This window comes from Pseudoduganella aquatica (assembly GCF_009857595.1).
Taxonomy (GTDB): Bacteria; Pseudomonadota; Gammaproteobacteria; order Burkholderiales; family Burkholderiaceae_D; genus Rugamonas; species Rugamonas aquatica_A.
Window position 1 is genome coordinate 1 of the sequence record NZ_WWCU01000009.1, and the last position, 166,204, is coordinate 166,204.

The following is a 166,204-nucleotide window of genomic DNA, read 5'->3' on the forward strand; positions in this document are numbered from 1 at the left end:
GGGTGGAGCACTGGTCGTCGCGCATGGTCATGACGACAGCGCGCTCCTGGGTTGTCAAATGTTTGTAGATTCTCGCCATGGCGGCACCTTACAGCAAAAGGTGTTGCACTTGGTCTTTGAGAACACCGGTAATACAATATGGATTACACAGAGTCTATCTATCTGCTTGACGAGCTCAAATCTTCTGCTTCTTTCAAAAGTGCAAAATTATACAAAAAAATTGATGGTGATTGGCACGAAATAGTCGAAAACAAAATTATCTTAAACTGCATCAATCGAAGAAAGGCAATGACTGGCACTTCGGCATGAAGGCGCACGTCGGCGTGGACATGGCCATTGGCTTGGTGCACAGCGTAGTCGGTACGGCGGGCAACGTGGCCGACGTCACGCAGGCGCATGCGCTGCTGCACGGCGGCGAAGTGATCGCGATGGGTGATGCGAGCTATCAGGGCGTGGCCAAGCGGCCCGAGAACGCCGGCTAGCCCGTCGTGTGGCACACCGCCATGCGCCCCGGCTTACGCAAGGCACTCAAGAAGGACAAGCTCAGCCGCGCCACCGAACGATTGGAGCAAAGGCCAGCGTGCGCGCCAAGGTCGAGCACTGCTTCCACGTCGTCAAATGCCTGTTCCGCCATCGCAAAACCCGCTATCGTGGACTGGCCAAAAATACGGCGCAGCTGTTCTCCTTGTTCGCTCTGGCCAATCTGGTGCTTGCACCCAGATTCCTTGGCAGCGCTTACACCCAAGTTGCGCCTCGAATTTGAAAAAGCGGCAAAGGCCATGCTGGAAACAGATTTTTTCCGCTCCACAGCCGATCATGTTTCCTGATTTTGATATCGCTGCGCCGGCGCGGATCTCCCTACACTCTGCTGGCGTCAGAAACTGAATTATTCAGCGCTTCCTAGGTCCGCCCGCAAGCGATACCCAGCGCCTCCTTATACGCCAAACCCGAATCTACGCCGAAATGACCAACTTGCTTCATTGCGCCGCTGTGAAGTTTAGTATCACGCGGAGCGTTCACCCGCTCAGCCCGCTATCTCGCCTCCAAACTCAAAGCCTTCTAGGATGTCTTGCGCCTTGGATTCGACTGATGAATCCCGCAAATGTCCACCGTCTAGGGCGGCTTTAAGGAAGTAGTAGTCTTCGATGTTTTCCAATCGTGCTTTTTTCATGATCGCCGCCAAACGCCTTGAATACTGAAGTGCCAAAGTTCCCAGCGTTGGCCCGCCCAGTTGTACTAACTTGGCATTTATCGCGGATTTTTTGGCCTCTGAGAGACTCAAGCTCATCTCAACGGCGTCTGACAGAGCCATTATTAGACCCCTGTGCGCGCGAGAGGGGGCCAATTTTTCAACAGCCCAATACCCTGTAGAAGGCAATACGTCTGGCGTCGACTTTCCGTTGAGAATGAACTCATCCATAAAGTAGTCCAAAAAATTAAGTAAGGCCGACCGCTCTGCATCGCTCATTTTATTTTTCATGCTTTCCCTCATTTGCAATGGTTGGGGGCACATAAAACCGAAAACCATCTACTTCAGCCGTGACTTCTTTACAGACACGTGCCCCCCCGTTGGCTTCGCACTCCGGGGGTACTTGTGCGCGCGTTCGCGTCGAACAAAGTAAGAGTACTGCTCCTAATAAAAGCAAAATGAGTGGCCGACCGTACCGAAATTCCATGGAATGCATTGAACAAGGGAAAAGCACGGCGTACCGCTGAACCCAACGGGAAAATTTTTTCATGATATGTCCGAGTACTGACGAGGTTGTTTAAAAAAAGACCCTTGTGCCCTGAGCAGAATTGGTCTTTTAGTATCTATACCGCCCGCCGGGGCGGTGGCGATGCGGCGGAAACTGCCCGACGCAACAGTCACTTTCATATTGGTTGGAGCGTTCCTGAACTTTTGAATTTTTAAGAAGAAAAAAGGATAATTACCCCCAGCGTAACCTTCATTGATGAGCTGTTCGATAGGAATGCAAATTTTTTAAAACTAGCAATTTGCAATTGTTGCGTTTCTAAAACGATTGGCCTTGCGGGCAATGGAGTTGTGCGCGGCTAGATCCCCTAGGGAACCGCTGAAATAATCAGCCTGTCTACGACTGCTGCGTCCGGCAGGCTGTCACAATAACGCTTCCTCCCCTGCGAGATCTGACGATGCAATCGAGCTTTTCTGATGCCGAGTACGCCAGCAAGAAGAAGCTGACGCGACGCGACCGCTTCCTGGCCGAGATCGAGGCCGCCACGCCGTGGCCGGCGCTGGTGGCGGCGATCTTGCCGTACTACCCGAAAGGCGATGGCCGTGGGCGTCCGCCGATTGGCCTGGAGCGCATGCTGCGCATATACATTGCCCAGCAATGCTTCGGCCTGTCGGACGAAGGCGTGGAAGATGCGATCTACGACAGCCAGGCCATTCGCGGCTTTGTCGGCATCGACCTGACGCACGAATCGGCGCCTGACGCGACCACGCTGCTGAAGTTCCGGCGTCTGCTGGAAAAGAACAATTTGACCCAGCGCATCTTCAACGAAATCAACGGCCACCTGGCTAGCAAAGGCCTGACGATGCGCGAAGGCACCATCGTGGACGCCACCTTGATCGCCGCGCCACCATCGACCAAGAACCACGATGGCGAGCGCGATCCGGAAATGCATCAATCGAAGAAAGGCAATGACTGGCACTTCGGCATGAAGGCGCACGTCGGCGTGGACATGGCCAGTGGCTTGGTGCACAGCGTAGTCGGTACGGCGGGCAACGTGGCCGACGTCACGCAGGCGCATGCGCTGCTGCACGGCGGCGAAGTGATCGCGATGGGTGATGCGAGCTATCAGGGCGTGGCCAAGCGGCCCGAGAACGCCGGCTAGCCCGTCGTGTGGCACACCGCCATGCGCCCCGGCTTACGCAAGGCACTCAAGAAGGACAAGCTCAGCCGCGCCACCGAACGATTGGAGCAAAGGCCAGCGTGCGCGCCAAGGTCGAGCACTGCTTCCACGTCGTCAAATGCCTGTTCCGCCATCGCAAAACCCGCTATCGTGGACTGGCCAAAAATACGGCGCAGCTGTTCTCCTTGTTCGCTCTGGCCAATCTGGTGCTTGCACCCAGATTCCTTGGCAGCGCTCACACCCAAGTTGCGCCCCGAGTTTGAAAAGCGGCAAAGGCCATGCTGGAAACAGACTTTTGCCGCTCCACAGCCGATCATATTTCCTGATTTTGATATCACTGCGCCGGCGCGGCTCTCCCTACACTCTGCTGGCGTCAGAAACTGAATTATTCAACGCTTCCCTAGTGCGCTCAATAAACTCACCCCATCAGCGCGCGCACATGGGCCGCGGCGCCGCCCGCCAGGCCGGCCAGGCTGTAGCCGCCCTCGAGGATAGAGACCACCCTGCCCTTCGCAGTGTCGGCCGCGATGGCCATCAGCTCCCGCGTGATCCAGTGGAAGTCCTTATCATCAAGCTGCAGGCCGGCCAAGGGGTCGTCGCGGTGGGCGTCGAAGCCGGCGGAGATGACCAGCAGCTCGGGCGCCCAGGCGCGCACCGCCGGCAGCAGTTCCAGCCGCATGCGGTCGCGGAAGGCGGCGGAGGCGCAGCCGGGGGGCAGCGGCACGTTGAGGATGTTGTTGCGGCTGCCGGTCTCGCTGCGCAAACCGGTGCCCGGATACAGCGGCGACTGGTGGCAGGAGGCGTAGAATAGCCCCGGCAGCGGCGAGAACGCGGCCTGCGTGCCGTTGCCGTGGTGGACGTCGAAATCGACCACCACCACCCGCTCCAGCTCATACGCGCGGCTGGCGTGGGCGGCGGCGATGGCGGCCTGGTTGAAGATGCAGAAACCCATGGCGCGGTCCGGCTCGGCGTGGTGGCCGCAGGGCCGCGTGGCGCAGAACACATTGGCCGCTTCGCCCAGCATGACGTCGTCCACGCCGGCGCAAGCCGCGCCTATGCAGCGCATCACCGCGCGCCAGGAGCCGGGGGACAGCATGGTGTCGCCGCCGTCCAGCGGCACCACACCGCTCGTTGGCAGTGCTTCGGCCACGGCGTCGTAGTAGTCGGCGTCGTGGATCAGCTCGGTCTGGGCGCGCGTGCCCAGCGGGGCTTCGCGCCAGTCCAGCGCGGCGAATTCGGACGTCTTCAGCGCTTCGAGCACCAGCGCCAGCCGCTGCGGCGATTCAGGGTGGCCCGCGCCGGGCTGGTGGTCGTAGCAATCGACGTGGGTGTAGACGCGGGTATGGACGTGCTTGCGCGGTTTCGTCATGGCTGGCCTTGCTCGTGGAGGAACAGGTTGTCCGCGCCGGTGTCGCGGATGATGGCGGCTGCGTCGGGCGCGTCCTGCGGCGCGATCAGCAGCGCAATGCCGTGCGGCTTGAGCGCGGCGGCGGCGTGGCGGAGGTTGTTCACCAGCGTCTGGCGGGCCAGTTCCGGCGCCAGTCCCGGCTGCGGCAGCCCGGTCAGGCAGCGCAACTGGCGCACGCCCAACGGGCGGGCGTAGCGGATGGCTTCTTCCACGCCGTAGCGGAACTCGGCGCAGCGCGACGGCTGGTTGGCGATGCCGCGCTCGCCGCCCACCCAGTCGCCGGCGGGCAGGCAGAAGCGCACCAGATGCAGGCCGTGGCAGCAGAGCCGGTGGGCGATCTGCTCCACTGGGTACAGATAGGGGAACAGGCATTCCACGCGCTCGAAGCCGGCTTGCGCCGCCGCGTCGAAGCGGTCCAGGAAGGCCAGTTCGCCGTATAGCGCATTCAGGTCGGCAACCGGCGCGGGGATGGCGCCGGGCGCCGACAGCGCGGCGGTTACAACGGCGGGCTCCCCATGCGTCCCGCCTGGCGTGACGTACTGCACGGCTGCCGCCGCTTCAGATCACGCGTTCGTCGCGCAGCGCGGCGATCTGCGCGGCGTCGTAGCCCAGCTCGCGCAGCACCTCCTCGGTGTGCTCGCCCAGCAGCGGCGAGCGGGTGACCTCGGTGGCGCTGTCGGACAGCTTGATGGGGTTGCCCACCGTCAGATACTTGCCGCGCTCGGGATGGTCCACTTCCACGATGGTGCCGCTGGCGCGCAGCGACGGTTCCTCGGCGATTTCCTTCATCGACAGGATAGGCCCGCACGGAATGTCGTATTTGTTCAGGATGTCCATCACCTCGAACTTGGTGTGCTCGCGGGTCCACTCCTCCACCGTGGCGAAGATGGACATCAAACGCGGCAGGCGCGCGCGCGGTGTGGCGTAATCGGGATCGCTGATCCAGCCTTCGCGGCCTATCACCTTGCAGATCGCCGGCCACACCGGCGCCTGGGCGATGAAGTAGATGTAGGCATTCGGGTCGGTCTCCCAGCCCTTGCACTTGAGGATCCAGCCCGGCTGGCCGCCGCCGGACGCGTTGCCTGCGCGCGGCACCGAGTCGCCAAAGGTGCCGCCCTCGGCAAACTGCGGGTATTCCTCCATGGTGCCGGTGCGCTCCAGGCGCTGCTGGTCGCGCAGCTTCACGCGGCACAGGTTCAGCACTGCGTCCTGCATGGCCGTATCGACCTTCTGGCCCCGGCCGGTGGCATTGCGCTGGAACAGCGCGGTGACGATGCCCAGCGCCAGGTGCAGGCCGCTGCCGCTGTCGCCGATCTGCGCGCCGGTGACGACCGGCGGACCGTCGGCGAAGCCGGTGGTGGCGGCCGAACCGCCCGCGCACTGGGCCACATTCTCGTACACCTTGCAGTGCTGGTAGGGACCGGGGCCGAAGCCCTTGACCGAGGCCACGATCATGCGTGGATTCAGCTCCTGGATGCGCTCCCAGCTGAAGCCCATGCGGTCCAGGGCGCCGGGGGCGAAATTCTCCACCAACACGTCGCAGTCGCGTATCAGGGTCTCCAGCACCTGCTTGCCCATGGTTTTCTTGGTGTCCAGCGTGATGGAACGCTTGTTGTGGTTCAGCATGGTGAAATACAGGCTGTCCACGCCGGGAATGTCGCGCAGCTGGCCACGGGTGGCGTCACCCTCCCCGGCTCTTTCCACTTTGATCACATCGGCGCCGAACCAGGCCAGCAGCTGGGTGCAGGTCGGCCCCGATTGCACGTGGGTGAAGTCGAGGATGCGCACCCCGTCTAATGCTTTGCTCATGGGTCTATCTCCAGTAGTTATAATTTTTTGATGGCTAGTATGGCATGCGGCTTGCACCGCGAGATAGTCCCATCATAGGCAGCGGCTGAGACAACACGCATTGACCCCGGTCAAGATTCGCAAGATGGCCCCTGTCCCGTCAATTTGTGGAAAATTGACTGCGGTCATCGGCGTGCGCGCCCACCCGCGCCTACCATCGGATTCCCCCATTTCTAGAGAGGAAACCATGCGCGCCATCGAAATCACCCAGCCCGGCGGCCCGGAAGTGCTGCAACTGTGCGAGCGCCAGCGCCCGTCGCTGCAGCCGGGCCAGGTGCTGATCAAAGTCCACGCAGCCGGCGTCAACCGGCCCGACCTGCTGCAGCGCGCCGGCAACTACCCGGTGCCGCCCGGCGCGTCCGACCTGCCGGGGCTGGAGGTGGCCGGCGAGATCGTGGCCGGACATGTCGGCGACAGCGGATGGCGCATCGGCGACATGGTGTGTGCGCTGGTGCAGGGCGGCGGCTATGCGCAGTACTGCGCGGCGCAGATCGAGCTGTGCCTGCCCATTCCGCAGGGCTGGTCGCCGCTGGAAGCGGCTTCGCTGCCCGAGACCTTCTTTACCGTGTGGAGCAATGTGTTCGACCGCGCCGCGCTGGCGCCCACCGAGACGCTGCTGGTGCAAGGCGGCAGCTCGGGCATAGGCGTGACCGCTATCCAGCTGGCCAAGGCGCTGGGGCACCGGGTGTTCGCCACGGCGGGGTCGGATGAGAAGTGCCGCGCTTGCGAAGAGCTGGGGGCGGACCTGGCGATCAACTACCGTACCGGCGACTTTGCGGCGGCGGTCAAGGACGCCACCGGCGGCAAGGGCGTGGATGTGATACTGGATATGGTGGGCGGGGCGTATGTGCCGCGCGAGCTGGCGTGCCTGGCGGACGACGGGCGGCTGGTGTTTATCGCGCTGCTGGGCGGGGGCAAGGCGGAAGTGCCGCTGGGGCAGATACTGCTGCGGAGGTTGACGGTGACGGGGTCCACTCTGCGTCCGCGTCCGGTGCTGTTCAAGGCGGCCATTGCGCGGCAGTTGCTGGCGCGCGTGTGGCCGCTGCTGGAGGATGGCTTGATCAAGCCGGTGATTTACCGCATTTATGCGCTGGAAGAGGCGGCGGAAGCGCATGCGCTCATGCAGAGCAGCACGCACATTGGGAAGGTGATGTTGAAGGTTGTGTGAGGTGATGTGCGCGGCGTGCCATCGTAGGGCGGGTTAGGAGGCGCCAGCCGACGTAACCCGCCAAGGTGCCGCCAACGGCTCAATGGCGGGTTACGGCGGCTGCGCCGCCTAACCCGCCCTACGTCGGAACAGGTTTCGACAAGGCCTGGGCCGCCGGGGACAAGCGCACGAGATTGGCCTGGATGGACGCCAGCACCAGCGGCGCCAGCCCCTCCCCGCCGTGTTCCGCCACATGCGCCAGCAACTGCCGCCGCATGGGCGGCGCCCAGTAGCGCTGCAGGTGGTTCGCGATCTCGCTGTTGGCCTCTTCCTGGTCCGGGTAGGACGCAAAGAAAGTGCCGATCTGGTTGGCCATAATGACCAGGTGGTGAATATTCATCATCTCTCCTAATCTCAAGCCGGCTGCGCCGCAGCGTCTTTGTGGGCCATCTGCTCTTCGTGGAAGCGCGCAAACTCCAGCTGCCAGTCGGACTGCTGCTGCACCGGCATCACCTGCACCGCCGTCACCTTGTATTCAGGGCAGTTGGTGGCCCAGTCCGAATTCTCGGTGGTGATCACATTGGCGCCCGATTCCGGGAAGTGGAAGGTGGTGTACACCACGCCCGGCTGCATGCGCTCCGTCACCAGCGCGCGCAGCACGGTCTCCCCTGCCCGGCTCTGGATGCCCACCCACTGGTCGTCCTTGATGCCGCGTTCCTGCGCGTCGTGCGGGTGGATCTCCAGCCTGTCCTCCGCGTGCCAGCGCACGTTCTCGGTGCGGCGCGTCTGCGCGCCCACGTTGTACTGCGACAGGATGCGGCCCGTGGTCAGTATCAGCGGATACATGCGCGTCACCTTCTCGTCCGTCGGCACGTACTGCGTAATGATGAAGCGCCCTTTCCCGCGCACGAACTGGTCGATGTGCATGGTCGGCGTGCCTTCCGGCGCGGCGTCGTTGCACGGCCACTGGATGCTGCCCAGCTTCTCCAGCTTCGCGTAGCTCACGCCGCTGAAGGTTGGCGTCAGGCGCGCGATTTCGTCCATGATCTGCGACGGATGCGTGTAGTTCATCGGATAGCCCAGGCGGTTCGCCAGTTGCACCGTCACCTCCCAGTCCGCATAGCCGGCCTTCGGCGCCATCACCTTGCGCACGCGCGAGATGCGCCGTTCGGCGTTGGTGAAGGTGCCGTCCTTCTCCAGGAAAGAGGAACCCGGCAGCAGCACGTGGGCGTATTTGGCGGTCTCGTTCAGGAAAATGTCCTGCACCACGATGCACTCCATCGCTTCCATGGCCGCGATCACGTGCTGGGTGTTCGGGTCCGACTGCACGATGTCCTCACCCTGGCAATACAGGCCCTTGAAGCTGCCGTCCAGCGCCGCTTCAAACATGTTCGGAATGCGCAGGCCCGGTTCGGCCTGCAGCTCCACGCCCCACGCAGCCTCGAACTGCATGCGCACCGTGGTGTCGGACACGTGGCGATAGCCCGGCAGCTCGTGCGGGAAGGAGCCGATGTCGCAGGAGCCCTGCACATTGTTCTGGCCGCGCAACGGGTTCACGCCCACGCCTTCGCGGCCCACGTTGCCGGTGGCCATAGCCAGGTTGGCGATACCCATCACGGCGGTCGAACCCTGCGCATGCTCGGTCACGCCCAGGCCGTAGAAGATGGCGCCGTTGCCGCCCTGCGCAAACATGCGCGCCGCGCCGCGTACCTGCTCGGCAGGCACGCCGGTCACTGCCTCCATCGCTTCCGGCGAGTTGGCTTCCTGCGCCACAAAGTCACGCCACTGGTGGAAGGCGCGGTCGTCGCAGCGTTCGGCGATGAACTGTTCTGCAAGCAGGCCTTCGGTCACGATCACATGGGCCAGCGAGCTGACCATGGCCACGTTGGTGCCGGGACGCAGCTGCAAATGGTAGTGCGCGCGGACGTGCGGCGACTTCACCAGGTCAATGCGGCGCGGATCGATCACGATCAGTTTCGCGCCCTGGCGCAGCCGGCGCTTCATGCGCGAGGCGAACACCGGATGACCGTCGGTAGGATTGGCGCCGATCACCATGATGACGTCCGACTTGGCCACCGAAGCGAAAGTCTGCGTGCCGGCCGATTCGCCCAGCGTCTGCTTCAAGCCGTAGCCGGTGGGCGAATGGCAAACGCGGGCGCACGTGTCAACGTTGTTGTTGCCGAAAGCCGCGCGCACCAGCTTCTGCACCAGGTAGCCTTCTTCATTGGTGCAACGCGAGGACACGATGCCGCCTATCGAATCGCGGCCATGCTTGGCCTGGATGCGCTTGAATTCGGAGGCCGCGTAGTCCAGCGCCTCGTCCCAGGACACTTCCTTCCACGGGTCGGTGATCTTGGACCGTATCATCGGCTTCAGGATGCGGTCCTTGTGCGTGGCGTACCCCCACGCGAAGCGGCCCTTCACGCAAGCGTGGCCTTCATTCGCCTTGCCGCTCTTGGTCGGCACCATACGTACCACTTCGCTGCCCTTCATTTCCGCGTCCAGCGAGCAGCCCACGCCGCAATAGGCGCAAGTGGTGGTCACCTTGTGCTCGGCCTGGCCCAGCCAGATCACCGATTTCTCCTGCAGCGTGGCGGTCGGGCAGGCTTCCACGCAGGCGCCGCAGGACACGCACTCCGATTCCATGAAGGTCTCGCTCTGCCCGGCCGACACGCGCGACTCGAAGCCGCGTCCGGAAATCGTCAGCGCAAACGTGCCCTGCGTTTCCTCGCAGGCGCGCACGCAGCGGTTGCAGACGATGCACTTGGACGAGTCAAACGTGAAGTAAGGATTCGATTCATCCTTCTTCAGCTTCAAATGGTTGGCGCCCTCGTAGCCGTAGCGCACCTCGCGCAGGCCGGTCACGCCGGCCATGTCCTGCAGCTCGCAGTTGCCGTTGGCCGGGCAGGTCAGGCAGTCCAGCGGGTGGTCGGAAATGTACAGCTCCATCACGCCCTTGCGCAGCTCCTGCAGCTTGGCCGTCTGCGTGCGCACCACCATGCCCTCCTCCACCGGCGTGGTGCAGGAAGCGGGATAGCCGCGCCGGCCCTCGATCTCCACCAGGCACAGGCGGCAGGAACCGAAGGGCTCCAGGCTGTCCGTGGCGCACAGCTTGGGAATATTGGTGCCGCTTTCGGCGGCGGCGCGCATCACCGACGTGCCGGCGGCCACCGTCACGCGCTGGCCGTCTATGGTCAGGGTAACGAAGTCCGTGGCTACGCTGGGCGGGGTGCCGAAGTCGCGGCTGATAATTGTCTCGATCATCTATGTCTCCTAGGCGGCGCGCTGGTCTTCGGAGACCTGGCCGAAATCTTGCGGGAAGTGGTTCAGGGCCGACAGCACGGGGTATGGCGTCATGCCGCCCATCGCGCACAGGGAGCCGTGCAGCATGGTGTCGCACAGCTCGCGCAGCAGGATCACCTGCTTGGGACGCTCGCTGCCCTCGCGGATCTTGTCGATCACCTCCACGCCACGGGTGGAGCCGATGCGGCACGGCGTGCATTTGCCGCACGACTCCACGGCGCAGAACTCCATCGCGTAGCGCGCCAGCTTGGCCATGTCGGCGCTGTCGTCATGCACCACGATGCCGCCGTGGCCCAGCACGGCCCACAGCGAAGCGAAGGCCTCGTAGTCGAGCGGCGTGTCCCACTGCGACTCGGGCAGATAGGCGCCCAGCGGGCCGCCCACTTGCACCGCCTTGATCTGGCGGCCGGAAGCGCTGCCGCCGCCGTATTCAAACAGGATGTCGCGCAGGGTCACGCCGAAGGCCAGCTCGATCAGGCCGCCGTGCTTGATATTCCCCGCCAGCTGCACCGGCAAGGTGCCGCGCGAACGGCCCATGCCGTAGTTCTGGTAATAGGCCGCGCCCTTGTCGAGGATGAGCGGCACCGCCGCCAGCGACAGCACGTTGTTGATGACCGTGGGCAGACCGAACAGACCGGCCAGCGCAGGCAGCGGCGGCTTGGCGCGCACCACGCCGCGCTTGCCCTCGATACTCTCCAGCAGCGCCGTTTCCTCGCCGCAGATGTAAGCGCCCGCGCCCTTGCGCACCTCCAGGTCGAAAGCGCGACCCGAGCCCATGATGTCCTGGCCGAGGAAGCCCGCTTGCACGGCGGTGGCAATCGCGTGGTTCAGGTTAGCGATGGCGTGCGGGTATTCGCTGCGCACGTAGATGTAGCCCTTGTTCGCACCCACCGCCAGTCCGGCGATGGTCATGCCCTCGATCAGCATGAAGGGATCGCCCTCCATCACGATACGGTCGGCAAAGGTGCCCGAATCGCCCTCGTCCGCATTGCAGACGATGTACTTCTGCGGACCGGCCGCCTTCAGCACCGTGTTCCACTTGATCCCGGTCGGGAAAGCCGCGCCGCCACGGCCCCGCAGGCCGGAAGCGGTAACGGCAGCCACGATCGCGGCGGGCTCCATCGCCAGCGCGTTGCGCAAGCCCTTGTAGCCATCATGCGCCTCGTAGTCGGCCAGCGACAGCGGATCGGTGACGCCGGCGCGCGAGAAAGTCAGGCGGCTTTGCCTGGCCAGGTAAGGAATCTGCTCCACCAGGCCCAAGGCCAGCGCATGCTTGCTCTCGCCGAGATGGAAGCCCGCCTCGAACAGCGCGCCCACGTCCGCCGCGTCCACCGGGCCAAAGCCGATGCGGCCTTCCGCCGTGGCCACTTCCACCAGCGGCTCCAGCCACAGCAAGCCGCGCGTGCCGTTGCGGACGATGTCGACGTCAACACCGCGGCGCGCAGCTTCGGCGGTGACGGCTGCCGCCACGTCGTCGGCGCCCAGCGCCAGCGCGGTCGAATCGCCGGGAATGTAGATGCGGATGCTCATGCTGCCTCCTTCACTTTGGCCAGCAGCGCGTCGAAACGGGCCGGGGTAACGCGCGCATGCAGCGCCTCGTTAATCATCATCGACGGCGCGGTGGCGCACTGCCCCAGGCAGTAGACCGGCTCCAGCGCGAACTCGCCGTCCGTGCTGTGCGCATGCAGCTTGCAGCCCAGCGCGCTCTCGGCGTGCGCCAGCAGCGCGTCGCCGCCCATGCTCTGGCAAGCCTCGGCGCGGCAGATCTGCACCACCTGGCGCGCCGGCGCCTCGGTACGGAAGTAATGATAGAAAGTGATCACGCCGTGCACCTCGGCGCGCGACAGGTTGAAAGTGGAGGCGATTTCATCCACCTGTCCGGGCGGGATATAGCCGATAGCATCCTGGATCGCGTGCAGGACCGGCAACAACTGGTCCTGGGCGCCGCTGCTGGCGGCAAGGATGGCGCTTGCCTGGGGAATACGCTGCTGCATAATGCCTCCGTCGTTTTTATTGTGTGCCGTGTGCCGGATGAGTTATGTTCTCAAGAACATATATTCCGGTTAATATTCACGGATAAGCCTAGGCTAGCACTGTAAAAACAGCAACGCAATATGAAGGATTTTGCATATGTTCAAAGTTGAGATCCGCCCCGACTGGGTGCTGCGCCACCCGAACGGGCAAACCGTGCCCCTGCCGGTGCTGCTGGACCTGCTGGCGGCGGTGCGCAGCTCGGGCAGCATCAGCCAGGCCGCCAAGACCTGCGGCATCTCCTACCGCCACGCGTGGGGATTGCTGAACGAATTCAACGAACAATTCGGCGCCGAGCTGGTGCACAAGTCGCGCGGATCGGGCACGGTGCTGTCGCCTCTGGCGGACAAATTGATCTGGGCCGACAAGCGCATCGCCGCCCGCCTCAGCCCCATGCTGGACAGCCTGGCCTCCGAACTGCAGCAAGAACTGGCCAGCCTGCTCGACGAGCGCCCGCCCGCGCTGCGCCTGACCGCATCGCACGGCTTCGCGGTGGCGGCGCTGGTGAGCCGGCTGGAACAGCAAGGCGTGCTGGTGGACCTGCAATACCGCAGCAGCACCGAAGCGGTGGCGGCGCTGGCGCGCGGCGAATGCGACCTGGCAGGCTTCCACCTGCCCGTGGGCGAGTTCGAAGGCGCGGCGGCCGCAAAATACCGCCCCCTGCTCGACCCGGGCCGCCAGATGCTGGTCCACCTGGCCTACCGCATGCAGGGCATTTTCACCGCCAAAGGGAATCCGAAAGACATCCGCACGCTGGACGACCTGGCGCGGCAGGACGTGCGCTTCGTGAACCGCCAGCGAGGCTCGGGCACGCGGCTGCTGCTGGAACTGCTGCTGAACGGGGCCGGCATCGCGCCGGACCGCATCAACGGCTTCGAAAGCGCCGAATTCACGCACGCGGCGGTGGCCGCCTACGTCGCCAGCAACATGGCCGACGCCAGCTTCGGCGTGGAAACCGCCGCCCGCCGCTTCGACCTCGACTTCGTGCCCGTGGTGCGCGAACGCTACTTCTTCGCCTGCTCCCGCGAAGCCCCCGCCGCCCCCCTGGTCGCCGCCGCGCTGGCCGTGATGGAAAGCGCTGAATTCAAGGACACGCTAGCCGCCCTGCCCGGCTACGACGGCGCCCTCAGCGGCCAGCGCCTTTCCCTGCAGTCACTTTTCTAAGGCATTCCGCCACCACGAGAGGGTGCGAAGAATGATTGCGCTATTCTTTTTATGTTATAAAATGGTATCAGATTTTCTAAAGATAAAGGTAATGCGGATGAAATTGCTGTGCGCACTGATTTCAAGCTTTGCAATCGCCTGCCTGGCCGCGTCGCCAAACGCGTTGGCGATTGGGCAAAAGAAGTTCGTGGACTCCGGCACGGCCGCCGGCGTGGAACTGATCTCGCGCGGAAAAGCAGCCGCCATCCATTTGGATGGCGATGATTACCCCGGCGTGCTGCGTGCTGCGCGCGACCTTCAAAACGACATCGAAAAAGTGGGTGGCCAGCGCCCCGCATTGAGCCTGCAAAACGCAACCAGTGCAGCTGGCGGCCAGGACGTGATCCTGATCGGCACCATCGGACACAGCCGCCTGATCGACCAGTTGATCGCACAAAAGAAGCTCGACGCCAGCGCCATCAAGGACCAGTGGGAAGGCTACGTGGTGCAAGCGGTTAAATCACCCATGCCCGGCGTGGCGCGCGCACTGGTGATCGCCGGCAGCGACAAACGCGGCACCATCTTCGGCATCTACACGCTGTCCGAGCAGTTGGGCGTGTCACCATGGTATTGGTGGGCGGACGTGCCGGTTCCCCACAAGGACCGCGCTGTAGTGCCATTCGGCACACTGGTGAATGACCGCCCTGCCGTGAAGTACCGCGGCATCTTCCTCAACGACGAGGCGCCCGCGCTGACCAACTGGGCCAAGGACAAATTCGGCGGCTTCAATCACCAGTTCTACGAAAAGCTGTTTGAACTGATGCTGCGGATGCGCTCCAACTACCTGTGGCCTGCCATGTGGTACTCGGCGTTCAACGACGACGACAAGGAAAACGCCAGGCTGGCCAATGAGATGGGGATTGTGATGGGCACCTCGCATCACGAGCCGATGATGCGCTCGCAGCAGGAATGGCACCGTTACGGCAAAGGACCGTGGGACTACGAGAAGAATGGCGACGCCTTGCGCAAGTTCTGGGCCGAAGGCCTGCGCAACAGCCACGACTACGAACAGGTGATCACGATGGCGATGCGGGGCGACGGCGACGAGCCCATGTCCGAGCAAGCCAACGTGTCTCTGTTGCAGAACATCGTAAGCGACCAGCGCAAGCTGATTGCAGCCGAGTGGAACAAGGATCCAGCCAAGGTGCCGCAGTTATGGGCCTTGTACAAGGAAGTGCAGGAATACTACGACAAAGGCATGCGCGTGCCGGACGACCTGCTGCTGTTGATGTGTGACGACAACTGGGGCAATATCCGCCGCCTGCCGACAGCGGAGGAACGCCGGCGCAGCGGCGGCGCCGGCATCTACTACCACTTCGACTACGTGGGCGTACCGCGCTCCTACAAATGGCTCAACGTGACCCAGATTTCCAAGGTGTGGGAACAAATGAACCTGGCCAGCGAGTTTGGGGCGGACCGCATGTGGGTGGTCAACGTCGGCGACCTGAAGCCCATGGAAATACCGACCGAGTTCTTCCTCAGCTACGCCTGGGATCCGAAGGTTTGGCCGGCCGAACGCCTGGGCGACTATCTGAAACAGTGGGCTGCGCGCGAATTCGGCGCCGCCCACGCGGACGACATTGCCGATATCGTCAACCAGTACACGCGCTTCAACGCGCGCCGCCGCCCCGAGCAGCTCGATCCGGCCACCTACAGCCTGGTGAACTACCGGGAGGCCGAACGCGTGGTCAACGCCTACAACGGCCTGGCCGAGCGCTCACGGCGCCTCGCTGCAGCCCTGCCGCCGCAGCAGCGCGACGCGTTTTTCCAGTTGGTGGAGTATCCTGTGCGCGCTTCGGCCAACGCGCTGGACATGTACGTCAGCGCCGGCATGAACCGCCTTTACGCGAACCAGGGCAGGATCACCGCCAACGACATGGCGGCCAGGGTGCGCGCGCTGTTCGCCAACGATGTGGAGCTGGCACGCCAGTACCAGCAAGACGTCAGCGGCGGGAAGTGGAAACATATGATGTCGCAGACCCGTTTCGGCTATACCAACTGGGACCAGCCATACCGCGATGTGATGCCGGCTGTGAGCGAGCTGCGCGTTCCCGTGAATGGCGAGCTTGCGGCTCCGAACGGCATCCATCCTAGCGACCAGATGGGGATAGCGTTGGAAGGAGAGACCGTCGCATGGCCTGTGTTCCCGATCAAACCGCTGGTGCTGCCGCAGCTGGACGTGTTTCAGAAGCAGGCTGGCCGCATCGAACTGTTCAACCGTTCAAGCACGCCCTTTACGTTCAGCATCTCCGCCAATCAGCCTTGGGTGCGCCTGAGTACGAGCGGTGGAACCGTCGAGAAAACGCAGCTGGTTGAAGTTGATGTGCAGTGGGACCAGGCGCCACTGGGCGACAGCCGCGCGGAACTGACAGTGACCGGGCCGGACAAGGCCAGCGTGAAGGTGGCCGTCCCGGTCCGCAACCCTGCCGCAGTGCGGCCGGAGCAGGCATCCGGGCACGTGGAGACGCGCGGCGTGATAGCCATCGAGGCAGAGCACTACACTGCGGCGCCGAGCGCACCAGGCCGCCGCTGGCTGAAGATTCCTGACTACGGCCGTACTTTGTCCGGCATGACCGTATCGCCCGCGAATGCGGGGGCGCTCGATCTGCGCGATGGCATGCAGCTGCAATATGCCGTAAACATTTTCAATCCCGGCAAGCTGCAAGTTGAAGCGGTGCTTGCGCCGACGCTTAAATTCATGCCAGGCAGCGGCTTCCGCTACGCGATCTCCTTTGACGATGAAGCGCCCCAGGTAATCAATATCCATGCGGATGAATCCGAAGACCACTGGCGCAAGATCGTGTCTGACGGCGTGGCCAAATTCTCCAGCACGCACATGGTGAAATCGGCTGGCAAGCACACGCTGAAATTCTGGGCGCTGGACCCTGGCGTGGTACTGCAACGGCTAGTGGTCAACACTGGCGGACTGAAGCCGAGCTATCTGGGACCGCCGGAGAGCCCCTACTTCCCTGCGCAGAAGCGCTAAGCTGCCGACCAGCCGCGACATCGAGCCGCCATTTAAGCCTACATCGACGACAGCCTCGCGCGCTGAAGTTCGGTGGCTTCGGTGGCTTGAGGTGCCAACAACGCCGCCTGAAGCGGCGGCCAGGCAGCATCCACCTGATCCATCGCGGCCAGCTTGACGTGGCCGTAGCCGCGCACTTGCTCCGGCAGCTGCGCCAGTTTGAGCGCGGCGGCTTTGTTGTGCGGCGTGAGGCTGGCGGCGAGGTCGCGCGCGAAGGCCAGGTAGCGGTCGCGCAGGGCGCGCTCGCGGCGGCGCTCTTGCGTGTAGCCGAAGATGTCCAGCGGCGTGCCGCGCAGGCCTTTCAGGCGCGCCAGGCCGCCGAAGCCTTTCATCATCCAGCCGCCGAAGGCCATCTTGGCCGGCACGTCCGAACCCGGCTTTTTGCGCGCCAGCAGCGGCGGCGCGAGATGGAAGCCCAGCTTGTAGTCCCCTTCGAATTGCGCTGCGATCTGCTCGCGGAAAGCGGGGTCGGCGTGCAGGCGCGCCACTTCGTATTCGTCCTTGTAGGCCATCAGCTTGAACAGGTTGCGCGCCACGGACTTGCTCAGCGCGCGCTTGGAGCCGTCGCCTTCCAGCGCGATTTCTTTGCGCTCAACGGCGGCCACGGCGTCGGCGTACACGCCGGCGTAGGCAGCGTTCTGGTACTTGCTCAGCCATTCGACGCGGAAGGCCACCAGCTCGGGCAGAGATTTCGGCGCGGCGAACTGGATCACCTTCTCCTGCGGCTGCGCCAAGCGCGCCAGCGCGTCCTGGTCGGCTGCGGCCAGGCGGCCCAGCATGAAGGCGCGCTTGTTCATGTCGATGGCGACGCCGTTCAGTTCAATCGCGCGCATCAGCGCTTCCAGGCCGGCGGGCACCAGGCCTTTTTGCCACGCGTAGCCCATCAGCAGGATGTTGCCGCCGATGGGGTCGCCCAGGAAGCGCGCGGCGATTTCCTGCGCGTCCAGTTGCAGCACGCGGTCTGCGCCTGCGGCCGAGGCGAGCTTCTCCAGCAGGCCGTCCTTGTTGATGGAGGCGTCGCGGTCGCGGGTGAATTCGGCCGTCGGGATCTCGCGCTCGTTGGCCACCACTTGCGTATGCCCGCGCCGCATGACGGACAGGCTGTCCGGCATGGCCGCCACCACCAGGTCGCAGGCAAATACGGCGTCCGCCTGCTGCAGGTCGATGCGCACCTGGTTCAGCGCCGACGGCGACGCGGCCACGCGCACGTGCGACAGCACCGCGCCGCCCTTCTGCGCAAAGCCCATGAAGTCCAGCGTGGAGGCGCCCTTGCCTTCCAGGTGCGCGGCCATGGTGATCAGCGCGCCCACGGTCACGATTCCGGTGCCGCCCACGCCCGCCACCAGGATCTCGAACGGCTTGGCCAGCGCGTGCGGCGCGGGCGCGGGGTAGCGGCCCAGCGCCTGCTCCAGGTCCGCCAGCGTCAAGGCCACGCTGGCGGGCTTGCGCAGCGTACCGCCCAGCACCGAGACGAAGCTCGGGCAGAAGCCTTCCACGCAGGAGTAGTCCTTGTTGCAGGACGACTGTTCAATCTGGCGCTTGCGCCCTAGCTCCGTTTCCAGCGGCAGGATGGACAGGCAGTTGGACTGCACGCCGCAGTCGCCGCAGCCTTCGCACACGGCGGGGTTGATCACCATGCGGCGCGCCGGGTCGGGGAACACCACCTTGTCCGGCTTGTTCTTCTTGCGGCGGCGGCGCTTTTCGGCCGCGCAGGTCTGGTCGTACACCAGCACCGTTACGCCCGCGATCTCGCGCAGCATGCGCTGCATGGCGTCCAGTTCGCTGCGGTGGTGCACGGTCACGCCCGCAGGCAGCGTCACGCCGTTGTAGTTCTCCGGCTGGTCGGTGACCACCACCACTTTCTTCGCGCCCTCGCTCACCACCTGCTGCACGATCTGCGGCACGGACAGCGTGCCGTCCACCGGCTGGCCGCCGGTCATGGCGACCGCGTCGTTGTACAGGATTTTGTAGGTGATGTTGGTGCGCGCAGCGATCGCCTGCCGGATGGCCAGCGAGCCCGAATGGTAGTAGGTGCCGTCGCCCAGGTTCTGGAACACGTGCTTCTCGCCGACGAAGCGCGAGGAGCCCACCCAGCTGATGCCCTCGCCGCCCATCTGCGCCAGGTAGTTGGTGTCGCGCTTCATCCACGTTGCCATGAAGTGGCAGCCAATGCCGGCCATGGCGCGGCTGCCTTCCGGCACGCGGGTGGAGGTGTTGTGCGGGCAGCCGGAGCAGAAATACGGCGTGCGCTTGACGCCGTCGGCACTGTTGGACAGCAGCTCGGCGGCGCAGAAGTCCGGCAGCATGCGCTGCAGGTCCAGCGCCGGGTAACGCGGCGCCAGCCATTGCACCAGCGCGGGAGCGATGCGCGACGGACGCAGCTCTCCCAGCGCGGACAGCAAGGAGTGGCCGTGCTGGTCGGTCTTGCCGATAACGGCAGGCCGTTCGGACTGCGGCAGGTTGTAGAACAAATTCTTCACCTGCTGCTCGATCACGGCGCCCTTCTCTTCCACCACCAGGATCTCCTGCAGGCCTTCCGCAAACGCGGCCAGGCGCGTGCGCTCGAGCGGATAGGTCAGGCCCGGCTTGTACAGGCGCACGCCCAGTTCTTCCAGGCGGCTCAAAGGCAGGCCAAGGCGCTCCAGCGCTTCCAGCAAATCAAGGTAAGCCTTGCCGGCGCTGATGATGCCGATGGCGGCGCCCGGCGCAGCCACAACCAGGCGGTCGATGGAATTGGCGCGGGCGAAGGCCTGCACCGCTTCCAGCTTGGCCTCCACGCGCACTTCCAGCGCCAGCCCGGGCAGGTCCGGCCAGCGGTTGTGCAGGCCGTCCGGCGGCGCGGTGTAGCCGGTGGGCGCCACGTATTGCGGCAGCGGCGGCAGGTCCACCACCGCGCCGCCTTCCACGGTTTCGGAGATGGCCTTGAAGCCGGACCACGCGCCCGAGTAACGCGACAGCGCCCAGCCGTACAAGCCGTATTCGAGATATTCCTGGATGTTTGCCGGGTTAATCACCGGCATGCCCCAGGCGATCAGCGCCTGCTCGCTCTGGTGCGGCATGGACGAGGACACGCAGCCGTGATCGTCGCCCAGTATCACCAGCACGCCGCCGCGCGGCGAGGAGCCGTACACGTGGCCGTGCTTGAGCGCGTCGCCCGCGCGGTCCACGCCCGGGCCTTTGCCGTACCACATGGCGAACACGCCGTCGACCTTGCGGGTGGGGTCGGCTTCCACCTGCTGCGAGCCGAGTACCGCAGTGGCGCCCAGTTCCTCGTTAATCGCAGGAAGGAACTGCACGTTGTGCTTTTCCAGCAGCGCGGATGCGCGCCACAGCTCCTGGTCCACCGCGCCCAGCGGCGAGCCGCGGTAGCCGCTGACGAAGCCGCCCGTGTTCAGACCTTGCGCCTCGTCGACAGTCTTCTGCATGCACAGCAGGCGTACCAGCGCCTGGGTGCCGGTCAGGAATACGCGGCCCTGGCTGCGGGTCAGGTTGTCGGACAGGGCGTAGTCGGGATCGGCCAGCGTGGGCAGGAGGGACTGCGGCAAGGTCATCGAATTCATGGGCGGGCGTCTCGGATTGGGAACTTATAGTGCGGAAATGATATCGCGCTCCTGGCGAAATATTTCTTCTATTTGTTCGGATGGAGGCAATAGAATGGTTTTTTCTTTCGCAAAAACCGCACAAAACATGAAAAACGATTCTCTGGACGCCGCTTCCGTCAAAATCCTGTCGGAATTGCAAAAGAACGGCAGGATCTCGTCCAACGAGCTGGCCGAGAAGATAGGCATGTCGGCCAGCCCATGCTGGCGCCGCCAGAAAGAGCTGGAGGACAACGGCTACATCATCCGCTACACGGCGCTGGTGGACAGGCGCAAGCTGGGGTTGTCGGTGGTGTGCATGGCGCACATTACGCTGGCGCGGCACGAGGAAGGCGTGGTGAAAAATTTCGAGGAAGCCATGCGTTTGCGGCCGGAAGTGGTGGAATGCTACGAGACCACCGGCAACGCGGACTACCTGGTCAAGATCGTGGTGGCGGACATGGACGGCTACCACGACTTCCTGCACAACGTGCTGGTGAAGCTGAACGGCGTGTCGCAGGTCAACACCAGCGTGGCGCTGCGCGAAGTAAAGTACGAGACCGCGCTGCCGCTGTAAGCAACGCTTCAGAGCGCCTTGGCTTGCTTTTCCAGGGGAGGACTGGTAACGTTCACACACCCTCTCTTTACGGCCAGCCATGAAAAACGCCCTCCTCTGTCTCCTTACACTTTGTGCATCCTCCGCATGGGCTGAAAAGCCCGGCGCCTGGCAGGCTTTCCAGGGCGAAGATGTCGCGCAGCGCCCCTTCATCGATTTCTCCTGGGCCGGCGCCCGTTACGGCGAGCAGGAAATTGCGCCGGTGAACACGGCGATCTTCAAGGTGGCCGACTACGGCGCGATCCCGGGCGACGCGCTGGACGATACCGACGCGATCCAGCGCGCCATCGACGCGGCCAGCGCGGCGCATGGCGGGATCGTGCAGTTCGAGGCTGGAACCTATCTGCTCAACAGCGGACCGGCGCCCAGGCGCCTGATCGTGTCCGCCAGCGACGTGGTGCTGCGCGGCGCCCAGCAAGGACAGACGCATTTCAAGATGGTCAATGCACTGGCTCCGGCCAACCCGGCGCAGTTGTGGGCCGCGCCGGCCCTCGTGACCTTCACGCCGGGCAAAGTTCAGCCGGGTCCGGCGTCGCCCCTGGCAGCGCCGGCGCGCATGGGCGACACGCGCATCGTGCTGTCCGCCCCCGCCGGCTTCAAACAGGGTGATTTCGTCCGTATCGAGATGCAAAGCACGGCCGCGAACGCCAGCTATCTCGAAGGCAAGCCCACGCGCCGGATCTGGAGCAAGATCAACAGCCAGGGCGTCAAGGTATTGGAAATGCACGAGGTGGCAAGCGTCGACGGCGCGGTCCTGCACCTCAAGACGCCGTTGACGACGTCCATCGATCCCCGTCTGCCGTGGACCGCAAGCAAGGCCACGGTGCTGCGCAATGTCGGCTTCGAAGGCATACGGCTCGAGGGCAGCTTTACCGAGCGTTTCGTTCATCACAAGAATGCCTATCACGACTCCGGTTTCTGCGGCGTCGAACTGGATCAAACCGTCCACTCCTGGGTGCGCGGCAATCAGTTCGAGAACGTGACGCAGCCGGCAGTCATCCACGCCGGGGCGGCCAACACGATAATGCTGAACACCATTGCCGGCAATAGCGGCCACCTCAGCTTTGCCGCCACCTTTTCCACCTACAGCCTGATCGGACTGAACCTTGATGTCACGGCGGAGGGCCAGTGGCACGGGGTCGGCGCCTCGCACCAGTCCGCCGGCTCGGTCTTCTGGCGGAATATAGCGCCGGCCTCGCGCGGCATCGATTCCCACGCCAACTTCCCGCGCCACACGCTGTTTGATGCGATTGAGAGCCGTGGCATGTGGGGTTCGGGCGGCAATTATGCCGATCTGCCCAACCATCTGGCGGGGCTGGTTATCTGGAATTTCCACCAGACCGGGCAGCTGGAACGTGGCGAGAGCCGCATCCTGGACCTGTGGAGTCTGCCTGACTCGGACGCGAAGCAGTACGGTCCATACACGGCGGTCAATCCGGTTCTGGTCGGCTATGTCGGGCCGTATTCCGATGTGAACAGCGCGAACATGCGGCTGGTGGAAAGCATGGGCCGCCACGTCGCGCCCGAATCGCTCTACGAGGCGATGCTGGAGAAGCGGCTAGGCCGGCTCCCGGCCTGGCTGTTGTCCGCCAAGCGAGAATGGGCGGCGCTGCTCAAGGCCAGGCTGGGCCGGGACAACCCGGCGCTTGGCGGGCAGTAAGCCAGCCGCTAGGGCGCGTCCGCCTGGCCCACCATGGCGGGCAGATAGATGGCGCTGAACTCGGGCGGGAAGCGGCGCGCGCGGCCGGCGCTGATGTCCACGCAGATCAGTTCCCAGCGGCCGCGCAGCACGGTGGCCTGGTCGCTGTTGCGTATCAGCTGGAAGCGGCGCTCCATGGTCATCTTGCCGTCGCTGGCGGTAAGCCAGGTGCCCAGGGTGAGCGGCTCGCCCAGGCGCGTGGCCTGCAGGTAGTCGTAGGAGGCGCTGCGGATGGCCATGGCGCGGTCGAGGCGGTGGTAGTCGGCCAGCCCCAGCCCCAGGGCTTCCGAATGGGACCAGCCTATCGCCTCGCACCAGCGCACGTAGACGGCGTTGTTGGTGTGCTGCAGGCCGTCGATGTCCTGCTCCTGCGGCTGCAGCGGTAAGGTGTAGGCTTGCGGATAGTCCCAGGGCACGGATGCTTTCCTCTTTCAGTTAGGCCGGTACTGGGCGCGCGCCGAGATGCTGCACCGCCAGTGTAACCACGCGGCCCAGCGGCACTTCCACCCAGCGGTGGAACACGGCGCCCGCCGCCAGGCTTCCGCTCCACGCGATCAGCATGCCCGCTGCCTGCCAGTAAGGTTCGGCCGGCGCGTAGCGGGTGAAGGCCGCGTTCACGATCAGGCAGACCGGAAAGTGTATCAGGAATACCGAGTACGACGTCCGCGCCAGCGCGTTGACCGCCTGCCATGCGCGGCCGGCGTCTGCTGCCAGCCTGGCGCGGCCGAAGGCGAACAGCACGCAGGCCACGGCCAGCGCCACGGCGATGCGGATGCGGAAGTCCAGCACCAGCGCGGCCAGCGTAGGCAGCACGAGGACGGCCAGCAGCAGGGCCACCGCGCCGGGTTTGCGCCTGGCGTCGCTGGCCCACCAGGCCAGCACGCCGAGGCCGTAGCTGCCGAAGAAGTACGGCGCCCAGTTGTCCCAGCTGCTGTCCAGGTTGAAATGCAGCAGCGAGCTGCTGACGGCGGCGAGCATCACGGCGGGCATCAACCATGGGCGCTGGCCGCCGCCGGCCAGGCGGCCGGCCAGCCACAGCATCAGCACCATGGCGGCGTAGAGCTGGAAGTCGATGGCCACATACCAGGCGCCGGCCGACAGGGCTTCGTAACCGAGCACGCCGTGCAGCAGCAAGGCGTGCGCGCCGAGCTGGCCGAAAGTGGGCGGCGCGGAAATGGAGTCGTGCGTCATCCAGGCGCCGGCCACCACGTTGGCGCCGGCGGCCAGCAGTGTGGCGGCCAGGAAGGGCGGCGCCAGCTTTGCGTAGCGGCGCCAGATGGTGTTCAGCGGCGCGGCCACGCCGGGGCGGCCGGAAGGCGACAGCGATTTGGCGGCCAGGAAGCCGCCTGCCACGAGGAAGACCTGCACGGCGATGCGCGCGTGGTCGGTGAGCCAGGCCATCAGTTCAGGCGCCAGCGCACTCACGTGGCCGGACATGGGGCCGTAGAAGGCCAGGTGGTGCAGCACAATCAGCTGCGCCGCGCCGGCTTTCAACAGGTTGATCAGGCCGAATTGTGCGGGGGCCGTGCCCGCACTCCCCTGGCGTGCTGCTACTGCATTCATTACCATCCCTTGCTTGCGTTTGTTTTCCTACAATGCTTCTACACGCAAGACAAGCTGGCGGTAATATTGCGGACCGGGCGGTATGATAGCCGAACTTGGGCGAGGCGGTCGTCTGATTGCTACGGCAGCAGCACCGACAGCTCGCCGGCGCCCTCCCGCAGCACCGGCAAGAATGTCTCGATCATCCGGGCCGCGCTGACACGGCTGGCCTGCACGCCCACGTTCAGCGCCGCCAGCACATTGCCCGACGCGCCGCGCACCGGCACCGCCAGCGAGCGCAGGCCCTCCTCCAGTTCCTGGTCGTTCAGCGCGTAGCCCGCGACGCGCACTTCATCAAGTATGGTGCGCAGCCGCGCGGCCGACACCACGGTCTTGTCCGTATAGGCCTTCAGCTTCACGCGCGCCAGGTAGGCGTCCAGTTCCTCCGGCGCCAGCTGCGCCAGCATCACCCTGCCCAGCGAGGTGCAATACGCCGGCAGCCGGCTGCCGGTGTTGAGCGACACAGACATGATGCGCGACGTGGCCGAACGCGCCACGTACAGGATCTCGTCCTCCTGCAGCACCGCCAGCGAGCACGATTCATTCAGCGTGCGGCTGATGCGGTTCAGATAAGGCGCGGTCGATACCGTCAGCGGCGTGGAGGACAAATAGGAGTAGCCCAGCGTCAGCACCTTGGACTGCAGCGTGAACTGGTTGCCGTCCGCCTCCGCGTAGCCCAGCGCGCACAGGGTATGCAGGCAGCGCCGCACTGCGGCGCGCGAGATGCCGGTGCGGTGGCTGATCTGGGCAATGGTCAGGCTGCGGCGCTGGTCGCTGAAGGCGCGCAGCACAGACAGGCCGCGCGCCAGCGACGTCATGAAATCGGGACTGGTCAGCGCATCGATTTCCTCGGCCTCGCTCACGCGTTCCGGCGCTTCCAGGCTGGCGGGGGTTTTAGGCATGCAGGCGCGCTCCGTGAAAAGTCGTTCGATTACCGCACAGCTTCGTTTCCAGCCGGTTGCCCGGTAAATCAGGGCTGGATACACTGAACTGGTAGCAAATTCGGCCAATTGTTCGATTATCGCACACAGGCCTGGACCCAACAAGCGCGGCGCTCCGCCGCTGGAAAGCATATCGTGATCAACAAAATCTCTCCCTCGCTGCAGGCCGCGGTGGCCGACATCGGCGACGGCGCCACGGTGATGATAGGCGGCTTCGGCAACGCCGGCATGCCCTCGGCGCTGATCGACGCGCTGATCGAACAAGGCGCGCGCGAACTCACCATCGTCAACAACAACGCCGGCAACGGCGACACCGGCCTGGCCGCCCTGCTGGCCGCAGGCCGCGTGCGCAAGATCATCTGCTCCTTCCCGCGCCAGGCCGACTCGCACCATTTCGACGCCCTGTACCGCGCCGGCAAGGTGGAACTGGAACTGACCCCGCAAGGCAACCTGGCCGAGCGCATCCGCGCCGCCGGCGCCGGCATCGGCGGCTTCTTCTCCCCCACCGGCTACGGCACCCTGCTGGCCGAGGGCAAGGAAACCCGCGAAATCAACGGCCGCATGTACGTGCTGGAGTCGCCCATCCATGCCGACTTCGCGCTCATCAAGGCGCTGCGCGGCGACCGCTGGGGCAACCTGGTGTACCGCAAGGCGGCCCGCAATTTCGGCCCCATCATGGCCATGGCGGCCAAGACCACCATCGCCCAGGTGCGCGACGTGGTGGCGCTGGGCGAACTCGATCCCGAAGTGATCATCACGCCCGGCATTTTCGTCCAGCGCGTGGTAAAGGAGGCAGCATGATGAACCGTTACAGCCGCGACCAGATCGCCGCCCGCGTGGCGCAGGACATTCCCGAAGGCGCTTACGTCAACCTGGGCATCGGCCTGCCGACCAAGGTGGCCAACTACCTGCCCGCCGAGCGCGAAGTATTCCTGCATAGCGAGAACGGCCTGCTGGGCATGGGGCCCGCACCCGCCGAGGGCGAGGAAGACGAAGACCTGATCAACGCCGGCAAGCAGCCGGTGACCCTGCTGACCGGCGGCGCCTACTTCCACCACGGCGACTCGTTCGCCATGATGCGCGGCGGGCACCTCGACATCTGCGTGCTGGGCGCCTTCCAGGTGGCGGCCAATGGCGACCTGGCCAACTGGCACACCGGCGCGACGGATGCGATCCCCGCCGTCGGCGGCGCGATGGACCTGGCGATAGGCGCCAAGCAGGTGTTCGTGATGATGGACCACCAGACCAAGACCGGCGAGAGCAAGATCGTGGCGCAATGCAGCTACCCGCTCACCGGCGTGGGCTGCGTGAACCGCATCTACACCGACCTGGCGGTGCTGGACGTGACCCCGCAGGGCCTGCGCGTGCTGGAAATGGCGCCCGGCCTGAGCTTTGAAGAACTGCAGGCAGCAACGGCCGCGACGCTGCTGCAAGGCGAATGAAGGAGACAAGCATGAACGATGCATACATCTGCGACGCGGTGCGCACCCCGATAGGCCGCTACGGCGGCGCGCTGAAGGACGTGCGCGCCGACGACCTGGGCGCCATCCCCCTGCGCGAACTGATGCGCCGCCACCCGGACCTGCCCTGGGACCTGGTGGACGATGTGATCTACGGCTGCGCCAACCAGGCCGGCGAGGACAATCGCAACGTGGCGCGCATGTCCTCGCTGCTGGCCGGCCTGCCGGTTGAAGTGCCCGGCACCACCGTCAACCGCCTGTGCGGCTCGGGCATGGACGCCGTGGGCACGGCGGCGCGCGCCATCCAGTCCGGCGCTGCGTCCCTGATGATCGCCGGCGGCGTGGAGTCGATGACGCGCGCGCCCTTCGTCATGGGCAAGGCGGATACGGCCTTCAGCCGCAACGCGTCGCTGCAGGACACGACCATGGGCTGGCGCTTTATCAACAAGGCGCTGAAGGAAGCCTACGGCGTGGAGACCATGCCGGAGACGGCGGAGAACGTGGCGCAGGACTACGGCATCAGCCGCGCGGACCAGGATGCGTTTGCGCTGGCGAGCCAGAACAAGACGGCGGTGGCCATCGCCGAGGGCATTTTCGAGCGCGAGATTGTGCCGGTGACGCTGCCGCAAAAGAAAGGCGATCCGATCGTCTTCAGCCAGGACGAGCACCCGCGCGCCACCACGCCGGAAGCGCTGGCGAAGCTGAAAGGCGTGGTGCGGCCGGATGGCAGTGTCACGGCAGGCAATGCGTCGGGCATCAATGACGGCGCCTGCGCGCTGCTGCTGGCGAGCGCGGAAGCGGCGCGGGAGCACGGCCTGAAGCCGCTGGCCCGCGTGGTGGGCATGGCCACCGCCGGCGTGGCGCCGCGCGTGATGGGCATCGGGCCGGTGCCTGCGGTGCGCAAGCTGCTGCGACAGACCGGACTGACGCTGGAGCAGATGGATTTGATCGAGCTGAATGAGGCGTTTGCTGCGCAGGGGCTGGCGGTGCTGCGCGAGCTGGGCTTGCGCGATGATGATACGCGCGTGAATCCGAACGGCGGCGCGATTGCGCTGGGCCACCCGCTGGGGATGAGCGGGGCGAGGCTGGTGACGACGGCTACTTACCAGCTGCATCGTACTGGCGGCAGGTATGCGCTGTGTACCATGTGTATTGGAGTGGGACAGGGAATTGCCATCCTGATTGAGCGGGTGTGATGCGTGCGTCGCGCGCCCACGGCGCGCGGGGCTGCGCGCGGAGCGCGCAGCAGATGGGCGATTCGGAGAGGGCTGGGCCGGTAGGCCCAGCCCTTCGAATCCCACCGGCTCCGTCCGAACAAATAAAAACGGGCTCCCGCAGGGGAGCCCGTTTTTATTTGTTCTGGCGGAGACGGTGGGATTCGAACCCACGATACAGGTATAAGCCGTATGCATCCTTAGCAGGGATGTGCCTTCGGCCACTCGGCCACGTCTCCTAGCTGATTACTCAACTATTGCCTTCCCTTCCACGTTGCCGCTTCAGTTCGGACGAGCGTTATAGTACTGGCCCGCCGCGATTTGGTCAAGGCCGCGCGCCGGGCATTATTTCAAGCGGCACGCCGCCGCGCGCGGTGCGCAGGTTGACCAGCTTGACCGGCTCCAGCGCGTTCTCCGCCTTGCCGTCCGTGGTCACGGCCAGCGCAACGGTGTTCTGCCCGTTCGGGTTCAGTATCCCCGGCGGGATGATGAAAGTGCGCTGCGGACCGACGTTGGCGGCAAACTGCCCCATATTCCAGCCGTTGACGAAGATCAGCGCGCGGTTGCTGCGCTCCGAACGCGGCTTGCCGGCGTCGCCAAAGGCCAGGCCCAGCTGCACGTCATGCCCTTTCGGCAGGTCCAGCGCGAAGCTGGTGCGCAGCCAGTAGGTGCCGGCCGCCGGCGGCGCGTCCGTAGGCTGCGCCGCTTGCCAGCCGTCCTGCTTGCCCGGCAGATGCCAGCCCTGGCGCTCGCCGTACAGGCCGCCGTTGTTGAGCGGGCCGCGCACCGTGTCGGGATTCGCTTCCCCGCCCTGGTTGCCCTGGATGCGCCACGCGATAGGCACGGCGAAGCGGTTGCCGCCGCGCGAGGTCAGCGAGGCCGAGATCAGGCCGCGCGCTTCGCGGTGGTAGTCGTCCGCCATCAGGTTCCAGTTGTGCGAGTTGTTGCGCACCATGACGGAAATGACGTGCTCGCCCGGCTTCAGGTCCGCGAAAGAGAACTTCACGCTGTCGGTGGTTTCGGGAAAGGAGCGGCCCGTGTCCATCTCGTCCTGGCCGAGGAATTTGCCATCGACCCAGACCTGGATCAGGCCTGCCCCGCCGGCGCCGTAGAACAGCTCCAGTTGGTTGGCTTTGGTCGCGCCCACCTTGACGCGGCCGCGATACCACACGTCGCCGTGATGGAAGCCGTAGTCGCTCATGCTCAGCGTGGGCTGGCCGCGTTCCGGCATGGTCCAGGTCTGCGCGGCGGAGGCGCGGCTGTCGGCCTTCACCCACTGGCTGTCGTCGAAACCGGGCTGCGCTTCCGGGCTGTCCATGCGGCGCGTCCACTTCTGCGCGGCCAGGCTCGGCAAGGAGACAGTCTCCGGACCGCGCACGGCGCTGGTCTTGATGCTGCCGTCCGGCTGCGCGCTCACGCTCAGCGCCACGCCGTTGAACGTAACGGCCGACGCGTCCGCGCCCCAGATTTCCAGCGCGCTATCTTTAGTGGTATCGCCCTCCAGCGCCAGCTTGCCGCCGTCCAGCTTGGCCGAGCGCACCAGCGCCGGGGTCAGTTCCAGCATCACGCCATGCGGCGTGTCCTGGCGCCACATATTGAAGCTGGTTTTCTCGTCCGCCAGCAACAGCAGCATGGGTGCGCGCCCGCCGCCGCTGATGCGCACGCGCGCCAGGCCGTCATGCATGTACGACAGTTTGAGGTCGCCCTTGGCGGCGTCGAACACGGAGCCAACCTGGCCGGACAGCACCTCGACCTTGGGTGCGGACGCGTAGCGCAGCACGGTCTCGCCCGCTTCCTTGTCGCGGCCATGCAGCAGCACGATGTCGCGCTCGCCATTGCGGAAGTGGGTCTGGATTTCGGAATTCGAGTACACCAGGTGCTGGCGTTCCATGGCGTAGGAAGCCAGCAGCAGCTTGCCGTCCTGGCCGTTGATGCGCACCGGGATCTGGTAGCTGCCGTCCTTGGTGGCCAGCTCGAAGCTGGCGCTGTCGTCCGTCAGCGCGTCCGATGGACTGTGCACGGCGAACAGGACATGCGTGCCCGATTTCGGATTGACGTTGTGGTAGACCTTGAGCTTGGCGTTGCTGGTCTTCAGCTCCGGCCCCTTGTCCATCTCGGCCAGCGCCTGCTCCGCCGCCTGCACGAACATGCCCTGCTGCTTGAGCGCATAGGCTTTCTCGCGCAGGCCGCGGTCCTCGGAAATGGCCGCGCCGTAGTCGTAGGACGTGTACACCACCGGCCCGGCCAGCCAGCCCCAGGAGGTGCCGCCGAAGGTCATGTAGATGTTGTGGATGGTGATGCGGTTGATCAGGTTGGTGCCGTAGAACACGCGCTGGTAGCCCTTGCCCTGGCGCTGCGCGGTGCAATCGTAGGTGCCGTTCGAGCCCCAGTAGTCGAACCAGCCGCCGCCCAGTTCTGCGGCGAAGCCCGGCGTCTTGGGCGAGGTCAGCGCGCCGGACTTGGGACCGGGCTTGCCGTGCATGCCCCAGTCGGGCGCCTTGTTGGGGCCGGACGGATCCGCGAAGACATTGCAGGTGCCGCCCGGGTAGCCGTCGAAGGCATACAGCTCGGTCGGGCCGGAATTGGCCCACGGCGCAGTGGAGCCCTTCGGCGCCCAGTCCGGCAGGCGGCCTGCCGCGTTGTGGAAGAACGGCACGGTGATGCCGTCGGCGCGCGCCTTCTGCGCCAGGTGCTCCATGTGCCGCACATGCTTGGGCTCGACCTTGCCCAGCTCGTTTTCCAGCTGGTAGGCGACCACATTGCCGCCGCCCGTGGTGGCCTGGTGGCGCGCGATGATGGCGTTAATCTGCGTCATCCACTCGTCGGTGGCGGCGGTGTAGACCGGATCGTCGGTGCGCGCCTCGGCGCGGTTGCGGAACATCCAGCCGGGGTAGCCGCCGCCGGTCAGCTCGGCGTTCACGTAAGGACCGGTGCGGGCGATGATGTACATGCCCTCTTCCTCGGCAATCTGCAGCGCGCGCTCGACGTTGCGCACGCTGGAGAAGTCGTACACGCCCTGCTCCGGCGAGTGGTAGCCCCAGTCGAAGTAAAACGCCACGCCGTTGAAGCCGGACGCCTTCATCTTCTGGATCACGTCGCGCCACAGCGAAGGATTGGGCAGTCGGAAGGGATGGACTTCGCCCGACCATACCACCACGCGCTTGCCGTCCACCATCAGCGAATGCTCGTCCCAGCTGATCTGCTTGGGCTGGCCTTTGGGCTTGGTGGCCTGGGCATAGGCTTGCGCATCCTCGGCCAGCACGGTGAAGTGGCGCGCCACGGTGGAGACGCCGCCGACTTCCTTCTTCGGCGTCCAGCTGGCGAAATTGTCCTGGCTGTCCGAGTACCAGGAGCGCTTGCTGGCGCTGTCGCCGAAGTAGATGCGCCAGCCGCCGCCCGGCAGCTTGACCAGCGCCGGGGCTTCCTTGCCCGCGCCCCAGCCGGCCCAGTCGCCTTTGTTCTGCACCGCCCACGGCCCCGCGAGGGAGCCTGCGGTGGCCAGTTCGATAAAGCCGCTTTGCTGGTTGCGCGCGAAGGCGGCGTAGCCCTCGCCGCTTGCGACCACGAAGGTGTCCGCATAGCCTTGCAGGCCTTGCAGTGGCTTGGGTGCGGACCACTGGCTGAAGTCGGCGTTCGGCTCCACGATATAGGTGCTGAACGCGCCCTTGGCGCCATCCTTGGACAGCGACACGGCCACCTTCAGGCTGCCGTCCTTGTCGCGCACCCACTCCGGCGCAGAGACGCTGCTCACGCCCGGCAGCGCAATGCCCGCCTCGCGCATGGGCTCCCAGTTTTTCAGATCCCGCGAACGCGTAATGCCGAAGGCCGCGCCATCCTGGCCGCTGGTGTAGACGACGTAGTAGTAGCCGTCCGTATGGCGGACGATGGACGGATCGCGCAGCAGGCGCTGCGGCGCCGTGTAGGTCTCGGAGGCGAGCGTGGCGAAGCTGGCGCCGTCCGGCGACGAGAACACGCTGAGGCTGTTCTGCGAGCCCGCCGTAAAGCTGGACATCAGGTAGACCTGCTGGTTCTGTCCGGCGCTGGCCTTGCTCTTGGCCTCGGCAGCCTTCAGCGCCGCGTCGGACGCCTGCGGTATGCCCAGCTCCTGCGCCATGCCGGGGCCGGCCAGCGTACCGCAGGCGACGGCAACGGCGGCGGCGAGCCTGCCGAGATAAGGGACACGCGGCTGGGTGGCGCGGCGGCGGGCTTTGTTCGTCTGGACCAAGGTTGACTCCTACTTTTATTATCGGGACGTTCGCCCGACATCCTAATGCGCGCAGCAGCGCGGCAGGCGTCAACAATGTGATTGTTTGGGAAGCGGAATTAATCTCGGCAAGCGAGGGGAAAGCCCGCGTCCGGACTGTGGACGCGGGAAGTGCGGAAGTGGCCCCTGCAGCACGTGAAATTCGGCACTACGGGCCAGGATGCAAGGCCGGGCTGCGCGCCAGGCTGGCGGTGCGCAGGCGGGCTAGGCCAGCGGCTCAGGTCCGGTCGTTCTTGTGGCTTTGGCGGCCGGCCTCGGCATGCTGCTCGGGCGTGCCGCCGCGCGTGCCCGTGCTGCCCTGGCTGCTGCCCTGCGTGCTGCCCTTGCTGCCGCTGCGGCTGCCGCTGGACTCGTCCTCGTCGCTGCCGCTGCGGGAACCGCTACGGCTGCCGCTTTGCTGGTTGCCGTCGTTCTTGTGGCTCATGCTGCCGGCTTTGCGCGCTTCTTCCGAGGTGAACTCGTGCGCAGTGCCTGCGGCGTGCGCGGCACGGCCGCCTTCGGCCGCGATTTCACGCTGGCGGTCCGGGTCCATGGAGGCGAAGCCACGGTTGCTGGTGTCGCCGCTCTGGCTGCTTCCCTGGCTGCCGGACTGCTTGCTGCTGCTTTGATCGCTGCTTTGTTTGCTGCCTTGGTTGCTGCCTTGGTTGCTGCCTTGATTCGAGCTTGCCATGATGGTCTCCTGTTTGGAACGTTTGTGGAGTGATCATGGTAGGCGGCTGCGGGCATTTTCGCGTCGGCCACCGTAGGGTGCTTTTGTAGGATGTGACTGGCTTTGTTGGACCGGGATTTAATGCGGGGTGTGACTGGAATTACTCGACCGTTGGGTGGCGCTGCGCGTGCTTGTTAGATGACGCTTGCGTCGCGCGCCCTCGGCGCGCGGTGCTGCCGCGCAGCGGCAGCAGATGGGCGATTCGGAGAGGGTTTGCGCGGCACGCGCAAACCCTTCGAATCCCACCGTCTCCGTCCGAACAAATAAAAACGGGCTCCCGCAGGGGAGCCCGTTTTTATTTGTTCTGGCGGAGACGGTGGGATTCGAACCCACGATACAGGTATAAGCCGTATGCATCCTTAGCAGGGATGTGCCTTCGGCCACTCGGCCACGTCTCCTAGCTGATTACTCAACTATTTGCCTTCTCCTCTACGTTGCCGCTTCGGATCAGACGAGCGCTATATTAATGGCCCGCCCCTCGTTTGGTCAAGGAAACGGGCCATCTTTTTTACTCTTTTTCCAGTTCGAACGCTTTGTGCAGCGCGCGCACGGCCAGTTCCATGTACTTTTCGTCGATCAGCACCGAAATCTTGATCTCGGAAGTCGAAATCATCATGATGTTGATGTTTTCTTCGGACAAGGTGCGGAACATCTGCGAGGCTACGCCGACGTGCGAACGCATGCCTACGCCGACCACGGAGATCTTCGATACCTTGGCGTCGCCCACCAGGGTGCTGTAGCCGATTTCGGCTTTCTGGCCTTCCAGCACGTCGATGGCTTTCTGGTATTCGCCGCGCGAAACGGTGAAGGTGAAGTCGGTTTTGCCGTCCACGGACTGATTCTGGATGATCATGTCCACTTCGATATTGGCGTCGGCCACCGGGCCGAGGATGTGGTAGGCCACGCCCGGACGGTCTGGCACGCCCAGCACGGTGATTTTGGCTTCATCGCGGTTGAAGGCGATGCCGGAGATGACTGCTTGTTCCATGTTGGTGTCTTCCTCAAACGAAATCAGGGTGCCGGAGTTGGCTTCGGTCTCGAGATCCATCAGCGGATCGGTCAGCGACGACAGCACGCGCGTCGGCACGCGGTAGTTGCCCGCGAATTCCACGGAGCGCGTCTGCAGCACTTTCGAGCCCAGCGAGGCCAGTTCCAGCATTTCTTCGAACGTGATCGCCTTCAGGCGGCGCGCTTCCGAGACCACGCGCGGGTCGGTGGTGTAGACGCCGTCCACGTCGGTGTAGATCAGGCATTCGGCTGCCTTCAGCGCGGCGGCGATCGCCACGGCGGAGGTGTCCGAGCCGCCACGGCCCAGCGTGGCGATGTTGTCGTTGTCATCCACGCCCTGGAAGCCGGTGATGATGACGATCTTGCCGCCGTCGAGGTCTTTGCGCACGCGCACGTCGTCGATGGACTGGATGCGGGCCTTGGTGAAGGCGGAGTCGGTTTTAATCGCCACTTGCCAGCCGGCGTAGGACACCGCGTCCTTGCCGATCGCTTGCAGCGCCATCGACAGCAAGCCCACGGAGACCTGCTCGCCGGTGGAGGCAATCATGTCCAGTTCACGCGGGTCGGGCGGGTTTTGAATTTCCTTTGCCATCGCAATCAGACGGTTGGTCTCGCCGGACATGGCCGACGGCACTACAACGATCTGGTGTCCTGCGTCGTGCCATTTGGCGACGCGGCGCGCGACGTTCTTGATGCGGTCGGTCGATCCCATCGACGTTCCGCCATATTTGTGAACGATTAAAGCCATAACAGTGATGTTTCCGCTCGAAGATTGAAAAAAGGGAGGGCTTGTTACTCTACATGTTGCAGTGCGAAACGACAAGCCAAAAAAGTTATGACGTCATACAGTATTGGCATATGGACATACTAAATCGCCGCAGTACCGACTTTTATTTGGCTTCCCAGCGGAATACCACCCTTTCGCCTGCCCCCTGCCCTATTTGCTGGCAGTCCATGCCGATACCGGCGGCGAACAGCAATTGTGCGGGCGTTTTCACCACCGGCAGGCGGCCGCGCTCCCAGGCCGGGATGCCCAGCGTCTGGTAGTGGTATTTCAGGGCGCGCGTGGGGCGGTTGCCGGCGGGTTTCAGGCGCTCGCCGCCGCGGCGGAACTCGATGGTGAGGTACTGGCCACGCAGCCAGGCGCCGTCCAGGCCCGCTTCGGCCCGCTCGATGTGCAGCACGCCGCCGTAGTCCGGGAAGTCCAGCGAGGCTTCGCCGTTCCAGCGGAAGTCCTGGCCGGGGGTGTCGTCGAACTGGTCTTCGCGGGTGCCGGCGATCTCGGGCAGCTTGGGGATCAGGTGCAGGCGGTCGCGGTGGCGGCGCACGTCCACTTCGGGGTGCACCACCAGCATTTGCGTGTCGTGCCGCGCTTCCAGCAGCTGCACCAGCATTTCGGACAGCCAGGCGGTGGACGGCATGCTCAGGCCGCGCAGCGCGAACCAGTGGCGCAGCAGGTTGCAGGCGCGGTCTGTGCTCATTTCGCGCAGCTTGGCCACCTGCAGGCAGTCGCCGTCCAAGGCGGCGGCCAGGTCCTGCTCGGCCAGCTCGTTCAGCAGGCGCTGGGCGGACTGCGCGTGCTGCGCGCTGCGCGCGAAGCGCTCCTGGAAGCCGGGGAAGTACTGCGCCAGCGCGGGCATGACGGTGTGGCGCAGCGCGTTGCGGGCGTAGCGCGGGTCGTCGTTCGACTCGTCTTCGATGTGGCTGATGCCGTGTGCGGCGGCGTAGGCTTCCAACTGCTTGCGCGAGGCCGGCAGCAAGGGGCGCATCATGACCAGGTCCGGATTGGCCAGCAGCTCGGGCGCGGTGTTGGCCGCGTCCATGCCGGACAGGCCGGCGGTGCCGGAGCCGCGCAGCAGCTGCAGCAGCACGGTTTCGGCCTGGTCGTCCTGGTGGTGGGCGGTGAGCAGCAGGTTCACGCCGTGTTCCGCGCACATGGCGCCCAGGGCGGCGTAGCGGGCCTTGCGCGCGGCCGCTTCGGTGCCGCTCTTGCGCACGTTTTCCAGCGTGATGCGGCGCGCTTCAAAGCTCACGCCCAGGGCGGCGCATTGCTGCTCGCAGTGCGCCAGCCAGGCGTCCGCGTTGGGGCTGATGCCGTGATGGACGTGGAAGGCGTACAGCGCAATGCCCTGCGCCGCCGCGTGCGCGTGGGCCAGGTGCAGCAGCGCCGAGGAATCAAGGCCGCCGCTCAGGGCGATGGCGATGCGGCCGCCGTGCCGGGCGGAGGCCAGCGCCTCGGTGTAGATGCTGGCGAGGGTGGCGGTTTGCTGCTTTTTCATGGGGACTCCGGATGACAAACGGGGACAGGCGCTGGCGCGGCTGTCCCCTTTTTTGAACCACAGGCGAAAAACCGGGGTCAGACCCGTTGGCTCCGACCCCGGCATTTTGCACTGGTTTATTCTTGCGGCGTGGTTTCCTTGAACTTGCCGTAGCCCATCAGCTTCTCGTGGCGGGCGGCGATCAGGTCCTTGGTTTTGACGCCGTGGAACTGGCGCAGCGAGTCGGCCAGGGCGCGCTTGAGCATGGTGGCCATGGCTTTCGGGTCGCGGTGGGCGCCGCCCAGCGGCTCGGAGACGATCTTGTCGATCAGGCCGATGGCTTTCAGGCGGTGCGCGGTCAGGCCCAGGGCTTCGGCGGCGTCGGCCGCGCGTTCGCTGGTCTTCCACAGGATGGAGGCGCAGCCTTCCGGCGAGATCACCGAGTAGGTGGCGTATTGCAGCATCAGCACCTGGTCGCCCACGGCGATCGCCAGCGCGCCGCCGGAGCCGCCTTCGCCGATGATGGTGGCGATCAGCGGCACTTTCAGTTCCGCCATCACGTACAGGTTGTGGCCGATGGCTTCGGACTGGCCGCGCTCTTCGGCGTCGATGCCGGGGAACGCGCCCGGGGTGTCGACGAAGGTGAAGATGGGCAGGTTGAACTTCTCGGCCAGCTTCATCAGGCGCATGGCCTTGCGGTAGCCTTCCGGCTTGGGCATGCCGAAGTTGCGCATGGCGCGTTCTTTGGTGTCGCGGCCCTTCTGGTGGCCGATCACCATGCAAGCCTGGCCGTTGAAGCGCGCCAGGCCGCCGACGATGGACTGGTCGTCCGCATAGGTGCGGTCGCCGTGCAGTTCATGGAAGTCGGTGAAGATTTCGTTCACATAGTCCATGGTGTATGGACGCTGCGGGTGGCGCGCGATCTGCGCCACTTGCCAGGGGGTCAGCTTGGCGTAGATGTCTTTGGTCAGCTGCTGGCTCTTCTTGGCCAGGCGGTCGATCTCCTCGGAGATGTCGACTGCCGAATCGTCTTGCACGAAACGCAGTTCTTCAATTTTGGAATCGAGTTCCGCAATCGGTTGCTCAAAATTGAGGAAAGTTGTCTTGGTCATTGTACCTCCGTGTTGTAACCCGGACGGCGGGCGGCCCGTGGGCCAGCCTCGCGCAGGGCGAATTTTCCGCTATTCTACCGGAACCGGGTCCAGACTACGCCATAAATACCAGGTGGCGACGGTCCGATAGGGTTCCCAGTTGGCCGAGACTTCGCGCGCATCGCTGCGGGAAACCGGCTCGCCGGAGAAGTAGTTCTGGCTGATGCCCTGGATCAGACCGGGGTCGTCCAGCGGCAAAACATTGGGACGGAGCAGATTAAATATCAAAAACATCTCCGCTGTCCAGCGGGTGATGCCGCGTATCTGCACCAGTTCGGCGATGACGGCTTCGTCATCCATCTGGTCCCACTGGCTGGCGTGGACCTTCTTGGTCTTGAAGTTGTCGGCCAGGTCCAGGATGTATTCGGTCTTGCGCTTGGACAGGCCGCAGGCGGACAGCTCCTCGGCGCCGGCCTTGAGCACGGCGGCCGGGGTGAATTTCGGGCAGGCCGCCAGCAGCTTCTGCCAGGCGGCAGCGGCGGCCTTGGGCGTGACCTGCTGCTTGACGATGGAGCGGGCCAGGGTCGTGAACGGGTCGTCGTGGCCGACCAGGTGCAGGTCGCCAAACTGCGGGATGAGCTTTTTCATGATGCGGTCGCGCTTCATGAGCTCCTGCTTGGCTTCTTCCCAGTACGGCGGCACTGCTACCGCTGGGGACTGCGCCCCCATCATGTCCGTGGCCTTCACCATTATGCGCGGCGCCAGTTGGTGCTGCCGTCAGGCTTGTCTTCGAGGACGATGCCTTCGGCCAGCAGCTCGGCGCGGATCTGGTCCGACAGCGCGAAGTCGCGCGCCTTCTTGGCGGCGGCGCGCGCGGCGATGCGCTGCTCGATGGCGGCGGTGTCGCCGCCGCTGGTCATGTCTATGCCCACGCCCGCCTGCAGGAAGGCCTGCGGCGCGCGTTCCAGCAGGCCCAGTACGGCGGCCAGTGCTTTCAGCTGGCGCGCCACGGCGGGCGATTTGGATTTATTCAGTTCCGTGGCCAGGTCGAACAGCACCGACACGGCCATGGGCGTGTTGAAGTCGTCGTCCATGGCTTCGGCGAAGCGCTTGGCGTTGGCTTCGGTCCAGTCCAGGGGCTGGCCGTCGCCCGCATCGGCTTGCACGCCGTCCAGCGCCGTGTACAAGCGCGTCAGCGCGCCCTTGGCGTCGTCCAGGTGGGCGTCCGAGTAGTTCAGCGGGCTGCGGTAGTGGGCGCGCAGGATGAAGAAGCGCACCACTTCGGCGTCGTACTTTTTCAGCACGTCGCGGATGGTGAAGAAGTTGCCCAGCGATTTGGACATCTTCTCGTTGTCCACGCGCACAAAGCCGTTGTGGATCCAGTAGTTGGCCAGCGCGTGGCCGTGCGCGCCTTCCGACTGCGCGATCTCGTTCTCGTGGTGCGGGAACTGCAGGTCCGCGCCGCCGCCGTGGATGTCGAACTGCTCGCCCAGCAGCGCCGAGCACATGGCCGAGCACTCGATATGCCAGCCCGGACGGCCCTTGCCCCACTTGGAGTCCCACTTCACTTCTTCCGGCTCGGATTCCTTGGAGGCTTTCCACAGCACGAAGTCCAGCGGATCGCGCTTGCCGGTGTTGACGTCCACGCGCTCGCCGGCGCGCAAGTCGTCCAGCGACTTGCCCGACAGCTTGCCGTAGCCTTCGAAATTGCGCACGGCGTAGTTCACGTCGCCGTCCTCGCCCTGATAGGCCAGGTCTTTCGCCTCCAGCTTTTCGATCAGCGCCAGCATCTGCGGCACGTATTCGGTGGCGCGCGGCACCAGCGTCGGCGGCTGGATGCCCAGCGCGGCGGTGTCCTCGTCCATGTACTTGGTGAAGCGCGAGGTGAGCTGGCCTATGGTCTCGCCGTTTTCAACCGCGCGCTTGATGATCTTGTCGTCGATGTCCGTGATGTTGCGGGCGTAGGTGACTTCGTAGCCGGATGCCTTCAGCCAGCGGTAGACCACGTCGAACGCCATCATCATGCGGCCGTGGCCGATGTGGCAGTAGTCGTAGATCGTCATGCCGCAAACATACATGCGGACCTTGCCCGCTTCCATCGGTACGAATGTTTGCTTGTCGCGTGCCAGCGTGTTGTAAATCTTTAAATTGCTCATCGGACTCTTGCGTTTTTGTTAAGTGCAAGCCAGCCGGACAATACGAGAACCGGGCGCGGGCACTTCTGGTGCCGCACCGGGCTCTCAAGCATTTCCGTGGAGACTGACCGACCCTCGGTATCTTGTTGTTCTAGTTTGCTAGAATGAAACGTCAACGCTTAGTATAGCATTGATAAAAACCGGACTGCCCCGATCTTGGACTGGTTTTAACAGAACATCCACAAAAAAAGGACCGACCCTATGCAAGACACCAAGACCCTGCTGGCAAAATTCATGAGCCTGTTCGCCGGCGTGGCCCTGTCCGGCGCCGTGGCCGCCGCGCCCGCAGCCCCCAACCTGACGCCCCAGGTCTCGCTGAAAACCACCGAAGGCGAGATCGTGCTGGAGCTGAACCAGGAAAAAGCGCCCAAGTCCGTGGCCAACTTCCTGTCCTACGTGAAAAGCGGCCATTACAAGGGCACCATCTTCCACCGCGTGATCGATGGCTTCATGATACAGGCCGGCGGCTACACCGTGGACCTGAAGGGCAAGCCGACCCGCCCGCCCGTGGTGAGCGAATCGCAGAACGGCCTGAAGAATGAAACCTATAGCGTGGCCATGGCCCGCACCGGCAACCCGAACTCCGCCACCGCCCAGTTCTTCATCAACGTGGTCGACAATACCGGCCTGGACTACCCCGGCCAGGACGGCTTCGGCTACACCGTGTTCGGCAAGGTGGTGAAGGGCCAGGAGGTGGTGGACAAGATCAAGGGCGTGCTGGTGGACGACAAGGGCATCTTCCAGAATATCCCGGTCAAACCCATCGTGATCACGTCCGCCACGGTACTGAAAACGCCGGTCGCCGCGACGCAGTAAAATAGCGCTTTGGCCGCGCCTGATGTATAGTCCCGGCCCTGTACAGAACACACATAACTACCTCAAGGAAAATCATGACCAAAATCGTCATCACCACCAACCTGGGCAAGATCACCGCTGAGCTGGATGCTGAAAAAGCGCCGAAAACGGTTGAGAACTTCCTGGCCTACATGAACGCCGGCCACTACAGCAACACCATCTTCCACCGCGTGATCGACGGTTTCATGATCCAGGGCGGCGGTTTCGAGCCAGGCATGAAGCAGAAGCCGGCCGACACCACCGTGGAAAACGAAGCCAAGAACGGCCTGAAAAACGAGCCCTACACCCTGGCCATGGCCCGCACCTCGGCGCCGCACTCGGCATCGGCCCAGTTCTTCATCAACGTGAAGAACAACTCCTTCCTGGACTACCCAGGCCAGGACGGCTGGGGCTACGCCGTGTTCGGTAAAGTGACCGAAGGCACCGAAGTCGTCGACGCGATGAAAAAAGTGAAAACCACCCGCAGCGGCATGTTCGCCGACGTGCCAGTGGAAGACATCATCATCGAGAAAGTCGAAGCTGTTTAATTAAGCACCACCCGATGCAGGCCGACGACACCAAGCGCATTCGCGCCCTTTTCATCTCCGACCTGCATCTGCAGCCGGCCCAGCCCGCCATCACGGCGGCCTTCCATGCCTTCATGGAACAGCAGGCGCCGGCTGCCGACGCCCTTTACCTGCTCGGCGACCTGTTCGAGTACTGGGCCGGCGACGACGACCTCGCCGAACCTTTCCATCGAGAAATTACCGCAGCCATCCGCCGTGTCAGCGATGCGGGTGTGGCCGTCTACTGGATAGCGGGCAACCGCGACTTCCTGGCGGGCGACGGCTTTGCCGCCGCTTCCGGCGCCACCATCCTGCCCGAGACCTGGGTGGCCGACATTGCCGGCCTGCGCGTGGTGCTGCTGCACGGCGATGCCCAGTGCACGGACGACGTGAAATACATGGAATTCCGCGCCCAGGTGCGCCAGCCCGCGTGGCAGCAGCAATTCCTGGCCATGCCGCTGGCGCAGCGCAAGGCCATCATCGCCGGCCTGCGCGACAACAGCCGCAAGGCCCACGGCGAGAAGTCCTACGAGATCATGGACGTGACGCCGCAGGCGATTGCGGACATCTTCGACCAGACCGGCGCCACCGTCATGATCCACGGCCATACGCACCGCCCTGCCCTGCACGATGTGGACGGCAAGCGCCGCTACGTGCTGCCCGACTGGGAGCCTGCGGCCACGCCGCCGCGCGGCGGCTGGATCGCCATCGGCGCCGATGGCGCCATCACGCGCCACCAGCTGGATGGGGCCTTTATCGGCTGATGCCACCCGTTGCCTACTTTTTGTTACATGTTAGAACCAAGCCAGCGCGTATAATCTTTTCATCAATGTGAAATCGCAGTCCCGATGAAATTTGCTTTACTACTGGCCACGCCCTTGCAGCTGGCTGCAACGCTGGCCTTCGCCGCGCCGCCCATTACGGTCGCCTGGTCGGAGAAGCCGCCCTATTACTACATTGAAGACGGCATGGACAAAGGCTTCATGCTGGCTTATGGCAAAACCGTGTTTGCCGCAGCGGGCATCGACGCGTCTTTTGTGCGCGAACCGCAAAAACGCATCTGGTCACGCTTCCGCACCGGCACGCGCAACTACTGCTCCATTGGCTGGTACCACCTGGCGGAACGCACCGCCATCGCGCAATACTCGCTGCCGATCTACACCGACCCAAGCCAGATGGTGCTGATCGCGCCCAAGTCCGTGGCGCAAGTGCAAGCGCACGCCACGCTGGCGTCCATGCTGGCCGACCCCACGCTGACGCTGGGCCTGCTGGACGGTTCGTCCTACGGCGCGGAGCTGGACGCGCGCATCAAGGACAGCGCCAACCGCAAGATGCTCAGCAGCGTGAACAGCGTGGGCATGATGCAGATGGTGGCGGCGGACCGCGTGTCCTACATGCTGTCCGACCGCACCGACTGGAACTACACGCGCATCCGCCACCGCAGCCTGGACAACGTGGTGCAGTATGAGGTGCCGGACGTGCCGCCCGGCCTCAAGCGCCATATCGTGTGCAGCAAAGACATCCCCGCCGCCACGATGGAAAAGCTGAACCAGGCCATCCGCATTACGCCCAAGCCGGTTCCGCAGGAACGATAGCCGCCGCGCCGGCCTTGGGCTGTGGTTTTTTTGACAATCATAATCGCAGCAATTTACATGCAGCCTTTTTTGCAGCAGTATTGGATATCTTATTGATAACAAAATCAAGAAAGGTATCCCATGTCGCTGTTCGCCCTCATCATCGACGATGAATATAGCCACTCTCCCACCCCGCGCCTGATCGTAACCGGCCCTACGGCGGCGTCGGTGCAGGGCGCCGGGCAGCAGTTCGACCCGTATGCCCCCTATACAAAAATTATCAAGACCGACTTCGCCATCACCCAGCAGCAGGCGGTGACGCTGACGAGCACCGTCAACAACCAGCCTGTTCCTGCACACGTCTGCAAGCTCACCGCGCTCTGAGGGAAATATGAAACAGACAACACTGTGCGCAGCGGCAGCGCTGCTGGTGGCCGGCTGCACTCCGTCGATTGAATACGGCCGCCGCTCGGTCAACGAGCCGGCCTTCCCCGTGATTTACGCCAAGCCAAAGGTCATCATCGGCTCCAGCGCCCAGCCGCCGGACAAGGGCGAGAGCGCAGCGCCGGCCGGCGGGGACGGCTCGCCCGTCAAGGCGCGCATTGACTACAGCAATATGGCGATCGAGGACGTGGCCAAGCTGCGCAAGGCGTTTGACGACGAGGCGCCGGAACCCAAATTCAATGGCAACCGGACGGTGTTCAAGCGCACGCTGGTCGCCGCCATCACGAAAGGCGAGTACCGGCCAGCCGACCGCTTCGTGAATTTCCGCCTGCGCATCACGCCGGACAATTTTGAATTCGTCGATTACAAAAGCACGGCGACCGACTACAGCGTGGTCAATATCGAAAAGCTGTCGCTGGAGAAGTCCAATAGCGCGGGCCTCGAGCTGGTTGGCGGCAAGCCGGTGGAGGCAACCATCAAGGCCGGCACCGCGCGCACCTTGACGGAAAGCGGCGACGTGTCCGTCCGTGTGGAGAACACCACCACCAATATCGACTACAGAACGCTGGACATTTACCGCGAGGCGGAGCGCGGCATCGATTTGTCCGGAAATACCCTGGTGAACGTGAGCGTGACCTCGCAGCGCCAGTTCAACGCGACCCAGACCGATGTCGACTATATCGCCACCGCGCTGAAGCTGACCGACAAAGGCAAGCTGCTTCCGCCGGCGCAGGCCGAGATTAAAACCTCGTTCCTGCAATACCTCAAGCCTCGGGACCTGACGGCAAAAATATCGTTCGACTACGTTATCCGGCGCGTGGCGGTGCGCGCCAATGAATACTCCGAGCACAACCAGACCGCGTACTACGAACTTGGCAATTGCACCCAGTCCAAGGCCGTGATCGTCCGCGCCCGCGATCTGGACATTCCGCGCTGGAGCATCGCCGCCAGGTACCCGGGCCAGGGCAGGACCGTTGTCCAGCTCCAGAATGCTTTCGGCGCCTTCCCGCTGGCATTTACCGACTACGTCAAAGCCAGGCAGCTCATGGACTGGATGCGGCTTCAAAGAGCGCGCAGCGCAGGCGAGCAACAGTTCGTTTTAGACGGCCTGGCCGGCGGCGCGCCCCCCGGCGTCTATCCCGATCTGAGCATCGTCGCGTCCAGCGAGGTCTGGACGGATGCCGCCGAAGGCGCATGGGATTGCAGTACCCGGACCGTCCAGTAAACCGGCAAATTCAACGCACGAAGCTCGGGCGCTTGTTGTCGAACTTCCAGCCGGGGAAGTAGAACTGCATGGCCACCGCGTCGTCGCGCGCGCCCAGGCCCATGCCGAGATAGGTCTGGTGTGCCGCTTCGATGGCGTCCATGTCCACTTCCACGCCCAGGCCGGCCTTGTCCGGCACGCTGATCTGGCCGCCCTGGATTTGCAGCGGCGCCTTGGTCAGGCGCTGGCCGTCCTGCCAGATCCAGTGCGTGTCGATGGCGGTGATGTTGCCCGGCGCCGCAGCGGCGACATGGGTGAACATGGCCAGCGAAATGTCGAAGTGGTTGTTCGAATGCGAACCCCAGGTCAGGCCCCACTCATTGCACATCTGCGCCACGCGCACGGAGCCCTGCATGGTCCAGAAGTGCGGGTCGGCCAGCGGAATGTCCACCGATTGCAGCTGGATGGAGTGGCCCATTTCGCGCCAGTCGGTGGCGATCATATTGGTGGCGGTGCGCAGGCCGGTGGCGCGGCGGAACTCGGCCATCACTTCGCGGCCGGAGTAGCCGTTCTCGGCGCCGCACGGGTCTTCCGCGTAGGCCAGCACGTGGTGCTGGTCGCGGCACAGGCGGATCGCGTCCTTGAGCGACCAGGCGCCGTTCGGGTCCAGGGTGATGCGCGCGTCCGGGAAGCGCTCGGCCAGCGCCGTCACCGCCTCGATCTCCTCCTCGCCGCGCAGCACGCCGCCCTTCAGCTTGAAGTCCTTGAAGCCATAGCGCGCATAGGCCGCTTCGGCCAGCGCCACCACCGCTTCCGGCGTCATCGCCTTCTCGTGGCGCAGGCGCAGCCAGTCGTCCGCCGCATCCGGCTCGCTGTTGTAAGGCAGGTCGGTCACGGTGCGGTCGCCCACGTAGAACAGATAGCCCAGCACCGGCACTACACTGCGCTGCTGGCCGTCGCCCAGCAAGGCGCACACCGGCACGTTCAGGAACTGGCCCAGCAGGTCCAGCAACGCCGATTCCAGCGCGGTGACGGCGTGGATGGCAATGCGCAGGTCGAAGGTCTGCAGGCCGCGGCCGGCCGAGTCGCGCTCGGCGAAGGCGGTGCGCGCGGCGTTCAGGACGGCTTTGTAGTTGCCGATGGATTGTCCCACCACCATGGCCTGCGCGTCTTCCAGCGTCTTGCGGATCGCCTCGCCGCCCGGCACCTCACCCACGCCGGTGTTGCCGGCGCTGTCCGTGATCAGCACGATATTGCGGGTGAAATATGGGCCGTGCGCGCCGCTCAGGTTGAGCAGCATGCCGTCGCGGCCTGCCACGGGAATGACGCGCATGGCTGTGACCACTGGGGTGGAATTCTGCATCTTTGCCTCCAAATGATTGAAAATGATATATAGTTCCAAGTAATTACATCAAATCCTACCATAATTAAGCGGAGTCGTCGTACAACATGCAAAAAGACCTGCCGGAACTTCGATTGCTGACCACCCCCACCGCGCAGCTGCAAGTGAGCGGCGCCACGCTGGTGGACGTGGCCAGGGTGGCGGGCGTGTCGCCCATCACGGTGTCGCGCGCGCTGAACCAGCCACACCTGGTGCGCCCCAACACGCTGGCCAAGGTGCAGGCGGCGGTGCAGGAAACCGGCTACGCCAAGAATATGCAGCCCGGCGCGCTGGCGTCCAGCCGCAGCAAGCTGGTGGCGCTGGTGCTGCCCACCATCTCCAACCAGATCTTTGCCGACATGGTGCAAGGCACGAGCGACACGCTGACCGAAGCGGGATACCAGCTGCTGCTGGGCTTTTCGGGCTATGAGGAATGGCGCGAGGAGATACTGGTGGAGACCATATTGAGCCGTCGCCCGGACGGCATCATCCTGACCGGCACCCTGCACACCGACAGCACGCGCCGCCGCCTGCAGCAGGCCGGCACGCCGGTGGTGGAAACCTGGGACATGACGGCCTCGCCTATCGACACGGTGATCGGCTTTTCGCACGAGGAAGTGGGCCATGCGACGGCAACCCATCTGCTGCAGCGCGGGCGCAAGCGCTTCGCCATCCTCACCGCGGGCGACCCGCGCGCCGCGCGCCGCAACCAGGGCCTGCAAGTGGCGCTGGCCAAGCAAGGCATCAGCGTGATGGCCACGCATACGGCGGCGGTGCCGGGCACCTTGCCTGCGGGGCGCGAAGGCGCGGCGCGGCTGCTGGACGCGCATCCGGACCTCGACGCCATTGTCTGCAGCTCGGACAACCTGGCGCACGGCGCCCTGATCGAGGCGGGCAGCCGGGGCCTGGACGTGCCGGGCAAGCTGGCGGTGATGGGCTTTGGCGACCTGAATTTTTCCAGCCACACCGTTCCTCCGCTGTCCACGGTGCGGGTGGACGGCGCGCGCATCGGCGCGGCGGCGGCGCAGGCCATACTCGAGCGCCTGGACGGCGCGGCCAAAGCGCAGCCTGCGCGCTCCGTCAATACGGGCTTTGAACTGATACAGCGCGGCAGCAGCTAGCTCGCCGCGCGCGACACAGGCCGCAATGACCGGCCCCGATCCGGGGAGCGGTCGAATGCGGTAATGGTGATGCTCATGGCCAGTCTCCTCGGGGGATCAGCCCCATATCATTTTTTCGGTCCAGCCCAGCTCAGCAAAGTCCTGTGCGCGCTCGTCCGCTTCGCCGGCGCTGAAGAACTCGTCGAGCTGCGGCGGCGCCACGTGCGTGCCGGACAGCATGGCGTGCACCTGGCCGCGATGGTGGGTCTGGTGCTGGAACACATGCGCCAGCAGGCGGTAGCGTTTGTCGCGTTGAATCGAGCCTGTGCGCATGATGGTCACCACGCGGCCCAGCTCATCATCCTTGAGCTGCCGGCAGTACTCAATCAGGCGCCGGTCCGCGTCCTTCTGCGCGGCGCGCAATTCGGCGCAAGTGCCGCAAGGCTCGTCGCGCTCAAAGAAACTCAGGTAGTTCGGATGCGGCTCCGCGCCGCGCATCTCCCGTTCCAGCGCATCGATGTAAAACCAGTCCACGGTGAGGATGTGGTTCAGCGTTGCCTTGATCGACGGAAAAAAGCTGGTGCGCCTGGCCTCGAATTCCTCCTGGCTCAATTGCGCGCAGGCTTTCAGCAGGCGGTGATTGGCCCAGGCGTTGTTGTACGCCTCGGTCAGCAGATGGTGGGACAGCGTCGCCACGTCATCTCTCCGTGCCGGTGGCGTAGCCGGACTTCAGGCGGCGGATCATGTCGGCGTTCAGTTCGCGGTTGTGGCGGCTCCAGCGCTGCATGACGCGCTCCAGTTCGGGGCGCAGCATGGTGGCCATCGACGTGTCGCCGACCGACATGGCCCAGATGGCGTATTCGGCGCGCACATTGAAGCTGCCGAAGCGCTTCAGCGCGTCTTCGAAGGCGGCTTTGGCTTCGTCCTTGCGGCCGCTGGCGCCCAGCGCCTGCGCCCGCAGCAGCGCCACTTCTTCGGCGCGGAAGCCGCTATCGGTCCGGGCGATGAATTCGAGGTGGGCGATGGCTTCGGCTACCCGGCCGCAGGCCAGGTTGGCGCGCGCGGCGCCACGGCGGATTTCCAGGTCGTTGCCGAAGGCGCCGGACAGGCAGGCGTCATACGTGGCGGCGGCGTCCGACGCGGCGCCCGCCTCAAGCTGGGCCTGCGCCAGGCGCATCTGGTTCTGCGCGGTGGGCGTGTATTCGAAGGCGGCGCGCGCTTCGCGCAGTTCGCGGCCGGGATCGAGCGTGCGCGCCGCTGCGGCAACGGCCCTGCGCGCGCCGTGCTCAAGCCGCGAATTGGGCAGGTAGATGGCGAGGAAGTAGACCACGCTGCCCAGCAGCGGGAAAGAGAACAGCACAAACAGCCAGTACATCTGCTGCCCGGAGCGGACGGCGTGCACGGCGAAATACAGAGCGATCAGTACGTGGATTCCAACACCAATAAACGGCATAGCAAAACCTCGGTGAACAAAAGGCTGCATTATGGCTGCAACTGGCGGGCCGAATGTACGCGCTTTGTCACAGCCCCGCTTCTTTATTTAACCGGTTCCAGCATCACCACCAAAGAACCCGGCGTGGTGCGGATGCCGGTGGCCACAAACTGCACGCCTGCGTAGCGCAGGTCTTCCGGCTTGAAGCTGTACAGCGGCACGTCACGTATCAGCTTGTCGGCCAGGATGTTGCCCGCGCCGGTGATCTGGCGCTGCTGCGACTCGGCCATGCCGTCGATGGCGAAACGGTCCACCTGCGCGTCGCTGAGGAAAACCGCGTTGCGCACATTATCCACCACCAGCCTTCCGGACAGCGCAATGTTGCCGCGCCACGTCTGCCGCACCAGTATCGGCGATACGCTCAGCTCGGCCGACAACGCCACGCGGTCGTTCTGCCCCACGCTGCTCAGTTGGGGATTGCTGAGCTGGACGTCAAACACGCCCAGTACGCGGTGGTGCACGGGGAAGCGCTGGCCCAGGTTTTTCTGCAGCCGCTCCAGCGGCAATTCAAACTGGCGCGGGCCTATCATGCCGGCGCAGGAAGCCAGCAGGCCGGCTGCCAGGGAGGCGGCCAGCACGGCGAGCAGGCGGCGGCGTTGCGGATGTAATGTCATTGCTTGTCCTGTAAAGCGGGCGACATGCTGCGCCCGGGTGCCGTAGAGTGTATTTCATCTACGGCGGAGGCGCTATGGCATTGGCACGAATCGGATGCGCGGGCTGGTCCATACCCAAGGCTGCGGGCGCCGCCTTCCCCGGCGAGGGCAGCCATTTACAGCGCTATGCCGCCGTGCTGAACGCCGCCGAAATCAACTCGTCGTTCTACCGCCCGCACCAGCCGCAGACCTATGAACGCTGGGCCGCCAGCGTGCCGGACAGCTTCCGCTTCGCCGTCAAGGCGCCCAAGCGCATGACGCACGAGCTGCGCCTGCAAGACTGCGCCGAAGCCATGCGGCAGTTCGCCGCCGAAACAACCGGCCTGGGAGAAAAGCTGGGCTGCGTGCTGGTGCAGTTGCCGCCCAGCCTCCAGCTCGACGCAGCCACCGCAACCGGCTTCTTCGCACTGGTCCGGGAAAATTTCGGCTGCATGATCGCGTGCGAAGCGCGCCACCCAAGCTGGTTCGGCGACGAGGCCACGGCCCTGCTGCAGGCCGCGCAAGTGACCCGCGTGATCGCCGATCCGCCCAAGGGCCAGCCCGGGCCGCACGTGGCCACCACCGGCGCCACCTATGCGCGCCTGCACGGCAGCCCGCGCATCTACTACTCGTCCTACGAAGACAGTTTCCTGGACCAGGCCGCCGCCAGCCTGGCCGGCCGCGTGGGCGACGGCCGTGACGCGTGGTGCATCTTCGACAACACCGCCTCCGGCGCCGCCGCCGCCAACGCCGTCGCCCTGCTGCAACGCCTGTCCTGAAGCCATGCAAAAAAAACACTTGCGGCGCGCAAATCTAGTGTTATAGTTCACTACAACACCACTTCATCACATCACCTACGGAGGACGCATGTATGTGGAATGACAACGCGCCGATCTATCGCCAGCTCAAGGAGCGGGTGCTCGGCATGATGCTGGACGGCTTGCTCAAGCCGGGCGACGCCCTGCCCTCAGTACGGCAGATCGCCGCCGATTACCAATTGAATCCAATTACCGTATCCAAGGCCTACCAGGAACTGGTGGACGAGAGCCTGGTTGAAAAGCGAAGGGGGTTAGGCATGTACGTTACCGAAGGCGCGCACGAAAAACTGCTGGCAACCGAACGCGACCGCTTTGTCCGCGAGGAATGGCCCGCCATGGTGGAGCGCATCCGCCGCCTGGGGCTGGACCTGGAGCAGCTGCTGCGCGCCGCCGCCCAGCCGGGCACGCCGCCGGGAGCATCGGCATGAGCGCCTTGATCACCGCGCGCAACCTGAGCAAGCGCTATGGAAAAAAACTGGCGCTGGACCAGGCCAGCTTCGAGATCCAGCCGGGCCGCATCATCGGCCTGATCGGTCCCAACGGCTCGGGCAAGACCACCACGCTGAAAGCCATCCTCGGCCTGACCCGGTATGAAGGCGAACTGTCCGTGCTGGGCATGAATCCGAACACGCAGCGCGACGCGCTGATGAACGAGGTGTGCTTCATCGCCGACGTGGCCATCCTGCCGCGCTGGCTGAAGGTGAAGGACGCCATCGACTTCGTGGAAGGCGTGCACCCGCGCTTCAACCGCGCCAAGGCGGAGCGCTACCTGGCGCACACCAAGCTGGAGCCGGAGATGAAGGTCAAGGCCATGTCCAAGGGCATGATCGTGCAGCTGCACCTGGCGCTGGTGATGGCCATCGACGCCAAGCTGCTGGTGCTGGACGAGCCCACGCTGGGCCTGGACATCCTGTACCGCAAGCAGTTCTACCAGAATCTGCTGGAGGACTACTTCGACGAGAACAAGACCATCATCATCACCACGCACCAGATCGAAGAAGTGGAAAACATCCTGACCGACCTGATGTTCATCCGCGACGGCAAGATCACGCTGGCGGCGTCGATGGAGGAAATCGGCGACCGCTACACGGAGGTGATGGTGGAGCCGCAGTACATCACCGCCGCCACCGCGCTGGCGCCGATGACGCAGCGCAGCGTGTTCGGCAAGGCCGTGATGCTGTTCGACGGCGCCTCGCGCACGCAGCTTGAAAAATTCGGCGAGATCCGCACCCCGAGCGTCGCGGACCTGTTTGTCGCCACCATGAAAGGGAGCTACGAATGAAAACGATGAAATGGCTGATCAAGCGCGAACTGTGGGAACACAAGGGCATGGTGCTGTGGGCGCCGGCCGTGGTGGCGGGCCTGATCGCGCTGATGACGCTGGGCGGCCTGCTCATGGGCCGCAACGTGAGCTTCGGCGGCGAAGGCGGCGGCAAATTGAGCGTGGAGCTGGGCGGCCAGGCGCGCGACACGGTGGTGGCCATGATCGCCGAGTTCTACACGCTGGCCGCGATGCCGATACTGGTGATGCTGGGCTTCCTGGTGTTCTTCTATTGCCTCGGTGCCCTGCACGATGACCGCCGCGACCGCAGCCTGCTGTTCTGGAAATCGCTGCCGGTGTCGGACCTGACGACGGTGCTGTCCAAGGTGGCCCTGGCGCTGGTGGTGCTGCCGCTGGTGGCGGCGCTGGCCGGCATCATCCTGTCGCTGGCCATTGTGCTGATGGCAGGCGCCAGCATGGCGCTGCATGGGCTGAACATGTTTGGTCCGGTCGTGTCGTCGGCCAGCTTCTACCTGTCGCCGCTGCGCCTTCTGGGCCTGCTGCCGGTGTACATGCTGTGGGCGCTGCCGACCGTCGGCTGGCTGCTGCTGGTGTCGAGCTGGGCGCGTTCGAAGGTATTCCTGTGGGCCGTGGGCGCACCGCTGGTCACTGCGGCGCTGATCGCGTGGACCAACAAGATCTTCGCACTGGGCATGCCGCAGGGCTGGTTCATGGAGCACATCGTCAGCCGCATCCTGCTGGGCGTGGCGCCGGGTTCGTGGTTCATGTTCAGCAAGGTCAATCCGCAAACCCTGGTGCGCGAAGGCGAAAACCATATCCAGGCGGCGGACCTGTTCTCGGCCTCGTGGGGCACGCTGGGCAATCCGGCGCTGTGGGTGGGCGTGGCGGCCGGCGTGGCCATGATCGCCGGCGCCGTGTGGCTGCGACGCTGGCGCGAGGAAGGCTGAGGCACTGGCGGGTTACGCTGCGCTAACCCGCCCTACGCAATGCCGAACGATATTGGCGGAACTGCGTAGGGCGGGTTAGGCGCCAGCCGTAACCCGCCGGTACTGAGTCGGCGTCACGCCCACGGTGGCGCGGAACTGCCGGGTGAAAGCGCTATGGTCTCCATAGCCGCAAGCCAGGGCAATCTCCGCCACGCTGCCCTCCCCGGCCAGCATGCGCGATGCCGCGTCCAGCCGGGTCTTGATAATCACCTGGCGCGGCGTGAGCTGGTAAATGCGCAGGAAATACCGCTCCAGCTGCGCCACCGACATATTCGCGGTGCGCGCCAGCTCCGGCAGCGGCAAGGGCTGGTCATAGCGCTCCTGTATCAGCCGCGCCGCCGCCGCCACCTTGTGGTAGGCCGAATTCTTCCTGTCCTCCATCGCCAGATCGCGTGAAATGCCGGTCAGGCCCACGATGGCGCCGGACGCGTCGCGCAAGGCCGTCTTGCGCGTCAGGCACCAGCCTGGATCCCGGTTCGGATACAGGTGCAGCTCCAGCTGGTCCGCGATCTCGGCGCCGCCCGCCAGCACCGCCTCGTCCTGCGCCAGATAGTTCTGGCCGAACGGCCGCGCAAACACTTCTGCCGACGTCCGGCCCAGCAGCGCATCCTTGTGCTTCAAGCCGCAGCGCTTCACCAGGGTCTGGTTCACCACCACGTAGCGTCCTTGCGCGTCCTTGACAAAGAACACCACGTCTGGCAGCGCGTCGAACAGCGGCTCGGCAAAGAACACGTCGGCGATATGCGCGCCCAGAGCCAGGCGGGCGCCCCCTTTTTTCGCAGTAGCCATGGCCGCATTCTCGCACGGCGCGCCTGCGCCGCGCAGCGATTGTGCCGATTTCGTCATCTTTGATGCGCAACGCCTGCAAGACGGCTGGCTGGCGAAAGCCTATCATTTCAGCATGAAAACCATCTCCATTATCGACTCCCACACGGGCGGCGAACCCACCCGCCTGGTCACCGCCGGCGGGCCGGAACTCGGCAGCGGGCCTTTGCATGAGCGCCTGGAACTGCTGCGCCGCGAACACGACAATTTCCGCTCCGCCGTGGTGTGCGAGCCGCGCGGATCGGACGTGCTGGTGGGCGCGCTGCTGTGCGAGCCGCACGCGGCCGATTGTGCAGCAGGCGTCATCTTCTTCAACAACGTGGGCTACCTCGGCATGTGCGGCCACGGCACCATAGGCCTGGTGGCGACGCTGGCCTACATGGGCCGCATCGGCGTGGGCGTGCACCGTATCGATACGCCTGTGGGAGTGGTGGAGGCGGAACTGCATGCGGACGGCAGCGTCACCGTGCAAAACGTGGCGGCCTGCCGCGCGCAGCACGCGGTGACGGTGCAGGTGCCCGGCCACGGCAGCGTGACCGGGGACGTGGCCTGGGGCGGCAACTGGTTCTTCCTGGTGGCGGACCACGGGCTGGAACTGCAGGTGTCCAACGCGGGCGCGCTGACGGCGTTCACGTCCGCCGTGCGCCAGGCACTGGTTGCGGCCGGCGTGACCGGCGACGGCGGCGCGGAGATCGACCATATTGAGCTGTTCGCCGCCTCGCGCAACGGCGCGGACAGCCAGAACTTCGTGCTCTGCCCCGGAAACGCCTATGACCGCTCGCCTTGCGGCACCGGCACCAGCGCCAAGCTGGCCTGCCTGGCGGCCGACGGCAAGCTGGCCGAAGGCGCCATCTGGCGGCAGGAAAGCATCGTCGGCAGCGTGTTCGAAGGCTCGTACCGCCTCGCCGGCGGCAAGCTGATACCGAGCATACGCGGCCAGGCCTGGGTGAACTCGCAGGCCACGCTGATACTCGATCCGTCGGACCCGCTGGTATGGGGCATACGGTGACATCTCCCTCTCCCGACGTGCTGATTATCGGCGGCGGCATCATAGGCGCCGCCTGTGCCGACGCCCTGTCCGCGCGCGGCTTGCGCGTGACCGTGGTGGAGCAGGACGTGGTGGGCTCCGGCGCCACGGCGGCGGGCATGGGACACCTCGTGGTCATGGACGACAACGAAGCGGAACTGGCGCTGTCCGCATGGTCGCTGGAGCTGTGGCGCGAGTTCGTGGCCGAGCATCCGGAACGGCACGAATACAGCCGGTGCGGCACCATCTGGGTGGCCGCTGACGACGAAGAAATGGCCGCAGCGCGCGTCAAGGCAAAGACCTTGACGGCGCATGGCCTTTCCTGCGCCATGCTGGACGCGGTCAGCCTGTACGAGCGGGAACCGCAGTTGCGGCCCGGCCTCGCAGGCGGCCTGCTGGTCAACGGCGACGGCCTGGTGTATCCGCCCAAGAGCGCGCGCCTGCTGATGGACCGCGCCGTGGCGCGCGGCGCGGCGCTTGTGAACGGCAGCGTCCACCACGTCAATGCAGACGGCAGCGTGGTTTTGGCGGACGGAACCCGTTTGCATCCCGGCCGCGTGCTGGTTGCGGCAGGTTCGCGCTCCGCCGCGCTGGTGCCGGAACTGCCGGTGCAGCCGAAGAAAGGCCACGTAGCCATCACTGACCGCTATCCCGGCTTTATCCGGCACCAGCTGGTGGAACTCGGCTACATCAAGAGCGCCCACGCGGCCAGCGGCGACTCGGTGGCCTTCAACCTGCAGCCCCGCCCCACGGGCCAGATCCTGATCGGTTCCTCGCGCCAGTTCGGCACCACCGATCCCGCAGTGGAACACGCCATGATGGCGCGCATGCTGCGTCACGCAGCAACCTTCACACCTGCGCTGGCCAATATGAACGTGCTGCGCTGCTGGACCGGCTTGCGCGCGGCGAGCCCGGACGGCCTGCCCATTATCGGCCCCCACCCGGCCCGCGCCGGCCTGTGGCTGGCTACCGGCCATGAAGGCTTGGGCATCACCACCTCGCTGGCCACGGCCCAGTTGGTGGCGGCGCAGATGTGCGGCGAAGCGGCAGCGATTCCGCACATGCCCTATCTACCCAGCCGCTTTTCGCAGATGAGGCATGCCCATGGCTGAGCCGATTTCCCTCACCATCGACGGGCAGAAGACAGAGGCGCCGGCGGGCGCCACCGTCATCGCCGCCATCGCCATGGCCGCCAATGTGCATGCGCCGGCCGTTACGCGCCGCTCCGTCAGCGGCATGCTGCGCGGGCCTTTGTGCGGCATGGGCGTGTGCCATGAATGCCGCGTCACCATCAATGGCCGCCAGCACCAGCTCTCCTGCCAGACGCTGTGCGAACCCGGCATGGTGGTGGAAACAGCACTCGCCCGGAGCGCCGCATGAAACAGCTGTTCGACGTCCTCATTATCGGCGCCGGCCCGGCAGGCCTGGCGGCGGCCCATGCGGCGGCCATGCATGCGCCCGATGCGGCCATCTGCATCGTGGACGACAATCCGCTGAGCGGCGGCCAGATCTGGCGCGGCGGCGCGGACAAGCAGCGGGACTACCGCGCCCGCAAGCTGTCGCGCGAGCTGCTGGCCGCTCCCAACGTGACCTTCATGTCCCAGTCCCGCGTGCTGTACGCGCCCGGGCCGGGCCAGTTGCTGGTGCAGTCGCCCGGCGGCGCAGCCACGCTGTGCTACCAGCGCCTGATCCTCGCCACCGGCGCACGCGAACTGCTGCTGCCCTTCCCCGGCTGGACACTGCCGGGCGTAACCGGCGCTGGCGGACTGCAGGCATTGGCCAAGGGCGGCTATCCCTTGGCGGGCAAGCGCGTCGTGGTCGCAGGCTCCGGTCCGCTGCTGCTGGCGGTTGCCGCAACGCTGGTAAAGCAAGGCGCCCACGTGGAAGCCATTGTCGAGCAGGCGCCCTTGTTCCGCCTGGCGCGCTTTGCGGCTGGGCTGCTGGCCACGCCGTCCAAGATCGCCCAGGCGCTGCGGCTGAAAGGCCGCCTGAGCGGCGTCCCCTACTACTACGACAGCTATGTCAGCTCCGCCGCAGGCGACGGCGGCCTGCAAAGCGTAAAGCTGATGTGCCGCGAAGGCACGTCCATGACCATCGCCTGCGACTACCTCGCCTGCGGCTACGGCCTCGTTCCGAGCCCGGAACTGGCCATGGCGCTGGGCTGCGATGCCGGCCCTGCCACGCAGGCCGCGACGGTGGACGAATACCAGCAAACCAGCATGCCCGGCATCTACTGCGCCGGCGAAGGAACCGGAGCGGGCGGCGTGGACAAGGCGCTGGCGGAAGGCCGCATCGCCGGCCTGGCCGCCATCGGCCGCGAAGACCTGGCCCGGCGCCACTTCCGCCGCCGAGCGCGCTGGCAAGCCTTTGCGCAGCGCCTCGCGCGCGCCTTCGCCCTGCGCCCCGAGATTGCGGCACTGGCGGACGACGCCACCATCGTTTGCCGCTGCGAGGACGTTTGTCACGGCGAACTGCGCCAGCACGGCAGCTGGCGCAGCGCCAAGCTGCATAAGCGCTGCGGCATGGGTCCATGCCAGGGACGCATCTGCGGCAACGCCACCGCCACGCTGTACGGCTGGCGGCCCGATTCGGTACGCGTTCCGATCACACCGGCACGCGTCGATAGCATCATCCACTCATAACCTCAGGAGATCAGCATGAGCGCAGCAAAATGGCAGGGCATATTCCCGGCAGTGACCACCAAATTCCACGCCAACGAGGAGCTGGACCACGCCGAGATGGAAAAGCATTTCGAGTTCCAGATCCAGAACGGCGTGCACGGCATGGTCACCTGCGGCTCGCTGGGTGAAGCCAGCACGCTGTCGCTGGAGGAAAAGCTGGCCGTGGCGAAAACCGCCGTGAAGGTATCCAACGGCCGCGTGCCGGTGCTGGCCAATGTGTCCGAAACCCGCACCACCAACGCCATCCGCTACGTGGAGCAGGCGCGCGAACTGGGTGTGGACGGCTTCATGGTCATGCCTTCGGTGCTGTACGCGGCAGACGCGCGCGAAGCGAAGGACAACCTGCGCACCATCGCCACTGCCGCCAAGCTGCCCATCATGGTCTACAACAACCCTGTGGCCTACAAGGTGGACCTGACGCCGGAAGACTTCCAGGAACTGGCGGACTGCGAGCACATCGTCGCCATCAAGGAATCGACCGACAATATCCGCCGCATCACCGACCTGCGCAACGCCGTGGGCACGCGCTACCAGCTGTTCATGGGCGTGGACGACCTGTCCTTTGAAGGCCTCGCCGTGGGCGCGGACGGCCTGCTGGCCGGCCTGGTGGTGGCCTTCCCGGCCGAAACCGTGGCGCTGTACAAATTGATGAAGGCCAAGCGCTACGACGAAGCGCTGGCGCTGTATCAGTGGTTCATGCCGCTGCTGCACCTGGACGTCTCCACCAAGCTGGTACAAAACCTGAAGCTGGTGGAAGCGCTGGTCGGCGTGGGCAACGAGATGGTGCGCCGTCCGCGCCAGCCGCTGCAAGGCTCCGAACGCGCCAAGGTCACCGCCATCGTGCAGCAGGCGCTAGCCACGCGTCCGGACCTGAGCCGCCTGTTCTGAGCGCGGCCCCAGGCTTTTAATCATATTATTGACTAAAGAAAGCCGGGAGATAGGCGAGACAACTGAACTGTGAAATGATGTTTGCCCATACCGTAACGGAGCCAGGCAAGCCATGCATTCACACACCACAACCAGACTCGCCTTCTCTGTCCTCGGCATGGCACTGGCAACAGCCGCCCATGCCGCAGGCCCCAGCGCTGCCGACGGCAAGCGTATTTTCCAGAACAACTGCGCCATGTGCCACACCGCGTCGCCCGACATGGCCACGCTGGCCGGGCCGCCGCTGTTCAATGTGGTGGGACGCAAGGCCGCAGGCGTGCCGGGGTTTGCCTATTCCAATGCCCTGTCCGCCCTGGGCGCGAAAGGCGGCCACTGGACCGCGCGGGAATTGGACCTGTTCCTGAATGACCCCGCCGCTTACGTCCCCGGCACCACCATGCCCGTCGCCGTGGCGCAGCCGGATGACCGCCGCGCGCTGCTGGCCTATCTCGCTTCCGCGAAGGGCAAGGCGGTAGCGGCAAAGGCTGCGCCGGCAGCCTCAGCGCCGCCCCAGGCGGCAGCCGCCGCCGGGGAGGAACACTGGAGCGACGACAAGCCCGGACGCATGCACGAAGTGCGCGTGGCCGACCTGCCGCCGCCATTTGCCAGCGCCAGCGCCGGCAACAGTCCCCGCAACGTTCCCCGTCCCGAAGGCGCGCTGCCGTCGGTGCCTGAGAATTTCAGCGCCAGCCTGTGGGCCACCGATCCGGACCGGGGCCGCGTGATGGCGAAGGCGCCTAACGGCGATATCTTCATTTCCTCGACCACCAAGCGACTCATCAAGGTATTCCGTTCGTCGACCGGAGAAAAGGCGGACACGGTGACCGTGTTCGCGTCCAAGCTGGACCGCCCTTTCGGCTTCGCCTTCTGGCCCGTGGGACCGAATCCGCGATACCTGTACGTGGCTAACGTGAACTCCATCGTGCGCTTCCCCTACCGCAACGGCGACCTTGTGGCCAGCGGCGAGCCGGAAGTAGTGGTGCCTACCCTGACCGCGGAAACCGGCAGCCATTCGTCGCGCACCCTGGTGTTCTCGGCCGACAGCAAGACCATGTACCTGTCCATCGGCTCGGCCTCGAATGTGGCCGAAGGCATAGGCGCCACGCCGCCGGAGCCGCTGGCGCAATGGGAAGCCAAGCACGGGTTGGGCGCCGCCTGGGGTACGGAGCTCGACCGCGCGCTGGTGCTGGCGTTCGACGCGGACGGCAAGAACAAGCGCACCCACGCCACCGGCTTGCGCAACTGCGTGGGCATGTATCTGTATCCGCGCACCGGCGAACTGCTGTGCAGCGTGAACGAGCGCGATATGCTGGGTGATAACCTGCCGCCGGACTATCTGACGCGCGTAAAGGGCGGCGCCCACTACGGCTGGCCGTGGCACTACATCGGCGGCCACGAGGAACCGCGCCTGCAAGGACAGCGGCCCGACTTGAAAGCCAAAGTCACCGCGCCCGACCTGCTGCTCACCGCGCATTCCGCGCCGCTCGGCATGGTGATGTACCAGGCTCCGGCCGCAGCCCGCGCGGCCTTCCCTGCCGCCTACGACGGCGACCTGTTCCTCGCCCTGCATGGATCGTGGAACCGCGCCACGCGTACGGGCTCGAAAGTCGTGCGCGTGCTCATGAAGAACGGCGTGCCCACCGGGCAGTACCAGGACTTCATGACGGGATTTGTCATCAGCGACAAGGAAGTGTGGGGACGGCCGTCGTCCGTGATGGTACAGAACGACGGCTCGCTGCTGGTGGACGACGACGTGACGGGCGAGATCTGGCGGGTAGCTCCCAAGTCCGCGCCGAAATAAGCTAGCGCAGCGCCAGCGCGCTGCTCGGAGCCCCCCCGTGCGAGCGCGTGGCGCTGGCTTCGTCCAGCTTGAAGATGCCCACCACCTGATCCAGCATCGCCGCCTGCTCCTGCAGCGACTGCGCGGCGGCGGCGGCCTGCTCGACCAGCGCGGCGTTCTGCTGCGTGGCGTCGTCCATCTGGATAATGGACTGGTTGACCTGGCCGATGCCGTCGCTCTGTTCGTGGCTGGCCGACGTGATCTCCACCATCAGCGTGGCGACGTGCTGCACCGACGCCACGATCTCGGTCATGGCGGCGCCCGCCGTGTCGGCCAGCTTGCCGCCCGCCTCCACCTTGGCCACCGAATCAACGATCAGCTCCTTGATCTCCTTGGCCGCAGCGGCCGAGCGCTGCGCCAGGTTGCGCACTTCGGACGCCACCACCGCAAACCCGCGCCCCTGCTCGCCCGCGCGCGCCGCTTCCACCGCCGCGTTCAAGGCCAGGATATTGGTCTGGAAGGCGATGCCGTCGATAACGCCGATAATGTCCGACATCTTGCGCGAGCTGGCCGTAATCTCGCCCATCATGTCCACCACCTGCGTCACGACCGTGCCGCCCTTGACCGCAGCGGACGTGGTGGCCGACACCAGCTTGTTGGCCTCCTCCGCGTTGGCGGTGTTCTGCTTGACGGTGGACGTGAGCTGCTCCATCGCGGCGGCGGTTTCCTCCAGGTTGGACGCCTGGTGCTCGGTGCGCGCGGACAGGTCGAAATTGCCGGTGGCGATTTCGCTCGAAGCAGTGCTGATCAGCTGCGTGCTGTCGCGCACCTTGAGGATGGTGCCGTTCAGCGACGACACGAAGCGGTTGAACGCCGACGCCAGCGCGCCGATTTCGTCCTCCGACTCCACCGGCATGCGGCGGCTCAAGTCGCCGTCGCCGCTGGCGATATCGCCCAGCATTTCGGCGGCGCGCATCACCGGCGCGGCGATGGCCCGGGCGATCAGGTAGATGGCGAACAGGCCTATGCCGCCGCCCACCAGCGCCGCAATCAGCGAGGAAATGGTGGCCGAGCGCACAATATTGCCCAATACTTCATGTTCCGGCACTTCCGCCAGCACGTACAGGTTCAGCTCCGGAATGAAGGAGGACGCCACAAACTGCGTGCCTTCCGCGCTCTTGTAGGTGGCGTGCGCAAACTTCTCGCCGTTCAGCAGCGTCTTGCTCAGCTCCGGCGTGAAGCCCGGCACGTCCTTCAGCAGATGCTTGCCGTCCCCCAGCGCGGGATTGCGGTGCACCACCACCGTGCCGTTCGCGCGCACCAGGTAGACAAAGCCGGACTTGCCCAGCTTGTAGGCGCGCACGGCCTGCGCCAGCGAATTCACGCTCAGTCCCAGGCCCGCCACACCCAGCTTGCCGCCGCCCGTCTGCACGCGGATGTTGATGAACAACATATAGCTGTCGGCGCTGACGTCCTTGTCCAGGTCCAGCGTGTAGGCCTTGCCGCTGTTGAGGAAGTCGTAGAACCACTGGTCGCTGGCCTTGTCCTTGCCCAGCGTGCGGTCATAGCCCTTGTCGGTGAAATACTTGCCGGTGCCGTGCGACACCCAGAACACCGTGGCCGCCTGGTTCTTTGCCTTCAGCTGCGCGGCCTCCTTTTGCCAACCCGCCACGCCCTCGTCCGGCGCGCCCGCCTCCTCCCAGCCATGCAGGAAGGTGTTGTTGGCCAGCGTCAGCGACACCGACAGCGGCTGCGCAATCTGGCGCTGGATGTCGTTGCGGATTTCGCCGATCTGCGCGGGCAGCTCCTGCTCCACCACGCGCTCCCGGCTGTTCTTGCTGCTCATGACGATGCTGAGCGTGGACGAGATGATAATGAACAGCAGCAGGCATAGCCCCATGCTCAGCATCAGTTTATTTTTGATCGACAGCCGGCGCAGCAAAAGCATAAGAACTCCCCAAAAGGTATTGTGGATGCCGTCTGGCGCGGCACTCTGTCGCAGTGTACCCATAAGCGGAACACGGCCGGAACTATTTTCCCTTATCTGTTGCGCGTCCAATACCCAGGTTGCGCATATACCTCTTTTAACTCATCTATAAAGAAACGTATCTTGGCAGGCAGGTGCCTTTGCTGTAGATAGACGGCCATGATGTCGTAGTCCGGCAGGGCGAAATCGTCCAGCACCGTGATCAGGCTGCCCTCGGCCAGCTGCGCCTGGATCTCCCAGGTGGAGCGCCACGCCAGCCCCAGGCCCTCGCACGCCCAGCGGTGCAGCAGTTCGCCGTCGTTGCAATCCAGGTTGCCCTGCACCCGTATCGTCACCGGCTTGCCGCCCTGCTGGAAATACCAGCCGCGCTGCTGGCCGCCCTGCAGGTTGAAGGCCAGGCAGTTGTGGTGCGCCAGGTCGTCCAGCGTGCGCGGAATGCCATGGCGGTCGAAATAATCCGGCGTGCCGCAGACCACGCGGCGGTTCTTGGCCAGCTTCACCGCCACGAAACTCGGATCGATCACGCCGCCGATGCGAATGCCCAGGTCATAGCCCTCGCGCACCAGGTCTATCACCTGGTCGGTCAGGTTGAAGGACACCTGCACTTCCGGGTTGGCCGCCAAAAACGCCGGCGCATGCGGCGCCACGTGCTGGCGGCCGAACGACGCCGGCGCGGACACGATCAGGTGGCCCGTGGCCTTGTGCCGTCCCTCCGAAATATTCCGCTCCGCCACCTCGAAATCAGACAGCAGCTTGCGGCAGTCGTCGAGGAAGACATTGCCCTGTTCCGTGAGCGTGAGATGGCGCGTGGTGCGGTGCATCAGCTTCACGCCCAGGCGCTTTTCCAGCGCGTCTATGCGCCGCCCCAGCATCACCGGCGTGATGTTCTGCACCAGCGCCGCGCGCGCCAGGCTGCCCTTCTCCACCACCGCCACGAAGGCTTCGATTTGTTTGAGTTTATCCATGAATTCATTATTCCATACTCAGGGTATCGAATAAACCGATATTTTGTTGTCTTATCAAGCGCATGGATCGCCTATAGCATACAAAACATCAACAACGGTATTGCACATAACTCGAGGAGAACACCATGGCAAAGATGACGGCAGCCGAAGCGGCGGTCCATGTCCTGCAAAAAGAAGGCATCACGGTCGCATTCGGCGTGCCCGGCGCGGCCATCAATCCGCTGTATGCGGCGCTGAAGAAGAACGGCAGCATCAAGCACATCCTGGGCCGCCACGTGGAAGGCGCCTCGCACATGGCTGAAGGATACACCCGCGCCGCAGCCGGCAATATCGGCGTCTGCATCGGCACCTCCGGCCCTGCCGGCACCGACATGATCACCGGCCTGTACTCGGCCCAGGCGGACTCGATTCCCATCCTGTGCATCACCGGCCAGGCGCCGCGCGCCCGCCTGCACAAGGAAGACTTCCAGGCCGTGGACATTTCCTCCATCGCCAAGCCAGTCACCAAGATGGCCACCACCGTGCTGGAACCGGCCCAGGTGCCGCGCGTATTCCAGCAAGCCTTCCACCTGATGCGCTCCGGCCGTCCAGGTCCTGTGCTGATCGACTTGCCCTTCGACGTGATGATGGCGCAGATTGAATTCGATCCCGAAACCTACACCCCGATGGAAGTGTACAAACCGCGCGCCTCCCGCGCCCAGGTTGAAAAAGCGCTGGGCATGCTGAACGACGCGGACAAGCCTCTGATCACCGCCGGCGGCGGCATCATCAACGCCAACGCGTCCGCGCTGCTGCAGGAGTTCGCCGAAATCATCAACGTGCCGGTGATCCCGACGCTGATGGGCTGGGGCACCATCCCCGACGACCACCCGCTGATGGCGGGCATGGCCGGCTTGCAGACCTCGCACCGCTACGGCAACGCCACCGTGCTGGCCTCCGACTTCATGATAGGCATCGGCAACCGCTGGGCCAACCGCCACACCGGCTCGGTGGACGTGTTCACCGCCGACCGCACCTTCGTCCACGTGGACATCGAACCGACCCAGATCGGCCGCGTGTTCGGCCCGGACCTGGGCATCGTCTCCGACGCGGGCTACGCGCTGGAACTGTTCGTGGAAGTGGCCAAGGAGTGGAAGGCGGCGGGCAAGCTGAAAGACCGCACCGGCTGGGTACACCAATGCCAGGAACGCAAGCGCACCATGCTGCGCAAGACCCACTACGACGAAGTGCCGGTCAAGCCGCTGCGCGTGTACGAGGAAATGAACAACTACTTCGGCCGCAACACGCGCTACGTGTCCGCCATCGGCCTGTCGCAGATCGCCGCCGCGCAGTTCCTGCACGTGTACCAGCCGCGCAACTGGATCAACTGCGGCCAGGCAGGCCCGCTGGGCTGGACCATCCCCGCCGCGCTGGGCGTGCGCGCCGCCGATCCGACCACCGACATCGTGGCCATCTCGGGCGACTACGACTTCCAGTTCCTGATCGAAGAACTGGCCGTGGGCGCGCAGTTCAAGCTGCCCTACATCCACGTGCTGGTGAATAACAGCTACCTGGGCCTGATCCGCCAGTCGCAGCGCGGCTTCGACATGGACTTCTGCGTGCAGCTGGCCTTCGAAAACGTGAACGCGCCGGAACTGAACGGCTACGGCGTGGACCACGTGGCCGTGGTGGAAGGCCTGGGCTGCAAGGCCATCCGCGTGCACAAGCCGGACGACATCATCCCCGCGTTCGAAAAAGCGCGGGAACTGATGGCGCAGTTCAGCGTGCCGGTGGTGGTGGAGATCATCCTGGAACGCGTGACCAATATCGCCATGGGCACTGAGATCAACGCCATCAATGAATTCAACGACATCCTGGATGTCGCGTAAGGAGCACAACATGCCTAAATTCGCCGCCAACCTGACCATGCTGTTCAACGAGCTGCATTTCCTGGACCGCTTCGGCGCCGCCTCGCGCGCCGGCTTCAAGGGCGTGGAGTTCCTGTTCCCCTACGACTTCGAGGCGGACCAGCTGGCCGAAAAGCTGCACCAGTACCAGCTCGAGATGGTGCTGCACAACCTGCCGGCCGGCCAGTGGGCGGCGGGCGAACGCGGCATCGCCTGCCTGCCGGACCGCGTGGGCGAGTTCGAGCAGGGCGTGGAGAACGCGCTGCGCTACGCCAAGGTGCTCGGCACGCGGCGCATCAACTGCCTGGTGGGCATCCTGCCATCCAACGTGGAGCGCGCCAAGGCGCAGGACACGCTGGTGCGCAACCTGAAGTTCGCGGCCGCCGCGCTGAAGAAGGCCGGCATTCCGCTGCTGATCGAGCCTATCAACACCTTCGATATTCCGGGCTTCTTCCTGTCGGGCACCCGCCAGGGCCTGGAACTGATCGAAGCCGTGGGCTCGGACAACCTGTTCCTGCAGTACGACATCTACCACATGCAGCGCATGGAGGGCGAACTGGCCAACACCATCAAGGCCAACCAGTCCGTCATCAAGCATATCCAGCTGGCCGACAATCCGGGCCGCTTCGAGCCAGGCACCGGCGAGATCAACTACCGCTACCTGCTGAACTACCTGGACCAGATCGGCTACGACGGCTGGGTGGGCTGCGAATACAAGCCGCAAAACGGCACGGAAGAAGGCCTGGGCTGGATCCAGAAGCTGGCAGCATAACTACTAACTATCAAGGAGAATCAACATGGCAAACCTCGGATTCATCGGCCTGGGCATCATGGGCGCCCCTATGGCGGGCCATCTGCAAGCCGGCGGCCACAAGCTCTATCTGCACGACATCAAAAACCCGCCCGCCAACCTGATCGACGGCGGCGCCACCGTGTGCACCTCGGCCGCCGAAGTGGCCAAGCGCGCCGACATCATCTTCCTGATGGTGCCGGACACCCCGCACGTGGAAGAAGCGCTGTTCGCCGACAACGGCGTGGCCGCTGGCCTCACGGCAGGCAAGATCGTGGTCGACATGAGCTCCATCTCGCCCATCGCCACCAAGGAATTCGCCAAGAAGATCAACAAGAAAAGCTGCGCCTACCTGGACGCTCCGGTGTCGGGCGGCGAAGTGGGTGCCAAGGCGGCGTCCCTGACCATCATGGTCGGCGGCCCTGCCGAGGCCTTCGACACCGTCAAGCCGCTGTTCGAAATGATGGGCAAGAACATCACCCTGGTCGGCGGCAACGGCGACGGCCAGACCACCAAGGTGGCCAACCAGATCATCGTGGCGCTGAACATCCAGGCCGTGGCCGAAGCGCTGCTGTTCGCCTCCAAGGCCGGCGCGGACCCGGCCAAGGTGCGCGAAGCGCTGATGGGCGGCTTTGCCTCGTCGCGCATCTTGGAAGTGCACGGCGAACGCATGGTCAAGCGCGCATTCAACCCGGGCTTCCGCATCCAGCTGCACCAGAAAGACCTGAACCTGGCGCTGCAAGGGGCCAAGCAGCTGGGCGTATCGCTGCCCAACACCGCCAACACCCAGGAACTGATGAACGCCTGCGCCGCCAACGGCCTGTCCGGCCTCGACCACTCCGCGCTGTGCCAGGCCATCGAGCTGATGTCCAACCACAAGATAGCGCAGGGTTGACGCAACGCCATCGACGTCACGGTTGCGTAAAGCATCGTAGGGCGGGTTAGGCCGCAGGCCGTAACCCGCCGGCTCCACCGTTTCAGCATCAACGAAGAAAGAACCCCATCATGTCCGTCCCAGACCCTCGCCAGTTCTTGCTCAACCTGTACAACGCAGCCATCAGCGCCGTCCACCCGCGCACGCTGCTGTCCGAATTCCTGCCCCAGCCTCCCGCCAACGGCAAAACCCTCGTCATCGGCGCAGGCAAAGGCGCGGCAGCGATGGCGGAAGCGGTCGAACGCAACTGGAACGGCCCCTTATCCGGCCTGGTGGTCACCCGCTACGGCCACGGCGCCAAGACCGAACATATCGAAGTCGTGGAAGCCTCCCACCCCGTCCCCGACGAAGCCGGCCAAAAAGCCGCCGCGCGCATGCTGGACATGGTGCAAGACCTCACCGAAAACGACCTGGTGCTCTGCCTGATCTCCGGCGGCGGCTCCGCCCTGCTCGCCCTGCCCGCAGAAGGCATCACGCTGGCCGAAAAACAGGCCCTGAACAAAGCCCTGCTGCGCAGCGGCGCCGCCATCGGCGAAATGAACTGCGTGCGCAAGCACCTCTCCGCCATCAAGGGCGGCCGCCTGGCGCTGGCCTGCGGCAAGGCGCGCGTGGTCACCCTGCTGATCTCCGACGTGCCCGGCGACGACCCGCGCGTGATCGCCAGCGGCCCCACGCTGCCCGACGCCACCACCAGCGCCCAGGCCCTCGCCATCCTGCGCAAATACAAGATCGACATTCCGCAAAGCGTGCACGCCCATCTGGAATCGCCCGCCAGCGAAACGCCCAAGCCGGGCGACGCCCGCTTCGAGCGCAATAGCCACCACGTCATCGCCACCGCGCAGGACGCGCTGGAAGCAGCCGCCGACAAAGCCCGCGACGCCGGCATCACGCCCTACATCCTGTCCGACGGCATAGAAGGCGAAGCGCGCGACATCGGCCTGATGCATGCCGCGCTGGCGCGCCAGGTCATCGCGCGCGGCCAGCCGTTCGAGCGGCCCTGCGTCATCCTCTCCGGCGGCGAAACCACGGTCACGGTGCGCGGCAACGGGCGCGGCGGCCGCAACGTCGAATTCCTGCTCAGCCTCGCCCTGGCGCTGGAGGGGGCGTCCGGCGTGCACGCCATCGCCTGCGACACCGACGGCATCGACGGCTCGGAAGACAACGCCGGCGCCCTCTACGCGCCCACCACGCTGGCCCGCGCCGAAGCCCTGGGCGTGAGCGGCAAGGCGCACCTGGCCAACAACGACGGCTACAGCTTCTTCAGCGCGCTGGATGACCTGGTGGTGAGCGGCCCGACCCGCACCAACGTCAACGACTTCCGCGCCATCCTCATCCTTTGAAAGAGACCAACCATGCGCCGTGAACGCAAAGCCAAAATAGTGGCCACCCTGGGGCCAGCCAGCTCCGAACGCAGCACCATCCAGGCGCTGTTCGAAGCGGGCGCCGACGTCTTCCGCTTCAACTTCAGCCACGGCAGCCACGCCGACCACCAGCGCCGCCACGCCCTCGTGCGTGAAATTGAAAAAGACCTCGGCCGCCCCATCGCCATCCTGGCCGACCTGCAGGGCCCCAAGCTGCGCATCGGCCAGTTCAGCGGCGGCAAGGTGAACGTGAGCGCCGGCGCCGAATTCGTGCTGGACCAGAATCCGGACCAGGGCGACGCCACGCGCGTCTGCCTGCCCCACCCCGAACTGTTCGCCGCCGTCACGGCCGGCCAATCGCTGCTGCTGGACGACGGCAAGATCCGCCTGGAAGTGCTGGCCAGCAGCGACACCGCCATCCGCACGCGCGTGGTCAACAGCGGCGTGCTGTCCGACCGCAAAGGCGTCAACGTGCCGGACGCCGTGCTGCCCATCCCCGCGCTCACCACCAAGGACAGGCAAGACCTCGAATTCGCGCTCGACCTGGGCGTGGACTGGATCGCCCTGTCCTTCGTGCAGCGGCCGGAAGACGTGAAGGAAGCGCAAGCCATCGTGAACGGGCGCGCAGGCGTGCTGTCCAAGCTGGAAAAGCCGGCCGCGCTGGACCGGCTTGAAGAAATCGTCGCCGCATCGGACGCCGTGATGGTGGCGCGCGGAGACCTCGGCGTGGAACTGCCGCCCGAGCGCGTTCCCGGCGTGCAGAAGCGCATCGTGCGCATGTGCCGCAAGCACGGCAAGCCGGTGGTGGTCGCCACGCAGATGCTCGAATCCATGATCAGCGCGCCGGTGCCAACGCGGGCCGAAGCCTCCGACGTGGCCAACGCCGTGTATGAAGGCGCGGACGCGGTCATGCTCTCGGCCGAATCGGCCAGCGGCGCCTACCCTGTGCAGGCGGTCGCCCTCATGCACCGCATCATCTCCGAAGTGGAACGCGACCCCTACTACCAGGCCCTGATCGACGCCCAGCACGAAGCGCCGCTGCCCAACAAGGGCGATGCCATCTGCGCCGCGCTGCGCGACGTTACGCAAATCATCGGCGTGGTGGCGACGGTGACCTACACCACGTCCGGCCACAGCAGCCTGCGCGCCGCGCGCGAACGGCCGGCGGCGCCCATCGTCAGCATCACACCTAACCGCGACACGGCGCGCCGCCTGGCGCTGGCCTGGGGCGTGCACAGCACGGTCAGCCCCGACGTCCACAGCGTGGACGAGATGGTAGCGGCAGCCTGCCGCATCGCCCTGCGCGAAGGTTTCGTCAAACCAGGCGACCAGATCGCCATCGCCGCCGGCACCCCGTTCGGCCAGCCCGGCACCACCAACCTCCTCCGCCTCGCCGAAATCTGGCCGCAATAGCCTTTCCGCACACCAAAAAGCACCAAAAAGGGGTCAGGGTTAATTATTTAATTAACCCTGACCCCTTTTTTTGGGTTGCTGCAATGGCGCCTATTCGCCGCGCTGGTGGACTTGCTTGCCGGCTGCGTAGGTGGCGCTGATGGCGCGGTCGTCGCCCAGCATGGCCAGCGCGAACAGCAGTTCTTCGAGGCTGTCGGTGCGCGTGGTGCGGCGTTCGAGCAGCGGCGTGGCTTTCGGGTCGAGCACGATGAAGTCGGCTTCTGCGCCAGGCGCGAAATTGCCTACCGTGCCTTCGAGCTGCATGCTGCGCGCGCCGCCCAGCGTGGCGAGGTAGAACATGCGCAGCGCGGGCATGTAGGTGCCGCCCATGCGCGCAACCTTGTAGGTTTCGTTCATTGTCTGCAGCATGGAGAAGGAGGTGCCGGCGCCCACGTCGGTGGCCAGCGACAGCGCCACCTGCGCTTTATCCGCGCCGGCAAAGTCGAACAGGCCGCTGCCCAGGAACAGGTTGGATGTGGCGCACATTGATACGGCCGCGCCGGTGGCGGCCATGCGCGCGCGGTCTTCGTTGTCGAGCCAGATGCAGTGCGCGTACATTGAGCGCGGACGCAGCATGCCGTATTGGTCGTACACGTCGAGGTAGCTGCGCGCTTTCGGGAACAGGGACTGCACCCAGGCCACTTCGTCGGTGTTTTCGGCGACGTGGGTCTGCACGTAGGTGTCCGGGTAGGCTTGCGCCAGTTCGCCCGCCAGCTGCAGCTGCGCTTCGGTCGACGTGGGGGCGAAGCGCGGCGTGATGGCGTACATATTGCGGCCCTTGTTGTGCCAGCGCTTGATCAGTTCTTCGCTGTCGCGCGCGCCGCTTTCCGCGGTGTCCTGCAGGAAGCCGGGGCAGTTCCGGTCCATCATCACTTTGCCCGCCGCCATGCGCAGGTTGCGCTGCTCGCTGGCGCCGAAGAAGGCATCCACCGATTCGGGGTGCACGGTGCAATAGACCATGGCGGTGGTGGTGCCGCAGCGCAGCAGCTCGCCGAGGAAGAAGTCGGCCACGCTGCGCGCATGCTCGGGGTCCTCAAAGCGGCGCTCGGTCGGGAAGGTGTAGCTGTCCAGCCACGGCAATAGCCCCGGCGCGGGCGAGGCGATCATGTCGGTCTGCGGGTAGTGGATGTGTGTGTCGATAAAGCCGGGCATGATGATCTTGCCGCGATAGTCGCGCACCAGGGCGCCTTCCGGCAGCGTGGACTTCAGTTTGTCGTAGTCGCCTGCGGTTTTGACGCGGCCGTCCTCCAGCACCAGCAGGCCGTCTTCGTGCCAGTGGTGGGCCTGCTCGCTAAGCGCGGGGTCGGCCGTGAAGTGCAGGATGCTGGCGCGGAAGGCCTTTAGTGTCGTCTCGTTTTTGTTCATGATTGCGTAGTAGTTAAATGATAGGCGGCAGGGCTGGACGAACTCCGGCCTTATGCCATGACAGGCTATCAGCCGCTTTGCGCGGAGTCATATCTCCGTCCTTATGGCCGCTATGTGCGCGGCGGCGGCCTGCGCGAAGGCCTTGCGCGGTACTGTCTCGCTTGTATTTTCGAGGAGTCCGACCATGTGTGGCATCGTCGGCGTGCTTGCGCGCGCCCCTGCAAATCAAACCATTTACGATGCGCTGCTGTTGCTGCAGCATCGCGGCCAGCAGGCCGCAGGCATCGCTACCGATAGCGACAGCGTCTTCGCCATGCACAAGGCGAACGGCCTGGTGACGGACGTTTTCCGGACCAGGAATATGCGTTCGCTGCGCGGCAGCGCGGGCATAGGACATTGCAGCTGCGCCGCTTACGGGCCTTCTTGCGACGAGGAGGCGCAGCCGTTCTACGTGAACGCGCCGTTCGGCATCACGCTGGCGCACAACGGCTGGCTTTCCAATGGCGATGCCTTGCGCGCCGAGCTGTCCCTGGCCGGCAGGCGGCATATGAACACGGCGTCCGATGCGGAAGTGCTGCTGAACGTGCTGGCCCACGAGCTGTATGTGGCCTGCCGGGGCATGGACTTCACTGCCGAGGCATTGTTTGAGGCCGTTGGCGCCCTGCAGTCCCGCGTGCAGGGCTCCTATGCGGTGGTAGCGCTGATCGCGGGCCGGGGCCTGCTGGCCTTCCGCGATCCACAGGGTGTGCGTCCGCTGTGCCTCGGCATGCAGCCGCCGGACGACGGCGCGGGGGTGATGGTGGCCAGCGAATCCGTGGCGCTGGACGGCATGGGCTACGGCTTCGTGCGCGACATCGCTCCCGGCGAGGCGGTCTTCATCAACGCGGCAGGCGAACTGGAGGCGAGCCAGCTGGCGGCCGATGCCGCAGCGCGTCCCTGCGCTTTCGAGTTCGTCAGCCTGGCGCGGCCTGATTCGGTGATCGATGGCGCCTCGGTCTACGCGGCGCGGCTGAAGCTGGGGGAACTGCTGGCTGGGCAGGTATGCAGCGAACTCGATGCCGCCGCCCTGGACGTGGTGATGCCGGTGGACGACATCTCCCGTCCAGCCGCCATCCAGCTAGCGCTCAAGCTTGGTGTCAAATACCGCGAAGGTTTTATTCAGAACCGCTATCCGGGCCGCAGCTTTGACTTGCCTGCCGGCGCGGCGCGGCGCGCGCCCGGCCTGCGGCTGAACGCCATCGCAGCGGAGTTCAAGGACAAGCGCGTGCTGCTGGTGGAGGACGCCATTGTGGACGGCGCCAGCAGCCGCGAAATCGTGGAGCTGGCGCGCAGCGCAGGTGCAAGCTATGTGGCGTTGGCGTCCACCGCGCCGCCCGTGCTGCAGCCCATGGCCTACGGCGTGGACTGGCCGGCGCGCCGCAAGCCCGCCGCGCTGGGCCGCACGCGCGAGGAGATGCGCAGCGCCGTCACGGCGGACGCGCTGGTATTCCAGACCCTGCCCGCCTTGAAGGCCGCCATCGCCAGCGCGTCCCCGGCCTTGCAGCAGCTGGAGACGTCGTGCTTCGATGCGCCCCAGGCTAATACTTAGCTGCCGCGATACGTCGAGTAGGCCCACGGCGACACCACGATAGGCACGTGGTAGTTCTGGGCCGCATCCGCAATGCCGAAGGCGATCACCACTTCATCGATAAAGCGCGGCTCCGGCAAGGCGACGCCTTGCGCAGCAAAGTAGTCGCCTGCGCCGAACACCAGCTCGTACTTGCCGGTTTTGACCTCGTCGCCCAGCAGCAAAGGCTGTTCGCAGCGGCCGTCCTGGTTGGTGGTGTCGGTTTTTATCAACACCTTCGCGCCGCCGTCCACGCGGTACAGCTTCACCTGTACCCCCGCGCCGGGTTTGCCCTGCGTGATGTCCAAAACGTGTGTACTCAGCTTGCCCATGATGTCTCGCTTTCTAAATTGGATTGAAACAGGAACTCCTGTCTGAAAATCATATACGGCACAGGACTGTCGGATATATGCGGCGGCGGATAACAACCATGACCCCGGCGGACATAATCGGGCCTCCAATACAATAAAAGAGGGAGACGCAATATGAACGCATTCCGAGTAAGCGCCGCGGCCGCAGTGGCGGTGCTGGCTTTCGCCACGGGCATGCAGCAGGCCAGCGCGGCCGACTGGAGCGACACGTCGATAGGCTACCGCTACGGCACCCGCTACGCCGAGCCGTATAACAGCAAGGACATCGACAAGCACATCCTGAATTTCACCCACGCCAGTGGCTACAAATACGGCAGCAACTACGTGAACGTGGACTTGCTGAACTCGGACGGCAACGACGCCAACGCGCAGGAGGCCTACATCCTGTACCGCCACACGCTGGACATCGGCAAACTAAGCGGCAAGGAATTCAAATTCGGTCCGGTGCGGGGCCTGGGTGCGACGGCAGGTTTTGACTGGAACACCAAGAACGACCACAGCTACGATTCAAAGAAGCGCATGCTGGTGGCCGGTCCCACGCTGATGCTGGACGTGCCGGGCTTCCTCAACGTGAGCCTGCTGGCTGTGTGGGAAAGCAACCAGCCTATCGGCATTGCCAGCCGCTATACCTACGATACGCACGCCTTGTTGAACGCATCCTGGGGCATCCCGCTCGGCAATTCCGGCTGGGCTTTTGAGGGCTACGCCAACTGGCTGGGCCAAAAAGGCAAGAACGAATTCGGCGGTCCGACCGCGCCGGAGCTGAACTTCGACGCGCAGCTGATGTACGATGTTAGCGGCGCCGCCGGCCTGAAGCCGAAGACGCTGCGCGTGGGCCTGGAATACCAGTACTGGCGCAACAAATTCGGCACCCCGCACAACGTTCCCGGCGCCACCGCCAAAACGCCCATGGTCCGCGCCGAGTACCATTTCTAAGCCAATACGCAACAAGCCAGCCGGTCCGGCGGGACTGGCTGGCCTTCAGGCTGGACTAGCAGCACACGCTTGGTTATATTGCTCGTACTGAAAGTCACCGAGAGCTGCCATGCCTACTCTGGACCCGCGCATAGACGCCTATATCGCCAAATCCGCTGAATTCGCCCAGCCCATCCTGGAGCACCTGCGCGCCGTCGTGCATGCGGCTTGCCCGGACGTGGAGGAGACCATGAAGTGGAGCTTCCCGCATTTCCAGTACAACGGCATGTTGTGCAGCATGGCCTCGTTCAAGGCGCATTGCGCGTTCGGCTTCTGGAAGGGCGAGCTGCTGGTGGCGGAGGCGGATGCGAACATCCAGGAGGCCATGGGCCAGTTCGGGCGCATCACCACTATCAAGGATCTGCCATCGAAGAAGACGCTGGAATCGTATATCAAGAAGGCGATGAAGCTGAACGACGACGGCGTGAAAGCGCCCGCGCGCGCCAAGCCCGCCACACCGCGCGAGCTGGTGGTGCCTGAGTATCTGGCGGCGGCGCTGGCGCAGCAGCAGCCGGCGCTGGACCATTTCAACGCCTTCAGCACCAGCAAGAAGCGCGACTACGTGGAGTGGATGGAGGAAGCCAGGACCGAGGCCACGCGCTTGCGCCGGCTGGAGCAGGCTGTCGAGTGGATCGCCGAGGGTAAGGCGCGCAACTGGAAGTACGGAAAATGCTGACCGCTGCGCAACGCGCCGCGTATGGCGCCTCCGTGGCCGAAGCCTTGGCCGAAGATCCGTTCTATGTCACGGTATGCGTGGCCGGCGGCGTGCAGCAGCTGCTGCCGCGCTACGTTGAACTGGCGCTGATCGAGGGCGAGCAGGCCGGGCGTGTCGATCTCACGGACCCAGAGGACAGCGGGGCGGCCATCTGGAGCGTGCCGGGCGACGCGGAGCGCAAGGCGGCCGCCAACGCCGCGCGAGAGCGCGAGCTGGCTGTACTGCTGGGCGAGCAAGGCTTTGCCAACTTCCAGGCCATCGTGGCCAATATGGAGGCCAATCTGGCGCCGCATGGGCTGGAGTCGGCCTGGTACTTGTCCATCGCGGGCATCAGGCCGGACGCGCAAGGCGGCGGCATGGGCACGCGCCTGTTGGCCCACGGCCTGAACGCGGCCGACCAGGCCGGTGCCGTGAGCTTCCTGGAGACCTTCAACGAACGCAGCCTGCCCTTCTACCGGCGCCAGGGCTACGAGGTGGCGGCACAGTACTTCGAGCCCGTCACCGGCGCCGATTACTGGCTGATGACCCGCCCGCCGCGCACCTGAGCGCGGATCGCGCTACAATAGTCCCATGCTGAAAATCCGCTTCTTCCTGCTGATGCTGTTCTTCGCGCTCCAGACCGCACTGGCTGGCGCCGCGCCGATACGTACCTGCTGCGATGAAGCCTGCCCGCCCACGATGTGCGCCGCCATGGGCTGCCTGCCGGCCGTACAGCCCATGATCGCTGCAGCGTTGCCGCCATTGCCGCAGCCTGCAGCCAGCATGGATTTCCCTGAATCGGCCAGCATCGATCTTCCCTTGCCGTTAAAAGAGGTCTGGACGCCGCCGGATTGAATCCGGTCCCGCTCCCAGAACCACTTTTAAACTGATCAAGGAAATATTATGAAATCCATCGCTATCAAAGTCGCTGCAGCCGCAGCCCTGCTGGCCACTTCCGCCGTTGCCTTCGCCGCCAATATGGACTGCTGCGCGAGCATCGAATGCTGCCTGAAGATGCTGGCCTGCTGCCTGTAAGCCGCTAGCACGTTAAGAAACGGGCCGGTACTGCAAAGTGCCGGCCCGTTTTGCATTTCGGTCAGCTAGTTCGTTTTGCCTGCACAATCGGCCGGGATCATGTGCTTGCGGCCTTCAGCTTCGTATTCCTCCAGGCTGGGCATGCCAAGAGCCTGCCGGCGGCGGTTCACCCGTTCGCGACTATCGACAGGCCGCATGATGAGCGTGCAGCGGTCCGGCATGGTGAACTGCGTGCCGTATTCCTGCGGCCTGCCCTCCGCTACGGCAATGCGGTCCGCCAGATAAGCCAGGTCGCGCGGCGCGGCCGCCCCCTTCCTGACCGCTGCCTCCAGCAAGTCCCTGGCGGCGCGCTGGAAATCCCGGTCCTGGTCCGCGTGCGGCACAAGCAGTCATGCGTGAGATGGCGTGTCAGTGTGGTCTTACATGAGAACAGGAATGCGCCGATTGAGGGAAGCGGCCGGGGCTTGCATAATGTGGCCTGCTTTAGTTTTCCAAGGTTTATGCAATGAAGATCATCGATCAACGCTTTCTGTCCCGTCAAAACCGCTATTCCAACCACCCCTGCCTGCTCAGCATACTTGAACTAGATGACGCCGCCGCGTCTCCGGCTGACGTGCGCTCGACCGCGACGAAACTGAAGGGCGTGCTGGGAAATTTGCCGGGACTGGAGCGGCTGATCAATGTCATAGGGCCGGCTGGCGCCGAGACGGCGCCAGCCGGACATTTTCAACTGGCGCGCCTGATCCAGGCGGTCACGCTGGAGCTGCAGCGGCTGGCGGGCAGCGATGTGATGGTGGGCTTTGTGGGCGCGCTGCCTCGCATGCCGGGGCGCTATCGCCTGGTGCTGCCTTACCGGATGGAGCGCATCGCGGCGGCGGCTGTGAATGCGGCGCTGGATGTGGTGAATGCCGCGCGCGCAGGACGCAAGGTGGACCTGGCGGCGGTGATGGCGCAGTTGCGGGCTGCGGGGGAACGGCGGGTTACGGCAAGGGCTGCGCCCTTGCCTAACCCGCCCTACGCGGTTTACACGTCCAAGACGTCTTAGACGAATTCGCCGATCTTGTTCGTCACCGCCTCGCGCACGCTGCCGCTGGTGACGAAGGAATGGGCCACCTGGATGTCGTTATGGAACCAGCGGTCGCCGTCCAGGCAGGCCGGGATCTGCTTGCGGATCTCGTCATAGGCGGCTTGCGTGCCTTCGCCCAGCTGGAAGCCTGGCAGCAGGTCTTCCGTCATGGTGAGGGCCTGCGCCGCCAGCAGCATTTCCACGCCGATGATGTACTGGGTGTTCTGCACCACGGTCGCGGCCTTGCGCGCGCACCACGTCGAGTTGGAGATGTGGTCTTCGCTATTTCCTTTCGACGGTATGCTGTCCACGCTGCCCGGCATGCTCAGGGTGCGGTTTTCCATCACCAGTGAGCTGAGCGAGCATTGCACCACGGGGTAGCCGGTGTTCACGCCGCGGATGCCGCTCATCAGGTTGCGCGGCAGTCCCCAGGACAGGGTCGGGTCGATCAGCCGCGCCACGCGGCGCTCGCAGATGCTGCCCAGGTCCGTCACCGCCATCGCCAGCAGGTCCATCGCCTGCGCCAGGTACTGGCCGTGGAAATTCCCGCCCGAGATGATTTCGAAACCGCCGCCGTCCTTGCCGAAGATGAGCGGGTTGTCGGTGGCCGAGTTGATCTCGTTTTTCACGATGGTGTCGATGTAGTCCAGCGCGTCGAACACGGGGCCGTACACTTGCGGCGTGCAGCGCAGCGAGTACACGTCCTGGATGCGGGCGGTGTACGGGATGTCGGTGCGGCGCAGCTCGTCCGGGAACTGCACGGCGCGCGCTTCGTGCGTGGTGCGGGTGGAGCCCTTGAGCAGCTTGCGCACCACTTTCGCGGTCTTGATCTGGCCGGGATGCGGGCGCGCCTGCTGGATGCGCGGGTCGAAAGCGGCCATTTCGGCGCGCATGGCTTCCAGCGTCAAGCCCAGGGACAGGCAGGCGTCGGTCAGCAGGTTGCGCGCATCGGCGGCGGCCAGCACGGCCACGGCCAGGGAGGCGGTGCAGCCGTTGATCAGGGCCGAGGCGTCTTTCGCTTTCAGGTCGAACTTCACCGGCCCGATTTCGGAACGGGTGATGGCTTCCGGCGCGGACATGCGTTTGCCGCCGTACATCACCTCCGCTTCGTCGAAGCCGGCGATGGCGGCTGCCAGATAGGCCAGCGGCGCCAGGTCGCCCGAGGCGCCGACGGAACCCTTCTGCGGCATGATGGGGTGGATACCGGCATTGATGAAGGCCAGCAGGCGGTCCACCACTTCCACGCGCGGCGCCGAGTAGTTGGAGGCGAAGGCGTTCGCGCGCAGCAGCATGGTGGCGCGGCTCACCTCTTCCGAAAACGGCTCGCCGATGCCGCCGCTGTGCGCCATGATGAGCTGCGTCTGGAACAGTTCTATATGCTCGACCTTGATGCGGGTGTCCTTCAGCAGGCCCACGCCGGTATTAAAGCTGTACATCATGGGCGCTTCGTCGTGCATCCAGGTGGATTCGATGTAGTCGCGGCTTTCCTTCAGCGCGGCGCGCGAGGACGCGGCCAACGCCACCTGGGCGTATTGGCCTTGCTGGGCGCGCGCCACGGCGAGCACCTGCTCCGCGGTGAGGTTGAAGCCGTCGATGGTTACGGTAGTCATGTCAGTTTTCCTTCTTGTATGCGGTCAGTTGGCGCCGGATTCAAACCAGGTGCCCAGCAGCTGGCGTTCGGCGTCCGTCATTTGCGTCATGTTCGCCAGCGGCATGTCCTTGTTCTGCACGGCGCGCTGGTAGATCTTGGCAGCGTGCTGCTTGATCTGGTCCGGCGTATCGAGCATCACGCCGCCCGGAGGCGATGCGAAGCCGGCCTGCGTCGGCGTGGCCGAGTGGCACGATGCGCAACGCGCAGTGACCACTTGCTGGACGGCCGTGATGTCGTGGCCAGAACGGGCAATGTCGGCTGCGGATGGCGCGGCGGCGTGGCTGTCGGCTGCCTGCGCTGCAATGGCCTTGCGCGGTGCGGGAGCGATGGCGATCGCCACGGCCACCAACAGGATCACGCCCGCCACAGGGAAGCCCAGCGACACGCGGCCAGCATGGCGCAGGTTGAAGAAGTGGCGTATCAGCACGCCGGCCGCCATGATGGCGCCCAGTATCAGCCAGCTGTAAGAGTGGCTGTAGGTCATGGCGTAGTGGTTGCTGATCATGATCAGCAGCACCGGCAGCGTGAAGTAGTTGTTGTGCACCGAACGCACTTTGGCGCGCTTGCCATAGACAGGGTCGGGCGACTGGCCCTTCTCCATCGCTTCCACCAGCTTGCGCTGGCCGGGGATGATCACGAACAGCACGTTACCGACCATCATGGTGCCTATCATGGCGCCCACGTGGATGTAGGCGGCGCGGCCGCTCAGAGTGTGCGTGAGCACGTAGGCCGCCGCCACGATCAGCACGAATAGCACGGAGCCCAGTACGGCGGGCTTTTCGCCCAGCGGCGACTTGCACAGCAGGTCGTAGACGATCCAGCCGCCGGCCAGCGTGCCCAGGCCCACGGCCACGGCTTGCAGGGACGACAGGTCTGCCACGTTTTTATCGATCATCATCGCCGAGGCGTTGAAGTAGTAGACGATGAACAGCATCGCAAAGCCGCTCAGCCAGGTCGCATACGCTTCCCATTTGAACCAGTGCAGGTCGGACGGCAGTTCCGCCGGCGCCACCAGGTATTTTTGCGGGTTGTAGAAACCGCCGCCGTGCACGGCCCACAGTTCACCCGACACGCCGGCCTTGGCCAGCGGACTGCCGGGCTTGGGCGGGCGGATCGAGTTGTCCAGCCAGACGAAGTAAAACGACGCGCCGATCCACGCTATGCCGGTAATCAAATGCAGCCAGCGCACCAGCAGATTCAACCACTCCACCCCATACGATCCGAATAAAGCTTCCATGAATTTTCCAATTAGTCTGTTCATCTGCCTCTGGCGGGCACTTCAGATGAGCGAGGCTGTCACCTCCGGAACGATCGTTATCCTGCCGCCGCTACGATCGTGATGGCATCGAAGCCATCAACCTGCCCCCGGCCATGGAAAGTGTCTCCTCTCTTGCCGGGATGATGGAACGATAGCCGTACCGGGCGCGCGAGTCCTGCGCTTGCACATATAACTTGCATACGTTTTGAGGTATAGCTGTTACGGCCCCGGATATGCGACTCTGTTATGCATAAGTTCAAATATCCAACCATGGGAGACCGATATGTCACGCTTGCCAGACCACCTGGACATCCACCTGATCCGCATTCTTTACCTGCTGCTGTGCGAGAAAAACGTTTCGCGCGTGGCGCTGAAACTGAACCAGCCGCAGCCCTCCATTTCCGCTTCGCTGCGCAAGCTGCGCGAGCTGACGGGCGATCCGCTGCTGGTGCGCGGCGGACGCGGTATGGTGCCCACGCAACACGGCGAGAGCCTACTCAAGCCGGCCAAGCGCATCCTCGATGAAACCGAAAACCTGTTCAGTCCCAAGACGGCCTTCGTGCCGCAGGAGGAGGCGCGCACCTTCCATATCGCCGCGCCGGACTATATGAACACGCAGTTCTTCACCGAGGTGATTGCGCGCGTGCGGCGCGAGTCGCCCAAGAGCCGGCTGGTGATCCACGCGCTGGGGCCGGACGCCGACTATGTGCGCCTGCTGTCGGACGGCGAGCTGGATCTGGTGGTGGCCAACTGGGACGAGCCGCCGCACCATCTGCACATCTCCAAGCTGTTCGACGATCCGATTGTGTGCCTGATGCGCGCCAACAGCGCCTATGCGCGCCGCACGCCCAAGGACGGTATGACGATGGAGGATTATCTGAGCCTGCCGCACGCGGCGCCGGCGCAGATCCTGCCTGGCTACCACGGCAACATCGACGCCTTCCTGGAGCAGCAGAATATGGAACGCAATATTGTGGTGGAATCGGCACACTTCCGCATGCTGCCCTACATCGTGGCGCAGACCGACCTGGTGCTCACGGCGGGGCAGCAGTTCGCCAGTTTTTACGAGAACACGCTGGGGCTGAAGTCCTACAAGGTGCCCGTGAAGTTCCCGCCGCTGCGCTTCTACCAGCTATGGCACGAGCGCGCGCACCACGCCACCGAGCACAAATGGCTGCGCGCGCAAGTGAGTACTGCGGCGCGCTTGCTGGTGAAGTAGGCATAGATGCTATCTCCGTGGCGATATGACTCCGGCCGCGCGCCGCACTAATATCAAAATGCCACGTCTGTGCCACGTCTGGCGTATAAAAACTAAACCCGAGACAAACATCATGAACTTCCTGGATAACTACTTCAAGCTGAGTGAGAACGGCAGCAACGTTCGCACCGAGGTGCTGGCCGGCCTCACCACCTTCCTGACGATGGCATACATCATCTTCGTCAACCCATCCATCCTCGGCGACGCCGGCATGCCCAAGGACTCCGTCTTTGTGGCCACCTGCGTCGCGGCCGCCGTGGGCACGCTCATCATGGGCCTGTACGCCAACTTCCCTATCGGCCTGGCGCCGGGCATGGGCTTGAACGCCTACTTCGCCTACGGCGTGGTGAAAGGCATGGGCTTCCCATGGGAGGCGGCGCTGGGCGCGGTGTTCATTTCGGGCTGCTGCTTCCTGGTGGTGAGCCTGCTGCGCGTGCGCGAGAAGATCATGAACGCCATCCCCGCCTCGCTGCGCACCGCCATTCCGGCCGGCGTGGGCCTGTTCCTGGCGCTGATCTCGCTGAAGAATTCCGGTATCGTCGTCTCCAGCCCCGCCACCTTCGTCACCATGGGCAATCTGCACGAACCGGCGCCCATCCTGGCCATCGTCGGCTTCCTGGTGATCGTCGCGCTGGACCGCCTGAAAGTCACCGGCGCCCTGCTGATCGGCATCATGACCGTGACCGTGCTGAGCTTCTTCTTCGCCGGGAACCAGTTCCACGGCGTGGTGTCCGCACCGCCGTCGATCGAGCCTACCCTGTTCAAGCTGGACATCATGGGCGCCATCTCGCACGGCCTGCTCAACGTGGTGCTGGTGTTCTTCCTGGTTGAACTGTTCGACGCCACCGGCACCCTGATGGGCGTGGCGCAGCGCGCCGGCCTGATGAAGGACGGCAAACTGCCGCCCGCCATGAACAAGGCCCTGCTGGCCGACTCGGGCGCCATCATCGCCGGTTCCGTGATGGGCACCTCGAGCACCACCGCCTTTATCGAAAGCGCCGCCGGCGTGCAAGCGGGCGGCCGCACCGGCCTGACCGCCGTCACCGTGGCCGTGCTGTTCCTGCTGGCGCTGTTCATTGCGCCGCTGGCCGGCGTGGTGCCGCAATACGCCACCGCCCCTGCCCTGTTCTTCGTCGCTTGCCTGATGCTGCGCGAGCTGGCCGAGATCAACTGGAGCGAAACCACGGAGAGCATTCCCGCCGTGATCACCGCGCTGGTGATGCCGTTCACCTACTCCATCGCTAACGGCCTGGCGCTGGGCTTTATCAGCTACGCCGCGCTGAAACTGCTGACCGGTAAGCACAAGGAAGTCAGCGGCATGATCTGGGGCATCGCAGGCGTGTTCCTGTTCAAGACTATTTATATCGCAGGTTGAAGGAGTAGCACCATGTCTCACCCGATTCGTTTTTACTACCAGGGGCGCGTGCAGGAAGTCGCGTCGGCATCGCCCACCCGTACGCTGCTTCAGCATTTGCGCGAAGACCAGCACTGCACCGGCACCAAGGAAGGCTGCGCCGAAGGCGACTGCGGCGCTTGCACCGTCGTCATCGGCTCGCTGGTGGACGGTGAACTGGAAATGCGCAACGTTAACTCGTGCATCCAGTTCCTGCCCACGCTGGACGGCAAGGCCGTGTTCTCGGTGGAGGACCTGAAGCAGAAGGACGGCGGCCTGCACCCGGTGCAGGAAGCACTGGTCGAATGCCACGGTTCGCAATGCGGCTTCTGTACGCCGGGCTTCGCCATGTCCTTGTGGAGCTTGTACCTGAAACAGGAGAGCCAAGCGGAACCCCTGTGCCGAAAACAAATCGACGAGACCCTGTCCGGTAACCTGTGCCGCTGCACGGGCTACCGCCCCATTATCGACGCCGCGCACCGCATGGGCGAACTGCCCGCCGTGCATTTCGACCGGGAGGCACTGGTGGCCGCCCTGCGCGGCCTGCAACGCGACACCATGTTCAGCTACACCCACGACGGCCAGACCTTCCACGCGCCGCGCACCCTGGCCGAGCTGGCCGAACTGCGCGCCGCCAAGCCCACCGCCACCATCCTGGCCGGTTCCACCGACGTGGGCCTGTGGGTGACCAAGCAGATGCGCAACCTGGGCGACGTGATCTACGTGCGCCAGGTGCAGGAGCTGCACCAGCTGGGCATGGTGGACGGCATGCTGGAAATCGGCGCGGCCGTGTCGCTGGACGACGCCTACCGTTCCGTGGGCGACTTGTACAAGAACGCCTCGCTGCATGAACTATGGCAGCGCTTCGCCTCGCAGCCCATCCGCAGCACCGGCACGCTGGGCGGCAGCGTGGCCAACGGATCGCCCATCGGCGACTCCGCGCCCTGGCTCATCGTGCTGGGCGCCGAGATTGTGCTGAACGGCTCGCAAGGCCGCCGCAGCATGCTGCTGCAGGACTTCTACCTGGACTACATGAAGAAGAACTGGCAACCGGGCGAGTTCGTCGAAGCCGTGCGCGTGCCGCTGCCGCAGCCAAAGCAGCAGTTCCGCACCTACAAGCTGGCCAAGCGCTACGACCAGGATATTTCCGCCGTCGCCGCCGCCTATTGCATCACCCTGGAGGACGGTGTGGTGCGCAACGCGCAGATCGCCTACGGCGGCATGGCAGCCACTTCCAGGCGTGCTCCGCTCGCGGAAGCCGCCATCAACGGCAAGCCGTGGAATGAAGACACGCTGAAAGCAGGCATGGCAGCGCTGGCGCAGGACTACACGCCGCTGACCGACATGCGCGCCACCGCCAGCTACCGCATGAAGACCGCGCAGAACCTGCTGCGCCGCTTCTGGCTCGAATCGCGCCCCGACGACGCGCTGCCGGCCACCTCGATCAACGCGTTTGCATACAAAGAAAGGACCGCCGCATGAACAGCAAATCGGAAGCGTTCATGACTATCGGCGCAGCCCAGGGCTGGGCCGAAGTCGGCCAGAACCACCCGCACGAATCGGCCATCCTGCACGTGCTGGGCGAAGCCACCTACACCGATGACATCCCCGAGGCGCAAGGCACGCTGCACGCCGCGCTGGGCTTGTCGCCGAAAGCGCACGCGCGCATCCTGTCCATCAACCTGGAGCCGGTGAAAGCCATGCCGGGCGTGGTGGCCGTCTACACTTACAAGGACATCCCCGGCACCAATGACTGCGGCCCGATTATCCACGACGATCCGATCCTGGCAGAGGAAAAGGTTGAATACGTGGGCCAGCCCATCTTTATCGTGGTGGCGGAAAGCCACGACCAGGCGCGCCACGCCGCGCGTAAGGCCGACATCCAGTACGAGGAACTGCCAGCCATCCTGACGCCGGAAGCGGCGCGCGATGCGGAGTCCTTCGTGGTGCCGCCCATGCGCCTCACGCGCGGCGACGCCAAGGCTGCGTTCGAGCGTTCCAAACATATCCTGAAGGGCAAGCTGCACGTCGGCGGCCAGGAGCAGTTCTACCTGGAAGGCCAGATCTCGTATGCGCTGCCGAAGGAAGCGGGCGGCATGCACGTCTACTGCTCCACCCAGCATCCCACCGAGATGCAGCACGTGGTGGCGCATGCGCTGCACATTGCGTCGCACGCGGTGGTGATTGAATGCCGCCGCATGGGCGGTGCGTTCGGCGGCAAGGAATCGCAGTCCGCGCTGTGGGCAGCCTGCGCCGCCGTCTGCGCCGCGCACCTGAAACGCCCGGTCAAGCTGCGCGCCGACCGCGACGACGACATGATGGTGACCGGCAAGCGCCACTGCTTCTACTACGAATACGAGATGGGCTATGACGACAACGGCCTGATCACCGCCGCCAAGGTGGAGATGGTGTCGCGCGCCGGCTTCTCGGCCGACCTGTCCGCGCCCGTCGCCACGCGCGCCATCTGCCACTTCGACAACACCTACTATTTGTCGGATGTGGACATCCGCGCCATGGCGGGCAAGACCAACACGCAGTCCAACACGGCCTTCCGGGGCTTCGGCGGACCGCAGGGCGCCATCGCCATCGAATACATCGTCGACGAGATCGCGCGCAACCTGGGCAAGGACGCGCTGGACGTCCGCAAGACCAACTTCTACGGCCGCAACGACGAGGAAGGCCGCAACTACACGCAGTACGGCCAGAAGGTGGTCGACAACGTGATCCACGAACTGGTGGCCCAGCTGGAAAACGACAGCGCCTACCGCGCGCGCCGCGAAGCCATCCAGGCGTTCAACGCCGGCAGCCCTGTGCTGAAAAAAGGCCTGGCGCTCACGCCGGTGAAGTTCGGCATCGCATTCAACGTCACCCACTTCAACCAGGCGGGCGCGCTGGTGCACATCTACACAGACGGCTCGGTGCTGGTGAACCACGGCGGCACCGAGATGGGCCAAGGCATCAACACCAAGGTGTGCCAGGTGGTGGCGCATGAACTGGGCATCCCGCTGGCCCGCGTGCGCGCCAGCGCCACGGACACCAGCAAGGTCGCCAATACTTCGGCCACGGCCGCATCCACCGGCGCTGACCTGAATGGCAAGGCCGCGCAGGACGCCGCCGCCACGCTGAACCGCCGCCTGCGCGAGTTCGCCGCCAAGACCTATGGCTGCGAGCCTGCCGCCGTGGTGTTCGCCAACGGCGTGGTCTATGCGGGCAGTACCACGCTGAGCTTCCCGGACCTGGTGCAGAAAGCCTACCTGGCGCGCGTGCAGCTGTGGTCCGACGGCTTCTACGCCACGCCGGGCCTGAGCTGGGACCGCGAGTCCATGACCGGCAACCCTTTCGGCTACTACGCTTACGGCGCCTCGGTGTCCGAAGTGGTGGTCGACACGCTGACCGGCGAATGGAAGCTGCTGAAGGTGAACGCCCTGTACGACGCGGGCAACTCGCTGAACCCGGCCATCGACGTGGGCCAGGTGGAAGGCGCATTCATCCAGGGCATGGGCTGGCTGACAACGGAAGAACTGTGGTGGAACAAGGCGGGCAAGCTGATGACGCATGCGCCGTCGACGTACAAGATTCCGGGCGTGTCCGACTGCCCGGAAGACTTCGACGTGCAGCTTTTCAAGAACCGCAACGCCTTCGACAGCATCCACCGCTCCAAGGCGGTGGGCGAGCCGCCGCTGCTGCTGCCCTTCTCCGTGTTCCTGGCGATCCGCGACGCGGTGGCCTCGGTGGGCGGCTACCGCATCAACCCGCCCCTGCGCGCGCCCGCCACCAGCGAAGCGATCCTGGATGCAGTTGACGCGGTGCGCGAGCAGGCCGACGCCATGTAATCACGCCGGTTCGTGCGACGCGAACACTTCCTTGGCTGCGAACACGCCGTTCAGCGCAGCCGGGAAGCCCGCGTAGAGGCTCATTTGCAGCATGGTCTCGATGATCTCGGTGCGGGAGAGGCCGACGTTCAGCGCTGCGGCGATGTGCACCTTGAGCTGCGGCTGCGCCGTGCCCAGCGCGGTGAGCGCGGCGACGGTGGCCAGTTCGCGCTGCTGCAGCGTCAGGCCGGGGCGGGAATAGATGTCGCCGAAGCCGAATTCAATGATGTATTTGCCCAGGTCCGGGCTGATGTCCGCCAGCGACTCGATCACCTTGTCGCCGGCGCTGCCGTCTACTTCGCGCAGGCGCGCCAATCCCCGTTCATATCGCGTGCTTTCCATGCTGTTTCTCCTTTGATTGCAGTTCGGATTCCAAAGTGGAGTACAGCGCAATTTTCTGGTGCAGATAGGCCAGCGTCTCCTGCATCGCCCTTACCTCTTCCTCGACGGCGGCGGTGTGCCGGGCCAGCATGGCTTTGCGTTCGGCCACGCTGGACAGCAGTTCGCCCTGCTCCCGCAATTGCGCATAACGCTGCATCTCTTCGATCGACATGCCGGTGGCGCGCAGCCGCAGCAGGAAGGCTATCCAGTTGAGGTCTTCCGCCCGGTAGAGCCGGTGCCCATTGCTACGGCGCGGAATCGGCTTGATCAAGCCGATCCGCTCGTAGTAGCGCAGCGTATGGACGCTCAGTCCGCACGCCTCGGCCGTCTGTTGTATCGTGAGTGAAGCTGTCATGAAGCCATGGTAGAAGTTGGAGTGCACTCCAAGTCAAGCGCGATTTTCCATAGCTTACCCCATCGGCAACTCCTCGGCCGCCAGTTTCCTGCCGCTGCCACGCAGCGCTTTTGAGGTAGCACAAGAAGTCATTCCCATCCCGAACGTAAGGTGTCAGCACATCCACTTTTTTGATTGGAGTTGCATATGCCATACACTTACTCAAAAGTTGACGAACTTGAAGGCTCAGCCCTGGTTGGATCGCATCAATGCGTCGCACTGGTCCAGGAATATGCTGGCGCTCCAGTTACTTCAGTCTGGCGGCAAGGTGACGCAGTACTCGGCAATACTTTGCTAAAAAAAGGAACTGCGATCGCTACCTTTTTAGATGGCCGATATGCGAACAACAGCCACGGCAACCATGCAGCCCTGTATCTGCGGCAAGGCATCAACGGTATTTATGTGATGGATCAGTGGAAGAATGAGAAGAAAACGGAAGTGAACGCAAGGTTCATACGAGCACAGGGCAAGGACAAGAAGGGGCGGTTCATCCGCCCTAGCGACAATGCAAACGCATTCTTTGTGATTGAATAAAATATGCGCATCCCTTCCCCCCTATGGATACGATCAACGCGCCGCCTGACCGTATGGGGCTCATCCATCTTTGTCGCACATGCTGCAATAGCAGCGGCGCAGCAAATCGACTGCCCTGCGGCGATACCGGCGGCATCGATCAAAGTCATCGGAGTACCTGCTGAATGGCAGCCGGATGTCACAAAGCCCTTGTATCTGCACGCCGCAGCCCCTATCGACGGACCACCCGGAAAGTTTGGAGAGCTTGCGGAGTTCACGACTCATCGCGGCAAAATGGAGTGGTCTTATACCTATCCGTTGGAAGGAAATTTCCCCGACGGGAAATGGATGCAGTGCGCCTACGGAGCGATGAACGAAGTAACGCTGTCGAAAAAAATCGATGACAGCGTTACCAAATGCAAGCTCACTTATCGCAAGGGGAAAAATCCGGCCCAGCACGAGATCCAGATACTTTGCCAATAGCCTGAATCGCCAGCAAATTACTCGAACTGTTTCTTGAACTGCTCGAACTGGGCGGCCAGGTCGGTGAAGTCCTGGCGCAACTGGGCGACTTCGGCTTCGAGCTGGGCGACGCGGCTGCCCTGGGCCGGGGTGCTGGTGCTGCCGCCGTAGCTGGCGGCGGTCTCTTCGCGCGCCAGCGCTTCTTCGCCTTGCAGCAGGTGGCCGTAGCGCGGCTCCTTGGTGCCCGGCGCCAGCGGCAGCTTGGCGGCCAGCGGCGGGTATTTGTCGATCAGGAATTGCAGCGCCAGTTCCACGTCGGCCACGGACTTGAAGTCGTGCAGGCGGCCCGTGCGGGTGCGGATTTCGCCGGCGGTCTGCAGGCCGCGCAGCATCAGCACCGTCAGCACGGCCACCTTGTCCTGCTCCAGCGACCACTTGATGCGCATGCGGTGTTCGTACTTGGTCACGCGCGCGCCGGCCTGCGTAATGCCGTTGACGAACTTGCGCTGCATGAGCCGCTGCAGCACGTCGGCCACGGTTTCCTCCGAAATCGACATCACCGGGTCGCGGCTGGAGAGCTGGTTGCAGCCGTTGGTGATGGCGTTCAGCGACATCGGGTAGTTGTCGGGCGTGAGGGCTTCTTTTTCTGCCAGGACGGCGAGCACGCGGGTCTCGAATGGGTCCAGCAGGTTGGCGTTGTCCGCTTCGTTAGTCATGCATATTCCTTCATTCGACAAGTTACATAGCCGAATTTACCATAATCTACCTCAGGTAATAAGGATGGCGCGGAAGTCGTTGACGTTGGTGAGCGTGGGGCCGGTCACGACGGAGTCCCCCAGGGCCTGGAAAAAGCCGTGGCCGTCGTTGTTGTCGAGGCTGAGCCGGGGCCGCAGGCCTTGCGCGGCGGCGCGCGCCAAGGTGTCCGGCGTGAGGATGGCGCCGGCGATTTCCTCCACGCCGTCCACGCCGTCGGTGTCGCCGGCCAGCGCATATACGCCCTCCTGCCCCTCCAGCGCCACGCCCAGCGCCAGCAGGAACTCGACGTTGCGCCCGCCCCGCCCCTTGCCGCGCAGCGTGACCGTGGTCTCGCCGCCGGAGAGCAGGACGCAGGGCTTCTCGAACGGCTCGCCGTACCGTGCTGCATAGCGCGCCATGCCCGCCATGGCCTTGCCGACGTCGCGCGCTTCGCCTTCCAGGCTGTCGCCGAGGATGTAGGTGCGGATGCCTGCGCCGCGCGCCAGGCGGGCGCTGGCCTCCAGGGCCATGCGGGGCGCGACCGCCATGCGCAGTTCGGACGCGGCCAAGCGCCCGTCGCCAGGCTTGACGGTTTCGCCTTCGCCGCTGCGCAGCAGCGCCAGCACGCTGTCCGGGGCGGCGATGCGGTAGCGGGACAGGATGGCCAACGCGTCCGCACAGGTGCTGGGGTCCGGCGCGGTGGGGCCAGAGGCGATGTCAATGGGATCGTCTCCGGGCACATCGGAGATTAGCAGCGTCACCACGCGGGCCGGCGCGCAGGCCGCCGCCAGCCTGCCGCCCTTGATGGCGGAAATGTGGCGGCGCACGCAGTTCATCTCGGAGATGGTGGCGCCGCTGGCCAGCAAAGCCTGGTTGACGGCCTGCTTTTCGGCCATCGTGACGCCGGGGGCGGGCAGCGGCAGCAGCGCGGAGCCGCCCCCGGAGATCAGGCAGATCACCAGGTCGTCCGGGCTCAGGCCCTGCACCAGGTCCAGCATGCGCTGGGCGGCGCGGTGGCCTGCTTCGTCCGGCACCGGGTGCGCGGCTTCAGCGATCTCGATGCGTTCGCACGGCACCGCGTAGCCGTAGCGTGTGACGACCAGCCCTTCCAGTTGGCCGGGCCAGTTGCGCTCGACCGCCTGCGCCATCGCAGCGCTGGCCTTGCCCGCCCCGATGACGATGGTGCGGCCTTTCGGCGCCGGCGGCAGATGCGGAGGAATGCACAGCGCCGGCTGTGCAGCGGCGATGGCGGCGTCGAACATCTCGCGCAGCAGGCGGCGTTCCCACCCGATCAGCTTAGCCATGGCGCACCGCTCCTTCCATGGCCATGCGCACGACAGGCTGCGGAGCGTCTTCGACATCCCTGGCGACTGGCTCGCCGTACAGCACTTCCATATCCGCAGTGCCATTGAGCACAGCGTCGGCCCGCGCCCGGTCCAGGCCTCCGACCCAGCGCGCAATCGCCATGGTGCCGACGGCGTTGCCTATGGTGTTGGTGATGGCGCGCGCTTCGGACATGAAGCGGTCCACACCCAGCAACAGCACCATGCCCTCCACCGGTATCTTGCCCATCGAGGCCAGCGTGGCGGCCAAGGTGATGAAGCCGGAGCCGGTAACGCCCGCCGAACCTTTGGAGGTCAGCATCAGCACGCCCAGCACCAGCAGCTGGTCCATCAGCGACAGATGCGTGTTGGTCGCCTGCGCAATAAAGATGGCGGCCATGGTGTAGTAGATGCACTGCCCGTCCGGGTTGAAGGTCAGCCCCGACGGCACCACCAGCCCCACCACCGGCTTGGAGCAGCCGACCTGCTCCAGCTTGTGCATCAGCTGTGGCACCACGGACTCGGACGAGCTGGTGCCCAGCACGGTGAAGATCTCGGCCCGCAGGTACTTGAGGAACTTCCACAGGCTGAAGCCCGAGATGCGCGCCACCACGCCCAGCACCACGAACACAAACAGGAAGCAGGTCAGATACATGGTGCCCATGAGCTGGGCCAGCTTGGCGATGGACGAGAAGCCGTATTTACCCACCGTGAAGGAGATGGCGCCGAACGCCGCAATCGGCGCCACCCGCATCACCAGGCCCACGATGTAGAACATGGCGTTGGAGAAGGAGTCCAGGAAGCTCACCACCGGCTTGGCGCGGCTGCCCAGGTGCGCCAACGCCACGCCGAACATGATGGAGAACACGAGGATCTGCAGGATCTCGTTCTTGGCGAAAGCGTCCACCACGCTGCCCGGTATCATGCCCAGCACGAAGTCCATGAAGGTCGCAGGCTTGGCGGCGGCCGCCGTGTAGGTGGAGATGCTCTTGGTGTCCAGCGTGTGCGGGTCGATATTCATGCCCACGCCCGGTCCCACCAGGTTCACCGCCAGCAGGCCCAGGCCCAGCGCGAAGGTGGACATCACTTCGAAGTAAATCAGCGCGCGCCCACCGACGCGGCCCAGGTCCTTCATGCTTTCCATCTTCGCGATGCCCAGCACCACGGTGGCGAAGATCACCGGCGCGAACACCATCTTGATCAGTTTGATGAAGGCGTCGCCCAGCGGTTTGAGCTTGGCGCCCATCTCGGGGTCGAGCACGCCGAGCACAATGCCTGCTGCCACGGCGATGAGGACTTGCACATATAGCGTCCCCAGGAACTTGCGGGTTCTTTTCATGATCAGTCTCCGATATGTGTGAGCGCGCGGCGGCTCTGTGGCCGCCTTGGAGCGCGGGTGGCTTGCTTTATTTGCCGGCGCGGATGAATTCGCACACTGCGCGGGTCACGTCGGCCGTGGTGGCCTTGCCGCCCAGGTCGGGCGTGTGGACCTTGTCCGCCGTGACGGCTTCTATGGCCTGCATCAGGCGCTTGGCGGCGCCCTGCTCGCCCAGGTGCTCCAGCATCATGGCGGCGGTCCAGAAGGTGGCCACCGGATTCGCGATGCCCTTGCCGGTAATGTCGAAGGCGGAGCCGTGGATAGGCTCGAACATGGACGGGAACGCGCGCTCGGGATTCAGGTTGGCCGTGGGGCCGATGCCCAGGCTGCCCGACAGCGCGGCGGCCAGGTCGGACAGGATGTCCGCGTGCAGATTGGTGGCCACGATCACGTCCAGCGTCTTCGGCTTGAGCACCATGCGGGTGGTGACGGCGTCCACTAGTTCGCGGTCCACTTTCACGTCCGGGAAATCGGCCGCCACTTCGTAGAAGATCTCGTCCCACATCACCATGCCGAAGCGCTGCGCGTTGGACTTGGTGACCAGCGTGAGGTGTTTGGCAGGACGCTTCTGCGCCAGCTCAAAGGCGAAGCGGTGGATGCGCTCCACGCCGGCGCGGGTGAACACGGCGGTCTCGGTGGCGGTTTCAATCGGCAGGCCGCGGTGCGTGCGCCCGCCGTTGCCCGCGTATTCGCCTTCCGAGTTTTCGCGCACGATCACCCAGTCGATATCCTCGCCGCCTTTCAGCGGGCTTTGCACGCCTGGCAGCACGCGCGCCGGGCGCACATTGGCGTACTGGTCGAAGCCCTGCGCGATGGGCAGGCGCAAGCCCCACAGCGACACGTGGTCCGGCACCTGCTGGCTGCCCACCGCGCCGAAGAAGATGGCGTCGAAGGCTTTCAGCTGTTCCAGGCCGCCTTCGGGGATGTAGTAGCCGTGCTCCAGGTAGTAGTCCGAGCTCCATGGGAAGTGCTCGATGTCGAACTTGAAGCCGCCGTCGTGGCTGGCGAGCGCGTTCAGCACTTCCAGACCGGCTGCGATCACTTCGGGGCCGATGCCATCGGCTGGAATCGCTGCAATTTTATGGATACGCATGGATATCTCCTTAAGATTTGTATGGGATGCAACAGCACCGTGAACACAGTGTAGTGCGGCACAAAAGTTATGGAATGCGTGTAAAGTTATGCTACTTGTTCTCTGGAGTTAAAGATGATCGATCCATCCGAACTGGCGTTTTTCGTCCAGATCGTCAAGGAAGGCAGCCTGTCCGGCGCGGCGCGCGAGCTGGGGGTCACGCCCGCCTCGGTAAGCAAGCGGCTGGGCAAACTGGAGCAGGAGCTGGGCGTGCTGCTGCTGAACCGCACCACGCGCCGCCTGAGCGTGACCGACGCGGGCGAGCTGTATTACGCCAACGCGGTGCGCATCCTGGGCGAGCTGGAGGAACTGGAACGGCAGCTGTCGCAGGACCGCGCCGCGCCCAAGGGGCTGCTGCGGGTGAATGCGCCGCTGGGTTTCGGGCGCACCTACATCACGCCCATCGTCTCCAATTTCGTGAAGCGCTATCCGGACGTGGAAGTGCAGCTGCAGCTGAGCGACCATCCGCTCAGCCTCATCGACGAGTCCTTCGATATCGGCATCCGCTTCGGCGAGGTGCCGGACGCGCGCGTGGTGGCGACCAGGATCGCGGCCAACCGGCGGCTGGTGTGCGCGGCGCCGTCCTACCTGAAGCAGCATGGCGTGCCCAAGGCGCCGAACGACCTGGCGCGCTTCAACTGCATCGTGCTGCGCCAGAACGACGCGGCCTACGGCACCTGGCGTTTCACCAAGGGGCGGCAGACGGAAACGGTGAAGGTGCGCGGCACCCTGAGCAGCAACGACGGCGAGGTAGCGCTGAACTGGGCGCTGGACGGCCACGGCCTGCTGCTGCGGGCGGAATGGGATATTGCGAAATACATCCGCTCGGGACGGCTGCAGATCGTGCTGGAGGACTACGCCACGCCGCCTGCGGACATCCACGCCATCTACCCGGAGAAGCACAAGCTGTCGCCGAAAGTGAAGGTGTTCGTGGAGTTCCTGGCGGCGAGTTTCCAGGGGCCGGCGGGCAGCAAGCCCGCGTCCGCCTGGTGATCAGTCCACCAGCCGGTTCAGCTGGGCGGAATTGAATTTATCGCACTCGGGCACGGATGGACAATCCAGCCCCGCAGCCTTCATGGTGGCGGCCATGCGTTCGATCTGCTGCTCCTGCGCGGCAGCCTGGTCTATCAGCGCGCGCAGGGCTTTGATGAGCGGGTCGTCGCCATTGGCGGTGATGCCGTAGGCCGAGAACATCTTGGCGGACGGGCTGACGCTGAGCGCTTCCTTGTCGATGATGTGGGCGGGATTGCCCACTGCCGTGGCGCCCGCAGGCACGGGCTTGAGCAGCACCGCGTTGGAGCCCACCTTGGCGTATTCGCCCACCGTGAACGCGCCCAGCACCTTGGCGCCCGCGCCGATGATGACGCCGCGTTCCAGCGTGGGGTGGCGCTTGCTGCCGGTGTGCAGCGAGGTGCCGCCCAGGGTCACGCCCTGGTAAATGGTGCAGTCGTCCCCCACCACGGCGGTTTCGCCTATCACCACGCCAAAGCCGTGGTCGATGAACACGCGGCGGCCGATCTGGGCGCCGGGGTGGATCTCGATGCCGGTGATGATGCGCGCCAGGTAGGAGATGAAGCGGCCCGGCCACTTCAGCCCGTGCGTCCAGCACCAGTGCGCCCAGCGGTGCATGACAATGGCCTGCAAGCCGGGATAACAGGTCAGCACCTCCCAACCGTTGCGGGCGGCGGGGTCGCGTTCGATGATGCTGTTGATGTCTTGGCGCAGGTTGCGGAACATGGCGGCAAAGGATTAAGACCGATAACGCATGGTAGCGTATTCGGTTAGGAGTTGCTTGGGGCGGTGGCGGGTTACGCGCTTCGCGCTAACCCGCCCTACGATGTTGCGGATGTTGCGGGTGTTCGCGGATGTTGCGGATGCGCGCGTAGGGCGGGTTAGCCGGAACGGCGTAACCCGCCATGTGCGGACGGCTGGAATCAGCCTTCTTTGACGAGGCGCTGGCGGCGCGCCTCGTACAGACAGACGCCGGAGGCGACCGATACGTTCAGGCTCTCGACGGTGCCGAACATGGGGATGCTGACCAGCATGTCGCAGGTCTCGCGGGTCAGGCGGCGCATGCCCTCGCCTTCCGAACCCATCACCAGCGCGGTCGGGCCGGTGAAGTCGGACTGGTACAGGTTCTTCTCGCCGTCGTCGGAGGTGCCGATCAGCCAGATATCGCGGTCCTTCAGGTCGCGCAGCGTGCGCGCCAGATTCGTCACGGTGATGTAAGGCACGTTCTCGGCCGCGCCGGACGCCACTTTGGCGGCGGTGGCGTTCAGGCCTACCGCGCGGTCCTTCGGCACGATGACCGCGTGCGCGCCGGCGCCGTCGGCCACGCGCAGGCAGGCGCCCAGGTTGTGCGGGTCGGTAATGCCGTCCAGCACCAGCAGCAGCGGCGGGCCTTCGATGGCGTCCAGCAGCTCGTCCAGGTTGCGCGCCAGCGAAATCTGCTGCGCAAAGGCGATCACGCCCTGGTGGCGGTGGGTGCCGACGATCTTGTCGAGGCGGGTGGAATCCACGGGCATCACGCGCACGCCGAGCGACTTGGCGTTGGCCACCAGGTCGGTCATGCGGCGGTCGTTGCGGCCCACGTCGACGAAGATTTCCTCCACGGAGGAAGCTTCATGGCGCAGGCGCGAGGTGACGGCGTGGAAGCCGAAAATCATTTTATTCTTGGACATGCTTTTCTTCTGGTGATGCCGCCCGGGCCAATGCCTGGGCGGCGGTTAATGCTTAGCGCTTCTTCTTGCTCTTGGCGGCTGGCTTGGCTGCCGGTGCCGCGGATTTGCTGCGCTTGCCGCTGGAGGCGGGCTTGGCTTTGGCTTTCGGTTTGGCCACGGCCGGAGTACGGGACTGGACTTTCGGGCCAGGCTTAACGTTGGTGCGAGTGTCGGCCTTGGTAGGCTGCTTGCGGTTGCGGCCGGTGGCCGGTTCCGCTTCCACGTCCGCGCCGGGACGCACGCCCACCGCCGCCTGCTCGGACTGCGCCAGGCGCAGGTCGATCTTGCGGGTTTCCAGGTCCACGCGCACCACTTGCACTTTGACCTTGTCGGTCAGCTGGTAGCGCTTGCCGGTGCGTTCGCCTTTCAGTTCATGGCGCGCTTCGTCGAACTGGAAGTAGTCCGCGCCCAGGTCGGTGATGTGCACCAGGCCTTCGACGAACAGTTCCTGCAGCTGCACGAAGATGCCGAAGGTGGTCACGCCGGTGATCATGCCGGTGAATTCCTCGCCCAGCTTGTCCTGCATGAAGTAGCACTTCAGCCAGGATTCCACGTCGCGCGACGCTTCGTCGGCGCGGCGCTCGTTGGCCGAGCAGTGCACGCCCAGGGCGTCCCACACGGTCAGGTCGGCGGCGGCTTTCGGCGCCTTGCCCTCGGCCTTGTCCTTGGCCTGCTGGCGGCGGGTGGCGTTCGACACGGCCGTGTTCAGCACGCTGGTGTCGGCCACTTTCGGCTCGTACTTCTTGCCTTGCAGGATGGCCTTGATGGCGCGGTGCGTCAGCAAGTCCGGATAGCGGCGGATCGGGCTGGTGAAGTGGGCGTAAGCCTCGTAGGCCAGGCCGAAGTGGCCGATATTGTCCGGGCTGTAGACCGCTTGCTGCATCGAGCGCAGCAGCATGGTTTGCAGCAGGGACGCGTCCGGACGCTCCTTGATCTTGCGCATCAGCTCGGCGTAGTCGCCGGCGGCAGGCGTGTCGCCGCCGGCCAGGCTCAGGCCAACCTGCTTCAGGAAGTCGCGCACCTGCTTGAGCTTTTCCTTGGTCGGGCCGGCGTGGATGCGGTAGGTGCCGGGATGCTTGTGGCGCAGCAGCAGGTCCGCAGCGCAGACGTTGGCCGCCAGCATGCATTCCTCGATGATCTTGTGCGCGTCGTTGCGGGTGCGCGGGATGATCTTTTCGATCTTGCCGGCCGCATTGCAGACGATATAGGTCTCGGTGGTCTCGAAGTCGATCGCGCCGCGCACATTGCGGGCTTGCACCAGGGCGTGATAGACGTCGTACAGGTTCTGCAGCAGCGGCACGATGCCGGGGCGGCGCGCCGCTTCCGGACCCTTGGTGTTGCCCAGGATGGCGGCCACTTCATTGTAGGTCATGCGCGCGGCCGAGTGGATCACGGCCGGGTAGAACTGGTAAGCGGTGATCTCGCCCTTGGCGGTGACGACGGCGTCGCACACCAGCGTCATGCGGTCCACCGCCGGGTTCAGCGAGCACAGGCCGTTGGACAGCTTCTCCGGCAGCATGGGGATCACGCGGCGCGGGAAGTAGACCGAGGTGCTGCGTTCCAGCGCGTCGGTGTCCAGCGCGTCGTTCGGCTTCACGTAATGGCTCACGTCGGCAATCGCCACGATCAGGCGGAAGGCCTTGCTGCGGCCGACTTTCACCGGTTCGCAATAGACGGCATCGTCGAAGTCGCGCGCGTCTTCGCCGTCGATGGTGATCATCGGCACGTCGCGCAGGTCCACGCGGTCGCCCAGGTCGGCTTCGCGCACATGGTCCGGCAGCTTGGCGGCCTGTTTCAGCGCGGCGTCCGAGAAGATGTGCGGCACGCCGAACTTGCGCACGGCGATTTCGATTTCCATGCCCGGATCGTCCAGGCCGCCCAGCACTTCCACGATGCGGCCGGCCGGCTGCTTGAAGCGGCCCGGCTGCTCGGTCAGTTCGATGGAAACAATCTGGTCCACCTTGGCTTTGCCCACCGGGCCTTCCACCACGATGTCCTGCGCAATGCGCTTGTCTTCCGGCGCCACCAGCCACACGCCGTTTTCTTTCAGCAGGCGGCCGATGATGTGGGTGTTGGCGCGCTGCACCACTTCCACAATCGTGCCTTCCGGGCGGCCGCGGCGGTCCAGGCCGACCATCTTGGCCAGCACCTTGTCGCCGTTCAGCACTTTTTGCATTTCGCGTTCGGACAGGTACAGGTCCTGGCCCGGTTCATCCGGGATCACGAAGCCGAAACCGTCGCGGTGGCTCTGCACACGCCCGGCCACGAAGCCGGAGTGGTCGGCCAGGGCGTAGAAGCCTTTGTGGTCGGAAACGATCTGGCCGTCGCGCTCCATGGCGTTCAGACGGCGGGTCAATACCGCGTGGGACTCGGCTTTCACATCCAGGGTCAGCGCGAGGGCGCGCAGATCGAGCGCCGCCTTGGCGCTGCGGAAGATGCCGAGAATTTCCTCACGGCTAGGAATGATATGGGTAGATTGGCTCAAAAGTATTTCTATGGTTTTATTATTGATGGAGAAAAAATCGTGTACCGCCCTGACCAGCCACGTTGACATGGAACAAGGCGTAGTGTACCGGAGGACGGCCTATTTGCCTATTGTGCGGGAATTCGCCACAGCCCTGCTGCGCCGGCTCCGCGCCCGGAAAAAAGTTGTTCCGGGCTATTTGACTTCTCAAAAGAATCCTCTATAATTCTGGTCTTCCGCAGCGGCAACGCTGAGGAAACGGCGAGTTGATGTGCAGTATGGAACGGAAACGTTCATCTGGCGCGAAACTCTCCAAGTCGTTATAATAGCAGAAGTTGTTATGCAGTATCAGTGCCCACGTGGCGGAATTGGTAGACGCGCATGGTTCAGGTCCATGTGCCGCAAGGTGTGGGGGTTCGAGTCCCTCCGTGGGCACCACAGAATTCCGCAAAAATGCCTCCTTCGGGAGGCATTTTTCATTTCCGCTTCCGATTTTCCGATGTCGGACTTGCTGACACTCCGCCGCCGCCAGCGCCCTGCCCTATGTCGACAACAAAGGCAGCGACAATAACCGCACCATCTTCATCACCAACGCCGAAGCCAAGGCGCTGGGCATGGGCGTGACGGAACAGTCCCTGCCCGGCTGCATAGGCAATTGCGACGGCTTTATCCAGTTCAACGGCAATCTGGCTTTCGACTTCGACGGCAGCAACGGCATCGGCGCCACGCAGTACGATTTCGTCGGCATGGCCGCGCACGAAATCGGGCACACGCTGGGCTTCATCAGCGGCGTGGACGTGCTCGACTTCAACTCGCCGCCGAACAACGGCCCCTTCAACGACAACGAATTCACCTATGCATCCGGACTGGACATGTTCCGCTATTCGCCGCTGAGCAGCGCCAGCGGCGTGATCGACTGGACGGCGGACGCGCGCGACAAATACTTCTCCGTCGACGGCGGCGCCACGCTGGGCGCGCAGTTTTCCACCGGCGCCACCTTCGGCGACGGCCGCCAGGCCAGCCACTGGAAAGACCTGATGATGCTGGGCTTGATGGATCCCACTGCCGCCCAGGGCGAACTGCTGCTCATCACCGCCAACGACCGCATGGCGATGGACGCCATCGGCTACGGCCTGGCGCCGATAACGGAGCCCTCGCAATCCGCCATGTACGGCGCGGCGGCATTGATGGCGCTGGCATGGAGTGGCCGTAGGAAATATTTTCATGGAAACATCAATTGACTCTTGACCAAGGGCGCGGCGGCCTTTAAGATTCGGGCCTCTGTTGCAGAACAACGCAAGGGAAACAGCAGTAACAGTGCCCACGTGGCGGAATTGGTAGACGCGCATGGTTCAGGTCCATGTGCCGCAAGGTGTGGGGGTTCGAGTCCCTCCGTGGGCACCACAAAATTCCGCAAAAACGCCTCCTTCGGGAGGCGTTTTTCATTTCCGGACCACTACTGCAAAAATCTTTTCAATCACGCTTGACGGCATCGCTTCCAGCCCTTACTATGCGTGCCTCTGTTGCAGAACACCGCAGCAAAGACAAAGAAAACAGAGCCCACGTGGCGGAATTGGTAGACGCGCATGGTTCAGGTCCATGTGCCGCAAGGTGTGGGGGTTCGAGTCCCTCCGTGGGCACCACAGTTCTGTTTTTGATGTCAGCTTCACCGCAGTACATTGCCCACGTGGCGGAATTGGTAGACGCGCATGGTTCAGGTCCATGTGCCGCAAGGTGTGGGGGTTCGAGTCCCTCCGTGGGCACCAAGAATTCCGCAGAAAAAGCCTCCTTCGGGAGGCTTTTTCTCATTCCGCGTCACATTTGTTGACGCGCCGGGCTTTGCGCCCTAGCATGGTTGCTCTTTCAATAAGAGAGGTATCCATGCCGCTGCCCTTCCTGCGCATCCGCTGTGCCGCACTGCTGCTCTCCGCCCTCGCCGCCCAGGCCGGCGCCGCCGATAAAACCGCCGCCGACTGGCAGGCCGCAGCCAGGGCCGACATCGAAGCCGTCCATCAACTCATTCTCACCGCGCACCCCGGCAGCATCGACGAACTCAACCCCGGCTTCAAGGACTGGACCGAGCGCGGCTACCGCGAAGCGCTGCAGCAGGTGGCGCGGGTGGACAGCTACGACTCCATGATGGCGGCCTCGCGCTACTACGTGACCGGTTTTCTCGACGGCCACCTGGTGTACTCGGACAATGCGCGCGGCAAGGACCCTATCGTCGTCAACGGCTGGAAGCTGCGCAGGCAAGGCGGCGCCTACGTGGTGCAGGGACAGCTGAAGGACTGGCCCGCCCCGCTGCCGCCGTTCGGCGCGCGCCTGCTGCAATGCGACGGGCGCAGCATGGAGGCCATCCTGGCTGAAGATGTGGCGCCGTATTACGACCGCCGCAACTTCGGCGGCACGCACGAGATCCTGCCGGAGCTGCTGTTCGCGCCTGCCATGGCGGACCTGAAACTCAAGCGCTGCCAGTTCCGCACGGCCGAAGGCGCGGAACTGGACATGCCCATCACCTATCAGGCCATCGCCATGCAACGCTATTTCGCGCGCGACAGCTGGTCCGACGCGCCACAGAAAACGCAGACGCGCCGCAGCAACCAGTTCAGCTTCCAGGACGGCGTGCTGTGGGTGAGCGCCGCCAGCTTCAACTCCCTGCCGTCCAAGGAGCAGATCGCCGCCTTCGAGACCATGCTGGCCGAGCTGAGTAAAGTGGAAGGTGCGCGCCTGATCGTCTTCGACGCGCGCGGCAACGGCGGCGGCAGCAGCGCCATCGGCAGCAAGATATTCGACGCCGCCACCGGCGGACTGGACTACGACAAGCACGGCGTCGACCAGCTGCCGCGCACCTATGCGCAGTGGCGCGTGTCCGACGTGCTGCTGGCCAACCTGGAGAAATTCAGCAAGGAGTTCGCCAGCCGCTACGGCGAGGACAGCCAGCAGGCGCGCAGCACGCGCACCTTCCTGAAACAGGTGCAGGACGCCAAGGCCGCCGGCCAGCCCTGGGTCGAGCAGCCGGCCGGCCATCTCGTCACGCGGGCCGACATCGCCAAGCGCGGCGGCAAGCTGCGCCGCCACCAGGGCGCGGTGGCGCTATTGACCGACGCGGCCTGCGCCAGCGCCTGCCTGGACTTCGCGGACCTGGTGCTGAGCGTGCCCGGCGCCGTGCATATCGGCCGCGCCACCAGTGCCGACTCGGTGTATATCGACACCGGCCGCGCCACGCTCCCCAGCGGCAATGTGCTGGTGCTGCCGCAGAAAGTCTGGCGCAACCGCCTGCGCGGCAACAACGAAACGCTTACGCCGTCCATTGCGCTGAAGGCGGACATGGCCGACGATGCTGCCGTGCGCGCGGAGGCATTGTCGGCGCTGGCGCCGATAATGAAGCCGCGTTTGCAAGCCAGCCCTTGACGGCTGCGCATCCATCCCTTACTATGCGTGCCTTCTGTTGCAGAACAACGCAAGGGAAACAGCAGTAACAGTGCCCACGTGGCGGAATTGGTAGACGCGCATGGTTCAGGTCCATGTGCCGCAAGGTGTGGGGGTTCGAGTCCCTCCGTGGGCACCACAGAATTCCGCAAAAACGCCTCCTTCGGGAGGCGTTTTTCATTTCCGGCCCGGTTTATTTGGCCAGCGCCACGCGCACCGCTTCCGCCAGCGGCGTGGTGGCGCGGCCGATCAGGCGCGACAGCGCGCCGCCGTTATCCTCCAACGCGCCCTTCGCCACGCCCGCATCCGAATCCGACAGCAGCGACGCCAGCCACTCAGGCAGGCCCGCGCCCAGCAGCGCGGCCTTGTAGTCCGCTTCCGGCATATCCTTGTACGGCACGTCCTTGCCCGCCTGGCGCGACAGTTCCGCCGCCAACTCCGGCAGCGAGAAGCTGCGGTCGCCCGCCAGCTCGTACAGCGCCTCTGGCGCGGCAGCCGTCAGCACGGCCGCTGCGGCCGCCGCATAGTCCTCGCGGGTGGCGGCGGAGACGCGGCCGTCCTGCGCGCTGCCCAGCAGCACGCCATGCGCCAGCGCGCCGCCCAGGCCCGCCGTGTAGTTCTCGAAATACCAGCCGTTGCGCAGGATGGCGGTGCGCAGGCCGGATGCGCGCAGCAGCTCCTCGGTGGCCTTGTGCTCGCCCGCCAGCGCCAGCGGCGAGCGGTCCGCGTGCAGCACGCTGGTGTACGCCAGCAGGCCGGCGCCGGCGCGCTTGGCCGCGTCGATCACATTGCGGTGCTGGTCCAGGCGCTGGCCGATTTCGCTCGACGAGATCAACAGGATTTTTTCCGCGCCGGCAAACGCGGTGTCCAGCGTGGCCGGGTCGTTGTAGTCGGCCTTGCGGACCTGCACGCCCAGTTCGGCCAGGCCGGTAGCCTTGGCCGGGTCGCGCACGGCGGCCACGATGGAGGCGGCCGGCGTGGTGTTCAGCAGCGCTTTGACGATCAACTGGCCCAGTTGGCCGTTGGCGCCGGTGATGACGATCATGGTGTTTCCTTTCAATTCGCGGTTGGAGTAATTCATCTTAGCGCCTATACTTACTATTTGTAAGTACGCACATTTTAGTAAGTACCCCAGGAGATTCCCATGTCCCAAGCCAAGAGCCTGCGCGCCGCCCTGGCCGCCCACAACGAAGCCCGGCGCGGCCAGCTGATGGTGGCGGCCTGTCCGTCGCGCGCCGTGCTCAGCCACGTCACTAGCCGCTGGGGCGTGCTGGTGCTGGTGATCCTGCTGGACGGCATGCACCGCTTCAGCGAACTGCGGCGCGAAGTGGGCGGCGTCAGCGAGAAGATGCTGGCGCAGACGCTGGACGCGCTGGTGGGCGACGGCTTCGTGCTGCGCTACGCCCATCCGGTGATACCGCCACGCGTGGAATACAGCCTCACGCCCATGGGGCGCGAGCTGGCGGAGCGGCTGGCCGTGCTGGTGGACTGGATAGAGGAGAACTATCCGCGCATCGCGGACGCCCGCGCCGAGGCCGCTGCCGAAGCCGCCTGAGTGAATTCCGCGCACGGCGCCGCATCCTGTACTAAACTTGGCCCTGGATCCCGCATCACCTAACGGGCGGCGACGCCCATACCGCCTAATCAATTGCAAACCATACTGATTGTTACCGGCATCAGCGCAGGCCTGGCCGAGCTCGAAAGCGCGCTGGCGGCATCCGGTTTGAACCTGCTCACTGTCAGCCGCGCCGACAGCGCCCTGGACGCCGTGCGCGCAGGCGGCGTGGCGCTGGTGCTGCTCGACGCGGCCCAGGCCGGCAGCTCCAGCTATGAGCTGTGCAGCCACTTGCAGGCGGCCAGCGCCACGCCCGGCCTGCCCATCATCCTCCTCACGCAGGGGGGCTCCGGCGACTCCGCAGAGATCCGCGACGAACAGCAGCGCGCGCTGGCCTCCGGCGCCATCGCCTGCCTGCGCCGCCCTTTCAGCACCGGCGCGGTGCTGGAACTGGTGCTTGCCCACCTGCCCGCGCCGCGCTCGCCCGACGAACTAAGCGCCAGCATCGCGCAACTGCGCCAGCTGCGCCTGAGCGACGCCGCCAGCCACCAGCACGCGGAGGATCTGCGCGAAGGCCAGAACCAACTGCTGGAAATGGTGGCGCGCGGCGCCCCGCTGGCCACCACGCTGGACAAGCTGATGCTGCTGATCGAAACGCAAGCGCCCGGCGTGCTGTGCTCCACCCTGCTGCTCGACACCGACGGCCGCACCGTCCGCACCGGCGCAGGCCCCAGCCTGCCGCCCGCCTATATGGCCGCCATCGACGGCCTGCCCATAGGTCCGGTAGCCGGCTCCTGCGGCACCGCCATGTACCGCAAGGAAGCGGTGGTCGTCACCGACATCCAGACCGATCCGCTGTGGGCGCCCTACGCCGCCATCGCCGCCCAGTACGGCCTGCGCGCCTGCTGGTCCGTGCCCATCCTGCTCGACGCGGACACCGTGCTCGGCACCTTCGCCATGTACTACCGCGAAGTCCGCAGCCCCAGCGCAGCCGACATGCGGCTGATCGGCGTGGCCACCCACCTGGCCGGCATCGCCATCGCCCGCACCCGCCACGAGGACGAACTGCGCCTCCACCGCACCCAGCTGGAAACCCTGGTGGCCGAGCGCACGGCGGAACTGCGCAAGGCCAAGGACCGCGCCGAACAGGTCAACGACGAACTCGCCACGGCCTTGAGCAACCTCAGCATGACGCAGGACGAACTGGTGCGGCGCGAAAAGCTGGCCGCGCTGGGCGCCCTGGTGGCGGGCGTGGCGCACGAACTGAACACGCCCATCGGCAACGGCCTGATGGCCGCCAGCAGCATGGCCGAGCGCACCCAGGCGCTGCGCGCCGCCTTCGCCAAAGGCGCCCGCCAGTCCGACCTGGGACAGGGCCAGCTGGACGCCTATCTGGACGAGGTGGCGCAGGCCGACGAGATCGTGGTGCGCAACCTGAAGCGCGCCGCCTCGCTGCTGCACAGCTTCCGCGCCATCGCGCTTGACCAGGACAGCAGCCAGCGCAGCCGCTTCAAGCTCGAACCCCTCGTGGCCGGGCTGATTCCGCCGCTGCTGGCCACGGTCAAGAACTTGGCGATCGAGGTGGAGCTGAACATCCCCGCCCACCTGGAGCTGGACAGCTATCCCGGCCAGCTGAGCCAGGTGCTGCTGGCCCTGCTCGAGAACAGCGCGGTGCACGGCTTTGCGGGCCGCAGCGGCGGCCATGTGCGCATCAGCGCCAGCCTGAACCGCACCGGCAGCATCGAGCTGGTCTACGCAGACGACGGCAACGGCATCGCCTCCGAGCACCTGGGCCATATCTACGACCCCTTCTTCACCACGCGGCGCGGCGCCGGCGGCTCCGGCCTGGGGCTCTACATCGCGCACAACATCGTCACCAGCGTGCTCGGCGGGCGCATCAACGCCGCCAGCCAGCCCGGCCAAGGCGCCACCTTCGTCCTGTTGCTGCCGCCGGCGGCGCCGCTATAATCGGAGCCATGAAGAAGCTGACCGCCTCCCTGCTGCTGCTGTGCTGCACCGCCCTGGACGCCGCGCCCGCCCCGTTTTACTGGTGGGTGAGCAAGGTGGACGGCGCGCGCGTGTGCGCCCAAGGCCCGCTGGGCCAGGGCTGGGAGCGGGGGGCGCACGCTTACAAAGATAGCCGTTGCGAAAAATTAGCGTTTGCCAAATAATGGGGCCATAACAAGACGCTTTGTTGCAGGCCGGTATGCCGTAGTTCTATTCCAATAACCGAGGAGAACGAATGTTTACGAGTCCAGAGCAGTTCGCAGCCACCACCAAGGCCCTGTTTGAGTTTCAGCTTGAAACCTTCAATACGCTGACCAGCAAAGCCGTGCAAGGCGTGGAGCAAGTGGTGGCGCTGAATATGGCCACCGCCAAGAGCACCGTCGAGGAACAGCTGGCCGCCGGCAAGGAGCTGAGCCTGGCGCGCGATCCCAAGGCCGTCATGGCCGTGGCCGCTGCCAAAGTCCAGCCCGGCATGACCAATGCCGCCGCCTACAACGAGCAGCTGGGCGGCATCATTGCCGAAATCCGCGAGGAATTCACCCGCGCCGCCGACGCCCATATGACCGAAGCCAAAAGCACGCTGAGCGCGCTGATCTACGACGTGACCAAGAACGTGCGCCCCGGTTCCGAGAATGCGGTGCAGATCGTCAAGCAAGCCATCGACAACGCCTTCGCCGGCTACGAGCAGGTAACCAACGCCACCCGCCAGGCCGTGGCCAATGTGGAAGCGCAGGTCGCCAAGGCGGCGGCAACCGTCCAGCCAGGCAAAAAATAAGCCGCAAGGCTGTCCAACACGGGCCGGGAGCGCCGCACCGGTTGCTCCCGGCCCGCTAACGCGATACACTGTATGAACATACAGTTGGCAGCGCGTTGCAATGATCAGAGTTCTGGAAAACGAGTTTTATTACCTGGATAACTTCCACCAGGTTCTGCAGTGGATAGGCGAGCGCTACGACGACTTGCTCACTGCCGAGGAACGCGCTTTCCTCTCCCACTTCCCCGCCCTGCCCCGCGCCTCGCGCGCGCTGTTCGTGCGCATGGTCATGCGCAAAGGCGAACTGTTCCGCGCCAGCAAGCTGGTCTACGCCGAAATCGGCTGCGCGCACGAGGCGGCGCGGCCGCTGGCCGAGCTGGGCTGGATAGACGCCGACCCGGTGCTTACCCTGGAGCAGCTGTTCGCCCTGCTGCAAAAGCCCGAAATTGCGCGCGTGTTCCAGCTGGCCGGACATGAGAAAAACGCGCGCAAGCCCGAACAGCTGGCCGCACTGCGCGAGCGCCACGAGGGCGCGCACCGCTTCTCGGCCTGGTGCGGCCAGGCTTTCGACCATGTCTACCAGGTGCTGGCGCAGCCGCTGTGCGACCGCCTGCGCCTTATCTTCTTCGGCAACTACCACCAGGACTGGTCGGAATTCGTGCTGTCCGACCTGGGCGTGTACAAATACGAAAAGGTGGAGTTCTCGCCCTCCGCGCGCGGCTTCCGCAGCCGGCGCGACATCGACGACTACCTGGCCCTGCACCACTGCCGCGAACGCTTTACCGAAGGCGAAGATCCGCAGGAGGTGCTGCGCGCGCTGCCGCCCGCCATCGTCGGCAATGAATGGCTCAACAGCCGGCGCGACAAGCTGCTGTTCCAGATGGCGCAGCACTTGGAAAAACAGCAGGACTGGAACGGCGCGCACGGCATCTACGCGGCCTGCGCCTATCCGGGCGCACGGGCGCGCGCCATCCGCGTGCTGGAGAAAAGCGAGCAGGCCGGCGCCGCGCACGCGCTGCTGCTGCAAGCGCTGGCGCAGCCCGAGAGCGAGCACGAACGCCAGCAACTGCTGCGCATGCTGCCGCGCCTGCGCCGCAAGCTGGGCCATCCCAAGCCGCCCGCCGCCCAGCCCGCGCCCGTGGTGCGGCTGGACCTGACGCTGCCCATGCCCGAGGGGGAATGGTGGGTGGAAGGCGTGGTGCGCGACCACCTGGCGCGCGAGGAAGCGCCGGTGTACTACGTGGAAAACGCGCTGATCAACTCCCTGTTCGGGCTGCTGTGCTGGGACGCCATCTTCACCAGCATTCCCGGCGCCTTCTTCCATCCCTTCCACCATGGCCCGGCCGACCTGCACAGCGCCGACTTCCAGCGCCGCCGCGCGGCGCAGTTCGCCGCCTGCCTGGGCCAGCTGGACGACGGCGGCTACCAGGACACGATACGGCGCAACCTGCTTGCCAAGGACGGCATCCAGTCGCCCTTTGTCTACTGGGGCGCGCTGGACGCGGAGCTGGTGGACCTGGCGCTGGCCTGCATCCCGGCGGCGCACCTGAAGAAATGGTTCGAGCGCATCCTGCTCGACATCAAGGCCAACCGCAGCGGCTTCCCGGACCTGATCCAGTTCTGGCCCGCCGAGCGGCGCTACCACATGATAGAAGTGAAAGGCCCCGGCGACCGCCTGCAGGACAACCAGCTGCGCTGGATCAGCTACTGCGCCGAGCACCAGATGCCCATCACCGTCTGTTATCTGCAATGGGCGGAGGGATGACGGCCGCCTACACCGTGGCCGTGCGCGCGCTGTGCGAGTTCACCGCCAAGGCGGGCGACCTGGATCTGCGCTTCACGCCCACGCCCACCGCACAGGAAGGCATCGCCGGCCACGCGCTGGTGGCCTCGCGCCGCAACGACAGCTACGAGAAGGAAGTGAGCCTTTCCGGCGAATTCGGCCCGCTGCGCGTGCGCGGCCGCGCCGACGGCTACGACCCGCAGCAAAACCAGCTCGAAGAAATCAAGACCTTCCGTGGCGACCTGGCGCGCATGCCGGACAACCATCGCCAGCTGCACTGGGCGCAGCTGAAAATCTACGGCCACCTGCTGTGCCAGTCGCGCGGCCTCGACACGGTGCGCCTGGCGCTGGTGTATTTCGACGTGGGCAGCCAGAAGGAAACGCTGATCACCGAACAGGCCGATGCGGACAGCCTGCGCGCCTTCTACGAACTCCATTGCGGCCGCTTCCTGGCCTGGGCCGAACAGGAGATGGCGCACCGCGCGCAGCGCGACGCCGGCCTGCAGGCCATGCGCTTTCCGCACGCCGGTTTCCGCCCCGGCCAGCGGCAACTGGCGGAAGCCATGTACAAGGCCAGCACGCGCGCCTGCTCCCTATTGGCGCAGGCGCCCACCGGCATAGGCAAGACTGTCGGCAGCCTGTTCCCGCTGCTCAAGGCCAGCGCGGAGCACAAGCTGGACAAGGTGTTCTTCCTGGCCGCGAAAACCTCCGGCCGGCGCATGGCGCTGGACGCGGTGGAAACCATACGCGCATCCGCCCCGCTGCTGCCGCTGCGGGCGCTGGAACTGGTGGCGCGCAATACGGCCTGCGAACATCCGGACAAGGCCTGCCACGGCGAGTCCTGCCCGCTGGCGCGCGGCTTCTACGACCGTCTGCCCGCCGCCCGCAGCGCCGCCCTGTCGTCTCCGTCGCCCGTGCTCGACAAGGCCGCCGTGCGCGAAATCGCGCTGGCGCACCAGGTCTGCCCCTACTACCTGGGCACCGAACTGGCGCGCTGGGCCGACGTGGTGGTGGGCGACTACAACTACTACTTCGACATCAGCGCCATGCTGTACAGCCTGACGCTGCAGAACAACTGGAAAGTGAGCGTGCTGGCGGACGAGGCGCACAATATGGTCTCCCGCGCGCGCAAGATGTATTCGGCCGAACTGGAACACGCCGGCCTGCGCATGCTGCGCAAGACCGCGCCCGAGGCGCTGAAAAAGCCGCTCGATCGCGTGCATCGCCAGTGGAACACGCTGGAGAAGGAACAGGATGGCGAGTACCAGGTCCACACCGCGCTGCCCGAAAAATTCATGGCCGCGCTGCAAACGGCGGCCACCGCCATCGGCGAGTACTACGCAGAGCATCCTGCCTATGTGGACGAAGAACTGCAGCGCTTCTACTTCGACGCCTTCGGCTTTATGCGTCTGGCCGAGAGCTACGGCCAGCATTCGCTTTTCGACATCACCGTGAGCGGCGCCGGCACGCGCAGCAACTCCGTGCTCTGCCTGCGCAATATCGTCCCCGCGCCTTTCCTGAAGCCGCGCTTCGAGGCAGCCCACTCCACGGCGCTGTTCTCGGCCACGCTCAGCCCCTGGAACTACTATTGCGACACGCTGGGCATGCCGGACAACACCGCCTGGGTGGACGTGGAGTCGCCCTTTATCGCCGAGCAGCTGTCGGTACGCGTGGCCGGCCACATCTCCACCCGCTACCAGCACCGCGACCGCTCATTGGCGCCGATAGCGGAGCTGATGGGCGAGCAGTACCAGCGCCAGCCCGGCAACTACCTGGCCTTCTTCAGCAGCTTCGACTACATGGAAAAAGCCGCCGCGCTGTTCGCGGAACGGCATCCGGGCGTGCCGGTGTGGCTGCAAACGCGGCGCATGGACGAAGCGGGCCGCGAGCAGTTCCTGGCGCGCTTCAACGCGGCCGGCAGCGGCATCGGCTTCGCGGTGCTGGGCGGTTCGTTCGGCGAAGGCATAGACCTGCCCGGCGCACGCCTGATCGGCGCCTTTATCGCCACGCTCGGGCTGCCGCAGCTCAATCCGGTGAACGAGCAGATCCGCCAGCGCATGGACGCCATCTTCGGCTCGGGCTATGACTACACCTACACCTACCCCGGCATGCAGAAGATCGTTCAGGCGGCGGGCCGCGTGATCCGCACCGAGAGCGACCGGGGCACGGTCTACCTGATCGACGACCGCTACGCGCGGCCCGAGATCCAGGCGCTGCTGCCGTCCTGGTGGCGCATAGAACAATAGCGCATCAGCAGCGGGCCGCCCACGCCGTGAGCTCGCGAGCGCGTTTGCGCACCGTGATGACGGCGCTGCCGCCACGGTCGCTCACATAAGTCAGCTGGTAGAACTGGTCGGGCGTCACGTCGATCGCGGTGAGTTCGAACTTGTGGGCGCGCTGCGGTGCGCATTGCGTGTTGCCCGCAAAGAGCAGGCGCGCGCTTTGCAGCAGCGGGCCTTGCTGCTCCAGCACCGTCACGATGTCGCGGTCCCCCAGCGGCTGTTTGAGCAGCACGCGCTGGGGCGACACGCCGCAGTCGGACGAACGGTCCAGCCACACATGCTGGCGCTGCGCCCCGATTTCGCTCCAGCGCTGCGTCTTGGCGTCGTACACGTAGCCGTCGCTCCGGGCCAGGCACAAGCGCCAGGCGGCGCGCTGCGGCGCGCGCTCGGCCCACGCCGCCACGTTCCAGTCGCGCGCGCCCTCGCTGCGCCGCACCTCGTAGCTGGCCTTGAGCACCGCCCCGCCTGAATGCTGGCTGAACCATGTTTCGAAGGATTTGATCTCGGCGGCGCTGGGCTCGCGGGTTTCGGCCAACGCCGCGCCATGCCAGGCCAGCGGCCCGGCCAGCGCCAGCACGCGGAGGAAGTTGATAGTCCGCTTCATTGGATCACGCTGCGCACTTTCTGGTAACCGCTGCGGCTGATCGGCAAACGGGTGCCGTCCTTCAGTACCGCCACGTGGCTATCCTTGCCCGCCTGCTCGATGCGGCTCATGCATTCGATATTGAGCAGGTAGGAACGGTGTATGCGCAGGAACTTGTCCGCCTCCAGCTGGCTCTCCAGGTCGGAAAGGCGCTGGTTCTTCAGGTAGGACTTGCCCTCGGTGCGGATCTGCACGTAGTCGTCCTGCGCTTCGATGTAGTCTATCTTCTCGGCCGCGATCACGTGCACCTTGGCGCCGTCGCGTATCAGCACGCGGCCCAGCGGCTTGTTGCGGGCCGCCGCGTCGCGCACCACCTCGTCCAAACCCTCCTGCGCCACCGGCTGCGCATCGCCGACCTTGGCCAGACTGGCGCGCGCATGGGCCAGCGCCTGGTCGAAACGCTGCTGGCTGAAGGGCTTGAGCAGATAGTCCAGCGCGTGGTACTCGAAAGCCTTGATGGCGTACTGGTCGAACGCGGTGGCGAACATGAAGCGGCATTTGCCGGCGGCCAGCTCGGCCACTTCAAAGCCGTCCAGCTTGGGCATCTGGATGTCCAGTATCGCCAGGTCCGGCTCCAGTTCCGTGATGGCCTTGACGGCTTCGAAGCCGTTGGCGCATTCGGCCACCACTTCCACGTCCGCATGTTCCGCCAGGTACTCGCGCACCACGCCGCGCGCCAGTGCCTCGTCGTCCACTATGATAATGCGCATTGCTATCCTTCCTTGGTTTCTGCCGGCATGGTGATCGCCACGCTGAATACGGCGCCTGTACGCGCCCAGTGAATGCCGGCCTCGTGCCCGTAGGCGCAGGCCAGTCGCTGGCGCACGTTCTCCAGCCCTATGCCGTTGCCGTCCTTTGCCGCGCCGGACGGCGTGTCTTCATCCACCGCGTTGTCCACGCTGATGTGCAGCAGCGTGCCCGCGCGGCGTGCAGCCACCTTGATCCAGCCGCCTTCGGGCAGCTGGGCGATGCCGTGCTTGACGGCGTTTTCCACCAGCGGCTGGATGATCATGGGCGGCACCAGGCAAAAGCCTGCGCCGTCCTCCATCTCCTCCAGCAACGACAGGCGTTCACCGAAGCGGACTTTTTCTATCGCCAGGAAGTGGCGTATCAGCGCCATCTCCTGCTCCAGCGCCACCTTCTTGTGCGCTTCCATGCTCAGGCTCTGGCGGAAGAAACCCGCCAGCTGCAAGGTCATTTCGCGCGCGCCTTTCGGGTTCTGCGAGGTCAGCGCGCTGATGGAGTTCAAGCTGTTGAACAGGAAGTGGGGATCTATCTGGGTGCGCAGCATGCGCAGCTCGGCGTCCTGCGCCATCAGGCGCGATTGCAGCTCGCGGTGCTCGGCGCCGCGCGCCCTTTCGAATTCGGTCACCAGGTAGTTGATCGCGGCGAGCAGGCCATACAGCAGCACGCCCAGGCCGGAAATCAGTATCGCCATTTGCGGCGTGAACTCGATGCCGGCCCATGGCGCGTCCAGCAGGCGGCAGGCTTCGTTCCAGCCGCGCACCACCACGCTCCACAGCAGCGTGGACACGATGGCGGCCGCGCCCAGCGCCAGCAGCACATTAGCCGCGCCGCGCTCGGCCAGCGGATAGGCGCGGCACAGATAGTAGGCGGAGAATCCGGCGCTGGCCGCGTACACCAGCGTCACCGGTATCGCGAAGATCAAGGCGTTGGGCCAGGCGGCATCCTCCACCGCCACCGTCACGCCGCCCAGCGCCGCGCCCAGGAACAGCCAGACCATCAGGTACAGCGCTGCGCCCCGCCGGCTGGAAATCACGCCTTGCATTGTTGCGCCGGCCCTTTAGTTGCGCACTTCCAGGCCGCCCATGATGGCGTAGCCCCGGATGATCAGGCGCTTGCCGGCATCCTTGTTCGGGATGGTTTTCTCGCTGAAGCCGCCCAGCAGCGGTGTGCCCTGCAGGCTGACGGTCCAGTCGTCCGGCACCTTGATCTCCACGCCGCCGCACAGGGCGAACACGTTCAGCACGGCCTCGCCTTGCATATTGGCGTGGCGCAGGTCCAATTGGCAGCCGCCCATGATGGCGGTCACTTCGCCGCCGCGGAAATCGGTGGTGGTGATGCGGCGCTCCATGCCGCCCAGGATGGCCGTAACGCTGATTACGCTGTCGTCGCCGGCCTGCTCGCCCTGCTTGCCGAACTTGTCGAAGAACTGCGCAGGCATGCGGTTGTGGCTGGACTTGAAGATCACCATCAGGCCCACGCCTATCAGCACCAGCGGCCCCAGCGTGCGCCAGCTGATATACACCAGGCCGGTGCTTTTCAGGATCAGCGCCACGCCGAAGGCCAGCAGAAAGCCGCCGACAATACGGCCCCGGTTGTCGCCGGCCTGCGTCAGCTTGAGCGAGCCGGCCAGTATCAGCAGCACGGGCCAGAACTGCAGCGTGTAATCAAAATCGAGGATGCCGAAATTTTCGAGCAGGAACAGGCAGCCGAGGGCGATGACCGCCACGCCGATCAGGATCTGGCCGGCTCCGTGTTGTGGACGATTATTTTCCATCATAGTGCTCCTTGTTCGATACGAAGTAGTTTTCCAGCAGCGGTTTCAGCACCAGGGTAACGCCCCACATAATCAGCAGCAGCGGCCAGCTATTGCCGAAGGTCAGACCCCAGATATGTTCGAAGGAGCAGTAGAACCAGGCGCCGAAGAAGATGTGCGAGAAACCGTCCAGCACCAGCTTCACATTGGTCGGCGGCACCAGGTTGCTCAGGCCGGCCACGACCAGCAGCGCAGGCCAATAGCGCCAGATGGTGCCCCAGTGCAGTGCGCCGCTGCGGTCCAGCAGAAAAGCGACGCCCACGCCGGTGAGGATAATGCCCCAGCTTAGCTGTTTGCGCCAGTGTTGCCCGTTCTCGTTGCTCATCACCGCCTCCGTTTGAATGTGTGATGTAACAATACGGGGGAAGCGGGGGCGGCGATACCGCAATTCGGCGAACGGCGGGCAGCTACCGGTGAATGACGCCGTTTTCAGCGAATGGCGAAAATCGGGACGAACAAAAGGGTTCGGACCTTGCGGTGCGAACCCGGTGGATGAGACGGAGAATGTGCAGCGGCGGTTCAGAGGCGGTCGCCGGCGCTCATTTTCTGGTCATACATCATCAAGCCCCAGCCTAGCTGGCGGCGGATTTCCTCCGGCGTGGGAGGCGGTTGGACGTCCTGCGAGCGGCGTTCGAGATACTCGCGGACCACGTACTTCGATGGATGATTTGCCTGTGTCATGATGGCCTCCCAGTTTTTGCTTCGCTGTAGCTTCGAATTGGTGCCGGTACTCGAGGCGGCCGGCTAACCTGCTGAATGGCTACGGCGCTGCGCTTGATTCGCGGCGCCATGCACTTATCACGCAAGTCCATAGTAGTCCCGCGCGCCGGGAGGCACAGTACGTTAACGCACACTGGACGCACGGATTCTTTGAGGCAGGTCAAAACCCTGTAGGATCAAGCGCCGTAAGGGGCGGTGCGAATTCTTACACGCGCTGTCAGAGCTTCTTTTGCAGGAATTCGAGGAAGCAGCTGATACGCTGCGAGAGCTGCGTATTGCGGTAATAGACCGCGTGAATCTGCTGCCGGAAGCCGGTAGAGTGCTGCTCCAATACCTTGACCAGGCGGCCGGCGGCGATGTCGGCGCGCGTCATGAAATCGGACAGGCAGACGATGCCCTGCCCGGCCAGCGCAAGCTGGCGCAAGGTCTCGCCGCTGGACGCGGCCAGCGCCGGCGTCACCTGCAAGGAGTTGCCGGCAGCATGGCGCAGCGGCCAGACGTTGCCCAGTTCGTATTGCGCGAAACCGAGCAACTCGTGCCGCGCCAGGTCCTCCGGCGTGGCGGGCTCGCCGTGCCGCGCCAGATAAGCCGGGCTGGCCAGCACATGCAACGGGCTGGAACTGAGCGCGCGCGCATGCAGCGTCGAATCGCTCAGCGCGCCAATGCGGATGGCGATATCGGTGCGGTGCTCGATCAGGTCTGCAATCTGGTCGTTGCTGGTAAGTTCCAGGCGAATGTCCGGATACAGCGCGCGGAACTCGGCTACGTGGGGCACCACGCAATGCAGCATGAAGGGCGAAGCGGCGTCCACGCACAGCCTGCCGGCCGGCTTCTGGCGTCGGATGCGGATGGTTTCTTCGGCCTCTTCCATGGCGGCCAGGATGGCGCGCGCCTGTTCCAGGAATAAATGGCCCTCTTCCGTCAGCTCCATGCGGCGCGTGGTGCGCGTGAGCAAGGTCGTGGCCAGCTTCTCCTCCAGCCGCGCCAGCGCACGGCTCACGCCCGAGGTGGTCTGGCCCAGATGCACCGAGGCGGCGCTCAGGGTGCCGCTATCGACCACCGCCACGAAGATTTTCAGGTCGTCCGAATTGATATCCATGCCGGATTATAGACCGCGCACATTACATAGTTGAATTAACTCGGCCAAGCGGACTGATACATTGAAGTGCTTATCAAAGCGCAAAGATTGGCATATTTCCCACACGCACAAGGAGAGTCTTATGAACAATGCTATCTGCGGCAAGGCCATCGCTGCCCTGCTGCTGTCCGCCGGTTTGCTCGCCAGCACCACCGCCCGCGCCGGCTTGCTGGAATTCGACGGCCAGGGCAACGCCGTGTTCGGCGTGACGCACGAAGCGCCCGGCATCTACACGGACGAGTTCGTATTTTCCCTGGAGGGCGAGGAGCACTACTATGCTTCCGGCAGCGCGGTTCCAGGCTATTCCTTCTTCAACAATACGCTGTCGGCCAACTACTGGATCACCGGGGTCCAGATCTTCAGCCAGAACTCCGACAGCAGCCGCACCTATCTGCAAACGCTCACCTCCCATGACGGCCCCACCGTTTTCTATCCCTTCAACCACCTCACGCCCGGCAACTATGGCTTCATCATCAGCGGCCGCACCCTGCAAGCGGGCTCAGGCGGCTCCTTCGCGGGCAATTTCAATATCTCCCCCGTGCCGGAACCGGCGACCTACGGCATGCTGCTGGGCGGCATGGCGGTAATCGCGTTTGCAGTCCGGCGCCGGAAATCCTGAAAAACTGACAACGGGCGGCGAGATTTGTTACCATCGCCGCTTGTCAGTTCAACAGGAGAGAAAAAATGCTGCATCAAAAGACGGCCCAATTCATGGCCGCGGTATTTGGCATGTTCATTATTGCCACGGCCCAGGTTCATGCCCAGGACGCGGCCAAGCCCAAACTCGCCAATGTGACCATCCTGGCGACAGGCGGCACCATCGCAGGCAGCGGCGCGACGTCCACCACCACGGTCGGCTACACCGCCGCCACGGTTGGGGTACAGCAACTTATCAAGGCCGTGCCGGAACTGGCAAACGTGGCCAACGTCAGCGGCGAACAGGTATTCCAGATCGCCAGCGAAAGCATGACCAATGAACACTGGCTGACCCTGGCCAAGCGCGTCAATGTGCTGCTGGCTCAAAACAGCGTGGACGGCATTGTTATTACCCACGGCACCGATACGCTGGAAGAAACCGCTTATTTCCTAAACCTGGTGGTTAAAAGCCGCAAGCCGGTCGTATTGGTCGGCGCCATGCGCCCCTCCACCGCCATGTCCGCCGACGGCCCAATCAATTTGTATAACGCCGTACTGCTGGCAGCCGATCCATCCGCCGCAGGCAAAGGCGTGCTGGTAGCCATGGGCGACCAGATTCATGGCGCGCGCGATGTGAGCAAAACCAATACCTCCACTCCGGACGCATTTAAAACCACCGAATTGGGCATGCTGGGTTATATCCAGGGCAGCAAGCCATACTTTTATCGCGTATCGACCCGCAAGCACACCGTTGATAGCGAATTCGACATTTCCAACCTGAGCGCACTGCCGCAAGTGGATATCGTTTATGGCTACGCCAATATGAATACCGTGGCGCTGGACGCATTTATTGCAGCAGGCGCCAAAGGCATTATCCACGCCGGCACCGGCGACGGCAGCGTTGCCGCCAGAGTAAAACCGGGCCTGGTTGCCGCGCGCAAAGGCGGCGCTATTATCGTGCGCGCCAGCCGCGTAGGCCAGGGCATTCTGGCCCGTAATGGCGAAGCCAATGACGACGAACTGGACTTCGTGGTTGCCGACACGCTGAATCCACAAAAAGCGCGCATCCTGCTGATGCTGGCGCTGACCAAAACCAATAACACCAAAGAATTGCAGCGCATATTCTACAACTACTAAGCCTCGCCGCTCAGTAATCAGGCCTTCCCATCCGGGAAGGCCTTTTTTTGTTGCCCAGTACTAAACCGCAACTTTCCGCACCAGCCCTGCCCACGCCCAGATCGCGCCAAAGATTAGCTTATTCACACCAATTCCTGGCAGGGACGCCACAGGCGGACCACCTGCAACAAGGCGCCCAGCCCCGCACGCTTGCATTGCTTGACACTGGCAGCTTGAGTGATACCATGAGGCAACACCCTATCGAGTTCGCCATGCATACCCAAATCCAGACTGAGCGCCATATCGCCACGCCACATCGGGCGTTATTCACGCCCTGGACGGACGTGTTATTACTGGGCGGCGGCTCCGTTGCGGCGCTATTCCTATTTAAACTGCTGCACCTCGGCGCGGAAAGCGTCGCGCAATTGGCTATTGTGATGCTGATACTCGCCAATTTCGTCAATCATCCGCATTTCGCTTATTCCTACCAACTGTTTTATGGATCGTGGAAAGAGGTTAAAAATGGCGGCATGCCAGCGGATTTGACGAAACGCTGGTGGCTTGCGGGATTTATCGCACCAATTGCATTAATCCTGGCATTAACCGCTGGCGCACTGCTCTGGCTGAATGGACAACAATTGGCGCTCGGCGTCTGCCTTAATCTGATGGGATTGCTGGTCGGCTGGCATTATGTGAAACAAGGCTTTGGCATGGCGATGATGGATGCTGCTTTCAAAAAGCGCTATTGGCCTGCCACCACACGGAAGGCCATGCTGATGAATGCCTACGCTTGCTGGGTAGCCGCCTGGACGCTGGGAAACAGCACGCAAATCGCCAAGGACTTGTGGGGAATATTGGGCATTCCTATGAATGTTCCCGGCTTTATCACCATTATCGCTTGTACGATTGCAGGCGGCACCACGATCTGGTTCGTGCTTGAGGTTTATCGCGCCATTAAACAATGGCAGGCGCAGCAATTAAACTGGAAACAGCTGCCGATAGCCGGACTAACCGCCTATCTCGTCACGCTCTATATCTGGATGGGATTGATCAGCCTGGATGCGGCCTTCGTGTTGACCATCCCCTTCTTCCATTCGCTGCAATATCTGACCGTTATCGGCCGTTATAAAGCCAACGAAGCCGCTTCGGGCGGCTGGTCCAGGGGACAGTTGCTGAGCTTTGTACTGGCCGGCGCCGTACTGGGCGCGATCGGCTTCTGGGTGCTCCCCGGCGTGCTGGACTATGCCCGCACCGGCGCCCTGCCCAAGCTTGGCGGCACCGCGCTGGCCGTCGCCTGCTGCTGGATCTTCATCAACGTCCATCATTATCTGATCGACAACGTGCTGTGGCGCCAGGGAAATCCCAAGGTGAAGAAGTATTTGTTTGAGGCGTGAAGATGGTTGGCCTGCCCAGCTGGGTTCGAACCAGCGACCCTCAGCTTAGAAGGCTGATGCTCTATCCAACTGAGCTATGGGCAGTCAGGGTATTTTATGCCGGCAGAAAAACTCTGCGGAAATGAAAAACGGGCTGTCTTTCGACAGCCCGTCTTATACGTTCTTGGTCGGAGTACAAGGATTCGAACCTTGGACCCCCTGGTCCCAAACCAGGTGCGCTACCGGGCTGCGCTACACTCCGATGAACGTATTATAGGCCCTGGCCCCCTATGGCGTCAATGAAACGGCGGAAAAGTTTCAACTGATTAATACTTAGGCAGCGAGCTTGGCCTCTACTTTGTCGGCGATGCGGCGGGCGCAGCTTTGCGCGGCGGCGGCGTCGCGCGCCTCTACCATCACACGGATCAGCGGTTCGGTGCCGGAGGCGCGTATCAGCACGCGGCCGCTGTCGCCCAGTTCGCGCTCCACGGCTTCCTTCTCGGCCACCATGGCGGGATTCTTCTGCCAGTCGAAACCGGCCGGCACGCGCACATTGATCAAAGTCTGCGGGAACAGCACCAGCTCGGCTGCGCACTGCTCCAGCGACTTGCCGCTGCGCTTGAGCGCGGACAGCACTTGCAGCGCGGACACGATGCCGTCGCCGGTGGTGTGCTTGTCCAGGGCCAGCAGGTGGCCGGAGCCCTCGCCGCCCAGCAGCCAGCCGCGCTCCTGCATCACTTCCAGCACGTAGCGGTCGCCCACCTTGGCGCGCGCGAAGGGGATGTTTTTGTGCTTGAAGGCCACTTCCAGCGCCATATTCGTCATCAGCGTGCCGACGGCGCCGGCTACCGGGCCGGTGGCGCAGCGGTCCATCACCATCACGTACAGCAGCTCGTCGCCGTTGTAGAGGCGGCCCTTGGCGTCGCACATGATCAGGCGGTCGGCGTCGCCATCCAGCGCGATGCCGAGGTCGGCGCCCTGCTCGACCACCGCGGCGGCCATGGCGGCCGGCGCGGTGGCGCCAAAGCCGTCGTTGATGTTGTAGCCGGATGGCTTGTTGCCGATGGCGATCACTTCCGCGCCCAGTTCATGGAACACGTGCGGCGCGATGTTGTAGGCGGCGCCGTGGGCGCAGTCGACCACCACTTTCAGGCCGCGCAGGTCCAGCGCGTTGGGGAAGGTGCTCTTGCAGAACTCGATGTAGCGGCCTTGCGCGTCGTCCAGGCGCTTGGCGCGGCCCAGCTTCTCGGGCGCCACGCATTCCATCGGCAGGTCCAGCTGGGCTTCAATGTCCAGTTCCACCGCGTCGGGCAGCTTGGCGCCCTGGTCGGAGAAGAACTTGATGCCGTTGTCCTGATACGGGTTGTGCGAGGCGGAAATGACCACGCCGGCCTGCAGGCGCAGCGCGCGGGTCAGGTAGGCAATGGCGGGGGTCGGCATGGGGCCGGCCAGCATCACGTCCACGCCGGCGGCCGCGAAACCGGCTTCCAGCGCCGCTTCCAGCATATAGCCGGAGATGCGGGTGTCTTTGCCGATCAGCACGGTCGAGCGGGCCGTGCCGCTCATGTTCTTGACCAGCACTTTGCCTGCGGCGTAGCCCAGGCGCATGACGAAGTCGGGGGTGATGGGCGCGACGCCCACCAGGCCGCGGACGCCGTCGGTACCAAAATATTTACGTGCCATGTCGGATCTCTTTATCGTTAGTTTGCCGCTTGCCATACTTTCAGCGCATCGACGGTTTCTGCCACGTCGTGCACCCTGACTATCTGCGCGCCATGCGCCACCGCCGCCAGCGCGCCGCCTATGCTGCCGGCCATGCGCTGCTCGACCGGCTTGCCGGTCACCGCCCCTATCATGGACTTGCGCGACAGGCCTGCCAGCAGCGGCACGCCCAGTTCTTCCACCATGCGGCGGCCAGCCTTAATCAAAGCATAATTATGCTCGACAGTCTTGCCAAAGCCAAATCCCGGATCGATCCAGATGCGACCTGGATCAATACCGGCGCCAGTCAGTGCGGCGATGCGCTCGCGCAGGAACTCCGTCACCTCGCTCACCACGTCAGTGTAATCGGGCTGCTCCTGCATGGTGGCCGGTTCGCCGCGCATGTGCATAATACACAACGCACAGTCGCTGTCGCGCACGGCTGCGATGGCGCCCTCGGCGCGGAAACCGTTGATGTCGTTGATCATGTCCACGCCGGCCAGCACCGCTTCGCGCATGACGGCGGGCTTGTAGGTGTCCACCGAAATGGCCTTGCCGCAGTCGCGCAGCGCGTAGACCACGGGCATGACGCGGCGCAGCTCGTCCTCCAGCGTGACGGCCGGAGCGCCGGGGCGGCTCGATTCGCCGCCGATGTCGATGATGTCCACGCCCTGCTCTATCATCTGCTCGGCGTGGGCAATGGCGAACTCCAGCGAGGCGTGCTGGCCGCCGTCCGAGAAGGAATCCGGGGTAACGTTGAGGATGCCCATGACCAGGGCGCCTGCGGGATGCAGCGGGAGGTTGAAACGGCCGAACGGGATAGTCTGTCGCATAAAACTGGTAAAGGGGGTAAAAAGTAAAAAAGGGCGAGGATCGCTCCTCACCCTTTCATTCTGGCACGCGGCGCTTAGGCCGGGGCGGTGGCGCTGCTAGGCGTTGCGCCGGGGCCGTCGCCGCTAGGCTGCTTGCGCAGCGTGACGCCGGCTTTCGGCGGACGCGGCTCGATGCCCGCCATGATGTCGTTGATCTGGTCGGCGTCGATGGTTTCCCATTCCAGCAGCGACTTGGTCATCACTTCCACCTTGTCGCGGTTTTCTTCCAGCAGCTTGCGGGCCAGCGCGTATTGCGTGTCCAGGATGTTGCGGATTTCCGCGTCCACCTTCTGCTGCGTGGCTTCCGAAATGGTCTTGTTGGTGCCGCCCATGAAGCCTTCGTTCTGGGTGTCCTCGTAGACCATGACGCCCAGCGCGTCGGACATGCCGAAGCGCGTGACCATGGAGCGGGCCAGCTTGGTGGCGCGCGAGAAGTCGTTCGAGGCGCCGGTCGACATCTGGCCGACGAAGATTTCCTCGGCAATACGGCCGCCGAACAGGATGGAAATCTCTTCCAGCATCTTGTCCTTGTAGCCGGAGATGTTGTCGTGCTCGGGCAGCTGCCAGGTCAGGCCCAAGGCCCAGCCGCGCGGCATGATGGTCACTTTGTGCACCGGATCGGCCTTCGGCAGCAGCTTGGCCACGACGGCGTGGCCGGACTCGTGGTAGGCCGTGTTGCGGCGCTCTTCCTCGCGGATAATCATGGACTTGCGTTCCGGACCCATGAAGATCTTGTCTTTCGCGTCCTCGAAGTCCTGCATGTCGACCAGGCGCTTGTTGCGGCGCGCGGCGAACAGGGCTGCTTCATTGACCAGGTTGGCCAGGTCGGCGCCGGAGAAGCCGGGGGTGCCGCGCGCCAGGATGTCGGCCTTCACGTCGGTGCCGATAGGCACTTTGCGCATGTGCACGTTCAGAATCTGTTCGCGGCCGCGGATGTCCGGCAGGCCAACGGAAACCTGGCGGTCGAAACGGCCCGGACGCAGCAGCGCCTTGTCCAGCACGTCGGCGCGGTTGGTTGCCGCCACGACGATCACGCCGGAGCTTGCTTCAAAACCGTCCATCTCGACCAGCAGCTGGTTCAGCGTCTGTTCGCGTTCGTCGTTGCCGCCGCCCATGCCGGCGCCGCGATGGCGGCCGACAGCGTCGATCTCGTCGATGAAGATGATGCAAGGCGAATGCTTCTTGGCGTTCTCGAACATGTCGCGCACGCGGCTTGCGCCCACGCCGACGAACATTTCCACGAAGTCCGAACCGGAAATCGAGAAGAACGGCACTTTGGCTTCGCCGGCAATGGCGCGCGCCAGCAGGGTTTTACCGGTGCCCGGAGGACCGACCATCAGCACGCCGCGTGGAATGCGGCCGCCCAGTTTCTGGAATTTGGTGGGGTCTTTCAGGAAGTCGACGATCTCGGTCACTTCCTCTTTGGCTTCGTCGCAGCCGGCCACATCGCCAAAGGTGACGGTGTTGTTGGTTTCATCGAGCATGCGCGCCTTGGACTTGCCGAAGGAGAACGCGCCGCCCTTGCCGCCGCCCTGCATCTGGCGCATGAAGAAGATCCACACGCCGATCAGCAGCAGCATCGGGAACCAGGACACGAACACCTGCTGCAGGAACGATGGTTCCTCAGGCGGTTTCACGTCGAAATGCACATTGTTGTCGCGCAGGTCGCCGATCAGGCCGCGGTCCAGGTAGGTGGACGTGGTGCGCACCTTGCTGCCGTCGTCCTTGGTCGCGGTGATGACGTTGCCTTCAATGACGACGTCCTTGACGCGCCGGCCTTTTACGTCATCCAGCAAATCGGAATAAGCAATGGTCTTCGAACCAGCGGCCGTGCCATGATTCTCGAATTGCTTAAACAGCATGAATAATAGCAGGGCAACGACTACCCAAATGGCTGATTTGGAAAACATGTTATTCACGAAAACTCCTTGAATGCGGGGCGCATCTTTGACCGATAGCTAGAAATCCGATTTTACTCGCAATACCGCCAACCGTGCCATAAACCTGCCCCGTACGGTGCACAAATCCGGCGTGCACCTGCCGCGAAGAGACGCAAAGCCGCTCCTCAACGCAAGATTTGCGGCCGGGACCGCAAATATCAAGGGCTTTACACTATGGGATTGGACTTATTTTCCACCGGATTTTTCAATCCGCGGCCCAGCAGGAAGATTTCCGACGATTTATCGCGGCTGGCCTTGGGCTTTTTCTGCGTCACGGTCTTGAACTCGGCGCGGAATTTCTCGTACACCGAGTTGAAACCCATGTCCTTGAAGCATTTGACCAGCAGCGCGCCGCCCGGTTTCAGGTGCAGCTGCGAAAATTCGATGGCCAGGTCGATCAAATCCTCCATGCGCGCCGAGTCCGCCGTGGCGATGCCGGACAGATTGGGCGCCATGTCGGACAGCACCAGGTCGCATTTGCGCCCTTGCAACACTTCGCCCAGCTGCTCCAGGATCTCGATCTCGCGGAAGTCGCCTTGTATAAAATGCATGTCGGCAATCGGCTCCATGGGCAGCATGTCCAGCCCTATCATGGTGCCGTTGATGCCGCCGCCCTCCTTGCCGGCCAGCTTGCGCCGGACGTACTGGCCCCAGCTGCCGGGAGTGCAGCCCAGGTCGACGATCACCTGCCCTGGTTTGACCAGATTCTCGTCTTCATCGATCTCCTTGAGCTTGTAAGCGGCGCGGGCGCGGTAGCCATCTTTCTGCGCTGCTTTCACGTAAGGATCGTTAATATGGTCATGCAACCAGTTTTTGTTTAATTTCTTCTTCTTCATTCGCGTAGAATACTGCCTTTAGAGAACCACCGAAAATAATATTATGATCAAACTCACTCCCGTTGAACGCGCCGCCCTGCGCGCCGAGGCCCACGGCCTGAAACCTGTCGTCATGATAGGCGAAGCGGGCTTGACGCCTGCCGTCATCAAGGAAATCGAACTGGGCCTCGACGCCCACGGCCTGATCAAGGTCCGCGTGTTCGGCGACGACCGCGAAGCCCGTGCCGGCATGTACGACACCATCTGCGAGGAGCTCAAAGCGGCTCCGGTGCAGCATATCGGCAAACTGCTGGTCCTGTACCGTCCGAAAAAGGAAGTGGAAAAGGAACGCAGCGGCAAGGTCGGCAAGGGCATGCGCATGGTTACCATCGTGAAACCTAGCGCCAGCGGCACCAAAAAGCCGTCGGTCAGCAAGGTCTTGCTGAAGGGAAATGAACGCGTTACCGAAGGCGGCACCATCAAACGTGCCAAGGTACGCCAGAAGAGCACCAAGAAGTCGTCGCTGGCTTGAGCCGGTGTGGCGGGTTACGGTGCTGCCCACCTAACCCGCCCTACAGGCCGCGCTCTGCGTAGGGCGGGTTAGGCGCAAGGCGCCGTAACCCGCCACGCAGCAAATTTCAATTCACTGCTTTAAGACCAGCCAGCCCGCCAGCAGGCTCTGGATCAGGTAGATGCCGCTCGACACACCGTGCAGCATGCCGAAACGGCTCTTCATGGCCGACTCCATCACACCCGCCGGCCCCGCCGCGGCGCGCAGCTCGGCCATCATCGGCTGCAGGCCGAAGTGGCTCACCACCGTGCACATCACCATCAGGACGATAATCGCCAGCACCGTGCGGCGGCGCTGTCCATCCCATTCCGGCGTGCCGCGCCACAGCAACAGCAGCATGGCCAGGCCGCAGCCCAGCGACAGCATGGCCATGGCGTGGAACATGCTGCCGGCGATGGTGCCGGCCAGCACGCGGTCGCTCAGGGTGGCGAACAGCGTGGGCGCCACCAGGTAGCCCACCGCCCACAGGCTGCCGGCCCACAGGACGGCTACCAGCAAACGCAGCTTGGGCAGCAAGCTCCGCATCAGATGTAGCGCACTTCCAGGATTTCGTATTCGCGCGGGCCGGACGGCGCCTGCACTTCCACCACGTCGCCGGCCGACTTGCCGATCAGCGCGCGGGCGATCGGCGAGGTCACCGACACTTTGCTCAGTTTCAGGTCGGCTTCATCCAGGCCGACGATCTGGTAGGTCACCTTGGCGCCCGATTCCAGGTCTTCCAGGTCCACGGTCGACGCGAACACCACGCGGCCTTCCGCGTCCAGCTGGGTAGGATCGATGATCTGCGCTGCGCTCAGCTTGCCTTCCAGTTCCGCGATGCGGCCTTCCACGAACGCCTGGCGCTCCTTGGCGGCATCATACTCGGCGTTTTCGGACAGGTCGCCATGCGAACGCGCTTCGGCGATCGCGTCGATCACGATGCGGCGCTCCTTGGTCTTCAACTGGTGCAGCTCCTCCTTCAGGAGTTCTGCGCCGAATTTGGTCAATGGAACTGAAGTCATATTTGTCTCTCTAGGTTACGAAAAGCACAGAGCCCGCGCCATGCATCGGCGCGGGCTCTGTGTCAGCGATTTGGATTGCGTATCGCTTAAAGGAGCTTAGTGTAAGGTTTTATGCAGACCTTGTAAATCGTACACACGCAACTCGTCCAAATGGCGGATACCGGCCACGGCCGCTTCGGCGCCGGCGATGGTGGTGTAGGTTGTCACGCGGGCCGCCAGCGAGGAGGTACGGATGGCGCGCGAGTCCGTGATGGCGCTGCGCTTTTCTTCCACCGTGTTGATCACCAGCTTGATCTCGTGGTTCTTGATCATGTCGACCACGTGCGGACGGCCTTCGGCCACCTTGTTGACCGCCGTGACCGGCACGCCGGCCGCCGAGATCACCGCTGCGGTGCCCTTGGTGGCCACCAGGGTGAAGCCCATGTCGACCAGGTCCTTCGCCACTTTCACGGCGCGCGGCTTGTCCGACGCTTTCACCGACAGGAAGACCTTGCCCGACTTCGGCAGATTCACGCCGGCGCCCAGCTGCGATTTCACGAAGGCTTCGCCGAAGGTCATGCCCACGCCCATCACTTCGCCGGTCGATTTCATCTCAGGGCCGAGGATGGTGTCCACGCCGGGGAATTTCACGAACGGGAACACGGCTTCCTTGACGCTGAAGTAAGGCGGCACGACTTCCTTGGTGATGCCTTGCGATTCCAGGGTCTGGCCGACCATGCAGCGCGCGGCGATCTTGGCCAGCTGCAGGCCGGTCGCCTTGGACACGTAGGGCACGGTGCGCGAGGCGCGCGGGTTCACTTCCAGCACGAACACGACGTCCTTGCCATCCTGCTTCTGGATGGCGAACTGCACGTTCATCAGGCCCACCACGTTCAGGCCCTTGGCCATCAGTGAGGTCTGGCGCTTCAGTTCGTCGATGGTCTCCTGCGACAGCGAGTAAGGCGGCAGCGAGCAGGCCGAGTCGCCCGAGTGCACGCCGGCTTGTTCGATGTGTTCCATCACGCCGCCGATAAAGGTGGTCACGCCGTCGGAGATGCAGTCCACGTCGCACTCGATGGCGTCGTTCAGGAAGCGATCCAGCAGCACCGGCGAGTCGTTCGACAGCTTGACCGCTTCGCGCATGTAGCGCTCCAGGTCGCGCTGCTCGTGCACGATTTCCATCGCGCGGCCGCCCAGCACGTAGGAAGGACGGACCACCAGCGGGTAGCCGATTTCCTGCGCCAGCGTCAGCGCTTCGGCTTCGGTGCGCGCGGTGCGGTTTGGCGGCTGGCGCAGGCCCAGGTCCTGCAGCAGCTTCTGGAAACGCTCGCGGTCTTCTGCGGCGTCGATCATGTCCGGCGAGGTGCCGATGATAGGCACGCCGTTGGCTTCCAGGTCCAGCGCCAGCTTCAGCGGGGTCTGGCCGCCGTACTGCACGATCACGCCCACCGGTTTTTCCAGCGCCACGATTTCCAGCACGTCTTCCAGCGTCAGCGATTCGAAGTACAGGCGGTCCGAGGTGTCGTAGTCGGTCGACACGGTCTCCGGGTTGCAGTTGACCATGATGGTCTCGTAGCCGTCTTCGCGCATCGCCAGCGCCGCGTGCACGCAGCAGTAGTCGAATTCGATGCCCTGGCCGATACGGTTAGGGCCACCGCCCAGCACCATGATCTTTTTCTTGTCCGACGGGTTGGACTCGCATTCCTCGTCGTAGGTCGAGTACATATAGGCGGTGTCGGTCGAGAACTCGGCGGCGCAGGTGTCCACGCGCTTGTACACCGGACGGATGTTCAGCTCGTGGCGCTTGTTGCGCACGGCGGTGTCGGTGGTCTGCAGCAGGAAGCCCAGGCGGCGGTCCGAGAAGCCCTTCTGTTTCAGCTTGTACAGCGTGGTCTTGTCCAGGTTGTCCAGCTTCTGCGTGTCCAGCCACAGTTCCAGGTCCACGATCTCCTTGATCTGGATCAGGAACCATGGGTCGATCTTGGTCAGGTTGTGCACTTCTTCCAGCGTGAAGCCCTGGGCGAATGCGTCGCCCACGTACCAGATGCGCTCAGGACCAGGCTCTCCCAGTTCCTCTTCGATCTTCTCGCGGTCGCGGGTTTTTTCGTTCATGCCGTCCACGCCCACTTCCAGGCCGCGCAGGGCTTTCTGGAACGATTCCTGGAAGTTGCGGCCGATAGCCATCACTTCACCGACGGATTTCATCTGGGTGGTCAGGTGGTGGTCGGCGGTCGGGAACTTCTCGAAGGTGAAGCGCGGCACCTTGGTCACGACGTAGTCGATCGAAGGTTCGAACGAGGCCGGGGTTGCGCCGCCGGTGATCTCGTTGCGCAGCTCGTCCAGCGTGAAGCCCACGGCCAGCTTGGCCGCCACTTTGGCGATCGGGAAGCCGGTGGCTTTCGACGCCAGTGCCGAGGAACGCGATACGCGCGGGTTCATCTCGATGACGATCATGCGGCCGTCGGCCGGGTTGATCGAGAACTGCACATTGGAGCCGCCGGTGTCCACGCCGATCTCGCGCAGCACTGCCAGCGAGGCATTGCGCATGATCTGGTATTCCTTGTCGGTCAGCGTTTGCGCAGGAGCGACGGTGATGGAGTCGCCGGTGTGCACGCCCATCGGGTCCAGGTTTTCGATCGAGCAGATGATGATGCAGTTGTCCGCCTTGTCGCGCACCACTTCCATCTCGTACTCTTTCCAGCCCAGCAGCGATTCTTCAATCAGCAGCTCGTTGGTCGGCGAGGCTTCCAGGCCGCGCTTGCAGATGGCTTCGAATTCTTCTTCGTTGTAGGCGATGCCGCCGCCGCTGCCGCCCATCGTGAAGGACGGACGGATGATGGTGGGGAAGCCCACTTCGCGCTGCACCGCCCACGATTCTTCCAGCGAGTGCGCCACGCCGGAACGGGCCGAGCCCAGGCCGATCTTGGTCATCGCGTCCTTGAACTTGGCGCGGTCTTCGGCCTTGTCGATGGCTTCCGGGGTGGCGCCGATCAGCTCGACCTTGTACTTGTCCAGCACGCCGTGGCGGTGCAGGTCCAGCGCGCAGTTCAGCGCGGTCTGGCCGCCCATGGTCGGCAGGATGGCGTCCGGCTTTTCCTTGGCGATGATTTTCTCGACGACTTGCCAGGTGATCGGCTCGATGTAGGTCACATCGGCCATTTCCGGGTCGGTCATGATGGTGGCGGGATTGCTGTTCACCAGGATGACTTTGTAGCCTTCTTCGCGCAGGGCCTTGCAAGCCTGTGCGCCGGAATAGTCGAACTCGCAGGCCTGGCCGATGATGATGGGGCCGGCGCCGATGATCAGAATACTTTTAATGTCTGTACGTTTTGGCATCTTATTATTTCTCCACCGCTGCCATCATCGAGATGAAGCGGTCAAACAGGTAGGCGACGTCGGTAGGACCAGGCGATGCTTCAGGGTGGCCCTGGAAGCAGAAGGCCGGGGTGTCGGTGCGGGCGAAGCCCTGCAGCGAACCGTCGAACAGCGATTTGTGGGTGACGCGGCAGTTGGCCGGCAGCGTGTCCGCATCGACGGCGAAACCGTGGTTCTGCGAGGTGATCAGCACTTGCTTGCTGTCCAGGTCCTGCACCGGGTGGTTGGCGCCGTGGTGGCCGAACTTCATTTTCAGCGTCTTGGCGCCGGAGGCCAGCGCCATGATCTGGTGGCCCAGGCAGATGCCGAACACCGGCAGCTTTTTCGCCATGAAGACCTTGGTGGCCGCAATCGCGTAATCGCATGGCTCAGGGTCGCCGGGGCCGTTCGACAGGAACACGCCGTCCGGGTTCAGGGCCAGCACTTCTTCAGCGCTGGTCTGGGCCGGCACCACGGTCACTTTACAGCCGCGCGAGGTCAGCATGCGCAGGATGTTGCGCTTCACGCCGAAGTCGTAGGCCACCACGTGGAATTTCGGATCAGTCAGTTTGGCATAGCCTTCGCCCAGCGTCCATTCGGCTTCGGTCCACTCGTAGGCGGCTTTCACCGTCACCACCTTGGCCAGGTCCATGCCCGACAGGCCAGGGAAGGAGCGGGCCAGTTCCAGCGCCTGTTCGACCGACGGTTCCTTGCCTTGCGTGCCGGTCAGGATGGCGCCGCCCTGCGCGCCTTTTTCGCGCAGGATGCGGGTCAGCTTGCGCGTGTCGATGCCTGCGATGGCGACGATGTTCTCGGCCTTCAGGTAATCGGAGAGGGATTGGGTGGAGCGGAAATTCGAGGCCAGCAGCGGCAGGTCGCGGATCACGAGGCCTGCGGCGTGGACTTTGGTGGATTCGACGTCTTCAGGATTGACGCCATAGTTGCCGATGTGGGGATACGTCAGGGTGACGATCTGGCGGCAGTAGCTGGGGTCGGTCAGGATTTCCTGGTAACCGGTCATGGAAGTATTGAAAACTACTTCGCCTGTCGTGTGGCCGACGGCACCGATGGAAAAACCTTTGAAAATAGTTCCGTCAGCAAGAGCCAGGATGGCTGGGACGGCAGGGCCAGAAAAAAATGGCGGCAAGGGCAACTCCTGATAAAGTTACCGTAGCTGCGCCACGTCAGACGACCGCACAATCCCGGGCTGTTCGCCGGGTTTGCAAGTCAGATTGATGATGGATGAGTGGTAGTCGCTACGGCAGATGTGAGATTGGCTAAACCTTTGAATTATAACCCAAAGATCGCCATTCGGCAATGCCGTCCGGCAGTTGTCCGGCCACTATTTGCGCCAGATCCAAACGCCCCGCCGCCGCCCCGCTAGACTGGGCTGATGCCCGCCATCACCCTGCCCCTTCCGCCCGAGACCTACGACGCGCCCTGGAAAGGCGCACTGGCCGCTTATTTCCCGGAGTTCATGGCGTTCTACTTTCCGGACATGTGGGAGGCCATCGACTGGTCGCAGCCACCGGCCTTTCTGGACAAGGAATTGCGCCAGGTAGCGGGCGACGCCGCGCTGGGCACGCGCCTGGCCGATCACCTGGTGCAGATCCACACGCGGACTGGCCGCAAGCGGTGGATGCTGATCCATATCGAAGTGCAGGCCCAGCGCGACGCCAGCCTGCCGGAGCGCATGTATATCTACCAGTACCGCATCTACGACCGCTTCCGGCACCCGGTCGCCTGCCTGGTGGTACTGGCCGACCGCAGCGGCAGTTGGCGGCCTGCCGGCTACCGCTACCGGTGGTGCGGCTGCGGCGTGCACCTGGCGTTCCGCAGTGTGAAGCTGCTGGACTATGCCACGCGCATCAACGAACTGCTGGCGCAGGACAACCCGTTCGCGCTGCTGACTGCAGCGCATCTGCTCACGCAGCAAACCCGTGGCCAGCCGCAGCAGCGCCACGCCGCCAAATGGAAGCTCGCACGCTTGCTGTTCGCGCGTGACTGGGAGCGGCAACGTGTCATAAACTTATTTCATGTCATAGACTGGATCATGCGCCTGCCAGAGGAGCTGGAGGACCAGTTATGGCAGGACATTATCGATCTGGAAGGGAGGCATGCCATGGATACCTACGTCCCGCGCGGCGCACGCGTAGCAATGATGCGAGAACTGAACGCGGCGCGCGAAAAGGCGCAGAGAGAGGGGTGGCTGGAAGGGCAGCAAAAAGGCTGGGCGGATGGGCAAGCACAAGGCCGCCAGCAAGGGCTTTTTGATGGGCTACTCGAAGGCCGGCAGGAGGGCCGTCGAGAAGGCCGTCGAGAAGGCCGTCGAGAGGGCCGTCAAGAGGGCCGTCAAGAGGGGCGTCAAGAGGGGCGCCAGGAAGGCTTGGCCGATGGGTTGCGAATGGGGCAGGCGGCATTGCTCGTCAGGCTGCTGACCAAGCGCTTCGGCGAACTACCGACGGATGTGGAAACGCAAATAGGCGGAGCGGACTTGGGCCAACTGCAGGCATGGGCCGAGGCGGCGCTGGAGGCGCGCACGCTGGACGAGGTCATGCCGCGCCACTGAGCACCGCACCGCCACCTCCGGCCACGCCCTGTCCCGGCTTCGCCGACCTTGGACCGCCAGCCCCTGCCCTGATACGCTTAGCCCAGGGCGGCGATGCCCACCTTGGCCACTTGCGCGTCTTCGTTCGACTTGACGCCGGAAACGCCCACCGCGCCCACCACGTGGCCGTCCACGATCACCGGCACGCCGCCTTCCAGCATACCTTCCATTTCCGGCGCGCTCAGGAAGGATACGCGGCCGTTGTTGATCATTTCCTCGTACACGCGCGATTCGCGGCGGCCCAGCGCGGCCACGCGCGCCTTTTTCGGGGCGATGTGCGACGAGATCGGCGCAGCGCCGTCCAGGCGCTGGAACCACAGCGCATGGCCGCCGTCATCCACGATGGAGATCGACACCGCCCACTTGTTGGCCACGGCCTCCGCTTCCGCAGCGGCAGCGATCTTTTTCACGTCTTCGATGGTCAGTACTGGTTTGGTTTGCATGGAACGTCCCGATAAGTATATTTAAAAACAAGCTCACTGCTCGCGCATGGCTTTCAGTTTCTGCTTCAGCTGCGCCATGATGGCGTTGGTGGCGCGCTCCCCGGCCTGGATGGCCTTGTTGCGGTTGCCAAAATCATTGCCCGCCATGCGGCCCAGCGGCGGCTGGATCACGATGTCGGCGTCCTTCAGTTCATACTGGTTGATGCGCTGGCCCATGATGCTGAAGGTCTGCAAAATCACCTCCAGCGAGCTGATCGCCGCCTGGGAATCGGTCTGGGTGGAGATATTGACGGCAATAATGAAGTCGGCGCCCATTTCGCGCGCGAAGCGCACCGGCACCGGCGCCACCAGGCCGCCGTCGACATAAGTATGGCTGCCGATCACCACCGGCTGGAACACGCCGGGAACGGACGAGCTGGCGCGCACCGCCATGCCGGTATTACCGCGCTGGAACAGGATGGGCTGGCCGTTTTTCAGGTCGGCCGCCACCGCGCCGAAAGGAATCTTGAGTTTTTCCATGGGGCGGTTGTGCACCGCCTTGTTGACGTAAGCCTGCAGGGCCTCGCCCTTCAGCACACCGGACGACTTGCCGAACAGCGGCATGGCCCAGTCCGAAATGGCGGCCTCGTCCATTTCATAGGCCATTTTCTGCAGCGCCACGCCGGAATTGCCGGCCGCATACAGCGCGCCGACCACGCTGCCCGCGCTGGTGCCCACCACCACGTCCGGCACAATGCCTTGCGCCTCCAGCGCCTTGATCACGCCGATATGGGCGAAGCCGCGCGCAGCGCCGCCGCCCAGGGCCAGGCCGATCTTGACTTTACGTTGAGGCGCGGCAGGCGCGACGGCAGCCGCCGGCGGCGCCAGCGGATTGGCGGGCACGGCGGCAGGCGTGGTTACGGTGGCGGCCGGCGTGGCGGCCACCACGGGCGGGGCCACCGGCGCCAGCGGCGTGGATGCGCAGCCGGCCAGCGCAGCGGCAGCCAGGACGGAAGCGAGGGTACGTTTCAGGGACATGTATTTACTATCTGCACAGTTAAAGCGGGCAGATTGTAACGCAAGCCGGCCCCGGCCCTGCAATTCCGGTTCAAATCTTGGGCAGGCACACCGTAAAACTGCTGCCCTTGCCGGCCTCGGACTTGATGGACAGATTGCCGCCGTGCCGCAGCAGCACGTGCTTGACGATGGCCAGGCCCAGCCCCGTGCCCTGGGTTTCACGCGAGCGGCTCTTATCGACCCGGTAGAAGCGCTCGGTCAGCCGCGAGATATGCTCCGGGCTGATGCCGATGCCGGTATCCTCGACCACGAACTTGGCGCCCTTCTCGCTGTCGCTCCAGCTCAGGCGTATGCTGCCGCCGGCCGGGGTGTAGCGCACCGCGTTCGAGGCCAGGTTGCCGAAGGCGCTGTGCAGCTCGTCGTAATTGCCCTGCACCGCCACGTCCTCCATCTCCAGCGAGATCTCGTGCTTGCCGGACGACAGCGCGCGCGCGTCGCGCAGCACCTGCTCAAGCAAGGTGCGGGTGTCGATCTTTTCCGGCCGCAGCGGATGATCCACCGACTCCAGGCGCGACAGCGTCAGCATGTCCTCGATCAAATGCTGCATGCGGTGGCCCTGCTCCGTCATCAGCTTCAAATGCGCCATGCGGGTGGCTGCATCGAGGTCCTCGGACGCGGCGATCTCCAGGAAGCCCACGATCACCGTCAGCGGCGTGCGCAGCTCGTGCGAGGCGTTGGCGATGAAGTCGCGCCGCATCATCTCGGTGCGCTCGGTTTCCGTCACGTCGTGCGTGACCAGGATCTGGCGCCGGTTCTCGAAGGGAATGATGTGCACGATCAGCTTGCGCTCGCGGAACGACAGCGTCAGCGGCTGGTCGTAGCGGCCCAGGATGATGTAATCCATGAATTCCGGGCTGCGTATCAGATTGGTGACGCGCATGCCCTTGTCGCGGTCGTTGCGCAGGCCCAGATGCGCCTCGGCGGCCGGATTGCACCACTCCAGGAACAGCACGTCGTCCATGATGACCACGCCGTCCGGCAGCAGATGCATGGCCTGGCGGAAACGCGCCAGCCATTCGGTCAGTTCGGCCTGGTTTTTCTCGTCGTCGCGCCGCAGGCGGTACAGGCGCGAGAAGATACCTGTCCACGCGCCCCAGCCGTCCGGCAGCTTGGCGCTTTGCGGATCGTCCAGCCAGTCGCTCAGCTGGTAGAGATAATTCAGCTGCGCGAACACCATCGCGCCCATCATGATGACGGCCACGATCAGCGCCGGCGTGGCGCCGAACAGCCACCACAGGATGGCCACGCCCGCCAGGATCAGCCCCATGCGCAGCGCCGCCGGCACCCAGAACACCAGTTTGGGATTCATGGGCTTACTTTTCCGACAGCATATAGCCGACGCTGCGTACCGTCCGGATCAGGTGCTCGGCCTCTTTCAAGGCCTTGCGCAGGCGCAGCACGTGCACGTCCACGGTGCGCTCCTCGATCACCACGTGGTCGCCCCACACCTTGTCGAGCAGCTGGCTGCGCGAGAACACGCGCTCGGGGTGGGCCATGAAGAATTTCAGCAGCTTGTACTCGGCGTGGCCGATGTCGATCTTCTGCTCGTTCATCAGCACGGTGCAGCTGACCGGGTCCAGCGTCACGCCGCCCACGTTCATGGCCGCCTGCGCATGCTCCGGGCTCTTGCGGCGCAGCAGCGCCTTGGCGCGCGCCAGCAGCTCGCGCGGCGAGAACGGCTTGGTGATGTAGTCGTCGGCGCCGCTGTTCAGGCCGGCCAGCTTGTCTTCTTCCATGCTCTTGGCGGTGAGCATGATGATGGGGATGTCCTGGAACTGGCGGTCCGAACGGATGCGCGACAGCAGGCGCAAGCCGGTCTGGTCGGGCAGCATCCAGTCCAGCAGCAGCAGTTGCGGCGTGCGCCGGGTGATGAAGTCCCAGGCGTCGGCCACGGTGGAGACCGAACACACATTCCAGCCCGCGTCGCGCAGCGAAAAGCTGACCAGCTCGACGATCGCGGGCTCGTCCTCCACTATCAATACAGTCGTTTTATCAGATGCCATGGTGCCGCTTTATTCTGGAAGATCGTCCGGCAGAGGAACGGTCTTGGTATGGCGGATGTCCTTGCCTTCCACCACGTAAATCACGTACTCGGCGATGTTCTTCGCATGGTCGCCGATGCGCTCGATTGCCTTGGCCACCCACAGGGTGTCCAGCGCGGCAGAGATTGTACGCGGATCTTCCATCATGAAGGTGATCAGATTGCGCATGATGGAACGGAACTCGTGGTCGATCACCGCGTCCTGGGCGATCAGCTGCAGCGCCTGCTTGCCGTCGTTGCGCGCGAACGCGTCCAGCGCGTCGTGCAGCATGTCGCTGGTGGCGTTGGCGATGCTGCGCACCATCTCGTAGTGGCTCACGGTCACGGCGCCGCGGCTGTGCAGGCTTTTCGCGGTGCGCGCGATCTTGGTGGCCTCGTCGCCGATGCGCTCGAGGTCGGTAATCACCTTGATGGTGGCCATCACGGTGCGCAGGTCGTTCGCGGTCGGCTGGCGGCGCACGATCAAATGGCTGCAGGCGTCGTCCAGCTGCACTTCCAGTTGATTGACCGTGTCATCTTCGCGCATCACGCGCTCGGCGCGTTCCAGGTTGCCGATGCGGAAGCAGGTCATGGCGTCGAGGAACTGCGTCTCGACGATGCCGCCCATCAGCAGGACCTTGGAGCGGATCGCTTCCAGTTCTTCGTCGTACTTTTTGGATGAATGTTCGCCCATCATATTATTTTCTCTCTTTCTGGTCCGAAGCTTAGCCGAAGCGGCCGGTAATGTAGTCCTGGGTTTCCTTGCGGGCCGGATTCATGAAGATCTGGTCGGTCTCGCCGAACTCCACCAGCTCGCCCAGGTACATATAGGCGGTGTAGTCGGAGCAGCGCGCGGCCTGCTGCATATTGTGGGTCACGATGGCGATGGTGTAGTCCTGCTTCAGCTCGCTGATCAGCTCCTCCACTTTCGAGGTCGAGATCGGGTCCAGCGCCGAGGTCGGTTCATCGAGCAGCAGCACGTCCGGCTTCACCGCCACGCCGCGCGCGATGCACAGGCGCTGCTGCTGACCGCCCGACAGCGACAGGCCGCTCTTGCTCAGCTTGTCCTTCACCTCGCCCCACAGCGCGGCCTTTTTCAGCGCCCATTCCACGCGCTCGTCCATCTCGCCTTTCGACAGGTCTTCATACAGGCGCACGCCGAAAGCGATATTGTCGTAGATCGACATCGGGAACGGGGTCGGCTTCTGGAACACCATGCCCACCTTGGCGCGCAGCATGTTCACGTCCTGGCCCGGCTCGAGGATGTTGGTGCCGCGGTACATGATGGAACCTTCGGCGCGCTGGCCCGGATACAGGTCATACATGCGGTTGAGCGTGCGCAGCAGGGTCGACTTGCCGCAGCCGGACGGGCCGATAAAGGCCGTCACCTGCTTCTCGTGCACGTCCAGGTTGACGTTGTGCAGGCTCTGGGTTTTGCCGTAGAAGAAATTCAGGCCCGAGATCTCGATGGTCTTGCGCTTGGCCGCAGCCGGGGCTTTGATGTCATTGCTCATTTGCGTATTCATCTTGTATGGTCTGTTGGATTAATTCGGGGCTTTTTGGCTGAACACCGTGCGCGACAGGATGTTCAGGCCCAGCACGCTGAACGTTACCAGCAGTGCGCCGCCCCAGGCCAGCGAGCGCCAGTTGTCGTAAGGGCTCATGGCGAACTGGTAAATCACCACCGGCAGATTGGCCACCGGCGCATTCATGTCGGCGCTGAAGAACTGGTTGTTCAGCGCGGTGAACAGCAGCGGCGCGGTTTCGCCCGAAATGCGGGCCACGGCCAGCAGCACGCCGGTCACCACGCCAGCCTTGACGGCGCGCAGGCGCACGGTCATGGCCACTTTCCAGCGCGGCGCGCCGAGGGCGAAAGCCGCTTCCAGCAGGCTGTTGGGCACCAGCTTGAGCATATTGTCGGTGGTGCGCACCACCACCGGCACCGCGATCAGCGACAGCGCGATGGAGCCGGCGTAGCCCGAGAAGTGCTTCACATTGGCCACGTACAGCGCGTACACGAACAGGCCGATCACGATGGACGGGGCCGACAGCATGATGTCGGTCACGAAGCGCGTCACTTGCGCCACCTTGTTTTCTTCGCCGTACTCGGCCAGGTAGATGCCGGCCAGGATGCCGATCGGGGTGGATACCAGGGTGGCCACGCCCACCATCATCAGGCTGCCGACGATGGCGTTCAGCAAACCGCCGCCTTCGCTGCCGGGGGCCGGCGTATTGGCGGTGAACATGGTGTAATGCAGCGCCGAGAAGCCGTTGATCAGCAGCGTGGCCAGGATCCACAGCAGCACCAGCAGGCCGACCGACATGGCCATCACCGACAGCGCGATGCCGACGCGGTGCACCAGCAGGCGCTTGCGGTAGACCGGGTTCATAGGGGTAGCTACTTTCATTTCACGCCTTCCTTGCGGGACATGCCGGCCAGCATCAGCTTGGCGGCGGACAGGACAATTAGGGTAATCACGAACAGGATCAGCGCCAGCGCGTACAGCGAGGACACGTGCAGCTTGCTCTCGGCTTCGGCGAATTCATTGGCCAGCGTGGAGGCGATCGAGTTGCCGGCGGCGAACAGCGACCAGGACAGCTTGTTGGCGTTGCCGATCACAAAAGTCACCGCCATGGTCTCGCCCAGCGCGCGGCCCAGGCCCAGCATCACGCCGCCGACCACGCCGGTCTTGGTGTATGGCAGCACCACCTTGCGCACCACTTCCCACTTGGTGCAGCCCAGGCCGTATGCCGATTCCTTCAGCACGGCCGGCACGATCTCGAACACGTCGCGCATCACCGAGGAGATAAAGGGGATGATCATCACGGCCAGGATCAGGCCGGCGGTCAGGATGCCGATGCCCATCGTCGGGCCGCTGAAGAAGCTGCCGATCACCGGCAGCTGGCCCAGCGTGGCTTTCAGCAGCGGCTGCACGTGGTCGCCGAACAGCGGCGCGAACACGAACAGGCCCCACATGCCGTAGATAATCGACGGCACGCCGGCCAGCAGCTCGACCGCCGTGCCCAGTGGACGGCGCAGCCAGGCCGGGCAGATCTCGGTCAGGAACAGGGCGATGCCGAAGCTCACCGGAAAGGCGATCAGCAGCGCGATGCCGGCCGTGGCCAGGGTGCCGACGATGGCGATCAGCGCGCCGTACTGGTCATTGACGGGGTCCCACTCGACGGTGGTGATAAAGGCCGGGCCGAAGTGCTCCAGCGCCGGCATGGCGCCCAGCACCAGGGAAACGATAATCCCTATCAGCACGAACAGCACTGACAGGGAAAAGCCCATGGTGACTTTGTGGAAGATGAAATCCTGGATGCGCTGCTTGCGCATCGTCGAGAGCATGGCTGCATGGGACACTTCTGTCATGGCGGGCTCCGACAGGGTGATCGGCGGGGAAGTAATATCTGCGCTCATAGGTTGGTCTTATTCTGGGTGTGGGCTAGCCGGGTGCGCCGCGCAGCGGGGCTGCGCAGCGCGCCCGGCTAGCCCCCTTGGCCAGGCCAAGGAGGCTGAAGCGATTAGTAGACTGCCTTGCCCGAAGCGTCTTTCAGGTTGGCTTTCCACGAGTCCTGCACCAGTTTCACAACCGAAGCCGGCAGTGGCACGTAGTCCAGTTCAGCAGCGGCGGCGCCGCCGTTCTTGAAGGCCCAGTCGAAGAACTTCACGACTTCCTTGCCCTTGGCTGCGTCAGCCTGGGTTTTGTGCATCAGGATGAAGGACACGCCGGTGATAGGCCAGGAAGCTTTGCCGGCCTGGTCGGTCAGCACCACGCCGAAGCCTGGGGTCTTGGTCCACTCGGCGTTGGCGGCGGCAGCTTTGAAGTTGTCGTCGTCAGGCTGGACGAACTGGCCGTCCTTGTTTTTCAGCTGGGTGTGCGCAATCTTGTTTTTCTTGGCGAACGCCCACTCCACGTAGCCGATCGCGCCCTTGATACGCTGCACGTTCGCGGCCACGCCTTCGTTGCCCTTGCCGCCCACGCCCACCACCCACTTCACAGCGGTGCCGGCGCCAACCTTGGTCTTGAATTCGGCGTTGGTCTTGGACAGGTAGTCGGTCCACAGGAAGGAAGTGCCGGAGCCGTCGGCGCGGTGCACCACGGTGATTTCGTCGGCCGGCAGTTTCAGGCCTGGGTTCAGGGCCACGATTTCAGCCGCGTTCCACTTGGTGATCTTGCCCAGGTAGATGTCGCCGATGACCTGGCCGGTCAGCTTCATTGCGCCGGGAGCCACGCCGTCCAGGTTCACCACGGCAACCACGCCGCCCATGATGGCCGGGAACTGGGTCAGGCCTTCCGCTTCCAGCTCGTCGCCTTTCAGCGGGCTGTCGGTGGCGCCGAAGTCGACGGTCTTGGCTTTGATCTGCTTGATGCCGGCGCCCGAACCGACCGATTGGTAGTTCAGGCCGTTGCCGGTGGCTGCCTTGTACGATTCCGCCCATTTGGCGTAAATCGGGTAAGGGAACGTTGCGCCTGCGCCGGTCATGTCCGCTGCGGAGGCGGTGGAGAAGGCCACGGCAGCGGTTGCGCCGATAACCAGGGAGGTGAACAACTGTTTCATACGCATATCAATGTCCTTAGGGGTTGTGACGGTTTGAATGCTGCGCAGTCTACCGAGCCAATATGACAGCTTTATGACATGTGTGAAAATAATTGAAGTACCCGCTTCAGAGGGGATAGTACCGCGATTTGGGCCGAATTTGGCCCGATTATGACAAGCGTAGCAATCGCCCTGTCATCAGTTTGTCATGGACTTGTCACAATTTACATCTACACTTGGCCGCGTCCAAAGTGGGCTAGAATTAACCATCTGCAAAGATAAAGCGATAGATAACATCATGAAGCCTGACCTGCGTTCGGAAACAAACAAGCACGGTATATTCCTCGACCGCGAACTGTCCCAGCTGGCTTTCAACCGCCGCGTCATGGCGCAGGCGGCCGACCCGGCGGTGCCGCTGCTGGAGCGCCTGCGCTATTTATGCATCGTCAGCAGCAACCTGGACGAGTTTTTTGAAGTGCGCGTGGCCAGCCTGCTGGCGGCCGCCGCCACCGACGGCAGCCCCACCGCGCTGCACCCTGCCCTGGCCGCCAATCTGCGCCGCATTTGCGACGAGTGCCACGAGCTGGTGAAAGTGCAGTACGACTTATTAAATACCGAAGTGCTGCCGCAGCTGCAGCAAGCCGGCATCCACCTGCTGCGCCACAACCAGCGCAACGAGGCGCAGCGCGCCTGGGTCAAGCAGTATTTCGAGCGCGAAGTGCGGCCCCTGCTCACGCCTATCGGCCTGGACCCGGCCCACCCCTTCCCGCAAGTGGTTAACAAGAGCCTCAATTTCATCGTCTCGCTGACCGGCAAGGACGCCTTTGGGCGCGGCACGGCCATCGCCATCGTCAAGGCGCCGCGCGTGCTGCCGCGCGTGATACGGCTGCCGGACGAGTTGTCGGACAACGGCGGCGTGTCGTTCTGCCTGCTCTCCTCCGTGATCCACTCGCATATTTCCGACCTCTTCGCCGGGCGCGAAGTGATCGCCTATTCCCAGTTCCGCGTCACGCGCGACTCCGACCTGTGGGTGGACGAGGAAGAAGTGAAAAACCTGCGCCAGGCGCTCAAGGGCGAGCTGCAGGGCCGCCAGTTCGGCACCTCGGTGCGGCTGGAAGTGGCGAAGAACTGCCCGCCCGAGCTGTCCCAGTTCCTGCTCGACCAGTTCGCCCTCGACCACAGCCGCCTGTACGAAGTGGACGGCCCGGTCAACCTGGTGCGCCTGACCGAGATCATCAACAACGTGGCCCACCCCGAGCTGCGCTTCCCGCCCTTCTTCCCGGGCGTGGCCAGCAAGGCCGCCAACACCGACATCTTCGGCGCGCTGCGCCAGCAGGACATCCTGCTGCACCATCCCTACCAGTCCTTCCAGACCGTCATCGACTTCATCCGCGCCGCCGCGCTGGACGCGAGTGTGGTCGCCATCAAGCAGACCATCTACCGCACCGGCATGAACTCGGACCTGATGGAATCGCTGATCATGGCGGCCCGCGCCGGCAAGGAAGTGACCGTCATTGTGGAGCTGATGGCGCGCTTCGACGAGGAAGCCAACATCAACTGGGCGGACAAGCTGGAACAGGCCGGCGCGCAGGTGGTGTACGGCGTGGTGGGCCTGAAGACGCACGCCAAGGTGGCCCTGGTGATACGCCGCGAGGAAAGCGGCCTGCGCTACTACGCCCACCTGGGCACCGGCAACTACCACCCCACCACCACCAAGCTCTACACCGACTTCGGCCTGCTGACCAGCAATCCCGAGCTGGGACGCGACGTAAACGAAGTGTTCATGCACCTGACCAGCCTGACCAAGCCGCAGAAGCTGAACCACCTGTGGCTGGCGCCGTTCGCGCTGCAGAACGAAGTGATCAAGGCCATCCGCAACGAGGCCAAGATTGCGCGCGCCGGACGGCCCGGCCGGATTATCGCTAAAATGAATGCGCTGGTGGACGAATCGGTGATACGGGCCTTGTACGCCGCCTCCAAGGACGGCGTGAAGATCGACGTGATCGTGCGCGGCGCCTGCACGCTCAAGCCGGGCGTGCCCGGCCTGTCGGAAAACATCCGCGTGCGCTCCATCATCGGGCGCTTCCTGGAGCACAGCCGCATCTACTACTTCCGCAACGACCTGACGCACGACGTCTACCTGGGCAGCGCGGACTGGATGAGCCGCAATCTGTTCCGCCGCATCGAGGTGGCCTTCCCCGTGCTGGACCGCTCGCTGAAGCGGCGCGTGATCGCGGAAGGCTTGAATCCCTACCTGAAGGACAACAGCAACGCCTGGGAACTGGAAGCGACCGGCCACTATCAGCGCCGCCGTCCGCGCGGCAAGCAAACCCTGTTCAGCGGCCAGCAGTACCTGATGCACACGCTGGGCACGCCAGCGGGCGAGGACAGCGAGTAAACCACGAAAGGGGAAGATGATGGACCTGATCTTGTGGCGTCACGCCGAGGCCGAGGACGCCGGCCCCGGCCAGTCGGATTTGGAACGGGCCCTCACCGCAAAAGGACAGAAGCAGGCGCGGCGCATGGGCCAGTGGCTCAATTCCCAGTTGCCGGAAAGCTGCCGCGTGCTGTCCAGCCCCGCCCTGCGCACCCTGCAGACGGTGGAAGGCCTGGGCCGCAAATTCAAGATCCACAACGACCTGGCGCCGGGCGCGGACGCGGCCGACGTGCTGAAAGCGGCCAACTGGCCGGCCGGCAGGGAAACCGTGCTGGTGGTGGGCCACCAGCCCACGCTGGGCCAGGCGGCGGCGCTGCTGATGACGGGGGAAGACCTGGACTGGGACATCCGCAAGGCCAGCGCCTGGTGGTTTTCCCAGCGCGAGCCGGGCGATCCGGACAGCCTTTACCTGAAGGCGGTGATGGCGTCCGACCTGGTGGTGAAATGAATCGGCCGGCGGGGCTTGAAAAGCAAATCGCTTCTGCTACAGTTTAGTTGTATCAACTCTAGGGAGCGGCCGTCCGAAAGGCGGTTGAAGACATATGTTTACCCTCCTCACCATTGGCATTTTCGGCGGCATGATTGCTCTGGTCGTATATGAGCTGATCCAGGAATCCAGTGGGAGTCATCACAAACTATCCGATCGCTATCACGAATAGCAAAACCGCAATGCGGAACCGGGCGCCTTAAGCTGTCAACTTAAGGCGCCTTTGTTGTTTACATCCCCGTCTTGAACTTGGTGTAGATGCGGGTGATCGAGCGCCGCACGTCGGCCGGCACCGCTTCCGGGGCGATCATGCGCTGCATGTCGGCCGGCGGCAGAAACACCGTCTTGTTCTCGGCGATATCCTTGCGCACGAACTTGATGGCCGCCGTGTTCGGATTGGCGTAGAACACCTTGTTGGTCAGGCTGGCGTGCACTTGCGGGCGCAGGATGTAGTTGATGAACAGGTGGGCATTGTTCGGGTGCGGCGCGTCAGCCGGAATGGCCATGGTGTCGAACACCAGCGCGGCCGAGGTCTTCGGCACCAGCACCTGGATCTGGTTGCCGTTCTTCGCTTCGATGGCGCGCTGGCGCGCGATATTGATGTCGCCGGACCAGCCGAAGGCCACGCAGATGGCGCCGTTGGCCATGTCGTTGATGTAGCCGGACGAGCTGAACAGCGTAACGTAAGGACGGATGGCGCTCAGCACCTTGCCCGCATCGGCGTAGTCGGCCGCCTTGGCCGAATAGGCCGGCTTGCCGATGTATTGCAGCGCGGCCGGCAGCACCTCGGACGGCGAGTCCAGGAAGGACACGCCGCAGGACTTCAGCTTGGCCGCGTATTTCGGATTGAAGATCAGGTCCCAGGCATTGTCCGGCATCGGTTCGCTGCCCAGCGCCGCCTTCACCTTGGCCACATTGATGCCCACGGTGGCGTAGCCCCACAGCCAGTCCACCAGGTACTCATTGCTGGGGTCGATCTTGGCCAGCTTGGCCTGGATCTGCGGGTCCAGGTTGGACAGGTTGGAGAGCTTGGACTTGTCCAGCTTGCGCAGCTGCTTGGCGTCGATCTGCAGCTTGGCCCACGGAGCGGTCGGCACCACGATGTCGTAGCCGGACTTGCCGGCGGCCAGCTTGGAGTTCAGGATTTCGTTGTTATCAAAAACGTCATAGCGGACCTTGATGCCGGTCTCTTTCTCGAAGTTCTTGATGGTGTCTTCAGCGATATAGTCCGACCAGTTGTAGATGTTCAGGACTTTTTCTTCCTGCTGCGCCTGCGCCTGGCCGGCGATGGCCGCCACCGCCAGCGTACATGCCGCTACCGCCAAATTTCCCCAACGCTTCCCCGCCATATGCATGCCCCCAAATAAAAGAAGAAATACTCACGAAAACCCACGAAGGCGAGATGATCGGGCATTGCGGCGCTTAATGCAAGCACACCCCGGCAAGCACCCGGCAAACATCAGACCAGGAAGTCGAACAGCGAGCGCGCGCCGGTGTAGCCGGGCAGCGCGTCGCTGGCGGCGGATTGTTCCTGCTGGGTATAGAAGGCCACCAGCGCATTGGCCTGGGTGGTCAGCGCCTTGGCCAGGTCGGCCTTCTTCGACGACAGCGCCGTGATGTCCTTGCCCACCTGCTGCGCCTCGCGCTGGATGCTGCCGGTCTTGCCGGTCAGGGTGTCGATCTTGGCGTCGAACTGGTCGGCCAGGCCCTTGCCGTCCTTGGTGAACAGGCCGGCCACGGCGCCGGCGTCGGCCGCGATGGCGCTTTTCAGCTTCTTGTCGTCCAGCACCAGCTTGCCGCTGCTGTCGACCGTCACGCCCACCGCCGCCAGCGCGGACTTGGACACGCCGCTATTGCCCTGCACCAGCGCGTTCAGCTCGCGGCTGACCTGGCCCAGCGCCTGGTCGGACTTCAGGTCGCCCTTCTGCAGCGCGGTCAGCTTGCTGTTCAGGTCGTTGAAGGCGTTGACGAACAGGCTCACGTTCTGGGCAATCTGGCCGCTGTCCTGGCTCACGGTGACGTCGGTCTTGCCTGCGCCGGTCAGCGTCAGGCTGACGCCGTCGATGGCGTCCTTCAGCGTATTGCTGGCGCTTTTGACTTCCTTGCCGGCCACGGTGGCCACCGCACCCTGCGCCGCCGCAGCCTGGGTCAGGCCTTGCGCCGTGGGACTGTTGTTGGATGCCGGGTTGTAGGCCACCAGGTTCTTCAGCGCCGCGTCGCCGGACACGCTGATGCGCAGGCTGTTCGCTTCGCCGTTCTCGCCCTTGATCTGCAAGGCATAGCCGGTGCCGCTCTTGACCACGCTGGCGTTGATGCCGGCTTCCTTGAATGCGGATGCAATGCCGTCCAGCGTATTGTTCTTGCTGTCGATGGTAATCGTCTTGGCGGAGGTCTTGCCGGGAGTAAAGGTGTTGCCGCCGTCGGTGCCGAACTCCACCTTGATGGTGGCGGGCGAACCGGTGCCGATCGTGGCGCTGGACGAGGCCTGCTGGTCGCTATTGAGGATCTGGCCCTGCGCCAGCTGTTTCACGTCCACCGCATAGGTGCCGGCCTTGGCGGTGCCGGCCGCGCTGGCGGTCAGCACGCCCTTGCCGGACGAGGTGGCCGTGGTGCTCAGCCCGCTACCGGCGAGGCGCTCGGCAATGGACTGGAAGCCGGTCAGCGCGCTTTGCAGCTGGCCCAGGCCGGACAGCTTGGCCTGGCCGCTGGCCAGGCTGGTATTCAGTTTGGCAACCGATCCGGTCTGGCTGGCCAGCGTGCGCTCCACCTTGGCCAATACCGACGCGGACGGCGTACTGGACGTGCCCAGCCCGTAAGCCGAGGCGCCCGTCAGATTGCCGTAATTGCCGATTGTCGTATTTGCCATTTTGTGTCATCCGGATAAAGTAGAAGACATGATAAGGTCTTCGCCTGTCCACCCATGCGGAAAACAAAGCTGGAATTACCGCATGAATTTACCGATGGCGGCCACAGCGGCGGCATCAGGACTTATAAATTGTAGGCCGACTTTCACGTCGTCGCCGCTAAAGATGCAATATGTTACTTTTGAACGGCAGCTAATGATGACAGGCTTGCCATCGACAAACATCTCAAACGAGATCTGGCCGAGCTGGCCGGACGGCACCATATGGCTCATGGTGACCGACATGCCGGTCGGGCCGAGGTCGATGGTGCGGGCTGGCGCCGGCTGGGCGCCGTCCATCACCACTACTGCTTTGGCACGCAAAATTTTACGGGTTGTCTGCCTTTGGTCTACTAGCACTCTGTTACTTCCTGATTCATGATTGTCTGTCAAGAGCGCAAGCCCAGGCTGCGCTCTGCAAGCTGTCATTCTACTGCGCATTCATTTTTCATGCAGGACAGGATTGCCGTGCGGACAAACTTGCAGAAAAAAAGTCAATGCGGATGGTTATTGCAATTCGCGCAATTTGTTAAACGCGTCGTCGATGCGCTCCACCGCCACGATGGTCATGCCTTCGATGGCCTGCTTGGGCGCGTTCGCCTTCGGTATCATTGCAATCGAGAAACCCAGCTTGGCCGCTTCGCGCAGGCGCTCCTGGCCGCGCGGCGCGGGCCGGATCTCGCCCGCCAGGCCCACTTCGCCAAACACCACGAAACCGCGCGGCAGCGCCTTGCTGCGCATGGACGAGTTAATCGCCAGCAGCACGGCCAGGTCGGCCGCCGGTTCGGTGATCTTCACGCCGCCGACGGCGTTGATGAACACGTCCTGGTCGAAGGCGGCGATGCCGGCGTGGCGGTGCAGCACCGCCAGCAGCATGGCCAGGCGGTTCTGCTCCAGCCCCACCGACAGGCGGCGCGCGTTCGGCAGGTGGCTGGCGTCCACCAGCGCCTGGATTTCCACCAGCAGCGGGCGGGTGCCCTCCTGCGTCACCATCACGCAGGAGCCCGGCACCTGGTTGTCATGCTGGGACAGGAATAGCGCGGACGGGTTGGACACGCCCTTCAGGCCCTTGTCCGTCATGGCGAACACGCCCAGCTCGTTGACCGCGCCGAAGCGGTTCTTGATGGCGCGCACCAGGCGGTAGCTGGAATGGGTGTCGCCCTCGAAGTACAGCACCGTGTCGACGATGTGCTCGAGCACGCGCGGACCGGCCAGCGCGCCCTCCTTCGTCACATGGCCCACCAGGATGATGGTGATGCCGCTCTGCTTGGCCATGCGGGTCAGCTGGGCCGCGCACTCGCGCACCTGGGCCACCGATCCGGGCGCGCTGCTGAGCGCGTCCGAATACATGGTCTGGATGGAGTCGATCACCGCCACCTGCGGTTTCAAGTCGGCCAGCGTGCCCAGCACCTTCTCCAGCTGGATCTCGGCCTGCAGCTTCAGCTCGCGCGCGTCGATCGCCAGGCGCTTGGCGCGCAGCGCGATCTGGGCGCCGGACTCCTCGCCGCTCACGTACAGCACGCTTTTCGCGTGCGACATATGGGCCAGCGCCTGCAGCAGCAGGGTCGACTTGCCGATGCCGGGGTCGCCGCCGATCAGCACCACGCCGCCGGCCACCAGGCCGCCGCCCAGCACACGGTCGAATTCCTCGATGCCGGTGGGGAAGCGCGGCACGTCCAGCGCCTCGATGTCCTGCAGCGACAGCACCGGCGCGGTCTGCGCCAGCGACAAATGCTGCGGGTTGGAATAGCGGTTATTGCCCGCGCCGGACTCGATCACGGTTTCCACCATGGTGTTCCACTGCTGGCAGGCGCCGCACTGGCCGGTCCATTTGCTGCTGGTGCCGCCGCATTCGGTGCAGGTGTAGTTGGTTTTTGCCTTGGCCACGGTCAGCCCTCCTGCACGCGCACGCGGGGCGCCACGGCGCACATCAGCTCGTAGCCTATGGTGCCGGCGGCGGTGGCCACCTCGTCGATCGGCATGCCCACGCCCCACAGCACCACCTTGCTGCCCACGCGCGCCTGCGGCACATTGCTCAGGTCCACGGTCAGCATGTCCATCGACACGCGGCCGACCAGTCGGGTGCGCACGCCGTCCACCAGCACCGGCGTGTCCTGCGGCGCGTGGCGCGGATAGCCGTCGGCATAGCCGCAGGCAACCACGCCGATGCGCATGGGGCCATCGGCCTGGAAGCGGCTGCCGTAGCCGACGCAGTCGCCCGCCCCGATCTCCTGCACGCTGATCAGTTCGCTGGCCAGCGTCATGGTGGGCAGCAGGCCGAATTCCTCGGCGCTCTTGCCGCCCGGCGAGCCGCCGTACAGCATGATGCCGGGACGCACCCAGTCGCTGGCCAGCTCGCCGCCCAGCTCCTGCATATGCAGTATGCCGGCCGAATTGGCCAGGCTGACCGGTCCCGGCAGGCCGGCCGCGCCGGCGTTGAAGCGGCGGATCTGCTCGCGGATGGGCAGGCGCGGATGCGCCGTCTCGTCGGCGTTGGCAAAGTGCGTCATCAGCGTGATCTCGCCCACATGCGGCAGCGCGCGCAGGCGCGCGTGGGCGGCGGCGAACTGCTCCGGCTTGAAACCGAGGCGGTTCATGCCGGTGTTCATCTTCAGGTGCAGGTTCAGCGGGCGCGCATTGGCGGGCAGCCGCGCCGCCTCGATCAGCGCCAGCTGCTCCTCGCAGTGCACGGCGCCGTTGATGCCGTGCTCGGCCATCATGGCCACGTCGGCCGCGTCGAAACCGCCCTCGAGCAGCAGGATGGGCTTGGTCCAGCCCAGTTCACGCAGGCGCAAGGCGTTGTCCGGCTCGATCAGCGCCAGGCCGTCGGCGGCGGCAAAGCCGCGCATGGCGCGTTCCAGGCCGTGGCCGTAGCCATTCGCCTTCAGCACCCCCCACACCTTCGCCCCCGGCGCGCAAGCCCTGGCCCGTGCCAGATTGTGTTTCATGGACTCTATATGGATGGTAGCGGCGATCGGCCTTGGCATAGTGGAATCTGGAGCGGTTGAGCGAAGCCGGTATTCTACCGGAAGCCGCCTCCCCCGCTTAGCGCCAAATCAAACAGGGCTGAAACAGCACTGAGGGATGTTATTTTCCACCGGGAAACATTGTACTTTTAGGCTTTTTGGCCTATCCCATACATCCAGTTGATTTCTTGGGAATACCAGTTATTCATGGTATAAAGCAAACCGAGATTAGTTTCCAGGCCTTCCAGTATGAATCGTGGTTTTTATACCATTATGGCAGCGCAGTTCTTTTCGTCACTGGCAGACAATGCACTGCTGTTTGTGGCTATCGACCTGCTGATTTCCATGAAATCCCCGGCGTGGCTGACGCCGCTGCTGAAATTGTCGTTTGTGCTGTTCTATGTGCTGCTGGCCGCTTTCGTCGGCGCTTTCTCGGACGCCCTGCCCAAGGGCCGCGTCATGTTCATCGCCAACATGATCAAGATCCTGGGCTGCGCCATGATCTTCTTCCACGTCCATCCTTTACTGGCTTACGCCGTGGTGGGCTTCGGCGCGGCCGTGTACTCGCCCGCCAAATACGGCATCCTGACCGAGCTGCTGCCGGCTGAAAAACTGGTGGCCGCCAATGGCTGGATCGAAGGCCTGACCGTCACCTCCATCATCCTGGGCACCGTCATGGGCGGCGCGCTGGTGACCGGGCGCCTGTCGACCATGCTGCTCAATATCGACATTCCGCTGATCGACACCGGCATCGACACCAGCACCGAAGCGGCGCTGTGCGTGCTGGGCCTGACCTACGTGCTGGCCGCCATCTTCAACCTGCGCATCCCGGACACCGGCTGCGTCTACCCGCACCAGGAACGCAATCCGATCAAGCTGGTCGTCGATTTCTCGAACTGCTTCACGCTGCTGTGGAAGGACAAGCTGGGCCAGATTTCACTGGCGGTCACCACGCTGTTCTGGGGCGCCGGCGCCACCTTGCAGCTGATCGTGCTGGAATGGGCGCAGAAATCGCTGGGCATGCGCTACGACCAGGCCACCAGCCTGGTGGGCATGGTGGCCATCGGCATCGCCATCGGCGCGGTGCTGTCGGCGCGCTTCGTCACGCTGCGCAAATCGCTGTCGGTGATCCCGCTGGGCATCCTGATGGGCGTGATCGTGATGGGCATGACGCTGGTGTATTCGACCTGGATCGCCTATCCGCTGCTGGTGCTGATCGGCGCAATCGGCGGCTTCTTCGTGGTGCCCATGAACGCGCTGCTGCAGCACCGCGGCCACGTGCTGATGAGCGCGGGCCACTCGATCGCGGTGCAAAACTTCAACGAGAACCTGTCCATCCTGACCATGCTGGCGCTGTACTCGCTGATGATACGCCTGCACCTGGGCCTGAACACCATCATCATCCTGTTCGGCCTGTTCATGGCGGGCATCATGGTGTGCATCATGCAGATGCACAAGGCCAACCAGCGCGAACACGATTCGCTCGCGCTGATCGGCGAAGCCAAGCACTAGGAATCAAGGGGGCAGCAGCCCCTGCTCGCGGCGCGCGGCGGCACGCGCGCGCCAGTCGTCCGGCGCCACAAAGCCGCGCTCGCGCTCCACCAGCCAGCCATCCCGCTCCACCACCGACGCCACCATCACCGGCGACATCTCCTGTTCAAAACGGGCCAGCACGGCCTGCGCCACCTGCGCAGCATCCAGCGGCGCGGCGCTGTCCACGGCCGCGATGGAGTTGATGCGTGCGGGGCCGGCGGCAGGCGCGGCGGCGGGTGTGGCGGGTGTGGCGGGCGTGGCGGTCGCGGCGCGGACCTTCAGCGGCGCCAGCCATTGCAGGCGCGGCATCACCACGTATTGCTGGTCCGGCTGCGCAGCGCCATCGCGGCCGGCGGCGAATTCGCTCAAGGTGCTCCAGTAGCCCAGGCAGTGGGCGGGCGAAATGCCGGCCACGGCGTGCGGCGAGCCTTGCGGGTAGAACAGCCAGCCCTTGACCAGCGCCTGCGCCCTGTCCACCGGCTGCGGCAGCAGTGGCTGCGCGGCCGGATGGTAGGCCAGCTCCAGCTGCTTGGCAAAGGTCTTGCGCATCTTCACGCCCAGCGTGTCCGCCAGATTGGGGCCAACCAGGTGGTTGAAGCTGGCCGCGCCGGTCGTGTCATCCAGCAGATAGAACTTGGTGGCAAACTCCCAGTGCAGCAGTTCGCTGCCATGCCGCAGCAGGAAGTCGAACTCGCCCACCGTGTCATTGCGGTTGGCGCGCACTTGCAGGCCGTGGGCCACCAGCGTTCCCTGCTGCTCGAAATAGAAGGCCATCAGCTTCTCGGCGTACAGGCCGAGGCGCGAATAGAAACGGCTGCCCAGTGCGGCGTCCAGCGGCGCTGGGTCGCGCTCCAATGCGGCCAGCCAGCCTGCGGCGGCCTGCGCCGCCTGGCCCAGCGTGGCGATGCGGCCTTGCCAGTGGGGGGAATCGGGATCAAGCAGGTCGGGCGCTTCCAGCAGCCAGGCCAGCGCGCGCACATGGGGAAGGGTCAGATGACCCCATGTGCGCTCAAAGCGCTCCTGGTAGGTTTCCGCGCCTGCGGCGCGGGAAAAGATGCCAGCGCCAGCCAGGGCGTCAGGCCCGGCCGGCATGGGCCGCTTTCGCCAGGCACAGGTCGGACCACGCCTTGGCCTTGTCCGCCGGCTTGCGCAGCAGGTCGGCCGGGTGGTAGGTGGCAATGGTGGGTATGCCGTCGTAGCGCAGCACCTTGCCGCGCGCGGCCGCGCCCAGCAGGCCCTTGCCGGCCGTATGGCCCAGCGTGACGATCATGCGGCTGCCGGCCAGCTCCAGCTCGCGCTGCAGGTAGGGGCGGCAGGCCGCGAGCTGCTCGGCGGTAGGCAGGCTGTCGCTGCCGTCCTCCGCTACCGGCGGGCGGCATTTCACCAGCGTGGTCACGTAGGCGTCTTCCTCCGGCGCCACGGAGATGGCTTTCAGCATATTGTCCAGCAGCTGGCCGGGCTCGCCGGTGATGGCGCGCACTTCCTGCTCGTCCGCCGCGCCGGGCGCGGTGCCGAGCACCAGCCATTGCGCGCGCGGATCGCCGCGTCCGGGGACGGCGGCCTGGCGGCTGTGGCACAGATCGCAGCGCGTGCAGGTGGCAACGGCGGCCTGCAGCGCGGGCCAGTCCATATCGGCGATCTGCTGGCCGGCGGCTTGTGGCGCGTGGACAGCCGGAACGCTGGCTTCGGGCACGGGAACATCATCGAACCACGCGGTCGATTCAGGCTCCTCCGCGCCTGCGCCTTGCGGGCGCGGGGGCGCGGGCTGCACCGGCTTGGCGGGCGACTTCGTCACCGTGGGCGGCGGCGTGGCGGGCAGCGGCGTATTGTCGAACCAGGCGTTGTCGGCGTCTGCAGCAGGGGGAGCAGCGGGCGCGGGGCTCGCGGCAGGCGGCTGCGGCTGCGCAGCCACAGCTGCGACCGGCGCGACCTCGATTGGCGCGGGCGCAAACACTGGCGGCGGTGCGGCGTGCGGCGCGGGCTCCGGCTCGGCGGCGAAGGCCTCAACCTCCGGCGCATCGACATCGTCCATGCTCGCCACCGGATTGCGCAAGCGCCATTGCACGCCTACACCCATCTCCTGCAGGAAGACCTCGTTGCGGTTCATAAGGTATAACGCATGACGATCGCGTCCTCGCGTTGCTGGCTGCCTGCAGGGTAGTAGCCCTTGCGGCGGCCTATCTGTTCAAATCCGTAGCGCTCGTACAATTCCAGCGCGCGCGTGTTCGACGGCCGCACTTCCAGCAGCATCGATTCCATCCCCAGTCCGCGCGAGCAGGCCACCGACTGGTTCAGCAGGAAGCGTCCCAGCCCCTGCCCTTGCCATTCCTGCGCCACCGCCACGTTCAGCAAATGCGCCTCGTCGACCATCTGCATCACCAGGAAGTAGCCCATCAGCCGCATGTCCTGGCCGCGCAGCACCCAGGCCTGGTAGCCGCTGGCCAGCGAGTCGGCGAAATTGCCCCGTGTCCAGGGGTAAGGATAAACACTCTCCTCCAGCGCCACCACTTCGTCGATATCGCTGTCGCGCATCGGTTCATAGTTCAGCCGAGCCAGATCCCACACAGGTTTCATGCGGCGGCCTTTGCGGCATTGATCTCGCGCCGCTCGGCGCTGGTGTAGGCGATCTTGTTGCGCAGGTAGAGCGGCTGCGCATCCGCCGCTTTCACACCCTGCCCTGCCTCGAAGGCAATGCGGCCCAGCTGCGCGATCTGCGCCGCGTGCGGCATCACGTCCGCGTGCGCGCCGGCCGCGAAAGGCTTGCCCGCCAGCGCTTCGGCATACGCCGCAAAGCCGTTACCGCAAGCCGTCACTTCGCCCTGCGGCGCCACCGCGTCCGGCGCCGACAATGCGGGCGCCAGCACGGCCAGAGGCGCGGCCTGCGGGCCGCCGTCGAAGCGGTACTGCGCCCAATAGACTTCGCTCATGCGCGCGTCCAGCACGGCCAGGATCTCGCTGCCGCCGTGCTGCTGGTGGCAAGCCAGCGCCATCGCGTCCAGCGTCACCACCGGCACCAGCGGCAGGCCGGCGCCATAGCCCAGGCCCTGCGCGATGCCGCACGCGGTGCGCACGCCGGTGAAGGAGCCGGGACCGGAACCGTAGGCGATCGCGTCGCAATCGCGCAGCGCCACGCCGGCTTCGGCCAGCAGCTCCTGGATCATGGGCAGGATGGCTTGCGAATGGGTGCGCACGCCGGACGACGAGCGGGTGATGACTTCCTCGCCGCGCAGCAGCGCGCAGGAAGCCATTTCGGAAGATGTTTCAATTGCAAGTATGGTAGACATGCCGTATTTTAACCCGGCGCGGCCCCAACAACCCAGCCTGCTGCCTTGCTTTCCGGCTCGGGGTACAATACCGCGCATGCACAGCACTACCTTACATTCAGATAACCGCGCCGACGTTGCCGGCGCACTGGCGCAAGACCGTTGGATCGTGGCCTGCCTGTGCGCGGCCTGGTGCGGCACTTGCGCAGGCTACCGCGCCACCTTCGACGAACTGGCCGCGCGCCATCCAGACAAATACTTCCTGTGGGTGGACATCGAAGACCATGCCGACGTGGTCGGCGACCTCGATGTGGAAAACTTCCCCACCCTGCTGATCCAGCGCCACGAGGATGTGGCCTTTTTCGGCACCATGCTGCCCGACCCGAACGTGGCGCACCGCCTGATCCAGGCCCAGTGCAGCATGGACGACGCGGAACTGGCGCGCTATGCGCAAAGCAGCGAGGAGCGCCGCCACTGGCAGCGCGACTGCAATCTGCGCGCGCTGCTGGCCGGCGCTTCCTAGTCCGCCTTAAGCCAGGCGCAGCGGCAGGCTGCGCAGGCGCTGCCCGGTCAGCGTGAACACCGCGTTGGCCACGGCAGGCGCCACCGGCGGCACCGCAGGCTCGCCCATGCCCTCCGGCGGCTCGGCGCTCAGCATGATGATGGTTTCCACCTTCGGAGCCTGCGGCATCCGCAGCACTTCGTACTGGTGGAAATTGCTCTGCTCGACCTTGCCGTCCTTGATGGTGATTTCCCCCCTCAGCGCAGCCGACAGCCCGAACACCACCGCCGACTCCACCTGCTGCGAAATAATGCCGGGATTGACGGCAATGCCGCAATCGACCGCGCATACCACGCGGTGCACGATAATCTGCTTGTCCTGCACCGATACCTCCGCCACCTGGGCCACGATGGTGCCGAAGGACTGGTGCAGCGCCACGCCGTGCGCGCGCCCCGGCGGCGGCTGGCCGGCCTTGTCCACCGCCGCGTTCAGCACCGCCAGGTGGCGCGGATGGCGGTGCAGCAGCCCGCGCCGGAAGCTGGCGCCGCTCTGGCCTACAGCATGCGCCAACTCGTCGATGAAGCTCTCCTTGAAGAAGGCGTTGTGCGAGTGGCCCACTGAGCGGAAATAGCCGATCGGCACGGCGCTGTCGGCAGTGACATGCCGGACGCGCTGGTTGGGAATTTCGTACTGCATGTCGAACGCGCCTTCGGCCGTGGTCTTGTCCGGCCCTGCCCCCGGCAAGCCGAGGTTGCGCTTGAAGAACTGGTGGCCGATGGCGCCGCTGACGGACTTGCTGTCCCACGCGGCGATATTGCCCGCCGCATCCAGGCTGGCGGCAAAGCGGGCCAGCGCGGCCGGGCGGTATACATCATGCGTGGTGTCGTCTTCGCGCGACCAGATCATCTGCACCGGGGCGCCGTTGCATTCCTTCGCCACCGCCACCGCCTGCGCGATAAAGTCGGTCTCCAGGCGGCGCCCGAAGCCCCCACCCAGCATGCCGACTTCCAGCGTCACATCGGCCGCGCTCACGCCCGCCACCTTGGCGGCAGCGTCGATGGCCAGCCCCGGCGCCTGCGTCGACACCCACAGCCTGACCTTGCCGTCCTTGACCTGGGCCGTGCAATTGAGCGGTTCCAGCGCGGCGTGCGCCAGGAAGGGCGCACGGTATTCCGCCTTGAGCGTCTTCACGGCGCCCGCAGCTTGGGCCACGTCGTCCACCTCGCCGAGAGTGTAGTAGGCATGGCCGTCCTCGTCGTCCAGCTGCTGCGCGAACTGCTTGAACACGCCTTCGCTCGACAGCTTGCCGTGCGCGCCCTCATTCCAGGTGACCGGCAGCGCGGCCGCAGCCTGCTTCGCCTGCCAGTAATGGGCCGCCACCACGGCCAGGCCCGCGCTGGCGCCGGTCTTTTCCGCCAGCGCCGAGGAGAAATCGACCACGCGCGCCACGCCCGGCATCTTCAGTACCGCTGCCGTATCCACGCTGGCCACGGCGCCGCCGATCACGGGCGACATCTTCACTGCCGCGTACAGCATGCCTTCCGGCCGCGCGTCCAGGCCGAACCTGGCGCTGCCGTTGACCTTGGACGGCGTATCGAGGCGCGGCGCGGCCGTGCCGATCAGACGGAACTGGCCCACCGATTTCAGCCGCACCGTGCCCGGCGTCATGCCCGCGGCAGCGGCTACCAGCGCGCCGTAGGCGGCCCGCTTGCCGTTCGGGTGCGCCACAAAGCCCGCCTCCGTAAAGCACTCGGCCGGCTTCACTTTCCACTCTCGCGCGGCGGCCTCGATCAGCAAGGCACGCGCGGTGGCGCCGGCTTCCCGCATCGGCAGCCACAAGTCCTTCACGCTGGACGAGCCGCCCGTCATATTGATGCCCAGCTCGCGACCCACCTTGGACACCAGCCACCCGGCCAGGCGCTTGCCGCGCCCCTCTTCGTCCGGATGGAAAGGCAGGCTGTCGACCAGGATGGAGACGTTGCCATAGATTTTGTCGTTCGGCGCCTGCACCAGCTTTACCTGCGCCAGCGGCACGTCCAGTTCCTCGGCCAGCAGCATGGGCAGCGCGGTATGCACGCCCTGTCCCATTTCGCTGCGCGCCATCACCACCGACACGGTGTTGTCCGGTGCGATGGCGACCCAGCCGTTAAGCGGCACGGCGCCGCCGCTCACGGGCAGCGGCAGCTTGCCGCGCACGCGCTGGCGCGGCGGCAGTGCCCCCCAGCCAACCACCATGGCGCCGGCCACCGCAGTGGCGCTCAGCAGAAAACGGCGGCGCGACAACTTCATAACTTCCTTTCGGTTGGGGAGATGCGGATCAGGACTGCCAGCGCTGCAGCAAATCGTCCGGCAGCACAGGCTTGCTGTAGAAGTAGCCCTGCGCCAGGTTGCAGCCGTGGCGCAACAGGAAGGCGGCTTGCTGCTCGGTCTCCACGCCTTCGGCAATGACGGACAGATTCATGCTCTTGCCCAGCTGGATAATGGCGATGGCAATGGCCTCGTCGTTGGCGTCGGTGGAAATGTCCTTGATGAAGGAACGGTCGATCTTCAGCGTCTGTACCGGCATCTGCTTCAGGTAGGCCAGCGAGGAATAGCCGGTGCCGAAATCGTCGATCGCCAGGCCCACGCCGATGGAATGCAGGTCATTGATGAAGACCATGGCGTCGCCGGTGTTCATGATGACGGACTCGGTCACTTCCAGCTGCAGGCGGTGCGGCTCCAGGCCCGTCTCGCGCAGGATATCGCCCACCATGGAGGCGATGCTGCCGCGCTCGAACTGCTTGGCCGACAGGTTGACGGCCATCTTCGGCACCCACAGGCCGGCCTCCTGCCAGCGCACCATCTGCAGGCAAGCCTGGTACAGCACCCACTTGCCCAGCTGGTTGATGTAGCCGGTGTCCTCGGCCAGCGAGATAAAGCGGTTCGGCGGCACCAGGCCCAGTTCCGGGTGGTTCCAGCGCACCAGCGCCTCCACGCCCACCAGGCGGCCGGTGTCGATCTCCACCTGCGGCTGGTAGTTCAGGAACATCTCGTCCTTCTCCAGCGAGCGGCGCAGGAAGGTCTCCAGGCGCAAGCGCTCCACGCCCTCGCCCGACATGGACGGCGCATAGAAGCGGTAGCCGTTGCGGCCGCGCGCCTTGGCCTGGTACATGGCCACATCGGCATTGCGGATCAGCATATTCAGATCGGTGGCGTCGGCCGGCGACAGGCTGATGCCCACGCTGCAGGTGATGAACAGCTCGTGCCCGGCCACCATGAAGGGCTGCTCGAACATGCCCACCAGTTTTTCAGCCACCTGGCTGGCGCCGTACTGGCCGTCCACGTTCTCGAGCAGCACAATGAATTCGTCGCCGCCCAGGCGGGCCAGCGTGTCGCCGTCGCGCAGCTTGTCCTGCAGCGCCGTGGCCACCTGCTTGAGCAGCTCGTCGCCGATATGGTGGCCCAGCGTGTCGTTGACGTTCTTGAAGCGGTCCAGGTCGATGAACAGCAGCGCCAGCTGCTCATGCTCGCGCGTGGCGCGCTGCAAGGCGTGGTGCAGGCGGTCGTGGAACAGCAGGCGGTTCGGCAGCGCGGTCAGCGGGTCGTGGTGGGCCAGGTGGTCCAGCTTTTCCTGCGACTGCTTGACCAGGGTGATGTCGCCGAACACGCAGACGTAGTGCGTGGTCACGCCGCGCGTATCGCGCACCGCGCTCACCGTCAGCCACTCCAGATACAGCTCGCCGGTTTTGCGCAGGCTCCAGATCTCGCCGCGCCAGAAGCCGGTGTTTTCCAGTTCCTGCCACATGTCGTCGTAGAAGGCTTCCTCGTGGCGGCCCGAGCGCGTCAGCGAGCGGTCCTTGCCCAGCGCGTCCTGCTCGCTGTAGCCGGTGATCTGCGTGAAGGCCGGGTTCACGGCCACGATGGTGCCCTTGTCGTCGATCACCATCACACCGTCGGCGATATGCTCGAGCACCGTGGCCGACAGGCGCAGCTTCTCTTCCGCCTCCTTGCGCGCGGTCACGTCGGCATACACCCAGATGCTGCCCTCGTTGGCGCGGCTCTGGTCGATGGCGCAGCCGCTCACCATGCACCAGAACAGCGTGCCGTCCTTGCGCCGGTAGTGGCGTTCCTCGCTGAAGTACTCGCCGGCCGACAGCGTGGGGTACTGGCGCGCGCCGGCCGATTCGAACTCGAAGGCGGTGGGGAAGACAATGGCGGTGGAGGCGCCGGCCATGTCGCCCGGCTCGTAGCCGAACAGCTCTTCGCAGCGCCGGTTGACGGACACGATCTGGCGGTTGCGCACGAACATCACGCCGAACATCACGTTGTCCAGGATGGCGCTCTGCTCGGCCAGCAGGCCTTCGATGCGCATTTCATTGTGCTTGCGCTGGCTGATATCGGAAATAATGCCGTCCACCCAGGGCGCCTTGTCGCCCGGCTCGGACACCTGCGGCTGGCCGTTCTCGGCCACCCAGCGCTCGGTGCCGCTGGCGTCCGTGATGCGGTATTCCACCGCATAGGGCTTGCCGTCGCGGATGGCCTGGCTCACCACGCGGCGCTGCATGCGGCGGTCTTCGGGGCAGATCAGGTTGGCCCAGGAATGGCTGGTGCTGCGCATGAACTGCGCGGCCGAGTAGCCGGAGATGTCTTCGATGGCGTCGCTGACGAAATCGACCGGGCCGTCCGGGCGGAAGCGGAACACCGCGCCCGGCACCTGGGTCACGATGGTGCGGAAGCGCTCCTCGCGCTGGCCGATGTCCTCGAACAGATGCTTGATCGCCACCCGCATCTGCTCGAGCTGGCCGGACAGGCGTCCCAGCTCGTCGCTGCCGGTCAGTTCCAGCCGGGTTTCGAAGTCGCCGTGCGACAGGCGGTCGGAGAAGCGCATCAGCTTGCGCAGCGGCTTGATCAGGCGCTTGTTCAGGAACAGCACGATGAGCAGCAGCGACACGGTCAGCTGCGCCGCCAGCACGAAGACGTAGGACAGCTGCTTCTCGCGCAGCTCCTGCTGGCTGCGGGCGTCGTCCATCTCCACCATGATGCGGCCGATCTTCTCGCCGCGCACCAGGATTTCGCGCTCGGCGCGGTAGACGTTGCCGGTGGTCTGGCGCGGCGACTGCAAGTGCATGAACTGGGTTTCAGCCTGGCCGGTGACCTGCACCTGCAGCACCGAACGGTCGCGCATGACCGATTCGACCAGCGAATGGGCCGACTCGGCGTTCATATTCCACAGCGATTCCTGCATGCCGAGCGCCAGGATGTCGGCATTGCGCTGCAGCGACTCGTTGAGCGCCATCTTGGCCGACTGCTGCTCGTGCACGCCGATCAGCAGATAACTGCCTATCATTGCAGGAATCACAAGGCCGCCAAACACCACCAATAGCAAAGCGCCATAGATGGATAGGCCGTACAGCGCGCTCAGACGGGAACGCATCCTTCTGTATAAAGAACTAATCATGCACCACGGGGACTTGGTCTTACGCTTGTTTGCTAATACAGGATTCTTCGTTTGCAACAATTATGCACGCAAACAAGTGTCCGAGTCATCAGAATACATTTCGCCGCACGCCATGGGCGCAAGCAGGAATGCCGCAAGCTTGCTATTATCGCCCCTCTTTCAACGAGGAGCCTGCCATGACTTTTAATACCTATACCGCATCCATCCCAGTGTTCAAGCAGATTCTGAACAGCCTGCTGGCCATCCTCGACAAGGCCGAAGCCCATGTAACCGACAAGAAACTTGACGCTAATGCCCTGTTGCAATTCCGTCTGTTCCCGGACATGCTGCCATTCTCGCGCCAGATCCAGATCGCCACCGACTTCGCCAAGGGCGCGGGCGCGCGCCTGGCCGGCCAGGAAGTGCCGCCGTATGAAGACACCGAAAAGAGCTTTGCCGAACTGAAAGCGCGCATCGCCAAGACCATCGCCTTCCTGGACAGCCTGAACGCGGCCGACTTCGGCGGCGCCGAAGACCGCGCCATCACCACCGGCAGCGGCGAGAAGACCAAGCACTTCACCGGCAGCACCTATCTGCTGCACTACGCGCTGCCGCACTTCTTCTTCCACGCCACCACCGCCTACGACATCCTGCGCCACAACGGCCTGGAAATCGGCAAGAAGGACTACATCGGCACCTATTGATGCCTTGAACTAGCTGTTGCGGCGCGGGTAGCCCTGCGCCGTGATGCGCTGCCACACCAGCTCCTTTTCCGCCTCCCCCATCGACACCCAGTGCGCCACTTCCATATAAGTGCGGCCGCAGCCGCGGCAGATGTCGTCGAAGGTGGTGGAGCAGACGGCCACGCAGGGCGTGTCCGGGCGCTGCGGCGCGGGCGCGGACGGGCTTGCCGCCTCGTGCACCGCCGCCGCCATGCGCTTCAGTTCCATTTCCGTCATTCCTTCACCTGGCGCTTCACGTCGAGATCCAGTGCGTCCCAGCCCTCGTGGCCCAGTTTTTCCATGGTTTCGAGATTCTTTTCGAAAATGTCTTCCGCTTCCGGGAAGGCTTCCACCGCGCGGTCCACGCTTTCCTCGCGCAGCAGGTGCAGCGTGGGGTAAGGCGAACGGTTGGTGTAGTTGCCGATGTCGTTCTTGTCGGTGTCGGCGAACTGGTAGTCCGGGTGGAAGCTGGCCACCTGCAGGATGCCGTCCAGGTCCATTTCCTCCAGCGCGCCGTCGGCCACGTCCAGGAAGTCGTTATAGTCCTCGAAGTCGTTCAGCACCTGCGGATGGATAATCAGCGTGGTGTCGATCTTTTCCGGGTTCGTTTCGGCCAGCAGCTCCAGCTCGTCCATCAGCACTTCCATCAGTTCCTCATCGGTGGCGGCGTCCGTCACCACGTAGCGGATCTGGTTCTTGATATGCACGGCCTTGGCGAAGGGGCACAGATTGAGGCCGATAACGGCTTTTTCCAGCCATTTCTGGGTCTGGGCGATAACGGTGGCGTGGTCGGCGATGGGCTTGCTCATAGGGGTCTTCCTTGTAAATGCTTGCGGCGAGCGCGCATTGTACGCACTCCGGCAAAATGCCGTCTACTTCCGTCAACTGCGATATATTTGCCGACATTATTACATTAAAAGAAACTGTCATCCGGACGACATAATTCTTGACTCAGCCGGTCCAACCTACGTACACTGCCCCATTATTCATGGTTCGTCCGTGTTTCTCGACGACAACAATGGAATACTATGCAAGCACGATTTAAATTCCTACCCTTGCTGGCGGCGCTGATTGGCCTGGCGCCGGCGATCAGCCAGGCACTCGACAGCGCGCCCCCGGCGGCGCCATCGGCCAGCCTCCCCCTGATCCCGCTGACCACGCCCGCCACGGCAAAACTGCCGACCTCCGAACTGCTCCCCGCCTCCAAAGTTGTAGCCAAACCCGCCGTCAGCGAAGACGCGTTCCGGGAAACCGACGTTTGGGGCCGCATCCGCACCGGCTACGCCATCCCTGATATTAACAACGAACTGGTGCACAAGCACGTTACCTGGTACGCCACGCGTCCGGACTACATTGCCCGCACCACGCAGCGTGCCTCGCGCTACCTGTTCCACGTCGTCACCGAGCTGGAAAAGCGCAGCATGCCGACCGAACTGGCGCTGTTGCCCTTTATTGAATCGGCCTTCAACCCGCAAGCCCTGTCCAGCGCCAACGCGGCCGGCATGTGGCAGTTCGTGCCCGGCACTGGGCGCGACTACAACCTGAAGCAGGACGCCTTCAAGGACGAACGGCGCGGCATCCTGGCCTCGACCGACGCCGCCCTCAGCTATCTGCAGCGCCTGTACGATATGTTCGGCGACTGGCAGCTGGCCCTGGCCGCCTACAACTGGGGCGAAGGCAATGTGCAGAAAGCCATCAAGCGCAACCAGGCAGCCGGCAAGCCCACCGATTTCGAAAGCCTGGCCGAGCTGATGCCGGCCGAAACCCGCAACTACGTGCCAAAACTGCAAGCCGTGAAGAACATCGTGGCCAATCCTGCCCAGTTCAGCCTGCATTTGCCCGTGATCGACAACCAGCCTTATTTTACCGCCGTCGACAAGACCAGCGATATCGACCTGGCCATCGCCGCCCAGCTGGCGGAAATGCCGGTGGACGAGTTCAAGGCGCTCAATCCGCAGTTCAACCGCCCTGTCATCACCGGCGGCGAACAGACCCGCATCCTGCTGCCCAAGGCCAACGCCGAAAAGTTCAACCTGAACCTGGCGCAATGGGGCCGCGCGCTGTCGAGCTGGACCACGCACAAGATCACCAGCGCGCGCGAGCGCATCGAAACGCTGGCGTCCAAGTTCCACACCACGCCGGAAGTGATACGCCAGGCCAACAATATTCCGAGCAAATCGGTGCTGAAAGCCGGTTCCACCATCCTGGTGCCGAAGACTTCGTCCTCGCTGCACATGGACATCGCGCCGGAAGTGGCGGACAACGCCGTGGTGGCCTTCGAAGCCGACCGTGGCGGCAAGCGCGCCAGCAATTACAAACAAGCCAAATCCGGCACCGCCAAGGATGCTCCGGTAGCCCTGGTCAAGGCCCGCGTCCCGCGCGACGCCGCCGGCAAAAAGAAAACCAAGCAGAATTAAGCGGGTTGGCGGGTTACGCTACGCTAACCCGCCCTACGCATACCGATGCGATACCGTAGGGCGGGTTAGCACGCAGTGCGTAACCCGCCACGCGGTGCCACAAAAGTTGCAGTCCCGGCAGCTACCCCCTACAATCTCGATCTCACGGTATCGGGTCTCCCGCCCACCACTAGAATAAACAACCCATACTGTCGCTAACGCCGCCCCGCGCGCGCGTGCCATCGCAGCAGTAGCAATTGGAGTGAACATGGCGTTCTTACAAGGCAAGAAAATCCTCATCACCGGCCTGCTGTCCAACCGGTCCATCGCCTACGGCATCGCCAAGGCCTGCCAGCGCGAAGGCGCGGAACTGGCATTCACCTATGTCGGCGAGCGTTTCAAAGACCGCATCACCGAGTTCGCCGCTGAATTCAACAGCAAACTGGTGTTCGATTGCGACGTCAGCAGCGATGAGCAGATCGAAGCCCTGTTTGCCGACCTGGGCAAAGAGTGGAGCCAGCTGGACGGCCTGGTGCACGCCATCGGCTTCGCGCCGCGCGAAGCCATCGCCGGCGAATTCCTGGACGGCCTGACCCGCGAGAACTTCCGCATCGCGCACGACATCTCCGCCTACAGCTTCCCGGCCATGACCAAGGCCGCGCTGCCGCTGCTCAAGCCGGGGTCGTCGGTGCTGACCCTGTCCTACCTGGGCGCGGTACGTGCGATTCCTTACTACAACACCATGGGCCTGGCCAAAGCCTCGCTGGAAGCGTCGGTACGCTACCTGGCGGAAAACCTGGGCCAGATGGGTATCCGCGCCAACGGCATCTCGGCCGGTCCGATCAAGACCCTGGCCGCGTCCGGCATCAAGGACTTCAGCAAGCTGCTGGGCTTCGCGTCCTCGCACGCCCCGCTGCGCCGCAACGTGACGATTGAAGAAGTGGGCAACACCGCCGCCTTCATGCTGTCCGACCTGGCCTCCGGCATCACCGGCGAAATCACCTATGTGGACGGCGGCTTCTCGCACGTCATGGGCCTGAACGCCAGCGACTACCAGTAAGTTGCGCTCACCGCGCAGCATGAGCGATCTTTCCGACGAAGCGCTGATGCTGCGCTACTGCGAAGGCGACCTGTCCGCCTTCCAGGAGCTCTACGGCCGCCATAGCCGCGGCCTGTACCGTTTTCTCTGCTGGCGCTCCCCGCGCCGCGACTGGGTCGACGAAATCGCCCAGGACAGCTGGTTCAGCCTGCACCAGGCGCGCGCCAGCTACACCCCGCAAGCCACTTTCCGCACTTTTCTGTACCAGATCGCCCGCAACCGCCTGATCGACCTGCTGCGCCAGCCGCAAGCGGCGGTAGAGGACGAGCTGACGGCGCCGGTCATTGACGCATCCGCCGCGCCCGACGCGGCGATGGAGTCGCGCCAGCAGAACAGCGCGCTGCACGCGGCCATCCATGCGCTGCCCGGCGAACAGAAGGAAGCGCTTATACTGCAACAATTCAGCGGCATGTCGCTGGAGGAAATCGCCCTGCTGGTGGCGGCGCCGGTGGAAACCGTGAAGAGCCGCTTGCGCTATGCGATGAAGAAATTGCGCGGGCAGTATGCGCAGGAGGAGCAGGCATGAGCGGCAAGGACCACGATCAACTCGACGATGCGGAATTCGCAGCCTTCCTGCAAGGCGACGATGCGCTGGCGCGCGATCTGGCCGCGCTTGAACAGCCTGCGCCGCCGCCGGCGCTGGACGCTGCCATCCAGGCCCGCATCGCCGCCGCCCTCGCCGCCGAGCGCCTTGCCGCGCAGCCGGCCGCGAACGATCCCGTTGTGGACACTGCCGCAAGCGGCGGCGCCGCGCCCACGGTACTCAGCCGAAAATCGCGCTGGCAATCGCGCTGGCAATCGCGCTGGCAGCTGCCGCTGGCGCTGGCCGCCGGCGTAGCGGCCATCTCCGTCGCGCTGCCATTGTGGCAAACGCACGATCCAGTCACCGAGGCCATGGTGGCTGCGGCGCCAGCCCAGCCTGCAGCGCCTCCTCCGCCCGCCGCGCCTACCGTGCCCGCCGCCTCCACCGCGCCGGCCGTCGCCACGCCTTCCGCCGAGCCCAGGCAGGAGCCCGTGCCGGCAAAGGCGGCGAAGCGGGAACAGGCGGCGCCGGTGGCCAAAAAAGCATCCGAACCGAGGGACGCCGTGGTTGCCGAGGACGTCGGCCTGCCGCCCATATTCATTCCCGAGCCCGCCCCCGTGACGCCGCGCCCTCCCGCGCTTATGTTTGCGCCGCCACCCGCGCCTGCGCCGGCAGCGCCGCCTATGCCTGCGCCTGCGCCAGTCGTTGCACCAGCAACGGCACCGGCGCCTCCTGCGCCTCCTGCCCCAGCGCCGGCTGGCTATGCGCCTGGCACGGTCATCGCCAACGCCACAAACGTGCGTCCCGAATCACTGCGCCGCGCGCCGCAAACCGTGTCCGTCACGGGATCGCGCATCATGGCCCCCGGCGAAGCACAGGGTGAGATCCCGCCCCAGGCCTGGCTGCAGAAAATTGAAGAACTGCTGAAGCAAAACGAAAGCGGCGCGGCCCTCGCCGAATGGCGAAAGTTCCGCGCCGCGTATCCAGCCTATCCGGTGCCGGACAAGCTGTCCTCCAATTTCCCGCCAGCCGCCGAATAGCCCAGGACTAGCTGCCGGGCACTTCGAACTCGCCCACCAGCACCGTGCTGCCGCGCCCGGTCAGGCGCACCGTCACCATCTCCTCTTTCGCGTCCGGCGTACCGAACGCCGTCGTCAGGCGCAGCTGGACCGTGGTGGCGCCCGCAACCAGCTGCTGCCGGTGGCCAAAGAAATTGGCATGCACCTGGTACTTGCCCGGCTTGGCTTTGCGCAGCGAGAATTCCTCCGGGCCATAGCCGCCCGTGAAGTCGCGCGAAATGCGGCCGCCCTGCACGGTAATCATCTGCGCGTAGTAGCAGCGCTCGCCGTTCGGGTCCGTCACCCACAAGTCCATATCGCTGTTGTCCGCATCCCAGGTCAGCACCGCGCGCAAATCGAGCGGCAGGTTTTTCAGCAGACGGCCATCGATACGGCCGGTGTCAACCGTGCCTTTGGGCGCAGCCGCGATAATGGCGTTCATCTCGGCCAGCGCAATCAGCTCGATATCCGCAAAGCGCCCATCCCATGGCCGCAGCACCACTTCATACAGCTGGTCCACCGCCTGCTGCGGCTTGCCTGCCGCGGCATATGCCAGCCCCAGATCGCGATAGGACTGCGGCTCCTCGCCCGCCAGCAGCAGCACCTGCTCAAACAGCGGCACGGCCAGCTGCGGCAAGCCCGCCTGCAAAAGCCGGTAGCCCAGTATGCGCAGCACATGGCGGTTCTCCAGTTCCAGCTCGGCCAGATTGGACAGCACCCGCAAGCCCAGGTCGCGCTGGCCGCGCTCGATCAGCATGTCCGCCACATCCAGGTAGAAGGCGCTGCTGCCGCTCCATGACGGCCGCTCGTCCAGATAGATCGCATACAGCGCGTCGCTGCTCGCCGCCTTCATGCGCGCAATGTAGGGCGCGTTCGCGGACCATTTTTTCATCGAGATCGTGCCCGCGCCGGCCGTGCCGGCCTGCGGCGTTGCCGAAGCCGGGGCCGAAGTTTGGGCGGGGGCATAAGCCAAAGCAGGAGCCGGGGCCGAAAAAGGGGCCGGAGGCGGGGGTGGTCGCGGAGAGACTGGCGCCGGAGCTGGCACCTCAGGCGCGCGCTCAAACGCCAGCGGTGCGGATGCCCGCCGCGCCGCGTTGGTGGCGTTGGCAATGACGTTACCGGGCGCCGCCCCGATATCCTCGGCGACCACGACGTCCCGCAATGGCCCGACGCTGCTACCCGTCACCTTGATCGGCCCCAGGCCCGCGCCGCTATCAGTGCGTGGCAGCACTTGCGCAAGTTTGGCAGCGGCCTCTTTCGGGTAATCCTTGTTCCACCAGGCCTCCTTCTGCTGGAAGCGACGCACCACGTCATCAAGCTGCTTGACGCGCCGCTGCGCAAGCTGGGCGCCGAAGCGTGCCTTCATCTTCTCGTAGTCGGCCAGCAATTCGGCAGGCGGCGTTACGTCGTAGCGCACGTAGTCGTCCAGGCGCTCCAGCACCAGCAGAGAGGTCTCGCGCGTCGGCAGGCCAAACTGCGCGCCCAGGCGGCGGATGGCGCCGCGATGCAGATCGAACTCCGCCTCCAGCTCGCGCAGCTTGTAGCCTGCCCACACCAGGGCCGCCTGCGGATGCAGCGGCGCTTTCTCCCCGACCGCCAGTTTGATCTCGGTGGCTTTCCCCTGCTGCACGATGGTCAAAGCCACTTGCGCCGACGGCTGCGTGAGCTTGCCCGCCACGCGCAGCATGCCTTGCCGCGCACCGGACAGGTCGGCCAGCAGGTCCTTGGCGCCGTCCGCGTGCAGATCATGCAGCTGCGGGCCGTCGGTCAGCAGCATCTCCGCCGCCGCGCCGGGGCGGTCCGCCTGCACCTGCACCAGCTGGCCGCCGCTGCGCTCAGCCAGCGCCGCCAGCCTGCCGGTGTCCGCACTGGCGGCGGAGTTCATGGCATACAGCCGCTGGCCGGACGCCAGCACGGGAAACTTCGCGCCGCCGTAGTTCAGCAAACCGTCGCTCACCAGCAGGTATTCGTCCACGCCGCGCTGCGGCTGCCAGTCCGCCAGCGCGCTGGCGCCGTCGTACACGGTGGACAGCAAGTCCTTGCGCAAAGCGCTCCAGTTGCCACGCTCGATTTGATAAGCGACCGCCGCCTCCGGCCTGTCCCGCAGGCGCTGCAGCCGCACTTCGGCCCGGCCCAGCGCCTTGAAATAGCGGTCCAGCTCAGCCAGTTCCGCGTCTATATGGCGGTTGGCGCCGGAGCCCGAGCTATCCCACAGCAGGCCCACCACCTTGGGGAGCTTGCGCGCCACGCGCCGCGCCGCCACCGGAATCTCCGCCACAAAATAGCGTTCGCCGTCGAATTGCTGGACATAGGCTTGCGGCTGCGCGCTGCCCGGCAGGCGCAGCGCCAGCGCAGCGTTGGCCGCGCCGGTGTAATCCTGCTTTGCCACCTGCGCGCGGTAGCCGTTGCGCATGCCTTCGAAATGCAGCTCGCCCAGGGCGCCGCTGGTGCTCGGCGCGGCGCTGGCGCCGTTCACTTGCAGGCTCAGGCCAAAATCCCGCACCCGCTCGCCGTAAGCCAGCGGCAGGCGGTAGATCCAGCCTGTACCGTCGCGCGCCAGCGTCTCGCTGTATTTCACTTCCACCGTGCGCGTTCCCTGCGCGGGTATCGGGTACACCCGCAGCCGGAAGTTATTGCCCTCGGTGCGTTCCAGCAGGCCCGGATCGATGCCGCGCCGCTCCACCGCCTCCAGTATCTCGCGCCCCCGGCTCTTTTCCACCGGCACGGCAGGCCGCAGCTTGCCGTCGATATCCAGCGCGAAAGCGCTGATCTGCTGGCCTTCCAGCAGCGGGAAATGCAGATGCCCCTCCAGCGCGCGGCCGTTCGGATTGAAGAACACCATGCGCACCGTGGTTTCCGCCATGCCGCCGCTGACGGCGCCGGCTATGCTCACGCTTTGCAGCCGCACAGGGCGCTCGCCGTTCAGGGTTTCCATGCGCGGCATGGGGACAGCTGCGCCGGCGCCGCATGGCAGCGCGCACAGCATCAATAACAGGACTAGCAATCGCAACAGCATGGCACTCTCCTTGACCCGGCTTCTTCCGGCATGGGAGTGAAACGGTGCGATGCGCCGAACGGGGTTAAAAAGGCAAAAATATTTCAAACCCGGCGGCCCGGGCGCCGGATGCGGTATCTATTCCTGCCCGCGCTGCGCCAGGAAATAGGCGGGGCTGGTGAGCAACAAGGACACCAGATCGGCCTGGCGGCGCGTGCCGGTCTTGTTAAAGATGCTTTTGAGCTGGCTGCGCGCCGTGCTGATGGCCGTGCCGCGCTCGCCGGCCGCCTCTTCCAGCGTTTTGCCGCCGCACAGTGCCGACGCCAGCGCCGCCTCGGCGGCCGACAGGCCGAACAGCTGGCGCAGCAGGTCCGCCTGCACCACCGGCGTACTGAGCGGATCATAGGCCAGTACCAGCGCCGCGCCGGGCAGCGCGCTTCCCTCGCCCATCTGCAGCGGCGTCACCAGCAGCGACAGCGGCGCGGCGCCGGCGCGCGGCAGCAGCACCACGCCCGGCTCCGGCGATCCGTCGCCATGGCTGGCGCGCACCGCCCCGCACA

147 protein-coding genes, 9 tRNA genes and 2 pseudogenes are annotated in these 166,204 nt (G+C 64.5%); 74 read left to right on the top strand and 84 right to left on the bottom strand.

What is annotated here, in order from left to right:
- Together GTP77_RS30325 and GTP77_RS10230 are read left to right on the top strand one after the other, a co-directional pair.
- A partial coding sequence (locus GTP77_RS30325) for a hypothetical protein (protein ID WP_223149336.1) occupies positions 1 to 244 on the top strand: 244 nt, incomplete at its 5' end.
- A gap of 19 nt (positions 245 to 263) precedes the next feature.
- Positions 264 to 763: pseudogene (locus GTP77_RS10230) on the top strand (IS5 family transposase); the annotation flags it as partial.
- A gap of 261 nt (positions 764 to 1,024) precedes the next feature.
- Here the strand turns inward: GTP77_RS10230 and GTP77_RS10235 are convergent.
- Positions 1,025 to 1,480 carry a hypothetical protein gene (locus tag GTP77_RS10235; protein WP_161072072.1) on the bottom strand — a complete coding sequence of 152 codons (456 nt, stop codon included), beginning with the start codon at positions 1,478 to 1,480 and terminating at the stop codon, positions 1,025 to 1,027.
- Positions 1,481 to 2,151: 671 nt separating this feature from the next.
- Here GTP77_RS10235 and GTP77_RS10240 point away from each other — a divergent pair.
- A pseudogene (locus GTP77_RS10240) lies at positions 2,152 to 3,137 on the top strand (IS5 family transposase).
- A 155-nt stretch (positions 3,138 to 3,292) separates the two neighbouring features.
- Here GTP77_RS10240 and GTP77_RS10245 read toward each other — a convergent pair.
- From GTP77_RS10245 to frc, 3 genes are read right to left on the bottom strand one after another with little or no spacing between them, the layout of a single operon-like run.
- Positions 3,293 to 4,243, bottom strand: coding sequence for a histone deacetylase family protein (locus GTP77_RS10245; protein WP_161072073.1), 951 nt, complete (start codon positions 4,241 to 4,243; stop codon positions 3,293 to 3,295).
- Positions 4,240 to 4,827 carry a TIM barrel protein gene (locus GTP77_RS10250; protein WP_161072074.1) on the bottom strand — a complete coding sequence of 196 codons (588 nt, stop codon included), beginning with the start codon at positions 4,825 to 4,827 and terminating at the stop codon, positions 4,240 to 4,242. Before GTP77_RS10250 ends, GTP77_RS10245 begins: the two co-directional genes overlap by 4 nt.
- Before the next feature lie 13 nt (positions 4,828 to 4,840).
- The gene (frc, locus tag GTP77_RS10255) at positions 4,841 to 6,091 is read right to left on the bottom strand and encodes a formyl-CoA transferase (protein ID WP_161072075.1); all 1,251 of its coding nucleotides are present in this window, start codon (positions 6,089 to 6,091) and stop codon (positions 4,841 to 4,843) included.
- Positions 6,092 to 6,317: 226 nt separating this feature from the next.
- On the opposite strand from frc, the gene GTP77_RS10260 reads away from it, so the two are divergent.
- The gene (locus tag GTP77_RS10260; RefSeq protein WP_161072076.1) at positions 6,318 to 7,298 is read left to right on the top strand and encodes an NAD(P)H-quinone oxidoreductase; all 981 of its coding nucleotides are present in this window, start codon (positions 6,318 to 6,320) and stop codon (positions 7,296 to 7,298) included.
- A gap of 118 nt (positions 7,299 to 7,416) precedes the next feature.
- Here GTP77_RS10260 and GTP77_RS10265 read toward each other — a convergent pair whose 3' ends face one another.
- The 4 genes from GTP77_RS10265 to GTP77_RS10280 are packed head-to-tail and all read right to left on the bottom strand — an operon-like array spanning position 7,417 to position 12,574.
- On the bottom strand, positions 7,417 to 7,680 hold the full coding sequence (locus GTP77_RS10265; RefSeq protein ID WP_228896103.1) for a formate dehydrogenase subunit delta: 264 nt from the start codon (positions 7,678 to 7,680) through the stop codon (positions 7,417 to 7,419).
- 11 nt (positions 7,681 to 7,691) lie between these two features.
- Positions 7,692 to 10,541 (bottom strand): formate dehydrogenase subunit alpha, encoded by a 2,850-nt coding sequence (fdhF, locus tag GTP77_RS10270; RefSeq protein WP_161072077.1) that lies wholly within the window; start codon positions 10,539 to 10,541, stop codon positions 7,692 to 7,694.
- 9 nt (positions 10,542 to 10,550) lie between these two features.
- Positions 10,551 to 12,110 (bottom strand): formate dehydrogenase beta subunit, encoded by a 1,560-nt coding sequence (locus GTP77_RS10275; protein ID WP_161072078.1) that lies wholly within the window; start codon positions 12,108 to 12,110, stop codon positions 10,551 to 10,553.
- Positions 12,107 to 12,574 (bottom strand): formate dehydrogenase subunit gamma, encoded by a 468-nt coding sequence (locus GTP77_RS10280; protein WP_161072079.1) that lies wholly within the window; start codon positions 12,572 to 12,574, stop codon positions 12,107 to 12,109. The genes GTP77_RS10275 and GTP77_RS10280 overlap by 4 nt, the downstream gene beginning before the upstream one ends.
- A 136-nt stretch (positions 12,575 to 12,710) precedes the next feature.
- On the opposite strand from GTP77_RS10280, the gene GTP77_RS10285 reads away from it, so the two are divergent.
- Together GTP77_RS10285 and GTP77_RS10290 are read left to right on the top strand one after the other, a co-directional pair.
- Positions 12,711 to 13,775 carry a substrate-binding domain-containing protein gene (locus GTP77_RS10285; protein WP_161072080.1) on the top strand — a complete coding sequence of 355 codons (1,065 nt, stop codon included), beginning with the start codon at positions 12,711 to 12,713 and terminating at the stop codon, positions 13,773 to 13,775.
- Positions 13,776 to 13,872: 97 nt separating this feature from the next.
- Positions 13,873 to 16,800: a glycosyl hydrolase 115 family protein gene (locus tag GTP77_RS10290; protein WP_161072197.1), complete on the top strand. Its 2,928-nt coding sequence runs from the start codon at positions 13,873 to 13,875 to the stop codon at positions 16,798 to 16,800.
- Positions 16,801 to 16,838: 38 nt separating this feature from the next.
- Here GTP77_RS10290 and GTP77_RS10295 read toward each other — a convergent pair whose 3' ends face one another.
- Positions 16,839 to 20,390: an indolepyruvate ferredoxin oxidoreductase family protein gene (locus tag GTP77_RS10295; RefSeq protein WP_161072198.1), complete on the bottom strand. Its 3,552-nt coding sequence runs from the start codon at positions 20,388 to 20,390 to the stop codon at positions 16,839 to 16,841.
- Positions 20,391 to 20,526: 136 nt separating this feature from the next.
- Between GTP77_RS10295 and GTP77_RS10300 the strand changes: the two genes are divergently transcribed.
- Both GTP77_RS10300 and GTP77_RS10305 read left to right on the top strand, forming a co-directional pair.
- Positions 20,527 to 20,994, top strand: coding sequence for an Lrp/AsnC family transcriptional regulator (locus GTP77_RS10300; protein ID WP_161072081.1), 468 nt, complete (start codon positions 20,527 to 20,529; stop codon positions 20,992 to 20,994).
- A 79-nt stretch (positions 20,995 to 21,073) separates the two neighbouring features.
- Positions 21,074 to 22,693, top strand: coding sequence for a DUF4955 domain-containing protein (locus tag GTP77_RS10305; protein WP_161072082.1), 1,620 nt, complete (start codon positions 21,074 to 21,076; stop codon positions 22,691 to 22,693).
- Positions 22,694 to 22,701: 8 nt separating this feature from the next.
- Here GTP77_RS10305 and GTP77_RS10310 read toward each other — a convergent pair whose 3' ends face one another.
- The 3 genes from GTP77_RS10310 to GTP77_RS10320 form a co-directional block, all read right to left on the bottom strand.
- Complete coding sequence (locus tag GTP77_RS10310) at positions 22,702 to 23,148, bottom strand: acyl-CoA thioesterase (protein WP_161072083.1); 447 nt, start codon at positions 23,146 to 23,148, stop codon at positions 22,702 to 22,704.
- 19 nt (positions 23,149 to 23,167) lie between these two features.
- The gene (locus GTP77_RS10315) at positions 23,168 to 24,295 is read right to left on the bottom strand and encodes an acyltransferase family protein (RefSeq protein WP_161072084.1); all 1,128 of its coding nucleotides are present in this window, start codon (positions 24,293 to 24,295) and stop codon (positions 23,168 to 23,170) included.
- Between the two features lie 119 nt (positions 24,296 to 24,414).
- Positions 24,415 to 25,236, bottom strand: coding sequence for an IclR family transcriptional regulator domain-containing protein (locus GTP77_RS10320; protein ID WP_161072085.1), 822 nt, complete (start codon positions 25,234 to 25,236; stop codon positions 24,415 to 24,417).
- A 174-nt stretch (positions 25,237 to 25,410) separates the two neighbouring features.
- Between GTP77_RS10320 and GTP77_RS10325 the strand changes: the two genes are divergently transcribed.
- From GTP77_RS10325 to pcaF, 3 genes are read left to right on the top strand one after another with little or no spacing between them, the layout of a single operon-like run.
- Positions 25,411 to 26,076 (top strand): 3-oxoacid CoA-transferase subunit A, encoded by a 666-nt coding sequence (locus tag GTP77_RS10325; protein WP_107870255.1) that lies wholly within the window; start codon positions 25,411 to 25,413, stop codon positions 26,074 to 26,076.
- Complete coding sequence (locus GTP77_RS10330) at positions 26,076 to 26,717, top strand: CoA transferase subunit B (protein WP_161072199.1); 642 nt, start codon at positions 26,076 to 26,078, stop codon at positions 26,715 to 26,717. The genes GTP77_RS10325 and GTP77_RS10330 overlap by 1 nt, the downstream gene beginning before the upstream one ends.
- 11 nt (positions 26,718 to 26,728) lie before the next feature.
- A complete protein-coding gene (pcaF, locus tag GTP77_RS10335; RefSeq protein WP_161072086.1) occupies positions 26,729 to 27,931 on the top strand; it encodes a 3-oxoadipyl-CoA thiolase in 1,203 nt (400 codons plus the stop codon).
- Between the two features lie 164 nt (positions 27,932 to 28,095).
- Here the strand turns inward: pcaF and GTP77_RS10340 are convergent.
- The 9 genes from GTP77_RS10340 to cysS all read right to left on the bottom strand — a co-directional run bounded on the left by GTP77_RS10340 (position 28,096) and on the right by cysS (position 39,435).
- Positions 28,096 to 28,188 (bottom strand) — tRNA-Ser (locus GTP77_RS10340).
- 86 nt (positions 28,189 to 28,274) lie between these two features.
- The gene (locus tag GTP77_RS10345; RefSeq protein ID WP_228896089.1) at positions 28,275 to 32,174 is read right to left on the bottom strand and encodes a beta-galactosidase; all 3,900 of its coding nucleotides are present in this window, start codon (positions 32,172 to 32,174) and stop codon (positions 28,275 to 28,277) included.
- Between the two features lie 256 nt (positions 32,175 to 32,430).
- A complete protein-coding gene (locus GTP77_RS10350) occupies positions 32,431 to 32,883 on the bottom strand; it encodes a KGG domain-containing protein (protein ID WP_161072087.1) in 453 nt (150 codons plus the stop codon).
- A 344-nt stretch (positions 32,884 to 33,227) separates the two neighbouring features.
- Positions 33,228 to 33,320 (bottom strand) — tRNA-Ser (locus tag GTP77_RS10355).
- A gap of 110 nt (positions 33,321 to 33,430) precedes the next feature.
- The gene (locus GTP77_RS10360) at positions 33,431 to 34,678 is read right to left on the bottom strand and encodes an aspartate kinase (protein WP_161072088.1); all 1,248 of its coding nucleotides are present in this window, start codon (positions 34,676 to 34,678) and stop codon (positions 33,431 to 33,433) included.
- A gap of 142 nt (positions 34,679 to 34,820) precedes the next feature.
- The gene (gene tilS / locus GTP77_RS10365) at positions 34,821 to 36,209 is read right to left on the bottom strand and encodes a tRNA lysidine(34) synthetase TilS (RefSeq protein ID WP_161072089.1); all 1,389 of its coding nucleotides are present in this window, start codon (positions 36,207 to 36,209) and stop codon (positions 34,821 to 34,823) included.
- Positions 36,210 to 36,325: 116 nt separating this feature from the next.
- A complete protein-coding gene (locus GTP77_RS10370) occupies positions 36,326 to 37,300 on the bottom strand; it encodes an acetyl-CoA carboxylase carboxyltransferase subunit alpha (protein WP_161072090.1) in 975 nt (324 codons plus the stop codon).
- A 69-nt stretch (positions 37,301 to 37,369) separates the two neighbouring features.
- Positions 37,370 to 38,029 (bottom strand): DNA-3-methyladenine glycosylase family protein, encoded by a 660-nt coding sequence (locus tag GTP77_RS10375; RefSeq protein WP_161072091.1) that lies wholly within the window; start codon positions 38,027 to 38,029, stop codon positions 37,370 to 37,372.
- A complete protein-coding gene (cysS, locus tag GTP77_RS10380) occupies positions 38,029 to 39,435 on the bottom strand; it encodes a cysteine--tRNA ligase (RefSeq protein WP_161072092.1) in 1,407 nt (468 codons plus the stop codon). The genes GTP77_RS10375 and cysS overlap by 1 nt, the downstream gene beginning before the upstream one ends.
- 240 nt (positions 39,436 to 39,675) lie before the next feature.
- Here cysS and GTP77_RS10385 point away from each other — a divergent pair, with 240 nt between their 5' ends.
- The 6 genes from GTP77_RS10385 to GTP77_RS10410 all read left to right on the top strand — a co-directional run bounded on the left by GTP77_RS10385 (position 39,676) and on the right by GTP77_RS10410 (position 44,117).
- On the top strand, positions 39,676 to 40,290 hold the full coding sequence (locus GTP77_RS10385; RefSeq protein WP_187358671.1) for a peptidylprolyl isomerase: 615 nt from the start codon (positions 39,676 to 39,678) through the stop codon (positions 40,288 to 40,290).
- Positions 40,291 to 40,364: 74 nt separating this feature from the next.
- Positions 40,365 to 40,856 carry a peptidylprolyl isomerase gene (locus tag GTP77_RS10390; protein ID WP_161072093.1) on the top strand — a complete coding sequence of 164 codons (492 nt, stop codon included), beginning with the start codon at positions 40,365 to 40,367 and terminating at the stop codon, positions 40,854 to 40,856.
- 14 nt (positions 40,857 to 40,870) lie between these two features.
- Positions 40,871 to 41,638: a UDP-2,3-diacylglucosamine diphosphatase gene (locus GTP77_RS10395; protein WP_161072094.1), complete on the top strand. Its 768-nt coding sequence runs from the start codon at positions 40,871 to 40,873 to the stop codon at positions 41,636 to 41,638.
- An 84-nt stretch (positions 41,639 to 41,722) separates the two neighbouring features.
- Positions 41,723 to 42,469 carry a substrate-binding periplasmic protein gene (locus GTP77_RS10400; RefSeq protein WP_161072095.1) on the top strand — a complete coding sequence of 249 codons (747 nt, stop codon included), beginning with the start codon at positions 41,723 to 41,725 and terminating at the stop codon, positions 42,467 to 42,469.
- A 120-nt stretch (positions 42,470 to 42,589) separates the two neighbouring features.
- Positions 42,590 to 42,832: a hypothetical protein gene (locus GTP77_RS10405; RefSeq protein WP_161072096.1), complete on the top strand. Its 243-nt coding sequence runs from the start codon at positions 42,590 to 42,592 to the stop codon at positions 42,830 to 42,832.
- A gap of 7 nt (positions 42,833 to 42,839) precedes the next feature.
- On the top strand, positions 42,840 to 44,117 hold the full coding sequence (locus tag GTP77_RS10410; protein WP_161072097.1) for a hypothetical protein: 1,278 nt from the start codon (positions 42,840 to 42,842) through the stop codon (positions 44,115 to 44,117).
- Positions 44,118 to 44,127: 10 nt separating this feature from the next.
- Here the strand turns inward: GTP77_RS10410 and gudD are convergent, their stop codons facing one another.
- Entirely contained in the window at positions 44,128 to 45,459 is a 1,332-nt protein-coding gene (gudD, locus tag GTP77_RS10415) for a glucarate dehydratase (RefSeq protein ID WP_161072098.1), read from the bottom strand.
- 86 nt (positions 45,460 to 45,545) lie between these two features.
- Here gudD and GTP77_RS10420 point away from each other — a divergent pair, with 86 nt between their 5' ends.
- The gene (locus GTP77_RS10420; RefSeq protein WP_161072099.1) at positions 45,546 to 46,598 is read left to right on the top strand and encodes a LacI family DNA-binding transcriptional regulator; all 1,053 of its coding nucleotides are present in this window, start codon (positions 45,546 to 45,548) and stop codon (positions 46,596 to 46,598) included.
- Positions 46,599 to 46,694: 96 nt separating this feature from the next.
- On the opposite strand, the gene GTP77_RS10425 is transcribed toward GTP77_RS10420, so the two are convergent.
- The 3 genes from GTP77_RS10425 to GTP77_RS10435 form a co-directional block, all read right to left on the bottom strand.
- On the bottom strand, positions 46,695 to 47,273 hold the full coding sequence (locus tag GTP77_RS10425) for a DinB family protein (protein ID WP_161072100.1): 579 nt from the start codon (positions 47,271 to 47,273) through the stop codon (positions 46,695 to 46,697).
- 1 nt (position 47,274) lies between these two features.
- The gene (locus tag GTP77_RS10430; RefSeq protein ID WP_371869345.1) at positions 47,275 to 47,979 is read right to left on the bottom strand and encodes a hypothetical protein; all 705 of its coding nucleotides are present in this window, start codon (positions 47,977 to 47,979) and stop codon (positions 47,275 to 47,277) included.
- Between the two features lie 134 nt (positions 47,980 to 48,113).
- Entirely contained in the window at positions 48,114 to 48,683 is a 570-nt protein-coding gene (locus GTP77_RS10435; protein ID WP_161072102.1) for a DUF1439 domain-containing protein, read from the bottom strand.
- A 74-nt stretch (positions 48,684 to 48,757) separates the two neighbouring features.
- On the opposite strand from GTP77_RS10435, the gene GTP77_RS10440 reads away from it, so the two are divergent.
- The 4 genes from GTP77_RS10440 to GTP77_RS10455 all read left to right on the top strand — a co-directional run bounded on the left by GTP77_RS10440 (position 48,758) and on the right by GTP77_RS10455 (position 51,748).
- Positions 48,758 to 49,480 (top strand): DUF72 domain-containing protein, encoded by a 723-nt coding sequence (locus GTP77_RS10440; RefSeq protein ID WP_161072103.1) that lies wholly within the window; start codon positions 48,758 to 48,760, stop codon positions 49,478 to 49,480.
- Positions 49,481 to 49,572: 92 nt separating this feature from the next.
- The gene (locus GTP77_RS10445) at positions 49,573 to 49,947 is read left to right on the top strand and encodes a GntR family transcriptional regulator (protein ID WP_161072104.1); all 375 of its coding nucleotides are present in this window, start codon (positions 49,573 to 49,575) and stop codon (positions 49,945 to 49,947) included.
- Positions 49,944 to 50,801, top strand: a complete 858-nt coding sequence (locus tag GTP77_RS10450; RefSeq protein ID WP_161072105.1) for an ABC transporter ATP-binding protein — start codon at positions 49,944 to 49,946, stop codon at positions 50,799 to 50,801. Before GTP77_RS10445 ends, GTP77_RS10450 begins: the two co-directional genes overlap by 4 nt.
- Complete coding sequence (locus GTP77_RS10455; RefSeq protein WP_161072106.1) at positions 50,798 to 51,748, top strand: hypothetical protein; 951 nt, start codon at positions 50,798 to 50,800, stop codon at positions 51,746 to 51,748. Before GTP77_RS10450 ends, GTP77_RS10455 begins: the two co-directional genes overlap by 4 nt.
- Positions 51,749 to 51,823: 75 nt before the next feature.
- Here the strand turns inward: GTP77_RS10455 and GTP77_RS10460 are convergent, their stop codons facing one another.
- Complete coding sequence (locus GTP77_RS10460; protein ID WP_161072107.1) at positions 51,824 to 52,576, bottom strand: AraC family transcriptional regulator; 753 nt, start codon at positions 52,574 to 52,576, stop codon at positions 51,824 to 51,826.
- Positions 52,577 to 52,688: 112 nt separating this feature from the next.
- Here GTP77_RS10460 and GTP77_RS10465 point away from each other — a divergent pair, with 112 nt between their 5' ends.
- From GTP77_RS10465 to GTP77_RS10490, 6 genes are all read left to right on the top strand, one after another.
- Positions 52,689 to 53,621, top strand: coding sequence for a 4-hydroxyproline epimerase (locus tag GTP77_RS10465; protein ID WP_161072202.1), 933 nt, complete (start codon positions 52,689 to 52,691; stop codon positions 53,619 to 53,621).
- On the top strand, positions 53,618 to 54,751 hold the full coding sequence (locus GTP77_RS10470; protein WP_371869346.1) for an NAD(P)/FAD-dependent oxidoreductase: 1,134 nt from the start codon (positions 53,618 to 53,620) through the stop codon (positions 54,749 to 54,751). Before GTP77_RS10465 ends, GTP77_RS10470 begins: the two co-directional genes overlap by 4 nt.
- Positions 54,744 to 55,019: a (2Fe-2S)-binding protein gene (locus tag GTP77_RS10475; RefSeq protein ID WP_161072109.1), complete on the top strand. Its 276-nt coding sequence runs from the start codon at positions 54,744 to 54,746 to the stop codon at positions 55,017 to 55,019. The genes GTP77_RS10470 and GTP77_RS10475 overlap by 8 nt, the downstream gene beginning before the upstream one ends.
- On the top strand, positions 55,016 to 56,281 hold the full coding sequence (locus GTP77_RS10480) for an FAD-dependent oxidoreductase (protein WP_161072110.1): 1,266 nt from the start codon (positions 55,016 to 55,018) through the stop codon (positions 56,279 to 56,281). The genes GTP77_RS10475 and GTP77_RS10480 overlap by 4 nt, the downstream gene beginning before the upstream one ends.
- 15 nt (positions 56,282 to 56,296) lie before the next feature.
- Entirely contained in the window at positions 56,297 to 57,208 is a 912-nt protein-coding gene (locus GTP77_RS10485; protein ID WP_161072111.1) for a dihydrodipicolinate synthase family protein, read from the top strand.
- A gap of 157 nt (positions 57,209 to 57,365) precedes the next feature.
- Positions 57,366 to 59,048 carry a PQQ-dependent sugar dehydrogenase gene (locus GTP77_RS10490; RefSeq protein ID WP_229202148.1) on the top strand — a complete coding sequence of 561 codons (1,683 nt, stop codon included), beginning with the start codon at positions 57,366 to 57,368 and terminating at the stop codon, positions 59,046 to 59,048.
- A gap of 1 nt (position 59,049) precedes the next feature.
- Here GTP77_RS10490 and GTP77_RS10495 read toward each other — a convergent pair whose 3' ends face one another.
- Together GTP77_RS10495 and GTP77_RS10500 are read right to left on the bottom strand one after the other, a co-directional pair.
- Positions 59,050 to 60,975 (bottom strand): methyl-accepting chemotaxis protein, encoded by a 1,926-nt coding sequence (locus GTP77_RS10495; RefSeq protein ID WP_161072113.1) that lies wholly within the window; start codon positions 60,973 to 60,975, stop codon positions 59,050 to 59,052.
- Between the two features lie 92 nt (positions 60,976 to 61,067).
- On the bottom strand, positions 61,068 to 61,979 hold the full coding sequence (locus GTP77_RS10500; protein ID WP_161072114.1) for a LysR family transcriptional regulator: 912 nt from the start codon (positions 61,977 to 61,979) through the stop codon (positions 61,068 to 61,070).
- Positions 61,980 to 62,104: 125 nt separating this feature from the next.
- Here GTP77_RS10500 and gcl point away from each other — a divergent pair, with 125 nt between their 5' ends.
- From gcl to pyk, 5 genes are all read left to right on the top strand, one after another.
- Complete coding sequence (gene gcl, locus GTP77_RS10505) at positions 62,105 to 63,847, top strand: glyoxylate carboligase (protein ID WP_161072115.1); 1,743 nt, start codon at positions 62,105 to 62,107, stop codon at positions 63,845 to 63,847.
- Between the two features lie 10 nt (positions 63,848 to 63,857).
- Positions 63,858 to 64,637 (top strand): hydroxypyruvate isomerase, encoded by a 780-nt coding sequence (gene hyi, locus GTP77_RS10510; RefSeq protein ID WP_161072116.1) that lies wholly within the window; start codon positions 63,858 to 63,860, stop codon positions 64,635 to 64,637.
- 25 nt (positions 64,638 to 64,662) lie between these two features.
- Complete coding sequence (locus GTP77_RS10515) at positions 64,663 to 65,550, top strand: 2-hydroxy-3-oxopropionate reductase (protein WP_161072117.1); 888 nt, start codon at positions 64,663 to 64,665, stop codon at positions 65,548 to 65,550.
- A gap of 110 nt (positions 65,551 to 65,660) precedes the next feature.
- Entirely contained in the window at positions 65,661 to 66,929 is a 1,269-nt protein-coding gene (locus GTP77_RS10520; RefSeq protein ID WP_161072118.1) for a glycerate kinase type-2 family protein, read from the top strand.
- Between the two features lie 12 nt (positions 66,930 to 66,941).
- The gene (pyk, locus tag GTP77_RS10525) at positions 66,942 to 68,363 is read left to right on the top strand and encodes a pyruvate kinase (protein ID WP_161072119.1); all 1,422 of its coding nucleotides are present in this window, start codon (positions 66,942 to 66,944) and stop codon (positions 68,361 to 68,363) included.
- Between the two features lie 90 nt (positions 68,364 to 68,453).
- On the opposite strand, the gene guaD is transcribed toward pyk, so the two are convergent.
- Entirely contained in the window at positions 68,454 to 69,767 is a 1,314-nt protein-coding gene (guaD, locus tag GTP77_RS10530) for a guanine deaminase (RefSeq protein ID WP_161072120.1), read from the bottom strand.
- 184 nt (positions 69,768 to 69,951) lie between these two features.
- Here guaD and purF point away from each other — a divergent pair, with 184 nt between their 5' ends.
- Entirely contained in the window at positions 69,952 to 71,355 is a 1,404-nt protein-coding gene (gene purF, locus GTP77_RS10535) for an amidophosphoribosyltransferase (RefSeq protein WP_161072121.1), read from the top strand.
- On the opposite strand, the gene uraH is transcribed toward purF, so the two are convergent.
- Positions 71,352 to 71,705 (bottom strand): hydroxyisourate hydrolase, encoded by a 354-nt coding sequence (uraH, locus tag GTP77_RS10540; RefSeq protein WP_161072122.1) that lies wholly within the window; start codon positions 71,703 to 71,705, stop codon positions 71,352 to 71,354. The two genes, purF and uraH, sit on opposite strands and share 4 nt — an antisense overlap.
- A gap of 153 nt (positions 71,706 to 71,858) precedes the next feature.
- Here uraH and GTP77_RS10545 point away from each other — a divergent pair, with 153 nt between their 5' ends.
- The 5 genes from GTP77_RS10545 (at position 71,859) to GTP77_RS30875 (ending at position 74,448) form a co-directional block, all read left to right on the top strand.
- The gene (locus tag GTP77_RS10545) at positions 71,859 to 72,680 is read left to right on the top strand and encodes an outer envelope protein (protein ID WP_187358672.1); all 822 of its coding nucleotides are present in this window, start codon (positions 71,859 to 71,861) and stop codon (positions 72,678 to 72,680) included.
- A gap of 109 nt (positions 72,681 to 72,789) precedes the next feature.
- Positions 72,790 to 73,395, top strand: coding sequence for a YdeI/OmpD-associated family protein (locus GTP77_RS10550; RefSeq protein ID WP_161072123.1), 606 nt, complete (start codon positions 72,790 to 72,792; stop codon positions 73,393 to 73,395).
- A complete protein-coding gene (locus GTP77_RS10555) occupies positions 73,389 to 73,979 on the top strand; it encodes a GNAT family N-acetyltransferase (RefSeq protein WP_161072124.1) in 591 nt (196 codons plus the stop codon). Before GTP77_RS10550 ends, GTP77_RS10555 begins: the two co-directional genes overlap by 7 nt.
- 25 nt (positions 73,980 to 74,004) lie before the next feature.
- On the top strand, positions 74,005 to 74,268 hold the full coding sequence (locus GTP77_RS10560) for a hypothetical protein (protein ID WP_161072125.1): 264 nt from the start codon (positions 74,005 to 74,007) through the stop codon (positions 74,266 to 74,268).
- A 48-nt stretch (positions 74,269 to 74,316) separates the two neighbouring features.
- On the top strand, positions 74,317 to 74,448 hold the full coding sequence (locus GTP77_RS30875) for a hypothetical protein (protein WP_260048707.1): 132 nt from the start codon (positions 74,317 to 74,319) through the stop codon (positions 74,446 to 74,448).
- Between the two features lie 65 nt (positions 74,449 to 74,513).
- Here the strand turns inward: GTP77_RS30875 and GTP77_RS10565 are convergent, their stop codons facing one another.
- On the bottom strand, positions 74,514 to 74,831 hold the full coding sequence (locus GTP77_RS10565; RefSeq protein ID WP_161072126.1) for a DUF6624 domain-containing protein: 318 nt from the start codon (positions 74,829 to 74,831) through the stop codon (positions 74,514 to 74,516).
- A 122-nt stretch (positions 74,832 to 74,953) separates the two neighbouring features.
- Here GTP77_RS10565 and GTP77_RS10570 point away from each other — a divergent pair, with 122 nt between their 5' ends.
- Complete coding sequence (locus GTP77_RS10570; protein ID WP_187358673.1) at positions 74,954 to 75,493, top strand: cyanophycin synthetase family protein; 540 nt, start codon at positions 74,954 to 74,956, stop codon at positions 75,491 to 75,493.
- On the opposite strand, the gene GTP77_RS10575 is transcribed toward GTP77_RS10570, so the two are convergent.
- Positions 75,490 to 77,124, bottom strand: a complete 1,635-nt coding sequence (locus GTP77_RS10575) for an HAL/PAL/TAL family ammonia-lyase (RefSeq protein ID WP_161072127.1) — start codon at positions 77,122 to 77,124, stop codon at positions 75,490 to 75,492. The two genes, GTP77_RS10570 and GTP77_RS10575, sit on opposite strands and share 4 nt — an antisense overlap.
- A gap of 24 nt (positions 77,125 to 77,148) precedes the next feature.
- Complete coding sequence (locus GTP77_RS10580) at positions 77,149 to 78,402, bottom strand: urate hydroxylase PuuD (RefSeq protein ID WP_161072128.1); 1,254 nt, start codon at positions 78,400 to 78,402, stop codon at positions 77,149 to 77,151.
- A gap of 304 nt (positions 78,403 to 78,706) precedes the next feature.
- Between GTP77_RS10580 and GTP77_RS10585 the strand changes: the two genes are divergently transcribed.
- From GTP77_RS10585 to xdhB, 4 genes are all read left to right on the top strand, one after another.
- Positions 78,707 to 79,642: a LysR family transcriptional regulator gene (locus tag GTP77_RS10585; protein ID WP_161072129.1), complete on the top strand. Its 936-nt coding sequence runs from the start codon at positions 78,707 to 78,709 to the stop codon at positions 79,640 to 79,642.
- Between the two features lie 112 nt (positions 79,643 to 79,754).
- Positions 79,755 to 81,056 carry an NCS2 family permease gene (locus GTP77_RS10590; protein WP_161072130.1) on the top strand — a complete coding sequence of 434 codons (1,302 nt, stop codon included), beginning with the start codon at positions 79,755 to 79,757 and terminating at the stop codon, positions 81,054 to 81,056.
- Between the two features lie 12 nt (positions 81,057 to 81,068).
- Positions 81,069 to 82,556 (top strand): xanthine dehydrogenase small subunit, encoded by a 1,488-nt coding sequence (gene xdhA, locus GTP77_RS10595; protein WP_161072131.1) that lies wholly within the window; start codon positions 81,069 to 81,071, stop codon positions 82,554 to 82,556.
- A complete protein-coding gene (gene xdhB / locus GTP77_RS10600) occupies positions 82,553 to 84,907 on the top strand; it encodes a xanthine dehydrogenase molybdopterin binding subunit (RefSeq protein WP_161072132.1) in 2,355 nt (784 codons plus the stop codon). The genes xdhA and xdhB overlap by 4 nt, the downstream gene beginning before the upstream one ends.
- Here the strand turns inward: xdhB and GTP77_RS10605 are convergent, their stop codons facing one another.
- Positions 84,908 to 85,288 carry a carboxymuconolactone decarboxylase family protein gene (locus GTP77_RS10605; protein ID WP_161072133.1) on the bottom strand — a complete coding sequence of 127 codons (381 nt, stop codon included), beginning with the start codon at positions 85,286 to 85,288 and terminating at the stop codon, positions 84,908 to 84,910. It lies immediately after the preceding gene.
- A complete protein-coding gene (locus GTP77_RS10610) occupies positions 85,269 to 85,682 on the bottom strand; it encodes a MerR family transcriptional regulator (RefSeq protein ID WP_161072134.1) in 414 nt (137 codons plus the stop codon). Before GTP77_RS10610 ends, GTP77_RS10605 begins: the two co-directional genes overlap by 20 nt.
- A gap of 186 nt (positions 85,683 to 85,868) precedes the next feature.
- Between GTP77_RS10610 and GTP77_RS10615 the strand changes: the two genes are divergently transcribed.
- Together GTP77_RS10615 and GTP77_RS10620 are read left to right on the top strand one after the other, a co-directional pair.
- Positions 85,869 to 86,255, top strand: coding sequence for a BPSL0067 family protein (locus tag GTP77_RS10615; protein ID WP_161072135.1), 387 nt, complete (start codon positions 85,869 to 85,871; stop codon positions 86,253 to 86,255).
- A 3-nt stretch (positions 86,256 to 86,258) separates the two neighbouring features.
- Positions 86,259 to 86,717, top strand: coding sequence for an STY0301 family protein (locus GTP77_RS10620; protein WP_161072136.1), 459 nt, complete (start codon positions 86,259 to 86,261; stop codon positions 86,715 to 86,717).
- A 17-nt stretch (positions 86,718 to 86,734) separates the two neighbouring features.
- Here the strand turns inward: GTP77_RS10620 and GTP77_RS10625 are convergent, their stop codons facing one another.
- The 4 genes from GTP77_RS10625 to GTP77_RS10640 all read right to left on the bottom strand — a co-directional run bounded on the left by GTP77_RS10625 (position 86,735) and on the right by GTP77_RS10640 (position 91,224).
- On the bottom strand, positions 86,735 to 87,412 hold the full coding sequence (locus tag GTP77_RS10625; protein WP_161072137.1) for a YceH family protein: 678 nt from the start codon (positions 87,410 to 87,412) through the stop codon (positions 86,735 to 86,737).
- Positions 87,413 to 87,463: 51 nt separating this feature from the next.
- Positions 87,464 to 88,735, bottom strand: a complete 1,272-nt coding sequence (locus GTP77_RS10630) for a glycerate kinase type-2 family protein (RefSeq protein ID WP_161072138.1) — start codon at positions 88,733 to 88,735, stop codon at positions 87,464 to 87,466.
- Positions 88,728 to 90,092: a dicarboxylate/amino acid:cation symporter gene (locus tag GTP77_RS10635; protein ID WP_161072139.1), complete on the bottom strand. Its 1,365-nt coding sequence runs from the start codon at positions 90,090 to 90,092 to the stop codon at positions 88,728 to 88,730. The genes GTP77_RS10630 and GTP77_RS10635 overlap by 8 nt, the downstream gene beginning before the upstream one ends.
- A 67-nt stretch (positions 90,093 to 90,159) precedes the next feature.
- A complete protein-coding gene (locus tag GTP77_RS10640; RefSeq protein ID WP_161072140.1) occupies positions 90,160 to 91,224 on the bottom strand; it encodes a tartrate dehydrogenase in 1,065 nt (354 codons plus the stop codon).
- 114 nt (positions 91,225 to 91,338) lie between these two features.
- Here GTP77_RS10640 and GTP77_RS10645 point away from each other — a divergent pair, with 114 nt between their 5' ends.
- A complete protein-coding gene (locus GTP77_RS10645) occupies positions 91,339 to 92,256 on the top strand; it encodes a LysR family transcriptional regulator (RefSeq protein ID WP_161072141.1) in 918 nt (305 codons plus the stop codon).
- Here the strand turns inward: GTP77_RS10645 and cysE are convergent, their stop codons facing one another.
- From cysE to rnr, 3 genes are all read right to left on the bottom strand, one after another.
- Positions 92,257 to 93,000, bottom strand: coding sequence for a serine O-acetyltransferase (gene cysE, locus GTP77_RS10650; protein ID WP_161072142.1), 744 nt, complete (start codon positions 92,998 to 93,000; stop codon positions 92,257 to 92,259).
- A 197-nt stretch (positions 93,001 to 93,197) separates the two neighbouring features.
- The gene (rlmB, locus tag GTP77_RS10655; protein WP_057155534.1) at positions 93,198 to 93,944 is read right to left on the bottom strand and encodes a 23S rRNA (guanosine(2251)-2'-O)-methyltransferase RlmB; all 747 of its coding nucleotides are present in this window, start codon (positions 93,942 to 93,944) and stop codon (positions 93,198 to 93,200) included.
- A gap of 52 nt (positions 93,945 to 93,996) precedes the next feature.
- Positions 93,997 to 96,468 carry a ribonuclease R gene (gene rnr / locus GTP77_RS10660; protein ID WP_161072143.1) on the bottom strand — a complete coding sequence of 824 codons (2,472 nt, stop codon included), beginning with the start codon at positions 96,466 to 96,468 and terminating at the stop codon, positions 93,997 to 93,999.
- A gap of 332 nt (positions 96,469 to 96,800) precedes the next feature.
- Between rnr and GTP77_RS10665 the strand changes: the two genes are divergently transcribed.
- The 7 genes from GTP77_RS10665 (at position 96,801) to GTP77_RS10695 (ending at position 100,015) form a co-directional block, all read left to right on the top strand.
- Positions 96,801 to 96,885, top strand: a tRNA-Leu gene (locus tag GTP77_RS10665).
- 98 nt (positions 96,886 to 96,983) lie between these two features.
- On the top strand, positions 96,984 to 97,688 hold the full coding sequence (locus GTP77_RS10670; protein WP_187358681.1) for an NF038122 family metalloprotease: 705 nt from the start codon (positions 96,984 to 96,986) through the stop codon (positions 97,686 to 97,688).
- Between the two features lie 78 nt (positions 97,689 to 97,766).
- A tRNA-Leu gene (locus tag GTP77_RS10675) sits at positions 97,767 to 97,851 on the top strand.
- 154 nt (positions 97,852 to 98,005) lie between these two features.
- Positions 98,006 to 98,090, top strand: a tRNA-Leu gene (locus GTP77_RS10680).
- 38 nt (positions 98,091 to 98,128) lie between these two features.
- Positions 98,129 to 98,213: transfer RNA gene (locus tag GTP77_RS10685), tRNA-Leu, on the top strand.
- Between the two features lie 115 nt (positions 98,214 to 98,328).
- Positions 98,329 to 99,858, top strand: a complete 1,530-nt coding sequence (locus GTP77_RS10690) for a S41 family peptidase (protein ID WP_161072145.1) — start codon at positions 98,329 to 98,331, stop codon at positions 99,856 to 99,858.
- A gap of 72 nt (positions 99,859 to 99,930) precedes the next feature.
- Positions 99,931 to 100,015: transfer RNA gene (locus tag GTP77_RS10695), tRNA-Leu, on the top strand.
- A gap of 54 nt (positions 100,016 to 100,069) precedes the next feature.
- Here GTP77_RS10695 and GTP77_RS10700 read toward each other — a convergent pair.
- The gene (locus GTP77_RS10700; RefSeq protein ID WP_161072204.1) at positions 100,070 to 100,921 is read right to left on the bottom strand and encodes an SDR family oxidoreductase; all 852 of its coding nucleotides are present in this window, start codon (positions 100,919 to 100,921) and stop codon (positions 100,070 to 100,072) included.
- Positions 100,922 to 101,020: 99 nt separating this feature from the next.
- On the opposite strand from GTP77_RS10700, the gene GTP77_RS10705 reads away from it, so the two are divergent.
- From GTP77_RS10705 to GTP77_RS10730, 6 genes are all read left to right on the top strand, one after another.
- The gene (locus tag GTP77_RS10705) at positions 101,021 to 101,431 is read left to right on the top strand and encodes a winged helix-turn-helix transcriptional regulator (protein ID WP_161072146.1); all 411 of its coding nucleotides are present in this window, start codon (positions 101,021 to 101,023) and stop codon (positions 101,429 to 101,431) included.
- 93 nt (positions 101,432 to 101,524) lie between these two features.
- Positions 101,525 to 103,399, top strand: coding sequence for a hybrid sensor histidine kinase/response regulator (locus GTP77_RS10710; protein WP_187358674.1), 1,875 nt, complete (start codon positions 101,525 to 101,527; stop codon positions 103,397 to 103,399).
- Positions 103,400 to 103,407: 8 nt separating this feature from the next.
- Complete coding sequence (locus tag GTP77_RS10715) at positions 103,408 to 103,602, top strand: hypothetical protein (RefSeq protein WP_161072147.1); 195 nt, start codon at positions 103,408 to 103,410, stop codon at positions 103,600 to 103,602.
- 71 nt (positions 103,603 to 103,673) lie between these two features.
- Complete coding sequence (locus GTP77_RS10720; RefSeq protein WP_161072148.1) at positions 103,674 to 104,213, top strand: phasin family protein; 540 nt, start codon at positions 103,674 to 103,676, stop codon at positions 104,211 to 104,213.
- A 100-nt stretch (positions 104,214 to 104,313) separates the two neighbouring features.
- On the top strand, positions 104,314 to 105,957 hold the full coding sequence (locus GTP77_RS10725) for a VRR-NUC domain-containing protein (protein ID WP_161072149.1): 1,644 nt from the start codon (positions 104,314 to 104,316) through the stop codon (positions 105,955 to 105,957).
- Complete coding sequence (locus GTP77_RS10730) at positions 105,954 to 108,221, top strand: ATP-dependent DNA helicase (protein WP_229202149.1); 2,268 nt, start codon at positions 105,954 to 105,956, stop codon at positions 108,219 to 108,221. Before GTP77_RS10725 ends, GTP77_RS10730 begins: the two co-directional genes overlap by 4 nt.
- A gap of 4 nt (positions 108,222 to 108,225) precedes the next feature.
- Here GTP77_RS10730 and GTP77_RS10735 read toward each other — a convergent pair whose 3' ends face one another.
- From GTP77_RS10735 to GTP77_RS10760, 7 genes are all read right to left on the bottom strand, one after another.
- Positions 108,226 to 108,861 (bottom strand): hypothetical protein, encoded by a 636-nt coding sequence (locus GTP77_RS10735; RefSeq protein WP_161072151.1) that lies wholly within the window; start codon positions 108,859 to 108,861, stop codon positions 108,226 to 108,228.
- On the bottom strand, positions 108,858 to 109,610 hold the full coding sequence (locus tag GTP77_RS10740) for a LytR/AlgR family response regulator transcription factor (protein ID WP_161072152.1): 753 nt from the start codon (positions 109,608 to 109,610) through the stop codon (positions 108,858 to 108,860). The genes GTP77_RS10735 and GTP77_RS10740 overlap by 4 nt, the downstream gene beginning before the upstream one ends.
- A gap of 2 nt (positions 109,611 to 109,612) precedes the next feature.
- Positions 109,613 to 110,689 (bottom strand): sensor histidine kinase, encoded by a 1,077-nt coding sequence (locus tag GTP77_RS10745; protein WP_161072153.1) that lies wholly within the window; start codon positions 110,687 to 110,689, stop codon positions 109,613 to 109,615.
- A gap of 15 nt (positions 110,690 to 110,704) precedes the next feature.
- A complete protein-coding gene (locus GTP77_RS10750) occupies positions 110,705 to 111,424 on the bottom strand; it encodes a LiaF transmembrane domain-containing protein (protein ID WP_228896025.1) in 720 nt (239 codons plus the stop codon).
- Complete coding sequence (locus GTP77_RS10755) at positions 111,411 to 111,785, bottom strand: LiaI-LiaF-like domain-containing protein (protein WP_161072154.1); 375 nt, start codon at positions 111,783 to 111,785, stop codon at positions 111,411 to 111,413. Before GTP77_RS10755 ends, GTP77_RS10750 begins: the two co-directional genes overlap by 14 nt.
- Positions 111,786 to 111,979: 194 nt before the next feature.
- On the bottom strand, positions 111,980 to 112,141 hold the full coding sequence (locus GTP77_RS30185) for a hypothetical protein (RefSeq protein ID WP_187358675.1): 162 nt from the start codon (positions 112,139 to 112,141) through the stop codon (positions 111,980 to 111,982).
- A gap of 256 nt (positions 112,142 to 112,397) precedes the next feature.
- Complete coding sequence (locus GTP77_RS10760; protein WP_161072155.1) at positions 112,398 to 113,279, bottom strand: LysR family transcriptional regulator; 882 nt, start codon at positions 113,277 to 113,279, stop codon at positions 112,398 to 112,400.
- 121 nt (positions 113,280 to 113,400) lie between these two features.
- On the opposite strand from GTP77_RS10760, the gene GTP77_RS10765 reads away from it, so the two are divergent.
- From GTP77_RS10765 to GTP77_RS10775, 3 genes are all read left to right on the top strand, one after another.
- Positions 113,401 to 113,937 carry an FxDxF family PEP-CTERM protein gene (locus GTP77_RS10765; protein ID WP_161072156.1) on the top strand — a complete coding sequence of 179 codons (537 nt, stop codon included), beginning with the start codon at positions 113,401 to 113,403 and terminating at the stop codon, positions 113,935 to 113,937.
- A gap of 110 nt (positions 113,938 to 114,047) precedes the next feature.
- Entirely contained in the window at positions 114,048 to 115,091 is a 1,044-nt protein-coding gene (locus GTP77_RS10770; RefSeq protein WP_371869348.1) for a type II asparaginase, read from the top strand.
- Between the two features lie 251 nt (positions 115,092 to 115,342).
- Positions 115,343 to 116,464 carry an HFCD family protein gene (locus tag GTP77_RS10775; RefSeq protein WP_161072158.1) on the top strand — a complete coding sequence of 374 codons (1,122 nt, stop codon included), beginning with the start codon at positions 115,343 to 115,345 and terminating at the stop codon, positions 116,462 to 116,464.
- A gap of 7 nt (positions 116,465 to 116,471) precedes the next feature.
- On the opposite strand, the gene GTP77_RS10780 is transcribed toward GTP77_RS10775, so the two are convergent.
- From GTP77_RS10780 to GTP77_RS10805, 6 genes are all read right to left on the bottom strand, one after another.
- Positions 116,472 to 116,548, bottom strand: a tRNA-Arg gene (locus tag GTP77_RS10780).
- 80 nt (positions 116,549 to 116,628) lie between these two features.
- Positions 116,629 to 116,705: transfer RNA gene (locus GTP77_RS10785), tRNA-Pro, on the bottom strand.
- Positions 116,706 to 116,776: 71 nt separating this feature from the next.
- Complete coding sequence (glmM, locus tag GTP77_RS10790; protein WP_161072159.1) at positions 116,777 to 118,126, bottom strand: phosphoglucosamine mutase; 1,350 nt, start codon at positions 118,124 to 118,126, stop codon at positions 116,777 to 116,779.
- A gap of 17 nt (positions 118,127 to 118,143) precedes the next feature.
- A complete protein-coding gene (gene folP, locus GTP77_RS10795) occupies positions 118,144 to 118,977 on the bottom strand; it encodes a dihydropteroate synthase (protein WP_161072160.1) in 834 nt (277 codons plus the stop codon).
- A 74-nt stretch (positions 118,978 to 119,051) separates the two neighbouring features.
- On the bottom strand, positions 119,052 to 120,935 hold the full coding sequence (gene ftsH, locus GTP77_RS10800; protein WP_161072161.1) for an ATP-dependent zinc metalloprotease FtsH: 1,884 nt from the start codon (positions 120,933 to 120,935) through the stop codon (positions 119,052 to 119,054).
- A 188-nt stretch (positions 120,936 to 121,123) separates the two neighbouring features.
- Positions 121,124 to 121,792 carry an RlmE family RNA methyltransferase gene (locus tag GTP77_RS10805; protein WP_161072162.1) on the bottom strand — a complete coding sequence of 223 codons (669 nt, stop codon included), beginning with the start codon at positions 121,790 to 121,792 and terminating at the stop codon, positions 121,124 to 121,126.
- Positions 121,793 to 121,835: 43 nt separating this feature from the next.
- Here GTP77_RS10805 and GTP77_RS10810 point away from each other — a divergent pair, with 43 nt between their 5' ends.
- Positions 121,836 to 122,303 (top strand): YhbY family RNA-binding protein, encoded by a 468-nt coding sequence (locus tag GTP77_RS10810; protein ID WP_161072163.1) that lies wholly within the window; start codon positions 121,836 to 121,838, stop codon positions 122,301 to 122,303.
- 111 nt (positions 122,304 to 122,414) lie between these two features.
- Here GTP77_RS10810 and GTP77_RS10815 read toward each other — a convergent pair whose 3' ends face one another.
- The 4 genes from GTP77_RS10815 to carA all read right to left on the bottom strand — a co-directional run bounded on the left by GTP77_RS10815 (position 122,415) and on the right by carA (position 127,823).
- Entirely contained in the window at positions 122,415 to 122,867 is a 453-nt protein-coding gene (locus tag GTP77_RS10815; RefSeq protein WP_161072164.1) for a DUF4149 domain-containing protein, read from the bottom strand.
- On the bottom strand, positions 122,867 to 123,343 hold the full coding sequence (gene greA, locus GTP77_RS10820; protein WP_132137431.1) for a transcription elongation factor GreA: 477 nt from the start codon (positions 123,341 to 123,343) through the stop codon (positions 122,867 to 122,869). Before greA ends, GTP77_RS10815 begins: the two co-directional genes overlap by 1 nt.
- Before the next feature lie 96 nt (positions 123,344 to 123,439).
- Positions 123,440 to 126,658: a carbamoyl-phosphate synthase large subunit gene (gene carB, locus GTP77_RS10825; RefSeq protein WP_161072165.1), complete on the bottom strand. Its 3,219-nt coding sequence runs from the start codon at positions 126,656 to 126,658 to the stop codon at positions 123,440 to 123,442.
- A 4-nt stretch (positions 126,659 to 126,662) separates the two neighbouring features.
- Positions 126,663 to 127,823, bottom strand: a complete 1,161-nt coding sequence (carA, locus tag GTP77_RS10830) for a glutamine-hydrolyzing carbamoyl-phosphate synthase small subunit (RefSeq protein ID WP_161072166.1) — start codon at positions 127,821 to 127,823, stop codon at positions 126,663 to 126,665.
- A gap of 246 nt (positions 127,824 to 128,069) precedes the next feature.
- Here carA and GTP77_RS10835 point away from each other — a divergent pair, with 246 nt between their 5' ends.
- Positions 128,070 to 129,245 (top strand): DUF4351 domain-containing protein, encoded by a 1,176-nt coding sequence (locus GTP77_RS10835; protein WP_161072167.1) that lies wholly within the window; start codon positions 128,070 to 128,072, stop codon positions 129,243 to 129,245.
- A 77-nt stretch (positions 129,246 to 129,322) separates the two neighbouring features.
- On the opposite strand, the gene GTP77_RS10840 is transcribed toward GTP77_RS10835, so the two are convergent.
- The 9 genes from GTP77_RS10840 to pstS all read right to left on the bottom strand — a co-directional run bounded on the left by GTP77_RS10840 (position 129,323) and on the right by pstS (position 137,366).
- Positions 129,323 to 129,727 carry a heme-binding protein gene (locus GTP77_RS10840; RefSeq protein WP_161072168.1) on the bottom strand — a complete coding sequence of 135 codons (405 nt, stop codon included), beginning with the start codon at positions 129,725 to 129,727 and terminating at the stop codon, positions 129,323 to 129,325.
- Between the two features lie 33 nt (positions 129,728 to 129,760).
- Positions 129,761 to 130,744 (bottom strand): patatin-like phospholipase family protein, encoded by a 984-nt coding sequence (locus GTP77_RS10845; protein ID WP_161072169.1) that lies wholly within the window; start codon positions 130,742 to 130,744, stop codon positions 129,761 to 129,763.
- A gap of 70 nt (positions 130,745 to 130,814) precedes the next feature.
- The gene (gene phoR, locus GTP77_RS10850; RefSeq protein WP_161072170.1) at positions 130,815 to 132,092 is read right to left on the bottom strand and encodes a phosphate regulon sensor histidine kinase PhoR; all 1,278 of its coding nucleotides are present in this window, start codon (positions 132,090 to 132,092) and stop codon (positions 130,815 to 130,817) included.
- Positions 132,093 to 132,096: 4 nt separating this feature from the next.
- Positions 132,097 to 132,786, bottom strand: a complete 690-nt coding sequence (phoB, locus tag GTP77_RS10855; protein WP_161072171.1) for a phosphate regulon transcriptional regulator PhoB — start codon at positions 132,784 to 132,786, stop codon at positions 132,097 to 132,099.
- A gap of 9 nt (positions 132,787 to 132,795) precedes the next feature.
- Positions 132,796 to 133,500: a phosphate signaling complex protein PhoU gene (gene phoU, locus GTP77_RS10860; RefSeq protein ID WP_057155568.1), complete on the bottom strand. Its 705-nt coding sequence runs from the start codon at positions 133,498 to 133,500 to the stop codon at positions 132,796 to 132,798.
- Positions 133,501 to 133,528: 28 nt separating this feature from the next.
- Complete coding sequence (gene pstB / locus GTP77_RS10865; protein ID WP_161072172.1) at positions 133,529 to 134,329, bottom strand: phosphate ABC transporter ATP-binding protein PstB; 801 nt, start codon at positions 134,327 to 134,329, stop codon at positions 133,529 to 133,531.
- A gap of 18 nt (positions 134,330 to 134,347) precedes the next feature.
- Positions 134,348 to 135,211: a phosphate ABC transporter permease PstA gene (gene pstA / locus GTP77_RS10870; RefSeq protein WP_161072173.1), complete on the bottom strand. Its 864-nt coding sequence runs from the start codon at positions 135,209 to 135,211 to the stop codon at positions 134,348 to 134,350.
- The gene (gene pstC, locus GTP77_RS10875) at positions 135,208 to 136,176 is read right to left on the bottom strand and encodes a phosphate ABC transporter permease subunit PstC (protein ID WP_229202150.1); all 969 of its coding nucleotides are present in this window, start codon (positions 136,174 to 136,176) and stop codon (positions 135,208 to 135,210) included. Before pstC ends, pstA begins: the two co-directional genes overlap by 4 nt.
- A gap of 152 nt (positions 136,177 to 136,328) precedes the next feature.
- Complete coding sequence (pstS, locus tag GTP77_RS10880; RefSeq protein WP_371869347.1) at positions 136,329 to 137,366, bottom strand: phosphate ABC transporter substrate-binding protein PstS; 1,038 nt, start codon at positions 137,364 to 137,366, stop codon at positions 136,329 to 136,331.
- A 277-nt stretch (positions 137,367 to 137,643) separates the two neighbouring features.
- Between pstS and ppk1 the strand changes: the two genes are divergently transcribed.
- Positions 137,644 to 139,743, top strand: coding sequence for a polyphosphate kinase 1 (gene ppk1, locus GTP77_RS10885; protein ID WP_161072176.1), 2,100 nt, complete (start codon positions 137,644 to 137,646; stop codon positions 139,741 to 139,743).
- 19 nt (positions 139,744 to 139,762) lie between these two features.
- A complete protein-coding gene (gene sixA, locus GTP77_RS10890) occupies positions 139,763 to 140,230 on the top strand; it encodes a phosphohistidine phosphatase SixA (protein ID WP_161072207.1) in 468 nt (155 codons plus the stop codon).
- Between the two features lie 269 nt (positions 140,231 to 140,499).
- Here sixA and GTP77_RS10895 read toward each other — a convergent pair whose 3' ends face one another.
- The 5 genes from GTP77_RS10895 to alr form a co-directional block, all read right to left on the bottom strand.
- Positions 140,500 to 141,618 carry a polyamine ABC transporter substrate-binding protein gene (locus GTP77_RS10895; protein WP_161072177.1) on the bottom strand — a complete coding sequence of 373 codons (1,119 nt, stop codon included), beginning with the start codon at positions 141,616 to 141,618 and terminating at the stop codon, positions 140,500 to 140,502.
- Positions 141,619 to 141,728: 110 nt separating this feature from the next.
- Complete coding sequence (gene fliD, locus GTP77_RS10900; RefSeq protein WP_161072178.1) at positions 141,729 to 143,135, bottom strand: flagellar filament capping protein FliD; 1,407 nt, start codon at positions 143,133 to 143,135, stop codon at positions 141,729 to 141,731.
- Positions 143,136 to 143,210: 75 nt separating this feature from the next.
- Positions 143,211 to 143,531 (bottom strand): PilZ domain-containing protein, encoded by a 321-nt coding sequence (locus GTP77_RS10905; RefSeq protein WP_161072179.1) that lies wholly within the window; start codon positions 143,529 to 143,531, stop codon positions 143,211 to 143,213.
- Positions 143,532 to 143,678: 147 nt separating this feature from the next.
- Complete coding sequence (gene radA / locus GTP77_RS10910) at positions 143,679 to 145,058, bottom strand: DNA repair protein RadA (RefSeq protein ID WP_161072180.1); 1,380 nt, start codon at positions 145,056 to 145,058, stop codon at positions 143,679 to 143,681.
- Positions 145,059 to 145,060: 2 nt separating this feature from the next.
- Complete coding sequence (gene alr / locus GTP77_RS10915; protein ID WP_161072181.1) at positions 145,061 to 146,158, bottom strand: alanine racemase; 1,098 nt, start codon at positions 146,156 to 146,158, stop codon at positions 145,061 to 145,063.
- Between the two features lie 228 nt (positions 146,159 to 146,386).
- Between alr and lplT the strand changes: the two genes are divergently transcribed.
- Entirely contained in the window at positions 146,387 to 147,649 is a 1,263-nt protein-coding gene (gene lplT, locus GTP77_RS10920; RefSeq protein ID WP_161072182.1) for a lysophospholipid transporter LplT, read from the top strand.
- A 3-nt stretch (positions 147,650 to 147,652) separates the two neighbouring features.
- Here the strand turns inward: lplT and GTP77_RS10925 are convergent, their stop codons facing one another.
- The 4 genes from GTP77_RS10925 to tsaB are packed head-to-tail and all read right to left on the bottom strand — an operon-like array spanning position 147,653 to position 150,954.
- Positions 147,653 to 148,762, bottom strand: a complete 1,110-nt coding sequence (locus GTP77_RS10925) for a DUF1853 family protein (RefSeq protein ID WP_161072183.1) — start codon at positions 148,760 to 148,762, stop codon at positions 147,653 to 147,655.
- On the bottom strand, positions 148,746 to 149,777 hold the full coding sequence (locus GTP77_RS10930; protein ID WP_161072184.1) for a uracil-DNA glycosylase: 1,032 nt from the start codon (positions 149,775 to 149,777) through the stop codon (positions 148,746 to 148,748). The genes GTP77_RS10925 and GTP77_RS10930 overlap by 17 nt, the downstream gene beginning before the upstream one ends.
- Entirely contained in the window at positions 149,774 to 150,244 is a 471-nt protein-coding gene (rimI, locus tag GTP77_RS10935; RefSeq protein WP_161072185.1) for a ribosomal protein S18-alanine N-acetyltransferase, read from the bottom strand. The genes GTP77_RS10930 and rimI overlap by 4 nt, the downstream gene beginning before the upstream one ends.
- Positions 150,241 to 150,954: a tRNA (adenosine(37)-N6)-threonylcarbamoyltransferase complex dimerization subunit type 1 TsaB gene (tsaB, locus tag GTP77_RS10940; RefSeq protein ID WP_161072186.1), complete on the bottom strand. Its 714-nt coding sequence runs from the start codon at positions 150,952 to 150,954 to the stop codon at positions 150,241 to 150,243. Before tsaB ends, rimI begins: the two co-directional genes overlap by 4 nt.
- A gap of 76 nt (positions 150,955 to 151,030) precedes the next feature.
- Between tsaB and GTP77_RS10945 the strand changes: the two genes are divergently transcribed.
- Positions 151,031 to 151,456 carry a thioredoxin family protein gene (locus GTP77_RS10945; protein WP_161072187.1) on the top strand — a complete coding sequence of 142 codons (426 nt, stop codon included), beginning with the start codon at positions 151,031 to 151,033 and terminating at the stop codon, positions 151,454 to 151,456.
- A 6-nt stretch (positions 151,457 to 151,462) separates the two neighbouring features.
- On the opposite strand, the gene GTP77_RS10950 is transcribed toward GTP77_RS10945, so the two are convergent.
- Together GTP77_RS10950 and GTP77_RS10955 are read right to left on the bottom strand one after the other, a co-directional pair.
- Positions 151,463 to 153,724, bottom strand: coding sequence for a xanthine dehydrogenase family protein molybdopterin-binding subunit (locus GTP77_RS10950; RefSeq protein WP_161072188.1), 2,262 nt, complete (start codon positions 153,722 to 153,724; stop codon positions 151,463 to 151,465).
- Positions 153,725 to 153,752: 28 nt separating this feature from the next.
- Positions 153,753 to 156,872 (bottom strand): EAL domain-containing protein, encoded by a 3,120-nt coding sequence (locus GTP77_RS10955; RefSeq protein WP_161072189.1) that lies wholly within the window; start codon positions 156,870 to 156,872, stop codon positions 153,753 to 153,755.
- Positions 156,873 to 157,048: 176 nt separating this feature from the next.
- On the opposite strand from GTP77_RS10955, the gene GTP77_RS10960 reads away from it, so the two are divergent.
- Positions 157,049 to 157,555, top strand: coding sequence for a DUF1993 domain-containing protein (locus GTP77_RS10960; protein ID WP_161072190.1), 507 nt, complete (start codon positions 157,049 to 157,051; stop codon positions 157,553 to 157,555).
- A 9-nt stretch (positions 157,556 to 157,564) separates the two neighbouring features.
- Here the strand turns inward: GTP77_RS10960 and GTP77_RS10965 are convergent, their stop codons facing one another.
- Both GTP77_RS10965 and GTP77_RS10970 read right to left on the bottom strand, forming a co-directional pair.
- On the bottom strand, positions 157,565 to 157,786 hold the full coding sequence (locus GTP77_RS10965) for a DUF1289 domain-containing protein (protein ID WP_161072208.1): 222 nt from the start codon (positions 157,784 to 157,786) through the stop codon (positions 157,565 to 157,567).
- A 20-nt stretch (positions 157,787 to 157,806) separates the two neighbouring features.
- Positions 157,807 to 158,382: a DUF1415 domain-containing protein gene (locus GTP77_RS10970; RefSeq protein WP_161072191.1), complete on the bottom strand. Its 576-nt coding sequence runs from the start codon at positions 158,380 to 158,382 to the stop codon at positions 157,807 to 157,809.
- Positions 158,383 to 158,601: 219 nt separating this feature from the next.
- Between GTP77_RS10970 and GTP77_RS10975 the strand changes: the two genes are divergently transcribed.
- The 4 genes from GTP77_RS10975 to GTP77_RS10990 all read left to right on the top strand — a co-directional run bounded on the left by GTP77_RS10975 (position 158,602) and on the right by GTP77_RS10990 (position 162,631).
- The gene (locus tag GTP77_RS10975; RefSeq protein ID WP_161072192.1) at positions 158,602 to 159,990 is read left to right on the top strand and encodes a transglycosylase SLT domain-containing protein; all 1,389 of its coding nucleotides are present in this window, start codon (positions 158,602 to 158,604) and stop codon (positions 159,988 to 159,990) included.
- 247 nt (positions 159,991 to 160,237) lie between these two features.
- Positions 160,238 to 161,029, top strand: coding sequence for an enoyl-ACP reductase FabI (fabI, locus tag GTP77_RS10980; protein WP_161072193.1), 792 nt, complete (start codon positions 160,238 to 160,240; stop codon positions 161,027 to 161,029).
- A gap of 19 nt (positions 161,030 to 161,048) precedes the next feature.
- Positions 161,049 to 161,594, top strand: coding sequence for a sigma-70 family RNA polymerase sigma factor (locus GTP77_RS10985; protein WP_228895991.1), 546 nt, complete (start codon positions 161,049 to 161,051; stop codon positions 161,592 to 161,594).
- On the top strand, positions 161,591 to 162,631 hold the full coding sequence (locus GTP77_RS10990) for a hypothetical protein (protein ID WP_161072194.1): 1,041 nt from the start codon (positions 161,591 to 161,593) through the stop codon (positions 162,629 to 162,631). The genes GTP77_RS10985 and GTP77_RS10990 overlap by 4 nt, the downstream gene beginning before the upstream one ends.
- A gap of 7 nt (positions 162,632 to 162,638) precedes the next feature.
- On the opposite strand, the gene GTP77_RS10995 is transcribed toward GTP77_RS10990, so the two are convergent.
- Both GTP77_RS10995 and GTP77_RS11000 read right to left on the bottom strand, forming a co-directional pair.
- Positions 162,639 to 165,665 (bottom strand): DUF2135 domain-containing protein, encoded by a 3,027-nt coding sequence (locus GTP77_RS10995; protein WP_229202151.1) that lies wholly within the window; start codon positions 165,663 to 165,665, stop codon positions 162,639 to 162,641.
- A 117-nt stretch (positions 165,666 to 165,782) separates the two neighbouring features.
- Positions 165,783 to 166,204: helix-turn-helix transcriptional regulator (locus tag GTP77_RS11000; protein ID WP_161072195.1), on the bottom strand; the 422-nt coding region annotated here is incomplete at its 5' end.

Excerpts from the sequence above, each read along its gene's own strand:
- GTP77_RS10585 (WP_161072129.1), top strand. The coding sequence starts at position 78,707 with ATGTCACGCTTGCCAGACCACCTGGACATCCACCTGATCCGCATTCTT.
- GTP77_RS10625 (WP_161072137.1), bottom strand. The coding sequence starts at position 87,412 with ATGACTAACGAAGCGGACAACGCCAACCTGCTGGACCCATTCGAGACC.
- glmM (WP_161072159.1), bottom strand. The coding sequence starts at position 118,126 with ATGGCACGTAAATATTTTGGTACCGACGGCGTCCGCGGCCTGGTGGGC.
- GTP77_RS10405 (WP_161072096.1), top strand. The coding sequence starts at position 42,590 with ATGTCGCTGTTCGCCCTCATCATCGACGATGAATATAGCCACTCTCCC.
- GTP77_RS10290 (WP_161072197.1), top strand. The coding sequence starts at position 13,873 with ATGAAATTGCTGTGCGCACTGATTTCAAGCTTTGCAATCGCCTGCCTG.
- GTP77_RS30875 (WP_260048707.1), top strand. The coding sequence starts at position 74,317 with ATGAAATCCATCGCTATCAAAGTCGCTGCAGCCGCAGCCCTGCTGGCC.
- GTP77_RS10730 (WP_229202149.1), top strand. The coding sequence starts at position 105,954 with ATGACGGCCGCCTACACCGTGGCCGTGCGCGCGCTGTGCGAGTTCACC.
- rlmB (WP_057155534.1), bottom strand. The coding sequence starts at position 93,944 with ATGTCCAAGAATAAAATGATTTTCGGCTTCCACGCCGTCACCTCGCGC.
- GTP77_RS10605 (WP_161072133.1), bottom strand. The coding sequence starts at position 85,288 with ATGGAAAGCACGCGATATGAACGGGGATTGGCGCGCCTGCGCGAAGTA.
- carB (WP_161072165.1), bottom strand. The coding sequence starts at position 126,658 with ATGCCAAAACGTACAGACATTAAAAGTATTCTGATCATCGGCGCCGGC.
- GTP77_RS10480 (WP_161072110.1), top strand. The coding sequence starts at position 55,016 with ATGAAACAGCTGTTCGACGTCCTCATTATCGGCGCCGGCCCGGCAGGC.
- pstA (WP_161072173.1), bottom strand. The coding sequence starts at position 135,211 with ATGAAAGTAGCTACCCCTATGAACCCGGTCTACCGCAAGCGCCTGCTG.
- phoR (WP_161072170.1), bottom strand. The coding sequence starts at position 132,092 with ATGAATCCCAAACTGGTGTTCTGGGTGCCGGCGGCGCTGCGCATGGGG.
- GTP77_RS10590 (WP_161072130.1), top strand. The coding sequence starts at position 79,755 with ATGAACTTCCTGGATAACTACTTCAAGCTGAGTGAGAACGGCAGCAAC.
- phoB (WP_161072171.1), bottom strand. The coding sequence starts at position 132,786 with ATGGCATCTGATAAAACGACTGTATTGATAGTGGAGGACGAGCCCGCG.
- cysE (WP_161072142.1), bottom strand. The coding sequence starts at position 93,000 with ATGTTCCGCAACCTGCGCCAAGACATCAACAGCATCATCGAACGCGAC.
- GTP77_RS10300 (WP_161072081.1), top strand. The coding sequence starts at position 20,527 with ATGAAAAACGATTCTCTGGACGCCGCTTCCGTCAAAATCCTGTCGGAA.
- GTP77_RS10765 (WP_161072156.1), top strand. The coding sequence starts at position 113,401 with ATGAACAATGCTATCTGCGGCAAGGCCATCGCTGCCCTGCTGCTGTCC.
- pstB (WP_161072172.1), bottom strand. The coding sequence starts at position 134,329 with ATGAATACGCAAATGAGCAATGACATCAAAGCCCCGGCTGCGGCCAAG.
- GTP77_RS10835 (WP_161072167.1), top strand. The coding sequence starts at position 128,070 with ATGCCCGCCATCACCCTGCCCCTTCCGCCCGAGACCTACGACGCGCCC.
- GTP77_RS10520 (WP_161072118.1), top strand. The coding sequence starts at position 65,661 with ATGTCCGTCCCAGACCCTCGCCAGTTCTTGCTCAACCTGTACAACGCA.
- GTP77_RS10955 (WP_161072189.1), bottom strand. The coding sequence starts at position 156,872 with ATGATTAGTTCTTTATACAGAAGGATGCGTTCCCGTCTGAGCGCGCTG.
- tsaB (WP_161072186.1), bottom strand. The coding sequence starts at position 150,954 with ATGTCTACCATACTTGCAATTGAAACATCTTCCGAAATGGCTTCCTGC.
- GTP77_RS10465 (WP_161072202.1), top strand. The coding sequence starts at position 52,689 with ATGAAAACCATCTCCATTATCGACTCCCACACGGGCGGCGAACCCACC.
- GTP77_RS10615 (WP_161072135.1), top strand. The coding sequence starts at position 85,869 with ATGCCATACACTTACTCAAAAGTTGACGAACTTGAAGGCTCAGCCCTG.
- GTP77_RS10960 (WP_161072190.1), top strand. The coding sequence starts at position 157,049 with ATGACTTTTAATACCTATACCGCATCCATCCCAGTGTTCAAGCAGATT.
- GTP77_RS10410 (WP_161072097.1), top strand. The coding sequence starts at position 42,840 with ATGAAACAGACAACACTGTGCGCAGCGGCAGCGCTGCTGGTGGCCGGC.
- GTP77_RS10490 (WP_229202148.1), top strand. The coding sequence starts at position 57,366 with ATGGCACTGGCAACAGCCGCCCATGCCGCAGGCCCCAGCGCTGCCGAC.
- GTP77_RS10985 (WP_228895991.1), top strand. The coding sequence starts at position 161,049 with ATGAGCGATCTTTCCGACGAAGCGCTGATGCTGCGCTACTGCGAAGGC.
- GTP77_RS10750 (WP_228896025.1), bottom strand. The coding sequence starts at position 111,424 with ATGATGGAAAATAATCGTCCACAACACGGAGCCGGCCAGATCCTGATC.
- GTP77_RS10930 (WP_161072184.1), bottom strand. The coding sequence starts at position 149,777 with ATGAACCGCAACGAGGTCTTCCTGCAGGAGATGGGTGTAGGCGTGCAA.
- GTP77_RS10775 (WP_161072158.1), top strand. The coding sequence starts at position 115,343 with ATGCATACCCAAATCCAGACTGAGCGCCATATCGCCACGCCACATCGG.
- fliD (WP_161072178.1), bottom strand. The coding sequence starts at position 143,135 with ATGGCAAATACGACAATCGGCAATTACGGCAATCTGACGGGCGCCTCG.
- greA (WP_132137431.1), bottom strand. The coding sequence starts at position 123,343 with ATGACTTCAGTTCCATTGACCAAATTCGGCGCAGAACTCCTGAAGGAG.
- GTP77_RS10445 (WP_161072104.1), top strand. The coding sequence starts at position 49,573 with ATGTGGAATGACAACGCGCCGATCTATCGCCAGCTCAAGGAGCGGGTG.
- GTP77_RS10400 (WP_161072095.1), top strand. The coding sequence starts at position 41,723 with ATGAAATTTGCTTTACTACTGGCCACGCCCTTGCAGCTGGCTGCAACG.
- GTP77_RS10330 (WP_161072199.1), top strand. The coding sequence starts at position 26,076 with ATGAACCGTTACAGCCGCGACCAGATCGCCGCCCGCGTGGCGCAGGAC.
- GTP77_RS10350 (WP_161072087.1), bottom strand. The coding sequence starts at position 32,883 with ATGGCAAGCTCGAATCAAGGCAGCAACCAAGGCAGCAACCAAGGCAGC.
- GTP77_RS10640 (WP_161072140.1), bottom strand. The coding sequence starts at position 91,224 with ATGCGTATCCATAAAATTGCAGCGATTCCAGCCGATGGCATCGGCCCC.
- pstS (WP_371869347.1), bottom strand. The coding sequence starts at position 137,366 with ATGAAACAGTTGTTCACCTCCCTGGTTATCGGCGCAACCGCTGCCGTG.
- GTP77_RS10745 (WP_161072153.1), bottom strand. The coding sequence starts at position 110,689 with ATGCAAGGCGTGATTTCCAGCCGGCGGGGCGCAGCGCTGTACCTGATG.
- pstC (WP_229202150.1), bottom strand. The coding sequence starts at position 136,176 with ATGACAGAAGTGTCCCATGCAGCCATGCTCTCGACGATGCGCAAGCAG.
- xdhA (WP_161072131.1), top strand. The coding sequence starts at position 81,069 with ATGTCTCACCCGATTCGTTTTTACTACCAGGGGCGCGTGCAGGAAGTC.
- fdhF (WP_161072077.1), bottom strand. The coding sequence starts at position 10,541 with ATGATCGAGACAATTATCAGCCGCGACTTCGGCACCCCGCCCAGCGTA.
- GTP77_RS10580 (WP_161072128.1), bottom strand. The coding sequence starts at position 78,402 with ATGGAAGCTTTATTCGGATCGTATGGGGTGGAGTGGTTGAATCTGCTG.
- GTP77_RS10395 (WP_161072094.1), top strand. The coding sequence starts at position 40,871 with ATGCAGGCCGACGACACCAAGCGCATTCGCGCCCTTTTCATCTCCGAC.
- GTP77_RS10460 (WP_161072107.1), bottom strand. The coding sequence starts at position 52,576 with ATGGCTACTGCGAAAAAAGGGGGCGCCCGCCTGGCTCTGGGCGCGCAT.
- GTP77_RS10420 (WP_161072099.1), top strand. The coding sequence starts at position 45,546 with ATGCAAAAAGACCTGCCGGAACTTCGATTGCTGACCACCCCCACCGCG.
- guaD (WP_161072120.1), bottom strand. The coding sequence starts at position 69,767 with ATGAACAAAAACGAGACGACACTAAAGGCCTTCCGCGCCAGCATCCTG.
- GTP77_RS10630 (WP_161072138.1), bottom strand. The coding sequence starts at position 88,735 with ATGGCTAAGCTGATCGGGTGGGAACGCCGCCTGCTGCGCGAGATGTTC.
- GTP77_RS10435 (WP_161072102.1), bottom strand. The coding sequence starts at position 48,683 with ATGACATTACATCCGCAACGCCGCCGCCTGCTCGCCGTGCTGGCCGCC.
- GTP77_RS10970 (WP_161072191.1), bottom strand. The coding sequence starts at position 158,382 with ATGAGCAAGCCCATCGCCGACCACGCCACCGTTATCGCCCAGACCCAG.
- gcl (WP_161072115.1), top strand. The coding sequence starts at position 62,105 with ATGGCAAAGATGACGGCAGCCGAAGCGGCGGTCCATGTCCTGCAAAAA.
- GTP77_RS10810 (WP_161072163.1), top strand. The coding sequence starts at position 121,836 with ATGATCAAACTCACTCCCGTTGAACGCGCCGCCCTGCGCGCCGAGGCC.
- GTP77_RS10620 (WP_161072136.1), top strand. The coding sequence starts at position 86,259 with ATGCGCATCCCTTCCCCCCTATGGATACGATCAACGCGCCGCCTGACC.
- GTP77_RS10720 (WP_161072148.1), top strand. The coding sequence starts at position 103,674 with ATGTTTACGAGTCCAGAGCAGTTCGCAGCCACCACCAAGGCCCTGTTT.
- GTP77_RS10370 (WP_161072090.1), bottom strand. The coding sequence starts at position 37,300 with ATGACCAAGACAACTTTCCTCAATTTTGAGCAACCGATTGCGGAACTC.
- GTP77_RS10485 (WP_161072111.1), top strand. The coding sequence starts at position 56,297 with ATGAGCGCAGCAAAATGGCAGGGCATATTCCCGGCAGTGACCACCAAA.
- GTP77_RS10705 (WP_161072146.1), top strand. The coding sequence starts at position 101,021 with ATGTCCCAAGCCAAGAGCCTGCGCGCCGCCCTGGCCGCCCACAACGAA.
- GTP77_RS10735 (WP_161072151.1), bottom strand. The coding sequence starts at position 108,861 with ATGAAGCGGACTATCAACTTCCTCCGCGTGCTGGCGCTGGCCGGGCCG.
- GTP77_RS10755 (WP_161072154.1), bottom strand. The coding sequence starts at position 111,785 with ATGAGCAACGAGAACGGGCAACACTGGCGCAAACAGCTAAGCTGGGGC.
- GTP77_RS10770 (WP_371869348.1), top strand. The coding sequence starts at position 114,048 with ATGTTCATTATTGCCACGGCCCAGGTTCATGCCCAGGACGCGGCCAAG.
- GTP77_RS10440 (WP_161072103.1), top strand. The coding sequence starts at position 48,758 with ATGGCATTGGCACGAATCGGATGCGCGGGCTGGTCCATACCCAAGGCT.
- GTP77_RS10385 (WP_187358671.1), top strand. The coding sequence starts at position 39,676 with ATGCAAGACACCAAGACCCTGCTGGCAAAATTCATGAGCCTGTTCGCC.
- fabI (WP_161072193.1), top strand. The coding sequence starts at position 160,238 with ATGGCGTTCTTACAAGGCAAGAAAATCCTCATCACCGGCCTGCTGTCC.
- pyk (WP_161072119.1), top strand. The coding sequence starts at position 66,942 with ATGCGCCGTGAACGCAAAGCCAAAATAGTGGCCACCCTGGGGCCAGCC.
- folP (WP_161072160.1), bottom strand. The coding sequence starts at position 118,977 with ATGCGACAGACTATCCCGTTCGGCCGTTTCAACCTCCCGCTGCATCCC.
- GTP77_RS10500 (WP_161072114.1), bottom strand. The coding sequence starts at position 61,979 with ATGGATAAACTCAAACAAATCGAAGCCTTCGTGGCGGTGGTGGAGAAG.
- GTP77_RS10975 (WP_161072192.1), top strand. The coding sequence starts at position 158,602 with ATGCAAGCACGATTTAAATTCCTACCCTTGCTGGCGGCGCTGATTGGC.
- cysS (WP_161072092.1), bottom strand. The coding sequence starts at position 39,435 with ATGAGCAATTTAAAGATTTACAACACGCTGGCACGCGACAAGCAAACA.
- GTP77_RS10375 (WP_161072091.1), bottom strand. The coding sequence starts at position 38,029 with ATGGTGAAGGCCACGGACATGATGGGGGCGCAGTCCCCAGCGGTAGCA.
- GTP77_RS10455 (WP_161072106.1), top strand. The coding sequence starts at position 50,798 with ATGAAAACGATGAAATGGCTGATCAAGCGCGAACTGTGGGAACACAAG.
- GTP77_RS10610 (WP_161072134.1), bottom strand. The coding sequence starts at position 85,682 with ATGACAGCTTCACTCACGATACAACAGACGGCCGAGGCGTGCGGACTG.
- GTP77_RS10260 (WP_161072076.1), top strand. The coding sequence starts at position 6,318 with ATGCGCGCCATCGAAATCACCCAGCCCGGCGGCCCGGAAGTGCTGCAA.
- GTP77_RS10570 (WP_187358673.1), top strand. The coding sequence starts at position 74,954 with ATGAAGATCATCGATCAACGCTTTCTGTCCCGTCAAAACCGCTATTCC.
- GTP77_RS10545 (WP_187358672.1), top strand. The coding sequence starts at position 71,859 with ATGAACGCATTCCGAGTAAGCGCCGCGGCCGCAGTGGCGGTGCTGGCT.
- GTP77_RS10495 (WP_161072113.1), bottom strand. The coding sequence starts at position 60,975 with ATGCTTTTGCTGCGCCGGCTGTCGATCAAAAATAAACTGATGCTGAGC.
- xdhB (WP_161072132.1), top strand. The coding sequence starts at position 82,553 with ATGAACAGCAAATCGGAAGCGTTCATGACTATCGGCGCAGCCCAGGGC.
- GTP77_RS10305 (WP_161072082.1), top strand. The coding sequence starts at position 21,074 with ATGAAAAACGCCCTCCTCTGTCTCCTTACACTTTGTGCATCCTCCGCA.
- pcaF (WP_161072086.1), top strand. The coding sequence starts at position 26,729 with ATGAACGATGCATACATCTGCGACGCGGTGCGCACCCCGATAGGCCGC.
- GTP77_RS10700 (WP_161072204.1), bottom strand. The coding sequence starts at position 100,921 with ATGATCGTCATCACCGGCGCCAACGGCCAACTGGGCCAGTTGATCGTC.
- GTP77_RS10560 (WP_161072125.1), top strand. The coding sequence starts at position 74,005 with ATGCTGAAAATCCGCTTCTTCCTGCTGATGCTGTTCTTCGCGCTCCAG.
- GTP77_RS10805 (WP_161072162.1), bottom strand. The coding sequence starts at position 121,792 with ATGAAGAAGAAGAAATTAAACAAAAACTGGTTGCATGACCATATTAAC.
- GTP77_RS10725 (WP_161072149.1), top strand. The coding sequence starts at position 104,314 with ATGATCAGAGTTCTGGAAAACGAGTTTTATTACCTGGATAACTTCCAC.
- GTP77_RS10990 (WP_161072194.1), top strand. The coding sequence starts at position 161,591 with ATGAGCGGCAAGGACCACGATCAACTCGACGATGCGGAATTCGCAGCC.
- GTP77_RS10295 (WP_161072198.1), bottom strand. The coding sequence starts at position 20,390 with ATGACCTTGCCGCAGTCCCTCCTGCCCACGCTGGCCGATCCCGACTAC.
- ppk1 (WP_161072176.1), top strand. The coding sequence starts at position 137,644 with ATGAAGCCTGACCTGCGTTCGGAAACAAACAAGCACGGTATATTCCTC.
- GTP77_RS10965 (WP_161072208.1), bottom strand. The coding sequence starts at position 157,786 with ATGGCGGCGGCGGTGCACGAGGCGGCAAGCCCGTCCGCGCCCGCGCCG.
- GTP77_RS10245 (WP_161072073.1), bottom strand. The coding sequence starts at position 4,243 with ATGACGAAACCGCGCAAGCACGTCCATACCCGCGTCTACACCCACGTC.
- GTP77_RS10895 (WP_161072177.1), bottom strand. The coding sequence starts at position 141,618 with ATGGCGGGGAAGCGTTGGGGAAATTTGGCGGTAGCGGCATGTACGCTG.
- GTP77_RS10280 (WP_161072079.1), bottom strand. The coding sequence starts at position 12,574 with ATGCAGCAGCGTATTCCCCAGGCAAGCGCCATCCTTGCCGCCAGCAGC.
- GTP77_RS10515 (WP_161072117.1), top strand. The coding sequence starts at position 64,663 with ATGGCAAACCTCGGATTCATCGGCCTGGGCATCATGGGCGCCCCTATG.
- GTP77_RS10450 (WP_161072105.1), top strand. The coding sequence starts at position 49,944 with ATGAGCGCCTTGATCACCGCGCGCAACCTGAGCAAGCGCTATGGAAAA.
- GTP77_RS10555 (WP_161072124.1), top strand. The coding sequence starts at position 73,389 with ATGCTGACCGCTGCGCAACGCGCCGCGTATGGCGCCTCCGTGGCCGAA.
- GTP77_RS10575 (WP_161072127.1), bottom strand. The coding sequence starts at position 77,124 with ATGACTACCGTAACCATCGACGGCTTCAACCTCACCGCGGAGCAGGTG.
- GTP77_RS10315 (WP_161072084.1), bottom strand. The coding sequence starts at position 24,295 with ATGAATGCAGTAGCAGCACGCCAGGGGAGTGCGGGCACGGCCCCCGCA.
- GTP77_RS10275 (WP_161072078.1), bottom strand. The coding sequence starts at position 12,110 with ATGAGCATCCGCATCTACATTCCCGGCGATTCGACCGCGCTGGCGCTG.
- GTP77_RS10320 (WP_161072085.1), bottom strand. The coding sequence starts at position 25,236 with ATGCCTAAAACCCCCGCCAGCCTGGAAGCGCCGGAACGCGTGAGCGAG.
- phoU (WP_057155568.1), bottom strand. The coding sequence starts at position 133,500 with ATGATGGGCGAACATTCATCCAAAAAGTACGACGAAGAACTGGAAGCG.
- GTP77_RS10645 (WP_161072141.1), top strand. The coding sequence starts at position 91,339 with ATGATCGATCCATCCGAACTGGCGTTTTTCGTCCAGATCGTCAAGGAA.
- GTP77_RS10285 (WP_161072080.1), top strand. The coding sequence starts at position 12,711 with ATGTTCAAAGTTGAGATCCGCCCCGACTGGGTGCTGCGCCACCCGAAC.
- lplT (WP_161072182.1), top strand. The coding sequence starts at position 146,387 with ATGAATCGTGGTTTTTATACCATTATGGCAGCGCAGTTCTTTTCGTCA.
- GTP77_RS10740 (WP_161072152.1), bottom strand. The coding sequence starts at position 109,610 with ATGCGCATTATCATAGTGGACGACGAGGCACTGGCGCGCGGCGTGGTG.
- GTP77_RS10635 (WP_161072139.1), bottom strand. The coding sequence starts at position 90,092 with ATGAAAAGAACCCGCAAGTTCCTGGGGACGCTATATGTGCAAGTCCTC.
- hyi (WP_161072116.1), top strand. The coding sequence starts at position 63,858 with ATGCCTAAATTCGCCGCCAACCTGACCATGCTGTTCAACGAGCTGCAT.
- GTP77_RS10945 (WP_161072187.1), top strand. The coding sequence starts at position 151,031 with ATGCACAGCACTACCTTACATTCAGATAACCGCGCCGACGTTGCCGGC.
- GTP77_RS10360 (WP_161072088.1), bottom strand. The coding sequence starts at position 34,678 with ATGGCTTTAATCGTTCACAAATATGGCGGAACGTCGATGGGATCGACC.
- GTP77_RS10950 (WP_161072188.1), bottom strand. The coding sequence starts at position 153,724 with ATGAAGTTGTCGCGCCGCCGTTTTCTGCTGAGCGCCACTGCGGTGGCC.
- GTP77_RS10690 (WP_161072145.1), top strand. The coding sequence starts at position 98,329 with ATGCCGCTGCCCTTCCTGCGCATCCGCTGTGCCGCACTGCTGCTCTCC.
- GTP77_RS10925 (WP_161072183.1), bottom strand. The coding sequence starts at position 148,762 with ATGCCGGCCGGGCCTGACGCCCTGGCTGGCGCTGGCATCTTTTCCCGC.
- GTP77_RS10235 (WP_161072072.1), bottom strand. The coding sequence starts at position 1,480 with ATGAAAAATAAAATGAGCGATGCAGAGCGGTCGGCCTTACTTAATTTT.
- GTP77_RS10845 (WP_161072169.1), bottom strand. The coding sequence starts at position 130,744 with ATGTCCCTGAAACGTACCCTCGCTTCCGTCCTGGCTGCCGCTGCGCTG.
- GTP77_RS10840 (WP_161072168.1), bottom strand. The coding sequence starts at position 129,727 with ATGCAAACCAAACCAGTACTGACCATCGAAGACGTGAAAAAGATCGCT.
- purF (WP_161072121.1), top strand. The coding sequence starts at position 69,952 with ATGTGTGGCATCGTCGGCGTGCTTGCGCGCGCCCCTGCAAATCAAACC.
- GTP77_RS10715 (WP_161072147.1), top strand. The coding sequence starts at position 103,408 with ATGAAGAAGCTGACCGCCTCCCTGCTGCTGCTGTGCTGCACCGCCCTG.
- GTP77_RS10265 (WP_228896103.1), bottom strand. The coding sequence starts at position 7,680 with ATGATGAATATTCACCACCTGGTCATTATGGCCAACCAGATCGGCACT.
- GTP77_RS30185 (WP_187358675.1), bottom strand. The coding sequence starts at position 112,141 with ATGACACAGGCAAATCATCCATCGAAGTACGTGGTCCGCGAGTATCTC.
- frc (WP_161072075.1), bottom strand. The coding sequence starts at position 6,091 with ATGAGCAAAGCATTAGACGGGGTGCGCATCCTCGACTTCACCCACGTG.
- GTP77_RS10390 (WP_161072093.1), top strand. The coding sequence starts at position 40,365 with ATGACCAAAATCGTCATCACCACCAACCTGGGCAAGATCACCGCTGAG.
- GTP77_RS10550 (WP_161072123.1), top strand. The coding sequence starts at position 72,790 with ATGCCTACTCTGGACCCGCGCATAGACGCCTATATCGCCAAATCCGCT.
- rimI (WP_161072185.1), bottom strand. The coding sequence starts at position 150,244 with ATGAAACCTGTGTGGGATCTGGCTCGGCTGAACTATGAACCGATGCGC.
- tilS (WP_161072089.1), bottom strand. The coding sequence starts at position 36,209 with ATGAAAAAGCAGCAAACCGCCACCCTCGCCAGCATCTACACCGAGGCG.
- gudD (WP_161072098.1), bottom strand. The coding sequence starts at position 45,459 with ATGCAGAATTCCACCCCAGTGGTCACAGCCATGCGCGTCATTCCCGTG.
- uraH (WP_161072122.1), bottom strand. The coding sequence starts at position 71,705 with ATGGGCAAGCTGAGTACACACGTTTTGGACATCACGCAGGGCAAACCC.
- GTP77_RS10760 (WP_161072155.1), bottom strand. The coding sequence starts at position 113,279 with ATGGATATCAATTCGGACGACCTGAAAATCTTCGTGGCGGTGGTCGAT.
- GTP77_RS10995 (WP_229202151.1), bottom strand. The coding sequence starts at position 165,665 with ATGCTGTTGCGATTGCTAGTCCTGTTATTGATGCTGTGCGCGCTGCCA.
- sixA (WP_161072207.1), top strand. The coding sequence starts at position 139,763 with ATGGACCTGATCTTGTGGCGTCACGCCGAGGCCGAGGACGCCGGCCCC.
- GTP77_RS10815 (WP_161072164.1), bottom strand. The coding sequence starts at position 122,867 with ATGCGGAGCTTGCTGCCCAAGCTGCGTTTGCTGGTAGCCGTCCTGTGG.
- GTP77_RS10475 (WP_161072109.1), top strand. The coding sequence starts at position 54,744 with ATGGCTGAGCCGATTTCCCTCACCATCGACGGGCAGAAGACAGAGGCG.
- alr (WP_161072181.1), bottom strand. The coding sequence starts at position 146,158 with ATGCCAAGGCCGATCGCCGCTACCATCCATATAGAGTCCATGAAACAC.